The sequence below is a fragment of the Hymenobacter jeollabukensis genome (assembly GCF_005771675.1).
GTDB classification, from domain to species: Bacteria; Bacteroidota; Bacteroidia; order Cytophagales; family Hymenobacteraceae; genus Solirubrum; species Solirubrum jeollabukense.
This window is the reverse complement of the sequence record NZ_VAJM01000002.1, coordinates 458,770-689,455: the sequence shown is the minus strand read 5'-3', so window position 1 is coordinate 689,455 and position 230,686 is coordinate 458,770. Positions and strand designations below refer to the sequence as shown.

The 230,686-nt window shown below is 63.5% G+C and carries 191 protein-coding genes, 1 tRNA gene, 1 pseudogene and 1 riboswitch (1 of these 194 cut by a window edge); of the genes and pseudogenes, 82 read left to right on the top strand and 111 right to left on the bottom strand.

The window, feature by feature from the left end; translation table 11 throughout:
- Positions 1 to 349: 349 nt before the first annotated feature.
- Complete coding sequence (locus FDY95_RS06990) at positions 350 to 1,759, top strand: alpha/beta hydrolase family protein (RefSeq protein WP_138076038.1); 1,410 nt, start codon at positions 350 to 352, stop codon at positions 1,757 to 1,759.
- A 134-nt stretch (positions 1,760 to 1,893) separates the two neighbouring features.
- On the opposite strand, the gene FDY95_RS06985 is transcribed toward FDY95_RS06990, so the two are convergent.
- The 9 genes from FDY95_RS06985 to FDY95_RS06945 all read right to left on the bottom strand — a co-directional run bounded on the left by FDY95_RS06985 (position 1,894) and on the right by FDY95_RS06945 (position 12,551).
- Entirely contained in the window at positions 1,894 to 3,906 is a 2,013-nt protein-coding gene (locus tag FDY95_RS06985; protein ID WP_138076036.1) for a DUF4974 domain-containing protein, read from the bottom strand.
- Positions 3,907 to 3,938: 32 nt separating this feature from the next.
- Positions 3,939 to 5,018, bottom strand: a complete 1,080-nt coding sequence (locus tag FDY95_RS06980) for a FecR family protein (protein ID WP_138076034.1) — start codon at positions 5,016 to 5,018, stop codon at positions 3,939 to 3,941.
- A gap of 145 nt (positions 5,019 to 5,163) precedes the next feature.
- Complete coding sequence (locus tag FDY95_RS06975; RefSeq protein WP_138076032.1) at positions 5,164 to 5,991, bottom strand: DUF4249 domain-containing protein; 828 nt, start codon at positions 5,989 to 5,991, stop codon at positions 5,164 to 5,166.
- A complete protein-coding gene (locus FDY95_RS06970; RefSeq protein ID WP_138076030.1) occupies positions 5,988 to 6,254 on the bottom strand; it encodes a hypothetical protein in 267 nt (88 codons plus the stop codon). Before FDY95_RS06970 ends, FDY95_RS06975 begins: the two co-directional genes overlap by 4 nt.
- Positions 6,254 to 8,623, bottom strand: a complete 2,370-nt coding sequence (locus FDY95_RS06965; RefSeq protein WP_138076028.1) for a TonB-dependent receptor — start codon at positions 8,621 to 8,623, stop codon at positions 6,254 to 6,256. Before FDY95_RS06965 ends, FDY95_RS06970 begins: the two co-directional genes overlap by 1 nt.
- 248 nt (positions 8,624 to 8,871) lie before the next feature.
- On the bottom strand, positions 8,872 to 9,606 hold the full coding sequence (locus tag FDY95_RS06960; RefSeq protein WP_138076026.1) for a head GIN domain-containing protein: 735 nt from the start codon (positions 9,604 to 9,606) through the stop codon (positions 8,872 to 8,874).
- Between the two features lie 105 nt (positions 9,607 to 9,711).
- A complete protein-coding gene (locus FDY95_RS06955; protein ID WP_138076024.1) occupies positions 9,712 to 10,440 on the bottom strand; it encodes a head GIN domain-containing protein in 729 nt (242 codons plus the stop codon).
- A gap of 106 nt (positions 10,441 to 10,546) precedes the next feature.
- Complete coding sequence (locus tag FDY95_RS06950) at positions 10,547 to 11,134, bottom strand: RNA polymerase sigma-70 factor (RefSeq protein WP_138076022.1); 588 nt, start codon at positions 11,132 to 11,134, stop codon at positions 10,547 to 10,549.
- Between the two features lie 136 nt (positions 11,135 to 11,270).
- Positions 11,271 to 12,551: an MFS transporter gene (locus FDY95_RS06945; protein ID WP_138076020.1), complete on the bottom strand. Its 1,281-nt coding sequence runs from the start codon at positions 12,549 to 12,551 to the stop codon at positions 11,271 to 11,273.
- Between the two features lie 382 nt (positions 12,552 to 12,933).
- Here FDY95_RS06945 and FDY95_RS06940 point away from each other — a divergent pair, with 382 nt between their 5' ends.
- The 5 genes from FDY95_RS06940 to nth all read left to right on the top strand — a co-directional run bounded on the left by FDY95_RS06940 (position 12,934) and on the right by nth (position 15,775).
- On the top strand, positions 12,934 to 13,359 hold the full coding sequence (locus tag FDY95_RS06940) for a hypothetical protein (protein WP_138076018.1): 426 nt from the start codon (positions 12,934 to 12,936) through the stop codon (positions 13,357 to 13,359).
- A 74-nt stretch (positions 13,360 to 13,433) separates the two neighbouring features.
- Complete coding sequence (locus FDY95_RS06935; RefSeq protein WP_138076016.1) at positions 13,434 to 13,970, top strand: DUF6799 domain-containing protein; 537 nt, start codon at positions 13,434 to 13,436, stop codon at positions 13,968 to 13,970.
- 238 nt (positions 13,971 to 14,208) lie between these two features.
- Positions 14,209 to 14,844, top strand: a complete 636-nt coding sequence (locus tag FDY95_RS06930) for an RNA polymerase sigma factor (RefSeq protein WP_111479888.1) — start codon at positions 14,209 to 14,211, stop codon at positions 14,842 to 14,844.
- The gene (locus tag FDY95_RS06925) at positions 14,822 to 15,013 is read left to right on the top strand and encodes a hypothetical protein (protein ID WP_138076269.1); all 192 of its coding nucleotides are present in this window, start codon (positions 14,822 to 14,824) and stop codon (positions 15,011 to 15,013) included. Before FDY95_RS06930 ends, FDY95_RS06925 begins: the two co-directional genes overlap by 23 nt.
- A gap of 87 nt (positions 15,014 to 15,100) precedes the next feature.
- The gene (gene nth, locus FDY95_RS06920) at positions 15,101 to 15,775 is read left to right on the top strand and encodes an endonuclease III (protein ID WP_138076014.1); all 675 of its coding nucleotides are present in this window, start codon (positions 15,101 to 15,103) and stop codon (positions 15,773 to 15,775) included.
- On the opposite strand, the gene FDY95_RS06915 is transcribed toward nth, so the two are convergent.
- Positions 15,772 to 16,971, bottom strand: a complete 1,200-nt coding sequence (locus FDY95_RS06915) for a glycosyltransferase family 4 protein (RefSeq protein WP_138076012.1) — start codon at positions 16,969 to 16,971, stop codon at positions 15,772 to 15,774. The two genes, nth and FDY95_RS06915, sit on opposite strands and share 4 nt — an antisense overlap.
- A 118-nt stretch (positions 16,972 to 17,089) precedes the next feature.
- Complete coding sequence (gene gldB, locus FDY95_RS06910; protein WP_138076010.1) at positions 17,090 to 18,109, bottom strand: gliding motility lipoprotein GldB; 1,020 nt, start codon at positions 18,107 to 18,109, stop codon at positions 17,090 to 17,092.
- Between the two features lie 114 nt (positions 18,110 to 18,223).
- Here gldB and FDY95_RS06905 point away from each other — a divergent pair, with 114 nt between their 5' ends.
- Complete coding sequence (locus FDY95_RS06905; RefSeq protein WP_138076008.1) at positions 18,224 to 18,916, top strand: porin family protein; 693 nt, start codon at positions 18,224 to 18,226, stop codon at positions 18,914 to 18,916.
- 94 nt (positions 18,917 to 19,010) lie between these two features.
- On the opposite strand, the gene FDY95_RS06900 is transcribed toward FDY95_RS06905, so the two are convergent.
- From FDY95_RS06900 to FDY95_RS06890, 3 genes are all read right to left on the bottom strand, one after another.
- Positions 19,011 to 20,618, bottom strand: coding sequence for an Rne/Rng family ribonuclease (locus tag FDY95_RS06900; protein WP_138076006.1), 1,608 nt, complete (start codon positions 20,616 to 20,618; stop codon positions 19,011 to 19,013).
- Positions 20,619 to 21,100: 482 nt separating this feature from the next.
- Positions 21,101 to 22,012 (bottom strand): tetratricopeptide repeat protein, encoded by a 912-nt coding sequence (locus tag FDY95_RS06895; RefSeq protein ID WP_246073951.1) that lies wholly within the window; start codon positions 22,010 to 22,012, stop codon positions 21,101 to 21,103.
- A 107-nt stretch (positions 22,013 to 22,119) separates the two neighbouring features.
- Positions 22,120 to 22,566, bottom strand: a complete 447-nt coding sequence (locus FDY95_RS06890) for an HU family DNA-binding protein (RefSeq protein ID WP_262710171.1) — start codon at positions 22,564 to 22,566, stop codon at positions 22,120 to 22,122.
- 42 nt (positions 22,567 to 22,608) lie between these two features.
- On the opposite strand from FDY95_RS06890, the gene mutY reads away from it, so the two are divergent.
- The 4 genes from mutY (at position 22,609) to recG (ending at position 27,147) form a co-directional block, all read left to right on the top strand.
- Positions 22,609 to 23,703 carry an A/G-specific adenine glycosylase gene (gene mutY, locus FDY95_RS06885; RefSeq protein ID WP_246073950.1) on the top strand — a complete coding sequence of 365 codons (1,095 nt, stop codon included), beginning with the start codon at positions 22,609 to 22,611 and terminating at the stop codon, positions 23,701 to 23,703.
- Positions 23,704 to 23,799: 96 nt separating this feature from the next.
- Positions 23,800 to 24,237, top strand: a complete 438-nt coding sequence (locus FDY95_RS06880; protein WP_138076002.1) for a single-stranded DNA-binding protein — start codon at positions 23,800 to 23,802, stop codon at positions 24,235 to 24,237.
- A 126-nt stretch (positions 24,238 to 24,363) separates the two neighbouring features.
- Positions 24,364 to 24,951 (top strand): gliding motility lipoprotein GldD, encoded by a 588-nt coding sequence (gldD, locus tag FDY95_RS06875; RefSeq protein WP_456237380.1) that lies wholly within the window; start codon positions 24,364 to 24,366, stop codon positions 24,949 to 24,951.
- A 99-nt stretch (positions 24,952 to 25,050) separates the two neighbouring features.
- A complete protein-coding gene (recG, locus tag FDY95_RS06870) occupies positions 25,051 to 27,147 on the top strand; it encodes an ATP-dependent DNA helicase RecG (RefSeq protein WP_138076001.1) in 2,097 nt (698 codons plus the stop codon).
- Between the two features lie 58 nt (positions 27,148 to 27,205).
- Here recG and FDY95_RS06865 read toward each other — a convergent pair whose 3' ends face one another.
- A complete protein-coding gene (locus FDY95_RS06865; RefSeq protein ID WP_138076000.1) occupies positions 27,206 to 27,436 on the bottom strand; it encodes a hypothetical protein in 231 nt (76 codons plus the stop codon).
- Positions 27,437 to 27,869: 433 nt separating this feature from the next.
- On the opposite strand from FDY95_RS06865, the gene FDY95_RS06860 reads away from it, so the two are divergent.
- On the top strand, positions 27,870 to 29,282 hold the full coding sequence (locus tag FDY95_RS06860; protein ID WP_138075999.1) for a hypothetical protein: 1,413 nt from the start codon (positions 27,870 to 27,872) through the stop codon (positions 29,280 to 29,282).
- A gap of 3 nt (positions 29,283 to 29,285) precedes the next feature.
- Positions 29,286 to 29,600, top strand: coding sequence for a hypothetical protein (locus FDY95_RS06855; protein WP_138075998.1), 315 nt, complete (start codon positions 29,286 to 29,288; stop codon positions 29,598 to 29,600).
- 123 nt (positions 29,601 to 29,723) lie between these two features.
- Here FDY95_RS06855 and FDY95_RS06850 read toward each other — a convergent pair whose 3' ends face one another.
- From FDY95_RS06850 to FDY95_RS06830, 5 genes are all read right to left on the bottom strand, one after another.
- Positions 29,724 to 31,511: an acyl-CoA dehydrogenase family protein gene (locus tag FDY95_RS06850; RefSeq protein WP_138075997.1), complete on the bottom strand. Its 1,788-nt coding sequence runs from the start codon at positions 31,509 to 31,511 to the stop codon at positions 29,724 to 29,726.
- A 347-nt stretch (positions 31,512 to 31,858) separates the two neighbouring features.
- Positions 31,859 to 33,037, bottom strand: a complete 1,179-nt coding sequence (locus FDY95_RS06845; protein WP_138075996.1) for a thiolase family protein — start codon at positions 33,035 to 33,037, stop codon at positions 31,859 to 31,861.
- Between the two features lie 191 nt (positions 33,038 to 33,228).
- Positions 33,229 to 35,634: a 3-hydroxyacyl-CoA dehydrogenase/enoyl-CoA hydratase family protein gene (locus FDY95_RS06840; protein WP_138075995.1), complete on the bottom strand. Its 2,406-nt coding sequence runs from the start codon at positions 35,632 to 35,634 to the stop codon at positions 33,229 to 33,231.
- A gap of 111 nt (positions 35,635 to 35,745) precedes the next feature.
- Positions 35,746 to 36,222, bottom strand: coding sequence for a MarR family winged helix-turn-helix transcriptional regulator (locus tag FDY95_RS06835; protein WP_138075994.1), 477 nt, complete (start codon positions 36,220 to 36,222; stop codon positions 35,746 to 35,748).
- 276 nt (positions 36,223 to 36,498) lie between these two features.
- The gene (locus FDY95_RS06830) at positions 36,499 to 38,283 is read right to left on the bottom strand and encodes an AMP-dependent synthetase/ligase (protein ID WP_138075993.1); all 1,785 of its coding nucleotides are present in this window, start codon (positions 38,281 to 38,283) and stop codon (positions 36,499 to 36,501) included.
- A 156-nt stretch (positions 38,284 to 38,439) separates the two neighbouring features.
- Here FDY95_RS06830 and FDY95_RS06825 point away from each other — a divergent pair, with 156 nt between their 5' ends.
- The 4 genes from FDY95_RS06825 (at position 38,440) to FDY95_RS06810 (ending at position 41,548) form a co-directional block, all read left to right on the top strand.
- Positions 38,440 to 39,582, top strand: a complete 1,143-nt coding sequence (locus tag FDY95_RS06825) for a formimidoylglutamase (protein WP_111479914.1) — start codon at positions 38,440 to 38,442, stop codon at positions 39,580 to 39,582.
- A gap of 90 nt (positions 39,583 to 39,672) precedes the next feature.
- Positions 39,673 to 39,909 (top strand): cytochrome b5 domain-containing protein, encoded by a 237-nt coding sequence (locus FDY95_RS06820; RefSeq protein ID WP_138076263.1) that lies wholly within the window; start codon positions 39,673 to 39,675, stop codon positions 39,907 to 39,909.
- A gap of 60 nt (positions 39,910 to 39,969) precedes the next feature.
- Positions 39,970 to 40,827: an N-acetylmuramic acid 6-phosphate etherase gene (murQ, locus tag FDY95_RS06815; protein ID WP_262710168.1), complete on the top strand. Its 858-nt coding sequence runs from the start codon at positions 39,970 to 39,972 to the stop codon at positions 40,825 to 40,827.
- A gap of 151 nt (positions 40,828 to 40,978) precedes the next feature.
- Complete coding sequence (locus tag FDY95_RS06810; protein WP_138075991.1) at positions 40,979 to 41,548, top strand: hypothetical protein; 570 nt, start codon at positions 40,979 to 40,981, stop codon at positions 41,546 to 41,548.
- A 166-nt stretch (positions 41,549 to 41,714) separates the two neighbouring features.
- Here FDY95_RS06810 and FDY95_RS06805 read toward each other — a convergent pair whose 3' ends face one another.
- The 3 genes from FDY95_RS06805 to era form a co-directional block, all read right to left on the bottom strand.
- The gene (locus FDY95_RS06805; protein WP_138075990.1) at positions 41,715 to 41,969 is read right to left on the bottom strand and encodes a hypothetical protein; all 255 of its coding nucleotides are present in this window, start codon (positions 41,967 to 41,969) and stop codon (positions 41,715 to 41,717) included.
- A gap of 171 nt (positions 41,970 to 42,140) precedes the next feature.
- Positions 42,141 to 43,463, bottom strand: a complete 1,323-nt coding sequence (der, locus tag FDY95_RS06800; RefSeq protein ID WP_138075989.1) for a ribosome biogenesis GTPase Der — start codon at positions 43,461 to 43,463, stop codon at positions 42,141 to 42,143.
- Between the two features lie 248 nt (positions 43,464 to 43,711).
- Positions 43,712 to 44,611 carry a GTPase Era gene (era, locus tag FDY95_RS06795; protein ID WP_246073948.1) on the bottom strand — a complete coding sequence of 300 codons (900 nt, stop codon included), beginning with the start codon at positions 44,609 to 44,611 and terminating at the stop codon, positions 43,712 to 43,714.
- 438 nt (positions 44,612 to 45,049) lie between these two features.
- Here era and FDY95_RS06790 point away from each other — a divergent pair, with 438 nt between their 5' ends.
- The 9 genes from FDY95_RS06790 (at position 45,050) to FDY95_RS27060 (ending at position 57,026) form a co-directional block, all read left to right on the top strand.
- The gene (locus FDY95_RS06790; protein ID WP_138075987.1) at positions 45,050 to 45,763 is read left to right on the top strand and encodes an HAD family hydrolase; all 714 of its coding nucleotides are present in this window, start codon (positions 45,050 to 45,052) and stop codon (positions 45,761 to 45,763) included.
- Positions 45,764 to 45,906: 143 nt separating this feature from the next.
- Positions 45,907 to 46,953 carry a ferrochelatase gene (hemH, locus tag FDY95_RS06785; protein WP_138075986.1) on the top strand — a complete coding sequence of 349 codons (1,047 nt, stop codon included), beginning with the start codon at positions 45,907 to 45,909 and terminating at the stop codon, positions 46,951 to 46,953.
- A 213-nt stretch (positions 46,954 to 47,166) separates the two neighbouring features.
- A riboswitch (SAM riboswitch) is annotated at positions 47,167 to 47,258 on the top strand.
- Between the two features lie 325 nt (positions 47,259 to 47,583).
- The gene (locus FDY95_RS06780; protein WP_138075985.1) at positions 47,584 to 48,327 is read left to right on the top strand and encodes a phosphoadenylyl-sulfate reductase; all 744 of its coding nucleotides are present in this window, start codon (positions 47,584 to 47,586) and stop codon (positions 48,325 to 48,327) included.
- Between the two features lie 229 nt (positions 48,328 to 48,556).
- Entirely contained in the window at positions 48,557 to 49,471 is a 915-nt protein-coding gene (gene cysD / locus FDY95_RS06775; protein ID WP_138075984.1) for a sulfate adenylyltransferase subunit CysD, read from the top strand.
- Between the two features lie 129 nt (positions 49,472 to 49,600).
- Positions 49,601 to 50,872, top strand: a complete 1,272-nt coding sequence (locus tag FDY95_RS06770; RefSeq protein ID WP_138075983.1) for a sulfate adenylyltransferase subunit 1 — start codon at positions 49,601 to 49,603, stop codon at positions 50,870 to 50,872.
- Between the two features lie 305 nt (positions 50,873 to 51,177).
- Positions 51,178 to 51,396, top strand: a complete 219-nt coding sequence (locus tag FDY95_RS06765; protein ID WP_138075982.1) for a hypothetical protein — start codon at positions 51,178 to 51,180, stop codon at positions 51,394 to 51,396.
- 43 nt (positions 51,397 to 51,439) lie between these two features.
- Entirely contained in the window at positions 51,440 to 54,349 is a 2,910-nt protein-coding gene (locus tag FDY95_RS06760; protein WP_138075981.1) for a TonB-dependent receptor, read from the top strand.
- Between the two features lie 21 nt (positions 54,350 to 54,370).
- Complete coding sequence (locus tag FDY95_RS06755; protein WP_138075980.1) at positions 54,371 to 55,147, top strand: DUF2490 domain-containing protein; 777 nt, start codon at positions 54,371 to 54,373, stop codon at positions 55,145 to 55,147.
- Positions 55,148 to 55,514: 367 nt separating this feature from the next.
- Positions 55,515 to 57,026, top strand: coding sequence for a TSUP family transporter (locus FDY95_RS27060; RefSeq protein ID WP_138075979.1), 1,512 nt, complete (start codon positions 55,515 to 55,517; stop codon positions 57,024 to 57,026).
- A 208-nt stretch (positions 57,027 to 57,234) separates the two neighbouring features.
- Here the strand turns inward: FDY95_RS27060 and FDY95_RS06745 are convergent, their stop codons facing one another.
- Together FDY95_RS06745 and FDY95_RS06740 are read right to left on the bottom strand one after the other, a co-directional pair.
- Positions 57,235 to 57,780 carry a PRC-barrel domain-containing protein gene (locus FDY95_RS06745; RefSeq protein WP_138075978.1) on the bottom strand — a complete coding sequence of 182 codons (546 nt, stop codon included), beginning with the start codon at positions 57,778 to 57,780 and terminating at the stop codon, positions 57,235 to 57,237.
- Positions 57,781 to 57,812: 32 nt separating this feature from the next.
- Positions 57,813 to 58,484, bottom strand: coding sequence for a hypothetical protein (locus FDY95_RS06740; protein ID WP_138075977.1), 672 nt, complete (start codon positions 58,482 to 58,484; stop codon positions 57,813 to 57,815).
- A gap of 158 nt (positions 58,485 to 58,642) precedes the next feature.
- Here FDY95_RS06740 and FDY95_RS06735 point away from each other — a divergent pair, with 158 nt between their 5' ends.
- Positions 58,643 to 59,638: a DUF2157 domain-containing protein gene (locus tag FDY95_RS06735; protein ID WP_138075976.1), complete on the top strand. Its 996-nt coding sequence runs from the start codon at positions 58,643 to 58,645 to the stop codon at positions 59,636 to 59,638.
- Complete coding sequence (locus FDY95_RS06730; RefSeq protein ID WP_138075975.1) at positions 59,635 to 60,840, top strand: hypothetical protein; 1,206 nt, start codon at positions 59,635 to 59,637, stop codon at positions 60,838 to 60,840. The genes FDY95_RS06735 and FDY95_RS06730 overlap by 4 nt, the downstream gene beginning before the upstream one ends.
- Before the next feature lie 95 nt (positions 60,841 to 60,935).
- On the opposite strand, the gene FDY95_RS06725 is transcribed toward FDY95_RS06730, so the two are convergent.
- Both FDY95_RS06725 and glmM read right to left on the bottom strand, forming a co-directional pair.
- On the bottom strand, positions 60,936 to 62,099 hold the full coding sequence (locus FDY95_RS06725; protein WP_138075974.1) for a cysteine desulfurase family protein: 1,164 nt from the start codon (positions 62,097 to 62,099) through the stop codon (positions 60,936 to 60,938).
- A gap of 329 nt (positions 62,100 to 62,428) precedes the next feature.
- Positions 62,429 to 63,817: a phosphoglucosamine mutase gene (glmM, locus tag FDY95_RS06720; protein WP_138075973.1), complete on the bottom strand. Its 1,389-nt coding sequence runs from the start codon at positions 63,815 to 63,817 to the stop codon at positions 62,429 to 62,431.
- 108 nt (positions 63,818 to 63,925) lie between these two features.
- Between glmM and mazG the strand changes: the two genes are divergently transcribed.
- The 9 genes from mazG (at position 63,926) to FDY95_RS06675 (ending at position 72,097) form a co-directional block, all read left to right on the top strand.
- Positions 63,926 to 64,759 (top strand): nucleoside triphosphate pyrophosphohydrolase, encoded by an 834-nt coding sequence (gene mazG, locus FDY95_RS06715; protein WP_138075972.1) that lies wholly within the window; start codon positions 63,926 to 63,928, stop codon positions 64,757 to 64,759.
- A gap of 270 nt (positions 64,760 to 65,029) precedes the next feature.
- A complete protein-coding gene (locus FDY95_RS06710; RefSeq protein WP_138075971.1) occupies positions 65,030 to 65,923 on the top strand; it encodes a MotA/TolQ/ExbB proton channel family protein in 894 nt (297 codons plus the stop codon).
- A gap of 81 nt (positions 65,924 to 66,004) precedes the next feature.
- Positions 66,005 to 66,604 (top strand): ExbD/TolR family protein, encoded by a 600-nt coding sequence (locus FDY95_RS06705; RefSeq protein ID WP_246073947.1) that lies wholly within the window; start codon positions 66,005 to 66,007, stop codon positions 66,602 to 66,604.
- A gap of 6 nt (positions 66,605 to 66,610) precedes the next feature.
- Positions 66,611 to 67,129 carry an ExbD/TolR family protein gene (locus tag FDY95_RS06700; RefSeq protein ID WP_138075970.1) on the top strand — a complete coding sequence of 173 codons (519 nt, stop codon included), beginning with the start codon at positions 66,611 to 66,613 and terminating at the stop codon, positions 67,127 to 67,129.
- Positions 67,126 to 67,953, top strand: a complete 828-nt coding sequence (locus FDY95_RS26905) for an energy transducer TonB (protein ID WP_262710167.1) — start codon at positions 67,126 to 67,128, stop codon at positions 67,951 to 67,953. The genes FDY95_RS06700 and FDY95_RS26905 overlap by 4 nt, the downstream gene beginning before the upstream one ends.
- Positions 67,954 to 68,187: 234 nt before the next feature.
- Complete coding sequence (locus FDY95_RS06690) at positions 68,188 to 69,021, top strand: energy transducer TonB (protein WP_171025560.1); 834 nt, start codon at positions 68,188 to 68,190, stop codon at positions 69,019 to 69,021.
- Positions 69,022 to 69,201: 180 nt separating this feature from the next.
- On the top strand, positions 69,202 to 69,453 hold the full coding sequence (locus FDY95_RS06685; protein ID WP_138075968.1) for a DUF308 domain-containing protein: 252 nt from the start codon (positions 69,202 to 69,204) through the stop codon (positions 69,451 to 69,453).
- Positions 69,440 to 70,420, top strand: coding sequence for a PstS family phosphate ABC transporter substrate-binding protein (locus tag FDY95_RS06680; RefSeq protein WP_138075967.1), 981 nt, complete (start codon positions 69,440 to 69,442; stop codon positions 70,418 to 70,420). The genes FDY95_RS06685 and FDY95_RS06680 overlap by 14 nt, the downstream gene beginning before the upstream one ends.
- A 57-nt stretch (positions 70,421 to 70,477) precedes the next feature.
- The gene (locus FDY95_RS06675) at positions 70,478 to 72,097 is read left to right on the top strand and encodes a tetratricopeptide repeat protein (protein ID WP_138075966.1); all 1,620 of its coding nucleotides are present in this window, start codon (positions 70,478 to 70,480) and stop codon (positions 72,095 to 72,097) included.
- Between the two features lie 73 nt (positions 72,098 to 72,170).
- Here the strand turns inward: FDY95_RS06675 and FDY95_RS06670 are convergent, their stop codons facing one another.
- The 14 genes from FDY95_RS06670 to FDY95_RS06605 all read right to left on the bottom strand — a co-directional run bounded on the left by FDY95_RS06670 (position 72,171) and on the right by FDY95_RS06605 (position 85,957).
- Complete coding sequence (locus FDY95_RS06670) at positions 72,171 to 73,232, bottom strand: RluA family pseudouridine synthase (protein WP_138075965.1); 1,062 nt, start codon at positions 73,230 to 73,232, stop codon at positions 72,171 to 72,173.
- A gap of 80 nt (positions 73,233 to 73,312) precedes the next feature.
- Complete coding sequence (locus tag FDY95_RS06665; protein ID WP_138075964.1) at positions 73,313 to 73,987, bottom strand: OmpH family outer membrane protein; 675 nt, start codon at positions 73,985 to 73,987, stop codon at positions 73,313 to 73,315.
- 38 nt (positions 73,988 to 74,025) lie between these two features.
- Positions 74,026 to 74,703 (bottom strand): OmpH family outer membrane protein, encoded by a 678-nt coding sequence (locus tag FDY95_RS06660; protein ID WP_138075963.1) that lies wholly within the window; start codon positions 74,701 to 74,703, stop codon positions 74,026 to 74,028.
- 36 nt (positions 74,704 to 74,739) lie between these two features.
- Complete coding sequence (gene bamA, locus FDY95_RS06655; protein ID WP_171025559.1) at positions 74,740 to 77,346, bottom strand: outer membrane protein assembly factor BamA; 2,607 nt, start codon at positions 77,344 to 77,346, stop codon at positions 74,740 to 74,742.
- An 11-nt stretch (positions 77,347 to 77,357) separates the two neighbouring features.
- Positions 77,358 to 78,104 (bottom strand): isoprenyl transferase, encoded by a 747-nt coding sequence (locus FDY95_RS06650; protein WP_138075962.1) that lies wholly within the window; start codon positions 78,102 to 78,104, stop codon positions 77,358 to 77,360.
- A gap of 67 nt (positions 78,105 to 78,171) precedes the next feature.
- Positions 78,172 to 78,918 (bottom strand): type IX secretion system protein PorG, encoded by a 747-nt coding sequence (gene porG, locus FDY95_RS06645; protein ID WP_138075961.1) that lies wholly within the window; start codon positions 78,916 to 78,918, stop codon positions 78,172 to 78,174.
- Positions 78,919 to 78,954: 36 nt separating this feature from the next.
- Positions 78,955 to 79,875, bottom strand: a complete 921-nt coding sequence (locus FDY95_RS06640; RefSeq protein ID WP_246073946.1) for a DUF6089 family protein — start codon at positions 79,873 to 79,875, stop codon at positions 78,955 to 78,957.
- Between the two features lie 141 nt (positions 79,876 to 80,016).
- Positions 80,017 to 80,910, bottom strand: coding sequence for an NAD kinase (locus FDY95_RS06635; protein ID WP_138075959.1), 894 nt, complete (start codon positions 80,908 to 80,910; stop codon positions 80,017 to 80,019).
- A 30-nt stretch (positions 80,911 to 80,940) separates the two neighbouring features.
- Positions 80,941 to 82,332, bottom strand: a complete 1,392-nt coding sequence (locus tag FDY95_RS06630; protein ID WP_138075958.1) for a POTRA domain-containing protein — start codon at positions 82,330 to 82,332, stop codon at positions 80,941 to 80,943.
- Positions 82,333 to 82,423: 91 nt separating this feature from the next.
- A complete protein-coding gene (locus FDY95_RS06625; RefSeq protein WP_138075957.1) occupies positions 82,424 to 83,104 on the bottom strand; it encodes a CBS domain-containing protein in 681 nt (226 codons plus the stop codon).
- 150 nt (positions 83,105 to 83,254) lie between these two features.
- Positions 83,255 to 84,037 carry an alpha/beta fold hydrolase gene (locus FDY95_RS06620; protein ID WP_138075956.1) on the bottom strand — a complete coding sequence of 261 codons (783 nt, stop codon included), beginning with the start codon at positions 84,035 to 84,037 and terminating at the stop codon, positions 83,255 to 83,257.
- Positions 84,021 to 84,689: an anthranilate synthase component II gene (locus tag FDY95_RS06615; RefSeq protein WP_138075955.1), complete on the bottom strand. Its 669-nt coding sequence runs from the start codon at positions 84,687 to 84,689 to the stop codon at positions 84,021 to 84,023. The genes FDY95_RS06620 and FDY95_RS06615 overlap by 17 nt, the downstream gene beginning before the upstream one ends.
- A 99-nt stretch (positions 84,690 to 84,788) precedes the next feature.
- Positions 84,789 to 85,307 carry a CvpA family protein gene (locus FDY95_RS06610; protein ID WP_138075954.1) on the bottom strand — a complete coding sequence of 173 codons (519 nt, stop codon included), beginning with the start codon at positions 85,305 to 85,307 and terminating at the stop codon, positions 84,789 to 84,791.
- Positions 85,308 to 85,495: 188 nt separating this feature from the next.
- Positions 85,496 to 85,957 (bottom strand): GatB/YqeY domain-containing protein, encoded by a 462-nt coding sequence (locus FDY95_RS06605; protein ID WP_138075953.1) that lies wholly within the window; start codon positions 85,955 to 85,957, stop codon positions 85,496 to 85,498.
- Between the two features lie 198 nt (positions 85,958 to 86,155).
- Here FDY95_RS06605 and FDY95_RS06600 point away from each other — a divergent pair, with 198 nt between their 5' ends.
- The 9 genes from FDY95_RS06600 to FDY95_RS06560 all read left to right on the top strand — a co-directional run bounded on the left by FDY95_RS06600 (position 86,156) and on the right by FDY95_RS06560 (position 97,087).
- Entirely contained in the window at positions 86,156 to 86,869 is a 714-nt protein-coding gene (locus tag FDY95_RS06600; protein WP_138075952.1) for a pyridoxine 5'-phosphate synthase, read from the top strand.
- Between the two features lie 90 nt (positions 86,870 to 86,959).
- The gene (gene mnmH, locus FDY95_RS06595; RefSeq protein WP_138075951.1) at positions 86,960 to 87,997 is read left to right on the top strand and encodes a tRNA 2-selenouridine(34) synthase MnmH; all 1,038 of its coding nucleotides are present in this window, start codon (positions 86,960 to 86,962) and stop codon (positions 87,995 to 87,997) included.
- Between the two features lie 12 nt (positions 87,998 to 88,009).
- The gene (locus FDY95_RS06590) at positions 88,010 to 88,402 is read left to right on the top strand and encodes a VOC family protein (protein ID WP_138075950.1); all 393 of its coding nucleotides are present in this window, start codon (positions 88,010 to 88,012) and stop codon (positions 88,400 to 88,402) included.
- A 39-nt stretch (positions 88,403 to 88,441) separates the two neighbouring features.
- Positions 88,442 to 89,512: a selenide, water dikinase SelD gene (gene selD / locus FDY95_RS06585; protein WP_138075949.1), complete on the top strand. Its 1,071-nt coding sequence runs from the start codon at positions 88,442 to 88,444 to the stop codon at positions 89,510 to 89,512.
- Positions 89,513 to 90,097, top strand: coding sequence for a hypothetical protein (locus FDY95_RS26230; RefSeq protein WP_171025558.1), 585 nt, complete (start codon positions 89,513 to 89,515; stop codon positions 90,095 to 90,097).
- 105 nt (positions 90,098 to 90,202) lie between these two features.
- The gene (locus FDY95_RS06575; RefSeq protein ID WP_138075948.1) at positions 90,203 to 92,140 is read left to right on the top strand and encodes a sensor histidine kinase; all 1,938 of its coding nucleotides are present in this window, start codon (positions 90,203 to 90,205) and stop codon (positions 92,138 to 92,140) included.
- A gap of 102 nt (positions 92,141 to 92,242) precedes the next feature.
- On the top strand, positions 92,243 to 93,019 hold the full coding sequence (locus FDY95_RS06570) for an alpha/beta fold hydrolase (protein ID WP_138075947.1): 777 nt from the start codon (positions 92,243 to 92,245) through the stop codon (positions 93,017 to 93,019).
- A gap of 84 nt (positions 93,020 to 93,103) precedes the next feature.
- A complete protein-coding gene (locus FDY95_RS06565) occupies positions 93,104 to 93,811 on the top strand; it encodes an SAM-dependent methyltransferase (protein ID WP_138075946.1) in 708 nt (235 codons plus the stop codon).
- A 195-nt stretch (positions 93,812 to 94,006) separates the two neighbouring features.
- On the top strand, positions 94,007 to 97,087 hold the full coding sequence (locus tag FDY95_RS06560; RefSeq protein WP_138075945.1) for an SBBP repeat-containing protein: 3,081 nt from the start codon (positions 94,007 to 94,009) through the stop codon (positions 97,085 to 97,087).
- A gap of 83 nt (positions 97,088 to 97,170) precedes the next feature.
- Here FDY95_RS06560 and feoB read toward each other — a convergent pair whose 3' ends face one another.
- Together feoB and FDY95_RS06550 are read right to left on the bottom strand one after the other, a co-directional pair.
- A complete protein-coding gene (gene feoB, locus FDY95_RS06555) occupies positions 97,171 to 99,324 on the bottom strand; it encodes a ferrous iron transport protein B (RefSeq protein WP_394348389.1) in 2,154 nt (717 codons plus the stop codon).
- Between the two features lie 24 nt (positions 99,325 to 99,348).
- On the bottom strand, positions 99,349 to 99,603 hold the full coding sequence (locus FDY95_RS06550; protein ID WP_138075943.1) for a FeoA family protein: 255 nt from the start codon (positions 99,601 to 99,603) through the stop codon (positions 99,349 to 99,351).
- Between the two features lie 202 nt (positions 99,604 to 99,805).
- Here FDY95_RS06550 and FDY95_RS06545 point away from each other — a divergent pair, with 202 nt between their 5' ends.
- The gene (locus FDY95_RS06545) at positions 99,806 to 100,705 is read left to right on the top strand and encodes a carboxypeptidase-like regulatory domain-containing protein (RefSeq protein ID WP_138075942.1); all 900 of its coding nucleotides are present in this window, start codon (positions 99,806 to 99,808) and stop codon (positions 100,703 to 100,705) included.
- Positions 100,706 to 100,834: 129 nt separating this feature from the next.
- Here the strand turns inward: FDY95_RS06545 and FDY95_RS06540 are convergent, their stop codons facing one another.
- The 4 genes from FDY95_RS06540 to FDY95_RS06525 all read right to left on the bottom strand — a co-directional run bounded on the left by FDY95_RS06540 (position 100,835) and on the right by FDY95_RS06525 (position 110,945).
- Positions 100,835 to 102,223, bottom strand: coding sequence for an alpha/beta hydrolase family protein (locus FDY95_RS06540; protein WP_138075941.1), 1,389 nt, complete (start codon positions 102,221 to 102,223; stop codon positions 100,835 to 100,837).
- Between the two features lie 141 nt (positions 102,224 to 102,364).
- A complete protein-coding gene (locus FDY95_RS06535) occupies positions 102,365 to 105,127 on the bottom strand; it encodes a TonB-dependent receptor (protein WP_171025557.1) in 2,763 nt (920 codons plus the stop codon).
- Positions 105,128 to 105,467: 340 nt separating this feature from the next.
- Complete coding sequence (locus tag FDY95_RS06530) at positions 105,468 to 107,969, bottom strand: bifunctional UDP-N-acetylmuramoyl-tripeptide:D-alanyl-D-alanine ligase/alanine racemase (RefSeq protein WP_138075939.1); 2,502 nt, start codon at positions 107,967 to 107,969, stop codon at positions 105,468 to 105,470.
- 333 nt (positions 107,970 to 108,302) lie between these two features.
- Positions 108,303 to 110,945 carry a DUF5686 and carboxypeptidase regulatory-like domain-containing protein gene (locus tag FDY95_RS06525; RefSeq protein ID WP_138075938.1) on the bottom strand — a complete coding sequence of 881 codons (2,643 nt, stop codon included), beginning with the start codon at positions 110,943 to 110,945 and terminating at the stop codon, positions 108,303 to 108,305.
- A gap of 586 nt (positions 110,946 to 111,531) precedes the next feature.
- Here FDY95_RS06525 and FDY95_RS06520 point away from each other — a divergent pair.
- The gene (locus tag FDY95_RS06520; RefSeq protein ID WP_138075937.1) at positions 111,532 to 112,044 is read left to right on the top strand and encodes a regulatory protein RecX; all 513 of its coding nucleotides are present in this window, start codon (positions 111,532 to 111,534) and stop codon (positions 112,042 to 112,044) included.
- A gap of 4 nt (positions 112,045 to 112,048) precedes the next feature.
- Here the strand turns inward: FDY95_RS06520 and FDY95_RS06515 are convergent, their stop codons facing one another.
- On the bottom strand, positions 112,049 to 112,462 hold the full coding sequence (locus FDY95_RS06515; protein WP_138075936.1) for a hypothetical protein: 414 nt from the start codon (positions 112,460 to 112,462) through the stop codon (positions 112,049 to 112,051).
- Between the two features lie 79 nt (positions 112,463 to 112,541).
- Positions 112,542 to 113,048 (bottom strand): cupin domain-containing protein, encoded by a 507-nt coding sequence (locus FDY95_RS06510; RefSeq protein ID WP_171025556.1) that lies wholly within the window; start codon positions 113,046 to 113,048, stop codon positions 112,542 to 112,544.
- 406 nt (positions 113,049 to 113,454) lie between these two features.
- On the opposite strand from FDY95_RS06510, the gene FDY95_RS06505 reads away from it, so the two are divergent.
- On the top strand, positions 113,455 to 117,684 hold the full coding sequence (locus tag FDY95_RS06505) for an FG-GAP-like repeat-containing protein (RefSeq protein ID WP_138075934.1): 4,230 nt from the start codon (positions 113,455 to 113,457) through the stop codon (positions 117,682 to 117,684).
- A gap of 99 nt (positions 117,685 to 117,783) precedes the next feature.
- On the opposite strand, the gene FDY95_RS06500 is transcribed toward FDY95_RS06505, so the two are convergent.
- The 6 genes from FDY95_RS06500 to FDY95_RS06475 all read right to left on the bottom strand — a co-directional run bounded on the left by FDY95_RS06500 (position 117,784) and on the right by FDY95_RS06475 (position 124,178).
- The gene (locus tag FDY95_RS06500; protein ID WP_138075933.1) at positions 117,784 to 118,416 is read right to left on the bottom strand and encodes a DUF4230 domain-containing protein; all 633 of its coding nucleotides are present in this window, start codon (positions 118,414 to 118,416) and stop codon (positions 117,784 to 117,786) included.
- A gap of 31 nt (positions 118,417 to 118,447) precedes the next feature.
- Positions 118,448 to 119,374, bottom strand: coding sequence for a 1-aminocyclopropane-1-carboxylate deaminase/D-cysteine desulfhydrase (locus FDY95_RS06495; RefSeq protein ID WP_138075932.1), 927 nt, complete (start codon positions 119,372 to 119,374; stop codon positions 118,448 to 118,450).
- Positions 119,375 to 119,737: 363 nt separating this feature from the next.
- A complete protein-coding gene (locus FDY95_RS06490; RefSeq protein WP_138075931.1) occupies positions 119,738 to 122,365 on the bottom strand; it encodes a YfhO family protein in 2,628 nt (875 codons plus the stop codon).
- A gap of 185 nt (positions 122,366 to 122,550) precedes the next feature.
- Positions 122,551 to 122,859, bottom strand: coding sequence for a DUF4834 family protein (locus FDY95_RS06485; protein ID WP_138075930.1), 309 nt, complete (start codon positions 122,857 to 122,859; stop codon positions 122,551 to 122,553).
- Positions 122,859 to 123,629 (bottom strand): FkbM family methyltransferase, encoded by a 771-nt coding sequence (locus FDY95_RS06480; RefSeq protein ID WP_138075929.1) that lies wholly within the window; start codon positions 123,627 to 123,629, stop codon positions 122,859 to 122,861. Before FDY95_RS06480 ends, FDY95_RS06485 begins: the two co-directional genes overlap by 1 nt.
- 90 nt (positions 123,630 to 123,719) lie before the next feature.
- Complete coding sequence (locus FDY95_RS06475; protein ID WP_138075928.1) at positions 123,720 to 124,178, bottom strand: hypothetical protein; 459 nt, start codon at positions 124,176 to 124,178, stop codon at positions 123,720 to 123,722.
- Positions 124,179 to 124,352: 174 nt separating this feature from the next.
- On the opposite strand from FDY95_RS06475, the gene FDY95_RS06470 reads away from it, so the two are divergent.
- Positions 124,353 to 124,428 (top strand) — tRNA-Thr (locus FDY95_RS06470).
- An 85-nt stretch (positions 124,429 to 124,513) separates the two neighbouring features.
- Here FDY95_RS06470 and FDY95_RS06465 read toward each other — a convergent pair.
- Both FDY95_RS06465 and FDY95_RS06460 read right to left on the bottom strand, forming a co-directional pair.
- Complete coding sequence (locus tag FDY95_RS06465) at positions 124,514 to 124,771, bottom strand: hypothetical protein (RefSeq protein WP_138075927.1); 258 nt, start codon at positions 124,769 to 124,771, stop codon at positions 124,514 to 124,516.
- A gap of 116 nt (positions 124,772 to 124,887) precedes the next feature.
- Positions 124,888 to 125,286 carry a hypothetical protein gene (locus FDY95_RS06460; RefSeq protein ID WP_212744859.1) on the bottom strand — a complete coding sequence of 133 codons (399 nt, stop codon included), beginning with the start codon at positions 125,284 to 125,286 and terminating at the stop codon, positions 124,888 to 124,890.
- Positions 125,287 to 125,593: 307 nt separating this feature from the next.
- Here FDY95_RS06460 and FDY95_RS06455 point away from each other — a divergent pair, with 307 nt between their 5' ends.
- Positions 125,594 to 126,178, top strand: a complete 585-nt coding sequence (locus tag FDY95_RS06455) for a C40 family peptidase (protein WP_138075926.1) — start codon at positions 125,594 to 125,596, stop codon at positions 126,176 to 126,178.
- A gap of 422 nt (positions 126,179 to 126,600) precedes the next feature.
- A pseudogene (locus FDY95_RS27105) lies at positions 126,601 to 126,702 on the top strand (YkvA family protein); the annotation flags it as partial.
- 553 nt (positions 126,703 to 127,255) lie between these two features.
- On the opposite strand, the gene FDY95_RS06445 reads toward FDY95_RS27105, so the two are convergent.
- From FDY95_RS06445 to FDY95_RS06425, 5 genes are all read right to left on the bottom strand, one after another.
- Complete coding sequence (locus FDY95_RS06445; protein WP_138075924.1) at positions 127,256 to 127,531, bottom strand: acyl carrier protein; 276 nt, start codon at positions 127,529 to 127,531, stop codon at positions 127,256 to 127,258.
- Between the two features lie 210 nt (positions 127,532 to 127,741).
- On the bottom strand, positions 127,742 to 131,173 hold the full coding sequence (locus FDY95_RS06440) for an efflux RND transporter permease subunit (RefSeq protein ID WP_138075923.1): 3,432 nt from the start codon (positions 131,171 to 131,173) through the stop codon (positions 127,742 to 127,744).
- An 80-nt stretch (positions 131,174 to 131,253) separates the two neighbouring features.
- The gene (locus tag FDY95_RS06435; RefSeq protein WP_138075922.1) at positions 131,254 to 132,402 is read right to left on the bottom strand and encodes an efflux RND transporter periplasmic adaptor subunit; all 1,149 of its coding nucleotides are present in this window, start codon (positions 132,400 to 132,402) and stop codon (positions 131,254 to 131,256) included.
- Between the two features lie 109 nt (positions 132,403 to 132,511).
- Complete coding sequence (locus FDY95_RS06430; RefSeq protein ID WP_138075921.1) at positions 132,512 to 134,188, bottom strand: TolC family protein; 1,677 nt, start codon at positions 134,186 to 134,188, stop codon at positions 132,512 to 132,514.
- Positions 134,189 to 134,220: 32 nt separating this feature from the next.
- The gene (locus tag FDY95_RS06425; protein WP_138075920.1) at positions 134,221 to 134,835 is read right to left on the bottom strand and encodes a TetR/AcrR family transcriptional regulator; all 615 of its coding nucleotides are present in this window, start codon (positions 134,833 to 134,835) and stop codon (positions 134,221 to 134,223) included.
- Positions 134,836 to 135,130: 295 nt separating this feature from the next.
- Between FDY95_RS06425 and ispF the strand changes: the two genes are divergently transcribed.
- From ispF to FDY95_RS06405, 4 genes are all read left to right on the top strand, one after another.
- Complete coding sequence (ispF, locus tag FDY95_RS06420) at positions 135,131 to 135,610, top strand: 2-C-methyl-D-erythritol 2,4-cyclodiphosphate synthase (RefSeq protein ID WP_138075919.1); 480 nt, start codon at positions 135,131 to 135,133, stop codon at positions 135,608 to 135,610.
- A 179-nt stretch (positions 135,611 to 135,789) separates the two neighbouring features.
- Entirely contained in the window at positions 135,790 to 137,469 is a 1,680-nt protein-coding gene (locus FDY95_RS06415; RefSeq protein WP_246073945.1) for a M28 family peptidase, read from the top strand.
- A 124-nt stretch (positions 137,470 to 137,593) separates the two neighbouring features.
- Positions 137,594 to 139,237, top strand: coding sequence for a M28 family peptidase (locus tag FDY95_RS06410; protein WP_138075918.1), 1,644 nt, complete (start codon positions 137,594 to 137,596; stop codon positions 139,235 to 139,237).
- Positions 139,238 to 139,324: 87 nt separating this feature from the next.
- The gene (locus FDY95_RS06405) at positions 139,325 to 140,998 is read left to right on the top strand and encodes a M28 family peptidase (protein ID WP_138075917.1); all 1,674 of its coding nucleotides are present in this window, start codon (positions 139,325 to 139,327) and stop codon (positions 140,996 to 140,998) included.
- On the opposite strand, the gene FDY95_RS06400 is transcribed toward FDY95_RS06405, so the two are convergent.
- Complete coding sequence (locus tag FDY95_RS06400; protein ID WP_138075916.1) at positions 140,995 to 141,384, bottom strand: hypothetical protein; 390 nt, start codon at positions 141,382 to 141,384, stop codon at positions 140,995 to 140,997. The two genes, FDY95_RS06405 and FDY95_RS06400, sit on opposite strands and share 4 nt — an antisense overlap.
- A gap of 43 nt (positions 141,385 to 141,427) precedes the next feature.
- On the opposite strand from FDY95_RS06400, the gene FDY95_RS06395 reads away from it, so the two are divergent.
- The gene (locus tag FDY95_RS06395) at positions 141,428 to 142,816 is read left to right on the top strand and encodes a LutB/LldF family L-lactate oxidation iron-sulfur protein (RefSeq protein ID WP_138075915.1); all 1,389 of its coding nucleotides are present in this window, start codon (positions 141,428 to 141,430) and stop codon (positions 142,814 to 142,816) included.
- A gap of 55 nt (positions 142,817 to 142,871) precedes the next feature.
- On the opposite strand, the gene FDY95_RS06390 is transcribed toward FDY95_RS06395, so the two are convergent.
- Positions 142,872 to 143,663, bottom strand: a complete 792-nt coding sequence (locus tag FDY95_RS06390; protein WP_138075914.1) for a hypothetical protein — start codon at positions 143,661 to 143,663, stop codon at positions 142,872 to 142,874.
- 167 nt (positions 143,664 to 143,830) lie between these two features.
- On the opposite strand from FDY95_RS06390, the gene FDY95_RS06385 reads away from it, so the two are divergent.
- Together FDY95_RS06385 and FDY95_RS06380 are read left to right on the top strand one after the other, a co-directional pair.
- Entirely contained in the window at positions 143,831 to 144,901 is a 1,071-nt protein-coding gene (locus tag FDY95_RS06385) for a hypothetical protein (protein ID WP_138075913.1), read from the top strand.
- A gap of 710 nt (positions 144,902 to 145,611) precedes the next feature.
- Positions 145,612 to 152,208: an Ig-like domain-containing protein gene (locus tag FDY95_RS06380; RefSeq protein WP_138075912.1), complete on the top strand. Its 6,597-nt coding sequence runs from the start codon at positions 145,612 to 145,614 to the stop codon at positions 152,206 to 152,208.
- Positions 152,209 to 152,423: 215 nt separating this feature from the next.
- On the opposite strand, the gene sdaAA is transcribed toward FDY95_RS06380, so the two are convergent.
- Positions 152,424 to 153,329 carry an L-serine ammonia-lyase, iron-sulfur-dependent, subunit alpha gene (gene sdaAA, locus FDY95_RS06375; protein WP_138075911.1) on the bottom strand — a complete coding sequence of 302 codons (906 nt, stop codon included), beginning with the start codon at positions 153,327 to 153,329 and terminating at the stop codon, positions 152,424 to 152,426.
- A gap of 204 nt (positions 153,330 to 153,533) precedes the next feature.
- Positions 153,534 to 154,763: a T9SS type A sorting domain-containing protein gene (locus tag FDY95_RS06370; RefSeq protein ID WP_138075910.1), complete on the bottom strand. Its 1,230-nt coding sequence runs from the start codon at positions 154,761 to 154,763 to the stop codon at positions 153,534 to 153,536.
- A gap of 109 nt (positions 154,764 to 154,872) precedes the next feature.
- Between FDY95_RS06370 and FDY95_RS06365 the strand changes: the two genes are divergently transcribed.
- A complete protein-coding gene (locus tag FDY95_RS06365; protein ID WP_138075909.1) occupies positions 154,873 to 155,313 on the top strand; it encodes a GNAT family N-acetyltransferase in 441 nt (146 codons plus the stop codon).
- A 103-nt stretch (positions 155,314 to 155,416) separates the two neighbouring features.
- Here FDY95_RS06365 and msrB read toward each other — a convergent pair whose 3' ends face one another.
- Positions 155,417 to 155,881: a peptide-methionine (R)-S-oxide reductase MsrB gene (gene msrB, locus FDY95_RS06360; RefSeq protein WP_138075908.1), complete on the bottom strand. Its 465-nt coding sequence runs from the start codon at positions 155,879 to 155,881 to the stop codon at positions 155,417 to 155,419.
- A 79-nt stretch (positions 155,882 to 155,960) separates the two neighbouring features.
- Positions 155,961 to 156,782 carry a M949_RS01915 family surface polysaccharide biosynthesis protein gene (locus FDY95_RS06355; RefSeq protein ID WP_138075907.1) on the bottom strand — a complete coding sequence of 274 codons (822 nt, stop codon included), beginning with the start codon at positions 156,780 to 156,782 and terminating at the stop codon, positions 155,961 to 155,963.
- 168 nt (positions 156,783 to 156,950) lie between these two features.
- On the opposite strand from FDY95_RS06355, the gene FDY95_RS06350 reads away from it, so the two are divergent.
- Positions 156,951 to 158,468 (top strand): NAD(P)H-hydrate dehydratase, encoded by a 1,518-nt coding sequence (locus tag FDY95_RS06350; protein ID WP_138075906.1) that lies wholly within the window; start codon positions 156,951 to 156,953, stop codon positions 158,466 to 158,468.
- Between the two features lie 291 nt (positions 158,469 to 158,759).
- Here the strand turns inward: FDY95_RS06350 and FDY95_RS06345 are convergent, their stop codons facing one another.
- The 4 genes from FDY95_RS06345 to pafA form a co-directional block, all read right to left on the bottom strand.
- Positions 158,760 to 159,668, bottom strand: coding sequence for a UbiA prenyltransferase family protein (locus FDY95_RS06345; RefSeq protein WP_138075905.1), 909 nt, complete (start codon positions 159,666 to 159,668; stop codon positions 158,760 to 158,762).
- Between the two features lie 237 nt (positions 159,669 to 159,905).
- Positions 159,906 to 160,589 (bottom strand): DUF6766 family protein, encoded by a 684-nt coding sequence (locus FDY95_RS06340; protein ID WP_246073944.1) that lies wholly within the window; start codon positions 160,587 to 160,589, stop codon positions 159,906 to 159,908.
- Positions 160,590 to 160,735: 146 nt separating this feature from the next.
- The gene (locus FDY95_RS06335; RefSeq protein WP_111479776.1) at positions 160,736 to 161,308 is read right to left on the bottom strand and encodes an inorganic diphosphatase; all 573 of its coding nucleotides are present in this window, start codon (positions 161,306 to 161,308) and stop codon (positions 160,736 to 160,738) included.
- Between the two features lie 108 nt (positions 161,309 to 161,416).
- Positions 161,417 to 163,144 (bottom strand): alkaline phosphatase PafA, encoded by a 1,728-nt coding sequence (gene pafA / locus FDY95_RS06330; RefSeq protein ID WP_138075904.1) that lies wholly within the window; start codon positions 163,142 to 163,144, stop codon positions 161,417 to 161,419.
- A 210-nt stretch (positions 163,145 to 163,354) separates the two neighbouring features.
- On the opposite strand from pafA, the gene FDY95_RS06325 reads away from it, so the two are divergent.
- The 3 genes from FDY95_RS06325 to FDY95_RS06315 all read left to right on the top strand — a co-directional run bounded on the left by FDY95_RS06325 (position 163,355) and on the right by FDY95_RS06315 (position 165,322).
- Positions 163,355 to 163,915 carry a transposase gene (locus FDY95_RS06325; RefSeq protein WP_138075903.1) on the top strand — a complete coding sequence of 187 codons (561 nt, stop codon included), beginning with the start codon at positions 163,355 to 163,357 and terminating at the stop codon, positions 163,913 to 163,915.
- A 102-nt stretch (positions 163,916 to 164,017) separates the two neighbouring features.
- Complete coding sequence (locus tag FDY95_RS06320) at positions 164,018 to 164,746, top strand: HAD family hydrolase (protein WP_138075902.1); 729 nt, start codon at positions 164,018 to 164,020, stop codon at positions 164,744 to 164,746.
- A gap of 150 nt (positions 164,747 to 164,896) precedes the next feature.
- Entirely contained in the window at positions 164,897 to 165,322 is a 426-nt protein-coding gene (locus tag FDY95_RS06315) for an HU family DNA-binding protein (protein ID WP_138075901.1), read from the top strand.
- 151 nt (positions 165,323 to 165,473) lie between these two features.
- On the opposite strand, the gene FDY95_RS06310 is transcribed toward FDY95_RS06315, so the two are convergent.
- From FDY95_RS06310 to FDY95_RS06270, 9 genes are all read right to left on the bottom strand, one after another.
- Positions 165,474 to 168,068 (bottom strand): hypothetical protein, encoded by a 2,595-nt coding sequence (locus FDY95_RS06310; protein ID WP_138075900.1) that lies wholly within the window; start codon positions 168,066 to 168,068, stop codon positions 165,474 to 165,476.
- A 228-nt stretch (positions 168,069 to 168,296) separates the two neighbouring features.
- Positions 168,297 to 169,190: an ATP synthase F1 subunit gamma gene (gene atpG, locus FDY95_RS06305; RefSeq protein ID WP_138075899.1), complete on the bottom strand. Its 894-nt coding sequence runs from the start codon at positions 169,188 to 169,190 to the stop codon at positions 168,297 to 168,299.
- A 111-nt stretch (positions 169,191 to 169,301) separates the two neighbouring features.
- On the bottom strand, positions 169,302 to 170,885 hold the full coding sequence (atpA, locus tag FDY95_RS06300; RefSeq protein ID WP_138075898.1) for a F0F1 ATP synthase subunit alpha: 1,584 nt from the start codon (positions 170,883 to 170,885) through the stop codon (positions 169,302 to 169,304).
- 9 nt (positions 170,886 to 170,894) lie between these two features.
- Entirely contained in the window at positions 170,895 to 171,452 is a 558-nt protein-coding gene (atpH, locus tag FDY95_RS06295) for an ATP synthase F1 subunit delta (RefSeq protein ID WP_138075897.1), read from the bottom strand.
- A gap of 107 nt (positions 171,453 to 171,559) precedes the next feature.
- On the bottom strand, positions 171,560 to 172,051 hold the full coding sequence (locus tag FDY95_RS06290) for a F0F1 ATP synthase subunit B (protein WP_138075896.1): 492 nt from the start codon (positions 172,049 to 172,051) through the stop codon (positions 171,560 to 171,562).
- A gap of 140 nt (positions 172,052 to 172,191) precedes the next feature.
- Positions 172,192 to 172,452 (bottom strand): ATP synthase F0 subunit C, encoded by a 261-nt coding sequence (gene atpE, locus FDY95_RS06285; protein ID WP_111479763.1) that lies wholly within the window; start codon positions 172,450 to 172,452, stop codon positions 172,192 to 172,194.
- Positions 172,453 to 172,521: 69 nt separating this feature from the next.
- On the bottom strand, positions 172,522 to 173,610 hold the full coding sequence (gene atpB / locus FDY95_RS06280; protein ID WP_138075895.1) for a F0F1 ATP synthase subunit A: 1,089 nt from the start codon (positions 173,608 to 173,610) through the stop codon (positions 172,522 to 172,524).
- Positions 173,611 to 173,642: 32 nt separating this feature from the next.
- Complete coding sequence (locus FDY95_RS06275) at positions 173,643 to 174,050, bottom strand: hypothetical protein (protein ID WP_138075894.1); 408 nt, start codon at positions 174,048 to 174,050, stop codon at positions 173,643 to 173,645.
- A gap of 80 nt (positions 174,051 to 174,130) precedes the next feature.
- The gene (locus FDY95_RS06270) at positions 174,131 to 174,352 is read right to left on the bottom strand and encodes an AtpZ/AtpI family protein (protein ID WP_111479906.1); all 222 of its coding nucleotides are present in this window, start codon (positions 174,350 to 174,352) and stop codon (positions 174,131 to 174,133) included.
- Between the two features lie 247 nt (positions 174,353 to 174,599).
- Between FDY95_RS06270 and porW the strand changes: the two genes are divergently transcribed.
- From porW to uvrC, 3 genes are all read left to right on the top strand, one after another.
- Complete coding sequence (porW, locus tag FDY95_RS06265; protein WP_138075893.1) at positions 174,600 to 177,587, top strand: type IX secretion system periplasmic lipoprotein PorW/SprE; 2,988 nt, start codon at positions 174,600 to 174,602, stop codon at positions 177,585 to 177,587.
- Between the two features lie 104 nt (positions 177,588 to 177,691).
- Positions 177,692 to 180,046, top strand: a complete 2,355-nt coding sequence (locus FDY95_RS06260) for a penicillin-binding protein 1A (RefSeq protein ID WP_138075892.1) — start codon at positions 177,692 to 177,694, stop codon at positions 180,044 to 180,046.
- A gap of 161 nt (positions 180,047 to 180,207) precedes the next feature.
- Positions 180,208 to 182,028 (top strand): excinuclease ABC subunit UvrC, encoded by a 1,821-nt coding sequence (gene uvrC, locus FDY95_RS06255; protein WP_138075891.1) that lies wholly within the window; start codon positions 180,208 to 180,210, stop codon positions 182,026 to 182,028.
- 118 nt (positions 182,029 to 182,146) lie between these two features.
- Here the strand turns inward: uvrC and porN are convergent, their stop codons facing one another.
- The 10 genes from porN to lipB all read right to left on the bottom strand — a co-directional run bounded on the left by porN (position 182,147) and on the right by lipB (position 192,598).
- Complete coding sequence (porN, locus tag FDY95_RS06250) at positions 182,147 to 183,139, bottom strand: type IX secretion system ring subunit PorN/GldN (RefSeq protein ID WP_138075890.1); 993 nt, start codon at positions 183,137 to 183,139, stop codon at positions 182,147 to 182,149.
- Positions 183,140 to 183,188: 49 nt separating this feature from the next.
- The gene (gene porM, locus FDY95_RS06245; RefSeq protein WP_138075889.1) at positions 183,189 to 184,784 is read right to left on the bottom strand and encodes a type IX secretion system motor protein PorM/GldM; all 1,596 of its coding nucleotides are present in this window, start codon (positions 184,782 to 184,784) and stop codon (positions 183,189 to 183,191) included.
- A 66-nt stretch (positions 184,785 to 184,850) separates the two neighbouring features.
- Positions 184,851 to 185,654: a type IX secretion system motor protein PorL/GldL gene (gene porL, locus FDY95_RS06240; protein ID WP_138075888.1), complete on the bottom strand. Its 804-nt coding sequence runs from the start codon at positions 185,652 to 185,654 to the stop codon at positions 184,851 to 184,853.
- Between the two features lie 69 nt (positions 185,655 to 185,723).
- On the bottom strand, positions 185,724 to 186,740 hold the full coding sequence (gene porK / locus FDY95_RS06235) for a T9SS ring complex lipoprotein PorK/GldK (protein WP_138075887.1): 1,017 nt from the start codon (positions 186,738 to 186,740) through the stop codon (positions 185,724 to 185,726).
- A 233-nt stretch (positions 186,741 to 186,973) separates the two neighbouring features.
- On the bottom strand, positions 186,974 to 187,972 hold the full coding sequence (locus FDY95_RS06230) for a PorP/SprF family type IX secretion system membrane protein (RefSeq protein WP_138075886.1): 999 nt from the start codon (positions 187,970 to 187,972) through the stop codon (positions 186,974 to 186,976).
- Between the two features lie 159 nt (positions 187,973 to 188,131).
- Complete coding sequence (locus FDY95_RS06225) at positions 188,132 to 188,962, bottom strand: uroporphyrinogen-III synthase (RefSeq protein WP_138075885.1); 831 nt, start codon at positions 188,960 to 188,962, stop codon at positions 188,132 to 188,134.
- Positions 188,963 to 189,032: 70 nt separating this feature from the next.
- Complete coding sequence (locus FDY95_RS06220; protein WP_171025555.1) at positions 189,033 to 190,247, bottom strand: DUF4271 domain-containing protein; 1,215 nt, start codon at positions 190,245 to 190,247, stop codon at positions 189,033 to 189,035.
- Positions 190,192 to 191,265, bottom strand: a complete 1,074-nt coding sequence (locus FDY95_RS06215) for an MraY family glycosyltransferase (RefSeq protein WP_246073942.1) — start codon at positions 191,263 to 191,265, stop codon at positions 190,192 to 190,194. Before FDY95_RS06215 ends, FDY95_RS06220 begins: the two co-directional genes overlap by 56 nt.
- 55 nt (positions 191,266 to 191,320) lie before the next feature.
- The gene (locus FDY95_RS06210) at positions 191,321 to 191,737 is read right to left on the bottom strand and encodes a hypothetical protein (protein WP_138075883.1); all 417 of its coding nucleotides are present in this window, start codon (positions 191,735 to 191,737) and stop codon (positions 191,321 to 191,323) included.
- Positions 191,738 to 191,794: 57 nt separating this feature from the next.
- Positions 191,795 to 192,598: a lipoyl(octanoyl) transferase LipB gene (gene lipB, locus FDY95_RS06205; RefSeq protein ID WP_138075882.1), complete on the bottom strand. Its 804-nt coding sequence runs from the start codon at positions 192,596 to 192,598 to the stop codon at positions 191,795 to 191,797.
- Between the two features lie 135 nt (positions 192,599 to 192,733).
- Between lipB and FDY95_RS26225 the strand changes: the two genes are divergently transcribed.
- Positions 192,734 to 193,087 (top strand): YraN family protein, encoded by a 354-nt coding sequence (locus tag FDY95_RS26225; protein WP_171025554.1) that lies wholly within the window; start codon positions 192,734 to 192,736, stop codon positions 193,085 to 193,087.
- Between the two features lie 97 nt (positions 193,088 to 193,184).
- Here FDY95_RS26225 and FDY95_RS06195 read toward each other — a convergent pair whose 3' ends face one another.
- The 3 genes from FDY95_RS06195 to FDY95_RS06185 form a co-directional block, all read right to left on the bottom strand.
- Positions 193,185 to 194,156: a toxin-antitoxin system YwqK family antitoxin gene (locus tag FDY95_RS06195; RefSeq protein WP_138075880.1), complete on the bottom strand. Its 972-nt coding sequence runs from the start codon at positions 194,154 to 194,156 to the stop codon at positions 193,185 to 193,187.
- Between the two features lie 228 nt (positions 194,157 to 194,384).
- Entirely contained in the window at positions 194,385 to 196,217 is a 1,833-nt protein-coding gene (gene htpG / locus FDY95_RS06190; protein WP_138075879.1) for a molecular chaperone HtpG, read from the bottom strand.
- A 203-nt stretch (positions 196,218 to 196,420) separates the two neighbouring features.
- Positions 196,421 to 196,861, bottom strand: a complete 441-nt coding sequence (locus tag FDY95_RS06185) for a hypothetical protein (protein ID WP_138075878.1) — start codon at positions 196,859 to 196,861, stop codon at positions 196,421 to 196,423.
- Between the two features lie 412 nt (positions 196,862 to 197,273).
- Here FDY95_RS06185 and FDY95_RS06180 point away from each other — a divergent pair, with 412 nt between their 5' ends.
- The 10 genes from FDY95_RS06180 to FDY95_RS06135 all read left to right on the top strand — a co-directional run bounded on the left by FDY95_RS06180 (position 197,274) and on the right by FDY95_RS06135 (position 206,902).
- Positions 197,274 to 197,615: a hypothetical protein gene (locus FDY95_RS06180; protein WP_138075877.1), complete on the top strand. Its 342-nt coding sequence runs from the start codon at positions 197,274 to 197,276 to the stop codon at positions 197,613 to 197,615.
- 351 nt (positions 197,616 to 197,966) lie between these two features.
- Positions 197,967 to 200,438: a TonB-dependent receptor gene (locus tag FDY95_RS06175; protein ID WP_138075876.1), complete on the top strand. Its 2,472-nt coding sequence runs from the start codon at positions 197,967 to 197,969 to the stop codon at positions 200,436 to 200,438.
- 46 nt (positions 200,439 to 200,484) lie between these two features.
- Positions 200,485 to 201,306, top strand: a complete 822-nt coding sequence (locus FDY95_RS06170) for a GldM family protein (protein WP_171025553.1) — start codon at positions 200,485 to 200,487, stop codon at positions 201,304 to 201,306.
- Positions 201,307 to 201,396: 90 nt separating this feature from the next.
- Positions 201,397 to 202,341 (top strand): cation diffusion facilitator family transporter, encoded by a 945-nt coding sequence (locus FDY95_RS06165; RefSeq protein WP_138075874.1) that lies wholly within the window; start codon positions 201,397 to 201,399, stop codon positions 202,339 to 202,341.
- Between the two features lie 7 nt (positions 202,342 to 202,348).
- Positions 202,349 to 202,918, top strand: coding sequence for a hypothetical protein (locus FDY95_RS06160; RefSeq protein WP_138075873.1), 570 nt, complete (start codon positions 202,349 to 202,351; stop codon positions 202,916 to 202,918).
- Positions 202,919 to 202,995: 77 nt separating this feature from the next.
- Positions 202,996 to 204,276: an MFS transporter gene (locus FDY95_RS06155; protein ID WP_138075872.1), complete on the top strand. Its 1,281-nt coding sequence runs from the start codon at positions 202,996 to 202,998 to the stop codon at positions 204,274 to 204,276.
- A gap of 77 nt (positions 204,277 to 204,353) precedes the next feature.
- A complete protein-coding gene (locus FDY95_RS06150; protein WP_138075871.1) occupies positions 204,354 to 204,635 on the top strand; it encodes a hypothetical protein in 282 nt (93 codons plus the stop codon).
- A gap of 49 nt (positions 204,636 to 204,684) precedes the next feature.
- A complete protein-coding gene (locus FDY95_RS06145) occupies positions 204,685 to 205,128 on the top strand; it encodes a DUF6526 family protein (protein WP_138075870.1) in 444 nt (147 codons plus the stop codon).
- A gap of 112 nt (positions 205,129 to 205,240) precedes the next feature.
- Positions 205,241 to 205,543 carry a DUF4286 family protein gene (locus tag FDY95_RS06140; protein ID WP_138075869.1) on the top strand — a complete coding sequence of 101 codons (303 nt, stop codon included), beginning with the start codon at positions 205,241 to 205,243 and terminating at the stop codon, positions 205,541 to 205,543.
- A gap of 102 nt (positions 205,544 to 205,645) precedes the next feature.
- Positions 205,646 to 206,902 carry a sterol desaturase family protein gene (locus FDY95_RS06135; RefSeq protein ID WP_138075868.1) on the top strand — a complete coding sequence of 419 codons (1,257 nt, stop codon included), beginning with the start codon at positions 205,646 to 205,648 and terminating at the stop codon, positions 206,900 to 206,902.
- A 19-nt stretch (positions 206,903 to 206,921) separates the two neighbouring features.
- Here FDY95_RS06135 and FDY95_RS06130 read toward each other — a convergent pair whose 3' ends face one another.
- The 14 genes from FDY95_RS06130 to FDY95_RS06065 all read right to left on the bottom strand — a co-directional run bounded on the left by FDY95_RS06130 (position 206,922) and on the right by FDY95_RS06065 (position 223,379).
- Positions 206,922 to 207,440 (bottom strand): GNAT family N-acetyltransferase, encoded by a 519-nt coding sequence (locus FDY95_RS06130; protein WP_138075867.1) that lies wholly within the window; start codon positions 207,438 to 207,440, stop codon positions 206,922 to 206,924.
- 160 nt (positions 207,441 to 207,600) lie between these two features.
- Complete coding sequence (locus FDY95_RS06125; protein WP_138075866.1) at positions 207,601 to 207,831, bottom strand: hypothetical protein; 231 nt, start codon at positions 207,829 to 207,831, stop codon at positions 207,601 to 207,603.
- 160 nt (positions 207,832 to 207,991) lie between these two features.
- Positions 207,992 to 210,211 (bottom strand): prolyl oligopeptidase family serine peptidase, encoded by a 2,220-nt coding sequence (locus FDY95_RS06120; protein WP_138075865.1) that lies wholly within the window; start codon positions 210,209 to 210,211, stop codon positions 207,992 to 207,994.
- Between the two features lie 126 nt (positions 210,212 to 210,337).
- On the bottom strand, positions 210,338 to 211,024 hold the full coding sequence (locus FDY95_RS06115) for a hypothetical protein (protein WP_138075864.1): 687 nt from the start codon (positions 211,022 to 211,024) through the stop codon (positions 210,338 to 210,340).
- A gap of 124 nt (positions 211,025 to 211,148) precedes the next feature.
- On the bottom strand, positions 211,149 to 212,612 hold the full coding sequence (locus tag FDY95_RS06110) for a hypothetical protein (protein WP_138075863.1): 1,464 nt from the start codon (positions 212,610 to 212,612) through the stop codon (positions 211,149 to 211,151).
- Positions 212,613 to 212,801: 189 nt separating this feature from the next.
- Positions 212,802 to 214,328: a hypothetical protein gene (locus tag FDY95_RS06105; RefSeq protein ID WP_138075862.1), complete on the bottom strand. Its 1,527-nt coding sequence runs from the start codon at positions 214,326 to 214,328 to the stop codon at positions 212,802 to 212,804.
- 4 nt (positions 214,329 to 214,332) lie between these two features.
- A complete protein-coding gene (locus FDY95_RS06100) occupies positions 214,333 to 214,809 on the bottom strand; it encodes a hypothetical protein (RefSeq protein ID WP_138075861.1) in 477 nt (158 codons plus the stop codon).
- Between the two features lie 5 nt (positions 214,810 to 214,814).
- Entirely contained in the window at positions 214,815 to 215,201 is a 387-nt protein-coding gene (locus FDY95_RS06095) for a DUF6678 family protein (protein ID WP_138075860.1), read from the bottom strand.
- Between the two features lie 118 nt (positions 215,202 to 215,319).
- The gene (locus tag FDY95_RS06090) at positions 215,320 to 218,787 is read right to left on the bottom strand and encodes an acetate and sugar kinases/Hsc70/actin family protein (protein ID WP_138075859.1); all 3,468 of its coding nucleotides are present in this window, start codon (positions 218,785 to 218,787) and stop codon (positions 215,320 to 215,322) included.
- A gap of 136 nt (positions 218,788 to 218,923) precedes the next feature.
- A complete protein-coding gene (locus tag FDY95_RS06085; RefSeq protein WP_138075858.1) occupies positions 218,924 to 219,520 on the bottom strand; it encodes an SMI1/KNR4 family protein in 597 nt (198 codons plus the stop codon).
- A 92-nt stretch (positions 219,521 to 219,612) separates the two neighbouring features.
- Positions 219,613 to 221,055: an FtsZ/tubulin family protein gene (locus FDY95_RS06080; protein WP_138075857.1), complete on the bottom strand. Its 1,443-nt coding sequence runs from the start codon at positions 221,053 to 221,055 to the stop codon at positions 219,613 to 219,615.
- A complete protein-coding gene (locus FDY95_RS06075) occupies positions 221,048 to 221,518 on the bottom strand; it encodes a hypothetical protein (RefSeq protein ID WP_138075856.1) in 471 nt (156 codons plus the stop codon). Before FDY95_RS06075 ends, FDY95_RS06080 begins: the two co-directional genes overlap by 8 nt.
- 18 nt (positions 221,519 to 221,536) lie before the next feature.
- Entirely contained in the window at positions 221,537 to 221,929 is a 393-nt protein-coding gene (locus tag FDY95_RS06070; RefSeq protein ID WP_138075855.1) for a hypothetical protein, read from the bottom strand.
- A gap of 97 nt (positions 221,930 to 222,026) precedes the next feature.
- Complete coding sequence (locus FDY95_RS06065) at positions 222,027 to 223,379, bottom strand: hypothetical protein (protein ID WP_138075854.1); 1,353 nt, start codon at positions 223,377 to 223,379, stop codon at positions 222,027 to 222,029.
- A gap of 267 nt (positions 223,380 to 223,646) precedes the next feature.
- On the opposite strand from FDY95_RS06065, the gene FDY95_RS06060 reads away from it, so the two are divergent.
- Positions 223,647 to 224,108 (top strand): hypothetical protein, encoded by a 462-nt coding sequence (locus FDY95_RS06060; RefSeq protein WP_138075853.1) that lies wholly within the window; start codon positions 223,647 to 223,649, stop codon positions 224,106 to 224,108.
- Positions 224,109 to 224,329: 221 nt separating this feature from the next.
- Here the strand turns inward: FDY95_RS06060 and FDY95_RS06055 are convergent, their stop codons facing one another.
- Positions 224,330 to 225,343: a sugar phosphate nucleotidyltransferase gene (locus tag FDY95_RS06055; protein WP_138075852.1), complete on the bottom strand. Its 1,014-nt coding sequence runs from the start codon at positions 225,341 to 225,343 to the stop codon at positions 224,330 to 224,332.
- 310 nt (positions 225,344 to 225,653) lie between these two features.
- Between FDY95_RS06055 and FDY95_RS06050 the strand changes: the two genes are divergently transcribed.
- From FDY95_RS06050 to FDY95_RS06040, 3 genes are all read left to right on the top strand, one after another.
- Positions 225,654 to 226,235 carry a LemA family protein gene (locus FDY95_RS06050; protein ID WP_138075851.1) on the top strand — a complete coding sequence of 194 codons (582 nt, stop codon included), beginning with the start codon at positions 225,654 to 225,656 and terminating at the stop codon, positions 226,233 to 226,235.
- A gap of 92 nt (positions 226,236 to 226,327) precedes the next feature.
- Positions 226,328 to 226,783, top strand: coding sequence for a TPM domain-containing protein (locus FDY95_RS06045; RefSeq protein ID WP_171025552.1), 456 nt, complete (start codon positions 226,328 to 226,330; stop codon positions 226,781 to 226,783).
- Positions 226,780 to 227,613, top strand: coding sequence for a TPM domain-containing protein (locus FDY95_RS06040; protein WP_138075850.1), 834 nt, complete (start codon positions 226,780 to 226,782; stop codon positions 227,611 to 227,613). The genes FDY95_RS06045 and FDY95_RS06040 overlap by 4 nt, the downstream gene beginning before the upstream one ends.
- A gap of 275 nt (positions 227,614 to 227,888) precedes the next feature.
- Here FDY95_RS06040 and FDY95_RS06035 read toward each other — a convergent pair whose 3' ends face one another.
- Positions 227,889 to 228,500, bottom strand: coding sequence for a 3'-5' exonuclease family protein (locus FDY95_RS06035; protein WP_138075849.1), 612 nt, complete (start codon positions 228,498 to 228,500; stop codon positions 227,889 to 227,891).
- A gap of 242 nt (positions 228,501 to 228,742) precedes the next feature.
- Positions 228,743 to 230,686, bottom strand: partial view of a T9SS type A sorting domain-containing protein gene (locus tag FDY95_RS06030; protein WP_138075848.1) — the 3' portion only. 603 nt of this gene lie beyond the right edge of the window; 1,944 of the gene's 2,547 nt are visible here — the last part of the coding sequence; its start codon lies off the right edge, out of view; its stop codon occupies positions 228,743 to 228,745.

Sequence of the window (230,686 nt, the reverse complement as noted above, 5' to 3'; positions counted from 1 at the left end):
TTGTCCTGTGAGGGTGTGGAATTTCAGGTTTTGGTCATGCTGAGCGCAGTCGAAGCATCTCTACCGCTTCGTTGAATTGTATCAGACGGAGCGGTAGAGATGCTTCGACTGCGCTCAGCATGACGTTCTATAAGCGCTTTTGGCCAACTCCAAACAAATTCTTAAGGAGTAAGCCGACGGCGGAGCAAGTCTAAACGCGCCGCCTGCAACCGGCGGCGGCTGGTTTTTCTCCGTCTGATAGCTGCGTATCCCGGCGTCAGGCGCTGAAGCTGCCTGGAAAGACTAGGCGCTGCTTGTCCGCCATCCGGATAAACCGCTTCATTTGCCTGCTCACCTCATCAAACAGTCTATGCCCGCCTTTCGCCTGCTTGCCTGCCTGTGCCTGCTGATCCTGTGCGGCGGCTTTTCAGCCCTGACCACCGCGGCGGCCCCAGCCCCGCCGAACCTGGCCGGCGACTGGCAGGGCAGCCTCAGCGCCGGCGGCACCGAGGTGCCGCTGGTGTTTCACCTGCAGCAGAGCGCGGGCGGCTACACCGGCACCCTCGACAGCCCCAAGCAGCAGGCCTACGGGCTGCCCATTGCCAGCATCACGGTGCGCGCCGACAGCGTCATCATGCGCCTTACGGCCCCGGCCGTGCGGGTGACGGGCAAGGTTTCGGCCGACGGACAGCAGATCAGCGCCAGCTGGCAGCAGGGCGGGCGCACGGCCCCGCTCACGCTGCGGCGGCAGGCGGCGGGCACGGCCACAGCCGCGCCCCAGCGGCCCCAGGAACCCAAGGCCCCCCTGCCCTACCGGGCCGAGGACGTGACGTTTCGCAACGCCACGGCGGGCATTCGGCTGGCGGGCACCGTGACGGTGCCGCCGGGCCAGGGGCCGTTTCCGGCCGTGGTGCTCGTCAGCGGTTCGGGCCCGCAGGACCGCGACGAAACCGTGTTTGGCCACCACCCCTTCCGCGTGCTGGCCGACTACCTCACCCGCCGCGGCTTCGTGGTGCTGCGCTACGACGACCGGGGCGTGGGCCAGTCGGAAGGCAGCCAGGCCAGCTACACCACCGCCGACGGCGCCACCGATGCCCAGGCCGCCCTGGCCTACCTGCGCCAGCGCCCCGACGTGCAGGCCGCCAAAACGGGTCTCATCGGGCATAGCGAGGGCGCCATGATTGGGCTGCTGACGGCTACCCAGGCCCAGCCGCCGGCGTTTCTGGTGTCGCTGGCCGGGCCGGCGGTGCGCGGGGTGGAAATGATGGTGCGCCAGAACGAGGATCTGGGCCGGGCCAGCGGCATGGAAGCGGAGCAGCTCACCGCCGCCCGCAACCTGAATCAGCAGGTCTACCTGACCGTGCTGCAAACGCCCGACAACCAGCAGGCCCAGGCGCAGGTGGTGAAGCTGCTCACGCAGATCGGGATGAACGCGGCCCAGGCCCAGCAGCAGGCTGCCGCGCTGACCACCGCCTGGTACCGGCAGCTGCTGGCCTTCAACCCCGAGCCGCTGCTGCCCAAGGTGAAGTGCCCGGTGCTGGCCCTCGGCGGCAGCAAGGACCTGCAGGTGGCCGCCGGCCCGAACCTGGCGGCTTGGGAGAAAGGCGTGCGCGCCGGCGGCAATGCCGACGTCACCGCGCAGGAGCTGCCCGGCCTCAACCACCTCTTCCAGACGGCCACCACCGGCCTCACCGACGAGTACGGCCGCCTCACCGAAACCTTCTCCCCTACCGCCTTGGCCGTCATCGGCGACTGGCTGGCCCGACACATGAAGAAGTAAGTTTTTGGACGACGGTAAACGCAAACAGCGCGTCATGCTGAGCTTGTCGAAGCATCTCTACCGAACAACGAAGCGGTAGAGATGCTTCGACAAGCTCAGCATGACGTTCAATGTATTTTCTCGCTTAGTGCGCTTTAGAACCGCAGGCCCACGCTGTAGCCGTACCAGCCGAGCACGCGGGTGCGGGCGTTGCCGTCGTTCAGCCACAGCTTGCGGCCCTGGCTGATATTGGAATAGACCTGCCCTTCGGCGGTATCGTAGCGCTGCGTCACGAGTACGCTGACGGTGGGGCCGGCCACCAAGCGGAAGCGGCTGTCGGGCTTGAAGGGTGTGAGGCCGACGAGCAGGCGCAGCTGGTTGTGCAGGTTCAGGGCGCGGGTCAGGCCGCGCTGCTCCTCGTTGACGTGCATGGCCACGGCGTCGAGGCTGAGGCTGAGGCGGCGGCGGGCCCACATATCGGTACCGAAGCCGTAGCCGGCCGCCCAGCGGCGCGGGCCACTGCCGAAACCGTCGTAGGCGCCGGTGAAGAAGGTGTAGAACGCGGGTGAGCCGCCGAGCTTCAGCGTGGCCGTGACGGGCCAGGTTTCTGAGTTGGTGAGTTCGAGGCGGTGGTAGCCGTGCACCACGAAGTTGAAGGGCGCCAGGCTTACCCCCTGCACGGAATCGGCGAAGTTGACCAGTCCGGCCAGCTGCACGCCGCGCACGGTGCCGGCCACGTTGAACAGCCCGGCGGCCTGCAGCCCGTTGGCTTCCTTGGCCACGTTGAAGAGGCCCGCCGCCTGCCCGCCGTGGATTTCCGTCAGGGCCACGTTGAAGAGGCCCGCGGCCTGCACGGCCATTTCCTTGGGCGCCACCGATGCTTCGTCAAGGCCGCCGCTGGCGGTGGTGGCCAGGGCGGTGCTGGCGGTCAGCTCGGGCTCGGCGGGGCGCTTGCGCGGGCCGGCGTAGTTGAACAGGCCCGCCGTCTGGGCGCCGGCCACCGGACGGGTAGCCAGGTTCAGCAGACCAGCCGCCTGCCAGCCGCGGCCGGGGCCGCCGAGCACGTTGGCCAGCCCGGCGGCCTGAAAGCCGTCGAGGTGGCGGCCGACGACGTTAGCGAGCCCGGCCACCTGCACGCCCGCCACGGTGTCGCGGTCCACGTTGACGAGCCCGCCGGCCTCAAAACCCTCAACGCCCGCCGCGTAGCCGCCCAGCAGATTGATGGAAACGTGGTTGACCGTCTGCCCGCTGCGCAGGCCGTTGGAGCCCAGCGGCCCGAGCAGGGAAATCTGAGCGGGCTTGGTGAACGTGGGACGGGCGGGTTCTTCGAACGTCTCGGTGGCCGGAGCCGCCGCCGAATCGGTGGCCGCGCCGCCCGGGGCGGCTACGGCAGGCACGGCGGCCGTTGGCGCAGCCGCTGCATCGGTGGCGGGCGAACCGGCAGGATTGGCCGTGGCAGCAGGCTCAACGGCAGGCACGGTGGCGCCGGCGGTAGCTTCGGCAGGGCCGTTTTTGCCGGGTGCCGCCGCCTCCGGTTTGCCGACGCGCTTGCTTTCAGCCGACGCCGCGGTGGAAACGCGGCCGGAGGTGGTGCTGCCCTTGGCGGCGGTGCCGGAAGCGGGCTTTACCGGCCCTTTCTTCGCCGGGGCGGCGGGCTTTGGCTTGGCTGGTACGCCGCCGGCCGGGGCGGGCTTCGCCGACTCCGCCGGGGTGGCCGGGCGGGCTTCGGGCTCCTTGGCTGCGGTGGCGGCCGGTTTGTCGGGAGCTTTATCGGTGTCGGCGCGGCTGACGGTGGTAGTCGTAGTGACGGTAGTCGGAGCCGCTTTCGGTGCCGGGGCCTTGGGCGGGGCGGGGTGCAGCACCAACTGGTCGCCCACCAGCTCGTAGCCGATGTTCTTGCCTTCCAGCACCTCGCTCAGCACCGTGCGCAGGGGTTGGTTCTGGGCCGAGAGCGTAACGGGCTGGCGCAGGTTCAGGGCCGTGTTGCTGTAGGAGATGCGCACGCCGTACTGGCGCCGCAGCGTCCGCAGCACCGATTCCAGCGGCGCCTGGTTGAAGGTCACCGTCACCCGGCGGTCCAGCACCGAGCCGGTGCGCACCTGGGCGGCGGCGGGCGCACCGGCCAGTGCGCACAGCACGGCGGCGGCCAGGCATATGCGGTTGCGCATAGCAGGCAAGGGGAAAAATGAAAGAGTATGGGTTACAGGCTGGGGCAGCCCGGTCCGTCGAGGGTGTAGCCGTCGGCCGACTGAGTCACCGACAGGTTGGCCGAGAGGCTGAGCACGCGCAACACCTGCGGCAGCTCGGCCTGGTGGAAAGTGCCGGTGAAGCGGCAGTTGGCCAGCTCGGGGCGGCTCAAAGCCACGGACGTGCCGTAGTAGCGCGTGAGCGTGTTGGCCACTTGGCCCAGCGACTGGTTGTCGAACACCAGCTCGTCGTGCTGCCAGGCGCGGAAGTTCGGGTCGGTGATGCGGCGCTGCACGGCCACGGCGGGCGCGGCGCGGCGAATGACGCCCCGCAGGCCGGGCGTGAGCAGTACCGAATCCTGCACGGTGAGTTTCTGACGGTCGGGGGCGAAGGCCACGCGGCCCGTCACCACCGCCACCTCCACCGAATCTTCGGTGGCGTAGGCACGCACGTTGAACGAGGTGCCGAGCACCCGGGTGCGGGTGTCGCCGGCCAGCACCGTGAAGGGGCGGCCGTGGTCTTTCTGCACCTCAAAAAAGGCCTCGCCGCGCAGCTGTACCACCCGGCTGGTCTGGTTGAAGTCGGCCGCGTAGCTCAGGGTGGAGTTCTTGTTCACCCACACCCGGCTGCCGTCGGGCAGGGTGGCCAGCTGGCGCCGGGGGCCGGCGGCCACCGTCACGGCTTGGGCGGCATTCGATTTCCACAGGAAGGTGCGGGCCACGGCCCAGAAACCCACGAGCAACAGCACGGCCGCGGCCACGCGCATCCACGTCTGCGCCTGGTCCCACATCGGCACCACGCGGCCGGTTTCGGCCGGGGCGGGCGGCGCGGGGGCCGTGCCGCCGGTGGGTTGCAGGCCCGCGGCGGCGCTGAAGCGCTGCCAGGCCGGCTCCACGTCGGCTTCGGTGAAGGCCTCGGCCACGCTGCCGCCCCGCTCCCAGGCCCGCGTCGCGTCGGTGAGCAGGCGCAGGCGGCTGGGCGCGGCGGTCAGCCACTGGTGCAGCTCCGCCTGTTCCGCCGCCGATGCTTCGCCCGCGAGGTGCTTGGCGAGCAGCTCCCAGGGGGCATCGGTATCGGGGTAGAGGTGGAGCATGGCGGTGGTTGAGCGGTGAATTTGCGGAATTTCGGCGGATGTAGCGCAGTCGGAGCAGGCTGGTTCGCGCCGCGTGGCTGCCGCTGGGCCGGTGGTCGGCCGGTACCGACGCACGGGCCCGCGCAGCCAGCGCGGCGCGAAGGGCCTATTGTATCGTCAGGCGGGCCGAGCGCACGGCGGTGCCGGCGAAGTAGCCCACGGCCCGGGGGCCGTTGGGGTCGACGTTGACCACGTTGGAGCGCACGTTGGCCGGGGGCGAGGAAAACAGGCCCACGTTGTTGATCTGGGTGAACATCTCGTTGAGGAAGTAGTAGTAGTCCTGCGGCAGCGAGAGCAGCTGCACGCGCACACTGTCGCCGGGCTGCAGCGGGTCTTCGTTCAGCTCGATGCCGCCGATGTAGCGGCCGTCGACCAAGGCGTCGTCGCGCACTACCAGGTCGCCGGGGTCGTTTTGCAGCTCGCCGTTCAGCCAGATCTTGAAGCGGTAGTAGTCGCCCACGCCGGGCAGCTCGGGGCCGTTGTAGAAGGCGTAGATGCCGTCGTCCCAGCCAGGCTCGTTCTGCTTGAGCTGCTGCGTGAGGCCGTCGATAACGGGCACGCGCTTGATTTCGGTAGCGGCGCGGTACTGCTGGCCCTCGGCCCGTATGCTGAGCAGGTAGTGGTTGCCGATTTTGCCCTGCAGCTGGCGGGTCTGGTAGACGCCGGGGGCGGTTTCGCGCAGGGTTTCGGTCACGCCGTCGTTGTCGCTGAGCACCAGCTCGGCGCCGCGCACGGCGGGCGGCTCCTGGTCTTTGAAGTAGGGGCCGGTTTTGGTTAGGCGGATGGTGTAGGGGCCGGGCTGGTCGGTGATGTTGCCCTCGACGGCCAGCTGGGGCTCGGGCTCGGGCAGGTCCACGTCGACCACGTCGGTGCAGCTGCTGAGCAGGCCGAGGCCGGCCGCGAGCAAGGTCAGGAAAAAGGGGAAGCGTTTCATAGCTCAGAGGGGCAGCGCAGTTCTTGGGAATATTCTATTTCGATGGTCAGCACGCGCCGGCCGGAGGCAGCCGTTTCGATATAGGCACAGCGAAGGCACTCCGGACGCACCCCGAAACCAGCTTCGTAGAAAAGTGACAATCCGGCCGCCGTCGGCGCGACGTGCAGCCGCGTCTCAATGGTGGGGTAGTATGTTTCCACCGGCGGCGAAACGAGGCCGGGTTGCGGCACGGCCGCGGGGCGAAGGGCAGCGGGGCGGGCCATCAGAAGTTGAAGTTGTAGCTGACCGAGGGGATGACCGAGCCGAACACGGCCAGGCGCACGGCCTCGGTTTTGCGCGGGTTGTCCGCGTTCTGGCGGAAGTAGATGCCGTAGGGGTTGCGGCGCGAGTAGGCGTTGTACACCGAAAACACCCACTCGCTCTGCCAGCGCCGGTCGGGCTTCGGCCGGTTCTTCAGCGTGGCGCCGAGGTCGAGGCGGTGGTAGGCGGGCACGCGGTAGTTGTTGCGGGCGTCGCCGCTCACCACCGGCACCACCAGGCCCTCGTACACGAAGCGGCCGTTGGGGAAGGTGGTGGCCACCCCGGTGCCGTAGGCGAAGGAGGCCGAAGCCGTCAGCCGGGGGCCGAGCTGGTACATGCCCACCACGTTGAGGCTGTGCGTCTTGTCGTACTTATTGGGGTACCACTGGTCGCGGTTGATGCCGTCAATCTGCCGCTCCGAGCGGCTCAAGGTGTAGCTCACCCAGCCGGAGAGCTTGCCCTGGCTTTTCTTGACGAAGAACTCGGCGCCGTAGGCCCGGCCCTGGCCGTAGAGCAGCTCGCCCTCCAGGTCCTTGTTGAGCAGGGTATTGGCCCCGTTCACGTAGTCGACCTGGTTGTCCATGGTCTTGCCGAAGACTTCCACCGAGGCCTCGTAGGCGTTGTCGTGGAAGTTGCGGAAGTAGCCCAGCGCCACCTGGTTGCCGCGCTCGGGGCGGATGTTATTGGTACTCGGGCTCCACACGTCCAGCGGCGAGGCGGCGGTGGTGTTCGAAATCAGGTGCACGTACTGGGCCGTGCGGGTGTAGCTGGCTTTCACCGAGCTGTTCAGGTCCACGGTGTAGCGCAGCGAGGCCCGGGGCTCCAGGTTGGCGTAGCGCTTGATCAGCTCCCCGTCCTTGTAAGTGCGGGTGTTGACGGCCGTTTTGCGCTGGCCGGTTTCGCCCACGTAGTCGGAAATGGCGGTGCCCGAGCCCAGGAAGTCGAAAGCCGAGAGGCGCAGGCCGTACTGCAGTTGCAGGCGCGGGCCCAGGGTCTGCTCGTTGTCGAGGTAGGCAGCGTACTCGCCGGCCTGCTGGTCGTCCACTTTCAGCCCGCGGAAGATGGACTCCGAGCTCAGCGACTTCACCGTGGCCGGCTCGAACTGGTAGCGCGTGCCGCTCACGCCGGCGCTGACGGTGTTGTTATCGTTCAGCTGGTAGCTGAAGTCGGCCTTGCCGGTGTAGTTGCGGATTTTGGAGGTCCAGTCGAAGGCCTGGGTGCCATTGGGCACGCCGAGGCCGTAGTCGTACTGGGCCACCACGGCCGAAGCCGAGCCGAACAGCCGCGGGCTGAACTGGTGCGTCCAGCGGGCGGAGGCGCCCATGTTGCCCCAGTCGTTCTTGAACACGTCGGCGAAGTTGAACACGTCGCGGCCCCGGTAGCCGGTCAGGGTCAGCTGGTCCCTGGCGCTGAGGCGGTGGTTGACCTTCAGGTTCAGGTCGTAGAAGTAGGCCTGGTTTTTCCGCTGCTCGGGAATGAGCTTGAGGAACAGGTCGCCGTAGGAGCGGCGCCCGGCCAGCGAAATTGAGGTGCGGTCCTTGATGAGCGGAGCTTCGACGGCCAGACGCGAGGAAATCAGGCCCACGCCGCCGTTCACCGTTAGGCGCTCGGCCTGGCGGCCGTCGCGCATCTTCACGTCGAGCAGGGAGGAGAGGCGGCCACCGTAGCGGGCCGGAATGGCGCCCTTGTAGAGCGTCATGTCCTGCACCGCGTCGGGGTTGAAGGCCGAGAAGAAGCCGAACAGGTGCGACACGTTGTAGACTGGCATTTCGTCCATCAGGATCAGGTTCTGGTCGATGCCGCCGCCGCGCACGTTGAAGCCCGAGGCGCCCTCCCCCACCGTCGTCACGCCGGGCAGCAGCTGAATGCTACGCACCACATCGACTTCGCCGAGCAGCGCGGGCATGAGCTTCACCGTCTTCATATCGAGGCGGTTGACGCTCATTTCGGGCTTTTTCACGTTGTCCTCGGCCCGCAGGCCCGTCACCACCACTTCCTTGGTCTGCTGGCGCTGGGCGCCGAGCTTGACGGAGCGGGTCATATCCCCGTCGAGGGTGAGGGTCACCTGCTGGGGCTCAAAGCCCAGAATCTGGTAGGTGACGACGTGGGTGCCCTTGGGCAGCACGAGGCGGTAAAAGCCGTTTTCGTCGGTGCTGGTTCCCTGGCCGAGGGCCTTGACGAACACGCTGGCGCCCACGAGGGCTTCGCCGGTGGCCGCGTCGCGCAGGGTGCCGCTGAGGGCGGCCGACGCGGCGGGCACGGTTTGGCTCCAGGCGGGGCCGGCGGCCAGCAGCAAGCCGGCCGTCAGCGCCCAGGAGGTAGAGTTTTTCATGTTTGTTTTCAGAGCAGCCCGCAGGCAGCCGACGAGCAGAAACCGGCAGCCAGCGGATGGTGGTTGGAATAAGAGGGGCGGAATGCGGCAGGATGGTTGGTCGGGACGGGTTACGTTTTCGTTAGCCCGTCATGTCGAGCTTGTCGAGACATCTCGCTGGATAGTATTCTATTCGTTGAGGTTACTATCCAGCATCAGCACGCGAGATGTCTCGACAAGCTCGACATGACGTTCTGACGACGCAGACGCTAATTGCCCGTCAATACTTTACCCGAGCCGGAAATGCGGGTGGTGACGGTGGGCGTGCCGCGGTAGTACACCGAGCCCGAGCCGCTGATTTCGGCCGACAGGGTGCGGGAAGCGCGCACGTAGGCCTTGCCCGAGCCCGAAATGCTGGCGTAGGTATCCTGGGTGCTCAGGTCGTAGGCCGATACCTTGCCCGAGCCGGAGATGCTGATGTTGTTAGTGGCGGCCGTGCCGCGCAGCTTCACCTCGCCCGAGCCCGACACGGTGGCGCGCAGCCCGTCGACGCCGGCCAGCTCCATATCGGCGTCGCCCGAGCCCGACACGCCCACTTTAAACGAGTTGGCGGCCCAGGGCGTGGCCGTGCGCAGCTTGCCCGAGCCCGACACCTCGACCTCCGAGAGGGAAGGCGCGGTGATGTACACCTTGATCGGGTCGTGGCCCACCACGCGGGCGTGGCCGTACTCGATTTGCAGCTCGTCGCCGCTCAGCTCGGTTTCGAGCACGTCGAGGATGTTGCGCTGGGCTTCGATGTGTACCTCGCGCTGCGGCCCCTGGGTCAGGATGACTTCGGCGTCAATCTTCAGCTCCACGCGGCTGAAGCTGTTGACGGTGCGCTTCTCGGTTTCCGTCGGCCCGACGCCCCGCACGCGGGGCCCGAACGAGTCGCCCTCGTGCGAGCAGGCGGTGGTGAGCAGCAGGGCCGGGAAGAGCAGGGCGGAAAGCAGGTTGGTTTTCATAGCAGTTGTTTGGAGTTGGATCTGTTTTCGGGGTTCTGAGAGTAGGACTCGCAACCGGCGGCTTACCCCCACGCCGTTGGAAAATATTTTTTTCGGCCCGGGCTTTTAGTCTTCGGCGCCCACGTGGCCGTGGCCCGCGGTGCGCACCGAAACGGCCGGCCGCCCCCGGTAGGTAATGGCGCCGTGGTCCTTGGCGTAGGCGTCGAGCTGCCCCGTCACCCGCACTTTCGCCAGGCCGTGGTCGTCGGCCGTCACCTGGCCGTTCTGGGCCGTCAGCTCGAAGGCCTGCACCAGCCCGTGGCCGGTGGCATCGACCTGCAGGCGCTGCGCCGCCCCGGCCAGCGTGATGTTGCCGTGGTCCTTCACGTCGGCCTTCAGCTCGTCGGTCTGGCCCAGGGTCAGCTCGGCCACGCCGTGGTCTTTCACCCGCACCCGGAAGCTGCCGGCGCTCCAGGTGGCGGAGCTGCGCACGGCGGCGTGGTCGCCCACGGCCACTTCCGTCAGGCTGGGCACGGTCACGTAGGCCCGCACGCGCTTGGTGTCCTTGCCGATGGTGGGCTTGGTCAGGCGCAGCACCAGCTGGTTGCCGTAGAGGCGGGCCTCGGTGATGTCGAGGATGTTGCGCTGGGCTTCCAGGCGCACCGCGGGCTCGGCGCCCTGGCTGAGCACGACTTCGATGTGGTCTTTGGCTTCGAGCCGGCTGAAGGTGTTGACCGTGCGCGTTTCCGTCTCGACGGGGCCGGTGCCGCGCACCCAGGGGCCAAACTCGCCTTTGTCGCAGCCGGTGAGCAGGAGGGTGGCGGCCAGCAGGCCGGGGAGCAGGATGGTTTTCATAGCAGAGGTTGGTTAAGGAGCTTGTTTGGGTATAAGACCCGCTTCCCCGCCGCTACCCCCACGCGCCCCCCAAACTTTTTTTTCTGCCTCAGGCCAAAGCCCCGCGCTACAGCATCAGCAGCCAGGAGTGCAGCCCCGACAGAAAGCCGCTGAGCCGGTCGCGCAGGATGCGCAGGGCCTTGCCCATCTGGTTTTCCACGGTTTTGGGCGCTACGTCCAGGGCCTCGGCAATCTGCTGGTAGCTCAGACCCTCCTGGCGGCTCATCAAAAACACCGCCCGGCACTGCGGCGGCAGCGCTTCCAGGGCCACGGCCACCAGCTGCTCCGCGTCCTGGGCGTCGAGCTGCTCGGCGGTGGTGTCGCGGGCGGGCTCCACGAAGCTGGCCTCTTCCCAACCTACCTGCCGCTTGCTGCGCTCGGCGTGGCGCAGGGCCGCGTTCATGGCGGCGCGGTAGAGGTAGGCCTTGTAAGTGGTGCTGATGACGAGGGTTTCGCGGTTGTGCCAGATGCGCAGGAACACGTCCTGCAGCAGGTCCTCGGCCACGGCGCGGTCCTGCACCACCCGGTAAATCACGTTGCCCAGCGGCCGGTAGTAGCCCTTGAACAGGGCCTGCATAAACGCCTCCCCGTCGCCGGTACGCTGCAGCTCCGCGAGGCGGACTTCGAGAGCATCAAGCGTGTCGACTTCGGGCATAGCAACGGCGTAAGACTAGCGCGGGGCCCGGCAGCTCGGCTGCCGGGCCCCGCAAAGCTACGGAACATAGCGTTTCGGCTAGGCTTTATCGAAGGATGAATTGTATGTGATACGCCCGCCGGTTCTGCCTCTGCCCTTACGCCGCAGCTTCCTCCTTCACGTCGTGCAGGCGGCGCAGGCGCGGGGCCAGCGCCGCCGTGATGCCCACCACCAGAATGGTCATCGTGCCGCCGAATACCACCGAGCGCACCGTACCCAGCAGCCGGGCCATGGCCCCCGATTCGAAGGCACCCAGCTCGTTGGAGGAGCCGATAAAGATGTTGTTCACCGCCGACACCCGCCCCTTCATGTGCTCGGGCGTGAAGGTGTGGATGAGCGTGGAGCGCACGATGACCGACACCGAGTCGAACACCCCGGTCATGAACAGCAGAAACAGTGACAGCACGAAGTTGGTCGACACGGCAAACAGGATGGTCGCCAGCCCGAACCCGGCTACCGCCCACAGTAGCTTCTGCCCGGCTTTGTGGCGCAGCGGGAAGTACGTCAGCGCCACGGCCATCAGCACCGAGCCCACGGCCGGCGCGGCCTCCAGGTGGCCCAGCCCGTCGGCGCCCACTTTCAGGATATCCACCGCGTAAATCGGCAGCAGGGCCACCGCCCCGCCGAAGAGCACCGCAAACATATCCAGCGCCAGCGCCGACAGCACCAGCTGGTTGCTGAAGATAAACCGCAGCCCGCTCAGGATGCTGGCGCCCAGCTTCAGCTGCTCGCCCACGCGCTCGGGCAGCGGCCGCCCCTTGATGCTCACGAACTGCAGCAGAGCCAGCGTGAGCAGGCCCGTTGCCACCGCGTAGGAGTTGGTCACGCCGACAAACTTGATGAGGTAGCCCCCCAGGGCCGGCCCCACCACCGACGAAGCCTGCCAGGTGGTACTGTTCCAGGTAATGGCGTTGGGCAGCACGCTGCGGTCGGGCAGCAGCTGCGGCATAAAGGCGAACAGCGCCGGCCCCAGGAAGCCGCGGGCAATGCCGCTCAGGAAGATGACGCCGTACAGCGGCAGGGTGTAAAACACCTCCCGGGCCAGCAGCGGCCGCCCCATCGGCGAGGCCAGCGCCCAGAGCGCGGCCGCGCACAGCAGCAGCAGGGCCACCATAGCCACCACGATATTCTTGCGCCGCACCGTATCGGCCACGTGCCCGGCGTAGAGCGACACGCCGATGCTCGGCACGGCCTCGGCCAGCCCGATGAAGCCCAGCGCCAGCGGGTCGTTGGTCAGGTGCAGAATCTGCCAGCTCACCACCAGCCCCTGAATGCGCGTGGCCAGCACAAAGCACGCCCGGGCCGAAATCAGGCGGCGAAACTCGGGCAGCCGTAGGGCGGCGTAGGGGTCGTGGGGGCGCAAATCGGCAGTACTCATCGGGAGGCCTCTGGTCGGAATAGCAGCGGCAAAGGTAGTCCGCCCCGCGCCAGCACTATCGATTGTGCAAATCTGCGCGAAACTCGTCCGTTAGACTTGGAAAAGGTCAGCGGTTTTCGTACCATTGTTATACAACGCCCCGGCGCGGCATCCCATCTGATGCTTCCCTTGCGGCTCCACCGGCCCGGCTTTTCAGCGCTCCGTTTCTCACCTATTGCTGGTTGCCCGCTCCCGGCCGGCAGCCCCGCTTGCCCGGTGCCAAAGCGCCACCCTTTGGCTTGATTTTCCCGCTAGCAGCTCGCGCAGCCTGATCTGCGGGATGCTCCTTTGTTGCCTGGCTGCGCCCCCACCGGCGCGGTGCTACTCATTTCGTCGTACCCCTATGAGCACCGCCCCCACCGATTTCGTCGACCTCTCGTTCCGCACCGACCTAGGCCTGCTGTTCAGCCGCTGGCTGCGCAGCACCTCCGATGCCGAAGTACGCCTCGGCTACGAAGCCGCGCTGGCCGTAGCGGCCCCGCACGGCGCCCGCTACTGGCTGCTGGATATGCGCCGCCGCGGCCCGGCCAGCCTCGCGGCCACCCGTTGGGTTATAGACACCTTTCTGCCGCGCCTGGCCGAATACTTTGCCCAGCCCGTCTACCTGGCCTACCTGCTCTCCCCCTCGCACCTGACGGACTTCGCGCCCACGGCGCGGCCGGCCGCGCCCAAGGCCTACGAGGTAGCCCTGTTCTCCGACGAGGCGGCCGCCCTGCACTGGCTGGAGCATTGCCGCCACGCCGAAGCGGCCCCCACCCCGGTGCTCTGAGCAACGGCCGCTGCCCGCCCTGCGTACTGGCAAGCTGAGCGCGCGGCGCCCACACCCCGCCGCGCCCCGCCCCCATGCGCCGATTGCTGCTGACTGCCGTCCTGAGTTGCTTCACCCTGCTGGCGCTGGCTCAGCAACCCGTTTACAGCCTGAAAGACGGCGCCTTCCGCGAAAACGGCGTGGTGATGAAGCTGCAGGCCGGACAGGCCTTCCGCCTCGAAGGCCCACTGACGCTCAACGACGGCTCCGTTATCAACCCCTCGGGCATTCTGGTGAAGAAGGACGGCACCCGCCAGTTGCTGCCCAACGGCCAGGCCGTAAACATGCAGGGCGTGGTAGTGAATCTGCGCGATGATATGCAATCGGCCCAGAGCATCGAGCAGCGCAACCGCGCCGTGGCCGGTGGCCGCGGCGAAGCGCAGATTACCGGCCTGCCCGCCAACTCGGTTTCGCCCGCCACCGTGCAGCAGCTGCAGGCCTTGGAGCGCCGCGTGGCCCTGCTCCAGCAGCTCACCGACCGCCTCGCCGACCGCACCGCGCAGGCCGTGGGCGCTGCCCCCGGCGCGGCGGCCCTCGATGAGCAGTTGCGCGGCCTCGGCAGCCCGCGTTGAACCCCGCGGGGCTCGATTCTTGCTAGTGCCCAGCCCGCTGCCTCAGCGGGCTTTTTTTACGCCCGCCGGAAGCTCTGAAAAAATATTGTCGTGAACTGGGCAGTACCCGTTGCATCCGATGTAACAGAATTATACATTTGGTCACTGCGATAATTCATTCGCTCTTCACTTCCCTGTTTTTCACGGCAACCTGCACAATATGGCCTAAAGCTCTACGTTCCCCTAACCGTAGCCCTTTATGGAAACCATGCAGCCGAGCGACTCCGCGTTGATATCGCTCTACATTGCCGGCAAGGAAGAAGCCTTCGCCCTGTTGCTCGCCCGCCATAAGCGTCGGGTCTTCACCACGATCATGCTGATTGTGAAAGACCCCGTTGTGGCCGAAGACCTGCTGCAGGATGCGTTTATCAAGGCGGTTCACACGATGAAAAGTGGCCGGTACAATGAAGAGGGAAAGTTCTCGTCGTGGATTTGCCGCATTGCCCACAACTTAGCCATCGACTTTTTCCGGCGCCAGAAGCGCAACCCCCAGCTTAACCTCGACGCCACCGGCCACGCGTTCAACTCGTTGTCGTTGTCGGAAGAAAGCGTGGACCATACTCTCTCGCGGGAGGAAACCCACGCGCGCCTTCGGGAGTTAATCCAGGAGTTGCCGGCCGCGCAAAAGGAAGTGCTCATCATGCGTCACTACGGCGACATGAGCTTCCAGGAAATTGCCGACGCGACGGGGGTGAGCATCAATACGGCGCTGGGTCGTATGCGCTACGCGCTCATCAACCTGCGGAAGAAAATGGCCGCCCAACCAGTTTTCTATGATCAAAACCTTTACCCACGAGACCCTGCTCCGGTATGTGTACAACGAATTGCCGGCTAAGGAGAACCACGACGTAGAGCAAGCCCTGCTGCACGACGCCGCCCTGGCCGCCCGGTGCGCCGACCTGCTCGAAGCCCAGCGCTACCTCGACGCGCTGCAGCCCGGCCCTTCCGACCGCGCCGTGCAGAACATCCTGCAATACTCCCGCACCTTTCTGCGAGCGGAGTAACGATGAAATGGTGAGGTGGTGAAATAGGGAGTGTAGCTTTGTTGAAAGGCTGACTCGCCATTTCACCACCTCACCATTTCACCTTTTATGCGCCTGGCCGAACGGTTTCGCCGCTTTCTAGGGTACTTCACCGAAAACTTTCCCGCGCCCGAAACCGAGCTGCACTACGGCAGCCCCTACGAGCTGCTGGTGGCCGTGGTGCTCAGCGCCCAGTGCACCGACAAGCGGGTGAACCTGGTCACACCCAAGCTGTTCGAGCAGTTCCCGACGGCGGAGCGGCTGGCAGCGGCTTCGGCGGAAGACATCTTCCCATTTATCCGCAGCGTGTCGTACCCGAACAACAAGGCCAAGCACCTGGCTGGGCTGGGCCGCATGCTGGTAGAGAAGTTCGATGGCGAAGTGCCCGACCGACTCGAAGACCTGCAGCTGCTGCCCGGCGTGGGGCGCAAGACGGCCAACGTCATCGTGTCGGTTATCTACAATCAGCCCGCCATGGCCGTGGATACGCACGTGTTCCGGGTAGCGCACCGCCTGGGCTTGGTGCCGCGTTCGGCCACCACGCCGCTGGCGGTGGAGAAAGGACTGGTCAAGCACATTCCGGAGGAGCTGATTCCGAAGGCCCACCACTGGCTGATTCTGCACGGCCGCTACATCTGCGTGGCGCGCAGCCCCAAGTGCCTGCAGTGCCCGCTGACGGATATCTGCAAGTACTATAACAACTCGGTAAAGCCGACTTTGGAGCCCGCAGTTGCGCCGGTTTAGCCGGCCGCCTGCTCCAGAATCAACTGCATCCGGGCTGCCAGCTGCTGCCGGTCGAACAACTGCCGGGCTACGGCCTGCCCGCGCTGCCCGGCGGCCCGCGTTTCCGCCGGGGCCTCAAGGATGCGCCCCAACTGCGCGGCCAGTAGCTGCGGCTGCTCGGCGGGCACGTACCAGCCGCAGCGGTGCTCTTCGACAAACTGCCTGGTCCAGCCCGGGTTGGTGACGACAACGGGTGTGCCAACGGCGAGGCTGTCGTAGAACTTGGCCGGCGAGTTGGTGTCGAGCACGGGCTTGCTGATGAACGACACCACCGATACATCGGCCGCGGCCAGCCAGGTGAATACGGCGTGCCGCGGCTGCGGCGGCACCAGCCGGATAGCGGGGCAACGGCCCGCCGCCTCGCGCAGCATGGGCTCGTAGTAGCCGTGGCCCATAAACAGCCAGACTACTTCAGGGCGCTGATGATACAGGGTTTCAGCGGCCTGCACCAGCGTGGAAATGTCGTTGGCGCGGCCGAAGGTACCGGCATACAGCACCACCGGCCGGCCTTCCAGCCCCTGCTCGTGCCGCAGCGCCGCCACGGCTTCGGGCGTGGCGCGGGCCGCCTGATCGAGGTCCGTGCCGTTCAGGATGGTGCTGATTTTGGCGTCGTCAATGCCCAGCTGGCGCACGTAATCCGTCATGCCCGGCGAGAGGGTGACAATGTGCTGGGCCTGCTCGTAAAGGCGTCTCTCGGCCGCATACAGCTGCTGCCGGGCCAGCGGGTTGCGCACCGCTCCCATTTCAATGGGAAACGTCGGCCACAGATCCTGCACTTCGAACACCCAGGGCACCCGCCGCTGCCGCGCCACCTGCCCGGCCACCCAGGCCGCCGACAGGGGCGTGCTGATGCCCCAGATAACGTCGGGTTTCGGAATGCGCAGCCCCTGGCGCCAGGCATAGCCCATGTACTTCACGAAGGCCCAGCCCCGCGCCGCCACACCCATGCGGTTGTGGTAGGGAATATCGGCGGCCAGCAGCTGCACGCCTTCGGGCAGCCAGGGGTATTGCTGTGTCAGACGCTGCCGCTCCCAGGTGTTAGTCGTTATCAGCGTTACCTCGTGCCGGCGGGCAATGTGCTGCAGCAAGCTGTAATGCCTGCTGGTGGCCGGACAGTCGGGGTTGGTGTGGTACTGGCTGAAAACGGCAATGCGCACGGGAAGGTGAAATGGTGAGGTGGTGAACTGATGAGTTTGATGGTTGGGAAGCTACAGCACAGCCGCGCAGCCTGCGCAGCCAGAACGTCACTCACCAGTTCACCGCCTCACCATTTCACTACTTCCGGGGGCGGTAGTGCGAGTCGCTCAGGATGCGCTGGGCGTCCTTGGTGGCCATGAGCTGGGCCAGGGTCACCTTGGGGTTGTCGGCCATGTACTTGCGCACAATCTGCCAGCCCACCCACTGGCCCACCCGGCCGGGGCAGGTTTTGTCGATTTCGGGCACGTTGGGCCGCTCGCCCACATACTTCTGGATCAGGAAGGGGTTGGTATCGTACAGCAGGTTTTTCTGCAGGAAGTGGCCCCAGATTTTGGCCTCGTTGAAGTGCACGTTCTCCAGGTCCTTGGCCGAAAAGCCAATCAGCAGCGAGTCGTCGGCGCAGGGCAGCACCTTTTCGGCGAAGTACAGCGCTTTGCCGTTCTGAATCATCTCGGCCAGCGTGGTGGTGGCGGTCAGCGCCTTCTTGTTGTATTTGCTCGACACGGCCAGGGCCACCGTCGGCAGCACGTATTCGGGCCGGTAGCGGCGCTGGATGTAAGCCGGCACGTTGGGCAGGTACACCGCCTTCGGACCCACAAAGAAATCGGTGCTGATGACCAGCAGGCTGTCGTTGACGAAGATATCCTGGCTCAGGCCGCTGACGAAGGTTTTGGCCTGCGGCACCTTGAAATCGGGGAAATAGTAGCGCACGTACTGGAACATGCGCTGCAGATTGCCCTGCCACTGCTCGGCGTTCTGGAAGGTGCTGTCGGCCTGCTGGCCCAGCTTCTGCAGACCGGGATTGGTAGCCAGTTTCACCAGCGTCTGCTGCAGCACTTCGTCGGAAGGGTACTTCGGGCGCTGCAGGAAGTAGCGGGCAAACAGCGGCTCCCGATCCATAAACTGCTTGGCGTCGGCGGGCGTGCGGATCTGGAAGAAGGGCTTCTCCAGGCGCTGCAATTGCACGGGCGCCTGCACGGCGGCCACGTCGGCGGGCATTTCACAGGACTTCTCGTCGCGGCTGCAAGCGGTTTGCAGGAGCAGCAGGGTTGCCAGAGCCGGCAGGCTCAGCCAGGAGTGCAAACGCGGGAAACGCATGGTTGGTCGCAAGGGGCGTCTATATTTAGGGCGAAATTAGCCAAAACGCCGGCCCGCCCGTATCCGGCCTGGCATCAGCAACGCACGGCGCGGCTTAAGCGTGTCATCCTTCCTATGAAAAAAGCCCTACTCGCGCTGGCCCTGCTCACGGGCGGCGCCGTCACCACCGCCTCGGCCCAGGTCGAAATCGGTCTGAAAGTGTCGCCCAGCGTCAGCAGCCTGGCCGCTACCTCGCCCTCACAGTACAACTTCGAGAAGGACGGCAGCCTGGCCAGCATCGGCGGCGGCCTGGTGGTCGACTACTTCTTCGGCCAGAACTACGCCTTCAGCACCGGCCTGCAGCTGACCGGCAAGGGCGGCACCATCACCTACTACGACCCCTCGCTGACTGGCGTGGGCAACAACATCACGCAAAAGCAGAAAGTCCGGCTGCAGTACGTGGAAGTGCCCGTAACGGTGAAGCTGTTCACCAACGAGGTGGCTACCGACGTGAAGCTGTACTTCCAGGTTGGTGGCGTGGTCAGCGGCCTCACCGGCGGCCGCATCAACGACGAAAAGTACTTCACCGACCCGGCCAACAGCAACGAGCAGAAACGCTCCCGCAGCCACTTCCTGTTCGCCGATTTCGGCCTGCTGGGCGGCACCGGCGTCGAGTACCAGCTTGGCCAGAGCACCAAGGTGTTTGCCGGCGTGTCGTACCACCACGGCCTGTTCAACGTCGACCGGTTCTTCGACAACACGCGCAAGTATAAGGACGTGAGCATCAAGAACCGTGAAATTGCCCTCGACCTCGGCCTGAAGTTCTAAAGTCAGGCCCCGGAAACCGACGACGCCCCCACCGTTCCAGAAGCGTGAACGGTGGGGGCGTCGTGGTTTGTAATCAGCGCACGAAGCGGCCGGCTTAGTCGTCCGATTCGTCGTCGCGGTCCTGCAGGCTATTGATTTCGGCTGCCCGGCTGTGCAGCTCGATTTCTTCGCCCCGCTCGTCGTGGATGCGGTAGTCGGTGAGGCCCAGCGAGGTATCCTTCACCACTTTCACCCACTTGTAGTACTTCATGTACCACTTCATCTGCTTGCTTACCAGGCCTTTGGTATAGTAAGCGTGCAGGAAGGGGTGCACGTGCAGGGTCAGGCCCGCGTGGTTTTGGTTCACCAGCAGCTCATCGATGCTGAAGTCGATTTCGTCGGTGACCAGGATGGAGGCGGTAATCTTGCCGGTACCGCCGCAGGTGGGGCACACCTCGGTGGTAATGATGTTCTGCTCGGGCCGCACGCGCTGCCGCGTGATTTGCAGGAGCCCGAACTTGGTAATCGGCAGGATGGTGAACTTGGCCCGGTCGCGGGCCATGATCTGCTGCACCGTGTCTTCCACCTTCTTCCGACTGTCGCCAGAGCGCATGTCGATGAAGTCGACCACCACGATGCCGCCCATGTCGCGCAGCCGCAGCTGCCGGGCCACTTCCTTGGCCGCCGCCAGGTTGACCATCAGCGCGGTGGCTTCCTGGTCGCTCTGCTGGTTGCTCTTGTTGCCCGAGTTGACGTCGATGACGTGCAGCGCCTCGGTGTGCTCGACGACGAGGTAGCCGCCGCCGGGCACGGTCACGGTTTTGCCGAAGAGGGTTTTGAGCTGCTTTTCGATGTCGAACTGCTCAAAAATCTTCGTCTTGCCGGTGTACAGCTTCAGCAAATCCAGCCGGTCGGGCGCAATCTGCTGCAGGTAGCTGCGCAGCTCCTCGTACATGGGCTGCGAGTCGACGTGGATGGCGTCGAACGAGTCGCTGAGCATGTCGCGCAGCATGGAGGAGGTGCGGCCCAGCTCGCCCAGCACCTTGTCGTTCGGCTTGGCCGTGCGCAGGTTCTGGTAGAGCTGCTCCCACATGCTCACCATGTTGGTCATGTCGCGGTCCAGCTCGGCCACGTCGCGGCCCTCGGCCACGGTGCGGATAATCACGCCGAAGCCGTCAGGCTTAATCGACGCAATCAGGCGCTTGAGCCGTTCCCGCTCGTTGCGGCTCACGATTTTCTTCGACACCGAAATGGTATCGGAAAACGGAATGAGCACGAGGTAGCGGCCGGCCATCGACAGGTCCGAGGACAGGCGCGGGCCTTTGGTGGAAATCGGCTCCTTGACAATCTGAACCAGCAGCTGCTGGCCCTTCTTGACGATGTCGGCCATCTTGCCGACTTTCTCCAGGGCCGCGTCGCGCGGGAAGCCCTTCAGGTGCGCCACCGGCGCCTTGCCGCCGTGGACGAGGCGCGTCCACTTGGCCAGGGTCTGGAATTGCTCGCCCAGGTCGCCGTAATGCAGGAAGGCGTCCTTCTGATACCCGATATCAATAAACGCGGCGTTCAGGCCGGGCATAACTTTCTTGACGGTGCCAAGGAAGATGTCGCCTACCGCGTAGTTGGTGTCGTTGCGGTCGAAGTGATACTCGATCAGCCGCTTGTCCTGAAGCAGGGCAATCCGCTCGCCTTCCTGAGTCGAATTAATGATTAACTCGTTACTCAATGGAGTTCGGGGTTAGCCGGCTGTCCGGACGCAGATTCTTGTTAGTCAATACCTTCCGCCTCGCATAAGCCAAGAAGGGAAGCCAGCGCCGAGGCACCAGCTTCCCCCTTTTCTGTTCCACGGGGAGAACGTAACCACAAAGCCACGCCCGGGAGTCGGCGGGGTGAAACATAGGGCGCGCGGTGGCTCATAGCCAGCCGGTTAGCGCCCAGCAAACCCCCGCGGGCTTACTTCTTCTTGTGACGGTTTTTGCGCAGACGCTTCTTCCGCTTGTGGGTGGCAATCTTGTGGCGCTTTCTCTTTTTACCGCAGGGCATGAGTTAGAGTGGTTAAGGGTTGGGTTGATTGATTTTCTAGGTACCCAGCGCGTCATGCTGAGCTTGTCGAAGCATCTCTACCGCTTCGTCAGATAGCAATTACTATCCGACATCAGCACGCGAGATTCCTCGGCTACGCTCGGAATGACGTTCTGATGTTGTACCTCATTGAAGCTTTTTGAGTTCTTCGTTTACGGAGGTCAGCAAGCCAGGATCCGCGCTGAGACTTTTGGTCTTCAGGAAAGCCTGTTTTGCCTGCTCTTTCTTGCCGTCCTGCGCCAGGGCGACACCCAAGTAGAACTGACCGTTCACGTTCTTGGGGTTGACCTTCACCAACTCCTGAAAACGCTCCACTGCCTTGTCTGCCTGGTTGCTTTGCAGCGCCAGGATGCCCAGATTGTAGAGTGCCTTTTCGTTTTTGGGGTCGGCGGCCAGCACCTCGCGCAGCATCATGATGCCGGACACGGGGTTTTCGCTGGCCATCAGGGCCATACCCATGTTGGTTTTGGCGTCCAGGTTCTGTGGGTTCTGCTTGAGCACTTTCTCGTACAGCTCCCGCGTCTTGGCGCTCAGCATTTTGGCGCGCTCCTCAGTCGCCGCGAAGCTATAGGCCTCGAAGTACTGATCGGCGGCGCGCTTCCACGCCTGCTCCCCGGGCTTGGCCATAGCCACCTGCTCGTAGTAGTAGCCGGCGCTGTCGAAACGCTGCACCTTCTGGTACTGCGCCGCCAGGTCGTTGGCCACGCGCAGCTTGCTAGGGCCATCGGCCGTCCGGTAGCGGGCTACCAGCGTGCTGAGTTCCTTGCGCTGCTCGGCCGAGGCCATGGTGTGCGGCTGCTCCGGCGTAGTGCCGGCGCTGGCCGAAACCGGGCCCGAGGAAGCTTCGGCTTTGGAGCCGCTGGTAGTGGGTCCGCCCCCGTCGCGGTTGGCCGTTTTGGCGGCGTCGCGGGCAGCTTCGCCTTTGCCTTCCTTCGGCTTCATCACCCCTTTCGGCAGCAAAAACAGCCCGACCACCACGGCGGCGGCAAGGATGAGAATGAACAGTTGGGGGGAAGCGACGGAGCGGCTGGCAGCCATACGTGGAAGAAAAAGGCTGCCGCCGGGCTGCTGCTTTCGGGGCAGACCAGCACGGCGGCGGCCGGCAAGTTTACGAAGAACCGAGCGGTTTTGGGCCTAGCCGGAGCTTAGGCTTGTACCGGCTGCTCTTTTACCTTCTTGCTGTTTTTGATCTTGCTGATGAAGGTTTTCGAGGGTTTGAAGCTCGGGATGAAGTGCTCGTCGATGATAATCGACGTGTTTTTCGAGATGTTACGGGCTACTTTCCGGGCGCGTTTCTTGTTTACGAAGCTACCGAAGCCACGCACGTAGATGTTGCTGCCGTTGGCCATCGAATCCTTCACCACTTTGAAAAAAGCCTCAACGGTAGCGGACACGTCGGTCTTTTCAATGCCGGTCTTCTCGGCAATCTCGGCAATTACTTCTGCTTTGGTCACTGTATTAGGAACCTGAAAAGTGAAAAAAAGAATGGGCAAAAAGCTTTCAAATTCCCGTAAGCCCTTGCCCGGTAGGCATTTCGGGGCACAAAGGTAGCCCCGTTTTTTGGTTTTACAAATGTAATTGCCAAATACCATGACGGAAAGCAATTACAAAGCAATATATTCACAATCAACAAGTTGAGCAACTTTCGTACCCAACCGGCCCAGCCTTTCTTTGCCCAGGCCTTATTGGACTGGTACCCGCGCCACCGCCGCGACCTGCCCTGGCGCCACACTCAAAATCCGTACGCCATCTGGCTATCGGAAATCATTCTGCAGCAGACGCGCGTGCAGCAGGGTCTCCCCTATTACGAACGGTTCTTGGCCGCTTATCCCACCGTGCAGGACCTGGCCAACGCCCCCGAGCAAGAGGTTCTAAGGCTCTGGCAGGGCCTGGGTTACTACTCCCGCGCCCGCAACCTGCGGCTCACTGCCCAGCAGGTCGTGAACGAGTACGGCGGGCAGTTTCCCGGCACCTACGCCGAGCTGCTGAAGCTGCGCGGCGTGGGTCCGTACACGGCGGCGGCCATTGCCTCCTTCGCCTTCGGGGAGCGGGTGGCGGTGCTTGATGGCAACGTGTACCGGGTGCTGAGCCGGGTGTTCGGCATTACCACCGACATTGCCCTGCCGGCGGCGCGCAAGGAGTTTCAGCAGCTGGCGGACCAGCTGATTTCCTACGAAAATCCGGCCGACTACAACCAGGCCATCATGGAGTTTGGGGCCATTCAGTGCACGCCGGTGAACCCCGACTGCCTGTTTTGCCCGGTGCGGGAGCAGTGCTTCGCGTTTCAGCACGGCATGGTGCAGCAGTTGCCGGTGAAGTCGAAGGCCAAGGCGGCCCGCACGCGCTACTTCCACTACTTCGTGCTGCGGCACGGGGAGCAGGTATACCTGCGGCGGCGCGGCGGCAAGGACATCTGGCACGGCCTCTTCGACTTTCACCTGCTGGAAACGCCGGAGGCCGAACTGCCGGCCAAGGCTTTGCTGGCGGAACTGGAGCAGCTTGGGGCGCGGGTAGCGACGGATCGGGTAAGTGAGCCGGCAGCGCTGATGCGGCATACGCTGAGCCATCAGAAGGTAGAAGCCCGGTTTCACGAGCTGTGGCTGGATGCTCCGCTGCCGGCTCAGGCGCTACAATCATCTGGCTTAGAGGCTTATGCTGCGGCCCAGTTGGATGAGTTACCCAAGCCGGTTATCATCACCAACTACCTGGAACAGAAATCAATAATTTAATTACTAACATATTTGGAATTAAGCAAATTTATTTAGTTATTGTATAAGCAATTCAATGCTTTATACCTCATCTTCAACCACACACAAGAAGACACCATGTCGAGCGTAAACAAAGTAATCCTTATCGGCAATCTGGGCACTGACCCGGAAGTACGGCACCTGGAAAGCGGCGCGGCCGTGGCGCAATTCCGTTTGGCCACCAACGAGTTTTACAAGGACAAGCAGGGCAACCGCGTGGAGCGCACCGAATGGCACAACATCGTGGCCTGGCGCGGGCTGGCCGAAATGGTCGAGAAGTACGTGAAGAAGGGCCAGTCCATCTACGTGGAGGGCAAGATTCGCACGCGTCAGTACCAGGACAAGGACCAGCAGACCCGCTACGTAACCGAAATCGTAGCCGACGAAATCACCATGCTGGGTGGCGGCCGTGCTCATAACGAGCAAGCGGGCGGCCAGCAGGGCGGTGCACAGGCAGCGCCGGCCGAGCAGAAGACCTTCCGTCAGGAAGCTGAGCTGAACGAACTGCCGTTCTAATTCAGCTGTTAATCGGCAACTGCCGCCTCGGTCACGCGCTGGCCGGGGCGGTTTTGCTTTATCTGCCCGTCGCTGGCACCGTGGCGCGCCGATTTCCGGTTAATTTTGGATTATCATCCTCACGTTCTGCCTGTGCTTCGCTCCTGCTGCGCGTTGCTGGCTGCCGGGCTGCTGCTAACCAGCTGCAGTTCCGCGCCGGACTACACGCCCAAACCCAAAGGCTACAACCGCATCGACCTGCCGCCGCACGCCTACCAGCGGCTGGCGCCGGGGCACCCGTATCAGTTTGAGTACTCGAAGTCGGCGCGGATACTGCGGGACTCCTCGTACCTGGCGCAGCCGCACTGGATCAACGTAAATTACCCCAAGCTGCACGCCAACGTGCAGATTACCTACACCGACCTCAACGGCAACCCCAAGCTCTTCGCCAAGATGATGGAGGATGCCCGCAAGCTCACCGGCAAGCACCAGATCAAGGCTACGGCCATCGAGGAAAACACGCTGAAGACGCCCGACGGGAAGAAAGTGGCCGTATTTGAGCTGAGCGGCGACGTGCCGAGCCAGTTTCAGTTCTACACCACGGACTCCACCAAGCACTTCTTCCGCGGGGCGCTGTACTTCCGCACGGCGGTGGCCAACGATTCGCTGCAGCCGGTCATCGACTACGTGAAGGCGGACATCGTGCACCTCGTCAACACCCTGAAATATCAATAGGCCTTGATGGCTAAATGGTCAAATGTTAAATGGCTGGTCGTTCAGATTTATTCGGAACAATCAACAATTCAGCAATTTAACCATTTAACAATCTAACCCTTGAGTAGCTTTTTCACCACCAAGATTTCCCTGCTGCGCGGCATGGACACGCGGCGGGCCGACGTGCTGGCCAAGGAGCTGAACCTGTTCACCTACGGTGATTTGGTGCAGTTCTACCCGTTCCGCTACCTCGACCGCACGCAGTTTTACAACGTAGTCGATTTGCACGACGACCTGCCGATGGTGCAGGTGAAGGCCACTATCCGCAGCAAGGAAGTGCTGGGCGAAGGCCGTAAGCAGCGGCTGGTGGCCCATGCCCAGGACGAGAGCGGGCAGCTGGAGCTGGTGTGGTTTAAGGGCGTGAAGTGGTTCGAGAAATTCATCAAGAACCACCAGGAGTACATCATCTTCGGCAAGCCGGCCATGTTCAACGGCAAGCCGCAGATGGCGCACCCGGAGCTGGAGGAAGTGTCGGAGCAGAAGCCGGGCACCTCGTTTCTGCAGCCGGTGTACTCCAGCACCGACAAGCTGCGCAATTTCAACCTCGACAGCAAGGGTATTTCGCGGCTCACGGCGCAGGTGCTCAAGCTTTGCGCGCCGCACTTTCACGAAACCCTCTCGCCGGAGCTGATTCAGCGCTACGCGCTGATGCCCAAGGCGGAGGCCATGCAGCAGATTCACTTCCCGCAGAGCGCCGATTTGCTACAAGCGGCCCGTTTTCGGCTGAAGTTCGAGGAGCTGTTCTACGTGCAGCTCAAGCTGCTGCGGCAGCGCGAGGTGCGCAAGGTGGAGCTGGCCGGGCAGATTTTCGACAAGGTGCCCACACTCACGCACTTCTACAAGAACGTGCTGCCCTTCGACCTGACGATGGCGCAGAAGCGGGTCATTCACGACATCTACAAGGACTTCACGGCCGGCAAGCAGATGAACCGCCTGTTGCAAGGCGACGTGGGCTCTGGGAAGACGATAGTGGCCTTCATCAGCATGCTCATCGCGGCCGACAACGGGGCGCAGTCCTGCCTGATGGCGCCCACGGAAATCCTGGCCGACCAGCACTACGAGGGCCTGAAGAAGTTTGCCGATATGCTGGGCCTCAAAATCGGGCTGCTGACGGGCTCCACGCGCACGGCCGCGCGCCGGGTGCTGCACGAGCAGCTGCGCTCCGGCGAGATGCACATGCTGGTGGGCACCCACGCGCTGCTGGAGGACGTGGTGCAGTTCAAGAACCTGGGCCTGACCATCATGGACGAGCAGCACCGCTTCGGGGTGGCGCAGCGCTCCAAGCTCTGGCAGAAAAACCCGAACGTGATTCCGCACGTGCTGGTCATGACGGCTACGCCCATCCCGCGCACTTTGGCCATGACGCTTTACGGCGACCTGGACGTGTCGGTCATCGACGAGCTGCCGGCGGGCCGCAAGCCCATCGTGACGGTGCACCGCTTCGACGCCAACCGCCTGAAGGTGTTTGAGTTTATGCGCCAGGAAATCCGCAAGGGCCGGCAGTGCTACGTGGTGTACCCGCTCATCGAGGAAAGCGAAGCCATGGCCGACTACAAGGACCTGATGGACGGCTTCGAGAGCGTGACGCGGGCGTTTCCGGAGTACCAGGTCAGCATCGTGCACGGGCGCATGACGGCCGGCGAGAAGGACGCGGAAATGCAGCGCTTCGTGCAGCGCCAGACCCAGATCATGGTGGCTACCACCGTTATTGAGGTGGGCGTGAACGTGCCCAATGCCTCGGTGATGGTCATTGAGTCGTCGGAGCGGTTTGGCCTCTCGCAGCTGCACCAGCTGCGCGGGCGCGTGGGCCGCGGCGCCGACCAGAGCTACTGCGTGCTGATGTCGGGCTACAAGCTGAGCAAGGACACCCGCACGCGGCTGGAAACGATGGTCAGGACCAACAACGGCTTTGAAATTGCCGACATCGACCTGAAGCTGCGCGGCCCCGGCGACCTGATGGGCACCCAGCAGAGCGGCGTGCTGGATTTGCTGGTGGCCGACCTGGCCAAGGATGGGAAGATCCTGGCCGAGTCGCGGGCGGCGGCGCAGGAAATACTCAACGAGGACCCGACGCTGAGTAAGCCGGAGAACCAGAACATCCGGCGGCATATCGAGTCGTTGCCGGCTACGGCGGTAAACTGGAGCCGGATCAGCTAACCTTGCTGATTATTAACGATACAGGCATAAAAAAACGGCCTTGTAGCCGTTCTGTAATCTAGTTGAGAGTTACAGAGTTGTTCTTTCGCCCATACTCTACGCCAACCGCCTGCGCCGGTACATGCTGGTAGCTAACATGCTGCACGAAAAACGATTGGATGGATTCGGCATGCTGCTGAACGGTCGGCGGCGTGGTGGCTTGCGACGGGGCCGCCTGCGACTGTTGCTTTACCTGTTTACCGACGAGGACAAGGGCAATCAGTAAAAAAAACTGTAATAAAGACTTCATGTGAAGGAAACGTTCGGTGGAGGGAGCGGCCCGCCGTATACGACGGAAGCCTGGATTTCTGCCGAGCCCGGTTGGCGCGGTCAGTGAAGACCAGTGGCGTGGTCTTCAAGCACAGAAATCAGCGTGGCGCAGCTGAAAAGCCCAATCTGTGCACAAATTTATTAATTATATACAAATTAACAAGCTTTTTGCCCGTTGAATCTGTATTAGTCAGCTTTACAAAGGAAACGGCAACGGTTGCATTAGGTGACGCTCCGGAAGTTATGAAAGCATGAATATTTCATTTCAGGCGTCCCCCGGCGGGGCCTTTACGGGAATGGTCGACTGAATGATACCTTTGGGGAGTACATTTTTCTCCTTTGGACGACTCTCGCTCCGTTAACCACCTAACGACTTGCGCTTTACAATTTTAAAAATTTTGCCGGCCGGCCTATTGGCCGTAGCGCTGCTACAGGCGCCGCCGGCAAAGGCCCAGCGCGTACGCTCTACGCCCTTTGCCTACGTACCCGAGCACAGCGAAGACCCTTACAATCAGCGGGTTCATATAAAAACCCTGACACTACCCGGCAGCCAGGATTTCATCATCCTGAGTCACCGCTCGGCCAGCGAGTACGCCGTGGAGCGTTACGACGCTGATCTGAAAAAGCTCTGGACGGCAACGGTGCCAGTGGCGCCTGGAGAAAGTATGGAGGCTTTTGCCCGGAACGACCAGCAGGCGCTGGTGGTGCTGCACCACAGCGACGAAACCGGCCAGCACCTGCTCATTCAGCCCGTCGATCTGAAGACGGGCCAGAAGCTGAGTGCTAAGAAAGTGGCCGAAGGAGGCACCCAGGAGCGCCGCCCGGGCATTAGCATCTCGCCCGACGGGACGCAGCTGGTGGCGTGGCGCTACGTGACGCGCGACGCGCAGATCAAGTCGCTGACGGCGGCGCACTACGACCGGCAGCTGAGCAAGCTCAAAGACCGCACCTACGACTTCCGCGACCTGGGCTCGTTCTTCTCCCCCAGCGTGCACGTGGCCAACGACGGCACCCAGTACGTGGCCCTCATCGGCGACGACAACCAGAAGCTCACGGTGCGCCGCTACCGCGACCAGGAAGCCGACATCAAAGTCATGGCGGTGACGGTGGGCGGCGTCTTTGGCGGTAAGAAGGTGACCGTGCGCGACTCGCAGTGGCGCCTGCTCGACGGGCAGACGCTCTACGCGGCCACCATCTGCGCCGATTACGCCTCGGGCGAGTACCACAGCCTGAAGCTGGTGAAGTTCGACTTCGCCGCGGCCGACATGAAGTTCGCACCCGAGTTCAAGTTCACGCCTGAATACCTGGCCGAGACCAACAAGCTCACCGGCGCCAGCTACAAGCGCCTCGACGACATTTACCTGTCGGACGTGGTGCGCACGGAGGACCAGAACGTGGTGGTCATTGCCGAGCACAAGGCAGAGGAAGGCCCCGACGCCCCGGTGCGGGCCCGGGAGCTGCACGTGTTTGGCTACAACGAGTTCCAGTCGCCGACCTGGCACCAGATCATTGCCAAAAACCAGGCGGCGCCCATCACCGAAAGCTTCACCGGCATCGGCTACCGGGCCGCGCCCATCGGCAACGACGTGCAGGTGGTGACGCTGGAAAAGCTCAAGGAGAAAACCGACCTGTACCTGCGCAAAATCGGCGGGCTGGCGGGCACCGTGACCGAGCCCAAGGCCCTGGGCCTGAACGTGGCCAACGACCAGCAGGTGGCCTACGTGAAGGACTTCACCGCCTGGCTCGACGGCAAGACGATGATTGTGGTGACCCGGCCCAGCAAGAAGTCGGCCGCGCTGCAGCTCAACAAGCTGGTATTCAAATAAGCCGTGCTGACCTTCTACCTGTTGCCGGACGAAGCGCCCCGGCCCAGCCGGATGCGGCTCGACGAATTGCCTAAAGCCGGCGAGCTGTCGGCCGAGGACTTTGCGGAGCTGCAGGCGCAGCGCATCATCGAAGGCCGGCTGGACTACGACCAGGACTTCCGCTGGAGCAACGGTGTGGCGCAGATGAAGCTGCAACTGCTGCTGCACCGCCACCCCCAGCTGCGGCCCAACGACGTGAGCACGCCCGAGCAACGGCTGTTTGTGCTGCTGCTAAATGCCTCCGCTGCTGACCAGGGCTTGTTGGCCATTGCCGATTAGCACCTAGAACCAACGCACAAAAAGGGCCGCCCCGATACCGGAGCGGCCCTTTTAAGTTTTCCCCCATCGGGAAATACACAACCGGCCGTTTCCCCGCGGCCAGTTGTTCTGCTGCGTTCCGGGTTAGAACGCGTATTCGTTGGCCTGGATCAGCACGTCGGCGATGCGGCGACGGGCGTCCTTGGCGTTGTAGAGGTCGGCTTTGGTGAAGCGCTTCAGGCCCAGGGCCAGCAGGCGCTGCTCGTCGCCTTCGGTCATGGAAGCAATGGCCTCTTTGCCGAACTTGTTTACGTTGTCCACCGTGTCGGAGAGGTACACGCGGGCAATGTCGATTTGCTGGGCCACGGCTTCTTCGCCTTTCACGCCGGCTTCCTTCTGCACGCGCAGAATGGTGCTTTCGGCGGTGTAGACTTTGATGGCCATGTCGGCAATGTTCATCAGCACTTCCTGCTCCTTGGCCAGGGAGTTCATGTACTTCTGCACGGCCGTGCCAGCCACCATCAGGATGGCCTTTTTCAGCTTGGCAATAGTGCGCAGCTCGGCCGCGAACAGGCTGTTGTCCTCGTCGCCGCCGAAGTCCGGAATGGCCATCAGCTCCTGCTGCACGGCCTGGGCCGGGCCCATCAAATCCAGCTCGCCTTTCAGACCCTTTTTCAGGATCATGTCGACGGCCAGCATGCGGTTGATTTCGTTGGTACCCTCGAAGATGCGGTTGATGCGCGAGTCGCGGTAGGCGCGGTCCATCGGGTAGTCGGCCGAGAAGCCGTAGCCGCCGTAAATCTGCACGCCTTCGTCCACCACATAGTCGAGCACTTCGGAGCCTTCCACTTTCAGGATGGCGCACTCCACGGCAAACTCGCGGGCGGCGCCCAGCAAAGCCTCGTTGTGGCTCTGGCCCTTGCCGAGCAGCTCCTGCTCCATGCGGGCAATGTCCATACCCGCCCGGTAAATGGCCGATTCCACGGCGTAGATGCGGATAGCCTGCTCGGCCAGCTTGTACTTGATGGCGCCGAACTTGCTGATCGGCAGCTTGAACTGCACCCGCTCGTTAGCGTATTTCACGCTCAGCGTGGCGGCCATCTTGGAGGCGCCCAGGCAGGCCGCAGCCAGCTTGATGCGGCCGATGTTCAGGATGTTGAAGGCAATCAGGTGGCCCTTGCCGATTTCGCCCAGCACGGCCGATTTCGGCACTTTGCAGTCGGACAGGAATACCTGGCGCGTGGAGGAGCCCTTGATTCCCATCTTGTGCTCCTCGTTGCCGAGGCTCAGGCCGGGGTTGGTTTTCTCCACGATAAAGCCGGTGAACTGCTCCCCGTCAATCTTGGCGAAGACCACGAACACGTCGGCAAAACCGCCGTTGGTAATCCACATTTTCTGGCCGTTGAGCACGTAATGCTCCCCGTCCTCGGTCAGCACGGCCTTGGTCTTGGCGCCCAGCGCGTCGGAACCTGAGCCGGGCTCGGTGAGGCAGTAGGCGCCCATCAGCTCGCCGGAGGTCAGGCCGGGCAGGTATTTCTGCTTCTGCTCCTCGGTACCGAAGTACAGAATGGGCAGCATGGCAATGCCGGTGTGGGCCGCGAAGGCCACCGGGAACGAGTGGCCGCCGCCCACGCCCTCCGTCACGCGCAAGGACGTGGGGAAGTCCATGTTCAGCCCGCCAAACTCCTCGGGGATGCTCACGCCGAACAAACCCAGCTCCCCGGCCTTTTCCATCAGACCGCGCATCAGGCCTTCCTCGTGGTTGTCGAGGCGCTCCAGCAGGGGCTGTACTTCTTTCTCCACGAAGTCCAGGGCGGTCTGGTGCATCATGTTTTGCTCCTCCGAAAAGTCGGCGGGCGTGAATACGTCGTGGGCTTCGGTCGGCTTGATGATGAACTCGCCGCCTTTGACAAGTTTGTTGCTTACTTCCATGGCCGTGGTGGGAATGTTGATGTGGGAAACTGTTCGGCTTGCCGACTATCTGGGGCCGACAAGCGCCGGCTGGCAGTGGATACCGAAAGGTAAGAAAAAATGTTAGGCGTGCCGACTACTTTTTGAAAAAGAAACCCCGAAGAGACGGGGCTTCTGGTAGTTGGCAATATCAGAACACCGGTATATCGGCGGGGGTTCTGATGATGGGCGGGTTTCTACAAGAACGTCATGTCGAACGAAGTCGAGACATCTCGCGTGCTGACGCCAGATAGTAAATTCTGTTCAACGAGGATTTTACCATCCAGCGAGATGTCTCGACAAGCTCGACATGACGTTCTAGCGGGCCGTTACTTCAGCAGCTCGTAGATGCCGGCTACGCCCTGGCCGCCGCCCACGCAGGCCGTGACCATGCCGTACTTCTGACCGCGGGCGCGCAACTCGTGGAACAGCTGAATCGAGAGCTTGGCGCCGGAGCAGCCCAGCGGGTGGCCCAGGGCAATGGCGCCGCCGTTCACGTTCAGCTTCTCGGGGTCGATGCCCAGCTCTTTCACCACGGCAATTGACTGGGAGGCAAAGGCTTCGTTCAGCTCGAACAGGTCGATGTCCTCCAGCTTCATGCCGGCCTGCTTGAGCACTTTCGGCACGGCCTTGATCGGGCCCATACCCATGATGCGCGGGTCGACGCCCTCGGTGGCGTAGTTCACCATGCGGGCAATCGGCTCCAGGTTCAGCTCTTTTACCATCCGCTCCGACATAACGACCACGAAAGCCGCGCCGTCGGAGGTCTGGGAGGAGTTGCCGGCCGTAACCGAGCCGGTGGCGGAGAAGACCGGGCGCAACTTACCCAGAGCCTCCACCGAAGTATCGGCGCGGGGGCCTTCGTCGGTATCGACCACGTAGGAGCGGGTTTTCTTCTTGCCGGTGGCCTGGTCGAGGTAGGTTTCCTCGACGGTAATCGGCACAATCTGCTCCTTGAAGCGGCCCGCGGCAATGGCCTTGATGGCTTTCTGGTGCGACTGGTAGCTGAACTCGTCCTGGTCCTGCCGGCTGATTTTGTAGTCCTGAGCCACGGCTTCGGCGGTCAGGCCCATGCCGAGGTAGTAGTCGGGGTGCTGCTGGGCAAGCTTGTAGTTCGGTACGGTCTTCCAGCCGACGGTGGGCACCAGGCTCATGCTTTCGGTGCCGCCCGCGATGATGCAGTCGGCCATGCCGGCCTTGATTTTGCCCACGGCCATGGCAATGGTTTCCACGCCCGAGCCGCAGTAGCGGTTCACGATGAGGCCCGACACGTTGATGGGCAGGGCCAGCAACGAAATCAGCCGGCCCATCTGCAGGCCCTGCTCGGCTTCCGGCACGGCGTTACCGACGATGACGTCGTCGACGCGGGTCGGGTCGAGCTGCGGCACCTCTTTCAGCAGGTGCTTGATGACCTCGGCGGCCAGGTCGTCGGGGCGGGTGAAGCGGAAACCACCGCGGGGCGCTTTGCCCACGGCCGTGCGGTAACCAGCTACGATGTATGCTTCCATGTTCGGTTAGTCTTTAGAAACCTCACCCCCTAGCCCCCTCTCCTTAGGGAGAGGGGGAACTAGACTTTAGACTAGTTTTTAGCTGGTTCGGGCAAGGATGAGTTCTTTCGATGACTTCAGGCACCCAACTAGTTCTAAAGCTAGAAGCTAGTCCCCCCTCTCCCTAAGGAGAGGGGGCTAGGGGGTGAGGTTTAATTGCGCAGCGGCTTACCAGTCGTGAGGATGCTTTGGATACGCTCCAGGGTCTTCCGCTCACCGCAGAGCGAGAGGAAGGCTTCGCGCTCCAGATCCAGCAGGTACTGCTCCGATACTTCCGTGGGCGCCGACAGGTCGCCGCCGCACATGATGTAGGCCAGCTTGTTGGCAATTTTCAGGTCGTGGTCGGAGATGTAGTTTCCCACGCGCATGGCGTGCACGCCGGTCATGAACATGCCCAGGGCGCCGCGGCCGTGCACCTTGATGTTGGTGCGTTGCACCGGCATCGTGTAGCCATCCTCGGCCAGCTCGATGGCGGCGGCTTTGGCCTGGGCAATGACGCGGTTGCTGTTGACCACCACTTCGTCGCCGCGGCGCAGGAAGCCCAGGTCGAAGGCTTCGTGGGCGGAGGTCGACACCTTGGCGGTGGCAATGGTCATGAACGCGTTGCGCAGCAGGTTGTATTCCGGCTCCCCTTCCTCGTACTTGAGGGCGGTGCGCAACGTCATTTCCTTGGAGCCGCCGCCGCCCGGAATCAGGCCCACGCCGAACTCCACCAGGCCGATGTAGCTTTCGGCCGCCGCTACCACTTTGTCGCAGTGCAGGTTCAGCTCGCAGCCGCCGCCCAGGGTGAGGCCGTGCGGGGCGCCCACCACCGGGATGCTGCTGTAGCGCATCCGCATCATGGCCTGCTGGAACTGCGCAATCATCATGTTCAGCTCGTCGTAGTCCTGCTCCAGCGCGAACATGTACACGAGGCCCAGGTTGGCGCCGGCCGAGAAGTTCGGCGCGTCGTTACCCACCACGAGGCCGCGGAAGTCCTTTTCGGCCAGCTCCACGCCTTTCAGCAGACCCTGGATAACGTCGGAGCCCAGCGCGTTCATCTTCGAGTGGAACTCCACGTTCAGGATTCCGTCGCCGAGGTCGATAACGGACGCGCCCGAGTTTTTCCATACCACCTTGCCCGAAGCGCGCAGGTTGTCGAGAATAACGAAGTTCTCAACGCCCGGAATGGCTTTGTAGGCTTTGGTTTCGATGTCGTAGAACTTCTTCACGCCGCCTTCCACTTTGTAGAAGGAGGCGTTGCCGGCGGCCAGCATTTCCTGCACCCAGGGGGCCACGGTTTTGCCCTCAGCCTGAGCTAGCTCTAGTCCTTTCTGCACGCCCAGCGCGTCCCAGGTCTCAAACGGGCCCATGTCCCAGCCGAAGCCGGCGCGCAGCGCGTCGTCGATTTTGTAGAGCGCGTCGGTGATTTCCGGAATGCGGTTCGACACGTAGGCGAACAGCCCGGCGAAAGTCTTGCGGTAAAAGTCCCCGGCCTTGTCCTTGCCGGCCACCAGCACCTTGAAGCGGTCGGCCAGCTTCTCGATGGCCTTGGTAGTTTCCAGGGTGGCGAACTTCACCTTCTGGCTGGGCTTGTATTCCAGCGTGGTGAGGTCCAGCGCCTGGATTTCCGACTTGCCGCCCTCCCCTTTCACCTTCTTGTAGAAGCCCTGGCCGGTTTTGTCGCCCAGCCACTTGTTCTCACCCATTTTCTTGAGAAACTCGGGCAGCTGGAAGGCGTCCCGGGCTTCGTCGTGGGGCAGGTTCTGGGCCAGGCCGTTGGCCACGTTCATCAGTGTGTCGAGGCCCACCACGTCGGAGGTGCGGAAGGTGGCCGACTTGGCGTGGCCGATAACCGGGCCGGTCAGCTTGTCGACTTCCTCCACCGTCATGCCCAGCTGCTGCATCACCTGCAGCACGTCCATGATGGCGAAAACGCCCACCCGGTTGGCAATAAACGCTGGCGTGTCCTTGGCCAGCACGGTGGTCTTGCCCAGGTACAGGTCGCCGTAGTGCATCAGAAAACCCACCACTGCCGGGTCCGTATCCGGCGTCGGAATGATTTCCAGCAGCTTCAGGTAGCGCGGCGGGTTGAAGAAGTGCGTGCCGCAGAAGTGCTTCCTGAAGTCCTCCGAGCGGCCTTCCGTCATCAGGTGAATCGGTATTCCACTGGTGTTCGAGGTGATAAGCGTGCCGGGCTTGCGGTACTGCTCCACCCGCTCAAACAGGCTCTTCTTGATGTCGAGCCGCTCCACCACCACCTCAATCGTCCAGTCGCAGCCGGCAATGTCCTTGAGGTTGTCGTCGAAGTTGCCGGTTTTGATGCGGCTCACGTCGGCTTTGCGGTACAGCGGCGACGGGTTGGCCTTCACCGCCGCGTCGAGCGAGGCATTGACGATGCGGTTTTTCACCGCCGGCGAGTCCAGCTTCAGGCCCTTGGCTTCTTCCGCGGGCAGCAGCTCCTTCGGCGCGATGTCGAGCAGCAGCACCTGCACTCCGATGTTGGCAAAGTGCGCCGCGATGCGCGAGCCCATTACCCCGGAGCCGAGTACGGCTACTTTCTTGATGGTGCGATTCATTCTCTGGAAAAGTGAATGAGTGGGAAAGGTTGTTTTGTGATGAGTAAATGAGTGGATTAGCGGCTGAGTAGATGTGGGGTTATCCGCTCATCTACTCAGCCGCTAATCCACTCATCTTTTCTCTGCCGGCTTCAGCGGTTTCACCTTGAAGCCCTCGAAAATGCTCTTGCTGTCGATCAGCCCGTTGATCTGGCCGACGACCCGGAAAAACACCTCCAGCTGGTCGGCGGGTACTTTCTCCCGGATCTTCTGGTTGAACTGCCGCACCGTCTGCCGCGACACCTCCTTCTTCTTCAGCCCTTCTTCGGTCAGGAAGATGCGCACCGAGCGTTTGTCCTGCTGGTCGGCCTGCTTGTAGATCAGGCCCTTCTCCTCCATCGACCGCAGAATGCGCGTCAAAGAGCGGGTTTCCAGACCCAGCAGCGGCGCGATTTTGGTCGCGGGCGTGCCGTTTTCCTGGTCGATGTTCAGCAGCACGAAGCCGATGCTGGTGGTGATGTCGTGCTTGGCGGCCTGCACATTGTACATGCGCGAAATGGCGTGCCAGGCCACTTTGATGTTGTAGTCAACGGTTTCTTCGGGTCTCATCTCGGGGTCGATGTCCGGTAAACGTACGCAAATATGTTATGCTTGCATACTAGTTTACGAAAAAATTATCGGATGCGTTCCGCCGGCGAGTGATGGAGCACTCACCCCGATGTAACGGGAAACAAATAAGACCGTCATTCCGAGCGAAGTCGAGGAATCTCGCGTGCTGATGTCGAATAGCATTTTTCTCGTTCAACGAGGATTTTACTACCTGAAGTCAGCACGCGAGATTCCTCGACAAGCTCGGAATGACGTTCTGAAAACCTAACCGCCTGCCTACCGCTGCGAATCCGAGTTGTACAGGCTGTCGATAACGGCCTTGTTGTTCTCGCTGATGACTTTGCGCTTGACCTTCATGGTCGGCGTCATTTCGCCCGATTCCACGGTCCACTGCTTGGGCAGGATGGCTTCCTTCTTCACCTGCTCCCACTGCGCGAAGCTCTGGTTGTACTTGCCCACCAGCTCGTGGAACATCTTCTGTACCTGCTCGTTGCGCACTAGCTCCTCGTTGGAGCCGTTGACGGGCACGTTGTTGCGCTTGCACCACGATTTTAGCTCGTCAAAAGCAGGAACCAGCAGCACGGCGGGGAATTTCTGCCCGTCGCCGACCACCATGGCCTGCTCGATGAGCGGCGACTCCTTGAGCTTGCCTTCGATGACCTGCGGGGCCACGTACTTGCCGCCGGAGGTCTTGAACATCTCCTTTTTGCGGTCGGTAATTTTGAGGAAGCGGCCGTTCACGAACTCGCCAATGTCGCCGGTGTGGAACCAGCCGTCCTTGTCGATGGCCTCGGCCGTCAGTTCGGGCTTGTTGTAGTAGCCCTTCATCACCGAGGCCGACTTGGTCAGGATTTCGCCGTCGGCGGCAATCTTGACTTCCATGTTGTCGATGAGCGGGCCCACGGTGCCGATGAGGTTATTCTCCGGCTCGAAGCCGCCCACGGCAATAACCGGGGAGGTTTCGGTGAGGCCGTAGCCCTCCATCACGCGGATGCCGGCGGCCCAGAACACCCGGGCCAGGCGCGGCTGCAGGGCCCCGCCGCCCGAGACGATGACGCGGATGTTGCCGCCCAGGGCCTCCTGCCACTTCGAGAAGATGAGCTTGCGGGCCAGGTTAAGCTGGGTGTTGTAGAAGAAACCCTTGTCTTCCTGCGTGTCGTACTCCAGGCCCAGGTTCAGGGCCCAGAAAAACAGCTGCTTTTTCACGCCGGTCAGCTCGTGGCCCTTCGCCACAATCTTGTCGTACACCTTTTCGAGCAGGCGCGGGACGGTGGTGAAGATATTGGGGTGTACCTCGCGCAGGTTGTCGGCAATGGTTTCCATGCTCTCGGCGTAGTAAATGCTCACGCCGTTGATCATGTAGAGGTAAGTCACCATCCGCTCGAAGATGTGGCAGAGCGGCAGGAAGCTCAGGGCCGAGTCGTCCTTGGTGACGGGCACGAAGGACTGGGAGCTGCGGCAGTTGCTCAGGATGTTGTCGTGGCTGAGCATCACGCCCTTGGGCGAGCCGGTGGTGCCGGAGGTGTAAATCAGCGTGAGCAAGTCGTCGGGCTGCACGGCGGCGCGCAGGGGCTCCAGGTCGGCCACGTTGCCATTCTTGCCCAGGGCCAGCAGGTCGTCGAAATGCCGGCCGCCGTTGATTTTGTCGAAGGTGAAGATGTGGTCGTCGGGAAGGTTCAGGCTGGCCGTAGCCTCCTTCACCTTGTCGTACAGCTCCTGGTTGGCCACAAATACGGCTTTTACGCCCGCATCGGCGAAAATGTACTTGTAGTCTTCGGTGGTGATGGTGGGGTACATGGGCACCGTCACGGCGCCGAGCTGGGAGATGCCGAAGTCGGCGTACATCCACTCGGGGCGGTTCATCGAGATGATGGCCACCTTGTCGTCCTTGCCGATACCGACTTGGCGCAGGCCCAGGCTAACGAGGTTCACGGAGTCCAGCACCTGCTGGGTGCTCCATTTCTGCCACTCGCCGTTGCGCTTGGCGGCAAGGCAGTCGGCCTTCGGAGCGGTGGCCAACTGGTACGGCAGAATATCAAAAGCGCGGCGGGGAGCTTGCATGAGTGCGGAATTCGGGAGGGAAAAGCTGGTGAAATAAATGGATTTTTCGGCGCAAAGCCTATTAAGGCGCTTTAAGGCTCATACGTAGGGCGGGCTTTTTGAGTAGTTTTGACCTACGCCTCCGCGGGCACCTGCGCCGCGGCAGCTACCTCCGCTATGAATCTGGCCCTGTTCTTCGACCCGCTCACCGACGATGTGCCCGCCGGCTCCGGTACGACCTTGGGCGCCCACGTCGCGCGCTTCGTGGATACGTTTCCCGACTGGCGCGGGGCCGATCTGGCCATTATCGGCCTGAACGAGTGGCGGGGCAGCGCCGCCGGCACGCCCGCGGCCTCAGCCCCCGACGCCATCCGGCCGCGCTTCTACCAGCTGCAGCGCGGCACCGGCCCCTGCCGCTTGGTGGATCTGGGCAACCTGCGCAACGGCCTGACGCTGGAAGACACCTACCTGCGCCTGCGCGAAATCGTGGCGGCTTTGCTGGAAGAAAAAACGGTGCCCATCCTGCTCGGCGGCTCCCACGACCTCGACATCGGGCAGTTTCTGGCCTACGAAACTCTGGACCGGGCCGTGAGCCTGACCTGCATCGACGCGCGGGTGGACATGGTGGAGGAAGCCGGCGTGCCGGCCGAGGACAGCCACCTGCGCCGCATCCTGATGCACGAGCCGAACTTCCTGTTCAACTTCGGCCAGCTGGCGCACCAGCAGTACTTAGTGCCGACCAGCGTACTGGCCGCGCTGGAAAAGCTGCACTTCGAGACGTTGCGCCTGGGCCAGATCCGGGACGACGTGCGCCAGGCCGAGCCGCTGCTGCGCCAAGCCGACCTGATCAGCTTCGACTTGATGGCCCTGCGCTGGCCCGAGTTTCCGGGCTACCTGCCCGCCTCCCCTTTCGGCCTCACCGCCGAGGAAGCCTCCCAGCTGTGCTGGTACGCCGGCCACAACGACCAGCTCACCAGCATCGGCCTCTACGGCTACCGCCCCGACCACGACCTGCTGGGCCTGGCTGCCTCTACGGCCGCTACCATGCTCTGGTACTTCGTGGAGGGCTACTATCACCGCCGCTACGAAACCGATTTCCAGAGCCGCCGCTTTATCCGCTACGCCGTGGGCCTGCCCGGCAACCCGGCCAAGCTGGTGTTCTACAAGGCCAAGCGCACCGAGAAGTGGTGGATGGAAGTGGAAAGCATGGCCGACCACTCCGTGCGCCGCATCGTGCCCTGCAGCTACCAGGACTACCTGCGCGCCGCCCAGGGCGACCTGCCCAACCGCTGGATTCTGACGCAGGCGCTGCTGGGGTAATTAATAATTGAGAATTAGTAATTAATAATGGCCGAAGACTCCGGGATTCCGCACGAGCCGAGCACCGCCGACGGGCAGCCCGTCGAGGCCATGCCGGAGTATTCCAGGCACCAGCTGGCCCTGCGCAACGGGCAGGACCGCGACGAAATCTGGTTTGCCTACCGCGGGCTGATTTACGACGTGACCAAGTCCCGCCTCTGGCGCCGCGGCAACCACTACGAACACTGGGCCGGCCAGGACCTAACCGCCGAGCTGGAAAAAGACGCCCCCCACACCGTGAATGTCCTCGACAAGTTCTACGTCGTCGGGCGGCTGAAAATTGGGTGACACGTAACAGGTAACACGTGACAGGTCAGTCGCTCCGCGTGGACGTTCAAAACCTGTCACGTGTTACTTGTCACGTGTCACCCGTTACGTGTCACTTGTCACCTCAAAACCATGAGCACCACCGAAACTGCCTCGCTCTTCGACAACCTCGAAACCCTGCCCACCGCCGAGCTTCTGGCCGGCATGAATGAGCTCGATCAGACCGTGCCGCTGGCCGTGCAGAAAGCCCTGCCGCAGCTGGAGAAGCTGGTCGAAGCTACCGTGGCCCGTATGCGCGAGGGTGGCCGGCTGTTCTACATCGGCGCGGGCACCAGCGGACGGCTGGGTATTCTGGATGCCTCGGAGTGTCCGCCCACGTTCGGGGTGCCGCAGGGCTTGGTAGTGGGGCTCATTGCCGGCGGCGACTCGGCCATCCGCAAAGCCGTGGAAAATGCCGAGGACGACGCCGAGCAGGCCTGGCGCGACCTGTCGGCCTACGATATCAATGACAAAGACGTGGTAGTGGGCATTGCCGCCTCGGGCCGCACGCCCTACGTCATCGGCGGCTTGGAGCAGGCCCGGCAGCACGGCCTGACCACCGGCTGCATCGTGTGCAACGCGGGCTCGAAGGTGGCGGCGGCGGCCGAGTTTCCGGTGGAAGTGGTGACCGGGCCGGAGTTCGTGACCGGCAGCACCCGCATGAAGGCCGGCACCGCGCAGAAGCTGGCCCTGAACATGCTCAGCACCGCCACCATGATTCGACTGGGCCGGGTGAAGGGCAACAAGATGGTGGACATGCAGCTCACCAACGCCAAGCTGGTGGACCGCGGGGAGCGGATGCTCATGGACGAGCTGGGCATCGCCCAGGGCAAGGCGGCGGAGCTGCTGGCCAAGCACGGCTCGGTGCGGGCGGCGCTGGCGGCACACAACGGGCAGTAAATCAGCTTCGATACCGGCTTACATCAGAACGCGCCGCATTGGTGCGTTCTTTTTTTGCTCAATTTCCTGCTCACCACCGGAACGCTGCCCGAACCCGTGCGTTACTCAAGAGGCGTGGCTACCTTTCTATCCAGCCGCCAATGCCCGAGCTATGCACACCATCGAACCCCACTACGCCTGGCTGGAGCAGTACCAGGCTTCCGAGGACGAACGTTCCCCGCTCTACGGGGCCGAAAACAACCTCGACAGCTACGTCAATACCATCTACGGCTACTTCATTCACCCGCAGTGGGACGACATGGAGTCCGACACGCTGTTCCTGAAGATTCTCTTCGTGGATTACGATGAGCACGTGGCCGTCATCGAGTTTATCGGGGAGTGGAACGACGCCATCGAAAACGACATCATGCAGCTCAAGCGGCAGATCATCGACCCGATGGTGCACGAGGGCATCCGCAAGTTCATCCTCATCGGCGAAAACGTGTTCAACTTCCACGGTTCCGACGACTCCTACTACGAAGAGTGGTTTGAGGACGCGGAGGACGGCTGGATTGCGGCCGTCAACTTCCAGGAGCACGTAGCCCGCGAAATGCGCCAGTACAACATCGACTCGTACGTGAACTTCGGCGGGCAGCTGGACGAGTTGCCCTGGCGCACCTACCCGCCCAAGAAGCTCGTCCACGTCGTCGACGGGCTGCTGCAGCGGCGGCTGGGCGCCTGAGCTGGCGTTATTCGTTTTTGGTTGTTCGTTTTTCAGCTCGAAACCGTCGGCTGGTTTGATGCTGGCAGACGGCTCACTGCAGAAGTTTGACAAATAAAAAAGGGCGCCCCGCAGCTGCGGGGCGCCCTTTCTGGCTGCCAGGACCGAAGTCCGGAGCCGGCTATAATTACTGAGCCGGGGTCGTAGCGGGAGCCGGGGTAGCCTGGCTCGGGTTGGCATCAGCAGCATCTTCCATAGCGTCAGCTTTGGCATCGGCCGAGTCACGTACGGCATCAGCCTGCTCTTCCATAGCGTCAGCTTTCTGCTCGCCAGCGGCTTCTACGTTCTCAGCAGCTTGCTCTTGGTTGTTTTCTTTCTGGCTGTCGCACGAAGCGAAGGTGAACGAAGCAGCGGCCAGGGCGAGGAACAGAACCTTTTTCATGGTAATTGGGTGTGGAGAAAAAATGGAGTTGAGTTTTCTTTTTTCAGCTTCCCCCGCCTTGCGGCAGCGAAATCTGCTCCTTTATACCTGACGAGCAGCCAGGTAACCCGTACCCCCCAAAAAAAATCGGACGGACCCTGAAAAAGGCCCGCCCGACGCTGCCAGAGCAGATTATTTTTTGCGGTACACAATGCCGATGGGCACGCCGGTGAAGTCGAAATGCTCGCGCAAGCGGTTTTCGAGGTAGCGGGTGTACGACTCCTTCACGTACTGCGGCAGGTTGCAGAAGAAGGCGAAGACCGGGTTGTGCGTGGGCAGCTGCGTCACGTACTTGATGCGCACCATCTTGCCCTTGGTGGAGGGGGGCGGGTAAGCCTCGATTTCGCGCAGCATCACCTCGTTCAGCTCCGAGGTCGGCACTTTCTTGCGCTTGTTCTCATACACCTCCATCACCGTCTCGATGGCCTTGTGCACGCGCTGCTTGGTGAGGGCCGAGGTGAAGATGATGGGCGGGTACTTGATGGGCTTGATCATGTCGTAGATCTTGTCCTCGAACTCCTTGGCGGTGTTCGATTCCTTGTTCTCGATCAGGTCCCACTTGTTGACCAGGATGACGATGCCCTTGCGGTTGCGGTCGGCCAGGCCGATGATGTTCACGTCCTGCGACTCAATGCCGCGGGTGGCGTCGAGCATCACGATGACCACGTCGGACTCCTCCATGGCCCGCAGGGAGCGAAGGTTGGAGTAGAATTCGATGTCCTCGTCAACCTTGGCTTTGCGGCGCAGGCCGGCCGTGTCGATGAGGATGAACTCGTTGCCGAAGGCGTTGTAGCGGGTGTGAATGGCGTCGCGGGTGGTGCCGGCAATGTCCGTCACGATGCTGCGCTCCTCGCCCAGCAGCACGTTCACGAGGCTGGACTTGCCCACGTTCGGGCGGCCCATCACCGAGATGCGCGGAATGCCCGCGTCGGGGTCTTCCACGCCTTCTTCCTCGAAGTGGCTGATGACCGCGTCGAGCAGCTCGCCGGTGCCGGAGCCCGACTGGGAGCTGATGGGGAACAGGTCGCCGGTGCCGATGCCCAGGGCGTAGAACTCGCCGGCGGCCTGGAAGCGCTGCGTCGAGTCGACTTTATTGACCACTAGGTAGATGGGTTTCTTGTCCTGGTAGCGGCGCAGCACGTTGGCAAACTCCTCGTCCAAGGGGTGCAGGCCGGCGTCCACGTCGACCATGAACAGGACCACCTGGGCCTCGTCGATGGCCAGCTTCACCTGCTTGCGGATGCCTTCCTCGAACACGTCGTCGGAGCCGACCACGTAGCCGCCGGTGTCGATGACGGTGAAGTACTTGCCGGTCCAGTCGCCGTAGCCGTAGTGCCGGTCACGCGTGACGCCGGACTGGTTGTCCATGATGGCTTTCCGTTCGCCCACGAGGCGGTTGAACAGGGTGGACTTGCCCACGTTGGGGCGGCCCACAATTGCAATGGTATTCTGCATGGTGCTGACCCCAGCCGCCGCTCCGACCATGTGCGGCAGTGCCCGGGGTAGTTAAGTTGATGGTGGGTCGGCAAACCGTCATCCTGAGCGCAGCGAAGGACCCTCCTCAGCTTTGCACGACGGTTAAATCTTGGCTCTGACTTTCGTTCGAGGCAGAGCCTTGGTGGCTTTGATTATCGGTTGGTGCGGGGTTCGAGGAAGGTCCTTCGCTGCGCTCAGGATGACGTTCTTTTGCTCCCGCCAACGCGCTACTCCGGCCGGTAGCCGAAGCGGTTGAGCATTTTCGGGTCGGCGCGCCAGTTCTCGTTGACTTTGACGTGCAGCTCCAGGAACACCTTTTTCTGGAAAAACTTCTCCATTTCCTCCCGCGCCCAGGTGCCCACTTTCTTCAAAGCCGCGCCGCCCTGGCCGATGATGATGCCCTTCTGGGAGGCCCGCTCGGTGTAGATGATGCCGCGGATGCGGATGATGGTTTCGTCTTCCTTGAATTCCTCGATGACCACTTCGGTGCTGTAGGGCACCTCTTTCTTGTAGAGCTTGAAGATTTTCTCGCGGATCATCTCCGAGGCGAAGAATCGTTCGGGCTTGTCGGTCAGCTCGTCCTTGGGGTAGAACGGCTCGTGAATGGGCAGGCGGTCCATGATGGCCTGGAACACGCTTTCGGTGTTGAAGGCATTCAGGGCCGAAATCGGCATAATCGCGGCGGCGTTGGGCATCTGCTCGCGCCAGTAGGCCAGCTTGGCCTCCACTTCCTCCTGGGTAGCCTGGTCGATTTTGTTGACCAGCAGCAGGATGGGCACCTCGGAGCGGCGCAGGCGCTCTACCACGGGCTCCTCGTCGTGCTTCTCGTAGATGTCCGTCACGAACAGGATAACGTCGGCGTCCTCCAGCGAGGAGTACACGAACGACATCATGGCCGACTGCAGCTCGTACTTGGGCTGGATGATGCCGGGCGTATCGGAGTAGACGAGCTGAAAATCGGGGCCGTTCAGGATGCCCAGGATGCGGTGGCGCGTGGTCTGGGCCTTGCTGGTGATGATGCTGAGCCGTTCACCGACCAGCACGTTCATCAGCGTGGACTTGCCCACGTTGGGCTTGCCGATGATGCTCACGAAGCCGGCGCGGTGCGGTTTGGGGTCGGTAGTCACGGGAGGTAATGCGTTAAGGGGCACAAAGGTACGGCTTTCGGGCCGCATCGGCAGCATGAGCTGAATAATAGGGGCTTACGAAGCTGGCCGGGCCCGGGCTACGGATGGCCGCCGTAGCCCGGGCCGTAAGCCGGTTACCGGTTATGTGGGCGGGTACCCGAGTGGGGTCTGACCCCACTCGGGTACCCGGCGAAGGTACTCGGGCGGCCTCTCGGGTCACTCGGGTACCCGGCGAAGGTACTCGGGTGGCATTCGTGGCTACCCAGTTCGTTTTGATGGGCACTCCGGCTGCCAATGCAGCCACCCGAGTGGCTGCGCTGGCTTTCCTGGTAGCCGCAGCGGCTTCCCAGGTAGCCACCGCAGCCACTCCGGCTGCTACCGCCGCTCAGGAGCCTGCCGGGCTTCGGGCCAGGGCTGGCGGCTTACTTTTACGGCGCTATGCCCCTGACCACCGTCCTCTTCGACCTCGACGACACGCTGTTCGACCACGCCGGCACCGCCCGGGCGGCCCTTGAGGCCAGCACGGCGCCGTTTGCCTGGGCCGAAACGGTGGAATTGAACGAGCTGTACCAGCGCTACAGCGACATTCTGGAGGAAATGCACCCGCGGGTGCTGGCCGGCGAGTTCGGCTACGAGGAAGCGCGGCGCCTGCGTTTTCAGCGGCTGCTGGCCCCCTACCAGGCCTTTGCCGACGATGCCGAGGCTGACGCGTTTGCCGCCTTTCACTACGGGCACTACCGCCGCCTGCGCCGGCCAGTAGCCGGGGCCGCCCCCCTGCTGGAGGCCCTGAAACCCACCTACCGCATCGGCATCGTGACCAATAACCGCACCGAGGAGCAGGTGGACAAGCTGGCGTTTCTGGGCCTGACGCATCTGGTCGACGCGCTGATTACCTCCGAGGCCGTGGGCGTGACCAAACCCGACCCGCGCATCTTCCGAGTGGCGCTGGCGCAACTCGGGGCCCGGCCCGAAGAAACGGTGCTCGTCGGTGACAACTGGACGGCCGACGTGCTGGGCGCCCGGGCCGCGGGTATCCGGCCGGTGTGGCTGAACCGCTTCGGTGCCGAGTGCCCGGAGGCGGGTGTGACAACCATTACCGGCTTCGAGCCGCTGGCGCAGGTGCTGCCGCTGATTATCGGAGCCGGGGAGTAGGCGGCCGGGCTGAGCCTGACGAAAATCAGCTGGTGCGGCCAGCAAATGGGTGCTAAGCCCAAACATTAGCGGACCTACCTTTGTATCTGCAATCCAACGCGTCGGCCCGACTTCGTCCTATCCGGCGCGCTGCTTTCCCGCTTATGCCCGCTTCTCCCGCATCTACCAAAGGCCGCACCGGCGTGCTGCTCGTCAACCTCGGCACGCCCGACTCGCCGAGCACCTCCGACGTGCGCCGCTACCTCAACGAATTTCTGACCGACGCCCGCGTCATCGACATGCCCGCGGCCGTGCGCTACCCGCTGTTTCGGGGCATCGTAGTGCCGCTGCGCGCCCCCAAGTCGGCCAAGATCTACCAGCAGCTCTGGGATGAGCGCGGCTCCCCCCTGCTCTACCACGGCCTCGATCTACAGAAGCTGGTGCAGGAGAAGCTGGGTAAGGACTACCTCGTGGCCTTCGGGATGCGCTACCAGAACCCCAGCATCGAATCGGCCCTGCAGGAGCTGCGCGACGCGGCCGTGGACCGCATCATCGTGCTGCCCCTGTTTCCGCAGTACGCGGCGGCCAGCACCGGCTCGGTGCAGGAAAAGGTGATGGACATCGTGAAGGACTGGTGGGTGGTGCCCAGCATCAGCTTTATCAGCACCTTCGTCGAGGACCCCGGCTTTATCGGCACCTTCGCCACCCTGGGTAAGGCCGAAATGGCCAAGCATGACTACGACCACGTGGTGTTCAGCTACCACGGCATCCCGGAGCGGCACGTGCTGAAGGGCAGCCACAAGGGCTACTGCAAGCTGGGCAACTGCTGCAACAGCTACAACAAGAACAACCGCTACTGCTACCGGGCGCAGTGCTTCGAAACCTCCCGGCAGCTGGCCGCCGCCCTGGGCCTCGGCCCCGAGCAGTACACTACCACCTTCCAGAGCCGCCTGCAAAGCCGCCTGCGCGACCCGTGGCTGCAGCCCTACACCGACGAAGTGCTCAAGACGCTGCCGGGCAAGGGCATCAAGAACGTGCTGGCCTTCAGCCCCGCCTTCGTGGCCGACTGCCTGGAAACCACCATCGAAGTGGGCGAGGAATTCAAGGAAATGTTTGAGCAAGCCGGCGGCGGGCACTGGCAGCTGGTGCCCTCCCTGAACTCGCACCCGCAGTGGGTGCAGGCTGTAGCCGACATGATCCGGCGGAATTAATTTCCGGCGTCTGTTGCTTCCGCAGCCCCGTTCTCGCCCCGCTGGAATTCATTTTCCGGCGGGGCGAAAACATTTCGGGCGCGTTATTTGTAGAACCCGCATCGGCAACGGCCCGGCATAATTATTTGCGAGTTTTCAGCTCCCGCAAAAAGGAGTTTGCAATTCCGAAAATTGTGTCGCTACCTTTGCCGTAGCAATTCTGCTGAAGGATTGTTTTTATACAGAGGCGTGGAGAGACAGGCTCCGTGAAGCGCCGGCAACCAGCGGACAGTCCGAAACGGTGCCAAGTCCTGGTGATATAAAAACACCGACGTCGTGAACACCGACCTCAACTCTCGCGCTAATCTGGCTGGTGCCGCTGCCTCGCAGCTGCGCCCCTTCGGCTTCAACGGCTGCTGTTGCTGTTGCATGCCGATGCGCCGCGCGTGTTGTTGAGGCTCCCCACGACCTCCTTTCCCGTTTTTCTGGATCGACCGACAACTAAGCGCCTGGCCTCCGTGCGCCGCTTAGCCGTGTCCGGCGCGGCCGCCTGAGTCTGCCGCGCCGCCTAGCCTTCCAGCCCCCTCCCCTCTTCTTTTCCGACGCCAGCCGCCTTTTTGCAGGGCGCAGGGCGTCCCAGACATACTGCGCATGTCGACGCTTATCGATGCTCAGGTGGCGCAACTCCGGCAGCAGTTTGCCGGCGCCGACCCGCTGGATATTCTGCGCGCCGTAGCTGCCGAATTTGCTGGCAAGGCCGCTTTTTCCACCTCTTTTGGGCTCGAAGACCAGGTAATTACCCACCTGATTTTCGCCCATGATTTACCCATTGAAATATTCACGCTCGACACCGGGCGGAATTTCCAGGAAACGTATTCGACCTGGAGCAAAACCGTGCTGAAATACGGCAAAACCATCAAGGCGTATTACCCCAATCAGGAAGAAGCCGCGGCCCTGGTGGAGCGGCAGGGCCCGAACGGTTTTTACGAAAGCGTGGACGCCCGCAAGGCCTGCTGCCAGGTGCGCAAGGTGGAGCCCCTGAACCGCGCCCTGGCCGGTAAAGCTGCCTGGATAACGGGCATCCGCGCCGAGCAGTCGGCCAACCGCACCGGGATGCAGCTGGTGGACTGGGATGACGCTTACCAGCTGTTCAAGGTAAATCCGCTGCTGGACTGGACTTGGGAGCAAACCTGGGCCTTCGTCCGCGAATACGGCATTCCGCACAACCCGCTGCACCTGCAGGGCTTCGTGAGCATCGGCTGCGCGCCGTGTACCCGGGCCGTGAAGCCGGGCGAAGACTTCCGCGCCGGCCGCTGGTGGTGGGAAGACCAATCGGCCAAGGAGTGCGGCCTGCACGCCACGGCCGAATCTACCGCTGCTGCCGAAACTCACTAGAACGTCATGTCGAGCGAAGTCGAGACATCTCGCGTGCTGATGCCGGATAGCATTCTGTTCGTTCAACGAGAAGATTAGTATCCGAGCGAGATGTCTCGACTTCGCTCGACATGACGGCCTGATTCAGCCGTTCCAACGGCTCCTCCCGCTCCCGCGCCCTACTGCATTCCCGCATTTCCTGACTTCTCAAAATCGGCCTTTCCGGGTCGAACAGGCACCTTATTGCCGTATGCCGACGCTGCCCAGATTAGATTACCTCGACCGGCTCGAAGCCGAAGCCATCCACATCCTGCGCGAAGTGGCCGGGCAGTTTCAGCGCCCCGCCCTGCTGTTTTCGGGCGGCAAGGACTCCATTGCGCTGGTGCGCCTCGCCCAGAAAGCCTTCCGGCCCGGCCGGTTTCCCTTCCCGCTGGTCCACATCGATACCGGCCACAACTTCCCCGAGGTACTGCAGTTTCGCGACCAACTGGCGGCCGAATTGGGCGAGCAGCTGATTGTGCGGCGGGTGGAAGACACCATCCGGCAGCGCGGGCTACGGGAGCCGGGCGGCAAGTTTCCGAGCCGCAACGCCCTGCAGACCTACACCCTGCTCGACACCATCGAGGAGTTTGGCTTCGACGCCTGCATCGGCGGGGCGCGGCGCGACGAGGAAAAAGCCCGGGCCAAGGAGCGGATTTTCTCGGTGCGCGACGAGTTTGGGCAGTGGGACCCGCGCCGGCAGCGGCCCGAGCTGTGGAACATCTACAACGGGCAGATTCAGCCCGGCGAGAACGTGCGGGTGTTCCCGATATCGAACTGGACGGAGCTGGACGTGTGGAACTACATCCAGCGGGAGCAGATCGAGCTGCCCAGCATCTACTTCGCCCACGAGCGGCGCTGCGTGGTGCTGCCCTCGGGCCAGCTGCTGGCCCTGACCGAGCACCTCAGCCTTGACGCCACCGACGAGCTGACCACCCGGCAGGTGCGCTTCCGCACCGTGGGCGACTCCACCTGCACCGCCGCCGTGGAAAGTGACGCCGCCACGCTGGAGGCCATCATCGATGACATCCTGCAGGCCAAAGTCAGCGAGCGGGGCGCCACCCGCCTCGACGACCGGATTTCGGAAACCGGCATGGAAGACCGGAAGCGCAACGGCTACTTCTGATTTAATGTGCGAAGTGTGGTGAATGTGGAAATGTGCGGAATGATGGCTTCTTCGTCGCATAGCTCACCCCGCTTCACTCAACTCATTCTCCACATTTCTCACATTCTCCACATTAACCACATTCAACAAGTGGACCTTCTTCAATTTATCACCTGCGGCAGCGTCGACGACGGCAAGAGCACGCTGATTGGCCGATTACTGTACGATTCGGACGCCGTTTCGCTGGACGTGCTGGCGGCGCTGGAGGCGCAGAACCGCACCTCGGCGGCCGGCACCGTGGACCTGGCCTTGCTTACCGACGGGCTGCGGGCCGAGCGGGAACAGGGCATCACCATCGACGTGGCGCACAAGTACTTTACTACGCCGCGGCGCAAGTTTATCATCACCGATACGCCCGGCCACGTGCAGTACACCCGCAACATGGTGACGGGCGCCTCCAACGCCGACCTGGCCATCGTGCTGGTGGATGCGCGGCAGGGCGTGGTGGAGCAGACGCGGCGGCACAGCATCGTGGCGGCGCTGCTGGGCATCCGGCGCTTCGTGCTGGCCGTCAACAAGATTGACCTGGTGGACTACTCCGAGCAGACGTTCCGCGACATCGTGGCCGACTACGCCGCCGTGGCCGCGCAGTTGGGCATCCGGCAGGTGGTGAGCATCCCGCTCAGCGCCCTCAATGGCGACAACGTGGTGCGGGCCTCGGCCCACCTGCCCTGGTACCAGGGTCCGAACCTGCTGGAGCACTTGGAAACCGTGGACGTGAGCCGGGAAGCCACCACCGACGCGGCCCGCTTGCAGGTGCAGTACGTCATCCGCCCGCAGACCGCGGAGCTGCCTGACTACCGGGGCTACGCCGGCCGCATCCAGAGCGGGGTGTACCGCCCCGGCGACCGGGTGCTGGTGCTGCCCGCCGGCCTCGAAACCACGCTGGCGGCCATCGAAATCAACCAGCAGGCGGTGCCGGTGGCCGTGGCGCCGCAGGGCGTGGTACTCCGCCTCACCGACGACGTGGATGTGAGCCGGGGCGACACCATCGTGCCCTTGGCCCAGGCCCCGGAGCCCACGCGGGAGCTGGAAGCTACGCTGTGCTGGATGGTGGAGCAGCCCCTGCGCCCCGGCCGCAAGCTGCTGGTGCAGCACCACGCCGCCAAAACCCGGGCCGTGGTGCAGGCCATCGTGGCGAAGACCAATATTCAGACGCTGGAGCAGCAGCCGGCCGCCGAGGCCCAGCTCAACGACATCGTGCGGGTGCGGCTGAAGACGGCCCTGCCCCTGGTGGCCGACACCTACCTGCAGAACCGCACCACCGGCGCCTTTATCCTGCTCGACGAGCAAACCGGCGCCACCCTGGCTGCCGGCCTGATTGAGCAGACGACACTGCCCGCGCCGGAGTTGGTGCTGTAACGGCCCTTTATCCTGACGCCGCGAGGATTGTCTCGCGGCCAACAATCATCCACCTGCCGATGCGGGGTGCGCCTCGCCCCGGTCCGGTTGTCTCCAATTTCTAAACCATTCTTCCCCTTGGCTGACTGTAGAACCTCCTTCCCGCTTACCTGACAGCCCGCGCCGGCGGGCCTGGCCGGCTGATTTGGGCCGCCCGCATCTACCCCTGATTTCCTGTGCCAGACGGGAGTGGCAGCACTTCCGGCGCGGTACGCTGTCCACCCTTCCACGCCGCGCTTTGGCGCGGCTCAACGCAGAAAATCGATATGTACGACCAACTCCTGGAATACGTCCGCGACGTGTATGGCTGGCTTGAAAGCGGCGCCTACCGCTACGTCTGCGACGACAAGGCCCGCCTGAGCGCGGCCATTCATAAAGCCCTGGTGAGCGTGGTGCAGCAGCAAAGCGGCGCCTCCCTGGAAGAAGCCGAAGCCTACGTGCGCGGCCTGCATCAGCCGCAGCCCCAGCTCGAAGAGGCGTTCTGACGCGCCGGCCCCCACCCTATTCTCCTACTCCAAACTACTGACTATGAAGAAGCATTACGCTTCATCCTGGCTGGCCCTGGCCGCCGTGCTGACCGCTGCGCCCGCCGCCGTGGCGCAGCAGCAGCTTATTGCCATCAAAGGCACCGTGCGCGAGGCCGGCACGCAGCAGCCGCTGCCGGGCGTGAGCGTGAGCGTGAAGGGCGGCACCACGGGCACCGTCAGCGACGCCAGCGGGCAGTTTCAGCTGCGCGACCGGCTGCCGTTCCCCTTCGTGCTGGTGTTCAACATGATTGGCTACGAGCCCAAGGAAATCAGCATTCTGGACGCGAAGACGCCGATTTCGGTGGGGCTGGAGTCGAAGGCGGTGCTGACCAACGAGGTGGTGGTGTCGGCGTCGCGGGTGGAGGAAAGCCGGCTGAAGTCGCCGGTGGCCATTGAGAAGCTGGATATCCGCGCCATCAAGGAAACGGCGGCGCCGAGCTTCTACGACGCGCTGGAAAACGTGAAGGGCGTGCAGATGACCACGTCGAGCCTGACGTTCAAAGTGCCCAATACCCGCGGCTTCAACATCCCGAACAACTTCCGCTTCATGCAGCTGGTGGATGGCGTGGACATGCAGGCGGCCACGCTCGGGGTGCCTTTGGGCAACGCCATCGGCCCGACGGAGCTGGACGTGGCCTCGGTGGAAATTACGCCCGGCGCGGCCTCGGCGCTGTACGGCATGAATGCCATCAACGGCATGGCCAACCTGGCCACCCGGAGCCCCTTCACCTACCAGGGCCTGAGCGTGTACCAGAAAGTGGGCGTCAACCACGTCGACGGCCGGGACCGGGACCCGAGCGTGCTGACCGAAACGGCGGTGCGCTGGGCGCAGGCGGTGGGGCCGGCGCAGCGCTTCGCCTACAAGGTGAACCTGAGCTATTTGCGCGGCACCGACTGGCTGGCCAACACCCAGACCGACCAGAACCCGCAGCAGCTCAGCTCGGCCAACCCGCGCTTCCCCGAGCTGAGCGGCGCCGACAACCCCGCCGCCGACCTTTGGAACCGCTACGGCGACGACAACGCGGGCAACGTGAGCATCACCATTCCCTACCAGGGCCGCAACGAAACCTTCAACGTGCGCCGCACCGGCTACTACGAGCGGGACCTCACCAACCCCGTCGTGCGCAACATCAAGGCCGACGCCAGCCTGCACTACAAGCTGACGGATAAGCTGGAGCTGAGCTACGGCTACCGGTTCGGGCTGATGGACGGGGTGTTTCAGCGCGGCAACAAGATTCAGCTCGACGGGGTGACGGTGCAGAACCACAAAGTGGAGCTGCGCGGCCAGGACTTCACCCTGCGCGGCTACATGCTGGTCGAGAATACCGGCGACTCCTACAACCTGAACCCGCTGGCGCTGAACCTGGACTTGCAGAACGGCTCCAACGCGGTGTGGGGCGGCAGGTTCCGCACCGAGCTGCAAAGCCAGCTGGCCGGCGGCGTGGGCCTGGCCGAGGCCATGCGCGCCGCCCGCGTGGCGGCCGATGCCGGCCGCGCCCAGCCCGGCACGCCGGAATTCGACGCGCTGAAAAAGCAGATTACCGGCACCAACAACTGGGACAGTGGCGTGAACGTGCCCGGCGCCCCCATCCCCGGCGGCGCTGCCCTCACCCAGCGCAGCCACACCTACCACGCCGACGCGCTCTGGAACCTGGGCCCGCGCATCAGGTTCGTGGACGTGGTGCTCGGTGCCGACGCGCGGGTGTACGCCGTCATTCCCGATGGCAATAACTTCGTGGACTTCGGCCGCCCGCTGGCCGACCGCACCCAGCCCGGCGGCGCCAACCAGTACTACCGCAAAGTCGGGGGCTTCGCGCAGGTGACCAGGCTGCTCTTCCACGACCGGCTCAAGCTCACCGGCTCCCTCCGCCTCGATTACAACCCGGAATTCAACCCCAAGCTGAACCCTCGGGTGGCCGCCGTGTACTCAGCCGGCACGAACCAGAACCACAACTTCCGCGCCTCCTACCAGAACGGCTGGCGTTTCCCCTCGCTGTTTGAGGCCCTCTCGTTCGTGAACAACGGCAACGTGCGCCGGGTGGGCGGCCTGGCCCGGGTGAACGAGGGCCTGAACTACCTCGACAACTCCTACACGCTGGCCTCGATTACGCAGTTCAACGCCGCCGTTAACGCCTACGTGTCGGCCAACGCGGGCACTACCGCTAGCCAAGCCGCGTTGCGCCCCGAAATCCGCCAGCTGCTGCAAGTGGGGAACCTGCCCACCGAGCAGCCCGAGCAGATCAACGCCTACGAGGTGGGCTACCGCAGCGTGCTGCTCGATAACCGCCTGTCCGTTGACGTGGACGCGTACTACAACGTGTACTCCGGCTTCCTGGGCCAGGTGGAGGTGAGCGTGCCCAAAAACGCCAACGGCCAGCAGGTGCCGGTGGGCTCCGATGATGCCGTGCTGGCCGCGCTGAACGCCAACCGCGCCGCCCGGCAGGACCGCTACCGCGTGTACACCAACGCCCGCAACGACTACCACAGCTACGGCTCCACGCTGGGGCTGACTTACAACGTGGTGCAGAAGTATACCCTCGGCGGCAACGTGAGCTACAACGCGCTGTCGGACAACGAGCAGGCCGACATCTTCGTGACGGGCTTCAATACCCCGAAGTGGGTGACCAACCTGACTTTCGGCAACCGGGAGGTGGTGCACAATGTGGGCTTCAACGTGGTGTGGCGGCGGCAGAGCAGCTTCAACTGGGAAAGCCCGCTGGCCAACGGCCGGGTGCCCAGCTACCAGACCGTCGATGCGCAGGTGAGCGTGCGGATTCCGAACCTGAAGTCGACCATCAAGCTCGGCGGGGCGAACCTGCTCAACAACCGCTACATCCAGTACGCTGCCGGCCCGACCATCGGCGGGCTGTACTACCTGGCCGTCACCTTCGACGGGACGGTGCTGCGCTAACTTCCTGGCTCCTGGCTTGCTATGAAACGGACCTTGCTTTCCTTTGTCCTGCTGCTCGCGGCACTGGCCGTGCGGGCTCAGAAGCAGTACGTACGCGAGCAGCAAACCTGGCTGGGCGTATTCAACCAAACCCGCTTCTCCCAGCACTGGGGCACCTGGACCGACCTGCACCTGCGCCTGCACGACCACTTCGTCCAGGCGAAATTCCAGACGGTGACCCGCCTCGGGCTAACCTACTACCTCACCGACGACGTGCGCCTGACCGGCGGCTACGCCTACGTCCACCACTTCCCCGACGGTGCCCGCACCATCGGGCAGGCCGAGCACCGGCCCTGGCAGCAGGTGCAGTGGTTCAGCAGGTTCCCGCAGGCCCGGCTGATGCAGTGGGTGCGGCTGGAGGAGCGGTTTCGGCGCCACATCGTGGGCAATGAGCGGACGGCTGAGTTCGATTTTAACTGGCGCACCCGCTACAACCTGGCCCTGTTCCTGCCGCTGACCCGACGCCGGTTTGAGCCCGGCAGCTGGCAGGTTCTCCTAAACAACGAGCTGATGGTCAATTTCGGCAAGGAGGTGCGCTACAACTATTTCGACCAGAACCGCGCCTTTGCCGGGGTGGTGTTCCAAGTGAGTAGGCAGGCCCAGCTGCAAGCGGGCTACATGCACCTGTTTCAGCAGTTGCCCGCCGGCAGCACCTACCGAAATCAGCATACCATCCGCGTCTTCTACTTCCACAATCTGAATTTCCGTCCCACAGCGGCAACGCCGCCCGCTACGCCCCTCAACCCCAGCGGCACCTGACCCAACCCAGCGTTGCCGCGGTAAAGGAGGTGGAACACACCGCGCTCAGGCTGGTTTTTACGCAGCAGAACGCTATATTAACCAACCACTTGAACCCGACCATGCTACTGACGGGGTACTTACCCCGCCCAGCAAAAGCCGCCTGATTTGCCTCTTCACCGGCAAAATCAACCCGGAGGGCCCCTTTGCTGCCACGCTGCAGGGTCCGGCGGTGTAGCCCTCGGCCAGACACGCGGCCCCCGCTGAGGTTTGACAAGTCGGTTCCTGCTCCGCCGCCCCGCCACGTCAGCTCCACTGGCTGCGGCGGCCACTACCCAACCGCCGGCCCAGTGCCGGCAGCGCTTCACGGCCAAAACCTACGCCCCGCATGAATTCAACCGCCCTGCCGCTGCACCTGGCTACCGGTCCACCCGCTGAAAACCCCGCGCCCCGGGCCGGCAACACGCTGTTTCCGGTGTTTCTGAAGCTGGAGCACCTGCGGGTGCTGCTGGTGGGCGGCGGCGCCGTGGGCCTCGAACAAATCACGGCCCTGCTGCGCAACAGCCCCGCCGCCAGCATCACGGTGGTCAGCGACGTTATTTCCCCCGAAATCCGCACGCTGGCCGCACAGCACCCGGCGGTGCAGCTGCACGAGCGGCCCTACCAGCTCACCGACCTGCTGGGCCACGACCTGGTGCTCATTGCCACCAACGACCGGGCCCTGAACAGCCGCATCAAGCAGGAAGCCGCCGGCCACGGCCTGCTGGCCAACGTGGCCGACACGCCCGAGGAGTGCGACTTTTACCTCGGCGCCATCGTGCAGAAGGGCGACCTGAAAGTGGCCATCAGCACCAATGGCAAGTCGCCGACGGTGGCCCAGCGCCTGCGAGAGGTGCTCAGTGAAGCGCTGCCCGACGAGCTGAACGCGGTGCTGCAAAACCTGGGCGTCATCCGCCGCCGCCTGGCGGGCGACTTCACGCAGAAGGTAAAGTCGCTGAACGAGGTGACGGCGGAGCTGGCCGAGTCGCCGGAAACGACGATGTGGCGGCGCATTGCCACGTTTTCGCTTTTCGGCTTTGCACTGCTGCTGGGCCTCAACGTGCTGTCGATTTACTACACCTGGCCACAAGTCTGGGACACCATCACCACCGCCCGCACCTTCTACCTCTTCGTGGCCGTGGGCTTCGCCGCCCAGCTCGTCGACGGGCTGCTGGGCATGGGCTACGGGGTGGTCACGGCCATCAGCCTGATGTCGTTGGGGCTGAATCCGGCGGCGGTCAGCGCCAGCATCCACACGGCCGAAATGTTTGCCAGCGGCGCCTCGGGCTACAACCACTACCGCTTCGGCAACGTGAACCGGCGGCTGTTCAAGGCCCTGCTGATTCCGGGCATCCTGGGCTCGGTGAGCGGGGCGTTGCTGCTGTCGAAATTCGGCGAGCAGTACGGCAGCTACGTGAAGCCCGTGCTGGCCGCTTACCTGCTGCTGCTGGGCGTGCGCCTCATCAGCAAGGCCTTCACGAAGCCCGACCTGCGCAAGCGCAAAGTGAAGCATGTAGGCTGGCTGGCCGGCGCCGGCGGCTTCCTCGATTCGTTCGGCGGCGGCGGCTGGGGCCCTTTGGTCACCAGCACACTGATTTCGCAGGGCCGCACCCCGCAGTACGTCATCGGCTCGGTGAGTCTGACGGAGTTCTTCGTCACCTTCGCCAGCGCCCTTACGTTCTTCGCCACCATCGGCATTTCGCACTGGCAGGTGGTGCTGGGCCTGATTGTGGGTGGGGTGGCCGCCGCGCCCTTTGCCGCCCGGCTGGCCGGCCGCGTGTCCACCCGCTTTATGTTCGTGGGCGTGGGGCTGATGGTTATCGTCTGGAGCCTCTGGGCGCTGCGGAAGGTGTTTTTCTAGATTCTACCTACGAAAGCAGAACAACAGGAACCAGAACGACAGAAAACAAAAACGTCATTCCGAGCTTGTCGAGGAATCTCGCGTGCTGATGTGGGACAGTAAAATCCTCGTTGAACGAGAAGAATGCTATCTGGATTCAGCACGCGAGATTCCTCGACTTCGCTCAGAATGACGTTCTTTTTGCGTCGTTCTGCTCTCCGCTCCAGCCTTAATTCAGCTCCCCGCGCGGCGGCACGTTCACGTCGGGGCGGCGGCGGAAGCTGCTGGGCAGCTCGGCGGGGCGGCGGTTGTGGTAGAAGTGCTGCTCGTCGTAGCTGGGCTGCTCGTAGAAGGGCGAGTGACTGTCGCGGCTGGGCACGGGCAGGCTCAGGGCGCGCAGCATGGCTTCCTCGTAGTCGCGGCTGATGCTGATTTCCTGGTAGGGCGGGTAGTTCAGCACCGAATCGGCGGTGAGGGCGGGCACGAATACGTTGTCGCCGTCGTCGTCAAGCGCGGCGGCGCCGATGGGCACCAAAATGTGCCGCTCGTGTTGGTTGATGTTCAGCCCGGCGTCCAGCTCCACGTCGAGGTAGCGCACTTTCAGCGCGTCGCGCTCCACAATCAGCTCGTACACGTCGCCGAAACGCTTGCCATCGGCGCCGCGCACGGCCCAGCCGCGCACGTCGGGGCTGCCATCGGCTACTTCAAAATCGCGCAGGTCGCGCAGGCGCGTCAGGTGCATGCCCTCGGCGCTGGGGACGGGTGTGGTTTCCATGGGGGTTGCCAGGTCGGCGTTGCTAATCGGGGCTAGGCGGCGGGCTTTTCCAGCACGCGCAGCACGTTGGCGGCCTGCTGAAAAAACTCCTGGGTGGCCTGTTGTTCGGCGGCGGTGGCGGTGCGGCCGCTGAGCTGGCCGGCCTGCTCCACCAGCTTGCTCACGTCGCGCTCCAGGGTGGCGTAGCCGCGGCGCTGCATTTCCTGCATCAGCTCGGCCGCCGCCACCAGGCCCGGGCGCAGCGAGCCGCCGTCGGCCACGCGGCTGGTGGCGCTGGTCAGGTCGTTGCGCTTTTCTTCCACCGCCGGGTTGCGCAGGTCGTTGCGGTCGGCCAGGTTCACCAGCACGCTGCTGAGAAGGCTCAGGCCGCGGCGGGCGTAGGTGGTGCTGGTCGGGTCGTCGGCCACGAAGGCGTAGAAGTCGGCCGGCGCAGCGTTGTCCGCGTCCACTTCGCCGGCCATGGCCCCCACCGACGGGTCGCCGGTGGGCGCATCAGGGTCGGTGGCCGTGGCCGCGTCGCCGCTGGGCACGCTCACGGTATCGGCGGGCGTGGCGGCGGGTACGGCGGGCGTGGCCGCTGGGGCCTCATCCTTGTCGCGGCTCACGAGGTACCACACGCCCAGCGCCAGCACCACCAGCACGGCAATCAGCAGGGGCCACGGACTTACCCGTTTTTTCTTTCGTTGAATGTTGATTTCAGCCATAAAGCCAGGTTGCGGAAAGAGGAGGGCTACGGGCTTGCCATACGCAGCCGGGGCAAAATAGATAGCGTCGGCGACATAGCCGGCCAACCAGACGCCACCGGTAGCGCGGATTCTGCCGCCGAACGCCGTACTTACCGCTTCACCCCTACCCGCCGCCTATGTCCCCCGAATCCGTGCTGCGCGCACTGCTGGATCAGCAGCTGCTGCCGCCCGAGCAGGCTGCCCTGATCCGCACCGACGAGGCCCAGCGCCCCTTCTCCTTGCACCACGAGCTGCGCCTGCTGCTGTACGTGGGCATCGTGTTGCTCAGCGGCGGGCTGGGCGTGCTTATCTACCAGCACCTCGATGATATTGGCCACGGCGTGGTGGTGGCCGCCATTGCCCTGCTGATGCTCCTTAGCCTGGGCTACGCGGCGCGGCACCGGCAGCCCTTCAGCTGGGGCGAGGCCGCCAAAGCCGGCTTTCTGCCCGACTACGCCCTGCTGCTCGGCTGCCTGCTCTTCGTCACCCTCGAAACCTACCTGCAGGTGCAGTACGGCCTCTTCGGCACGCGCTACGGGCTGGCCACCTTGCTGCCAGCCTTGGTATTTCTGCCCCTGGCCTACCGCTTCGACCACCGCGGCGTGCTGGCCATGGGCATCACGGCGCTGGCGGCCTGGGTGGGTGTCACCATTCAGCCGCTGTCGGCCTTCACTACCAATGACTTCTGGCACTCCCGCCTGAGCACGGCCGCCATGCTGCTGGGCCTGGGGCTGATGCTGGCCGGGCTGCTCTCGGAGCGCTACGGCCGCAAGGCGCACTTCGCCTTCACCTACATTTCGCTGGGCAGCAACCTGCTGCTGATTGCGGCCACCGTCACGCTGCTGGATTTCACGCCCGGCTACGGCAGCTTTCCGCCCGTGCTGCTGGTGCCGCTGATTCTGCTGGTGTGCGCCGCGCTGGTGTGGTACGCCCGCCGCACGCATTCCTACCTGCTGCTGCTGATGGGCGTGGGCTACGCCTACATGGCCGTGACCTACACGCTGGTGCGCTTCATCGCGGCCACCGATTCCGGCGAAGCGGGCTTTACGCTCCTGCTGCTGTACGTGCCGCTGTCGGCTGCCGGCGTGGTCTGGTTGTTTCTGAACATCAAGAAAATCCTGCGTCTCCGATGAGCTTCTACGCCTACCACCCCGACTGGCCGCATCACGAAGCCATTCAGGAGCAAGCCACCCGCTGGCAGCGGCGCGGTTTGCTGACGGCCGGGCAGCTGGCCGCCGCGCAGGCCCGCTTTCCGCTCGACTTCTACCGGCCGCACCTGTTTCTGCGCATCGGCCTGTTTCTGTTTACCACGCTGGGGGCCCTGGCCGGCGCGGGTTTCGTGGGCATGATGTTCCAATTCAATTTTCTCGGCACGCTCATCGTCAGCCTGATTATCGGCGCGGTGGTGCTGGAAATGGCCATTCGCGGCAAACGGCTCTACCACTCCGGCGCCGACAACGCCCTGCTGTACCTGGAACTGCTGGGTCTGGTCGTGCTCATTTTCTATTTCACCTACGAAACGCTGAGCAGCTACCCTTCCCCCGACCCCACACCCGGCACCGCCCGCCTGACCGTCGCCCTGCTGCTCACCCAGGCGGTGCTGCTGCTGGCCACCCTGCGCTACGCCGACCGCCTCGTCGCCGTGGCCGCTTACCTGAATGGCCTGCTGCTGCTCGGCAACGTGCTACTGCTGCTGCCCCACGGCACGCTGCTGCTGCCCTTCGCACTGTGCGCTGCGTCGGCCGCAGCCTACCTATGGTTTACCCGACAGCTCCAACGGCCTGAGCGCCTGTACTACCACCGTTGCCTCGGGCTGCTGCGCGGCCTGGCGCTGGGAACCGCTTATCTGGCCGTCAACTACTGGGCCGTGCGCGAAGGAAATATGGCGCTGATGGCGCCTGAATACCATAGCTACGCGTTTGTGGCGCCCCAGATTCCGCTGGCGTGGCTGTTTTGCCTGCTCACGGCTACCATTCCGCTATTCTACCTCGTCCAGGGCCTGCGCCGCCCCGACCGCACCTGGCTGTGGCTGGGTTTGCTGACGGCCGCGTTTTCCGTTTTCACCCTGCGCTACTACCGCAGCCTGCTGCCCGCCGAAACCGCCGCCACCCTGGCCGGCGCCTTTTTCGTGGCCTTGGCCGTGTGGGCCACGCGCTACCTGCACTCGGCCCGCCACGGCCTCACCTCCGCCCCCGACGACGCCGAGGACCCGCAGCTCGACCTGGAATCCTTGGTAGTGGCCCAGACGGCCCACTCCGCCCCGGCCGCGGCCACGGCGGGCGTGCAGTTCGGCGGCGGCCACTCCGGCGGCGGCGGCGCCACCGGTGCCTATTGAATAATGGCGCGGCCCAGCTTTCGGCCCGCCTACCAAGCAAAAGCCCCGGTGTACGAGCTGCACACCGGGGCTTTTATAATTTTTACGCTTTCAGTCTACGCCGGCACCTTGCGGTACATCTTGGCCAGCTGCTCCACGGCGTAGTCCACCTCGTCGGCCGTGTTGTACTTGCTCATCGAAAAGCGCACCGCGCCGCGCTGCGGGTCGCAGCCCAGGGCCGTGAGCACGTGCGAGCCGATGTTGGAGCCGCTGGTGCAGGCCGAGCCGCCCGAGGCCGACACGTGGTTGATGTCGAGGTTGAACAGCAGCATCTCGTTCAGCTCCGAGGGCGGCAGGCTCACGTTGAGCACCGTGTACAGGCTCTGGTCGGCGTCGGCCGAAAGCCCGTTAAACTGCACGTCGTCGATTTCGGCCCGCAGCTTTTCGATGAACCGGTCTTTCAGCCCTTGAATGTGGCGGTGGTGCTGGTCCATGTCGCGGTAGGCAATTTCCAGGGCCTTGGCCAAGCCCACGATGCCGTACACGTTTTCGGTGCCGGCGCGCACGTTGCGCTCCTGCGCCCCGCCATGAATCAGCGGCTGCACCTGCAGGCCCGACTGCGTGTAGAGGAAGCCCGAGCCCTTCGGCCCGTGAAACTTGTGCGCCGAGCCCACCAGAAAGTGGTTCTGCAACTGCTGCACGTTGTGGCAGTAGTGGCCCATCGTCTGCACCGTGTCGGTGTGGAAGATGGCCCCGTGCGTCCGACAAAGCTGCCCGATGGCCTCGATGTCGTTCAGGTTGCCGATTTCGTTGTTGGCGTGCATCAGGCTCACGAAGGAGCGCGTGTGCGTGCCCAGCAGCTCGTCGAGGTGGGCCAGGTCCAGCTTGCCCTGCTCGTCGAAGCGCACGAAGCTCAGCTCAATCTCGCCCGCCTTCTGCAGCGCCTCCAGCGTGTGCAGCACCGCGTGGTGCTCCAGCCTGGAGGTAATGGCGTGCTTCAGCCCCAGCGTCCGGATCGAGCCAAACGCGGCGTAGTTGTCGGCTTCGGTACCGCCCGAGGTAAAGCTGATTTCGGCCGGCGCGGCCCCAATCAGGTGAGCAATGGTCTTGCGGGCGTTTTCGATGGCCGCGCGCACCTTGCGGCCGTGGCCGTGGATGCTGCTGGGGTTGCCGAAATGCTCCGTCAGAAAGGGCATCATGGCGTCCAGTACTTCCGGATCGAGCGGGGTGGTGGCGGCGTTATCGAAGTAAACCGAAGGCGTAGCGTGGTTGGGCGTCATGCACAGACACTTTCAGGGGTGGACTGCAAAAATAACGGATTCAATATTGCCGCGCATTTCTACCGCCCATCGGGCTGGTATTATCGGCCAACCACCCCACTTTACAGAAGAATAATATTGGCCAAAAGCAAGAAACCCGTGTGGTGCCAAGGCTCGAAGTCGTGGCACCACTACCTTGAAACCACGAGTAATTTTCACCGGCTGAACCCGGGTAAACGCAGTGGTGCCACGACTTTGGAGTCGTGGCACCACTGCGTTCAATCGTCCATCAAATCCGTGAAATCCGGACGAAACGAGGTTCAGCGGAGCTAATCCGCCGTAATCCGTGATTAGCGGCTGATGATTTCCTTGATGTCGCCGATGATTTTCTGCGCCAGATGGTCGGCCGTCGCGTTGGAGTCCGACTCGGCGTAGATGCGGATAATCGGCTCGGTGTTCGACTTGCGCAGGTGCACCCACTCCTTGTCGAATTCGATTTTCACCCCGTCGATGGTATTCACCGGCTGCTTGGCATAGCGCTTCTCCATCTGCACCAGTACTTTATCAGTATCGATATCCGGCGTCAGCTCGATCTTGTTTTTCGAGATGAAGTAGTTCGGGTACGACGCCCGCAACTGCGTCATCGTCTTGCCCGACTTGGCCAGGTGCGTCAGAAACAGCGCAATGCCCACCAGGGCGTCGCGACCGTAGTGCAGCTCGGGGTAGATGATACCACCGTTGCCCTCGCCGCCGATAACGGTGTTGGTTTCCTTCATCTTGGTCACCACGTTCACCTCGCCCACCGCGGCGGCGGCGTACGAGCCGCCGTGCTTCTCAGTCACGTCGCGCAGGGCGCGGGTGCTGCTCAGGTTGCTCACGGTGTTGCCGCCGCCCAACTGCCCCAGCACGTAATCGGCCACGGCCACCAGCGTGTACTCCTCGCCGAACATGGTGCCGTCCTCGTTGATGAGGGCCAGGCGGTCCACGTCCGGGTCCACCACGATACCGAGGTCAAACGAGCCTTTTTCCAGCACCTTGGCAATGTCGCGCAGGTTCTCGGGCAGCGGCTCGGGGTTGTGGGCAAAGTCGCCGGTCGGCTCGCAGTACAGCTTCTCGATGGTCGTCACGCCCAGGGCTTCCAGCAGCTGCGGCACGGCAAAACCGCCCGAGGAGTTAACGGCGTCAACCACCACCCGGAAGTTTTTGGCCTTGATGGCTTCCACGTCCACCAGCGGCAGCGCCAGAATGGCCTTTATGTGCTTTTTCAGCGCCGAGTTGTCGTTCGTTACCTGCCCCAGCTTGGTTACCTGCGCGAAATCGAAGGCTTCCTGCTCGGCCAGCTCCAGCACGTGCTTGCCGTCGGCGTCGGAGATGAATTCGCCCTTTTCGTTGAGCAGCTTCAGCGCGTTCCACTGCTTGGGGTTGTGCGAGGCCGTCAGGATGATACCGCCCGCCGCTTTGCGCGCCGGCACGGCCATTTCCACGGTCGGCGTGGTCGACAGGCCCAGGTCGATGACATCGATGCCCAGCCCCTGCAGCGTGCCGATAACCAGCTTGTTAACCATGTCGCCGGAGAGGCGCGCGTCGCGGCCGACCACGATGGTGCGGTGTTGGGAATGGGCCAGCGCCCAGGTGCCGAAGGCAGCCGTGAACTTGACCACGTCGATGGGGGTGAGAGCGTCGCCCGCCCGGCCGCCGATGGTGCCCCGGATGCCCGAGATGGATTTGATCAGTGCCACAAGAAATGTCGGTTTTTCAGGCGGCAAAAGTAACGAATCCGCCCCGCCCCGCCTACTACGTGACTACTCACTCGGTTCGTTTTTAGCTTGCGCCGTATATTTGAGACAATGGAGTACAACACCCCCAGTCGCCGCCCCGCCCAACTCGCGGCCTTCGGCCGTCTGCTCGACGTATTAGACCGCCTGCGGGCCGAGTGTCCCTGGGACCGGAAGCAGACCATGCAGACCCTGCGCCACCTCACCATCGAGGAAACCTACGAGCTGGCCGACGCCATCCTGCGCGAGGACCTGCCGGACGTGCAGAAGGAGCTGGGCGACGTGATGCTGCACCTCACCTTCTACGCCAAAATTGCCAGCGAGCAGGGCCGCTTCGACATTGCCGACGTGCTCAACGCGCAGTGCGACAAGCTTATTCACCGCCACCCCCACATCTACGGCGACGTGCAGGTAGCCGATGAAGAGGACGTCAAGCGCAACTGGGAGCAGCTGAAACTCAAGGAGAAGGGCAACGATTCCGTGCTGGGTGGCGTACCAGTTTCGCTGCCGGCTCTGGTGAAGGCCATGCGTATTCAGGAAAAAGCGCGCGGCGCCGGCTTCGATTGGGAGGAAAAGGCGCAGGTGTGGGCGAAAGTGCAGGAAGAGCTGGCCGAGTTCGGGGCCGAGTTCCGCGACGGCGACGTGGTGGACCCCGCCCGGGCCGCCGCCGAGTTCGGCGACCTGCTGTTTTCGCTCGTCAATTTTGCCCGCTTTGCCGGCATCAACCCCGAAGAAGCCCTGGAGCAAACCAACCGGAAGTTTATCCACCGCTTCCGGTATCTGGAAACCGAAGTAACCCGCTCCGGCCGGGCCCTCGCCGACCTCACGCTGGCCGAGATGGATCAATACTGGAACGCTGCCAAACACTTGCCCGTAACTGGCCCTGAATCAAACTCCACGAAATAGCCTTTTTTCGGGGCTAATGCCGTTTTAAACGCTTTAGGCCTCCTTTTAATTTGGCGGCGCCAAGCCTTTTGTTTAGGTTTGCCAAGGATAGACCTACTACGGACGAAGGCCCCGCACACGAGCAGACCCACAGATTTGGCTTCTTTTCCCTGGCCAATTTGTGAGGGTGAGCGGGGCTCCGCCGTCTTAGGCCTTTCGGTTTTTATAAACCACTTTCCAACCACAAGTCAACCTTTTTCACCAACCAACCCTTTCTTAATCTCCGGAACAATGGAACAAAAGAATGTCCCGAACAAGCCGGCTACGGCTCCCCGGCCTGCCGCTCCCGCAGCGCCGAAGACTGGCGAAGCCAAAGGCGGTTCGGCACTGGCCGCTATCGTGATTCCGCTGGCTCTCGTCGTTAGCTACGTGGTGTGGAAATTCGTCATGGGTGACGGTAGCCACTTCCAGGGCGGCAACAACCACAACAACCCCATGCCCGGTGATTACCTCGGCATCGTGTACAAGGGCGGTGTTATCGTGCCGATCCTGATGTCGATGTTCCTGATTGTGATTACGTTCTCGATTGAGCGTTACCTCACCATCGGCCGCGCCAAAGGTTCGAAGAGCATCGAGAGCTTCGTACGTACCGTGCGCCAGAAGCTGAACGTGAACGACATCACCGGCGCCATTGCCACCTGCGACCAGCAGAAGGGCTCGGTAGCCAACGTAGTGAAGTCGGGCCTGCTGAAGTACCAGGAAATGGCCCGCGAGCGGGGCATGGACAAAGACCAGAAGATCCTGGCTATCCAGAAGGAAATCGAGGAATCGACCGCCCTGGAGCTGCCGATGCTGGAGAAAAACCTGGTTATCATCTCGACCCTGGCGTCGGTTGCTACCCTGGTTGGTCTGCTCGGTACCGTATTCGGTATGATCAACGCCTTCGCCGCTCTGGCTAACGCCGGTGCTCCGGACGCCGTAGGTCTGGCCAACGGTATCTCGGAAGCTCTGATCAACACGGCTCTGGGTATCTTGACCTCGGCCATTGCCATCATCGCCTACAACTTCTTCACCAGCAAAATCGACGAGCTGACCTACAGCATCGACGAGGCCGGGTTCTCCATCATTCAGACCTTCGCTGCTCAGCACGGCGACAACGGCGTACAAAACGGTGCGGTAGCGTAAACTAAACGCTGCACCTCGTACGTTACTGAATCAAAGAACCTTCTGAACTAGCCAGAAATGCCGAAAGTAAAACCTCACCGAGTGTCACCATCGTTGGACATGACCCCGATGGTAGACTTGGCCTTCTTGCTGGTGACCTTCTTCATGCTCACCGCTACGCCCACGGAAGACACGGCCGTGGTGGTGGACACTCCGTCCTCGATTTCGGAAAAGTCGCTGCCCGACAAGGGCGTACTGACCATTACCATCGATAAGGACAAGCGCGTATTCTTCAGCTCGGACTCGCAGCCGGTAAAGCTGAAGGCGCTTGAAACCGTCGGGGCTAAATATGGCCAGAGCTTCTCCGACAAAGAGAAGAAGCAGTTTTCGCTGCTGCCCGATTTCGGTCTTGAAGCCCAGCAGATCAAGGGCTTCGTGAACCTGCCGGCCGAGCAGCGCAAAGCCTTCAAACAGCCGGGCATCCCGACCGATTCGCTGAACAATCAGCTGGCCGAGTGGGTAATGGCGGCGCGGAGCGCCAACATCAGCGTGCTGAACACCGCCCCCTACATTGCCATCAAAGGCGACGGGCTGGCCGATGTTCCGACGGTGAAGAAAGTCATCAAGATTCTGCAGGAGAAGAACCTCAACCGTTTCTATCTCGTCACCGATCTGGAAACCAAGCCGGTTGCCAGCAACTAAGTAGCCATGGCCGAAATACAACAGAAAGACTCCGGCGGAGGCAAAGGTGGTAAGAAGCGGGCCAAGAAAATGTCGACCAAAATCGACATGACCCCGATGGTGGACTTGGCCTTCCTCCTGCTCACCTTCTTCATGCTGACCACGACGTTTGCAAAGCCCAAGGTGATGCAGATTTCGATGCCGGTGAAGCCGAAGCCGGAAGACGAACAACAAGAACTGAAAGCCTCAGACGCTTTCACGGTGCTGCTGGGCGAAAACAACAAGCTCTACTACTACGAGGGCTTGGTGAGCGAAAAACCGCAGCTGCAGCTGAGCTCTTACTCAGCTGATGGTATCCGACAGGTTCTGGTGAACCGCCGCGCCCGGCGCCCCTCGACGGTGGTGCTGATCAAGGCCGCCGACAAAGCCAACTACAAGAACATGGTGGATATCCTGGACGAGATGACCATTACCGGGCAGCAGAAATATGCGCTGGTGGACATCACCAAGGACGATGAGAACCTTATAACCACCTCTGGCCTATGATGGACAATGCTCAATTGGCCCGGGCGTCCTTCAACGATATCATCTTTGAAGGCCGTAACAAAGCCTACGGTGCTTATGTACTGCGCAAGCTGTACGGCAAGCACGTCACGCGCGCTTTTCTGGTTGCCATCATCTTCTTCACGCTGCTGATCTTCGGGCCGGTTATCGCCAGCATGCTCACGCCGAAGAAGGACACGACCAAAGACAAAATCGAGGTCGACGTGACGCTGGAGGCGCCGCCCCTGGAAAACCAGCCCCCGCCCCCACCGCCGCCCCCCACGGCTCCCCCGCCCCCTCCTCCCAAGCTTTCGACGGTGCGCTTTACCCCGCCCGTGGTGAAAAAGGACGAAGAGGTTCGCAAAGTCGAAGAGATTCCCGATCAGAAGGAGCTCGAAGACAAGGTAGTAGCTACCAAAACGGTTGAAGGCAACACCAACAACTTGGCAGCAGTCGACCTGAGCGGCCTCGACGAAGGCAAAGGCGAAGCGGTAGCGGCCGTCGTAGAACAAAAGGTCTACACGTACGTGGAGCAGATGCCGACCCCTCCCGGTGGCATGGAAGGCCTGATGCAATACCTCGGTAAAAACATCAAGTATCCGGCCCTGGCCCTGCGCAACCAGGTGGAAGGCAAAGTATTCGTGAACTTCGTGGTGGGCCCGGATGGGCAAATCTCGAACGTAACGGTAACCAAAGGCATCGGTGCCGGCTGCGACGAAGAAGCAGTACGCGTTATCAGCAAGATGCCGGCCTGGGCGCCTGGTAAGCAGAACGGTCGCGCCGTGAGCGTGTCGTACACCGTCCCGGTGACGTTCACCATCAAGTAAGCGACTGGCCTGACGACCACGTCAGCCAACTTAAAAACCCCGAATCAGGCTCCGGCATGGTTCGGGGTTTTGCTTTTTCCGGCTATCTGGAATTTTTCTGGTTAGCCGATATACCAACCGCCTTATCTGCGCCGTTTTCTGGCTGAAGGTCAGGCCGGAGGAGTAATTAGAGCGGGGTTGAGGTCAGACTGGATGCGCAGCAGTTCTATCATTCACCTCACTTCATTCACCGCCATGACTCCCCTACAACTTCGGCCCAGCACGCTGGACGAAATCGTCTTCGAGGGCCGCAACAAGGCCTACGGTGCCTTTGACCTGCGCCAGACCTATCCCACGCACGTGCGCCGGGCCGTTGGGCTGGCGCTGCTGCTGTTTGTATTGCTGGCCGCTGCGCCTGGAATTGTACGCTTGCTCACTCCCAAAGCCACCTACAAGCCACCGGTAGTGAGTGAAGTAATATTGACCAATCCCACCACCGTATTCAAGCCTATCGACGAGCCGAAGCCCATCGAGCCACCAGTGCGTGCCGCTGGTGCTAAAGTGCCCACGGTGGCAACACCGACCCAGGTAGTACCAGACGACAAGGCTAAGCCCCGGGATGAATCCGTTACTCCGCCGGCTGATGCCCTGCCGGGCGCCGTTAATGCCGTTGGGCCCGCCGAAATACCCAAGGATGGCGCTATCGGCCTCGGAGAAGGTGACGGCAAAAAGCCGTTGGACCTGACTGCTCCAGCCGGTACGGGCACCACGGGCGTATTCCTGACGGCCGAGTTCATGCCCAAGTTCGCGGGTGGTGATGCGGCCATGCTGGACTTTCTGCGACGCAACATGCGCTACCCGGCTATGGCCCTGCGCGAACAGGTAGAAGGCAAAGTATTCGTGTCCTTCACCGTCAGCACGAGCGGTGAAATCGTGGATGTGCAGGTGCTCAAAGGGTTGGGCTACGGCACTGATGAAGAGGCGCTGCGGGTGGTGCGCAAGATGCCGGCCTGGGAGCCCGGCACCCAAAACGGGCACGCGGTAGCAGTGCGCTACACGCTGCCCATCACCTTCCGGATCGGCAATTAGGCGAATCGGCTTTAGTTGCACTCTACACACTAGAAAGCCCGTTTGAGCGTTGCGCTCAAACGGGCTTTTAGCTTTATTCCTTACCCGAAAACATTGCGGCACCGTAATACAGCGAACAAACCTTCTACTTTTACGCGTTAGGACGTAGCAGCCCGTGCGGCTGCCTCAACATTGACAGCCATGCTGAACACCAACGCTGACGAGCGTATCAACAGCCGCCGGGGCCAACATTCGACTTCGCGCTACTTCACCATGCTGATGGCCGTGGTGTACGTGGGGCTGGGCGCCTTTCTGATTGCCGCGCCGCCCGGCATATTTCACCTCACGCTGACCACCCGCCGCGTGGTGGGCGGCCTCTTCATCCTGTACGGATTAATTAGATTTGTCCGCGCGTTCCGCCAGCATTTCCGCAAACGACATGACGCTTTCTAAAGCCACTCCGCGTGCCCTGGGGGCCGCTCTGGCCCTGAGCATAGCCCTCTTGGCTGGCTGCAACGGCAACAACTCCACGACGCCCGACGCGGACAGTGATACGCCGACCAGCGGCACCATCAAGGTCAGCATCGACAACACGTTCGAGCCCATTCTGAAGTCGCATATCGACACGTTTCAGAAGCTCTACCAGTACGCGCACGTGCAGGCGGCATACAAGCCCGAGCGCGAAGCCATGCGCGACCTGCTCGACGACAAGGTACGCGCCGTTATCGTGGCCCGCGGGCTGAAGCCGGAGGAGCAAGCGGAATTTGACCGGCAAACCATCGTGCCCCACCTGACGCACGTAGCTACCGACGGCGTGGCCATCATCCTGCACCCCTCGAACCCCGACTCTCTGCTGACATTGGCGCAGCTGAAGGCCATTTTCACCGGGCAGGTGGCGCAGTGGAAGCAGGTCAGCGGCAAAGCCTCGTCGCTGGGCAAAATCAGCCCGGTATTTGACCAGAACAACTCCAGCACCACCCGCTACGTGCAGGACTCCGTTACGCGCGGGGCGGCCCTGGCCAAGGAGGTGTTTGCCAGCGAATCGAACCCAAAGCTGATTGATTACGTTGCAACGCATCCGAACGCAATCGGCGTAATCGGCGTTAATTGGATCAGCGACCAGGACGATGCCAAGGTGCAGAGCTTTCTGCGCAAGATTCAGGTAGCGGCCATTGGCAAGAGCAAAGTCGCGGCGCCTAGTAAGCCCGACGACTACGTGAAGCCCTACCAGGCGTATCTGGCGACGCAGGAGTACCCATTGCGCCGCAAGCTCTACGTCATCAGCCGCGAGGCGCGTACCGGACTTGGCACCGGGTTTGCATCCTTCGTAGCGGGCAATCAGGGTCAGCTGATTTTCCTGAAATCCGGACTGATGCCGGCCGTTGGGCAGGTTCGTCTGGTGCAGGCCAACAAGGAGTAAGTCTTTGCTCACCTGCCTCAACCAGTCTCTCACCATTTCCTCATTTACCCTTTTCTCATGACCAATAAGCCCTGGAAGCTCTCGCTCCTCGCTGCTTTTTCGCTCGCCGGCCCGGCCGTGTTTGCTCAGAACATGCCGGCCGCTCGTCAGTCCATCGAGCTGGAACGCTACAGCGAAGCCAAGCGTCAGCTGTTGCCCAACCAGTCGAACCCGGAAGCGGCGTACGAATTGGGTCGTTTGTACCTGAAGCAAGAAAAGGCTGACTCGGCCGCTTACTTCTTCAACATGGCTTCGCGTGATACCAAGTTCCCGCTCGCCATGGTTTCCTCGGGCCGTGCGCTGTTAGCGCAGGGTAAGAAGATGGAAGCTGACGCGCAGTTTGACGCGGCCATCAAAGCCACCAAGAGCAAGGATGCCAACATCTACGCGGCGGTAGGCCAAGCTTACGCCGAAACGGATGTAAAGGATAACCAGAAGGGCATCGACGCCATCAATCAGGCTATCAAGCTGAATAAGAAGGATGATGCAGCCTGGCTGGTGAACCTCGGCGACATCTACGCCAAGCGCGACAATGGCGGTGGTGACGCCATGAACGCCTACGACCGCGCCCTGCGCGCCGATGGCGGCTACGTGCGGGCCTACTACCGCAAGGGTGAGCTGAGCTTCCGTTCGCGCAACGGCGGCGAGGCACTGACTAACTTCAACAAAGTGACCAGCATCAACTCGAACTACGCCCCGGTGTACCGCGAGCTGGCCAACATGTATTACTACGCCGACAAGCCCGATCTGGCCGTAGAGAACATGAAGAAGTACACGGACATGGCGGAGAATACGACGGCCACGCAGGCCACGTACGCTGCCTTCCTGTACACGAGCAAGAAGTATCCGGAAGCCATTACCCAGATTCAGGAAGTGTTGGCCAAAGACCCCAACAACGTGACCATGAATCGTCTGCTGGCTTACTCGCTGTACGAGAGCAACCAGAACGACCAGGCCTTGGCTGCCGTGGAGAAATACAATACGCTGGTGCCCGCCGACAAGCGCATCACCGATGACTACGTATACCAGGGCAAGATTCTGGTGAAAGCGGGCCGTTCGGACGAGGGTATTGCCCTGATCGAAAAGGCCATTGCCGCCAACCCGGACAAGGCTGCTGACCTACAGAATGAACTGGTGCAGGCGTATATCCTGAAGAAGGATTACCCCAAAGCCGAACGCGTACTGCGTCAGAAGATGTCGAAAGGCACTCCGGCCCTGACCGACCAAGTGCGTCTGGCCAATGTGTACACCATCGATAAGAAGTACGCCCAGGCCGACAGCCTCCTGAACATTGTTATTACGGCTCGTCCGACTTACACCGCCGGCTACCTGATGCGCGCCCAGGCCAACTCCAACCTGGACCCGGAACTGAAACAGGCCTTGGCTAAGCCGCACTACGAGAAGTACATCGAAGTAGCCAAAGCTGATCCGGCCAAAAACCAAGCTGGCCTGGCCGAAGCCTACCGTTATCTGGGTGCTTACTACTACAACGCTGGCAACAAAGCTCAGGCATTGAGCAGCTACCAGCAGGCCGTAGCAGTGAAGCCCGACGACGCGCAGGCTGCCGATGCTATCAAGCAACTCAGCGCCCCCACCAAGGCCCCGGCTAAAGCGCCCGTTAAGAGCACGAAGAAGTAAGGGCCTTCCATGTTATAGAAAAGCCCGCTGCATTGCTGCAGCGGGCTTTTTTGTGCGTTTTAGCGAAGGGTTATTAGTCGGCCTGCGTGGCGTACCGCTCCCAGCGGGCCAAGCCAGCCCGAAAATCCTCGGGCAACTCCACTTCCAACTGCAGTTGCGCGCCCGTCGTCGGGTGCACGAAGCCCAGCGACTTGGCGTGCAGGGCTTGGCGGTTGAGCACTTCGAAGGTGTTTTCGACGAAGCTCTTGTAGGAGCCGGTGCGTTGGCCGTAGAGGACTTTATCGCCGCCGTAGGCCGCATCGGCGAAGAGCGGGTGGCCGATATGCTTCATGTGCGCCCGGATCTGGTGGGTACGGCCGGTTTCGAGGTTGCACTGCACCAGCGCCACCGGACCGAAGCTCTGCAGAACTTTGTAATGCGTGACGGCGTGCTTGCCCTCGGCGCTGCCTTCGGGAAATACGGTCATCAGCTTACGGTCCTTGGGGTGGCGCCCAATGTTGCCGCGAATGGTGCCGCTGGCCTCTTTGGGCGTGCCCCACACCAGCGCCAGGTACGTCCGCTCGATGGTGTGGTAGAAGAACTGGTTGGAGAGGTGCGTCATGGCCCACTCCGTCTTGCCCACCACCAGCAGTCCGGAAGTGTCCTTGTCGATGCGGTGTACCAGGCCGGGGCGAATGTCGCCGTTGCGGCCGGTAGGCAGGTTGTGCAGGTGCCAGGCCAGGCCGTTGACCAGGGTGCCCGTCCAGTTGCCGTAGGCGGGGTGCACCACCATGCCGGCGGGCTTGTTCACCACCAGCAACTGGTCGTCCTCGTAGCGGATGTCCAGGGCCATTTGCTCGGGTACCACCTTGTCCTCGCGCGGGGGCTCGGGCAGCACCACGGTCACCACGTCGCCGGCCTTCACTTTGTAGCTGGATTTGGCGGGCTTGCCGTTCACCTGCACCGCCTCGGCCTCGATGCCGGCCTGCACCTTGGTACGCGACACGTTGGGCAGGCGGTTGAGCAGGAATTTATCCAGCCGCATGGGCTCCTGCCGGGCGTCGGCCTGAATGCGGTGGTGCTCAAACAGCTCGTCTTCCTCGGCGAGGCCGGACGCGCCGTCGGGCAGCAAATCGGGGTCTAGGTCGTGTAGCATGGCTGGGGCACCGGGGCTCAAACATACGAAAGCCGGGACCTGCCAGCAGGCCCCGGCTTTCGGGTTATCGGCGCGAAGGACTACTTCTTCTTCACTTTGGTTTTGCTCGCACCGCCGGCCGGCGTGGTAGCCGGGGTCGTGGCGGGAGCGGCTTTCGGCGTAGCCGACGGGGCCGGGGCGGCGTTCTGGCCGGGCGTTACGCCCATTTCCTTTAGCACGATGTCGGAGATGTCACCGTCTTTCGGGCCGTGCAGCAGGATAGGCGTCGTGCCGAAGCCGGCGTCCGAGTTGAACACGTAGGTGTAGCCGTTCTTCTCCGACACCACGTCGATGGTCTTCTGCAGCTTGTCGTACACCGGCTTCAGCAGGGTCTGCTGGCGCTGCTGCACCGACTGCTCGGCGCTCTGCTGGAATTCCTGGATGGATTGCTGCATGGTTTGCAGTTCCTTCTCTTTGTCGGCGCGAATAGCGTCGGGGGTCGTCTGGGGCAAGGCCTGGTAAGCGTCCACCTTCTTGCGGTAGTCGGCTACTTTGGCGTCCAGCTGGTTTTTGAGCTGGGTGCTGTAGTCTTTCAGCTGCGACTCAATCTGTTTGCTCTCGGGCATCTGGCTAATCACGTAGTCCACGTTGGTGTAGCCGATTTTGAGCGGGCCAGCGTTGGTGGCCGGAGCAGTTTGGGCCAGGGCGGCGGGGGCGGCGGTCAGCGTCAGGGCCGCGGCGGCCAGCACGAGGCGAAACTTGCGGGTCAGGGTCATTGAGCGAGAGGGGTCAGGGGGTTGATGCACAAAGGTAGTTAGTTCCGCGTACCGGGCTTGGTCGTCACGCGGCCTTTGGTAGCCGGCGCGGCCTTGGTGGGGGCGGGCATGTCGTCGCCAAACTCCGAGTCAGCGGGCGTCTGGGGCGGGGCAACTGTCTTCACGGCGCCTTTCGGGCCGGGTTGGTTGCGGTCTTCGGAAGCTAAATCTAATTCTTCCAAGACAAATTCCGTGTAGTCATGCGCCGGGTTAGTATAGAGCATGGTCAGGTCGCCGGCTTTGTCGAATACGATGGCCAGTTGCTTCTTCTTAGCCACTTTCTCCACGGCTTCAAACACCTTGTCCTGAATGGGTTTGGTCAGCTCCTGGCGCTTCTTGAACAGCAGGCCTTCGTAGCCGAACACCTTGTTCTGGTAGGCCTTGGCGTCCTGCTCTTTTTTCAGAATCTCGTCCTGGCGCTTCTTCTTCATCGTTTCGGTCAGCAGCACTTCCTCCGCCTGATAGGTGCGGTGCAGCCGGTCGAGGTCCTTTTTCTGGGCCTCCACTTCCTTCTGCCAGTTCTGCGACGCAGTGTTCAACTCCTGTTGTGCCTGGGCGTAAGCCGGCATCTTGGTCATGATGAACTCCGTGTCGACGTAGCCGAACTTCTGGGCCCGGGCCAGGCCAGGCAGCAGCGCCAGCCACAGCAGGGGAAGCGCAAACAATAGTCGTTTCATATGCTACTGAACGCCGGCCACCGGCTGTTTGGTGCCTTAGCGGATCTGCTGACCGATGATGAAGTGAAACTTGCTGTGGTCCTGCCGCTGCGAGTTGCCCAGCGGTACGGGCACGTTGTCGAAGCCGTAGCCGTAGTCGAAGCCGAGCAGGCCGAACGCCGACATGAAGATACGCGCCCCGACGCCCGCCGAGCGGTAGACTTTGAAGGGGTTGTACTGGTTATAGGTGTCGAAGGCATTGCCGGCTTCAGCAAAGCTCAGCACGTACACCGTAGCCGCCGGGTTCAGCGACACCGGGTAGCGCAGCTCCATCACGTACTTGTTGTACACGATGCCGCCGCTTTCCTGCTGCCGGGCCGTCGGAATGGCAAACGCGTCCTGCGGGTCGTCGTAGCCGCGCAGACCGATGTATTCGGTGCCCACGATGAAGTTCGAGGCGCCACCGAAGCCCAGACCCGAACCGCCGAGCTTGAAGCGCTCAAATGGCCCGTACGCCCGGCTCTTGTTGTAGCGACCGATAAAGCCGAAGTGCGCCCGCGTGTTCAGCACCAGCTTGTTGCCCATCGGCGTGAACCACGAGGCGTCGAACATCCACTTGTGGAATTCAACCCACTCGTTCACGTTCGGGTGCGCCCCCTTAAACACTGAGTAAGGCGGCGTCAGGTTCAGCGACAAGGTCAGGGCCGAGCCGCGACGGGTAAACGTCGGGTTGTCGGTGCTGTTGCGCGCCAGCGTGGTGTTGAAGGTGATGTTGTTGGCCTGCCCCGTGTTGAAGCCCCCTATGTACGGGTAGTCCTTCAGGTCGTAGCGGCTCACCGAAAGGCTGTTGCTTAGGGTGAAGTAGTCATCGGGCCAGCGCAAACGACGGCCCAGGCCCACCGAGGCGCTGTTTACTTTGATGTAGCTACCCGAGCGCAACGACGCCGCATCCAGCGTGCCGCTCGACGAGTAGCGCTGAATGCTGCGGTTCAACGTCACCGTCAGCGAGTTGGGCTTGCGCCCGCCCAGCCAGGGCTCCGTAAACGACAGCGAGTACGACTGGTACTGCAGCCCGTTGGCCTGCACGTTCAGCGCCAGGCGCTGCCCGTCGCCGCCCGGCACTGGCTTCCAGTTCCGGAAGTCACCGGCTTTGCGCAGCGAGAAGTTGTTGAACACCAGGCCTACCGTGCCGATGAAGCCGGCGTAGCCGCCCCAGCCGCCCGACAGGGTAATCTGGTCCGAGGGCTTCTCCGACACCGTGTAGTTGATGTCCACCGTGCCATCGGCCGGGTTGGGCACCGGGTTCAGGCCCACTTTCTCCGGGTCGAAGTAGCCCAGCGAGGAAATTTCGCGCTGGGAGCGGATCAGCAGCTCGCGGTTGAACTTGTCGCCCGGCAGGGTGCGCAGCTCGCGCCGCACCACGTGGTCCGAGGTTTTGGTGTTCCCCGCGATGTTGACCTCCTTGATGCGCGCCTGCACCCCTTCGGTGATGCGCATCTCGATGTCGATGGAGTCGCCCTCCACGCGGGTTTCCACCGGCTCGATCTGAAAGAACAGGTAGCCGTCGTTCATGTAGAGCGACGTCACGTCCTGGCCCGTGGGGTTGTAGTTCAGGCGCTTATCCAGCGACTCTTTGCTGTACACGTCGCCCTTCTTGATGCCGAGCACCGAGGCCAGCGTCCGGTCGTCGTAGAGGTAGTTGCCGGCCCAGCGTACGTTGCGGAAGTAGTACTTCGGCCCTTCGTCCACGTAGATGCGCAGCGCCAGCTTGTCGGCTTCGCGCTCCGTGCGCTTATGGATGCCAAACTTACCGTTCTCCTTGCCGATCCAGCGGTAAGTATGCTCGCCTTGCACGGTAATCAGCGAGTCGCTGGTAATGATAGCGTCGCGGTACCCCTGGGCGTTGTAGTAGTCGATGACCTTCTGCTTGTCGGCCTCGAACTCGGCTTTGTTGTACTTGCCGGAGTTAAGAAACTTGTAGGACTTCTTCTCCTTGGTTTTCTTCATCTGCCCCTTCAGCTTGCCATCTTTAATGGCTTCGTTGCCGATGAAGTCGATGCTGGCGATGCGCACCTTTTCGCCCTTCTTCACGTCGATGACTAGTTCCACGCTGTTGGGCAGCGTGGAGTCAGGCTCCTGCGTGATGTTGATTTTGGCGTTCATGAACCCTTTATCGGTGTAGTACTTGCGTACTGCCTGCCGGGTGTTGTTCAGAAGCGCATCGGTCACCACCTTGCCGCGCACAATTTTGATCTTGTTGCGCAGCTCGTCCGCTTGGCTCTTGCCAATGCTGGTGAAGTAAATTTTGGAGAGGCGGGGCCGCTCCTTGAGCTGGAAATCCAGGAACACGCGGTTGCCCTCGATGCGGTCCACGACCACATTCACGTCGCCCAGAATGCCCTGGTCCCAGAGCCGGCGAATGGCGCGGCCAATTTCCTCCCCCGGCAACGACACCGGGTCGCCCACTTTCAGACCGGTCAGCCCGATCATGGTGTTGGGGTCGAGGTAACGAATGCCGCTAATGGTGATACCACCGATTTCGTAACGCGGCTCCTGGCCAGGGGCGGCAGCCGGCGTGGTTTGGGCGCGGAGCGAACCGGCCGTCAGCCCCAGCAGCAGCCCCGTCAGCATGGTGCCGCGGAGCCGTGGGAAGAAAGAACTCATCGAAAAAAAACTTACGAAACGGTCAGTTGCTCACTGGTTTTGCCGAAACGCCGTTCCCGGCGCTGGTAGGCCAGTACAGCTTCGTAGAAATGCTCCCGCCGGAAGTCCGGCCACAGCAACTCGGTGATATATAGTTCGGTGTAAGCCAGCTGCCACAGCAGAAAGTTGCTGATGCGCTGCTCGCCGCTGGTCCGGATCAGCAGTTCCGGATCGGGCATGCCCGCCGTTGCCAGATACCGCGCCAGCAGATCCTCCCCCACTTCCGCGGGTTGCACCTTGCCGGCCACCACATCCTCGGCCAGGCGGCGTGCCGCCTGGGCCAAATCCCACCGTCCGCTGTAGCTCAGCGCCAGCACCAGCGTGGTGCCGCTACCAGCGGCCGTCAGCTCCATGGCCTCCGCCAGCTCGCGCTGGCAGGCGTCCGGCAGCTGGCTGGTATCGCCGATGGCCTGCAGGCGGATGTTGTTCTTGAGCAGCGTCGGCGTTTCCTGCCGGATGGTGTGCACCAGCAGTTGCATCAGCGCCATCACCTCGTGCTTCGGCCGGCCCCAGTTTTCGGTGGAGAAGGCGTAGAGCGTGAGGTATTGCATCCCCAACTCAGCAGCGGCTTCCACCGTGTCCCGAACGGCCGTAATGGCGCTTTGATGCCCGAAGATGCGCAGTCCTCCCCGTTTCTTGGCCCAACGTCCGTTACCGTCCATGATGACGGCCACGTGGGCAGGAATGCGGGCAGAGTCAATGGCGGAGCGGGCAGACATGCGAACTATTTGCGTAAAAGAGGCCGCAAGTTACGCAAATGGTTGCACACGCCCGGGACTGAGTGCGTTAGCGCAGCAGTTTTGGGTCCGCTTTGTACGGGTCCGGACAGTTGATTTTGTAGAACGTATACGACACGCTAATCCCGGTGTAGTAGTACCAATCCTGGTCGTAGCGGTTGGCAAAAGCCGGGCTCTGCTCCTTCACGTGGTCTATCAGGTCGGTAATGGCCTTGCGGGCGCCGGTTTCTAGCCCGAGGTTCCAGTGCCGCGACAGGGCCAGCTTTGCCCCAATGCCGGCCGGTATGGCAATGCCCAGGGTATTTTCGGATTGCTCGAAGCCCGACTGCGCCCCGGTGGTGCGGGTAAAGGCCATAAAGCCCGCGGCCCCTACAAACACATAGGGTGTGAAATGCAGCTTGTCGCGCCGGTTGTGGTAATCGAAAAAGTTGTATTCGAGCGTTCCGGCCAGATCCAGCAGAGAGCCTTTCATACTGGCTTGTCTAAGGCCTGCTAGCGGCAGTTGGTTGCCGTTTTCCCCCTTCACGTCGCTGTCGTTGGCGCGCAATAGCCCATAAGTAACGGTGCCGCGCAGCGTGACCGGGGCCGAAATATCCTTGCGGTAAAAGGCCGATACCGCAGGCCGGTTATTCAGCAGGCGGTATTCGGGGGCCAGGTCGCCTTTAAAATTCAGCCCGCCGAGGCCAAGGCCTATTTCGCTGGTGTTTTGCGCGGCGGCAGTAGTGGGGGCAAAAAAAACGCTCCCAGCCGGCACGAGGCCAACTAGGAGCGTTTTGAAGAGAAGTTGCTTGGTCATCAGGTGAAGGCTGCGTTGGCAGCAGCCAACGTCTGATTAACGGAATTTGGGGCTCTTGATGCGCGGAGCGAGGATGTAGTTCAGCGTAAGACCCGTAACGATGTACCAGTCTTTTTCATTGCTCTTGCCGCGCATGCTGCCGGGAGCATTAAAGTTAGCAAACTCGCCGCGGTCAGCGGGGTTCTTCACGTTGCCACCACCAAAGTACTGCGCAGCACCGGACTCCAACGCTCTGTAGCCGTAGTAGTTGCCGCTTACATCATCCAGATAGTCGGTGAAGGTTTTGCGCCAGCCGATTTCCAGACCCAGGTCGAAGCTTTTGTTCAGCTTGTAACGCACACCGCCGCCAAAGGGAATCGAAAACTGCCACAGCGTGTAGGCGCCGTCGCCGTTAAGGCGCTGGCCTTCGGTACCGAGGGGCTGCAGTGCAACCCAATCCCCGTCGTTCAGGCCAAAGCCGGAACCGGTAACACCGTTAGCACCAACGAGGCCTTTCGGGTTATGGTGGTATACAGCTACACCAGCGAATACGTACGGAACGAAGTCAGGGCGCTTCAGATAGTTGTTACGGTTTTCGATCAGGTCGAAGATACCAACCGCCGAGAATTCCACGATGTCGTTGCGGAAGCTCATGTTGCGGTTGTAGCGGTACTTGGCGTCCGGATCGGTATCGTCAGCGGCTTTGAAGTCGTCGCCGGTGATGCGGCCATACGACAACGCAGCGCGGGCCGAAATCCGCGGGGCGAAGCGGCGGGTGAAGCTCAGGCCGATGTTCGGACGCGTAGCGGCGAAACGCAGGCTGGTGATGCTGGGCTTGGGCACAACGTCGCCAAAGTAGTTCATGGCGTTCAGGGACAGCCCGACGGAGTTGTACTGCTTCCGCTTGCTGAACTGCTGGGCACTCGCCTGGTTGGTAACTAGCACCAGCGCCAGCACCAGCGTCAGGGTGAGGGTCAAGAGTTTCTTCATACTGTGAGCGATGTTATGATATCAAAGTTCAGGAAAGCGGGGTTTGCGCCTGGACGCAAGTTGCAGTTACCAGCAAAAGTAGTAGGACCTCGGAATTATAAAAACAAATCATAGAAAAAATCCGATGATTTATACCGAAAATCCAGCGGGGTTGCGACGGTCCAAACCCCAGTTGAGTTTGCTGCGCAATGTGCTCAGAAAATTTACATGGTTCAACTTAATCAATTTGGCATCAAATGCCTCTCGCCGCACGGCAACTTGTATGCCCGCGTCGACCGTGACCGAGCGAGAATCGAGCGACAACAGGAAGTTGTTGCTGCGGCCCTCAATCTCGAAGGAGATGACGCTGCGGTCGGGCACGATAAGTGGCCGCACGTTGAGATTGTGGGGGCATACGGGCGCAATGATGAAATTGTTTGTCTGCGGTAGCATCACGGGGCCGCCACAGCTGAGCGAATAGCCGGTCGAACCCGTTGGGGTTGAGACGACTAGCCCATCGGCCCAGTAGGAGTTCAAATATTCGCCGTCGATGTAAGTGTGCACCACAATCATCGACGAGGAGTCGCGCTTCAGGATGGAAAACTCGTTGAGGCCGAAGTCGAGCCCTTCGAACACGTCGGGGTCGGTGTCGGCGTGGATCAGGCTGCGGCTCTCCAAGGTGAAATGCCCGCGGAAGAGGGCATCGAGGGCCGGGGTAATCTGATCGGGCGAGACGGTGGACAGAAAGCCGAGCCGGCCAGTGTTGATGCCAAGGATGGGAATCTGCAGGCGGCCGACGTAAGTGACGGTGTCGAGCAGGGTACCGTCGCCGCCGATGCTGAGCACGTAATCGGTGCCACGCAGGTCGTCGCCGCGGTCGAACAGGCGCAGGTTATCGGGCAGCGTCAGCTGCTGGCTCAGGGCCGCGTGAAACGACTTAACTACGGAAACTTGGACCTGCCGGGCCGCGAGGTCGTCGAACAGGCGCTGCAGGTGCGGCGCCATGTCCGCTTCGAAGGGTTTTCCCAGGATGGCAATGCGCATACGCCAAGGGTGGCCGCCGGGGCCGGAGGATTAGAAGGGAAACTCAGTGCGGGCAAATAAACCACCGAATCCGTGAATGGTGCGCGTGTACTCCAGGGTGAAGACCCGGTCGTAGTACGTAACTAGGTGCAGACCGATACCCGCGCTGACTAACAGTTCGTTGGGCAAACGGTTCGAAACCGGTACGCTGCGCTCGGCCACGAAGCCCGCATCGGTGAAGACGTTGGCGTAGAGCACCAGCGGAATCCGGTCGAGGCGCGGGTCGTTGAGCACCGGGATATTGAGCCGGCCGGCGTCGAACACGCGCAGGGAGAGGCCCTGCCGCAGCACGCCGTAGTGCCGCCCATCGACGACGTAGGCATCGTAGCCGCGCACCAGGGCCTGGCGGTAGCCCAGGGCCCGGCTGTCGGCGTAGGCGAGGCGGCGGCTGAGGCGCAGCCGGCCTTCGGCCCCGGCGCCGTAGTAGAACCCGTGGCCGAGGCTGAAGTAGCGGGCATAGGTGAGCAGCGCGGTGGTGATGGGCGGACTCGGCGAGGAAAGGAACACGCGCTGACTCAGGCTGGCCTGCAGAAACGAGCCGGTGAGCGGGTAAGCGAAGGTGTTGCGCTGGTTAAGGGTGCGGGTCAGCACCACGTCGACATAGGCGCGCCGGGTGGCACCGAGGAAATACTCCGGATTGGACAGGCGCACCGAATCGGTGATGCGCTCCTGGTAGTAGTAGGCCTCCAGGGTGGTGAGGCGCTGCACGGTGCGGCGCCAGCGCAGACCGCCAGTCAGGTACCAGCGCTGGATGGGGAAGTTGTTATCGGCCCGAAACGCCTGCAGCACGTCGCCGCGGGTGGTGTAGTCAACGGCGCGGGCCTGGTAGAGCGAGGCGCCGGCCGACAGGCCGAGGCGGTGGCGCCCGAGCATGGGCCGGATGTAGAACAGCTCGTACTTGCGGTTGAAGCCCAGCTGCAGGTTGCCGTAGAGCTGCTCGTTGCGGCCCCGGAAGTTGGCACGCGACACGTGCACGCCGTAGTCGATGCGGCGCCACCGGTCGGGGCGCGCCAGCCAGGAGCGGAAGTTGCGGTCAGCCAGGGAGAAGATGGGTACCGGGAAGGTGTACCACCGCTCCTGCACGCTGTAGAGCACAATTAGCTCCCCGTCGCGGCAGGTAAGCTGCAGGTTTACCTGGTTGAACAGCTGCAGGTTGAACAGCCGGCGGCGGTTGCGCTCCAGGCGCTTCACCACATCTGGGGTCAGCAATGTGTCGCCCTCGTGGATGTCCAGCTCAGCCCGCAGCACGCGCTCCTTGGTGACTTCGTTGCCGACGAAGAGAATCTGCTGGATGCGAACCTGGGCGTAGCCGCCGCACTGGCTTTGCAGCAGGCTGTCCAGATTGGCGCGCCGCAGCGTATCGGGCGGGGCGGCCAAGGCCATGTCATTTCGTACCCAGCCGCCGACCGGCCTCCCCCACCCTACCGAAACCGCCGCCAGCCACAGGCCGACGACGAGCAAGCTCAGGCGCACCTTAGAGGCTGAGGTAGCGCAGCAGCGCGTCGAGGCGGTCCTGGTCGGACTCGGAAATTTCGCCGGTGCCGCTGAACTGGGCCGTGATGACGTAGCCGAAGCGTTCCAGCGTGGCCACGATGCGGTTGAGGTTGCTGGTGTTGATTTTCAGCGTCAGGCGGATGCGGCGCGCGTCGTCGGGGTCTTCTGACACGTGGGCGCTGAGGATTTTGGCGTTGTTTTCCTCCACGTAGCGGCTGATCTGGCTCAGCGAATAGTCGCGCTCCTCCAGGGCCAGCACGATGATACCGTTTTCGCCGGTGCTGCCGGGCGTCTGGCCGAAGGCGGCCAGGGTGTCGCCCACCGTTACCACACCCAGGTACTCGCGCTGGTCGTCGAGGACGGGCACGAGCTGCACCTTGTTGCGGATGGCCAGCTCCATGACGGTGTAGAAGTGCTGGTCGCGCTGCACGTGCACGTCGGAGTAGCCGAAGGGCAGGGCCGAAAGCAGCTGCTCGGGGTCGGCGGCCACGTCGATGAGGTCGGCTTCGGTAATCATGCCGCGGTACTGCCGGTTTTGTACCACCGGCAGCTGATCCACGTGGAATTCTTCCAGCCAGCGCGCGGCTTTGCCGGCGGAGTCGGACACCTTCAGCGGCGGAATCATCTGGTTGAGCAGGTCTTCGGCGAGCATCGAATGCATGGCGGCTCGGGGTAAGCGGTGAGGGAACGGCCCGAGTCGGCTTCCCTATAGAAGCGCCAAGGGACGGGTTCGGTTGCATGCCGCGCCGGAGTAATTGGCGCCGCAACAACGCAATCGTCGGGGTAAACTACGGGGTGGCGGGCAGAAATGCTACGCCGGGGTGGCGGCCGGGCTGGCGGCGGGCGTCAGAAACTGCTGCAGCAGGCGGTTGAAGGCTTGCGGCCGCTCCATCATGGGCGCGTGGCCGCAGTGGTCGAGGAAGTGCAGCTCGGAGTGGGGCAGCAGGCGGTGAAACTCGTGGGCGACGACCGGCGGGGTGATGGTGTCGTTTAGGCCCCAGATCAGCAGCGTGGGCGCCTTGATCTTGCCGAGGTCCTTGGCCACGTTGTGCCGCTGAGCCGAGCGCGCAATGGCAATGATGCGCAGGCACTTAGCGTTGGAATTGGTAACGTCGAACACCTCATCGACCAAATCCTTGGTGGCCACCTTCGGGTCGTAAAAGGTGTAGGCCACGCGCTCCTGCACGTACTGGTAGTCGCCACGGCGCGGGAAGGAGCCGCCCATGCTGTCCTCGAACAGGCCACTGCTGCCGGTCAGCACCATCTGCCTGATGCGCTGCGGGTTGCGCAGGGCGTAGACCAGCGCCACGTGGCCGCCGAGGGAGTTGCCGAGCACCACGGCCGGCTGGGTCAGGCTCATGGCCTTGGTGAAGTCCTCCACGAAGTCGACCAAACCCGAAATGCCGGCCCGGGTGAGCGGCATGTCGTAGATCGGGAGCATGGGAATGACCACGCGGTGGGTGCGGGCAAACTCGTCGACCACGCCCTGCCAGTTGCTCAGCGCGCCGAACAGACCGTGCAACAGCAGCAGGACTTCGCCCTGGCCTTCGTCGACGTACTTGAATCCGTTGTGCTGCTTAATCTGCAATTCCATCGTGGTCTGTGTGCGCCGCGGGCGGAGCCGCCGGGGCGGCCGTATTCGTGCAATGATACGCAATCCGGACCCAATTGCGCAGCAGAGCCAGCCCGTGGGGAGTGAGCAGGGCTTCGGGGTGAAACTGCACGCCGTAGAGCGGAAGGGTACGGTGGCGCAGGGCCATTAGTTCGGCCGAAGGGTCGGCGGTGCGGGCCAGCGGCAGCAGCGCGGCGGGCAGCTGGCTGAGCACCAACGAATGATAGCGCGTAACGGGTATGCGCGCCGGCAGCCCTTCAAACAGCGCTTCGGCGCTTTGGTTCGACCCAATGTTCGACTCAATGTTCAGCTCGATTTCCGACACCTTGCCGTGCATGGGCCGGGCGCCGCGCCGCAGCTCGGCCCCAAAAAACTCGCCCAAAGCCTGGTGCCCGAGGCAGACACCGAGCACCGGCACCCGCTCGTAGACGGCAGCCAACAGCTCCATCATCACGCCCGCCTTGCGCGGCGTGCCCGGCCCCGGCGACAACACCACGGCGTCGAAATCGAGGGCCAGCAGCTCGGGCAGCGGGGTGTCGTTGCGCCGCACCACGACCTCCACCCCTAGCTGCCGCAGGTAATCCAGCAGGTTGTAGGTGAACGAGTCGAAGTTGTCGAGCAGCAGCAGGCGCATGGCGGTGAACTGGCGAGTTGGTGAACTGGTGAAACGGTGAGCTTGACGTCCGGGAGGCCAGAACAGCACTCACTATTTCACCAGTTCACCATTTCACCGCTAGAAAACGTTCCGCAGCGTGCTGAGCAATTCGGAGGCGAAGGGCATGACGAGGCCGACCACGTTGAGGGCCACGGGCGTGGCGTCCTGCACCAGCGGCAACACCATGGAGCCGTGAGTCAGGTCGCGGCCCAGGGGCAGGCCAGCCAGGCCGGTGGCGTAGAGCAGCAGGCTCAGGCCCAGCACCCACTTCAGTACCCCGGCAGCCCCGCCCAGCAGGTTGTCGAGCATGCCGAAGGGCGTGAGGTGAATCATGCTTTTGAGCAGGCCGCCGGCCATGTGCACGCCCCAGGCAATGAGGGCAAACACCAGCAGAAACGACACCAGCGGCAGCATGCCGAAGGCCTCGCCCACGTAGTGCCGCACCAGCGGAATGGCCTTACCCAGCAGCTTCAGCCCGCCGACGACGCCGAGCACGAAGGCCAGCAGCGACACGACTTCCAGCACGATGCCGCGCCGGAAACCTTTCACCGCCCCCACCGCGAGGGGCATCAGCAAGAGCAGGTCGAAGCCGGACATGAGGTTAATGTGCTGATGTGGAGGGATGTGCTGATGTGCTAATGTGCGGGAATGTGCGGATGTGCTATCGACCTGTTGATCATTAACACATCAGCACATTCCCGCACTAGCACATTAGTGAGGAAGTGTGCCGAAGTGCTATCAACCTGTTGATCATTAGCACGTCAGCACATTCCCGCATTAGCACATTAGAAATTGGTGTTGTTCAGCAGGTGGCTGACGGTCTGGGAAATGGCTTTGCCGTCGGCCTGGCCCGACAGCTCGCGGGCGGCCACGCCCATCACCTTGCCCAGGTCGGAGGGGCCGGTGGCGCCTACGCGGCGGATGATTTCGACGAGGCGCTCTACCAGGTCGGCTTCGGAGAGCTGGGCGGGCAGGTACTCCTCGATGATGGCCAGCTCGGCCAGCTCCACTTCTTCCAGGTCGGAGCGGAACTGCTGCTGGTAGGTTTCGGCGGCTTCGCGGCGCTGCTTGGCGGCTTTGTTGAGCAGCTTCAGCTCGGCATCGGCGGTGACGGCCCCGTGGGCGCCTTCGGCGGTTTCGGCCAGCATGATCTGCGACTTGATGCTGCGCAGGGTGGTCAGGCGCACTTTGTCTTTGGCCAGCATGGCCTGCTTGATATCGGCGTCGATGCGCTCTTTCAGGGTCATAGGTGGTGAAATGGTGAGATTGTGAAATGGTGAGTTGACGGCCACGCGGCGCAGGCAAGTGCCTTGGGCCATTGCCCTAGACCGATGAAAGAGGGCAGATGATACGCGGATACATGCCATCGGAACGACACTCACCACTTCACAATCTCACCATTTCACCACCTTTGGGGCGGCAAAAATCCGCTAATTCCGGGATTCATGACGAAGCTAAGCGTAAACATCAACAAAATTGCCACCCTGCGGAACGCCCGCGGCCACAACCGCCCCGACCTGCTGCTGGTCGCCCGCGACTGTGAGCGGTTCGGCGCCGAGGGCATCACGGTGCACCCGCGCCCCGACGAGCGGCACATCCGCTACCAGGACGTGCATGACCTGAAGCCGCTGGTCACCACCGAGTTCAACATCGAGGGCAACCCCACGCCGGACTTCATCGAGCTGGTGCGCGCGGTGCGCCCCGAGCAGGTGACGCTGGTTCCCGACGCGCCCGACGCCATTACCTCCAACGCCGGCTGGGACACCATCCGCCACCAGGATTATCTGCGCGGCATCGTGCAGGAGTTCAAGCAGATGGGCTGCCGGGTGAGCATTTTCCTCGACCCGGTGGAGGAGCTGGTACGCGCCGCCGCCCGCACCGGCACCGACCGCATCGAGCTGTACACCGAAGCCTACGCCTCGGGCTACCACCAGGGCCGCGAAGCCGCCGTGGCCCCCTACCGCGCCGCCGCCGCCCTGGCCCAGCAGCTCGGCATGGGCGTAAACGCCGGCCACGACCTCGACCTCGACAACCTCGCCTTCCTGCACCAGCAGCTGCCCGGCCTGGCCGAAGTCAGCATCGGCCACGCGCTCATCTGCGACGCGCTGTACCTGGGCCTGGAAAACACCATTCAGCAGTACTTGCGGCAGCTGCAGTGAGGTGGTAAGACGGTGAAATGGTGAGTTGCCCGGCAGCTTGCTTCACCAGAACATCAGCTCACCATTTCACCACCTCACTAGTTCACCGCCTTGCCCCGCCTTCCCCTCTCCGACTTCCTTTCCGGCCCGGCCGACGCGCCCATTTTCGACGCGCGGGCGCCGCTGGAGTACGCCCAGGGGCACATTCCCGGGGCCGTGAGCTTCCCCATCTTCTCCGACGACGAGCGGGCCCAGATCGGGACGACCTACAAGCGCGTGAGCCCGGACAAAGCCATTCTGCTGGGGCTGGACTTCTTCGGGCCGCGGATGAGCCAGGTGGTGAAGGCCGCGCAGAAGCTGGCGCCGCGCAAGGAAGTGCGCCTGCACTGCTGGCGCGGCGGCATGCGCTCCGGGGCCATGCAGTGGCTGCTGGAGCTGGCCGGCTTCCGGGTGCACCTGCTCGATAAGGGCTACAAGGATTTCCGTCGCTGGGCGCTGGCGTCGTTTGAGCAGCCGCAGCCTTTGGTGGTACTCGGCGGGCTCACCGGCTCGGGCAAGACCGACGTGCTGCACGCCCTGGCCCGGCGCGAGGAGGCCATCCTCGACCTCGAAGGTCTGGCCCACCACAAGGGCTCCTCGTTCGGGGCCATCGGGCAGGGGCCGCAGCCGACGACGGAGCAGTTTGAAAACGATCTGGCCTGGCAGCTGCACCTCACGCCGCCCGACGCCACGCGGCTGTGGGTGGAGGATGAAAGCCGCACCATCGGCTCGGTGGCCGTGCCCGGGCCGTTCTACGCCCAGCTGCGGGAGGCCCCGCTGGTGGTGCTGGAAGTGCCGCGCGCCGCCCGGGTGCAGAAGCTGGCCGAGGAGTACGGCCGCCACGACCCGGGCGCGCTGGCCGCCGCCATCCTGCGCCTGCGCAAGCGCCTCGGCGGCCTGGCCACCCGCGAAGCCCTGGCCGCCATCGGCGACGAGGATATGGAGAAGATGGTGTCCCTGGTGCTCGACTACTACGACCGGACCTACGCGCACGGCCTCGAAGGCCGCCCGAACGTGCTGCGCGTGCCCGCCGACGGCTGCGACGCCGAAGCCAACGCCGACCGGGTGCTGGCCGCCGTGCGGCAGTGGCCCGGGCGGCAGCCCGCCTAACCCGCCCCGCTTATGCCTTACCCCACGCTGCGCGTCGCCCGCCCCACCAACGACTTGGCCGCCCTGCTCCCCTTCTACCGCGACGGGCTGAGCTTTGAGGTCATCGGGCAGTTCACCGACCACGACGGCTTCGACGGGCTGATGCTGGGCCACGCGCAGGCGCCGTACCACCTGGAATTCACCCGGGAGCGGGGCCACGCGGCCGGCGGCGCCCCCTCCGCCGAGCACCTGCTGATCTTCTACTTGCCCGAGGCCGAGGCCTGGCGGGCGGCCGTGGACCGGATGCGCCGGGCGGGTTTCGCGCCCGTGCCCGCCCACAATCCGTACTGGGACCAGCAGGGCCTGACCTTCCAGGACCCCGACGGCTACCGCGTGGTGCTGCAGCAGGCGGCCTGGGCGCGGTAGGGAGTCTGGGCGCTTATACCCTTGTAACTTCGCCTTCCTATGAACGCTGATACCCCCGCTCCCACCGCCACCGAGGCCATTCGCCTGACCCAATACAGCCACGGCGCCGGCTGCGGCTGCAAAATCGCGCCCTCGGTGCTCGACCAGATTCTGCACACCACCGTGCCCCAGGCCCCCGACGCGCGCCTGCTCGTCGGCAACGCCTCGCGCGACGACGCGGCCGTGTACGACCTGGGCAGCGGGCAGGCGCTCATCAGCACCACCGACTTCTTCATGCCCATCGTCGACGACGCGTACGACTTCGGGCGCATCGCGGCGGCCAACTCCATTTCGGACGTGTACGCCATGGGCGGGCGGCCGGTGCTGGCCATTGCCATCCTGGGCTGGCCCGTCGATAAGCTGGCGCCCGAAGTGGCCCGGCGCGTTATCGAAGGCGGGCGCAGCATCTGCGCCGAGGCCGGCATTGCCCTGGCCGGCGGCCACAGCATCGACTCGCCCGAGCCCATCTTCGGCCTGGCGGTGAACGGCCTGGTCGACCTCCAGCACCTGAAGCGCAACGACACCGCCACCGAAGGCTGCCTGCTGTACCTGACCAAGCCCCTGGGCGTGGGCATGCTCACCACGGCCCAGAAGAAAGGCCTGCTGCGCGAGGAAGACGCCCAGCTGGCCCCGCGGCAGATGATGCAGCTCAACAAGCTCGGCGAGCCGCTGGGCCGCCTGGCCGAAGTGAAGGCCATGACCGACGTGACGGGCTTCGGCCTGCTGGGCCACCTGGCCGAAGTAGCCGAAGGCAGCGGCCTCACCGCCGAAATCGACTTTGCGCGGGTGCCCCGCATCGCAGCGGCCGAAAGCTACCGGCAGCAGGGCGCCGTACCGGGGGGCACCAACCGCAACTGGGCCTCCTACGGCCACAAAATCGGCGCCATCACGGAGGAACAGCGCCAGTGGCTCTGCGACCCGCAAACCTCCGGTGGCCTGCTGATCTGCGTGACGCCCGCCGGCCAGGCCGCGGTGGAAGCCCTGCTGCAAGCGGCCGGCGTGCCGGCCGAGCCGTTTGGCCAGTTGCGCGCCCGTAAGGCGGCCGACGAGCCGGCCATCATCGTCGGGTAGGTGCGGCGCCTGCTCTGGCCGGTGGTGCAGCTGGCCCTGGCGCTGGGGGTAGCCAGCCTGCTGCTGCAGTGGGCGCTGCGCCTGCTGGGGCGGCGGCGCACGGTGTTTCAGGTTACGTACTGGCGCGGGGTGCAGCTGCTGATCTGGCCGCTGGCCAGTTTGTGCGTGGCCCTGCCCCTGTTCCGGCCCCTGCTGGTAGGTCCGCGCAGCTGGTGGGAAATCGGCCTGCTGGGCCTGCTCGGCGCGGTGATACTGGGTTTTGCCGCTCCCAGCCTGCTGCTGCACGCGCAGTACTACCGCCGCAACCGCCGCACCACCCTGCTCTTCGACGCGCGCCAGAATACCCTGGAAGTGTACGAGGGGCCCGTGCCGGTGCCCTTCGCGCGCCACGACATCGAGCGGGTGGAGTACTGCCGCTGCCGGGCGCGGCGCGCGTTCTGGAGTAACTACGAGTACCTGCGCCTGCACCTGCGCGACGGCCGCACCCTGGAGCTGACCTCGCTGCTGACGGATCTGGGGCCGCTGGCCGAATTTTTGCGCAACACCCACCTGCAGCCGGTGCGCCGCTGGTTTTGCTGGCTGTAGCCCCACCTTATTGAAACCTAGCCCGAGCTATTATCTTCAGGGCGGCTACCGGCTTCGGACGGGGGCCGCCTTTGCTCCGCTTACCACACACACCTGTTGCCCTACATGCGGTGGATTCCGCTCTGGTTGCTCCTGCTTGGGAGCGTGCTGCCCGCGCGCGCCCAGGACACGCTAGCCCTTGCCCGGCTACGGCAGCGCCTGCGCGTCCTGCCCGCGGATACCAGCCGGGTGCGGGCCCTGAACCAGCTCTGCTACGGCCTGCACGACGTGGCCCCCACCCGCGCCCTGCCCTACGGCGAGCAGGCCGTGACCCTGGCCCGCCGCCTGCACGACCAGCCCGGGCTGCTCTACGCCCTGCTCTACCTGGGCAGCTGCTACGCCAACCTTTCCGACGGCCCGCACGCCCTGCAACTGCAGCAGCAGGCCCTGACGCTGGCCCAGAAGCTGCACAACGCCGACGGCATCGTGCGGGGCTACGCGGGCATGGGCGGCATTCACCACGAGCGGGGCGACACCACCAGTGCCCTGCGCAACTACCGCCTGGGCCTGGAGCACCTGCGCGAGCCGGGCGTGAGCGTGCGCACCCAGCTGATGCTGCTCGGCAACCTCGGCGGCCTCTCCTTCTACATGGGCCACACCGCCGACGGGCTGCTCTACACCCGCCGCGCCATGCAGCTGGCCCACCGCCACGGCGACCTGAGCGGCGAATCGGTGTACGTGGGGCACCTGGGCACCTACTACCTGCGCCAGGAGCGCCTCGACGTGGCCGAAGGACTGCTGCGCAAAGCCCTCACCCTGGCCGAGGCCGCCCACAACCAGCGCGTGGAAGCCAGCCAGCTGACCATGCTGGCCACCGTCCTGCTGCTGCGCAACGAGCCCGACGAGGCCGAGGAGCTGGCCCGCCGCGCCCTGGCCCTGGCCCGCCGCATCAGCTTTCCCGAGCGCGTGCTCGATGCCTACGACATCCTGGCCGGCATCAACGAGGTGCGCCAGGACTACGAGCAGGCCTACGGCTGGCGGCAGCTCTACGTGGCCCTGAACGACACGCTCAACAGCAAAGCCCGCCTGAGCACCCTCTCGGCCCTGCAGACGCGCTACGAAACCCGCGCCAAGGAACACCAGATCCGGCTGCTGACCCAGCGCGCCCAGCTGCAGCAGCTGCGCAACCGCGTGCTGTGGGCGGTGGTAGCCACCCTGCTGCTGGGCCTGGCCGGCGTGGGCACCCTCACCTGGAAGCTGCGCCGCAGCCGCCAGGCCCTGGCCCGCCACCACGCCGCCCTGGAGCAGGCCAACGCCGATACCCGCCGCCTGGCCGCCAGCAAGGACCGCCTCTACTCCATCGTGGCCCACGACCTGCGCGGCCCGGTCACCTCCTTCGTGGGCGTGACGGAGCTGATTGACTTCTACCTGCGCCGGGGCGACGAAGAGGGCCTGCGCCGCCTGCCCGCGCAGGTGCGGCAGTCGGCCCAGCACCTCAACGGCCTGCTCGACAACCTGCTGAACTGGGCCGTGACGGAAACCGGCGAATTGGCCTTTGAGCCGGCCGTGCTGATGCTAGACGAGCTGCTCCTGGAGGCGGTGGAGCTGCACCAGAGCGCCGCCGAAGCCCGCCAGATTACGATGACCTGCTCGGCGCCCGAGGGCCTGGCCGCCTGGGCCGACGCCCACATGACCCGCACCGTGCTCCGCAACCTGCTCGGCAACGCGCTGCGCTTCACGCCCCGCGGCGGCAGCATCCGCCTCAGCGCCGTGCGCGCCACCACCCCGGGCGAGGTGCTGGTGCAGGTGGCCGACACGGGCAGCGGCATGAGCCCCGAGCAGGTAGCCACGCTGCTGAACCCGGACCACGCGCCGGCCCGGCCCCAGCACGCCCGCTCGGGCACCGGGCTGGGCTGGCCGCTGTGCCAGGCCTTCGTGCAGCGGCAGGGCGGGCAGCTTCAGCTCCAGAGCAAGCCCGGCCTGGGCACCACCGTCACGTTTTCGCTGCCGCTGGCCCGGGAAACTGCCCCGGTTCCCATTCAACATATTGTAACCTCGGCGTAGCAAGCCCTGCAACGAGCCTAGCACTCTGCCACTGGCCCCGTCGCGGCCATTGCTGCGGCGGGGCCGGCTTGTTTAGCCAGGGTTTCCGACCTTTGCCGGCGTATGCTACAGCTGAATTTCCGCGAACAAGGCCAGGGCCGGCCGCTGGTTATCCTGCACGGCCTGTTCGGCACCCTCGACAACTGGCAGACGCTGGCCCGGCAGTGGGCCGCGCACTTCCGCGTCATCCTGGTGGATTTGCGCAACCACGGCCGCTCCCCGCACGCCGCCGAGCACACCTACGCCCTCATGGCCGAGGACGTGCTGGGCCTCTTCGACCAGCTCCAGCTCCCGGCCGACACTACCCTGATGGGCCACAGCATGGGCGGCAAAGTGGCCATGCGCTTCGCCCTCGACCACCCGGAGCGCGTCCGCCAGATTATCGTGGTCGACATTGCCCCGCGCTTCTCCGATATGGAGCACCAGGACGACGTCATCGAGGGCCTGAACGCGCTGGATTTTGCGGGTATCGAAAACCGCCAGCAGGCCGACGACGCCCTGGCCCGGCACATCCGGCAGCCCGACGTGCGGCAGTTTCTGCTCAAAAACCTCTACCGCCGCGAGGACAACGCCTTCGCCTGGCGCATCAACCTGCCGGTGCTGACCGCCGGCGTGGCCGCCCTGGGCGAGGAAATTACCGCCGCCCAGCCCTTCCTGAAGCCGGCCCTATTCATCCGCGGCGGCAAGTCCGACTACGTCAACGCCGACGACAAGCTGCACGGCATTCCGGCCCTGTTTCCGAACTCGCAGGTGGAAACCATCGTCGACGCCGGCCACTGGGTGCACGCCGAAAAGCCGCAGGAGGTGTTCGAGCTGGTGACGGCGTTTGTGAATCAATAGCCGATGAGTGGATGAGCAGATGACTGGGTGAAAAGTCCGCCCAGCTACTCATCTGCTCATCTACTTATCCACTCATCCACTCATATGCCCACGCTCTACCTCATTCCCACGGTGCTGGCCGACGATACGGCCGCGCAGGTGCTGCCCCCGCAGGTGCCGGCGCAGGTGGCCGCGCTGCGCTACTTCCTGGTCGAAAATGCCCGCACGGCCCGGCGTTTCATCAAGCAGGTGGCGCCGGCCCAGGTGATTGAGGAGCTGCGCCTCAGCATCATCGATAAGGACTCCACCGATGCCCAGGTGAAAGCCGCGCTGCAGGTGATGCTCAAGGACGGCCTCGACGCCGGCGTGCTGTCGGAAGCCGGCTGCCCGGGCATTGCCGACCCCGGCGCCCTGCTGGCCCGCGAGGCGCACCGCGTGGGTGTGCGGGTGGTGCCGCTGGTCGGGCCCTCGTCCCTGCTGCTGGCCTTGATGGGCTCGGGGATGAACGGGCAGAGTTTCGCCTTTCACGGCTACCTGCCCATCGAGCGGGGCAAGCGCACGGCGGCCGTAAAAAACCTGGAGCGCACGGCCCTCAGCCAGCACCAGACCCAGCTCTTCATCGAAACGCCCTACCGCAACGGACAGCTGCTGGAGGACCTGCTGGCCGCCCTGCAGCCCAACACCCGCCTCTGCATTGCCGCCAACCTGACGGCCCCAAACGAGTACCTGCGCACCGACACCGTGGCGGGCTGGAAAAAGGCTGGACTGCCGGATATCCACAAGCAGCCCGCGGTGTTTCTACTTGGGGTGTAGCCTCTCCGCAGCCAATACGGGCCGGTTTCACCACGGGCATTACCTAACGGCTCCGGTCCTCCACCCGGAGCCGAATTATTTATATGCTATTCTCTATCAAGTACGATCCAGCGTGCCCTATTTTTGTCTTTTCTACGCTCTTTCTGCTGGCTTATGCTCACGTATTTACCTCCTTTTTTCGCACCCCGAGCCCTTTTGCGACCTGCTTCGCGGGCCCTGCTGCTCGTGGCGTTCTATCTACTTGGTTTTGGTGCCCAAGCGCAAAGCTGGCAGTGGGCAAGTCAAGCCACCGCGCGCCCCAGCAGCAGCGGTTCGCTTGCTAACTGCACCGCCACCGATGCAGCCGGCAACGTGTACGTGGCGGGCTACTTCCAACAATCGATTTCCCTGGGCAGCATCACCCTCACCAGCTCGGACCAAGGCAATATGTTTGTGGCCAAGCTGAACCCCAGCGGGCAGTACCAGTGGGCCATTAAGGTAGCCGGTGCTTCACCGACGGGGCTGGCCCTGGATGCAGCGGGCAACGCGTACCTGACCGGCACCTTCGGCGGCGAGCGGCGCACCGCCAGCTTCGGCAGCACCACGCTCACCAACAACGACCCCAGCCAGTACCCCTCGCCCGACGTGTTCGTGGCCAAGCTCAACGGCACCGGCCAGTGGCAGTGGGCCGTGAAAGCCGGCGGCCCCGACGCCGACTTCGGCGTGGATCTGGCCCTCGACGCGGCCGGCGACGTGTACGTAACGGGGCACTTCGCCAGCGCCAGCGCCAGCTTCGGCAGCACCACGCTCACCAGCGGCGCGGCCCAGCCCGGTCCTTACAGCTACAACATCTTCGTGGCCAAGCTCAACGCGGCCGGCCAGTGGCTCTGGGCCAGCAAGGCCGGAGGCGCCAACACGGACCAAGCCAGCGGACTAGCCGTGGACGGCAACGGCGGGGTTTACATCACCGGTACCTACGCCAGCAACCCCGCCACTTTCGGGACTTATCCGCTGACGGGCAGCGGCTTCTCCAACCTGTTCGTGGCCAAGCTGACGGCGGCGGCAGGTACCTGGCAGTGGGCCAGCAAGGCGGGTGGGACGGGCTACGGCTACGGCGTGAGCCTGGCCACCGATGCCACCGGCAACGTGTACGCAGCCGGCAACTTCAGCGGCACGGTCACCTTCGGCACGGCGACGGTTACCACCGGCTCTTCAACGTCTTCTTTCTCCGAGGTCTACGTGGCCAAGCTTAATGCCAGCGGCCAATGGCAGTGGGCCAGCAAAGCCGGCGGCTCCAGCGACGACATGGTGCGGGGCATTGCCGTCGACGCGGCCGGCAACGCCTTTGTGGCCGGCTCCTTCCGCAGCCCCACCGCCGCGTTTGGCACCCTGACGCTCACCAACTCTACGCCCACGCCAACCGGCTTTACGTACACCGAATCGGACCTGTACGTGGCCAAGCTCAACGCCAGCGGGCAGTGGCAGTGGGCCAGCAAGGCCACCGGCACGCGCGGCGAAGATGCCAGCGACGTGGCCCTCGATGCCAGCGGCAACGTGCTTGTATCGGGCGAGTTTTATAGCGGCCGCCTGACCGCGGGCAACAGCGTACTGCCCAGCAACGGCAATGGCAGCAACGTCCTGGTGGCCAAGCTGAATGCGGCCGGCGCCTGGCAGTGGGCCGCCTCCAACGTCGGCAGCAGCGGCTACTACACCAACGGCGTGGCCCGCGACGCTAACGGCAGCCTCTACGTGGTCGGCAACTTCAACGGGACGGTGAGTTTCGGCACGACCACGCTGGTCAGCAACGGCGAGGCCGACCTGTTCGTGGGCAAGCTGGATGCCTCCGGGCAATGGCTCTGGGCGGTGCAGGGCGGTGGCGAGGGCTACGAATCGAGTTCGGCCGTGGCCCTCGACGCGGCGGGCAACGTGTACGTGAGCGGCAGCTTCGGCAGCCTCAGCGCAGACTTTGGCAGCTTCTCGCTCACCAACAACGATAACACTCGCGGCAACTACGCCACGGACGACGTATTCGTGGGCAAGCTCAACGCCAGCGGGCAGTGGCAGTGGGTCAGCAAAGGCGGCGGCCCCGACTCGGATTACAGCAACCACGTTGCGGTCGATGCCACGGGCCGGGTGTACGTCTGCGGGAGCGGCAACAGCAGCCCGCTTACGTTCGGCAGCACCACGCTCTCTAACAGCACCTCCTCCTACAACGCCTACGTAGCCCGCCTCGACGGCAGCACCGGGACCTGGCAGTGGGCCGACCAGGTAGATGGCGCGGGCCGCGACGAAGCTACCAGCATGGCCTTCGATGCAGCGGGCAACCTCTACCTCACCGGCAGCTTTAGCGGCGCCGGCGTGGCTTTCGGCAATACAACACTGACCAGCAGCGGGGAGGGCGACATCTTCCTGGGCCAGCTGAACCCGGCCGGCCAGTGGCAATGGGCCATGCGCGCCGGCGGCCGCCGCAACGACTTCGGCGGGCGCATGGCCTTCGATGCGGCCGGCAACCTCTACCTGACCGGCAGCTTCCACGGCCCCACGGCCACGTTTGGCACCATCTCCCTTACCTCCACCAGCACCGACAGCAGCGACGTGTTCGTGGCCCGGGTGCCGAGCGGCGTGGCCAGCTGGCAGTGGGCCGTCAAGGCCGGCGGCGCCGGCGACGACTACGGCTATGCCCTGGCCACCGATGGAGCCGGCGGCGTGTACGTGGCCGGCAGCTTTTTCGGGCCCACCGCCAGCTTCGGTAGCACCAACCTGGCCAACACGGTTGCTAATCCGCTGGACTACCCCACTCCCGACCTTTTCGTGGCCAAGCTTGCCGCGGCCAGCGGGCAGTGGCTGGGCGCGGTGAAAGCCGGCAGTACCGATTACGACGGCGCCTACGGCCTGGTAACGGACCCCGCCGGCAGCGTCTTTGTTGCCGGCTACGTGGGCGCGGGAGCCAGCTTCGGCAGCATTCCCGCAGCCAGCAGCCTGGACTATGGCAACGGGTTCGTAGCTAAGCTCAGCGGCTTCGTTACCGCCGCCAAGCCGCGCAGCTCGGCCGATGGACAGCTGGCGGCTTACCCCAACCCCTTCGCCGACCAACTTACCCTGCGCGTCGATGCGCCCGTGGCCACGGCTACGCTCACCCTGCGCGACGCCCTGGGCCGCACCGTCCGGCAGCAGCTCGTCAGCGTGCCGGCCACCCGCGAGGTATCGATTCCGGTGGCCGCGCTGCCTCCGGGTCTCTATTTTCTCAGCCTCGACGCAGCCGGCTACCACGGGGTGGTGCCCATTACACACCGCTAGGCTCTCTTTGGCCAACAACGCAAACAGCCCCGGCGCCCTTCACGGTGCCGGGGCTGTTTGTTTATAGCGTTGGCGGGTAGTGCCTACTTCAGCAGCTGGTAGGTTAGCAACGACAGCACGTAGGCCAGGCCGCTCATGTACACCAGCTGCAGCAGCGGCCATGTCCAGCCCTTGGTTTCGCGGTAGGTGGTGGCCAGGGTGCTCACGCACTGCATGGCGAAGACGTAGAACACCAGCAGCGAGGCGGCCCGGGCCGGCGTGAAGAAGGGCTGCCCGTTCTCGTCCTTTTCGGCCCGCAGCTTGTCCTGCACGGTGCTCATGTCCGCGTCCTGCCCCACGCTGTAGATGGTCGACATGGTGCCCACGAATACCTCCCGGGCGGCAAACGAGGTCAGCAGCGCAATGCTCACTTTCCAGTCGAAGCCCAGGGGCCGCACCACCGGCTCGATGCTGCGGCCGAACACGCCGGCGTAGGAGCTTTCGAGCTTGTAGGAAGCCACCAGGTTCTCGGTTTGCGCGGGCGTGAGCTGCTGCCGGGCGGCCTCGGTTTGGGCGTGCTGCGTGGCCTGGTCCAGCGCGCCCGAGGGGCCGTAGGAAGCCAGCACCCACAGCAGCACCGAAATGGCCACGATGACCTTGCCGGCCTGGAACACGAAGGCTTTCACCTTCTCCACGATGGTCAGCCCCACGTTTTTCCAGCGCGGCCAGCGGTACACCGGGAATTCCATGATGAAGAAGCTGCGCTCCTTGGCCTTCAGCAGCACTTTCAGCGCCCAGGCCGACAGTACCGCCGACACGAAGCCCAGCAGGTACAGGCCCATCAGCACCACGCCCTGCAGGTTGAAGATGCCCAGCACTTTCTGATCGGGCACCACCAGGGCCACCAGCACCGTGTACACCGGGATGCGCGCCGAGCACGACATCAGCGGCACCACGAAAATGGTGATGATGCGGTCCTTCCAGTTCTCGATGGTGCGCGTGCTCATGATGGCCGGCACGGCGCAGGCCATGCCCGAAATCAGCGGCACCACGCTCTTGCCGTTCAGCCCGAACTTGCGCATGATCTTGTCCATCATGAACGTCACGCGGGCCATGTAGCCCGATTCTTCGAGCACGGCAATGAAGGCGAAGAGCAGGGCAATCTGCGGAATGAACATCAGCACCCCGCCCAGGCCGGCAATGATGCCGTCGGAAAGCAGGTCGATGAGCGGCCCTTCGCCCAGCTGCTTCACCTGGCTGCCCAGCCAGGCCACGCCCTGGTCGATGAGGTCCATGGGGTAGGCGGCCCAGGAGAAAATGGCCTGGAAGAGCAGGAACAGAATGCCCAGGAAAATCAGGTAGCCCCAGACCTTGTGGGTGAGCACCCGGTCGATCCGGTTGCTGTACGACTCGTTCTTCTCGGCCCGCGTCACGCGCACCACGTCCAGCAGCAGCTCCGAAATGCGGGCGTACCGGGCAATGGTTTCCTGCGCCTGTAGAGCTATCGAGTCGAACTGGTACTTGTCGCGCAGCTCGGCCAGATAGGCCCGGTCGTCGGCCGACAGGAAGCGCAGCCGGTCGCCCTGGTGGGCGTAGTGCAGCGCGAGGTAGTCGTTGTGCAGGTTGAAGTAGTAGCGGATCTGCCGGATCATCGGCAACAGCTCTTCCGAGGGCTCGTAGAACGTCTCGGTGGGCGGCCCCAGCTCCTGCGCCATCACGATTTTGAGGGCCGTCACGCCCACGCCCTTGCGGGCATTCATCGGGATGATGGGCACGCCCAGCTGCCGCTGCAGCTCCTCCACGTCGATCTGGATGCCGTGCTGGGCCGCCGTATCCATCATATTGAGGGCCAACACCATGGGCAGCTGCAAGTCGGCCAGCTGGGTGAACAGCAGCAGGTTGCGCTTCAGGTTCGAAGCGTCGGCCGTAACGACCACGAAGTCGGGGTACTCGCTGGCGGCCTGGTCGTAGAGCAGGTCGGTGATGACCTTCTCGTCGAGGCTTTTAGGGTATAGCGAGTAGGTGCCGGGCAGGTCGATGATGTCGGCCCGGTGCTGGGCGGTGAGCTGGGCCGAGCCGGTTTTGCGGTCCACCGTCACGCCGGGGAAGTTGCCCACCTTCTGGTTGAGGCCCGTCAGCTGGTTGAACAGCGAAGACTTGCCCGAGTTGGGGTTGCCGATCAGCGCAATGCGCGTGTGGCGGCCGGCCGCACTTCCCGTCGTCACCTCCTGCCCCAGAGGCTGGGGTTTGTCAATCACTGCCGCCCGCGCCATCCGTTCCCGTTAATCTTTCAGCAGTATCGTGGCCGCCTCACTCACCCGCAGCGACAGGGTGTACTCCCCGTCGACGTGCAGCGTGATGGGACAGCCCAGCGGCGCGCGGCCGTTCAGCGTCACCTTGGTGCCCGGAATGCAGCCCATTTCCAGCAGCTTGAGCGCCATTTCGGGGTCGTTGAGGCAGCAGATGGTGCCGGTTTCGCCGAGGCGCAGATCCTTCACACTGCGGGGCGTGGTGGTGGGGGCAGCTGGAGCGGGCACGGGCGGGTGGGGATTATTTAGACAAGCTATAAACAAAGGTACTACCTGCAAAGGTTTCTGCCAAAAGCCGGGGATTTTGGCGGGCCATCCGAAACGGGCGTTAGCACTTAGGCTTTGCGGAATTGCATTCTTATAAATATTCTTAGCGGACTTGCAATCCAAGGCCCGGTGGCTTGTATTTTTGGGGTATAATCCAACGCTTATGCTCAGACGCTTACTTTTCTTCGTTGCGCTAGGTTGGTTGCTCCCGCAGTTGGCAAGTGCGCAGGATAACCGCATCACCGGCCGCGTGGTCGACTCCAAGACCAAAGAGCCTATCCCTTTCGCCTCCATTGGCCTCAAAGAGGAAGGAACCGGCGCGTTGACCAACGAGTACGGCTTCTTCCAGATGGCCAAGCCCGACAAAACCGAGCAGGACTCCCTGGTCGTGCAGGCGCTGGGTTACCTGCGCAAGGCCGTGGTGGTGCGCAAGGCCGACAAGCTCGAGGACATGATCATCGAGGTGGAGAAGCGCAACATCGTGCTGAAGAACGTGACGGTGGAAGCCGGCAAGGTGAAATCCAGCGACATGGGCGCCCGCAACAACAACCCCGGCGAGGGGATGATTCAGGGCATGCCGGGCAGCCAGTACGCCTTCTTCGTGAAAAACGAGAAGGGCAAGAAGCTGGGCATGATCCGCACCGTGTCGTTCTACATCGGGGAACACGGCTTCCCGAAGGAACCCTTCCGCGTGCGCATCTACAAGAACGACGGCGACTACAACGCCCCCAACACCGACCTGCTCACCGAAAACGTGGTGGTATCGGCCCCGGGCGGCGGCTCCTGGTTCACGGTGGACATGACGCCCTACAACATTCCGGCCCCCGACGAAGGATTCTTCGTGGCCATGGAATGGATTGTGTCGGGCGACAAGTTCTACACCACCAACTTCATGGACAACTACACGCCCTACGGCCAGATCATGCGCCCGACCTTCGAATTCAAGGAAAGCCGCACCTGGACCTACTCCATGGGCAAGGGCTGGAGCCTGATTACGATGTCGAACGGCTCGGGTCTGCGCTACAACGCTATGATTAAGGCCGAGGTTGACGTCTACAAGTAAGCGCCTCCATTCGCCACCTGAAACTAAAAGGCCGGCCCGCAATGTGCGGGCCGGCCTTTTAGTTTCAGGTGCGGTGGTTGTAGGAAAAAGGTCTGCTCCAAGAGGTGCCAGGCACCCTCAGGGCAGCGGCTACTGCTTTTTGGCCTGGCCAATGATCCACTCGCGGATCATTTCCTGGGCCTGGGGCGAAAACGTTTCGCGCTGCTGCCCGGCCACGATGGGCCATTCGGCCGGGTCGGACTGGAACAGGTGGTTGACGCCGTTGAGCTTCTTGCTGACCACGTTTTTATTGCCTTTCAGGCCCTTGGCCAGCAATGAGAGGTTGGGTTCGGCGGCGGCGTAGGTGTCGGCGGTGCCGTGCAGCAGCAGCACCGGGCAGTTCACACCAGTCAGTTTCTCAGCAGGATTGAAGCTCAGGAAGTGACGGTAACGGGGCGAGGTCAGCTCGGCGGCGCTGGCCTGGGCCGTGGCCTGGTCGATGGCCTCGTTGTTCTGACGCAGCATGTTGGCCACGATGGCCTGGGCCTGGCTGTTGTCCTGGGTCTGCTGAATGATGTCGAGCATGGCCTGCTGGCGCTTGGACGCCGCCTCGATCTGGGCCGGGTCGGTGCCCAGGGAACGGAGCGTGTTGGCCTGCTGCTGCACCACGATGTCGCGGCCGGGCAGGCCGTGGGCGGCCAGCGTCACCACAAACGCCGGGGGCAGGGGCTGCGCGGCGGCCAGCAAGGCCACGTTGCCGCCCTCGCCGTGCCCGATGACGCCCAGGTGCGACAGATCTACTTCGGGGCGGGCCCGCAGGAAGTTCAGGGCGGCCTGCACGTCGGCCACCAGCTCGGCCGTGGTGGCCGCGGCTGGCGTACCGCCCGACTGGCCCACGCCGCGGTCGTCCACGCGCAGCACGGCAATGCCGCGGCGGGTCAGAAAATCGGCCAGGCTACCCATGGGGCGGTACTCGCCCACGGTGGCGTCGCGGTCCTGGGCGCCGGCATCCGACACCAGCACCACGGCCGGGAACGGGCCTTTACCGGGGGGCACGGTGAGCATGCCGGCCATGCGCAGGTTCACCGGAATATTGGTGAAGGTGACTTCCTCTTCGCGGTAGGGCGGCGTCAGGCGCACCTTGGTGCTGGTGCTGGCGGGCGGCACGCTGTATTCCAGCGTCATGGGCGCTTTCAGGCCCGGCTGCTGCCAGGTGCCTTCCACGTGCTTGCCATCGGCGGCCAGGCGGCCCACAAACTGGCTGGCCGCTTCTTCCGCCACGAACATGACCGTGTCGCCGTGCAGCTGCACGTCAACGTTCATGCGGGTGACTTTCTGCATCGGCACGTCGAGGGTGGCGAAGTACTTGCCGCCGGTGAGCGTGACTACGCGGAAAATAACTTCCCATTGCCCGCCGGGTACTTTGAGCGGCCCCTTCCAGAAACCGTCGAGGGCAGGTCCGGCCTGCGCGCTGAATCCGGCGATGATCAGCAGCAGACAGCCAAAGGCTTTAAAGTAAAGATGTAGACGTTGCTTCATGGCTAGGTGGAGTAGGCAAGCAGAGCGGAAAGGTGCAGCCGAAACGGATAGGCGCGTTTCGACATACGAACATAATCAAATTTATTATCAGAATAACCCAGTAAACTCAAATGAATCTAGCGGGCATTTCCGGATAGGCGGCTACAGCCCAATGTTGTAGGCGGCTTTCAGGTAGAAAAAACGGCCGTTGAAGCTCATCTGCTGCGACTGGTAGGGCAGAATGTCGAAGTCGTAGGGCAGGTTGGAGGGGCGGCCGTACTTGTTTTCGAAGTAGGTATTGAACTGGTCAAACGACTTGAACCCGACCGGCGGACGGCCATTTTTGTAGGTGGCCGTGTACACGTCGTCGGGGTACACGTTCAGCAGGTTGTTGACGCCGGCCGTGAGCATGACGGCCTTGGTAGGCTTGAAGGTCAGCATCAGGTCGGTCGACGTTTTGGGACGGAACGACATGTACACGCTGCCTTCGTCGAGCGGGTCGAAGTTGAAGTCGTAGGTGTGCACGCTGCCGAAGTACAAGTTGCGCAGCAGCACGTTGAACTTGCCGATTTCGTAGCCGGTGTTCAGGATGATTTTGGTGTGCGGGTTGCCGGTTTCGATCAGCGAGAGTTGACGCTGGTCGATGTAGTCGTTGCCGGGGATGTTGTCGGTTTGCAGGGGCTGGAAGGCGGCCGGCACCTTCAGCGCCCGGATGCTGGTCTGGTTGAAGTTGGCGGCCAGGCTCACGTGGAGGGTGCCACGGCCGAGGCTATTGCGGTACGTAGCCACCAGGTCGAGGCCACGGGTGCGGGTATCCACGGCGTTGGTGAAGAACTGCGCGTTGTCGGCGTTGGCGCGCACCAGAGCTTCGTTGAAAGCCGCGCGGGTACCGGTGGTGTCGTTGCCGAAAATGCCCGAGAGGATGATGCGGTCATCGATGTCAATCTGGTAGGCATCGGCCGTGAAGGTGAACTTCGGCGAAGGCATCAGCACGAGGCCGGCGCTGACGTTGCGCGACTTTTCGGGGCGCAGGCGGCCGATGCCGGCGGCGCGGGCCACGTCGCTCTGGTTGTTGAAAATGCCCGAGTACACGTTGCCGTTGGAGGTGGGCAGCAGCGTGAGCTGGCGGTAGAGCACCTGCTGCAGGGCCGGGGCCCGGAAACCGGTGTTGTAGGCGGCGCGCAGGGCTATTTTCTTGGCCAGCTGCAGGCGCGTCGAGCCTTTGTAGATGAACGCCGAGCCGAAGTCGGAGTAATTTTCGTAGCGCAGCGCGGTGCCCACGGTCCAGCGCTTGGTCACGTCGGCTTCCACGTCGAGGAATGCGCCCACGTTGGTGCGGTTGCCGGTGACGGCGGAAGTGGGGTCGAAGCCGATAAAGCCCTGCGAACCGGCCGAAGCGCCCACTTTGCCGCGGCCGTAGTCTTTCCACGAAGCCTCTTCGCCGGCCACAATTTCGTAGTGGTCGGCGCGGAATTCCCCGCCAAAGGCGACGTTGGTACCGGCCAGCACTTTCGGGAACAGCCGGTTCATGGTCACGTTGCTCACGTTCTGCACGAACTGGAAGCCCCCAGCCTCGAAGCTGCGCGGCGACGCGGCCCCGAGCGAGCTGTTGAGCGAGTTGCTCAGGTCGTAGCGCATGCGGTTGGCGCCCAGCACGTGGCTTACGTCGAGGCTCCACTGGCCCAGCCCGAAGGTGAAGCCGGCCACGGCCGAGCCGTCCTGCACGTGGGTGTTGATGTGGGGCTGGTAGCCGTAGGGATAGATGCTTTCGACGATGTCGACGTCGGCGGAGGCGGGCAGCACCCAGGGGGCCACGGCCTGCCCGCGCCGCCAGTTGTAGCCGCCGAAGGAGTAGAAGCGGTTTTTGTCGGAAGTGGCCGACAGGGGCACGCTCAGGTTGTAGCTGCCGCGCAGGTTGTGAATCTTCGCGTCGCCGTTGACTTGGCGGAAGTCGTTGTATGACTTGCCGCTGGCGGCCAGCTGATCGGCTTCTTCCTGCGCGTCGTAGGAAAATACCGGCCAGGAGCGGATGTCGCGCTGGGCCGTGCCGCGGGTGGTAGCGCCGCGGTAGTCGGCCTCGGCCGTTACGTTCAGGAAGCCTTTCTTGCCCAGCTGCACGCCGCGGTTCAGGCTCAGCAGGCTGGTAAATCCGTCGCCCTGGCTGGTCACGCCGGTGCTCAGCAGGGCGTTGCCGCCGTGGTTGTCCGACTTCAGGTTCAGGTTGATAACGCCCGCAATGGCGTCGGAGCCGTACTGGGCGGCGGCCCCGTCGCGCAGGATTTCCACCCGGTCCAGGGCATTGGAGCCGAAGGCGTTCAGGTCGTAGTTGACCGAGCCCACGCCGCGGCTGCCGAGCAGGTTGATCAGGCCGGTGGTGTGGTAGCGCTTGCCGTTGATGAGCACCAGGGCCTGGTCGGGCGCGAGGCCGCGCAGGCTGATGGGGTCGATATGGTCGGCGCCGTCGGCCGAGGTCTGGCGCGTCGAGTTGAAGGAGGGCACCGCGTAATGCAGCGCCTGCGTCAGGTCGGTTTGCGGGGCCGTCAGGGCCAGCTCGCGCATGTCGATAACGTCGACGGGCACGGCCGATTCGAGCAAAGTACGGTCGCTGCGGCGGGTACCCACGGCTACCACCTCGGGCACGAGGGTAAACTCCAGCTGGGTGGGCTTTTCCGCGGTCAGGAAGACGTTGGTGAGCACCTGGGTGCGAAAACCGGACTGCAGAATCTGTAGAGTAAACGGACCGCCGGGCAGCATATCCGGAATCGAGAAGTTGCCGAACGCGTCGGTCGTGCTCGTGCGGCGGATGCCCGTGGGCATGTGAATGGCAACTACTGAAGCGCTAACAACTAATTCGTCCTTATCCGATTTAACCGTGCCGCTCAGGCTGGCGTTGCGGCTCTGAGCCAGGGTATTGAGCGGAGACACAACGGCATAAAGGCCCAGGCTGGCTAGGCCAAGATGAGTAAAGAGTTGTTTCATTAGCAACAGGTGTGGGGAGCGAAGTAGACGGTTGATTCCAAATTGAACATGAATCAACGAACCAAAACTATAACAAAAAACATAATAGTTAACTTTTCACAGAATAAATAGGCGGATTACCTTAACCAACTACATCTAATTCTCGCTGAATGCGCACCGACACTGGCCGAACGGTTTCCGTCCGCTTCTCCAATCGTCGTCTAGAAACGGGTAGGCGCCGAGCGGCCGGGGCGCCTTATTCCTGCCGGCTTGACGTCAAGCCGGTACCTGTCCTGCTAACCGCCGCTTATTCGGCCACGAACACGCGCTTGACCCGCTCGCTCACGTTGGTCAGCAGCTCGTAGGGAATGGTGCCGATGCGGCTGGCCAGCTCCGTCAGGGGCAGGCCGGCGCCGAAGAGCACGGCCGCGTCGCCCTCCTGCACGTCCGGAATGCCCGTCACGTCGACCATGCACATGTCCATGCACACGTTGCCGATGATAGGCGCGCGCTGGCCCCGGATGAGCACCTCGCCCCCACCCCGCGAAAAGCGCCGGTCGTAGCCGTCGGCGTAGCCGATGGCCAGGGTGGCAATGCGCCGGTCGTGGTCGGCCGCTTCGCCGCGGCGGCCGTAGCCCACGGTTTCGCCCGCCGGCAGCCGCTTCAGCTGCGACACCGTGGTGCGCAGGGTACTGACGGGCTGCAGGGCCTCGGGCGCCAGCCCGGCCGCCTCCACTCCGTAGAGCCCGATGCCCAGGCGCACCATGTCAAACTGCGCCTCCGGAAAGCGCATGATGCCCGGCGAGTTCAGCGCGTGCTTGATGACGGCGTGGCCCAACGCCGCTTCGAGCCGGGCCGTCATGCGCCGAAACGCCGCCAATTGCTGGTGGGAGAAGCTGTTGTGCTGCTCCTCGTCGGCGCCGGCCAAGTGGGTGAGGGCGCTGGCCACGCGCAGGGTGCCGGCGTGGCGCTGCAGCAGGAGCAGCAGTTCGGGCAGGTCGTCCTCGGCGAAGCCCAGGCGGCGCATACCGGTGTCGAGCTTGAGGTGAATAGCGGGCAAGGGCCCGTCCTCGGCCGCCTTGAGGTACTCGCGCAGCCGGGCGAAGGAGTAGATTTCGGGCTCCAAGTGGTACTGCCGCAGCAGGGCGAAGGAATCCGGCGAGGGGTTCATCACCATGATGGGCAGCGAAATGCCGTGCTCCCGCAGCTGCACGCCTTCGTCGGTGTAGGCTACGGCGAGGTAGTCGACGCGGTGAAACTCCAGCAGACTGGCTACTTCATAAGAGCCGCTGCCGTAGGCAAAGGCCTTGACCATCACCATCAGCCGGGTGCCGGGCTGCAGGCGGGCGCGGTAGTAGTTGAGGTTGTGCACCAGCGCGTCGAGGTTGACTTCGAGCACGGTGCCGTGAATCTGGCGCTGAAAGGCCGTCACCACCCGCTCGAACTCGAAGCGGCGGGCGCCTTTCACCAGAATGGTTTCGTTGCGGAAGTAGTCGGGCTGAAACCAGCGCAGCAGCGCGGCGGTATCGGCGAAGAACGCGCACTCGGGCACGGCCGCTTGCAAAGTCTCAGCGTGCCGGCCGATTTCGGGGCCCACGGCCAGCAGGCGCTGCACGCCGTGGCGCCGGGCCAGCTCGGCCACGCGCTGGTACAGCTCCTCGGCCGGCAAGCCCGATTCGAGCACGTCGGAGAGGATGAGGGTGTGGCGGCCACGCCGGGGCTGGCGGCGCAGCGCGTCCAGAGCTAGGTCGAGGCCGGTGAGGTCGTTGTTGTAAGTGTCGTCGAGCACGTAGCAGTCGTGGATGGCCTGCTTCATCTCCAGGCGCATGGCCACCGGCTGCAGGCGCAGCAGACGGCGCTGCACCTCGGCGGCGGGCAGCCCGCGCCAGAGCAGCACCGCGAGGCAGTGCAGGGCGTTTTCCACCGAGGGCTCGTCGGCGAAGGGCAGGGTGAACGGGTGCTCGGCCTGCTCATAGCGCACGTGGGCCAGGGTTTGGCCGGGGTCGGCGCCGGGCTCCACGCGCACCTGCACCTGCGCTTCGGGGGCGCCGTGGCGCGACCAGGTCAGGCGCTGCACCGTGGGCGGCAGCGCGGCGGCAGCTTCGTGCACCTCGGCGTGGTCGTGGCAGTAGAACAGCGTGTCGACGCCCTGGAACAGCCGCATCTTCTCGGCCGCTTTTTGCTGGCGCGAGGCAAAGCCTGCGTCGTGGGCCGGGCCGAGGTTGGTGAACAAACCCAGCGTGGGCTGAATCACGGCGGCCAGGCGCTGCATCTCGCCCGGCTCGGAAATGCCCGCTTCAAAGATGCCCAAGGTGTGCGCCGGGCGCAGCTCCCACACGCTCAGCGGCACGCCCACCTGCGAGTTGTAGGAGCGCGGCGAGCGGCAGATCAGCTCGTCGGGGCTCAGCAGCTGGGCCAGCCACTCCTTCACGATGGTTTTGCCGTTGGAGCCCGTTACGGCCAGTACCGGCAGCGCCGGAAAGGCGGCCCGGTGCGCGGCGGCAATAGCTTGCAGCGCCGCCAGGGCATCAGCCACCAGCACGAAGCCGGCTTCGGGGTACGCCGCCACGCCGCCCGGAATCAAGTCGGCTCGATCCACCAGAAACAGCCGCACGCCCTGCTGGTATAGCTCGGGCAGGTACTGGTGGCCGTCGTGGTGGGGGCCGCGCAGGGCCACGAACAGCGTGCCGGCGGCCTGCACCACGCGGCGGCTGTCGAGCAGCAAAGTCAGCACGGGCGCGGCAGCCTCGGCGGGAGCCTGGAGCAGCGCGCCGCCGGTGAGGGCGGGCAGGTCGGCGAAGGTGAGCATAGGCGGCGGAATTCTGCCGCAAAGGTAGATTGAACCGTCGGCAGCGCGGCGGATCAGCGCATAACGGCGGTAGTACCGGCCGTCATTGCGAGCAAAGCGCGGCACCCGCAGGAAGGCGTAGCCAATCCTTCCTCTCGCGGCACGACGGCGCAACTGGCAGAAACCGCAAACGGCACCACCCGAAACGGCAGACGCTAGTTTCGGGCGGTGCCGTTTGCGGTCAGAAAGTATTGGCTCGGTGGTGCTACTGGAGGAAAGATTGCTTCGCGTTGCTCGCAATGACGGCCAGTGCTACCGCTGCCCTGTGCCGCCGGCAGCTGGTCAATCAGCCCTTTAGAACCCAATGCCGACGCGGAAGCCGTGGGTCAGCTTCTGGCCCGACTGGAACGAGGCGTAGTAATCCAGGCGTGCCAGCTTGAAAATGTGCTCTATGCCGGCGCCCAGCTCCACGTACTGCCCGGCGGTGGGCGTGTAGAGGTAGTTCACCGAGCCCACTTCCTGCCACTTCAAGCGGCGCATCAGCGGGATTTTGTTCAGGAAGAAGCCGTTGAAATGGTGGTCGAAGTGGCCTTCCACGAACCGCTCCCGGGTGGCGTATTTGTAGTAATCGAGCAGCTGAAAGCGCGAGAAGTCGGCCGCCAGGAAAAAGCGGTTGCCCGAAAACTGCCGGTAATCCATGAAGGCCAGCTGCGGCTTGCCCAGGAAGCCGCCCGCGCTGAGGCGGTACGAGCTGGTGCCCAGCAGCCCGAACTGCACCGTCTGCCGGATGCCCGCTTCCAGGAAGGTGTACCGCACGTCGGAGCCGGGGGCGTGCCAGCCCTGCCGCCAGGTGAGGCGGAAGGTGGGGTAGCGCGAGCCAAGGTTGATTTTGCCGTCGGGGCGAGTGATGTAGCGCTGGCCCGGCCGCCAGCTCAGCCATAGCTCCGAGCTCAGCGCCCGGCTACGGCCGAAGCCGGTGCCGCCGGGCAGCTCCAGCGCCACCGGGTCGTTGGGCGTGAAGGCCCGGCCCGGAATGTCGCGAATCAGGTTGATGGTCGAGTTTTCCAGCTCGCGCCGGTCGAAGTAACTCACCGCCCCGCGCACCTGCAGGCCGTTGATGACCTCGGTCAGGTAGCCGATTTCGGCCCCGCGGCGCTGGTAGTACTTGGCGTAGTTGTGGTTGCGAAACAGCGTGGCCGAAGTGTTGATAATCGGCGTGAGCTGGGTGTTCGGGTCGAAGTTTTCGACGGTGCGGCCCACCTGCAGCTGCCAGCGCGCCAGCTTCTGCGCGTCGTGCTGCCAGTTCAGCTCCACCGAAGGGCTGAAGAGCTTGGCCGCCACGCCGTAGCGCAGGGAGGGCGTCAGCCAGAAGCGCCGCTCGTCGTCGGTGTAGCGCGAGTAGGTCAGCTCGGGGTTGACGATGGTGCCCTCCACGGTGCTGTACTGCAGCATGTACACCAGCGGCTTGACGGCGTAAGACTGCTTTGTGTGGGTGTTGTTGTAGTTGTAGCCCAGCGAGATGAACTGCTGCATGCTGAACTTGTTCCGGATGCGGTCCAGCGAATCCTGGTAGGGCTTGGAGTTGCGAATGGCCTCGGTGCTGTCCTTCAGGTGGTAGTCCTTCACTTCCTCGTCGGTGAGCGGCACCGGGCGCACCTGGCTCCAGTAGGCGCTGTCCCGCTCGTTGGCGCCCTTCTCCACGCGCATGACTTCGCCGGCGGCCAGTTTTTCCACTTCCAGCAGGTTGCCACGCCGCCCGGCCGAGTCGAGGGCGGCCTGCACGGTTTTGCGGCTCTGGCGCTTGGCCTGCCGGCTGGCCTGGCGGGCGGCGGGGCGCTGCTGCTTGGCCTCGGCCACGGTTTCGGCGTGCACGGGCTCGTTCGTGGGCGCTGCCGGGGCCGGGGCAGCCGGTTCGGGGCGGCCGGGGTAGGTCGGCGTCACGCGGTACTGCGAAAACACGGCCGTCAGGTAGGCGTTGCCCTTGAAGCCGAAGGCCGAAATATTGGCCGTCAGGGTCTGGCTTTGCATTACCCACACGTGCGGGGCCCCGGGCGCGGGCACAAACTGTTGGTCGATGCGCACGTGGTCGACGTAGTCGAGCTGGGCGTCCTCATTCAGCGTGAGCGACACCGAGTGCAGCCGCCAGGTGCCATCCGCCACGAAGATGTGCCCGCTGAACACCGGGTCGGTGCGGCGGCGCGGCACCACGCGGATTTTGTGAATCAGCTGCCCGTCCTGCATGGTGCTGCCTTCCAGCACAAACTGGTAGAACAGGAAGGCATTAGGCGCAATCGGCGAGACGAAGCCGCGCTCCGAAAACACCTTCAGCACCGGGTTATAGAAGCTCAGCCCCCGGCCCGCTCCGGCCCGGTTCAGGCTGAAAGCCTTGGCGTCGCCGCTCACCCGGGAGGATATCATGCGCTCCTTCACCACGTTGGGCTGCCGAAACGATACCTCCGACACCGATTCGGACAGGTAGATGATGCCGGGCTTCAGGTCGGGGCCGACTTTGAACATGCCCAGCACCTTGTTCGGCACGTCCTTGAGCCGGGCCAGGGCCTTGATGTAGCCCCGGGCCGTAAAGGCGGCCACCTCGCGCTTGTGGTAGCTGCGCCAGTCGATGGCGTGCTGCACGATGGCGAAGGCCGGGTCGCGGTCCTTGGCCCGCACCACCACTTCGCGCAGCTGGTACTGCTCGGGCGTCAACGTCATGTTCAGCACCGTGGCCGTGTCGCCGCCGAGCACGCGCACCGGCTGCAGCAGCGGCTTGTAGCCCACGAACTGAAACACCAGCTCGTAGCGGCCGGCCGGCAGCGGCAGCTGGTAGTTGCCCTGCTCGTTGGAGGCGGTGTTGGTGGGAGTTCCTTTCACGGCCACGTTGGCGAAGCCCAGCGGCTGGCCCTTGGGGTCGGTGATGCGGCCGCGCACGATGCCGGCCGAAGCCAGCAGCGGTAAGAGGCTCAGCAGAAGCAACAGGGAGAGTAAGCGACGAACCATAAAACCAACCGAAACGCAAGACAGCGAGGTAATTTAGGGAGTAGATAAGCGTAGTGCCCGCAGAGTTGCCCGCGTCGGCGCATTTTTCCGTTCGACCGTTACCGGTAGCTCCGCGTCGGCGCGCACACCGAACGTTCCCGGAGGCGGATGATTGTTCGCTCACGCCCCGCAGCCCCCAAGCCTTAACCCGGTATTATCGCATAATCACGCGGCTTACGCAACACTTGCTAGCTCGAATAATTTGCTGGCAGATTCTCAGCCCCGTAGGCGCAGGTGCTGCGAACCTTGCAGCAAATGGGGCAATTCGTTTCTAAATCCCACGCAACGGATATTAATTCCTTAATATTGTGTGAAATGTGAAGGCTGCGTATTACCTTGCCGCAGCTGAACCCAAAGAACCTCTGCTGGTTCGCTGGTTTTGTTTTTTGGATTCAACTTGTTTATGTGAGCGAACAGCCGCCGCCTTCTGGGCGGCGGCTGTTTTTTTGGCCTATTCCAATGTAGGCACCCGGCGCGCCGGCCGCTGCGTAAGCCCTTACTCCGACGAACCCGCAACCCGCCCAACGGCTCCGGCCGCTTTCCGCCCATGCCCCTCGACGACCAAGCCCCGCGCAAGCGCAAAACCTACACGCCCGGCGAAGCCCTCCAGAAAATTGCCGCCTACTGCGCCTACCAGGAGCGCAACTCCAAGGAGGTAGAAGACAAGCTGCGCAGCTATGGCCTTGACGAGGACGAGGCCGGCGAAATCCTCATCCGGCTGGTGCGCGAGAAGCTGCTCGACGACGAGCGGTATGCCCGCTCCTTCGCCCGCGGCAAGCACCGACTCAAGAAGTGGGGCCGCCGCCGCATCCGTATGGAGCTCAAGCAGCGCGGCCTCTCGGAGTTCTGCATCAAGGCCGGCCTGAGCGAAATCGACGGCGACGAGTACTACCAGAACCTGAAGGAGCTGCTGGAACGAAAAAACGCCCTGGAAAAAGAGCCCAATCCGCACAAGCGTCGGCAGAAGCTGATGGCCTACGCCACCCAGAAAGGCTACGAGGGCGAGTTTATCCAGGACGCGCTGCGCGAGGTGCTCAACGGCGAACCGGCCGACGAGTAAAGACTCAACCCACAATGCGGACCTGGTAGGGCGGCCGCTCGTCGGAAAAGGCGCAGGCGCCGTCCATCACCACCATGTTGGGGTTTTGCAGGTACTGCACCGGGTCCTTGATGAGGTCGATTTTCTGCTGGCAGTGCCCGCAGGTAGGCCCAACGCCGGGCGTGAAGCGGCCGCCGCAGGGGCAATAGGGCAGCGTGGCCGCAATCTGGGCCAGCACATCGGCATCGACCTTACCCGCCGCGTAGATGGGCGCCTTATCGGCTTCGCGGTGGATGACGTTGGAACAGCGGGAGCAGAAGAAGTGCGGAAAACAGTCGCTCATGCCGCTGCTGCGCCAGGCTTCGTTGAGGCCCTGGCAGTGGTTGCAGCGCAGGTGGCCCACCCATTGCAGGCTGCGCGGATACTCGACAATATTCATGAGGGCTAAGGCGTTGGCTGGCCCCACAAAGTAGCATTTGCTGCCGAGGCGGCGCGGCATCCGGTACCTCGCCACCGGCTCAGTCGAAGGTGACGCCGAAGCGGGCGGCCACGGCCAGCAGCTTGGTCACGTCGGGGTCGAGGGGGCGCGGGGGCACGATGAGGGCTGCGGCCGGCTCGGCCAGGGCCTGAAAGCAGTGCTCCAAGCCGGCCGGAGCCAGGTGCAGCAGCACGCGGGCGTACTCGGTTTCGAGCTGGTAGCAGTGGCGGCGGCCCCGGGGCAGGTGCACGGTGTCGCCGGGGCCGGCCACCAGCACCTGCTCATCCAAGCAGAAGCGCAGCTGGCCTTCGAGTACGAAGTAGGTTTCGTCCTCGCGCTGGTGGGTGTGGGCCGGCGGCTCGGTGCCGCGGCGCAAACTCATATCGAGCACGGCGAAGCGGCCGTGGGTATCGGCGCCGGTGATGAGCGGGGTGACCAGGGCACCCAGGCACCAGTGCGAGCCAGCCAGGGTGCGGCGGCCCAGCAGCGGCGGCACGGCGGGCAGCAGGGTGGTTTCGACGATGTCGGGGGCGGGCGAAGTTTGCATAGCGGGCCGGCGGAGGTGTGGAACGAGCCCAAAGCTAGCCGCCGCCCCGGTCGGCGGCCAAGGCCGTGGCATCACATGAAAAGGTGACCCGACAGCCCCGACTCCGCCAAGTACCCGCAACTCACATCATCGTGTTGGTCAGGCAGTAGGCTACCAATAGCACCGGGCGGCGGCCGGTAGTAGCCGGGCGCAGAATATTCGTCACCGATGATGCTTGACCCCGACATATAACTACATTTACCCGCTAATATCCAAGCTGCCCTGCATCATCTTATCCAAGCCGGCGGTCCTGGGTTGCTGCTGCGTGCCCGCCCGGGTTTCCCACGGCCGGCCGCCTATCAACTCTTCTACTCCTTGTGCCCGCCTGGTCAGGGCGGGCTGCTTACTGAACCAACACGTTTCCACCATGCCACAATCTTACTCTTACCGGCCGCCCCAGCGCGGCTGGGCACAGTTAGGCTTGCTCGGACTGCTGCTGACGGCAGCCCCGGCCCAGGCCCAGTTTGCCACCTTCGCCAGCTACTCCGCCCCCGGCGGGCCCAGCTACCCTTCCGTGGGCGACCTGAACGGCGACGGGCGGCCCGACATCATCACGGCCGGTATCAGCTCCGCCGCCGTCAGCGTGCTGCTGGGCCAGGCCGGCGGCACCTTCACTGCCGGCGGCAGCTTCGCGGCGACTAACGGCGGGCCGTTCGGCACGGCCCTGGGCGACCTGAACGCCGACGGCCGCCTCGACGCAGTGGTAGTCAACACCAACAATACCTTAGGTATTAGCGTGCTACTGGGCCAAGCCGGCGGCACGTTCGGGGCCGCTACCTCCTTCCCCACCAACGTCAACGCCTCCGCCTACAACGTAGCTCTGGGCGACCTGAACGCCGACGGCCGCCTCGACGCGGTCGTCACGGTCGGCAACGGCGCCCTGGGCGTATTTCTGGGCCAGGGCAACGGCGCTTTCGGTACCCCGACTTTCTTCAACACCGGGGCCGGCGGCGTCAGCGCCTATGGTGTGACCCTGGGCGACGTCAACGCCGACGGCCGCCTCGACGCGGTGACCAGCAACTTCGGCGGCGCCGACGGCACTACGGTATCGGTGCTGCTGGGCGCGGGCAACGGCACGCTCGGTACGGCCACGCAGTACCCCGTCGGCTCGGCGCCGGCCGGGCTGAAGCTGGGTGACCTGAACGGCGACAACCGCCCCGACCTGGTGGTGGCCAACTACAACAGCAATAATGTGGGCGTGCTGCTGAACCAGGGCGGCACGTTCGGCACGATGAGCACCTACACCACCGGGGCCACCAACCCGCGCGAAGTAGCCCTAGCCGACTTCAACGGCGACGGCCGCCTCGATGTGGTAGCCACCAACGTGGGGCCGCTGTCGGGCGGCGCCGGCACTACCGTGGGCGTATTGCTGGGCGCGGGCAACGGCACGCTGGGCACCGCGGCTACCTACTCCACGGGCTCGGGCAGCCGGCCCTGGGGTGTGGCCGCCGCCGATATGAACGGCGACGGGAAAGCCGACATCGTGACGGCCAACCGGGACAACAACACCATCAGCGTGCTGCTGAACACGGCCATCTTTGCGCCGACTACTACCGGCGCCAGCCGCTGCGGCTCGGGCTCCGTCACGCTCCAGGCCAGCGGGGCGCCCAGCGGCGGCTCGTACCGCTGGTACACCCAGGCATCCGGTGGCACAGCTATCAGCGGGGTTACCGGCAGCAGCTACGTTACGCCCACGCTCTACGGCACCACTACCTACTACGTCAGCGCGGTGGACGCCAGCAACGCGGAAAGCGGCACGCGCACGGCCGTAACGGCCACCATCAACTACGTGGCGCCGCCCTCCATCGTAGCCGGCGGCCCGACGACCATCAACCCCGGCGGCTCGGTGGCCCTGACGGCCCGGCCCAACCTGGCGTTGAGCTTTTCGGGCGTCAACGGTGCCAGCAGCCAGCGGGTGGCCACCAACCTCAACGCCGCCCCGGCGGCCCTGCCCAACAGCACCTGGGAAGCCTGGGTGTACCCCACGCGCACCAACCACGGCGTGCGGCAGACGGTCTTCTCAGTGGACGACGGCAACTTCGACCGTAGCCTGGTTATCGAAGCCAATACCGACAACTGGGGCGTGTTTACGGGCAGCAGCGTGTGGGCGCCGACCACCGTGGACCTGAACCAGTGGCAGCACGTGGCCGTGGTGTACAGCACGACGGGCATCAAGTTCTACAAGAACGGGGTGGAATACGTGTACGGCGGCGGGGCCAATACCGGCACCACCGTCAACCGCTTCATGTTCGGCAGCAACCCGGGGTTCGTGAACGAGTCCTGGCAGGGCCAGATCGACGAAGTGCGGGTGTGGAGCACGGTGCGCAGCCAAAGCGAAATTCAGAACACCATGAACGCCGCCCCGGCCGGCAGCACCACCGGGCTGGCGGGCTTCTGGCGCCTGAACGAGGGCAGCGGCAGCACCGCCACCGACGAAACCGGGGCCAACAACGGCGCCCTCACCAACGCGCCCAGCTACGTGACGCCCGGCCAGAGCAGCATCGTAGCCTCGACCTACGCCTGGAGCCCGGCCACCGGCCTGAGCGCCACCAACACGGCCACGGTAACGGCCTCGCCCGGCAGCACCCAGACCTACACCGTGGACGTGAGCAACGGTGGGACCTGCAGCAGCTCGGCCCAGCAGACGGTAACGGTCAATGCCCTGGCGGACCTGACCATCAGCACCACCCAGAACGTACCGGCGGGCAGCTACAACAACATCACCGTGACGGGCACCGGCGCCGCCACGCTGACCGGGACCGTGAACGTGGCCGGGGCCTTCGTGGTGCAGACGGGCGGCTCGCTGAACACCAACTGCCAGACCCTGACCGGCGCCGGTTCGTTTACGCTGCAGGACGGGGCCACGCTCAGCATCTGCGACGCGGCCGGCATCACCAGCAGCGGGGCCACCGGCGCCGTACAGCTGACGGGCACCCGCACGTTCAGCCCCAACGCCGATTACGTGTACAACGGCACGGGCGTGCAGGTGACCGGCACCGGCCTGCCCGCCCAGGTGCGCAACCTGACCTCGACCAACAGCAACACCCTCACCCTGTCGCAGGCCGTGGCCGTCCGGCAGGTGCTGACGCTGAACGCGGGCAGCCTGAACCTCAACAGCCGCTCCCTCACGCTGCTCTCCGACGCGACGGGCACGGCCCTGGTGGCCAACCTGGGCAACGGCAGCGTGTTGGGCACGACCGTGACGGTGCAGCGCTACATCGACCCGACGCTGAACCCCGGCCTGGGCTACCGCCACCTGGTGGCGCCGGTGGCAAATGCCACGGTGGCCAGCTTCGGCTCGGGCGGCACGGCGCTGGTCGTCAACGCGGCCTACAACAGCTCGACTACGCCCAACCTGACCATACCCTTCCCCACCATCTTCCGCTACGACCAGAGCCGCCTGGCTTCCTCGCCGGCCACCACGCTGTCGGCCTTCGATAAGGGTTGGGTGTCGCCCACGAGCCTGAGCGACGCGGCCCAGCTGGCGTTTACCGGCTTTACGGTGCAGCTGCCGGGCGCCAGCACGCTGAGCTTCACCGGGCAGGTGGGCAACAGCAACGGCAGCATCGCGCTGACCCGCAATAGTGGCGCCACGGCCGCCGACGCGGGCTGGAACCTCATCGGCAACCCCTACCCCTCGCCGCTGGACTTCAGCACCATTCCGACCGGGCAGCGCGTGAACATGGACGCGGCCTTCTATACCTACGAAAGCACCTCGCAGTACGCGGGCCAGTACCGCAGCTACGTCAACGGCGTGGGCAACTCACTCGTCGGCACGGCCCAGGCCTTCTTCGTGCGCGTGAGCAGCGGCCAGACCTCGGGCTCCCTCACCCTCAACAATGCCAACCGCGTCACCACCTACGACCAGCAGGCCCCCGTGCGCCGCGGCGCCGAGCTTCGCCCCCTGGTGCGCCTGACGGTGCAGGGCAACGGCAGCCTGACCGATGACGCCTACGTGTACTTCCAGGCCGGCGCCACGCCCGGCCTCGATACGGAATACGACGCGCTGAAGCTCAGCAACCCGCACGGGCTGAACCTGTCGGCCCTGGCGGCCGGCGCCGAGCTGGCCATCAACGGCCTGCCCGTGCTGACGGCCACCACGGTGGTGCCGCTACGCCTGCTGGTGCCGCAGTCCGGCAGCTACACCCTGCGCGCGGCCGAGCTGCTGAACCTGGCCGGTATGCAGGCCTTCCTCTACGACGCCCAGACCGGCCAGACCATCGACTTGCAGCAGCAGCCCAGCTACACGTTCAACCTCGGCACGAGCACCAGCATGCTCAGCCGCTTCCAGCTGCGCTTCTCGCCGGCCCGGCCCACGGCCACCCAGTCCGGCCTGACGGCTGCCAGCGTGGGCGTGTTCCCGAACCCGGCCGCCCAAGCCTTCACGGTGCAGGTGCCCGGCCTGAGTGGTGTGAACCGCGTGACGCTGGCCCTTTACAACAGCCTGGGGCAACGGGTGCAGCAGCTCGTTGAGCCTCTGGGCGCGGCCGGTCTGCAAGCCACCATGCCCGTGGCCGAATTGCCCGCCGGGGTCTATCTGCTGCGCATCGAAGCCGGCTCTGAGACGCTGACCAAGCGCGTGGTAGTGGCGCACTAAGCCCAACCTATTGAACGTCCGGTCGCGTGACCGGACCAAAAACCCGCCGCCGCGTCGTCCTGCTGAGGATGGCGCGGCGGCGGTGTTTTTGGGGCGGACTTAGCCTTTCGGGCCGCGCACCGGCGGGGCGGTTTGCGGCACCAGTATCACGCGGCGGCCGGTGAGGGTTTCGAGCATGGGCCGCAGAATCTGCTGGGCGTTGCGCTCCGTCTGGGCCAGGATGCCCGACTGCAGGGCGGCCCGCTTCACGTTGGCTTCGGCGTACTTATAGCCCTGGTCCACCAGCTCGGCATCCTGAAAAAAGCCGTTTTCGACCCCGTACACCCGGCTGCGGTTGTGGTCGACGCGCCAGGTGCACAGCTCGGCTTTGGGCAAAGCCACGCGCACCACCGAGTCGCCCTCGAAGACCACGTCCGTCGCCTTCACCTGGCGCAGGTCCAGGCAGCCCACGGCCTCGCCGGCCACGATGAGGGCCACTTTGGCGTCGGGCAGAAAGCGGTAGGTGCTCTTCTTGTACTCCACGATGTCCTTGAACTGGTAGCGCACCAGCTCCAGCCGGCCCAGTCCTTCGATTTTTTCCAGCACCGTGTTGTGGCTCACCGTCACGCGCGGCGTGGGGTTCAGCGGGTTGAGGTCGGTGAGGGTACCGGCCACTTTCTGCCACAGAAACCAGCCCAGGGCCAGCAAAAACACCAGCGGCAGCACGCGCCGCAGCAAACGAACAAGGGACATACCCGCAACTAAACGGTGAGCAACTCTGCTGCTATACGGCCGCGGGCGGATAGCTGCCGAAGCGCTGCTGAAAACCCGCCCAGCCCTGCAGCCCGCCGGTGTGCACCGCCACCACCGTGCTGCCCGGCGCGAAGTACCCGGCCTCAATCAGCTGCAGCGTACCGACCAGCAGCTTGCCCGTGTATACCGGGTCGAGCACGACGCGGTGGCGCAGGTAGAACTCCTCGATAAAGCCCAGCAGCTCCGTTGAGTAGCTGGCGTAACCGCCGAAGTGGGCCCCGTGGTGCAGGTGGTAATTCGTATAGCGCCGGCCCACGGCCTGCTCGGTCAGCGCGTCCACCTCGGCCGCCAGCCAGTCGGCACCCTTCAGGGCGGCTACGCCCACGGCCTGCCGGCGGCCGTCGAGGCCGGTGAGCAGGCCCGCCAGGGTGCCGCCGGTGCCGCAGGCCACAGCCAGGGCATCGTAGGCTTCGCCGGCCTCGTCCAGCTCCTGCACCAGCTCGGCCACGCCGCGCAGGGCCAGGGTATTGGTGCCGCCCTCGGGCAGCACGTAGGCCGGGCCCAGCGCGGTCAGCAGTTCCGCCACCCAGGCAGGGTCGTGGCGGCGGCGGTAGGCTTCGCGGCTCACGAAGTGCAGCTGCATGCCGTCGGCGCGGCACTGTTGCAGGGTGGGGCTGAGCGCCTCGGCCTCTTCGCCCCGCACCACGCCGATGGCGCGGAAGCCCTGCAGGCGCCCGGCGGCGGCCACGGCGGCCAGGTGGTTGGAGTAGGCCCCGCCGAAGGTCAGCAGCGTATTCTGGCCCTGTTCGCGGGCAGCCAGCAGGTTGTATTGGAGCTTGCGCCACTTGTTGCCGGGCAGCTCGGGGTGCTGCCAGTCGTCGCGCAGCAGGCGCAGGCGCACCCCGCGCCGCTCGGCGGCGGGCTCGGCCAGGTCTTGCAGAATGGGCGCGGTTGGCATGGGGTGGGCCGCCGCGGGCGGGGCGGCATCAGAAATCAGACGGCGCTACCCGGGTGGGTAAACGAGAAGCGCTGCCGGGTAATTCTTACGAAAGCTCGGGTAGTTTTTACCCGACTGCAGGTAAAGTTTATCCTGCGTCGGGTGATTTTCACGCACCGTCACGCAAAGTTTACCCGATCAGTCATGCCGCCAACGGCCCGCCGGGTAAATTTTACCCGAGGAGTCGTAAAAAAGACAGCTCTTCGGGTAAAAAACACGCGGGGAGTCGTGAAAAAGACGACCCGCCGGATAAAAAATACCCGGGGAGTCGTGGGCAAGACGACTCCCCGGGCAGGTACCACTCAGTAATTCATCAGCAGGTGCCTAAGCCGCCAGCAGGTCGTCGTTGTCGGCCGGGGCCGCGGCGGCGGGTGCCGCGTTGCGGCGCAGGGCGAAGACCACCCCGCCGATAATCACCAGGAACAGCAGCACCGACGACACCATCGAAATGATGTTGCCGAGGCGGTACTCCTTGGGCTCGAACTTAAACTCGATGGTGTGCTGACCGGCCCGCACGGGCAGAGCGCGCAGCACGTAGTCGGCGCGCAGGTGCGGCACCTGCTGGCCGTCGAGGTAGGCGTTCCAGCCGTCGGCGTAGTAGATTTCGCTGAACACGGCCAGCTCGTTCTGCGTAGCGTTGGCGGTGTACTTCAGCTCGTTGGGCGAGTAGCTGGTGAGCTGAATGGTGGAGCCGCCGGGCACGTAGCTGGTCGTCGCCTGCGGGAACTTGCTCACGTCGATTACGGCCGTGGTGGCCGGGTCGAAGGTGCTCAGCGCGGCCATTTCCTGGTCGGGGTTCTGTACCGGCTGCACCTTGCTCACAAACCAGGCATTGCCCAGGGCGCCGGGGTTGCGGATGGGCTGCACTTCCCCGTTCTGCTGGGGCGGGCTGATGAAGTAACGGGCGTTGAGCATGTTCAGCACCCGCGGATTGCCCACCTGACCGTTGGTCGAAAGGTCCTGGAACAACTGCTGCATCTCGGGGCTGATCTGCCGCTCAATCAATTCCTGGTAGCGACGCAGCTTGGCGCCGTGGTAGCCCCCAATGCTCTTGTGCAGGTAGGAGGTCTGGGCGTCGTTGAAGGGGTTGGCCAGATTCAGCACCCGGTAGTGCAGGGTCTTGTCGGCCAAGATGTACTCGTCGGCCTTGGTGGGCGCGAACTGCGCGGTAATGGTTTGGTTGGTGAAGTTGTTTTCGCCCAGGTAGCGCTTGTCGGCCGTCCAGAGGTCGGCCAGCACCAGCAGGCCCACCAGGGAGGCGGCCAGGGTCAGGCTGAGCTTGCGGCTGAGGTAGAACCAGAGCACCCCGGCCGTGGCCACGATGAAGAAGATGGAGCGGAACACGTCGTTGCGCAGAAGGGCGGCGCGGTCCTGGCGCAGCGCGTCCAGCGGGAAGCCCTGCGGCAGTTGGCTATCCACCGGGCCGGCAAAGTCGCTGCCGAGGCTGAACACCAGGGCCAGCAGGCACAGGCCGGCGGTGATGCCCACGGCCATCAGCAGGTGGCGACGCAGACCGGCCACTTCGGGCGTGTCTTTCTGGGCCACGGGCAGGCCAGCTACCAGCGGCGCGGCAGTAGCGGCCGGACGGGCGCGCAGCACGCGGGCCAGGGCCAGCACGGCCAGCAGCGGCATGGCCAGCTGGGCAATGGTCAGGGCCATCGACACCGCCCGGAACTTGTTGTAGCCCGGGAAGAAGTCGAACATCAGGTCGTTGAAGGAGGCGAAGTTCTTGCCCCAGGCCAGCACGATGGAGAAGAGCGTAGCCGCCAGCAGCCAGGTACGGGTGCGGCGGTCGGCCACGAACACGCCGAGCACGAACAGCAGCACCACCACCGCGCCCACGTACACCGGGCCGCTGGTAATGGGCTGGTCGCCCCAGTAGGTGGGCATACCGGCCAGGTACTGGTCCAGCTGCGCCGGATCGACCATGCCGCTCAGGGCCTTGCCCGTGTTCGAGTCGGCGGCCAGCTTGCTGGTGGAAGCCCCGCCGTAGTAGTTCGGAATGAGCAGGGTCAGCGTCTCGCCGATACCGTAGCTGTAGGAGAAGGCGTAGTCGTGGTCGAGGCCCGAGCCGCCTTCCTCGGCGGGCGCGGCGGCCGGCTGCCCGGGCTGGGCCGGGGCCGGCGTCTTCAGCTCCGACTTGCCGCGGATGCTGTACTTACCGTACTCGGCGGTGGTGTAGAGGCGGCCGAAGCTGACGCCCACGGCCAGTAGCGCGCCCACGGCCAGCACGGCGGTGTTGCGCAGAAACTCCGGCAGGCGCTTTTCGCGCAGGGCAAAAATCAGCTCCACCACGCCGAACACCAGCACCAGCAGCAGCAGGTAGTAAGTAATCTGCAAGTGGTTGGCCCGGATGTTCATGGTCAGCCCGAGGGCGAAGAGCACGCCGCCTACCAGCCAGTTGCGCCGGAACGTGACCAGCAAACCCGCCAGCACCAGCGGCGCGTAGGCCAGGGCGTAGGACTTGGAGTTGTGCCCGGCGGCGAGGATGATGAGGTTGTAGCTCGTAAAGCCGATGGCAATGGCGCCCACCAGCGCCACCAGCGGCCGCATGCCCAGGGCCGCGAACAGCAGGTAGCCGCAGAACAGGGCCGCAAACAGGTTGGCCACAATCGGCGGCAGGCCGAAGGTAAAGATGTTGGTCAGGTACACCGTCAGGTCGCCGGGGAAGCGGGTGCTGATGAGGTAGGTGGGCATGCCCGAGAACATGGAGTTGGTCCACAGGGCTTCCTGCCCGGTCGTCTCCCGGAACAGCAGCGCCTCACGGGCCCCGCCGTTGAACTGCACGATGTCGTGCTGACTGAGGGTTTTGCCCCCGAACACGATGGGCGAGAAGTACAGCACGGCCAGCACGAGCAGGAAGGCCACGGCCAGCAGATGAGGCAGCAGGCGCGACCAGAGCGGCTGCGGCGCCGCGGCAGCCGGAGTCGGCGAAACGACTGGGGAGGGCATGGAGAGGTAGTCGGTAGTTGGTACGCAGTATGGACTGAGCAGTAACCAGCAGCTTCGCCTAACGCCTCAATAGCCCAGGGCTTGAACCCTGAGCTATTGAGAAGCGGGCATTACCCGAATGGTTATCCGCAAAAAAAGCCCGGCCGGCAGGCGCCAGCCGGGCTTGAAGCCCGAAGGTAGGTCGATTATTTCACTTCCTCGAACTCGACGTAGTCGCCGCCGCGGAATTCCTTTTTGGGCTGGCGCGGCGCTTTGGGCGGCACATAATCCACCCGCACCTCGCCGGTAGGCTCCGTGGGGCGCGGGTTGGGCCGCTCGTAGCGGGGCGGCGCCTGCTGGCCAAACGCGCCGGCATCGGCCCCGAAAGGCATGCCGCCGGTGCGCATCTGCTTGCGCACAAAGGAAGAGAGTGCATAGCGCAGCACGTACGGCAGCACGAGGCGCAAGACCCAGAAAATCAGGAAGGAAACCAGCAGAAACGAAATAAAGCTCATCAGCTCGCGGGTTCAGCGTCGGGTTTGAAGTAAAAGTCGCGGTCGGCGGGGCCCTCGAGCACGGCCGGCGGACAGGGTACTAACCGCGCCGGGCCCGATTGGGTTTCAAGCACGTAGGGGCGGTAGCCCAGTTCCGCCAGCAGCCTGGCCACCCGGCGGCGGTTGTCGAGGCCGTTCAGCTCCGTCTGGATAACAGGACGGTGGCGGCGCAGCGTCTGTTGCATGTGCCGGAACACTTCGTACTCGAAGCCCTCCACGTCGCACTTCACAAAATCTAGGCGGGTGAAGTCGGCCAGCAGCTCGTCGGGCACGCGCATGGGCACCTCGTAGAACTGCGCGTACTGCTCGGTGGAGCTGCTGTCGGCCACCTTGGTCATGCCGTGGTGCAGCAGGCCGTTGCGGGCCGGCGTGCCCATGCGCACGGTGTCGTTCTGTCCGCCGAGGGCGTAGGGCAGCAGCAGCAGGTTGTCGTGCCCGCTGAGGCGCACGTTGTCTTCCCAGATGTGCTGAAACAGCGGCACCGGCTCCACCGCCAGCACCTTGCCCGCGGGCCCCACCAGCCGCGACAACGCCACGGAATAGTAGCCCAGGTTGGCGCCGATGTCGAGGCACACGTCGCCGGGCTTCACCAGTTTTTCCAGGAAAAACAGCTCGGGGTACTTCTTGCGGCCCCAGCCCACGGCCACCAGGCGCAGGTAGGCGTAGCTCGCCAGCCGGATGTACCGCTCGAAGCCCAGGGTGCTGACCAACAGTTTGCGTAATGCCTTCATGTGGGAGCAAAGGTAGAAAAGGTGAAATGGTGAGGTGGTGAGGTGGTGTGCAGCTTACCCGAACGTCAAACTCACCACCTCACCATTTCACTATTTCGCCGCTCGGTTCCACCAGCGCGACACGCCCGCCGCCACCAGCCCGCCTAGGGTGTACCAGGCCACGGTCATCAGCTTGGTTTGCGGGGTGCGGTTGCTGGGTCCGTCGCCCAAGCCGAGCGGACCGGGCAACACCACCCCGCCCACGCCGGCCGCCACGCCCAGGGCCGCGCCGCGCCACCACGCGTCGGGGCCCGAGCCCACTAGGCTGTAGTAGAGACCGTTAACCAGCAGGTCGCCGGCCATGGTCACGTTGTAGGCGGTTTCGGGGCCGGGCTGCGGAGCGTCGGCGGCAGCCAGCAGCTGGCGCAGGCCGCGCACGCCCAGCACGTCCATGCGCGGGGCGTCGGGGGTCAGCTCTTTGGCGGCCTGGTGTACCAGCGTCAGTACCACCGAGCCGCTCAGGCCGCTGACCAGGGACTGAATAAGGTCATCCGAATGCGAATCAGCCATAATTGCTCAATGTTGGCGGCTGCGGAGCCGCGTTGGGTATCAATCGAAAACGCGACCGGCACGCCGGGGTTAGGCCGGGCGCAGATTTTTTTCAGTCGCCGGGTTGCGTCGTTTGAAAACCGCTTTTTATATTTGCAGCCCCGAACGACGCATACGCGCCGGCCGGGACAAGAAGCCTGCTTAGCTCAGTTGGTAGAGCAGCTCATTCGTAATGAGCAGGTCGTTGGTTCGAGTCCAATAGCAGGCTCCACAAACAACAAGGCCCGTTTCCTCTCGGAGACGGGCCTTGTTGCGTTTTTCAGACCAGCATTTCGGGCCCGCTGGGGGGCCGTGACTTAGGCGCTGCGCTTGTTCATGGCCTTGCTCAGCCAGCTGATGCCGGCTGCCAGGGCCAGACCGCCCACTACTTTCTGGGTGGTGCTGAGCTTGCCGAGCTGGCCGGCGGCCGAGTCGCCGAAGGTTTTCAGCTGGCCGTTCAGGCCGCTGAGCAGGCCGCTGGCTTTGTCCTGGATGGAAGAAGGCTGCTGTTGCTGCTGACCTTGCACGTCGCTGTTGCTAGAGCCTTTGAAATCGGGGGTGTTTTGCGTAGCCATGGTATTCGGAGTTTTGGGGTTCAGAAGGTGGCCGGGGTAGCCCGGCCGTCGGCTAGCATATTCGTAAAACGCGCCCCGCAGGTTACAGCAAATCAATAGATCAGCCACCGGCAACCTTACACCACCACGTCGGGGCGGTTGTGGCCGGCCGAGGCCTGCTCCGACGCCCCGCGTCCCGGGCCGGCGGGCAGCGGCACCTGCAGCAGGGCCGCGTAAGTGGCCGCGTCGCGCTTGCCCGCCTCGCGGGCTTCCACCTCGAAACGGTTGGCGTAGTAGCCCACCCGCGCCGACTCTACCAGGTACTCCCACAGAAACCGCAGCACGCCGCGTTCCTGCACCTGCCGGATGTGGCACATCTCGTGCGCCACCCACGAGGGCTCCCGCAAAAACTGTTCGCGCGTGACGCCGCTCAGGTGAATGGTTTTGCCCAGCACCATGGCCACGTTGCCCTGCCCGAGTTTCAGGCGGGCCAGGCGCGCCAAAGGCGAGTTTTCGACAATGTGGGGAAGCTCCACCGTACGAGCTGATTGAAAAACAAGAGGATACGCAATGAGTAGCCGAAGGTTGGCAACCTCAGCAATACTATTCTACCACAAGATTGAATATAAGCAAGAATATTCGCCTTTTTTCAGCCGAAAGCTTGGACTGCAACGGGTCCGCGGCTAGCTTTACCCTATCGGCCCGGATAGAATCTTTCCGAATCGATTGAAAAAAACCTCTTTTTTCACTTTCTCCAACGGCATCTTCTAGAGAAGAAAAGTACGCCACCCGGTCCTCCCGGACCGCCGCTTGGGAGCGGATCCACTACCCACACGACGGACAATGAAGAATACCTTTTTGTGTTGCCTCGCCGCTGTTTCACTGGCCCTTTCTTTTTTCTTCGATTACGCTCCTAATACCCGCCCGGCCGGTTCGCCGGCCATGGCCGAAGCTTCGCTCTTCGCCCTGCCCGAAGGTGGCAGCGACGATTTCCGCGACTCGCTGAACGTCGGTTACTACTCGCAGGCCCTCGGCATCCGCGCCGACTACGAGGACAACGCCTCGCTGCTGCGCACCATCACCGAGTGGCTGGGCACCCCCTACCGCTTCGGCTCCAACAGCAAGAGCGGCACCGACTGCTCGGGCTTCGTGACCCGCGTCTTTAAAGAGGTGTACGGCATCAGCCTGGTGCACAGCTCCCGCTCCATGTTCAACAACGTGCAGCACGTGGCCAAAACCGAAATGAAGACCGGTGACCTGGTGTTCTTCCGCCGCGGCCCGGGCCAGCCCATCTACCACGTGGGCATCTACCTGAAAGACGGCAAGTTCGCCCACTCGGCCACCAACGGCGGCGTGATGGTCAGCTCGCTGGAGCAGCCCTACTACCACCGCAATTTCTACGCGGCTGGCCGCGTCAACGTCGAATAGCTCTCAACAGCCTGTTCTGCGAAGCCCCTGCTCCCTGAGCCGGGGCTTTTTGTTTGTAGTCCGGTGGAAATAGCGCCCGATAACTATTTTGGCGCGAAACAGTATAGCACGGCAGCCGCCGGCTGCTTCGGCGGCGGGCTTTTGTCTGTTCTCTCAACTCTTTCCATACCATGGCTACATCCACTCCCGACGGCGAACGAATTGCGTCGTCGCCGCTTTTTAAGGGCTTTCTGAGCAAGGCCGAAAGCTACCTCAAGCAGCCGCTGCGCATCAAGCAGCTGCTCAACGACGCCTACCAGAAAGCCAGCGCCAAGAAGGACGTCGGCCACATTGCCCACGAAGCCTGGGAAAGCCTGCAGACGCTGTTCCGCTTGGTGCGGTACGCCGCCTCGGGCGAGTACACCGGCGTGCCCACGCCTACGGTAATGGCCGCCGTGGCCGTGCTCATCTACTTCCTCTCCCCTATTGACCTAGTGCCCGACTTCATTCCGGTGGTCGGCTTGCTCGACGACGTGGCGCTGATGGCTTGGTTCACGAGCACCCTGAAGACCGAGATGGACAAGTTTGCGGAGTGGGAAAAGTCGCGCCCGCACCCCATTGCCGTGCCCAGCGAGCGGTTCGAGGCGGCGCCGGAGTCGGCCAAGAAAGGGCCGGTAACGCGCCGTCTGGGTGCCATTACCGAGTCGCCGGTGGAAAAGGCGGAGCACAGCGTGACCAGCGGCTCGTTTGTGGAGTCGGATGAATCGGCCAAGCGGGCCGGCGCGGCCGACCTGCCCGGCGGCTCCAGCCCCGACCCGGCCAATTCGGCGGCTTCCGATGAGGCCAGCCCGGCCGCTCACGCCAAGCACCACCCGGAAGTCGGCAACCAGCCCAACCCCAACGTGGCCGCCGCCAGCACCGCCGGCAGCCGCGACCCGAAAGACAGCGCCCTGCGCGGTGGCGACACCGGCGGCAACGTGCGCTAGCCCGTCTCCAGCTTATTCCAAACGCCAACGGCCCGCTTCCCTCCGTGGAGAGAAGCGGGCCGTTGATGTTTTTCAGAGCAGGTGGTGAGAGTGTTCTTGGCGTTGACGCTGCTTAGCGGGCTTTGGAGCCACCCAGGTGCGAAGCCACGTAGCGCACAAAGTCGCGCACGGTGTGCAGGGGCACCTCGTCGGGAATGGTGATTTTGAAGCGGCGCTCGAGCTCCAGAATGATGTCGACCACGTCGACGGTATCAAAGCCCAGCTCGCGGCTCAGGTTGCTGGAAACACGCAGGCGGGTGGGCTTAATAGCCTTGCGCTTGCTGATGATGCGGAGCACCTGCTGTTCGATGTTGGAGCTGCCGGGGATGGTAGTCGTTCGGGTTAACATGGCTGTTGAAACGACGGGTGAACGGAAAATGGGAGAAATAACGCCTGCAGGCTGTCAGCGCACGGCCGGCGGCCGTAGGTCTGAGTCGGCCCAGGCGCAAAAGGTTGCATCTGATTTTTGCGGGGTTCAGCGCAGGCCCCCGAATTGCCCGGCGGTGGGGCGAGTGGGCTTAGAACGCGCCACCACCGCCGGGCTTGTATGACGTCAGGCTTAGTATTCGGCGAATACCGGGGGAGTGGCGGCCGATACCTCTTCTTCATCGACGACCGGCTGCACGTTGGCGTCCGGGTCTTTGCCCGTCACCTTGCCTTTCAGCGTCTCGCTCAGCAGGTACATCACCGGCACTACCACCAGGGTAATCAGGGTGGCGAAGACCAGGCCGAAGATGATGGTCCAGGCCAGCGGACCCCAGAACACCACCGACTCACCGCCGATAAAGAAGTTGGGGTGGCCCGAGGCGAACAGCTCGTAGAAGTCCACGTTCAGGCCGATGGCCAGCGGGATGAGGCCCAGCGTAGCGGCCGTGGCCGTCAGGATTACCGGGTTCAGGCGGGTGCGACCAGCCAGTACGATGGCTTCCCGCAGCGACATGCCCTGGCTGCGCAGGATGTCGGTGAATTCGACCAGCAGAATCCCGTTTTTCACCACGATACCTGCTAGGGCGATGATGCCCACACCCGTCATCACGATGCTGATGTTCATGCCCGTAATGGCCAGGCCCCAGAACACGCCGGCAATGGAGAACAGCACTTCCGAAAGGATGATAACCGGCTTGCTGAACGAGTTGAACTGCACCACCAGGATCAGGAAAATCAGGGCCAGGGCGCCGAGGCCGGCCACCGGCAGGAAGTCGGAGGTTTCCTTCTGGTCTTCCTGGGCGCCACCCATCTTGATGACGTAGCCGGGGGGCGTCGGGTAGGCTTTCAGCGCCGTCTGGATGTTGCGCACCACGTCGGGGCCGGTGAAGCCCGACAGCACGTTCGAGGAGATGGTGATGACGCGCTTCACGTCCTTGCGCTTGATGCCGCCGTAGGTCGTGCTGTATTTCACATCGGCAACCGACGAAATCGGCACCTGGCGCATCTGGCCGGTGGCGTCGCGGAAGGTCAGCGGCGAGTTCAGGATGGCGTCCACGTCTTCGCGGTAGGGCTTGGCGTAGCGCACTTGAATCGGGTACTCGTCGTCGGCGGTCTTGAATTTGCTGGCCTCGTAGCCGTAGATGGCCGTGCGCACTTCCATGCCGATCTGGGCCGTGCTGATGCCCTCGCGGTTGGCGCGGGTGCGGTCGATGTTGACGGCAATTTCGGGGTTACGGTCTTCCAGGTTGGAGCGCAGCTGCTCGATGCCGCCGATGTTCTTCGAGTTGATGTAGCGAATCACGTCCTTCGAGAGGGCGGCCAGTTTCGGGTAGTCGTCGCCGGCTACTTCAATGGCAATTTCCTTACCCGTGGGCGGGCCGCTCGACTCCTGGTCCACCGAAATTTCGGTGCCGGGAATGCCTTTCACGGCCTCGCGGATTTTGTCCATGTAGGTGCGGGTGCTCGGGCCTTCCCGCTCGCTCAGCTCCTTGAACGCCACGGCCACCTTGGCCAGGTGCGACTGCGACACCCCCGAAGCCGTAGCCTCGCCCGGGTCGCCGGCACCGATGGCCACGTTGGTGATGACCGATTCCACGTCGGGGTTTTTGGTGCCGATGACGCCGTAGATGCGGCGCTCCAGCTCGTGAGCCACCGAGTCGGTAACCTCCACGCGGGTACCCACCGGCATCTTCAGGTAGGTGTACACGAATTTCGGGTCACCCTTGGGGAAGAAGTCCACCTTGGGGCCGCGCATGCCCACGGCCACGAACGAGCCGATGAACAGCACGAACACCCCAATCATGACCAGCGCCGGGTGGTTGATGGCCCAGCGTACCAGGCTGGCGTAGCCGTCCATGAAGCGCGGCAGGGCCTTGGTCTGGAACCAGGCAATCATGTGCACGAACACGAACTTGTCGAGCAGGGCGAAGACAATCAGGAAGACGAACAGGTTGCCGACGAAGAACGAACCGGCCAGGTAGCCAATCAGCGCAATCAGCAGCATCACGCCCGTCACGATGAGGAACATCTTGGTCAGCGCGGGCTTCTTGTCCTCGGCGTGGTGGTCTTCGCGCTCCATGAACGACACGGCAAACACCGGGTTCATGATGAAGGCCACGATGAGCGAGGACATCAAGGTCAGAATCAACGTCACTGGTAGGTAGAACATGAAACTACCCACGATGCCTGGCCAGAACATCAGCGGCACGAAGGGGGCCACGGTGGTCAGCGTACCGGCCAGTACCGGCACGAATACCTCGCCGGCGGCAAACTTGGCGGCCTGGGCGGTGGTCAGGTTCGGGTGCTCGTGCAGCAGGCGGTGGGTGTTTTCGATAACCACGATGGCGTCATCGACCACGATACCCAGGGCCAGCAGGAAGGCGAAGAGCACAATCATGTTCAGCGCGAAGCCGAACATGGGCAGCACCACGAAGGCCAGGAACATCGACAGCGGCACCGAGAGGCCCACGAACAGGGCGTTGGTGGTGCCCATGAAGAACATCAGAATCACCGTCACGAGGATAAAGCCGATGACGATGGTGTTGATGAGGTCGTGCAGCGTGACGCGGGTGTCGTTCGAGGTGTCGCCGGTGATGGTCACGCGCAGGTCGCTGGACAGGCTCTTCTTCGAGTCGTCGACAATTTGCTTGATCTTGTCCGACGCGTCGATGAGGTTTTCGCCCTGGCGCTTAATCACGTTCAGCGTAATCGAGGGCTTGCCGTCGAGGCGGGCGTACGATTCGCGGTCCTTGAAGGCGTCCTCCACGGTGGCAATGTCACCGAGGCGCACGGCCGAGCCGGAGAGGTTCTTCACCTGGATGTTGGCAATGTCGGCGGCGTTGACGTACTGACCGGCCACGCGCACCGCGCGCTTCTGGTCACCCACGTCCACCGAACCGCCCGAAATCGTGATGTTCTCGCGGGCAATGGCGCCTTCGATGTCGCCGAAGCCCAGGCGGGCGGCGCGGAGCTTGTAGAGGTCCACGTCCACGTTTACCTGCTGCTCCAGGGCGCCGATAATGTCGACGCGGGTAATTTCGGGCAGGGCCTCGATCTTATCCTGGAAGTCGTCGGCCAGCTTCTTCAGCTGCGAGGCGGGCAGGTTGCCGGCCAGGTTGATCTGCATGATAGGCAGCTCCGACAGGTTCACTTCCTGCACGGTGGGCGGCGTCGGCAAATCGTTCGGCAGCTCGTTGCCGGCCTTGTCGACGGCGTCCTTGATGAGCTGCTTGGCGTATTGCACGTCCACGCCGGAGTTGAACTCCACGTCCACGATGCAATAGTCCTGGTTGGAGGTGGAGCTGATTTTCTTCACCCCGTTCACCGACTTGATTTCCTTCTCAAGCTGGCGCGTCACCAGGTTTTCTATGTCCGTCGGCGAGGTGCCGGGGTACACCGTGGCCACGATGATGCGCGGAATGACGATGTCCGGGAATTTCTCCTTGCCCAGCTTGATGTAGGAGAAGATACCCGCCACGCACAACAGGAGCGTGATGATGTAAATGCTGGTCTTGTTATTAATGGACCAACTGGTGGGTCCAAACTCTTTTTCGATATCCTGCATGGGGAGTCGGAAGCTAGGATGGGTGACGTGTCAGGCCGCGCGGCGGGCCGGGTTAGGGGCCCGCCGCGCTGGTCCTTGCGCTAGGCGCCTGCTTGCCCGGCTGCGCCGGCGAGGGACACCGTCTGGCCCTCGTTGAGGTTCTGGTAGCCGGCCGAAATGACCTGGTCGTTGGCCTTCAGGCCGCCGGTAATTTCGGTGCGGCCGTTGTAGGTGGCGCCGGTCTGCACCACGCGCTTGGCGGCTACTTTCTTGCCGCCTTTGTCTTCCACCACAAACACGTAGCTGTTGGTTTCATCCTTCTGCACCAGGTCCACGGGCAGCACGGTGGTGCTGGCCTTGCTGTAGTTCTGGATGCGGACGGTGGCCACCATGTTGGGGCGCAGCTGGGCGGCGGCCGGGCCGGTCAGGCGCAGCTCCACCGGGAAGGTGCGGCTGGCCGGGTTGATGGTGCGGCTCACGGTGCGCACCGTCGAGGGCACATCGTTCACGCCCAGGTCGGGGATGCTCACCAGGGCCTTGTCACCGGCCTTGATGGTGCTGGCGTAGTTTTCCGATACATCGGCGACCAGCTTGCCGCCGCCGCCGCTGAGCAGGCGCACCACCGGAACGCCGGGGTTACCCATTTCACCCACCTTGGCCGGCACATCGTCCACGGTGCCGCCGAAGGGTGCTACCACGTTGTACATGGCGCGCTGCTGCTGCTGGGTGGCCAGGCTACGCTGCAGGGCCTCGTAGTTATTCTTGGCCTGCAGGTACTGGATTTCGGTGCCGATCTGCTGTTTCCAGAGGCGGTCCTGCTTTTCGTACACGGTCTTGGCCAGCTCCAGGCGGGTGCGCAGCTCGGCAATGCCCGATTCGAGCACGGCCGCGTCCTGGGTGGCAATTACCTGGCCCTTGCTCACCCGGTCGCCGCGCTGTACGCGGATGCTGGTAAGCACGCCCGGGACCCGGGGCGACACGTTGGCGTTTTCGTCGAAGTCGGCGCGGCCCTGCACTTCCAGGTAGCTGGTGAAGCTTTCGGGCTGCACGCTGATAACCGAAACGGGCGTGGCGGCCAGCTCGGTAGCCGCGGCCGGACCGGCTTTGGCTTCCAGCTCGGCAATTTTGGCGGCGTTGGTGGCCTGTTCCTTTTTGAGCTTTTCCAGCTCGGCTTTGGGGTCTTTATCACCGCCGCCGCAGGAAGCCAGGAAAGCCAGGAACAGCAGCGCCGAAGAAGAAACGTATTTCATTGGAGAAGGAGCTAGTAGCAAGAAGTTAGGAGCTAGAATCGGGGGTATTGGGCAATCAACTGTGGCTGGGTCAGGAGCTTCCAGCTCCTAGCTCCTGACTCCTAGCTCCTTACTTTTTCGTCTGATTGAACAGCTCGCCGGTGGCTTTGTCGCGGTCCACCTTGGCTACCAGCACGTCGTAGAGGGCGGCGTAGTAGTTGGTCTGGGCCGAGCGCAGGTCGGTTTCGGCGGTAATGACTTCCAGGTTCGAGCCCACGCCCTCCTGAAACTTGATGCGCGACACGCGGGCCACGTCGGTAGCCAGGTCCAGGTTGGCTTTCTGGTTGTCGAGCACGTCCAGGGCGTTGGTGAGAGTGGTGCGGCTCTGCGCGTCCTGCAGGTCAATGCTCTGGCGCAGCGTTTCGAAGCCGCGCTCAATGGTCTGCTGCTGAATGCGGGCCTGCTGCACCTGATAGCGGCGGCGGAAGCCGTCGAACACCGGAATCTGCAAACTCAGGCCCACGTTGCCGAAGCCAAACCAGTTCTGGTTGGGGAAGCCGTTGCCATCCACCGAGTTCGGACCGCGGAAGGCAAACAGGTTGCCGAGGCTGTTGGCCGAGCCGTTGAAGCCGTAAGCGGCCGTGGCCACCAGGCGCGGGTAGGCGCCGGCGCGGCGGTTGGCCAGGTCCAGGCCGGCCAGGGCCTGCTGAGTTTCCAGGGTAGTGTATTCGATGCGGTTGTTGTAGTTGAAGGCCGCGGCGGCTTGGGTAGGCCGGGCGCCGCTCAGCGCCGACTGCTGGTCCTGGCGGGCCTGGTCGGCGGCGTTGCCGCTGGTCGGGGCCGGGGCCGAGGGTACGCCACCAAGGCTACGGTCGCCGCTGCCGGTGTTGAAGTTGGCCACGCCCAGGCGCTGGCGCAGGGAGTTGGCATCCACCAGGGCGCCGTCGAGCTGGTCGGTCAGCACCACCGGCTGTTCCTGGGGCAGGCCCATCTGGAACTTCAGCAGGGCCACGCTCAGCTCGGTCAGGCGCTGGGCTTTCTGCTGCTCCACCACCAGGTTGTTGCGCTGCACGCGCAGGCGGTCCACGTCGAGCTTTTCCACGAAGCCCTCCTTATAAGTAGCGTTGGTCTGGTAGAGCAGCGTGTCGAGGCGCTGCACGTTGCGGGCCAGCAGCTCCAGGCGGGCGCGGGCCACCAGGGTGCTGTAGTAGGCCTTCTGCACCTGCTCCACCACGTCAATTTCGGCCTGCTGGGTTTGCTTCTTGGCCAGGTCTTCGTACACCTTGGCGGCCTTCAGGCCAATCAGGTACGAGCCATCGAAGAGCAGCTGCGAGACCGAGGCGCTGCTGTTGCCGGCGTACTGCAGGCCGAAGGCAATGGCCTGGGGCGGCACCGGTACGCGCTCCACCTGCACCTGCTTGAGGTTGACGCTCTGCCCACCCTGGGCAGCCGTCACGTCGGCGGAGGTGAGCTGGGTGGCGGTGGAGCCCCCGAAGGCGCCCACGTCGACCAGCGACTTCTGCAGCTTGAAGTTGTCGGCCAGGTTGGCGGCCACGTTCACCTGCGGCAGGCCCGCCGAGCGGATTTCGCCGACGCGGGCGTGGGCGGTCTGCTCGCCCAGGCGGGTGGCCATCAGCGAGGATTTGTTTTTGAGGGCGAAGTCAACGGCCTGCGAGAGGCTCAGCGACATGGGCACGCCGGAGGCCACGGGCGCCTGGCCCGGGGCGGGCGTCTGGGCCAGTAGCTCGTGCAGCCCCAGGAAGCCCAAGGCTGCCAGTAGCAGCAGTAGGCGAAACGCTTTGTTCATAGCGAAACGAATGGTGAGAGCGGGTTGGTGGTTTATTCAGCTTCCGTCAGCTGACGGTACTCGTTGATGAGGCGGTGCCCCTTCAGGGTGCAGATGCCGTAGAGAAAATGCTCGACGGTGACCGTGTGCAGGCGCTGCAGCTCGAATTGCCGGGTCGGGAATACGCGGGCGTCGAACATCAGCTCGATTTCGGCCAGCTTCAGCCGGGCCAGTACTTCCACGTCGAGGTCGGGGCGGAACAGGCCTTCTTCGATGCCCCGGCGCAGGTTTTCGATGATTTTGCGCAAGATGAAGGTGTTCTTGTGCTGCTCAAACAGCGCCCAGGCTTCGGGGTAGTACTTCTGCAGCTCGTGGAAGATGCTCGGGTTGATGCCCGAGAGCATGGTCTTGTGCCACTGCATCAGGTTGTAGCTCTCCTCCAGCGCGTTGGCGCCGGCGGCAAACACCATTTCGCAGTCCGATTCCTCTTTGCAGAGGTGCTGCTGCATGGTGGCTAGCACGATCTGGTCTTTGTTATCGAACCACTTGTAGAGGGTCTTTTTCGACATGCCGAGCTGGGCGGCAATGTCGTCCATCGAAACGCTGCGGATACCGTTGCGCATAAACAGCTCGACGGCGGTCAGCAGAATCCGGTCCTTGATTTCCATACTCACGCCACAAAGGTACAACGGAAACTTTCAGTGAATCCAAAGTTTCCATCAGTTTTTTTGCTGACATAATCATGTGAGGCTTGGTTCCCGAAACAGCTGTGCGCGGGCAGACGCGGCCGGCGCGGAAATACTTTATCGGAGAAGATGAATTTTTATCACCGGGGCCTGACAGCCTCGCTCAGCCCACAATCCTAGGCAGAGCCGAGGCCGAGGTTCTTTTCCCCCTCGTCGTACCTTGCGCCTCGGTGGCCCACTCACCATTTCACCACTTCACAACATCACCATTTTGCCCATGCGCATCCGTACCGGCTTCGGCTACGACGTTCACCAGCTCCAGGAAGGCCTGCCGTTCTGGCTCGGCGGCATTCAGGTGCCGCACACCCACGGCGCCCTCGGCCACTCCGATGCCGACGTGCTCATCCACGTCATCTGCGACGCCTTGCTGGGCGCGGCCAACCTGCGCGACATCGGCTTCCACTTCCCCGACACCGACCCGCAGTACAAGGGCATCGACAGCAAGCGGCTGCTGGCGGAGGTGACGCGCCTGCTGCGCGAGCGGGGCTACCAGATCGGCAACATCGACTCGACCATCTGCCTGGAGGCGCCCAAGGTGAACCCGCACATTCCCGAGATGCAGCGCGTACTGGCCGAGGTCATGGGCATCGATATCGACGACGTGAGCATCAAAGCCACGACCACCGAAAAGCTGGGCTTTGTGGGCCGGCGTGAGGGCGTGGCGGCTTACGCGGCGGTACTCATCACGCGGATGTAGCGCGAACTTTCAGTTCGCGTATTCCCGCGCGGTTACGTTCTGGGCAACGCGAACTAAAAGTTCGCGCTACATCGTCCGCAACCCTCGGCGGGCGCGGCCGTCTTTGCCGCTACCTCACTCCATTCCCCTCACCAAAACCCCGGCCGCCTGCTCGGGCGGCATCCTCACTCCCTCTCCCCATGTCGTATAAACTAATGCCGGTGCTGCTGGCCGCGGTGCTGCTGGCCAGCCCGGCCGTGGCCCAGGACGCCAAGCAGAAAGTAAAGGTCAAGCGCAAGGCCAAAATTGAGGCCGCGGCCATGCCCGAAACCGCCCCGGCTGCCCCGGCTCCCACCAAGCAGGCCCCGGTGCCCATCGATAATGCCCGCACCTACGCCGAGGGCATCACCCAGGCCGACCTGCGCAAGCACCTCACCGTGCTGGCTTCGGACGAATACGAGGGCCGCGAAACCGGCGAGAAGGGCCAGAAAATGGCCGCCGACTACATTGCCAACCGCTTCAAGGAGCTGGGCCTGGTGGGCCCGGTGCAAGGCTCCGATAACCCCTACCTGCAGCACTTCACTATGGAGCGCAGCACCTGGGCGGGCACCGGCACGCTGAAAGTGGGCGGGCAGAGCTTCCAGTGGATGAAGGACTTCTACGCCGCCGGCAACTCGCCCTTCGACCAGGCCACCACGCTGCAGCCGGTGTTCGTGGGCTACGGCATCGAACAGGAAGGCTACAACGACTACGCCGGCCTCGACGTGAAGGGCAAGGATGTGGTGGTGCTGCTGGGGGAGCCGATGAAGGACGGCAAGCCCACGCTCAGCAAAGACGAAAAGCCGACCAAATGGGGCAACGACTACCGCGCCAAATCGGCGCTGGCCACCCAGAAAGGGGCCCGCTCGGTGTTCTTCGTGGCGGCCAGCAAGGACGACTTCGACAAAGCCCTGTCGCGGCTGACGCCCTACCTGGGCCGGCCCAGCATCAGCTTTATGGACAAAAAGGAAAGCCGCGCGGCCACGCTCTTCGTGTCGCCGGCGGTGGGCCTGAAGCTGCTGGGCACCAATGAGGCGGCCCTGGGCAAGTACCGCACGGCCGCGGCGGCGGGCAAGCCGGCCAGCTCGTTTAAGCCGGCTTCCGTGGTCGTCACGGCGCCCAAGAAGCGCGAGCAGTTCACCACCGAAAACGTGCTGGGCTTCCTCGAAGGCACCGACAAGAAGGATGAAATCCTGGTGGTGTCGGCGCACTACGACCACATCGGCATCATCAGCGGGGAGGTGCACAACGGCGCCGACGACGACGGCTCGGGCACGGTGTCAGTGCTGGAAATGGCGGAAGCCTTTACCCAGGCCAAAGCCGCCGGGCACGGCCCGCGCCGCAGCATCCTGTTCCTGACGGTGACGGGCGAAGAGAAGGGCCTGCTGGGCTCGGAGTACTACACCGACCACCCCGTGTTTCCGCTGGAGCGCACCATTGCCGACCTGAACATCGACATGGTGGGCCGCACCGACAAGGAGCACGAGGGCAAGCCCGACTACGTGTACGTCATCGGCTCGGACAAGCTCTCCTCGGAGCTGTATAACATCGTGGAAAACGCCAACAAGCAGTACGGCCCCATCGACCTGGACTACCGCTTCAACGACCCGCAGGACCCGAACCGCTTCTACTACCGCTCGGACCACTACAACTTCGCCAAGCACAAAATCCCGGTGGCCTTCTTCTTCAACGGCGTGCACGCCGACTACCACGGCCCCAAGGACGAGGTGGACAAGATTGAGTTTCCGAAGATGGAGAAGCGCGCCCGCCTGGTGTACTACTCGGCCTGGGACCTGGCCAACCGCGAAAACCGCATCGTAGTCGACTCGAATAAGCCGTAACGGACGCGTAACTTACCGCTGGCTAAATGGCTGGTCGTTCTGGTTAGCAGAACCGCCGGCCATTTGTCCGTTTTGCCCTTTCTCTCTCCCACAACCAGCACCTCGCTTACCCCGCTTCGCATTCATGCCCAAACCGTTTCTCCCCCTGCTGCTGGCGGCCCTGGCCGTCGGCAGCGCGCCCGCCCTGGCCCAGAAAGCCAAGGTGAAAGTCAAGACCAAGACCGAGCAGGCCCCGGCCGCTGCGGCCGCGCCTACTGATTGGTCGGTGACCTACGCCAGCACCATCACGCCCGAAGACCTGCGCAAGCACCTCACGGTGCTGGCCTCCGACGAGTACGAGGGCCGCGAAACCGGCCAGAAAGGCCAGAAGATGGCCGCCGAGTACATTGCCCTGCAGTTCAAGGCGCTGGGGCTCGTCGGGCCGGTGCAGAACTCCGACAACCCCTACATCCAGCACTTTACGATGGAGCGCAGCACCTGGGCCTACGACCAGATGCTGCTGCAGGTGGGCAAGCGCAGCTTCAAGCCGCTGGAGGACTACTACGTGGGCGGCAGCGCCGCCTTCGCGCAGCCGACGGTGGTGGAGCCGGTGTTCGTGGGCTACGGCATCGAGCAGGAAGGCTACAACGACTACGCCGGCCTCGACGTGGCCGGCAAGGACCTCATCATCCTGGGCGGGGAGCCGCTGAAGGACGGCAAGCCCTTGCTGGGCAAAGACGGCAAGCCCAGCAAGTGGGGTGAAGGGCGCGCCAAGGAGTCGTTGGCCATGCGCAAAAACCCGCGCTCCATCATCGTCATCAGCCCCGACGCGGAGAAGTTCACGCAGCTGCTGACGCGCATCAAGCCCTTCCTGAACCAGCCGCGCCTGAATTTCCCGGGCAAGCAGGGCCCGGCCCGCGCCGCCTCGTTCACGGTGTCGCCGGCGGTGGGCTACGAGCTGCTGCGCACCTCGGCCGACGGGCTGGCCAAGTACCAGGCGGCGGTGGCCGCCGCCGGGCAGCCGGTGAAGTCGCCCTTCAAGCCCGCTACCTTGACCCTGCGCAACCCGCGCAAGACCGACACCTTCGCCACCGAAAACGTGATGGGCCTGCTCGAAGGCTCGGATAAGAAAGACGAGGTGCTGGTGCTGTCGGCGCACTACGACCACCTGGGCATCAAGGACGGCAAGGTGTACAACGGTGCCGACGACGACGGCTCGGGCACGGTGTCGGTGATTGAGCTGGCCGAGGCTTTCGTCAAGGCCAAGGCCGAGGGCCACGGCCCGCGCCGCAGCATGCTGTTTCTGACGGTGACCGGCGAGGAAGAAGGCCTGTTCGGCTCGGAGTACTACACCGATAACCCCGTCATTCCGCTCACCCAGACCATTGCCGACCTGAACATGGACATGGTGGGCCGCTACGACGACAAGCACAAGGCCGGCGACCAGTACGTGGAGCTGGTGGGCTCCGATAAGCTCAGCTCGGAGCTGCACGCCATCAACGAGGAAGCCAACCGGAAGTACACTCAGCTCGACCTGGGCTACCGCTACAACGACCCCAACGACCCGGAGCGCGTGTACTACCGCTCCGACCACTACAACTTCGCCAAGCACAAGGTACCGGTCATCTTCTACACCACCGGCGACCATGCCGACTACCACCAGCCCACCGACGACATCGACAAAATCGAGTTTCCGCTGATGGCCAAGCGTGACCAGCTGGTGTTTCACACCGCCTGGGAGCTGGTGAACCGCGACAACCGCATCGTGGTCGACTCCAACAAGCCGTAGGGGAATTGTTAAATTGCCAAATTGTTAAATGGCTGGCTGTTCTGCCGACTCAGAACAGCCAGCCATTTGAGCGTATAGTCCCTTCGTATGCGAATTTCCTTTCTGACGCTGCTGCTGGCCGGCAGCGTCGGGCTTAGCAGCTTCTCGGCCCAGGCCCAGGGCAAGGTTAAAGTCAAGACCAAAACCAGCGCCGCCGCCCCGGCAGCCGACGACGCGGCCGTCACCTACGCCGGCACCATCACCGCCGCCGACCTGCGCCAGCACCTCGGCATTTTGGCCTCGGATGCCTACGAAGGCCGCGCTACCGGGGAGAAGGGCCAGAAAATGGCCGCCGACTACCTCGCGGCCCGCTTCAGGGAGCTGGGGCTGACCGGGCCGGTGCCGGGTGGAGTGAGCCCCTACCTGCAGCCGTTCGGGCTGGTGCGCTACGCCCCGGATGGGCCCGGGCAGCTGCGCGTGGGCCCGCAGACCTTCCAGGCCGGCCGCGACTTCGTGGGCTTCGGCCCCTCCCCTTTCCGCACCGAAACCAAGGCCGAGCCGGTGTTCCTCGGCTTCGGCATCGAAACCGACAAGTACAGTGACTACGCCGGCCTGGACGTGAAGGGCAAGGACCTCATCGTGCTGCAGGGCGAGCCGACCGACGGGCGCGGGCACTACCTGCTCTCGGGCACCAAGCAGGAATCGGAGTGGAGCTCCACCTTCCGCAAAGCCGCCCTGGCCCGCGACAAAGGCGCCCGCAGCATCTTCATGATAACCTTCGCGCCCGGCGCGACTTTTGGCCCCATGGCCGAAAGCATGGGCGAGGCCCTGAGTGAGCCCGGCTACGAGCTGACGGCTCCGGTGCGCCAGCCGCTCACCGGCTTCATGCTCACCGAGGCCCCGCCCACCGGCATCGGCTCCTACCTCACCTCGCTGGACCTCGGCGCGGCCCTGCTCGGCATCGGTCCGCAGGAGCTGGGGCAGTACGTGGTGACGGCGTACCAGAATCAGCAGCCGCCGAAAGTCGTCTTCACGCCGCGCGCCTTCACGGCTACCCTGCCGCAGCTGCGTACCGAGCTGGCCTCCGAAAACGTGCTGGGTTTGCTGGAAGGCAGCGACAAAAAGGACGAAGTCGTGGTCATTTCGGCGCACTACGACCACGTAGGCATTCAGCACGACACCATCTACAACGGGGCCGACGACGACGGCTCGGGCACCTCGGCGGTGCTGGAGCTGGCCCAGGCTTTCGTCAAGGCCAAGGCTGAAGGGCACGGTCCGCGCCGCAGCATTCTGTTCCTGCTCAACGCCGGCGAGGAGCGCGGCCTGCTTGGCTCCGACTTCTACACCGGCCACCCGGTGGTGCCGCTGGCCCAGACGGTGACGGACCTGAACATCGACATGGTGGGCCGCACCGACAAACGTCATTCGGCCTCGGAGCGCTACCTCTACCTCATCGGCTCCGATAAGCTCAGCTCGGGCCTTCACGCGCTCAGCGAGGCGGCCAATACCAAGTACGCCAAGCTCAAGCTGGACTACTTCTACAACGACCCCAAGGACGAGGAGAAGCTGTACTACCGCTCCGACCACTACAACTTCGCCCGCCACGGCATCCCGGTCATTTTCTACACCAGCGGCCTGCACCAGGACTACCACAAGGCCACCGACGACGTGGACAAGATTGAGTTCGACAAGCTGGCCGACCGCGCCCGGCTGGTTTTCTTCACCGCCTGGGAGCTGGCCAACCAGGACCAGCGCCCGGTAGTCGACTCCAACAAGCCTTAGGTGGCCGGCGCCTCCAGGGTCCGCAGGGCCGCACCGGACAGGGGCGCTTCCAGGTCGTAGAAGAACTGCAGCAGTTGCCGCTCCACGCTCGGGTACGACACCGTCAGGTAGTACCGGGCGCCGTCGGTGAAGCGTAGCTCGACTTTGGCGCGGCTCAGAAACTGCTCGGGCCGGTACCCGACTTCCCGCAAGGCCTTATATTCGTACTGACTGGTGCCGATGACCTTGATGACGAGGTGCGTCGGGTAGAGCAACAGTTGCGGGCTCAGGCTGTTGTGGGAATGCACCGGAAAGAACCCCAGCAGCAGCGCCCGGTACTTAATTCCGTCAATCGGTACGGCGAAGCCCGCGGCGGGCAACGGCTGGGGAATGCGAGGTAGCGCCATAGATTCTGCCGCCGGGGCAGCTCATTTTCAGGTAATTGACTCTATGATTTCTTCGGGTAAAGCTGCGCAATTTCTGACTGACTCCGACTCGAAAGCCTTCGACCTGGAGCACCGGCGCAAGATTCGCTTCAACATCGGCAAGTACAACACGGCGGTGCAGACCGGCCTGGGCTGGTACCGCGACCATGAATTGGCCCGCTCCCGCGCCGCCTACCGCAAGTCACAGATTGTCAACAACCTTGACCAGTACCTGCTGCAGTGGGAGGAGAACTTCACCAAGCGCGGCGGCAAGGTCATCTGGGCGCAGGATGCTAAAGAGGCCCTGACGGAAATCGGCAAAATCGTGGCGCGCAAGCGGGCCCGCACCGTGGTGAAGGCCAAGAGCATGACCACCGAGGAAATTCACCTCAACCACTTCCTGGAGCAAAACGGGGTGGAATCAGTGGAGACGGACCTGGGCGAGTACATCGTGCAGCTCAACGGGGAGCGGCCCTACCACATCGTGACGCCGGCCATGCACCTGAGCAAAAAGGACATTGCCGACATCTTCGTCAAGCACCTGCACATTGAGCCGACCGACGACGCGCAGAAGCTGGTGGCCACGGCCCGCAAGCTGCTGCGCGGTAAGTACACCGCGGCCGAAGTGGGCGTGACGGGCGGCAACTTCCTGGTGGCCGACGTGGGCGGCGTGGCCGTAACCGAAAACGAGGGCAACGCCCGCCTTTCGGCCACCTTTCCGCGCACCCACATTGCCGTCGTCGGCATCGAAAAGCTGATTCCGACGCTGCAGGACCTGGACCTGTTCTGGCCCCTGCTGAGCACCAGCGGCACCGGCCAGCAGCTGACGGTGTACAACACGGTGTACCTGGGCCCGCGCCAGCCGCTGGAAAAAGACGGCCCCGACGAAATGTACGTGGTGCTGCTCGACAACGGCCGCACCAACCTGCTGGCCCAGCCCGACAAGCGCGAGGCCCTGCAGTGCATCCGCTGCGGCGCCTGCCTGAACGTGTGCCCGGTGTACAAGAACATCGGCGGCCACACTTACGAAACCACCTACTCCGGCCCCATCGGCTCCATCATCACCCCGCACCTGGCCGGCTTCGAGGAAAACAAGCACCTGAGCTACGCCTCCTCCCTGTGCGGGGCCTGCTCGTCGGTGTGCCCCGTCCGCATTCCGATTCACAACATCCTGCTGCTCAACCGGCAGCAGTCGGTGCGGGAACACCTGAACGACAAGGATGAGGAGCGCGGCATCAAGCTCTGGCTCTACGGCATGAAGCACCGCTGGACCTGGAGCCTGGCCCCGACCGCGGCCAAAAACTGGGTGCTGGAGCGCCTGTTGGGCCAAGTGGGCTGGAGCAAGCGCCGCGACGCCATCAAGCTGGCACCGAAGTCGTTCCGCCAGCAGTGGAAGGAGCGACCGAAGAAGTAGCCCCCGAAAAAAGGCCGGAAGCAGTTCCGGCCTTTTTCATGCCTTGGCGGCGCCGCTACATGCGCTGCTGGTGAATCAGCATGGCGGTGAGGGCGGCGGCCACGGGGCCTTTCACGGCGGGCGTGAGCGTGGGCGCCACCCACACCCGGCCGCGGCCCATCAGCTCCACGGCCGCCACCACCGAGCCGTCGGACCGGGCAAACTCGTAGCCGACGGGCACGCCGAAGGGCAGGGTCATGGGCCGGCCGTCGCGGCGCAGCAGCTGGGCAATGGGCCGCACCTGCAGCACCGAGTCGCCGTTGGAGAGCGTGCCGCGGGCGAATTGGGGCCGGTCGCCGAGCTGGTTTTTGCTTTCCAGAATCAGCTGCCAGGTGGGCTGGTTCGGCGCCTTGATAATGCTGCTGTAGAACTCCTCGCTGAACAGGGTCACGCCGATGTTGCTGTTGGGCGTGGGGCTGAGGCGCAAATCGTCGCTGTGGGCGAAGAAGGCGCACTGGGCTTCCCAGGCGGTGCCGGCCACCGGCTGCATGGTGAAGGAGCTTTTTTGCTTGGCGCGGGTCTGATCGAACCACACCGGCGCGGGCAGCCAGCCGCCGGCAGCATTGCCCCAGGACCACGAAGAGGTGCCAAACCAGCCCTGCTTGACCTGGGCGGTGGCAAACTCGCCGAACTGGTAGCTGTGCCGGAAGCCCTGCTTGCCCGTGACGGGCAGCGGCGCGGCGGCCGACAGCTGGGCCGGCACCTGCATGGAAATGCGGCTGGTGGTGGAGCAGCTGGCCAGGGCCAGCAAGGCGCCGCCCAGCAGCAGCGCAGGGCTTGGGAAGGCGAAGATCGGGAAGCGGTTCATGGGGGTAGTGGTTTGTTTTCGTTGGTAGGAGCGGTGGCAACAAGCACCAGGCCAAAGCCCCGTCCGGCGCCTCACATCTTCAGGGGATAAGTACCTGCTGCTCAACAGTGGGGCGCCCGGGCCGTACAACGTTGTATGCCGCACCGTCTTAGCCCGCTTTCCGCCTGATGTCCTGGGACTTATTGTTACGCGGAGCGGTGCTGCTGGCCGGGCTGCTGCTGGTCGTGCTGACCTTGTCGGCCGCCATTCGCTCGTTTGTGCTGCCGCGCAACCAGTCGGTGCTGCTCAACGGCTGGTTGTTTCAGGCGGTGCGCTGGGTGTTTTACGGCGTAGCGACCCGCACGCGCACCTACGGGGGCCGCGACCGGGTGCTGGCCATGTACGCCCCGGTGGCCCTGGTGGCCCTGCCCATTTTCTGGCTGACGCTGCTTTCAATAGCGTACACGGGCGTATTCTGGGCCCTGCACGAAGGCACCTGGGCCCGCTGCTACCGCATCAGCGCCAGCTCCCTGCTCACCATCGGGGCCGATGAGCCCAGTCGCGGCCTGGTAGCCTCGGCCCTCTCCTACTCCGAAGCGGCGCTGGGCCTGCTGCTGCTTACCCTGCTGATTTCCTACCTGCCCACCATCTACCAGTCGTTTTCGCGGCGGGAATTGGTGGTAGCCCGGCTGGAGCTGCGCGCCGGCACGCCGGGCTCGGTTACGGCCCTGCTCACCTGGCTGCAGCAGGCCGGCTGCCTCACCGACAACCCGGAGCTGTGGCAGCGCTGGGAAGAGTGGTTTGTGGAAATCGAGGAGTCGCACACCTCGCTGCCCATTCTCTCCTTTTTCCGCTCGCCGCAGCCCGGCCGCTCCTGGGTGACGGCCGCGGGCGTGATTCTCGACGCCAGCGCCCTGCTCACCAGCAGCGTGGACCTGCCCGGCAGCGCCCACCGCGACGCCTGCTTCAAGGCCGGCTGCATGGCGCTGGACCACGTGCACCGCTTTTTCACGGAGCACATGCATACCCGTCCCAATCCGCTCCTGCACAACGGCCACAGCCCCCTCACCGACGAGCCGCGCCGGGCCGACTTCGAGGAAGCCCGGCGGCAGCTGGCCGACTGCGGCCTGCCCCTGCGCCCCGACGCCGACGCGGCCTGGCAGCAGTTCATCGCCCTGCGCCAGCACTACCACGAGGCGCTGCTTTTCCTGGCCCAGCTGACGGTAGCTCCGCAGGCCAAGGCGCTAATCAATACTTGAGAATAGTATCCGCACACTGTTATCCGATATTCAGATAGCCACAGGACGCATTCCGCTAAATGTGCAAATAATCAGCGCGATAAGTCAGTATTTATTCAAGCCAATAAGTAGATTCGGGCACCGGTCCGTGGACGTTTGCCTACACCACCAACGGGGCTAACCCACAGACCGTCACCGGCACGAGCACCACCCCTTACACGTTCCCGACCGGTGCCCAGTGCCTGCAGGAGCAGTTGCCCATCGGTGCCTACCTGCTGCGCCTGACCTCGGCCGACCAGACCGGCACGGTGCGCCTGGTGAAGCAATAGGCACCCCGCATCTCCATAGAAAGCCCCGCCGGTTCTGCCGGCGGGGCTTTTTTGCGTTTCACCGCCCCGATACGACGGCCCGGTACCGCTAAAGCGGACCGCACAACCGGGGCAGCGACCATTCAGCCCCCCGGCCGTCATAAGTGTCCGGCCCATGCGGCGCACCACATTATTGTGTGAGGCGGAGGGCACATTCTCATGTGATAAGCCCCGCCCTTGGGCCCCTCTACTTTTGTTGCGGCCCGCTGGTACTGTATCCAGGTACTTGCCGGGCGCCGCCAGCGGCGCTGGCCTAGTCGGCTTGGCCGGCCTTGCTCACCCTTGCTTTTTCTCCGGCTGAACCGGGCCTGCGGGCCCGGGCGGCGCGGTGTTGCCCTTTCCGTTCCCTTTCCCTACCCTGCTATGAAACACGTATTCCCGCGTTCGGCGCGGCCACCCGGTGCCGGGCGCGCCGCCCTGTGGCGGCGCGGCGGCCTGCTCACCCTGCTGGCCGCCCTCTGGGCGCAGCTGGCCTCGGCCCAGACCACGCTCGTCACCGAGTCGTTTGAGGGCGGCTCATTTGGATCGTTCGTCGCCGTCAATGGCGGGCTGACCAACCGCTGGGTGGCCGGTGCCAACGCCGGCAACGGCCCGGCGGCCGGCGGCACGGGCGCCGCCTACATCAGCAACAACCCCGCGACCCTGCCCCACGCCTATTCCACGGGCTCGGCGGCCGTGGCGCACCTGTACCGCGACGTCGCCTTCCCGGCCGGCGAAACGGCCATCCGCTTCTCCTTTGACTGGCGCGGCCTGGGGGAGGGTATCTACGACCACCTGCGCGTGTACCTGGCACCGACCTCGTACGTGCCCGCGGCCGGCACCCTGCCCGCCGGCACTGGCGTGACGCTGCTGCTGACCAACCTGCACACCCAGAGCGCCTACACCACGGCCGACGTGAACCTGTCCGCCAGCCTGGCCGGCACCAGCCAGCGCCTGATCTTCACCTGGACCAACGACGGCAGCGGCGGCGCCCAGCCCCCGGCGGCCATCGACAACGTACTGCTGACCAGCCAGGTACCGACCGGGCTGAGCGGCACTTATACCATCCGGCCCGCCGAGGCGGCCAGCGCCAGCAACTTCCGCAGCCTGACGGCGGCCATCAATACCCTGAACGCCAACGGCGTGGCCGGGCCGGTGACCGTTGAGCTGGCCGCCGGGCTGACCTTGAGCGAAACCCTGCCGGCGCTGACGGCCTCCGGCACCAGCACCCGGCGCATCACCTTCATCCGCACCGGCGCGGGCGCCAACCCAGTGCTGCAAACGGCCGCTGGCACCGAGGCCGGTTTCGACTTGCTCGGCGCCGACTACGTGACCTTCGACGGCATCGACGTGACGGGCGGCGCCAGCTACGGCTACCGGGTGCGCAGCGCCTCGGGCACCAACGGGGCCGTCAGCAACATCATCCGCAACGCCAGCATCACGCTGAGCGGGGCCAGCACCACTATCGGCGTGGTGCAGGTGTCGAACGGGCAGCTGGGCAGCGCCTCGGCCAGCGCAGCCACCGGCCTGAACCAGGGCAACCGCTACCTGAACCTGACCATCACCCGCGCCCAGAGTGGCATCGTGGCCCTGAGCATGGGCGCCACCTGGCCGGAGTACGACCTGGAAATCGGCGGCTGCACCCTGGGCTCGGCCGACGCCAGCGGGCCCATCGGCAACAACGCCACGACGGCCTACGGCATCCGCGCCTTCATGGTGCGCCGCCTGAGCGTACACGACAACCGCGTGCAGAACGTCATCGGCGCCCCGGCCCAGGGCATCTACCTGGAGTACTGCTCGGGCAAGGGCACCAACCTGACCAGCACCACCGACGCCGGCACGGGCAACGACGCCTCCAACGTGTACGGCAACGTGGTGACGGGCATCCGGCAGTTCTACAACCACAGCACACCCTCCTTTGGCCTGTATGTGACTACATACGACAACAACGGGCAGATTCTCAACATCTACAACAACGCCGTGGCCGACGTGACGGCCGCGCCTTACCTCGGCCCGGTCACCATTTCGCGGCTGATTACGGGCTTCTTCCTGGGCACCAGCGGCGGCTACAACAACGAGGCCAACGTGTGGCACAACTCGGTGCGCATCGATGGCTCGGCTTCGCTGAATGCCTCGAATACCTGCTTCGAGCTGGCTAACAGCAGCGTGGCCAAGCTCAACTTCCGCAACAACGTGCTGGCCAACCACACCGGCGCCGGCCAGGGCAAGCACTACTGCTGGCTGACGCCCTACTCCTCGGTGACCACGCCCTTCGGCGGCGCGGGCTCGGTGTCGGATTACAACGACCTGTTCGTGGCCACCGCCGGCAACGGCTTCGTGGGCGCCGCGGGCAACCCGCAGCTCAACAGCGGCACCGTCGACAAGGCCCGCATCGAGGACTGGCGCCCGGCCGTCAACCAGGATCTGCACTCCCTGAGCGTGGATCCGCTGTTTGAATCGGCCACCGCGCTGCGGCCCAGCAACACCCTGCTGAACAACCAGGCCACGCCGCTGGCCGCCGTTACGACGGACCTGACCGGCGCCGTCCGTGGCAGCGCCCCCGACGCGGGCGCCTACGAGTTCAGCCCCGCCGCCCTCGACCTGGCCGTGGATGCCCTGCTCTACCCCACCGCCACCAGCTGCTACAGCCCCACCGACGAGCCCGTATCCGTGCGCCTGCGCAACAACGGCTCGGCGCCCATCACCTTCTCGGCCGCCCAGCCCGTCACCATCACCGTGCAGGTGAGCGGGCCGGTGACGCAGACACTGACCTACACCTTCACCTCGGGCACGCTGGCGGTGGGCAGCCCCTGGCAGGTGGGCCTGCCCGGTCCGCTGCCCATGGCCCAGCCCGGCGTCTACACCTTCAACGTGAGCATCAGCACGCCCGGCGACGCGGTGGCCGGCAACAACACCCTCACGCCCGCCCCCACCCGCACGGTGCTGCCCACGGCCGCCCTGCCCCAGGACGTGAGCTTCACGGGCTACACCGGCGGCAACCTGAGCGCGCCGTTTCCGAATTGGTACGAGGCCACCGGCGCCGCCCTGCCCACTCCGAACGACGGCAACTGGGGCCAGAGTACCACGGCCTTCCCCGGCAACACGGTGGCCCGCATCAACCTCTACACCGTCAACCGCCAGGACTGGCTGGTGGGCCCGAAGGTGGTGGCCACGGCCAGCACGGTGCTGCGCTTCAAGGCCGCCATTGCCGAGTACAACAGCCCCGCCACCACGCCCGACAACACCGGCGGCATGGCCAATGGCACCGACGACGCGCTGCAGGTGCTCGTGTCGACGGACTGCGGCAGCTCGTTCGTGCCGGTCTTCACCATCTCGGCGGCCAACAACAATGTGCCGACCAACGGCGGCGGCTTTGTCGACTTCGTCGTGCCGCTCGACGCCTACGCCGGCCAGCAGATCATCGTGGCCCTGAAAGCCACCGACGGCCCCATCGACAACACGCCCGACTACGACCTGCTGCTCGACGACCTGTTCATTGGCACGCTCACGGCCGACGTGGGCGTGGTGGCCCTGCTCAATCCGCTGACCACCGGCTGCTACTCGGCCGCCGAAAACGTGACGGTGCGGGTGCAGAACTACGGCGCCAGCCCGGTGAGCAACGTGCCGGTGCAGGTGACGGTGGGCGGTCCGGTAACAACCACGCTCACGGCCACCGTGCCCGGGCCCATCCCCGCCAACGGCACCGCCGACGTGGTGCTGGGCCAAGTGAGCCTGACCGCCGCCGGCCTCTACACCTTCGACGCCAGCACCCAGCTGACCGGCGACGTGACGACCGGCAACGACGCGCTGGCCCAGCAGACGCGCCGCCAGAACGGCGTGGCCGTCCTGCCCCAGCAGCTGCCCTTCACCGGCTTTGCCGACAACCTGCCCACGCTCTACCCGGGCTGGTTTGAATCGGTCGATGGGGTGACGCCCGCCAGCTCCGCCTGGACCAGCAACGCCCCGGCCCAGCGCGTGGCCTTCACCGAAACGGCCAAGGTCAACATCTTCAGCAGCGGCCGGTATGCCTTCCTGATCGGGCCGCGCCTGCTGGCCACGGCCACGACCCGGCTGTCGTTCCGCGCCGGCATCACCGATTACAACGTGCTGGCCGCCGACCCCACCGCCATGAGTGGCACCGACGACGTGGTGCGCGTGGGCGTGTCGACAAACTGCGGCGGGAGCTTTTCGCACGTGCTGACCTTCGACGCCAACAACCAGCCGCCTAACAACGGGACGCTCGGCCTTTACGACCTAGACCTTAGCGCCTACGCCGGCCAGGAAATCATCGTGGCGTTCTTCGCCTACTCGGGCGCCGTCAGCAATGCCTCCGACTACGACTTCCACCTCGACGACGTGTACCTGCGCAACGGCGCCAGCCTCGACGTGCGCCCGGTAGCCCTGGCCGCACCGACCGTCGGCGGCTGCTTTTCCGCGGCTGAGCCGGTGCTGCTGACGGTGAAAAACGACGGCGCCAGCCTCCTCGACCTGAGCCTGAACCCCATCACCGTAACGGCCGTGGTAACCGTGCCGGGCGGCAGCACCCGCACCCTCACCAGCACCCTGAACACCGGCACCCTGGCCGCCGGCGCCACCCTCGACGCGGCGGCCGGCACCCTCGACATGAGCGCCACGGGCACCTACTCCTTCGCCCTCACGGCCACTGCCAGCGGCGACGCCAACCCGGCCAACGACCCGCTCGGCACCGCCATTACCCGCACGGTGGCCGGGCCCACGGCCGGGGCCATTTCGCCTAGCAGCACCGGCGTTTGCGAAAACACCAGCGTGCAGCTCACCCTGGCCGGTTCCGCCAACGGGCAGGTGCAGTGGCAGCAGTCGACTGACAACGTGACCTTTACCGACATCAGCGGCGCCAACGGACTGACCTACACCTCGCCGGCCCTGACGGCCAACACCTGGTTCCGGGCCCAGACGCGCTGCCTGAGCCGCGTGGCTACCACCTCGGCCGTGGCCGTGACGGTGGGCACCCCGCGCGTCATCAGCGCCGCCTCGCCGGTGCGCCGCTGCGGTGCGGGCAACGTGGGCCTCTCGGCCAGCCTGAGCGGCGGGGCCGCCGCCCGCTGGTACGACGCGCCCACCGGCGGCACGGTGGTATCGAACAGCAGCTCGTTTATCCTGAGCGTGAGCAGCAGCCGCAGCTACTACGTGGCCGCCGTGGTGACCAACGGCAGCGGCGGGGAGTGCGAAAGCGCCCGCACCGCGGTGCAGGTGCTCATCGACCAGCCGGCTACCGCCGACGCCGGCCCGGCTACGGCCACGGTGTGCGGCGGCGGCAGCTACGCGCTGAGCGGCAGCATCGGCGGCGGGGCCTCCGGCGCCACCTGGACGGCCACCGGCTCGGGCACCTTCACGCCCAATGCCACGGCCCTGAACGCCACCTACCAGCCCTCGGCAGCCGACCGCACGGCCGGCACCGTGACCCTGAAGCTGACCACCGACGCGGCCGGTGCCTGCGGCCCGGCCCAGGACCAGCTGGTGCTGACCCTCGGCGGCACCCTGAGCACCTGGACGGGCGCGGTCAGCAACGACTGGTTTGACGCCGGCAACTGGACCGACTGCGTGCCCGACGCCAACACCGACGCCTACATTGCGGCCGTCGGCGGGCGGCCCAACCCGAGCATCGGCGGCGGCACGGCGGCCGTGCGCCACCTCACGGTAGATGGCACCGGCGGGCTGCTGATGAGCGGGGGCCTGCTGCGCGTGTGGGGCAGCTGGCAGCACTCGGCCGGCAATACCAGCGCGCTGAGTGGCGGCACCGTGCAATTCGACGGCGACGTGAACCAGCCGCTGACCGGCGAGGCGCACTTCACCAACCTGACCATCAACAAAACCAGCGGCGCGGCGCTGCTGCACACCGGCCACATCTTCGTGAGCGGCACGCTGCGCTTTGTGAGCGGCCGCATCTCGGCCGGCACCGACCCGGTGACGCTGGAGCCCGGCGCCCAGCTCGTGGGCGAATCGGAAACGGCGTACGTGGACGGGCGCATCCGTACCACGCTGAACCTGAGCGCCGCCGACGTGGCCAGCACCTGCGCCGGCCTGGGCCTGAAGCTCACGCCCCACGGCAGCACCCTGCCCGGCCTGACCACCGTGCTGCGCAGCACCGGCTTCTACTACAGTCGCTCGGAAGGTCCGATGCGCCTGAGCATCCGCCGCACCTTCGACATCCAGCCGGCCGTGGACCAGAGCCTGAACGTGGATATGGAGCTGCGCTACCTCGACGCGGAGCTGAACGGTCTGAACAAGAACAACCTGACGCTGTTCAGTTCCTCGAACAACGCCACGTCCTGGAACCAGGAGTACCATCAGAGCCACGACACCGGCACCAATACCCTGGTGCAGCGCGGCCTGAGCCACTTCTCCATCTGGACGCTGGCCGAGGGCGCCGGGCCGCTGCCCATCTCGCTGGTCTCGCTCACCGCCCAGGCCCAGGCGGCCGGCACGGTGCTGGTGCGCTGGGAAACGGCCCAGGAGCTCGACGTGCTGCGCTACGAAGTGCAGGTATCCACCGACGGGCGCACGTTCCGCACCATCGGCACGGTGCTGCCCGCCACGCCCACCTCGACCAGCCGCCGCCAGTACAGCTTCGTGGACCGCGACGCCCAGCAGCCCGGCCTGCGCTTCTACCGCCTGCGCCAGCTCGACCTCGACGGCACCGAAGCCCTGTTCGGCCCGCGCACGGTGCAGATTGGCCGGGTGCAAGCAGTACAGTTCAGCGCCCACCCGAACCCGTTCGGCGCGGAAGTGCGCCTGCGCCTGAGCAGCCCCGCGGCTCAGCCCGCCACCACCCTGCACCTGCTCGACGCCCGGGGCCGCGTGGTGCTCACCCGCACCATCGAGGTGCCGGCTGGTACTTCGGAGCTGACGCTAGGCGACTTGCAGCCGCTGCCCGCCGGGCTCTACACCCTACAGCTGACGCTCGACGGCCAGCCGCAGCGCCTGAAGCTGGTGAAGCAGTAGCCTCTTTTGAGCTGCGCATTAAAAAGCCCCGAATCAATTTGATTCGGGGCTTTTTTGCGTCGGTTGCGTTGGTAAAAGTCCGTCATGCTGAGCTTGTCGAAGCATCTCTACCGAACGACGCAACGAAGCAGCAGAGATGCTTCGACAAGCTCAGCATGACGTTCGGCAAGCCAAAATCAGGCTTCCAGACCCAGTCATCTGGTTATGCGACCATCTTACGCTTCCGGCTGGTCGGGCAGGATCTGGATGTCCTGCACCAGCACTTTTTGCTCGATTTGCCGGGCGCGGGGCGTGTTGGCCAGCCCGCCCAGGGCGGTTTCCTTGTAGCGCGTTTCCATACTCTCCCCCACTTCGCCCAGGGCCGCCACGCACTGGTCGACGGGGATGACCGGGTCGACGCCGGCAATGGCAATCTGGGCCGACGAGAAGGCAATGGCCGAGGCCGAGGCGTTGCGCACCACGCAGGGCACTTCCACCAGGCCGGCCACCGGGTCGCACACCAGCCCGAGCATGCACTGAATGGTAATGGCCACGCCGGCGAAGGTTTCTTCTACCGAGCCGCCGAGGCAGTACACAATGGCGGCGGCACCCATGGCGGCAGCCGAGCCGGTTTCGGCCTGGCAGCCGCCCACGGCGCCGGCCAGGGAAGCGTTCTGCTCGATGATCAGGGCCACCCCGGCCGCAATCAGCAGGCCTTCGAGGATGCGGCGGTCCTCAAGCTTGTGCAGCTCCTGCAGGGTGGTGAGGATGCCGGGCAGGATGCCCGAGGCGCCGGCCGTGGGCGCGGCCACAACCCGGCCCATGCAGGAGTTGACTTCCTTGGCCCCGAGGGCGCGGGTGATGAGCATCTTGAACTCGGGCGAGAGGACGGTGACGGGCGAGGCGGCCACTTTCTTGGCGCCGTTCCGGATCATGCCTGAGCGCGAGGTCATGTCTTCGCGCAGGCCGGTCTGCACGGCGTCGCGCATCACGTCGTAGGCGCGCTGCAGGCCGTCCCAGATGTCCTGTTCGGAGCGGCCTTTCTGCTCCATTTCGTAGGTCAGCACGGGCTGCCAGAGGGCCTCGCCGGTGCTGGCGCAGTGCTGCTGCCAGGAGGCAAAATCGGTGAATAACAAAGACATGGCGGGGGTGGAAAAACGGGGAAATGGAACGGAAAGCGCGGCGCTTCCCAGCAGCTTCAAACGTAGACTGGCCGGTGCGGGTGCCGTGCGGGGCCGCGAATTTCGCTAATTCCGCGCCGCCACCGCCGCCCGCCGGAGCTATAAGCACAACCGCCGGACCTGGCAAGCAGATCCGGCGGTCGGAAAACCTGGATGCGCCCGGGTTTAGCGCACCAGCAGCCGTTGCGTCTGGCTGCGGCCGGCGGCCGAGAGGCGCACGGTGTACACGCCCGCCGGCAGGGGCTGGCGCAGCGTGAGCCGCTGCGCGCCAATACCCTGCGGCTGGCCCGGCAGCGGCGTGGCCACCACCCGGCCCAGCACGTCGAGCACCTCCACCGAAGCCACGGCGGCCTGCGGCAGCTGGTAGCTTACCTGCGCGGAGCCGGTGCTGGGATTGGGGTACACGCTCAGGCCGGCGTCGAGACGCTGCGGGGCGGCCACGGCCAATACCCGTTGGTAAGTGTACAGATACCGCTCGTCGTTGACGTAGGCGCCGTTGCGGTACAGCAGGCTAAGCTCCTGGGTGAGGTTGTCATCGGCGTCGTAGGTGCTGATGCCCTGCATAAACGGCTGCCAGGTGGTGGCACTGGCCGCCTTCTCCAGCACGTAGCCGGTGGTCAGCCCGGTAGCGTTGTAGCTGCTGGTGGTGCGGTAGGTATTGACGAAGGCGCCGTTCACGTACTGCTGCTGCACGTCGGTGGTCCGTTGGCCCACCGCGTTGTAGGTGAAGACGTCGCGAATGAATGGGGTGAACGAGGTACCCGCGGCGTCGGCCAGCTCAAAATCGGCCATTGCCACCCGGCCCTGCGTGTCGTAGATGAACACTTCCTGGTCGTCGGCCAGCCACGCCGAGCCGAAGTAGGACTCGTCCAGAATGCGCGTGTTCTGGCCCTGGGTGTTGTAGAAGTAGGTGGTGCGCCCGTACGGCCGCCACGTACCGCTCACGCGCAGGGCCGTAATTTCCTGCTGCAAGCGTCCCTGCAAGTCGTAGGCGTAGTTGACGGTCAGCGTCGGGGTAGTGTTCAGCACCCCACTGGTGTACACGTAGGTCGTATCCGACAGCAGCTTGCTGGAGGCGTTGTAGCGGTAGTTTTGCTGCCGCAGCGGCCGCAGTGCCGCGCCGCGGGTGGGCGCGTTTTCGCGCAGCTGGCGCATGGGCAGGCCCGCCGCGTTGAAGCTGGAGTTGGTGAAGCGCAGCGTGTCCAGCCAGGCCCCGCCGCGGTACTGCTGCTTCAGAACGGTAGTGAGCCGGAAGTTGGGGTTGCTGGTAAGTCGCTGCGCGGCCGGAGCCGCGGCGGGCGGGCGCGCGATGTGCCGTTGAGCAGTTGGGGTTTGGGCCAGGGCCGAACCGGCCAGGGTACCAAGGAGCAGCGCCGGGAGTAGCAGTGCCTTCATGAAAGTGAGGTGGGAGAATGAAAAATGGGGTTTTCAAATATAACGCTTCCCAATCTGCCCGTTTGCCATCCGATTAATGACAGTACTTTGCCCGACCGTTTCGTCCATCATGTCTCCCGAGCAGTTCACCCTCAGCACCGACCCGGCCCGCCTCGACGTGGCCCTGATCCACGACTTCCTGAGCAACCACTCGTACTGGGCGCCCGGCATCGGCCGCGAGCTGGTGGAGCGCAGCATCCGGAACTCGCTGTGCTTCGGCCTCTACGCCCCCGATGGCCGGCAGGCCGGCTTCGCCCGCGTCATCTCCGACCGGGCCACCTTCGCCTACCTCTGCGACGTGTTCGTGCTGGAAGAATTCCGGGGCCAGGGCCTGGGCAAGCAGCTGATGCAGTTCATCAGCGACTACCCTGAGCTGCAGGGCCTGCGCCGTTGGATGCTCGCCACCCGCGACGCGCACTCGCTCTACGCGCAGTTCGGCTTCGCGCCACTGGCCAACCCGCCGCGCTTCATGGAAAACGCCAAGCTCGACCCGTACCGCCCGCCCCAGTAAAACCACTGATGGGGACGAAGTCTCGGCCAATAAACATAAAAAAGCCGCCGCGGGCCGTTCGGAAACGAGCCGCGGCGGCAGCATGCCAGCGTGCCTTGGATGCTTAGCGCTGCACTTTCGCGTCTTCGGCCACCAGCTTCAGCGAGGCCGAATTGATGCAGAAGCGCAGGCCGGAGGGGCGCGGGCCGTCGGGGAAGACGTGGCCCTGGTGGGCGTCGCATACGTTGCAAAGCACTTCCACGCGCACCATGCCGAAGCTGCTGTCCTTCTTGTACTTCACCACGTTGTCCTTCACCGGCTCGGTGAAGCTCGGCCAGCCCGTGCCCGATTCAAACTTGGTGCGCGAGTCGTAGGCGGGCGTGCCGCAGCACACGCAGGCGTAGAGGCCCGGGTCGTGGGCTTCGCAGTACTCGCCGGTGCCGGGGCGCTCGGTGCCGTGCTGGCGGGTCACGTAGTATTGCTCGTCGGTGAGCTGCTGGCGCCACTCAGCATCGGTTTTCTCGACGCGGTGGTCGGGGGCGGGGGTGCCGTTGTTGGCTTCGCGGATGACGTCGGCCCAGGTGAGCATATCGGAGTTGGTTTGGTTCAGAGTTGAAGACAGAATAGTTAGCAACGGTTTCGGGGGGCCGGCGGTTTAGGCAGCGGCCTTACTCGTCCCCGTCGTCGGTGCCAGGCTCCAGGTCGCGAGGTACCCAACGGCGCCATTGGCCCCGGGCAAAACCAAGAAATGCCCGGGGCGCCTTGCGAAAATCCTTTTCATTGTAGTAGCGGCCAGCCTGCAGCTGGTAGCCGTTGGGAGCATCGAACTGTGCCTGGCTGATCGTATCCATGCAACAGGCATTGGCTGGTACCAGCTGAGCTGCCGGCAGGGAATCGGGCACCACCATAAAGCCGCGCAGGGCGTATTTGGCCTTGCCCTCGTGCATGATGAGCTTCATCTGGGATGGGCTCACGTCGCTGCGGCAGGTAAGCTTGTAGACGAGCGTGGTTTCGGTGGTGCCGTCCCGGTCGAGGTCGGTGACGCGGGTGGAGCCGGGCAGCAGCCCCAGGCCCATGTCGAAGGGGCAGTTGCGCACCGCGTCCTGCAGCCGCCACAGCTCCCGGTATGGCCCCCCGGGCGCACGCACGTACTGGCGGACGAACAGCTCCACGTAGCTTTCCTCGTCGGTGTACTTAGTGGTGCGCTCGGCGGCCGGCGCGGTGCGGTATACCACCAGCAGGTTTTCGCCGGCCACATCGGTCCAGCGCCGGGCCTCCAGCAGCTTGCCGGGCAGCTTTTCCAGCGGCGGCAGCTGCCCGGCCGCCAGCGAGTCGACGGCGCCGGTCCAGGCTGCGGGCGCAGCCCGGTCGGTACCAGTGGCTGGAGCGGCCGGGCCCGTGGCGGCCGGGAGCCGGCTGGTTTTGGGGTCCGACTGGCAGGCGGCCAACACGCCCAGCAGCACTATCGAAACGCGGATTGTTCGTAGCATACGGGGCAAACGTACGCTTTGCGCTCCTTGCAGGATGCACCGATGCCAAGCCACGCCACCCCCGGTGGCAGCTGCCGCCGGACGTTGGCCGACTGCCTTCGGCTCCGCCGGACATCAATCGTCCCCAAAATCCGTGTAATTCGGAACACTCGTCTAAATCCGCGCTCCATGAAGCTCCTCACCGCCGCCCAGACCCGCCAGGCCGACGCCGCCACCCTCAAAGACGAAGGCATCCGTTCGGTGGCGCTGATGGAGCGCGCCGCCACTGCCTTCACCGACTGGCTCACGGCCCGCCTTGCTCCCGCCGATGCCGGGGAAATCCTGGTGCTCTGCGGCCCCGGCAACAACGGCGGCGACGGGCTGGTGGCCGCCCGCCTGCTGCACCAGCGCGGCTACCGCGTGCAAGTGGGCCTGCTGCCGGCCGACAAGCACTCCGCCGACTTTGAGCACAACCGCCAGCGCCTGCCCGCCGAGGTACCCGTGGCCGACTGGCAGCCGCAGAAGCTGCCGCCCATCGAGCCCGGCACGGTGATTATCGACGCGCTGTTCGGCACCGGGCTGAGCCGGCCGCTGGAGGGCGCCGCCGCGGCTTTGGTGCAGCACCTGAACGCCGCCCGGGCCCGCGTGGTGAGCATCGACCTGCCCTCCGGCCTCTTCGCCGACGCGCCCCAGCCCCCGGACAGCCCGGTGGTGGAGGCCCGGCACACCATCACGTTTGAGCTGCCCAAGCTGGCCTTGCTGCTGCCTCAGAACGCCCGCTACGTGGGCCGCTGGCAGGCGCTGCCCATAGGATTGAGCCCGCAGTTTCTGGCCGAAGTCGACGCCGACCTGCACCTGGTGGACGCCGCGCTGCTGGCGGGTCGGCTGCCGGCGCGGCCGACGTTTGCCCACAAGGGCACCTTCGGGCACGCGCTGCTGCTGGCCGGCAGCAAGGGCAAGCTGGGCGCGGCTGTGCTGGCCGCCCGCAGCTGCCTGCGCGGGGGCGTGGGTCTGCTCACGGTGCAGGTGCCCGCCGTGGGCTATGCGGTGCTGCAGACCGCCGTGCCCGAGGCCATGTGCCTGGTCGACCCCGAGAAAAACCACCTGAGCGAGCTGCCCGAGCTGGCGCCCTACAATGCCGTGGGTATGGGCCCCGGCATCGGGCAGGACGACGACACCCGCGCCGCGCTGGAAGACCTGCTCGGCACCGCCCGCGTGCCGCTGGTGCTCGATGCCGACGCGCTGAACCTGCTCGGCGCCAACCGCGCCCTGCTCGACCTGCTGCCGCCCGATACCCTGCTCACGCCCCACCCCAAGGAGTTTGAGCGCCTGACCGAGCCCGCCCGCGACGACTACCACCGCCTGCAGCTGCTGCGCGACTTCGCCCGCCAGTACCGCTGCTACGTGGTGCTGAAGGGCGCCTACTCCTGCCTAGCCGCCCCCGACGGGCAGCTCTACTTCAATACCACCGGCAACCCCGGCCTGGCCACCGGCGGCAGCGGCGACGTGCTCACCGGCCTCTGCCTGGCCCTGCGCGCCGACAAGCGCCTCGCCCCGCTCGATGCCGCCCTGCTGGCCGTCTACGCCCACGGCCGCGGCGCCGACCTGGCCGCCGCCCACACCGGCCAGGCCGGCCTCATTGCCGGCGACCTGCCCCGCTACATCGGCCAAGCTCTGCAGGAGCTGACAACGGAGGCGGACTTCTGATGTATGGAGAACCAGATGAAGAAGAGACGTCATCCTGAGGCGTAGCCGAAGGACTCTCCTCGTACCTTGTACCAACGGAAAAGCGCAGCCGCTAACGGCCTATCGTTCGGGCTACGGGGCCGCGCTTCGCCGTTACTTCGGTTATCAAAAAAAGCATCTGCACTTCGTAGGTAGCGGCGGTGCGGGGTTCGAGGAAGGTCCTTCGGCTACGCCCCAGGATGACGTGCTTTTCCACTCACTCACTCACTCACTCACTCACTCACTCACTCACTCACTCACTCACTCACTCACTCACACCATAACCGCCAGCATCAGCGCGGCGGCCTGCACCAGCAGCACGCCGTCGGCGAGCAGGGCGAAGTAATAATCGGAGCGCGTTTCGTTGGCGAACCAGACGACCAGGGCGGTGAGCAGAGCGGGCAGCAGGAGTACCAATTGGCCGGCCGGGCTGAGCGTGGGCAGGCCCAGTACCACCGAAGCCAGGGTGCAGGCCAGCGCCAGCCAGCGGCCGCCCTGGTAGCCCAGCAGCCCGGGCAGGGTGAGCGGGCCGTGGCGCCGGTCGCGCTGGTAGTCGCGCAGATCGAACACCAGCGCAATGGCCAGGATAAAGCAGAAGCGGCGGGCAAAGAGCAGCAGCACCGGCCCGGCGCTGAGCGGCAGGCCCAGGCAGAGCGCGGGCAGCCACACCGTCACGCTCGACCACACGTAGGCAATCAGAAACGTCTTCAGGCCGGGCCAGTCGCGCAGGCCGCGGCGGCGGCCGCCGGGCTCCTTGGGCGGCAGCACCGGCCACGAATACGCCAACGACAGCAGTGCCAGGTGAGCCAGAAAGCCCGTCAGCGGTAAGGTGAACGGGCTCAGCAGGTAGAGCCCCGCCAGCGCCAGCGCCGACAGCAGCACCAGCGTCAGCAGCAGCACGCGGTGCTGCACGATCCAGCGGCGGCGCGGCGGCACGTTGGGCGGCAGGCGCTGGTTGTGGCGGCGGGCGCCGTTGAGGTTGTACACGAACAGCGTGGCGGCCAGCACCAGCGCCGGCACCTCCCAAGGCAAGGGCCGCCGCCAGTAGTGCGCCGACGACACCGTCAGCAACGCCGCCGCCCCGGCCAGCAGCCCGTTGCTGTAGAGCACGGCATCGAGCAGCGCCTGCGCCCAGTGGGCCAGGCGCGAGGTAGCAGGATGGGAAACGGCGGGCTCGGCCATGCGCAACAACGTCGGGCCCAACGTCGGGCCCGGTTCAACGCCGCAAAATACGCCGCCTCGCTGTAGAGACGCGTCCCTTCGCGTCTCGTCGTTGAACGATTATGACCGAATAGCCAACGCCACTCTGACAGCCCACCATCAACACCCACGCGCGGAGTAGGCGCGCCGACGCTAGCAAAACAGCGTCAACAATCGAAGACCAGCGCAGCCAACGGGGCAACGCGTTGGGCCAGGTTGCTACTTGCCCGTCTCGCCATGTGGCGCATCCACCGGCTTCGACTCGGGGGAGCCGTGCTGCCGCAGCCAGATGCTGAGCACCACAATGCTCACGATGCTCAGAAACTCGCTCTGCCAGTTCTGCAGCGACTCGAACCAGAAGCGCGAGGTGGCCATGTAGCCCAGCAGGTCCACCGGAGGCTTGCCGTTGGCCTGCTGCTCAATATTATAGACCTCCGTGCCGCCGAGCCCGTGCAGGAAAAAGGCGCCTAGAAACAGCAGGAAGAAGGCAATGCTCAGGGAGTTTCGGTACAGCCAGAGCACCGCCCCACCCTGCCGCACCGGCCAGGGCGCGTCAGGCTTGCTGGCGTCGGGCTCCCGGTCTACGTCTTCGGCTTCGTCGAGCTTCTTGGATTCGGCGGAGCCTTTCTGGCGCAGGCTCACCGTCAGCACTACGTACAGGGCCATCTGCAGAAATTCGCTTTCCCAGTTCTCGAACGTGGCCTCCACCCAGTGTCCGGAGGTGACGTACTCGCCCAGGCTCAACTCCGGCAGGTGCAGGTCCTGTAGTTCAATGTTGTAGTCGTGCCAGCCGGTGAGCGTCTGTCCGCCCAGGGTCAGCAGCACCATCGCGGTGATGACCAGCGAGAGGCCGTTCTGGTAGAGGAAGCGCCGCAGCGGCGTCTTAGGCGTGTGTTGGGTCATGGGCGTGGGAAAATCCTGCGCCGTTCTACGCCCCGGCCCGCCGAAGGTGGGGCCGCCCGCCCACCAACCCAACAAAAAAGCCCCGACTGCGGGGCAGTCGGGGCTTTTTCAGTAGTAACCCGGAGCGGGTGCGTACTTACCCGGGCCTACAGCATGGAGAGCTGGGCCTGGTGGTTGTTGGGGTGGCGGAACGTCTCGTCGTAGAGGTCGATGCTGTTCTGCACGATTTTGTAGGCATCCTCGCGGCCCATAAACTTCTCTACCACCACCTGCTTGTTTTCCAGGGCTTTGTAGTCCTCGAAGAACTTGCGCATCTCGCGCAGGGTGTGCGGGGGCAGCTCCGAAATGTCGTTGTAGTGGTTCATCGACACGTCGTTGGCGGCCACGGCAATGATTTTGTCGTCCTCCTCGTTGTTGTCAATCATCTGCATCACGCCGATGACCTTGGCCTCGATCAGGCACATGGGCACCACGTCTACCGAGCAGAGCACCAGCACGTCCAGCGGGTCCTTGTCGTCGCAGTAGGTCTGCGGGATGAAGCCGTAGGCGGCGGGGTAGTGCACGGCCGAGAACAGCACGCGGTCCAGCTTGAGCAGGCCGCTGTCCTTGTCCAGCTCGTACTTGCCCTTCGAGCCTTTCGGAATTTCGATGATGGCATTGACAATGCCGGGAGCCTTGGAACCGTAGTTAACGTCGTGCCAGGGGTTGAAATGAGCCATTGTGGTAACTGCGGGCTGCCGGTTCGCACGCGAAGGCAGCGCGGGTAAAAGAAGATGAAGTGAAGTCAGTGGAGGCCCGGAAAAACCACCTGCGGAGCCAGAACGCCGCTATTTTTTCTTGGTCAGCACGTCCTGCAGGGGTTGCCCGGTGCAGCCGTCGGGCTCCTGAATATGAAGGAACCGGGCTACCGTCGGTGCAATATCGGTAATCCGCGCCGGAAATGCCGACTCGCCCTGCGGCACGCGCCAGCCCCAGAACAGCAGCGGTACGTGGGTATCATACGCACCCGACGAGCCGTGGGTGGTGCCCTTGTTCACCGGGTAGGCGTACGACTCCAGCCAGCCGGGCTCCATCACCACCATCACGTCGCCCGAGCGACTGGGCAGGTAGCCGTTTTCCAGGTACATCAGCAAGCCGCTCTCCCAGTGCGACTTCTGCAAATCGGTGGCGGCAATGGCCCGCGACACGCCGGTAAACTGCACTGCCAGCTCCACCACCGCCTGCTGCACCTGGTAGAGGTCGAGCTTCTTTTGGGCGATGAGCGGGCGGTTCAGGTACACCTGCTGGTTTTCGTAGCTGAGCACCCACTGGCCGGGGCCGAGGCGGCGCACCAGCCGGGCCTGCAGCGAGTCGCGCCAGAGCCGGGGGCCTACCGAGCCGGCCGGAATGCGCTGGCTCTTGAGAAACTCCGGCGAGTGGGCCGCGCCGTGGTCGGCCGAGAGGAACACCAGGCTCTGGCCCTTGCCCACGGTCTGGTCCAGCGCCTTGAGCAGGCGGGCAATGTCGCGGTCGAGGCGCAGGTAGGTGTCCTCGGTTTCGATGGCGTTCGGCCCGAACTGGTGCCCCACGTAGTCGGTGCTGCTGAAGCTCAGGGCCAGGAAGTCGGTTTGTCCGCGCTGGCCGAGCTGCTCGGCCCGGATAGCTTCGAGGGCGAAGTCCAGGGTGAGCGTGTTGCCGAAGGGCGTGGAGCGGATGACGTCGAGGTTGGCCGCGGCGGCCGTGGCCGGGGCTTCGCCGCCGGTGGGCGCGGGCGCGGGGGCCTGGGCCGGCGCCACGCCGCTGAGCACCGGCAGGTTGTGCGGAAACACCGGCTTCTGCTCGCCGCGGAAGGCCGCTTCCCAGGCCACGTCGTCGGCGGTGCTTTCGGTGTAGGCGGCCAGCGGCAGCAGCGGCTCCCAGGGCTTGCTCAGGTACTGCTGCGGCAGCTTGCGGGCGTTGAACTGCTGCACCCACTCGGGCAGCTGCGAAGTGTAGAAAGTGCTGGTGATGAAGGCGCCGTTGGCGTTGTCGAACCAGTAGGCGGCCGAGGCGGCGTGGCCCGCCGGCAGAATGGAGCCGCGGTCCTTGATGCACACGCCGATGGTCTTGGCCTGAAAATTCGTGGCCAGGCGCAGCTCGTCGGTGATGGTGGTCGTCAGCATGTGGCGCGGCGACATCTGCCCGGCCGCCGCCGTGCCGCCCACGGCCTGCACGGTGTTGTCCTCGGTCACGTAGGTGGCCTTGCCGGCCTCGCGCACCAGCCAGTTGTTGCCGATGATGCCGTGGGTGCTGGGCGTGGTGCCGGTGTAGATGCTGGCGTGGCCCGGCCCGGTGTAGGTGGGCACGTAGTTGTAGTGGCAGTTCTCGAAGCTGAACCCTTCGCCGAGCAGGCGGCGGAAGCCGTCCGCGCCGTACTTGTTCCAGTAGCGGTAGAGGTAGTCGTAGCGCATCTGGTCCACCACAATGCCCACCACCAGCTTGGGGCGGGGCAGGGGCTTGGTTTTCTGGGCCGAAGCCGCCGGGCCGCTCAGCAGGGCGGCGGCGGCCAGCAGGCCCGTCAGGAAGGTATTTCGCATAATCGGAACGGTGGTAAGCGGGCCTCGAGGAGCTGACAGTCAATCGGGGCCGCCAAAGTTACGGCCCAAACCCGCAACCGTGTAGAGACGCAACCCATCGCGTCTCAATCGTTGCTGAGGTTGTTATCGTTGATTAGCTTGAAGTCAGCTAACAACTTACCATCCTCCGACGCGGCGCTATGGCTTGCGGCGCTACATTATTTTTCTGCTATGCTTAGTGACGAGTTATTTCAGGGGCGCTACCGTGTCCCCTCTACCCGGCTGGCCGGTTATGATTACGGGCAGAGCGGGGCCTATTTCGTAACCATCTGTACGCAAGGCCGGCAGCCCCACTTCGGCACGGTAGAAGTGCCCGGCCACGACTGGGCAGCCGCTATTGTACGCCCCACTCCGCTGGGCAAGCGGGTCTTGACGGGCTGGGCCAGCATTCCGCAGTTCGCACCGTTTGCCACGCTGGATGCTTTCGTGCTGATGCCCGACCACCTACACGGCGTGTTGCTGTTTGACAAACCGACGCCCGACGACACGCCGTTGCCGTATGCCAACCGCTTCGGCCCACAGCGCGAGAACCTGGCCTCCGTGCTGCGCGGCTTTAAATCCGGCGTAACCACCTTTGCCCGTATGCACGGCCTGCCGTTTCAGTGGCAGGCCCGCTTCCACGACCGTATAATCCGCTCGGCCCACGAACTGACCCGTATCCGTCACTATATCGTCACCAACCCCAGCCGCTGGGAAAAGGAATGGGACAACGGCGAAGGCCTATACCGGTAGAGACGCGACCTATCGCGTCTCGTCGTTAAACGGTCATCGTTCCGTTGTCGCCGTTCAACGATTGAGACGCGATGGGTCGCGCCTCTACATAATCCGCCCGCCATGCCCCTCGCTGCTTCCGACCACGCCCTCATCTTCGACATGGACGGCGTGCTCATCGACAATACCCGCTACCAGGCCCGCGCCTTCCAGCTGCTGTTCCGCGAGCTGGGCCTGACCACCAAAGCCCTGCCCCTGCTGCGGCGGCTCAACGGGATGCCCGCCACCACCATCCTCAAAACTGTCTTCCGAAGCCCGGTGCCCGATAAGGAGCTGAAGCAGTACGCCGACCGCCGCGAATTCCTCTACCGGGTGCTCTACTGGGACAAGCGCCGGGAGCTGGCCGGTCTCACCCGGTTTCTCGAAGCGGCCCGCGCCGCCGGCTTCCGACTGGCCCTGGGCACCGGCTCGGGTGCCGAAACCATCGGCTACATCGTCGACCACCTCGACCTGCGCCGCCACTTCGACGTCATCGTCGGCAAGGACGACGTGGACCGGGGCAAGCCCCACGCCGACACCTTCGCCGTGGCGGCCCGCAAGCTGGGCATGCCGCCGGAGCGCTGCGTGGTCTTCGAAGACGCCCTGCTGGGCGAGCAGGCGGCCTACCGGGGCGGGATGCGCTGCGTAGCCGTCGGCACTACGCTGGCGGCCCGGCAGTTTCAGGCGCCGATGATGGTCATCAAGGACTTCACCCAGCTCACGCCCGCGCTGGTGCTGGCGCTGCTGGAGGCCCACCCGAAGGCGCCCCGGCCCAGCCAGGAGCTGGCCCGGCGCCAGTACATGCACCGGTAGCGGGGGCCGCCCGCGCCGGCCAGCGCGCATCGCATATGTCGTCGGGGCGCGGCGGCGGGCCGGGGTGGGTCTTACAAAAAAGATGAGCGGCTTCCCTCATCTGTTGCGAATCACCTTATATTACTAGCCTCATTTTACCATTCTTCTCGTATGCCTATCGAATACAGCCTGGTGCAGCGCGGCCTGCCCGGCACTACTACCGGCCCCAAAAAGTGGTACGCCAGCGTCCGCTCCCGCGGCGTCACGACCGAGCGCGGCATGGCCGACAAAATCAGCCGCAGCACCTCCCTCAGCTCTTCCGACGTGAAGGCGGCGCTGGAGTCGTTGCTGCAGGAAATTCCCCGCGAGCTGGCCGAGGGCCAAATCGTGCAGCTCGGCGACCTGGGCTCGTTCCGCGTCACGCTGCAAAGCGACGGCACCGATACGGAATCGGCCTTTACGGCCGCCCAGATTCGCAAGATCAAGGTCAACTTCGTGCCCAGCGCCCTGTTCGAACAGCTACTGGGGCAGGCCGTGCTGCGCCGCGTAGAAGCGGCCGTGCCGGCCGCCGAGCGCAAAGCCGCGAAGAAGGGCTGACGCTCGTGCGCATGAGCAAGCCCGCTCGTGCGCACTACCATGCTGCCTCATGCGCACGAGCCAGCTCGCTCGTGCGCACTACCAACGACGCCGGCCCGCTTCCTCCTGCGAGGAAGCGGGCCGGCTTGCGTTTGGCCGACGGTTCGCCGGGCTACTCCACCAGCAGCTTGCCCGCCGCGGCTCCGGCCCGCAGCCAGTAGGCGCCCGGCGCCAGGCCCCGCAACGACAGCCGCGCTTCGGCCTGCCCGGGGCGGAGCGGGATGGTGCGGAGCGTGCGGCCGGCCAGGTCCGTTACCACGACGGCGGTGGCGGCGGCCGGCACGCGCACCCGTACTTCGGCGCGGGCCGGGTTGGGGTAGATGGCCAGGTTGGGGGCCGAGGCGCGCGGGCGCGCGGCCGTGGGCAGGGCCGCCGGGTCGTACACCCCGAAATGGGCCGTCACCTTGCTGCCGTCGCCCACGGCGACAAACCCGCCGCCGGCATACACCTGTCCGCCCGTCCCCACGGCCACGGCCTCGACGGCCCCGTTGAGGCCGGTGCCCAGGCTAGTCCAGCTGCTGCCGTCCCACCGGGCAATGGTGCTGGTCGGGGTCGTGGGGCTCTGGGAGTCGGCGCCAACCACGTACAGGTTCGGGCCACTTACCGCCAGGCCCGTAACCGCCGCGCTGCCCGCTCCGCCCGTGGGCAGGCTGCTCCAGGCCGCGCCGTTCCACCGGGCCAGGTTCTGGGCGGGTACCCCGCCAGCGGCCACAAAGCGGCCGCCCACGTACAGGGTGCCGCCGCTCACGAGCAGCGCGCCCACGCCCCCGCCCGCGGTGCTGCCGGTGCTGATGCCGGTGCCCAGGCTGCTCCAGGCCGTGCCGTTCCACCGGGCCACGTTGTTGGCGGCTACCCCGCCCACGCGGTTGAAGTTGCCGCCCATGTACAGGTCCGAGCCGCTGGCGGCCAGGGCAAATACCCCGTTGCCGGGCACGATATTCGTGACGCCGGTGCCCAGGCTGCTCCAGCTGCTGCCGTTCCACCGGGCCACGTTGCTGGCGGGCACGCCGCCGGCTTCGGAGAAAAAGCCGCCGGCGTACAGGTCCGAGCCGCTCACGGCCAGCGCAAACACGACGCCATTGACGCCGGCCCCCGGGCTGCTCCAGCTGCTGCCATTCCACCGGGCCACGTAGTTAGCCGCGAGGCCCCCGGCCTGGGTGAAGTCACCGCCCACGTACAGGTCGGGGCCACTCACGGCCAGCGCATTCACGACGCCATTGACGCCGGCCCCGAGGCTGCTCCAGCTGCTGCCGTTCCACCGGGCTACGTGGGCGGCGGCCACGCTGCCGGCCTGGGTGAAGCTACCGGCCACGTACACGTCGTTGCCGCTCACGGCCACCGCCCGCACCGGGCCGTCGAGCCCGGTGCCCAGGCCGTTCCAACGGCTACCGTTCCACTTGCCCACGTTGAGGGCCGCCGTCGCCCCGCTCGGGGTCGGCTGCGCTTCTATGGCAAAGTCGCCGCCCGCATACACCTCGCCGCCGGTGCTGGTCAGCGCCCGTACGGTACGGGCGCTTTCAATGCTCAGGCCAGGGCCCAGGGTGCTCCAGTCCCCATCCCACTTGGCCACCCCCACGGCGGGCGTGCCGCCCGCCCCCAGAAACGAGCCCCCGACGTAGACGTCGTTGCCATTTACCGTCAGGGCAAAGACTTCATCACTCACGCCGTTGGTCCCCGAACTGCTGCCCATCATGAGCCAGTTGCCCCCGTTCCAGATGCCGACGTTATTGGCCAACACGTTGCCGGCCTGGGTGAAGCGTCCCCCCACGTACAGGTCGCTGCCACTCACGGCCAGGGCATTCACCCAGCCATTGACGCCGCCGCCGACCCCGCTCCAGCTGCTGCCGTTCCACCGGGCCAGCCCCCGCGCCGAAACGGCCCCGACCTGCGTGAAGCGGCCGCCCATGTAGAGGTCCGACCCGCTCACGGCCAGGGCATACACGACGCCATTGACGCCGGTGGCCAGGCTGCTCCAGGCCGAGCCGTTCCACCGGGCCACGTTGCTGGCCGGCGCCCCACCCGCCTGGGTAAAGCCGCCGCCCACGTACAGGTCCGAGCCGCTGGCAGCCAGCGCGTACACCACGCCCGTAATGCCGGTGCCCAGGCCGCTCCAGCTGCTGCCGTTCCACCGAGCTACGCCCGGCGCCGCGACGCCGTCGGCCTGGTTGAATTCGCCGCCCGCGTACAGGGTGCTGCCGCTTACGGCCAACGCATGCACCAACCCGTTCGGGCCAGTCGTACCCAGCCGGCTCCAGCTGCTGCCGTTCCACTTCGCCACGTAGCTGACCGCCTTGTCGCCGGCTGTCGTGAAAAAGCCGCCCACGTACACATCCGGGCCGCTGACCGCAAGGGCCCGCACTTGCGCATTCACGCCGGGCAGCGTGAACCCATTCAGCCATTTGTCGTCGCCCGGGCCGTGCGTGCTCCGTACCCCAGCCGGCCGGAAGACGGGCCGCCCATCCGGCGCCGTGGACAAGACAAACTGCCGGGCATCGAATGAGCCCGTGGTACCGGGCTTGAGCGTTCCATCAGGATTCAGTACCTGCGCCAGCGAGGGTGCTGCCGTGGCTACCGGCCCGGCCGATGGATTGGCGGCCCAGGAAGCGAAGTGCAGCAATAGCAACAGAGCCGCCAGTGCTGCCGGCCGCCAGCCGGGCAGCATCCGCGCATGAATCGTGCGGAGTGGGTTTCGTAGCAGTTTTTTCACAGAAAAGGGAGAGTATAACGCGTGTAAGCTATTGCCACTATCCGCCGCTTGCGCCAACGGCTTTGACGGGCCCCTCGGGGTACGGTAGCCAAAGATAAGTAGTCCGCGAAACTCCTCCCGGTGCGCGTAGGGCTTCTGCGGAGCGCGGCGCGGTGTTGGCTGCCCCCAACGCAAACCGGCCCGCCTCCCTTGCGGGAAGCGGGCCGGTTTAGCTTTTGCGAGTCAGTACTAGCGGCTGGCCGCCAGGGCTTCGGCCCCACCCACGATTTCGAGAATCTCGTTGGTAATGGCGGCCTGACGGCCGCGGTTGTAGGTCAGCTTGAGGGCCTTGAGCAGCTCACCGGCGTTTTCGGTGGCTTTGTCCATGGCCGTCATGCGGGCGCCGTGCTCCGAGGCGTTGCTTTCCAGCACCGCCTTGTAGAGCTGCACTTTCAGCGAAGTCGGAATCAGGGTCTGCACGATTTCCTCCTTGCTCGGCTCGAAGATGTAATCCACGTTCGAAGCCGTAGCGGTAGCGCCCACGGGCTCGGCGGGGGGCAGAATGGGCAGCAGCTGCTCCGTGCGGATGATCTGCGTAGCCACGTTCTTGAACTCGTTGTACACGATTACCACCTCGTCGAACTGCCCGTCGCGGAAGCCGGCCATGGCCTCCTCCGCGGCGGCGCGCACCGTATCAAACGACAGCTGCTGGAACACGTGGGTGTAGTTGCCCACCAGCTCCCCGCGGCGGCCGAAGTAGTCGTGCGCCTTCCGGCCGATGGCCATGATGCTCACGTTGTCGGCGGCCGCCTGGGCGGCGTAACGCTCCTGTACCACTTGGTTTACGCCCTTGAACACGTTGCTGTTGAAAGCACCGGCCAGGCCGCGGTCCGAGGTAATGGCAATGATGAGCACGCGGCGCACCTCGCGCACCACGCCGTACGCCCCGGTCACCTCAGCTCCACCGCCCTGCGAGAGGTTCGACAGGATGCCGTTGAGACGCTGGGCGTAGGGCCGCATGCGCATGATGTTGTCCTGCGCACGGCGCAGCTTGGCCGCCGCCACCATTTTCATGGCTTTGGTAATCTGCTGCGTCGAGCTGACCGACTGAATCCGGCCGCGGATTTCTTTAAGGTTAGCCATGCTTGCTAAAAAAAGTTGTCAGTTATCGGTTGTCAGTTGTTAGTCTGGACTTGCGAAGCCGGGCTTCGTCAGGTCCTAACAACCCACAACTGACAACTGACAACTACTGTATTATTTCGCAGCGTACGAGGCCGACAGGTCATTGATTACCTGGCGGATGGTGCCCGTGATGGTGTCGTCGAGCTTACCGGCTTTCAGGCCAGCCAGCACGTCGGCGTGACGGGTGTTCATCACCTGCGTGAATTCCTTCTCGAACTCGCGCACCCGGTTCACCGGGATACGGTCGAGCAGGCCGTTCGTGGCAGCGTAGATGATGGCCACTTGGTCTTCCACCTTCACCGGCGAGAACTGCGGCTGCTTCAGGATTTCCAGGTTGCGCCGGCCGCGCTCGATGGTGAGCTTGGTCGAGGCGTCCAGGTCGGAGCCGAACTTGGCAAATGCTTCCAGCTCGCGGAACTGAGCCTGGTCCAGCTTCAGCGTACCGGCCACCTTCTTCATCGACTTGATCTGGGCCGAACCACCCACGCGCGATACCGAGATACCCACGTTGATGGCGGGACGGATACCGGAGTTGAACAGGTTCGTTTCCAGGAAGATCTGCCCGTCGGTAATCGAAATTACGTTGGTCGGGATGTAAGCCGATACGTCACCAGCCTGCGTCTCGATGATGGGCAGAGCCGTCAGCGAACCACCGCCTTTCACGAGGCCTTTCAGGCTGTCGGGCAGGTCGTTCATGTTGCGGGCAATGGCGTCCGAGGCGTTAACCTTGGCGGCGCGCTCCAGCAGGCGGCTGTGCAGGTAGAATACGTCGCCGGGGTATGCTTCGCGGCCCGGAGGACGACGTAGCAGCAGCGACACTTCGCGGTAGGCTACGGCCTGCTTCGAGAGGTCATCGTACACGACGAGAGCCGGACGGCCCGTGTCGCGGAAGAACTCCCCGATGGCGGCACCGGTGAACGGGGCGAAGAACTGCATCGGCGCGGGGTCAGCGGCCGAAGCCGAAACCACCACCGTGTAGTCCATGGCACCGCCGCGCTGCAGCGAGTTTACGATCTGGGCTACCGTCGAGGCCTTCTGGCCGATGGCAACGTAGATGCAGAAAACCGGCTCCCCGCGCTCGAAGAACTCGCGCTGGTTCAGGATGGCGTCAAGAGCTACGGTCGATTTGCCGGTCTGACGGTCACCGATGATCAGCTCGCGCTGGCCCCGGCCAATCGGAATCATGGCGTCGATAGCCTTGATACCGGTTTGCAGGGGCTCGTTTACGGGCTGACGGAAGATTACGCCCGGAGCCTTACGCTCCAGCGGCATGTCGTACAGCTCGCCGGCGATGGGGCCGCGGCCGTCGATGGGCTGGCCCAGCGTGTTGACCACGCGGCCCACGATGCCCTCACCGACTTTGATCGAGGCGATTTTGTTGGTGCGGCGCACGGTGGCACCCTCGCGGATTTCCGAGTAGTCGCCGAGCATTACGGCACCTACGTTGTCTTCTTCGAGGTTCAGAACCAGGGCCTGCAGGCCATTCTCGAACTCAATCAGTTCACCCGACTGGGCTTTCGAGAGGCCATAGATGCGGGCTACCCCGTCGCCAACCTGCAGCACCGTACCGACTTCTTCGAGTTCGGCTTCGGTCTTGAAATTGGACAACTGCTCCCGCAGAATGGCGGATACTTCATCCGGACGTACTTCTGCCATGATGCTGACTTATAGGTTGGCTTGGTAGGGGTTCTCTTTGAAAGTGGAACGCAGGCGGTTGAGACGCGTACGTACCGAATCGTCGATCTGCCGGTCGCCGAGGCGCAGCACGAACCCGCCGATGAGCGAGGGGTCCACGTACTCCTTGAGCAGCACTTTGCCGCCGGTCTGATCTTGCACCAGACGCTCCACGTGGGCGCGGAGTTCCGGCGTGAGCGGGGTGGCCGTAGTCACGTCCGCCGATTGGATGCCGCGAATGGCGTTGAACTGGGCCAGGAATTCCGGGGCCACAAATTCCAGCGCGTTTTCGCGGTTCTTTTGGGTGATGATGGTGAAGAACCGCATGGTCATGTCCGTCACCTTGCCGTCAAACAGCCGCCGCAGGATGGCCAGCTTCTTGTCGTGCTTCACAATCGGATTGCGCAGCAGCAGCCGCAGGTCGCGGCTGCCTTCCAAGGTATTGCCGAACAGGTCCATGTCCTGTTTTACCGCATCCAGCGTACCCTGCTCATTCGCCAGATCCAGCAGGGACTTGGCGTAGCGGGCGGCGACTCGTAGTTCAGACATTGGGTTGGTCAGTTATCAGTTGTCAGTTGCTGGTTGTCAGTCTGGGCGTCCTGAGCGGGGAAATATGCTCCTGACAACTGACAACTGTTACCCGACAACTATCAACTCTAATTCAGTTTTACCTCTTGCAGGTAGTCGGTCACCAGCTGCTTTTGGGCAGTGGCGTCCGTGAGTTCGCGGCGCAGGATGCGCTCGGCAATGTCGATGGACAGTTGCGCGGCCGTGTTTTTCACTTCGGCCAGGGCAGCTTGTTTCTCGTTCTGGATGGCTTCGCGGGCCTGCATGATCAGGCGGGCGCCTTCGTCGGTGGCCTTCTGCTTGGCCGTCTCGATGAGCTGGTTGCTCATGGCGCCGGCTTCCTTCAGAATACGGTCACGCTCCATGCGGGCTTCGGCCAACAGCTTGTCGTTGTCGGCTTTCAGGGCCTGCATCTCCAGCTTGGCCTGGTCGGCCTGCCGCAGGGCGCCTTCAATGCTCTCCTCCCGCTCGCTCAGGGCGGCCAGGATGGGCTTCCACGCGAAAGCGCGCAGAATGAGCAGCAGAATCAGGAAAATGGCCAGCTGCCAGAACAGCAAGCCGAAACTAGGGTTGGTAAGCATGGTCGCTTAGCAGATTGCTAGGTGAGAAATGGGCCCCTTGCGGCGTCGCGGCGGAGCCGCCCGAAACAACCCAATAACAGCATCTAGCCCGGCCCACCTGTTCTCTTGACGAAAAGCAGGCGGCCGGGCCAGTTATGCTACTACTGCAGTTTCAGAGCAATCAGCAGGCAGACTACGACGGCGAACAGAGCTGCACCTTCAACGAGGGCCGCTACGATCAGCATAGCCGTCTGGATTTTGCCCGAAGCCTCGGGCTGGCGGCCGATAGCCTCCATGGCGCTGCCGCCAATGCGACCGATGCCGAGGCCGGCACCCAGGATAGCCAGGCCAGCACCGATACCAGCGCCCATTACGGCCAGACCAACAGCATTAACGACCTGCAGCAACAGAGTGAGAAGCATAAAACAGGGGTTTGGGGAGTGTGAAAAGGAAAAATTCGAAATGAAAAGAAAAAGCGAGGGAAGCCGGCCTTAGTGGTGGGCGGGCAGGTGCACGGGGGCGTCGGCGTCGTCGCCGCCAATGCCGTAGTCGTGGTCATCGTGCTCCTCCACGGCGCCGCCGATGTACATGGCGGTCAGCAGCGTGAAGATGTAGGCTTGCAGCAGGGCCACCAGCAGCTCCAGGCAGTTGATGAACAGACCGAAGGCCAGGGACAGCGGCGACACGGCCACCGTGTTGAAGATGAAGATCAGCGAGATGAAGCTCAGGATGATGATGTGACCGGCCGTGATGTTGGCGAACAGTCGAACCATCAGCGAGAAAGGCTTGGAAATCACGCCGATGAGCTCCACCGGAATCATGATCGGGCGCAGCCACAGCGGAACACCGGGCGTCCAGAAGATGTGCGACCAGTAGTACTTGTTGGAGCTGAACGTGGTGATGAGCAGCGTGATGAAGGCGAAGAGGAACGTGACGGCGAGGTTGCCGGTCAGGTTAGCGGCGCCCGGCAGCAGGCCCAGCAGGTTGTTGAACCAGATAAAGAAGAAGATGGTCAGCAGGTACGGCAGAAACTTCTTGTACTTGGGACCGATGGCCTTCTTGGCAATTTCGTCGCGGACGAAGAGGATGATGGGCTCGAAGAACGACTGCAGGCCCTTGGGGGCGCGGCCGTGGTTCTTCTTATAACCCGCAGCTACCGAAGTAAATACCAGAATGAGCAGCAGCACGCTGATGAGCATGGAGGCCACGTTCTTGGTGATGCTCAGGTCGTACACCGTGCTGCCGTCTTCGGCTACCAGGTGCTCGTGCTCCAGCTTCAGGCCGTCGTAGCTATCCTTGAACTCGTGGCCGAAGCGGCTCGACGAGAAGACCGACAGGCCTTTATTGGGACGGTAGGCAATGATGGGCAGCGGCAGCGTAACGTGGTTCTCGCCAATGGAGGTAAAGTGCCATTCGTGCGAATCGCCCACGTGGTGCAGAATCATCTCACCGGCGTTGAACTTGCCCTCTTCGGTGGCTTCAACCTGCGTATCGGCGGTAGTGGAAACCTCCGTGGGGTGTTCCTGCGCGAAAATCGGCAGGGTCAGAATCCAGAAGAGAAAGGGCAGAAACCGCTTCATTCAGAATGATTTAGGGTCAATCGAGTGCAAAACTACGCCTCGTCGGAGGGCTGTTTTGAAAACGGGCGCAAGTTAGTCACGACGTTCCAGACTTCAAACCCGGTATAGAGAAAATACAGGAGGAAGAACAGGCCCAAAAAAGTCCAAGTACTATTCCCCGCCTTGGCTCCGCCGCGCACTAAGTAGGTTACAACAACCACTAAAGCCAGTACCAAGCGCAGGGCGGTGGTGCTGAACCAGGCCGTCATCAAGGACTCCGGGTCGCGCTGGAAGGCGCGCCAGGTCAGCCAGAAGGTCAGCGCCGTAAGCACCACGAAGAAGAGCAGCAGCCAGTCCGCATGCGGATGCACCACCGCCGCGCCGTACTGCAGCCGCAGGGCATAAATGCCGGCGCCGAGCAGAATGGAGAAGATGAGCAGATTGCGGAGGAAGCGGTTCATGCGGGGCGCGGGTGGGCTACGGGCGCGGAGTCAAAGAGCGAAGCGTGGGGCAGCCGTAAGGAAATCGGCCACCGAAGAGTTCATTTGTCGTTGGAAACGCTGCGGATGATCTGGTACATGGCGGCGAAAACTCCTAGTAAGGACAGCACCACCGTGGCCCAGGGGCTCCAGCCGTATTTCTCGTCGAGCCAGACGCCGAGCCAGACGCTGAGGCCGATGGTGACCAGCATCTGCATGCCCACGCCGGAGTAGCGGGCCAGCTGGCTCGTACTTTTCTTAGGCGGAGGCGTGGATTCGGGCATGAATTTCAAATGAAGGCTGCAAAGGTACGCCATGATTGCCAAATCAGCAGCCAACCCGCACTAAATGAGGCCGAATCCGGCCGTGGCCGGACGGCAACGGGTAAATTCGCGTACTTTTAGCTGATTTGCGGCGTTGTACGTGGTCGGGACGCAGCCGAAGCACCAGCTGAATCGGCCGCTGAACAAAAGAGCTGCCCGGCAGCGTTTTCCCTGCAACTCATCCTCCATCCACCGCCTTCTGCTGCCCGTGCCGAATTCCGCGCGTTTTGCTTTATCCTCCGTTTGTGGCCTGTTCGTGGCCGGCACGGCCCTGCTGCTGAGCGGCTGCTCGGCCGAGCGGCACAACGTGGTGGCCCGTACTTACCAGAACATTACGGCCCGCGACAATGGTTACTTCCTGGCCCGCGAGAAAATGCGCGCCGAAGAAGCCAAGCTCTATAATGAGCGGCCCAACGACTACAACCGCGTGCTGCCGCTGTTTCCGGTCGTAGACTCGGTGAAGGCGGTGGGCCTGACGGCGGCCATGGACGAGGTGGTGAAGAAGGCCTCCATCCCGGTGGTGCGCCGCAGCAGCAGCGACTGGACCGACGACGCCTACATTCTGATCGGCAAGACTCGTTTTTATAAGCGCGAGTTCGAAGAGGCCATCAAGACCTTTAAGTACGTCAACACCACCAGCAACGACGCCAACGCCCGCCACGAGGCGCTGATCTGGCTGATGCGCACGTATATGGTGACCAAGCAGTGGGACAACGCCTCGTCGGTGTCGGACCTGCTGGACAAGGAGGAAGGCACCGAGGCCAACGCGAGGGAGCTGTTTCTGACCCGCGCCGAGTACTACCTGCACGAGGGCGAGGAGCAGCTGGCCATTGCCAACATCCAGAAAGCCATTCCCTACATTCCGAAGAAGGATGAGCGCAGCCGCACGCGCTACATCCTGGCCCAGCTCTACCAGAACAACGGGCAGGACAAGGAAGCTTACGCCGAGCTGAATCGGATCCTGAAGCGCAACCCGCCCTACGAGCTGGACTTCTTCTCAAAGCTCATGCTCGGGCAGGTATCGGACCTCAACCAGCAGGACCGGGCCCGGCTCGACAAGTACTTCAGCAAGCTGCTGAAGGACCCGAAGAACAAGGAGTACCGCGACAAGATCTACTACGAAATGGCGCGGCTGGATTACCGCCAGCAGCATTTCGACTCGGCGCTGAAGCTGGTGAACCAGTCGGTGCGGGCCAACACGACGAACAAGGCCCAGCGCGGCTACGCCTTCCTGCTGGCCGGGCGCATCTACTACGAGAACCTGCGCAAGTACCAGCTGGCCGCCGCTTACTACGACAGCACCACCCAGAGCCTGCCGCGCGAAACGCCGGGCTACGCCGCCATCAAGGAGCGCAGCGACATTCTGCGCGACTTCGCCAAGCAGATTACCGTCATCCAGACCCAGGACAGCCTGCTCACGCTGGTGCGCCTCGACACGGCCACCCTGCGCGGCCGCCTGACGGCCTACGCCGACGCGGAAATGCTGCGCCGCAAGCGCGAAGCCGAGCGGCAGGCTGCCCTGGCCGCCCGCGGCGCCAACCAGACCGGTACCGGGCAGGACCCGGCGCGCACCGGCAATTCGGATGCCGACCCGCTGGCCTTTGCCTCCAACAACACCGGCCGGGCTTGGTATTTCGACAACCCGCAGGCTCTGAGCACGGCTCGCGGCGACTTCGAGCGCCGCTGGGGCAACCGCCCGCTCACCGACAACTGGCGCCTGAGCAGCCTGGCCACCACCGGCGCTCCGACCCCGGGCGCGGGCGCCCCCGTCACGGTGGGCGGGGCTGACAATTCCGTTATCAATCCTTCGGGTGATGCTTCGGCTAAGCAGGCGACGCCGCAGGACGAGCGGGCAGCCCTGATAGCGGAGTACCGGCAGAGCCTGCCCTTCGCGGCCCCGCAGCAGCAGCAGTCCGAATCCCAGATCGAAGAGGCCCTGTTTGCCCTCGGCGCCATTTATAATCAGCAGCTCAAGGAGCCGGCCAACGCGGTGCAGACCTACGAGCAACTGCTGCAGCGCTTTCCGAAGGGGCCGCACACGGTGGAAACGTACTACACGCTCTACCTCATTCTCAAGGATCAAAACGACCCCAAGGCCGAGCAGTACGCCCAGCGGCTGCGCACGGAGTTTCCGAACTCTTCCTACGCCCGCCTAGTGGCCGACCCCGAGTACCTGCGCCGCGCTTCCCTGGCCAACGAGCAGATGACGGTGCGCCTCGACTCGGCTTTTGCCTTCTACAAGAAACAGGAGTTCCGCAAGGCCAACGCCACCCTGCAACGGGCCCGCAAGCAGAACCCGCAAACGGACCTGGATGACCGCGCCGACTACCTGGCCGCGCTGCTGGTCATCCGGACCCAGCCGCCGGCGGCCCACAAGGCGGCCCTGACGGCTTTCGTGCAGAAATACCCCGAAAGCCCCCTGACGCCGCGGGCGCAGGAAATGCTGCAGAGCTATACCAAGTACGAATCGGGCCAGCTGGCCGGGGCCTTGGCCTCGACGGAAAAGCCGGTAGTATCGTTCTTCCGCCCCGGCGAAGTCGACAACCGCATGCGCATCGATTACGACGAGCCGCTGCCCGCGCCGCGCCCGGCCGCGCCGGCCCCGGCGGTGACTCCGGCGAAGAAGGACGAGCCCCAGCCCAAGGATAAGACGAACGTACCGGCGACGGTTCCGGGCGTAAGCGCGGGCCCGCAGCCGGCCGCTAAGGCGCCGGATAAAGCGGCCGACAAAGCCCCTGCTCCTACCCCAACGCCTGCGCCGGGCACTTCGGTACCACCGACCTCGACGCCACCCGTTACCGCGCCGGCTCCCGAGCCCTCGCCCTACGCGTTCAACCTGGCCGCGCCGCACGCCGTAGCCATTGTCTTCCCGAAGGATGCCGCGGCGTTCAACGACCTGCAGACCCAATTGGCCGCTTACAACAACCGCTTCTTCAAGGCCAGCAACCTGCAGATTCAGGTGCAGCCGCTGGGCGCCACGCAGCAGCTGGTGGTGGTACAGCCCTTTGCCAACAACAAAGTGGCCCAGAATTACGCCCTGAAGCTGCGCGGCCCGCAGGGCCCGCTGCTGAAACTGCGCAACGCGGGTTACCAATCCTTCCAGATCGGTATTGATAATCTGCCCGTGCTGCTGACGCGCGGCAACCTGGAGGAGTATCAACGCTTCGCCCAGCCCGTTTACTCAATTAAGAATTAGCAATTAGTAATTAATAATTGCTTCTGGCCCGACGCCTCGGTTTTCCCCGTTTCGTTCTGACCATCAATTATTAATTGTTAATTCTTAATTATTAATTCCTCCCAATGCCTACCGTTTCGCGGTCCAAACCTGCTTTCCGGGCCAAGCCCAACCGTCCCGAGCGTTTCGGCGCGCTGACGCGCACCCTGTGGGTGCTGTTCAGCGCCGGCGTGCTGGGCGTTATTCTGTACGTGCTGGCCGTCAGCGTCAACTTCCTGAACCTGTTCGGGAGCATGCCCAACCTGAAGTCGCTGGAAAACCCCAAGAGCGAAGTGGCTTCGGAAGTGTACTCGGCCGATGGGGTGCTGATGGGCAAGTACTTCCGGGAAAACCGCACGCCGGTTTCCTACGACGAGCTGCCGCAGAACCTCGTCGATGCGCTGGTGGCCACTGAGGACTCGCGCTTCGAGCAACACTCCGGCATCGACGCCAAGGCTATGACCCGGGTGGCCGGCGGCATTCTGACGGCCGGGGCTCTGGGCAAGAGCGGCGGCGGCTCGACGTTGACGCAACAGCTGGCCAAGATGCTGTTCCGCACCCGCGAGGACCTCAACGACGGCCTGCTCAACGACGTGCCGGGCCTGCGTATGCTCATCACCAAGACCAAGGAGTGGATTTTGGCGGTGCGGCTGGAGCGCAACTACACCAAGCGCGAAATCCTGCGCATGTACCTGAACCAGGCGGAGTATGGGTCCAACGCCTACGGCGTCTACACCGCCGCCAAGACCTTCTTCAACAAGAAGCCCAAGAACCTGACGCTGGAAGAATCGGCGCTGCTGGTGGGCCTGGTAAACGGCCCGACGTGGTTTAGCCCGGTGCGCAACCCCGAGCGCAGCCGCAAGCGCCGCGACTGGGTGCTGGGCCAGATGCGCAAGTACCAGTACCTCGACGACGCGGCGTACACGGCCGCCATTGCCAAGCCCATCAAGCTCGATTACAAGGTCGAAAACCAGAACGAGGGCATTGCGCCCTATTTCCGGGTGGAGGTCAGCAAGATGCTGCGCCAATGGGCCAAGGAAACCGACCACGACCTGTACTCCGACGGCCTGAAGATTTACACCACCATCGACTCGCGCCTGCAGAAGTACGCCGAAACGGCCGTGGCCGACCACATGAGCCTGCAGCAAAAGTGGTTCGACGCGCACTGGAAAGGCCAGCAGCCCTGGCGCGACGAAAACGGCCGGCTCATCCCGAACTTTCTGAGCACCTCCATCAAGCGCACCGAACGGTACCGCGCCCTGCAGGCCCGCTTCCCGGATAACTCCGATTCCGTCAAGTACTATCTGAACAAGAAGTACCGCATGAAGGTGTTTACCTGGAAGGGCGGGGAGAAGGAAGTACTGATGTCGCCGATGGACTCCCTGGCCTACTACAAGCGCCTGCTGCACGCCGGCTTCATGGCCATGAACCCGCTCAACGGGCAGGTGAAGGCCTGGGTGGGCGGCATCAACTTCAAGTACATCAAGTACGACCACGTCAAGCAGGGCAAGCGGCAGCCGGGCTCCACGTTCAAGCCCTTCGTGTACGTGGCCGCCATCGACCGCGGGTACTCGCCCTGCTACCAGCGCCCCGACATTGCCACCACCTTCCCGGCCGTGGCCGGCCGGCCGGCCTACACACCCAAGAACTTCGAAGGCAGCTATTCGGGCCGCACCTTTACGCTACGCCAGGCCCTGGCCCGCTCCCTGAACTCCATCACCGCCTGGCTGGTGAAGGAAATCGGGCCCGAGGACGTGGTGAAGTACGCCCAGCGCCTGGGCATCACCTCCCCCATCGAGGCCGTGCCCGCCGTGGGCTTCGGCTCCTCCGACGTGAGCATCTATGAGCTGTCGGGCGCCTACAGCACCTTCGTGAACAAGGGCGTGTGGACGGCCCCGATGATGGTGACGCGCATCGAGGACAAGAACGGCAACGTGCTGCGCGAATTCGTGCCGCAGACCAAGGAGGCGCTCAGCGAGGAAACGGCCTACCTGATGACCTACATGATGCGCGGCGCGGTGGAGGAAAAGGGCGGTACGTCCATCATTCTGCGCGGGGGCTTCAAGTTCCCGAACCAGATTGCGGCCAAAACCGGTACCACCTCCAACTACTCCGACGCCTGGTTTATGGGCATGACGCCGAACCTGGTCTGCGGCATGTGGGTGGGCGGCGAAGACCGCAGCATTCACTTCCGCACCGGTGCTTACGGCCAAGGCTCCCGCCTCGCGCTGCCCATCTACGGCATCTTCATGCAGCAGGTGTACAAGAACAACAAGGCCAAGGACCTCGACATCGACACCAAGGACTTCCCGGTGCCCAGCAAGCCGCTCAGCATCGAAATCGACTGCTCGAAGTACTACGGCGGCCAGCGCGACACGATTCCCTACGAGCAAAAGCAGAACCCGACCGATCTGCAGGACATCGACCGAGACAACATCTAGCCCAGTCGCGTGCATTAGCACAAATAGCCGACGTGGCCGGGATTTCCCGGCCACGTTTTTTGTTTAACTCGTACCAGCTTTTACGCCCGGCAGTCCGCTTACCCGCCGACTGGCAGCGCGCATCTAGCCATCCTTCGCCGTTTCCGCCTAACTCTCCCTACATGGCTGCCCAAGCTCACCTGCAAGAGCAAATTCGTCAGTTGCCGCACCGCCCGGGCATCTACAAGTATTTCGACGCCGAGGATACCATCATCTACGTCGGCAAGGCCGTGGACATCCGCAAGCGCGTCAGCAGCTACTTCACCAAGCAGGACCACAACAAGAAGACCCAGCAGCTGGTCAAGAACATTCATCGCATCGAATTCACCATCGTGGATTCGGAGTCGGATGCCTTCTTGCTCGAAAATAACCTGATCAAGCAGCACCAGCCCAAGTACAACATCCTGCTCAAGGACGGCAAGACCTACCCGTTCATCTGCATCACCAACGAGCGGTTTCCGCGGGTGCTGCCCACGCGCAACAAAATCAACGACGGCTCGCGCTACTACGGCCCCTACGCCACAGGCACGGGCCTAAACGTCATTTTGGAGCTAATCCGGGCCTTGTACCCGCTACGCACCTGTACGTACAACCTGAGCCCGGAAAACGTGGCTGCCGGCAAGTACAAGGTGTGCCTGGAATACCACATCGGCAACTGCAAGGGCCCCTGCCAGGACTTGATTGACGAGGACAGCTACAACCAGCACATTCAGCAGATCCGCAACATCCTCTCCGGCAACCTGACGGTGGCCAAGAACTACTTCAAGGACCGCATGATGCAGGCGGCCACCGAGCAGCAGTACGAGCTGGCCCACCAGTTCAAAACCAAGCTCGACAAGCTCGACGACTTCCAGGCCAAGAGCACCATCGTCAACCCGTCGTTGTCGGACATCGACGTGTTCAGCATTGCCTCCAACGAAAAATCGGCCTTCATCAACTACCTCAAGGTGATGAACGGCTCCATCATCCAGACGCAGTCCTTGGAGGTGCAGAAGAAGCTCGACGAAACCGACGCCGAAATCCTGGCGCCCATGGTCATGCAGCTGCGGCAGGAGTTTGAGAGTGAGTCCCGCGACATATTGGTCAACGTGGAGCTGCCCGACCTGCCCCTGCCCGGCGTGAAGGTGGCCGTACCCGAAATCGGCGACAAGCGCAAGCTGCTCAACCTCTCCATCAAGAATGTGCTGTACCTGCGCAAGGAGAAGGAGTCGATGAACGAGAAGTCCAAGGACGTCAACGAGGTGCGCATCCTCGAAACGGCCAAAAAGGACCTGCACCTGAAGGAGCTGCCGCGCCATATCGAGTGCTTCGACAACTCCAACTTCCAGGGCGACAACCCCGTGGCGGCCATGGTGTGCTTCCGCAACGCCAAGCCCAGCAAGAAGGACTACCGTCATTTCCACATCAAGACCGTCGTTGGTCCCAACGACTTCGACTCGATGTACGAAATCGTCACCCGCCGCTACCGCCGCCTGCTCGACGAAGGCGCCAGCCTGCCCCAGCTCATCATCGTCGACGGCGGCAAGGGCCAGCTCGGCATGGGCGTCAAGGCGCTGAAGGACCTCGGCATCTGGGGCCAGATACCCATCATCGGCATTGCCAAGCGCCTGGAGGAAATCTACGTGCCCAACGACCCGCTGCCCCTCTACATCGACAAGAAGAGCGAGACGCTGCGCCTCATCCAGCGCATGCGCGACGAAGCTCACCGCTTCGGTATCACCTTCCACCGCTCCCGCCGCGACGCCGCTACGCTCAAAACTGAGCTTACCGACGTGAAAGGCCTCGGCCCCGTCACCGCCGACAAGCTCCTGAACAAGTTCAAATCGGTCAAGAAGATCAAAGAGCTGAGCGAATCGGAGCTAATAACCGAAATCGGCAAAGCCAAAACCAAAGTCCTGCTCGACTACTTCGCCAGCCAAGATTCCGCTGCTGAAACCACCTGATATTACCAGAAATAGCAGAAAGCAAAAGCCCCCGCCAGTTGTGGCAGGGGCTTTTGCTTTCTGGGCTAATCGTCCACGAAATCCGTGGAATCCGAAAAATCCGTCTAAATCCGTGGTCCTAGAAGCTCCACAGGCTGTACTCGTAGTCGATCAGGTCTGAAGCAGCCTGCGAGGCCGCCAGGATGCCCTGACGCTGGTCACCGTAGATTTCGTCGAGACGCTGGTCACCCGGGTTCGACACCTTCACGATGTACGAGTTGAACAGCCACAGCTCGAAGGCGTCAGCCAGATTCTTGTGCTGGGCATCGTTCTGCGGGTTGAACCAGATAGCCTTATCCGGGTTGGCGCGGAACACCTTCACCAAGTCGCTGTACTTGAACGTGCCGATGGGCTTGTCGATACCAGCCGTGTTACCGGGAGCCGTTGCGGGCACCACCAGCGTGATGGTCTTGATGTCGTGATACATTCTCGACCGTTTCTTGTCGAAAATCATATCCTCTTTCAGTTCCAGCTGGTACAGGTCTTTCGGACGATACTCGTAGCTCGGCGGGGCAGCCGGCTTCGGGGGCTCAACGGCTACGGTTTCGTAGATAATCTTGCCTTTCTTGTCCTTCAGCGGCTTGCCGTTGGCTCCCAGCTTAGGCTGGCGCTTGGTAGTAGCACCACCTTTGGCGCCCGACTTAGCCGGAGCACCCCAGGCGTCACCGCCACCTCCGCCGCCACCGCCCCAGCTGTCGTCTTCTTTCAGACCAGCAGCTTTCTCTTCATCCGACAGGCCTTGGCTCTGCTCGGCGTACGAGGAGTTGTTCTTTACCTCGTCCGAGGTAAAGGAGGAGGTGAGGGAGTCGTTACGGTAAGCCTGCAGCTCACCACGCTTCACGGCATCCAGAATCACGCGGGTGATTTCCTTGCCTTCCGAGAACATCGGCTTGTTCTGCTTCTCGCGCAGGTCAACCTGGCGCCAGATGGTTTTGCGGAACATGATATCCGAGCTCGGAATCGGCCGGTAGGAGCCATTGCTGCTCGCCGTGGTGGCCTGTTCCTGAGCCGACGCCGATACCGACAACGTCAGACCAACCGCCAGCGCGGCAAAGGAAGTGTACTTGTTCATGTGAGGAGAAAGATAAAAGGCAGCTAGTAGGTTCAACCGACTGAGCGGATTACAGCAGCGGCACGTTGAATTGCTTCGTCATGCGCACTTCCTCCTGCTCGCCGCGGAAGTTCATGCGACGCACTTCCTTCACTTCGATGTACAGACGGTCACCTTCACGGGCCGAGTTTACAACGTTGGTCAGGTTAGCATCCGGGCCTTCGAAGGTCATTGTCGGGATGGCCGGACGACGGCCACGCACCAGCGTTACTTCGTAGCGGGTTACACGGAAACGGGCGTCTTCCGGCAGGAAGTTGGCGAAACCCTGGTCCGGCACAGCGCGCAGGCTCAGGTTACGCACGGCCGTAATCGGGGTGCCCTGCTTCTCGTTAGCCTCGCGGCCACCGACGATGCATTTGATTTCCGGCTTGGGAATCGGACGAACCTTGAAGGTCTGCGAGCCGATGGCGTTGCCGCCGCTGCTCACGTTCAGGGTCACCTCACCCGAGTTCGGCACCAGCGTTACTTCGCCCAGCTTGCCGCCTTGGATAACCGAAGCACCCGAGGCCGAGAAGCCCGGCTTGTAGTTGGCACCCAGCGCCGGTACCGATACCGTCAGCTTGTTGCCGCACTTGAAGTACAGCGCCTGTACCGAAGCCGATTGAATCTGCATGACGGGTTTGCTTACGATGTAGGGCACCGTAACCTTAAACGTCGTATCGCGGCCGCTATTGCCTTTGATGCGAACCGTACCCGTCCAGCTTTTCTTGGCGTTGCCCGAAGCATCGAATGCGCCGGGGGTAGCCGTGAACTCAATCTTGCCTTTGCCATCCGGACCAACCTGCAGCGGCGAACCGTTCAGGGTCATCGACGGACGCATGCCCGTGGCCGAAGCCGTCAGGAACAGTTCAGCCTTGTACTTGGTACCAGCAGCTACCGTGTTCGACTCAGCGCTGGCGAAAGCACCAATCTTGTCGAATACGATGATGGTGCCACCTACCTGCTTCGAGAGTTCAGCCAGAGCGTCCGATTCGTATTTCAGAACCTCAGCCTCTTTCTGCGACAGTACTGCCAGAGCAGCTACCAGCGGCGTGTTTTCGAAGTTCAGCTCCGCGAAGTTTTTGCTCTTCTGCGATTGTTCCGTCACGCCCGGATCTTCCTTGGCATCGAGCGCCAGAGGACCTGCGGTCGGTACGATGCCCTTGATGTAGGACGAATAGCCATTCAGCTCGTCTTTCATCTTGTAGCCGAGGCCGTTCTTGCTGGGGCCGAGCATGGTAATGGCGACTTTGTCCTCCATGCTCATGTTCTTGTAGGCATTGTTGCCTTTGCCAGCCTTACCGTTTTCGGTAGCTACGAGCAGCTTGTCACGCACATCTTGCAGATATGCAATGGTCTGCTTCGTCTTTTCACGCACTTCCTCGCCCTTCTTCAACACTGCCACGTCTTTGGGCAGGTTATGGTTCTTCTCGACTTGTGCTTTGATGCCTTTTACCGCACCATCGTTAGCCGTCGACACCTTTTGGTTGATGTTCGACAGGCTGTCGTCGAGGAACTTGAATTTGAGCAGAATTGCGGAGTTTACTTGCAGCGCGAGAAGGGCAGTCAGTACCAAGTACATCATGCCGATCATCTTTTGCCGCGGTGTTTCTTTACCTCCCGCCATTGTATTGGATTCCTATAAAAGAGACCTGGGTGGATGTTGAGAACCAATTCTTAACGTGGCCAGCAATTAGCTGGTAGCACGCATGGCGTTCAGCATGTTGCCGTACACGCGGTTGAGCGAGTTTAGGTTGACGGTCAGCTTAGCGACTTCGTCTTTGAATTGCTCGGTGTCTTTGCCAGCGCTTACCAGGTTTTCCATTGCCTGGCTCAGCGTGCCGTAGAACTTGTTCATGGACTTCAGGTGCGTGTTAGCATCCTGCAGCTCCATTTCGTACACTGCGTTCAGTGCGCCCAGGTTCTTGGTCACGTTCTGCACCTGCAGGTGGTATTCTTTAGCATCAGCCGTAGCGCTCGACATAGCCGACATGGCTTCAGCGGTCTGCTTGTAAGCCACGTTGATGTTGTCCAACGACTGGGCTGCATTACGCACTTTCGCCGTGTATTCGTCGGTGGCGTTGGTAGCATCGCCGAGCGTGCCCAGTTGAGCCGTCGTGGTGCTCAGGCGGTTCAGGCCTTCACCCAGCGACTTGATGGCGTCGGGAGTTACGTTGGCATCCTTCAGCATGTCGTCGAGCTTGCGGGTCAGGCCCTTGCCCGAGTTATCGGCTGCGAACGAGTTGCTGTCGGTCGAAGGGTCGTAGCCTTCCGACAGTTGCGGGTAAACCAGCGCCCAATCCGGCTCCTTGTGCTGCGGCTGGAAGGCACTCAGGAAGAAGATAAGTGCTTCCGTGCCCAGACCGGCGATAATTGCCACGTCAGCACCAGGCCAGTGTTCGATTTTGAAGAGTGCGCCGATGATTACAACGGCAGCACCGATGCCGTAAATTTTCGGCATCACCACGTCGAACAGGAAGTTCTCTTTTTGTGCCATTAGTTAAAAGTTGGAAAGAAAGTGGGTGTTGGAGGTTGACTTAAAAAAGAGGGACAATCCCTTGGGTGGTTACAAACGGTTGTTGGTACCCATACCGATCTGAATCAGCGCGCAGCGGAAACCGATGTAGGAACGGGCCGAATCTTGGTATTCGAAGTTGCGGGTACCCGTTTCGAGGTAGTAGGCAATGTCTTTCCACGAACCGCCGCGCACTACTTTGCGGGGCTCGTTGTCATCCGGGTTGGTCGGGTTCATGTCCCACACCACCGGCATCGAAGCCTCCAGGAAGGCATCGTCGCACCACTCGGATACGTTGCCCGACATATCGTACAGGCCAAAGTCATTCGGGAAATAGGAACCTACCGGCGAAGTGTAAGCGTAGCCGTCGGAAGCGTAGTCACCGCGGCCGGGCTTGAAGTTAGCCAGCATGCAGCCTTTGGTGTTGCGCAGGTACGGGCCGCCCCAGGGGAACGTCGCCAGTTCGCGGCCACCGCGGGCAGCGTATTCCCACTCCGCTTCGGAGGGCAGACGGAAACCGGGAACACCGGCTACGCCTTCCTCGGCGGCAGCGGCGTTCTTGTTCTTCGTGCGCCAGTTGCAGAAATACTTGGCGGCAAACCAGTCAACACCCACGACGGGGTAGTCGTCGAAGGCCGGGTGGCTGTAGTAATATTCCATCAGCGGGTCACCCATGTGATAGGTGAAGTCGCGTACCCACACCGTGGTGTCGGGGTACAGTTCCGTCATGATGTACTCCTGCCCCAGCACGTCCACCGAGTCCTGCATCACGGCGTTCATGAACTGCCGGTACTCGTTGTTGGTGATTTCCGTCTCGTCCATGTAGAAGCCGGCGATGGTCACCTGCTTGTTCATGTTAACCATCGAAGCGGCAATGTCTTCGTCGGTCTGGCCCATGTGGAAGGTACCACCGGGGCAAGGAACCATCCCGAAGGGAACTTCCTGCGGGTTAAATTCCGGTCGGTCCTGAGCTCCTACCAGGTCACCCTGGGGGCCTTTGCCGAAGCTGCAAGCCCCCAACATCAAGGCCACGGAGGCGATGAGGGGCAAACCAAGAAACTTGTTCATGTGAGGGTGAAAGTGACTGTTCAGGCGGCGATACCCAAAGATTACAATTTAGCGCTTGGCAAATTTAGCGACAATGCTTTTCGCAAACAAGCGTTTAGCCAAACCTCATTCGTTTGTCTACGAATTGGTTAGCCAACCCGTCAAACGGAAAGTGGTGCTGAGTTATTACACCAGCACCAAATTCCGGTTCGAAAAGCGTGGTAGCCTTGCCGATTATCGCCGTTTCCCGCGGCTTAGAAGCTGTAGCGGGGGGTACGAATAGCGGGGCGCGTGGCCAACCCGGGTTTGGGCAGGCGGTAGGAGAGCATAATCTCGTGCGAGCTGAAGGCGCGAGCGTCCTGATTAAATGCAATCCAGTCGAAAGCGTAGCCAATCCGCAGCACATTGTCCTTCAGCACGGCTACTCCGAGCATACCCGTCAGTGATTCGTCGTAGCGGTAGCCTACGCCGCCCCAGAATTTGTCGTTGATAGTGGCGCGGGCACCTAATTCAAACGAGTTGTTGTCAAACGAGAACTTCTTGCCGTCGCCAAACTTGCCGGGCAATACCAGCTTGCCGACGGCCGTGGGCGTCAGCACAATGTTATCGGTCAGGTCGAAATTATAGCCAACAGAGAGGTAGCCGTGGTTTTCGGCCGTAGCCGTGGCTTTTTTAGTAGCATCGTTGGCGCTCTGGAAGCTGTATTGCGAGCGGAGCAGATTGTTTACGCTCAGACCAGCATACCAGCGCGGCGATTCATACCACACCCCTACGCCAGCGTCGAACTTATTGTCAGAACTGTTGGCGGGAATGTTCGGGTCGTTAGGGTCAACGAAGCGGTAGTCGCCGTCGCGGTGCCAGTTGTTATAGCTGCCTTGAAGACCTACCCCGAAACGACCTTCCTCACCAACTTTAAAATGCTTGGAGTAAGAAAGCGAAGCAGAGGTAATTTCCGACTTGGCAATTTCATCGCGGTAGATGCTTATGCCCAGACCGCCCCCGATAGCGCGTACAGGCAGATTGGCCGTCAGCGCGTAGGTTTTAGGCTCACCGCCGCGGTCCAGCGTGGCCTTGTAATTAAAGTACTGGTAGCGCCCGATAGCCGTAATCTCCCCCTGACCTTTAATGCCGGCGTAGGCGGGATTCAAGTACATGCCGTTGAAGGCATAGTGGCTGAACTGCGGTTGCTGTTGGGCAACAGCCGAGCCTGCCACTGCTGAAAGCAGGAGGGTGGCAAGTAAATTTCCCTTCATAGGAAGCGACTGAGAGGTGGGTGGTTACGGTTGATGGGTGGGTCAGCGTAAGTTTTTCAAATGTATAGAAAAATCACCCCCCAACAAATCCCCCTAAAAAAACAAGCGGTAAGCATAATTATATGCTTACCGCTTGTTTTAAGGGTGTATCGCGCTGCTTTACGCTTTTTGCTTGTTGTTGCGGGCCTGCTCCTTGGCTATTTCCGCACCGTGATGCAAGCGGATATACGCCTCGATAGCTCCGGTCATGGAAGGAGCGTTAGGCTGCGGTGCCTCGATATCGAGTTCTAGGCCGGCATCACGCACGGCTTTGGCCGTAGTGGGGCCAAACGCCGCAATGCGGGTGCCCTCCTGCACAAAATTGGGGAAGTTGATAAACAGCGAGCTGATGCCGGAGGGGCTGAAAAAGGCCAGGCAATCGTACTTCACGTCCGACAGATCGGACAGGTCGCTGGCAACGGTGCGGTAGATGACGGCTTCGGTGAACTTAAAGCCGTTGGCCCGCATGAACTCCGGAATGTCGTCCTTCCGGATATCAGAGCAGGGGTAGAGGAACTTCTCCCCCTTGTGCTTCTTGATGACATCGAAGAGGTCGGCGGCCGTGCGCTGGCCGATGAACAGCTTGCGCTTACGCAGCACGATGTACTTCTGCAGGTAGTTAGCCGTTTGCTCGGAAATGCAGAAATACTTCATTTCAGCGGGCATTTCCAGCTTGGCTTCCTGGCAAATGCGGAAGAAGTGGTCGACGGCGTTGCGGCTGGTGAAGATGATAGCCGTATGCTCCAGGATGTTAACCTTATCCTTGCGGAAGTCCTTGTAGGAAACGGGGTCAACCTGGATGAATTCGCGAAAATCCACTTTGATGCCGTATTTCTCGGCAATGGCAAAATACGGCGACACGTCGTTGGCCGGCTTAGGCTGGGTCACCAAGATGCTGCGAATACGCTTGGCGTGCCGACCAGTGCCCGGCTTGTCTGTGCTCTCGGCCATAAAGAGAAGAAAGTAAAACTAAGCGATACGAAGGGGCAGGGTGTGGACGAAGCCCCTGAGCGCGGTATTGTCAAGAGGTGATTACCAACAACTTGAGTAACACCGTCAAGGGAATGATTTCGGTGGTGCAAAGGTACGAAAACAAATGCAGATTCAGCAGGGAGGTGCGGCGGTGCAGAGTACGGGCGACGCGGAACACGGTGGCCAATAACATCAACGAAACCACTCCATTGGAGACCAGGAGCACGCCTTCAGGCCAGGTTTGATTGAGTACCAGATACAGTAGCATGACGATGGGCAGGAACAAACCCATGAATAGCAGGCTGCGCACAAACTCGCGGTACTGAACCAAGACCAGGGAGGACACATTAAATATATAGCCCATCAGAGATAGGTATACTACCTTGGCCAGGACGAAGCCGGCTACCAAAACGGCATATGTGAGTACGCGCAGCACCAAGCCCGACTCGGATATAGCAAAGAGTCGGCGCAGTATCACGAGGCTCTGCACATTGGTGTGAATAGCCACGATGAGCAGCCCTAGTGACAGGGAGAAGATCAGGACCAGCAGCAGATTGAGCCAGGTGATGGTAGGGCGCGAGAGGAAATTCTGTTCGCTGGCCGCATTGCTCCATAGCTCATAGATACGCGCGAAGCCCGGACGATAGATGGTGCGAATGGCCCCGTAAAGCAGGCCAATCAACAGCAGAAAGCAGAGAAATATATTCTCGCCCTCGTGCCCGGCCAGGCGGGGCTGGGGCCGCCAGCGCCCTGCGCCCTGCGTGCGGCCGACTTTAGACTCTGGGGCAGCGGCGTTGGCAAAGGAAGCGTAGTTGGGGGACTGCTCGGGGTGCCACACGCAGAGCAGGTGGGTGGTATTTTTGCTGCCGGGCGGCAGCAGCGTAGCTAGGTCGAGGGTATAATTGGCGGTGTTGGGGGCCCGAAAAACCAACTGGTTGTCGAGGAACAGCGTGAGCTGCTGCCGGGCCGTGAAGGTGATGCGAAACGGCTGGCCCGGGCGGATATTGACCCACTGGTAGTAGGCCCGGGCGGGCGCGTGGTAGCCCGGCAGGTAGAGCACCAGCTTGTTGCTGGCGGGAGTGTATATCAGCCAGTCGCTGCCAAGGCCGGTGGGGGCAGCCGGTGGCAGCGGGCGGTATTCGGCGGCGGCTACGGCATGGCCAAGGGCCAGCAGCAGGCCGACGAAGCCAACCAGCCGGCGGCAGGCCTTACGAAGCCACCCGCTGCTGGGCGCTACGGCTACGATAGGTACCGAGGAATACACTGAGCAGCAACGAGAAGGCCAGCAAGGCAGCAATCAGAATGGTATTGCCCTGCTCGGCGAAGTTGATGACAAACAGAATGACCACCACATTCAGCAGCGCCAGCAGCAGCACGGTGCTGATCTGCTGGAAACCCATGGCGAGGATGCGGTGGTGAATGTGGTTTTTATCGGGCGTGAAGGGCGAAGTGCCGTTCAGCACGCGCACCGTGAAGACGCGGATGGTATCGAACAAAGGCACGAACAGCACGCCGATAGCCACGGAAGGATTGGCCGACAGGAAGGGGTGCGGAGCCTGCGGATCGGCGCCCATCTCGATGAACTTGATGGTCAGAATCGACACAATGAAGCCGCACAGCAACGAGCCGGTGTCGCCCATGAAGATGGTGGCCTTGTGGAAGTTGTAGCGCAGAAAGCCCAACATGCCACCGATGACGCACACCGACACGAACACGTAGTTGCCGTAGTCGGCGCCGCCGTAGCGGAAGAAGTAGTAGCCGAAGGTGCTGACGATGATGATGACGATGGAACCGGCTAGGCCATCGAGCCCGTCAATGAGGTTGATAGCGTTGGTGATGCCGGCAATGGCCAGGAAGGTAAAGGCGTAGCTGATGCCGTCGGGCAGCTCGTGAATGCCCAGGATGCCCTGGAAGCTGGTGATGCGGATATCGGCCATGAACATGACGATGCCCGTAGCCAGCAGCTGGCCGACCAACTTCTTGGCCGGTGAAATCGTCACCAGGTCATCTTTCAGGCCGACGAAGAACAGCACGATGCAGCCGGCCAGCAGCTGCTGAATGCCGTTGCGCAAATCGGCGAAGATGGTGAGGGCCGACATGAAGCCGGCGAAAATGGCCACCCCGCCGAGGCGCGGCGTGAGCACGGCGTGCACGGTCCGCTTGTTGGGCAGATCGAGCATGTTCTTGAGGTGGGCAATGTAGATGACGGAAGGCACCGCGAACAGGGCCACCAAAAACGCCCATAAGAAGGCCAACCCCAGTGTCACGCCGTTAGGTGTCATAGATCGGTAGTGAGAGGGGTAAAGGTACGGAACTGCAAACGAAGCCGGACGCCCGTTAGCTGTGCAGCACGCCTTCGCGCCCGAGCAGCCCGATGGAAATCAGGTTGTCGGCCACGATGGAATCGGGCACGAAGATGAATTTCTTGTCGAAAATCTGCCCGTCGCGGTAGTAGCTGATCCAGTACTGGTTGTTGAGGTGAAACAGCGCCGGGTCGATGGGCTCGACGGGCACGGCCGACTGGGCGGCCACTTCGGGGAAGTGGTGACGCAGGGTGGAAGTGCGCACGGTGTGGCCCTCGGCGTCGAGGCCGTAGCCGTTGGAGCTGACGATGACGTTGTCCAACGCAAACCGGTTGTGGTTGAGCAGGTATACCAGCCAGCCGGCTTTGCCGGCTTCCACGGCGGCGGCCTCATCGGGGACGATGGCCACGGCCACGCCTTCTACGGGGTCAAAATTGATGTCTGCTTTCATGCGGGGCTGCTCTGAATGGTTCTGCTGAGCAGGCTCTAAATGGGCCGAAGCCCGGAATTATTCAACGATTTCAGCTTGGAGGAGTTCGGCCAGGTGCCCGAGCAGCCGGTCTTCTACTTCGCGCAACGGCACTTCGCGGCCCAACTCCCGCGCCAGCGAGGTGACATCCTTGTCGGTGATGCCGCAGGGCACGATGTGGCCGAAGTAGCTGAGGTTGGTGTTGACGTTCAGGGCAAAGCCGTGCATGGTCACCCAGCGGCTGCACTTCACACCCATGGCGCAGATTTTCCGCGGGTTGGGGGCGCCTTCCTCAAAATCGAGCCAGACACCGGTGAGGCCGGCAATGCGGCCCGCCAAGAGGCCGTAGTCGGCCAGCAGACGGATGACGGCTTCTTCGAGCGTGCGCAGGTAGAAGTGAATGTCGGGCCGGAAGTTATCGAGGTCGAGGATGGGGTAGCCGACGAGCTGGCCGGGGCCGTGGTAGGTGATGTCGCCGCCGCGGTTGATGCGGTGAAACGTGGCACCGTGGGCTTCCAGGGCCGCTTCGTCGAGCAGCAAGTGTTCGGGCTTGCCGCTTTTGCCGAGGGTGTACACGTGCGGATGCTCGCAGAGCAGCAGGTGGTTGGGCGTGGCTTCGGGAGCCGCGCCGCTGGCTTCGCCCTGGCGGTTGCGCGTTTTGATGGCTACGGTGGCGGCCAGCAACTCCTCCTGCTGGTCCCAGGTGGGCACGTAGGCCACATGGCCCAGGCGCTGCACCAGCACGCGGCGGTTGGCACCGGCAATCGGGGCAAATTCGGGGGTAGCCTCAGCGGCGGCGGGCACCACGGGCTGCACGCAGGCAGAGAGGAAGTCGGTTTCCATGAAAAGCAAAATTACGAAACCCAAACCATCGGCGTCGGCAGCTGGTTCGCAGAGGCCGTTGGCCGGTGCTGCAGCACGTCGGCGCCGGCTCGGGCAAAAACGCTAGTTTCCGGCCGGATCTACCCGCCTGATGCTATGCCCTCCCCTACCCTCGGTGCTGCCGGCGAACAGGCCGCGGCCGATTATTACGCGGCCCGCGGCTACACCGTGGCCGCGCGCAACTACCGCGCCGGCCGAGCCGAAATCGACCTGATTGTGCAGCAACCGCAGCCGCCGCGCCTGGTATTCGTGGAAGTGAAGGTGCGCACGGACCTGCGCTATGGCTACCCCGAAGAGTTTGTAACGCCGGCCCAGCAGAAGCGCATCCGCCGGGCCGCCGAGCAGTTCATTCTCCGCCACGACTGGCAGCACGACATCCGTTTCGACATCCTGAGCCTCACGCCCAACTCCCAGGGCTTCCGCATCGACGCGTTCGAGGACGCGTTTTAAATGAATGTGCTGATGTAGGAATGTGCTGATGTGCTAATGGTCGTTCATCGGGTCCATTAGCACATCAGCACATTCAACCACATCAGCACATTAAAATTCAGTTCCGGCGGGGCTGACTGGGGTTCTTGGCGTCGGCTTCGCGCTTGTCGAGCTTGTCCTTCTCGTAGATGAGTACGCCGTTGCGGTTGTACTCCTTCAGCAGCACCGGCTCGGTTTCGGGCTCGTAGCCCGATTCGCCGTACTCGTACTCGTAGTGGCGGCGGCTGCGGAAGCCCCAGTATTTGGTCCACAGGCCCACTTTTTTGCCGTTTTCGAACTGCCCGTGCCAGTCGGGCTGGCCGTCGTTCTTGAAGCTCATGTACTCGCCTTCCAGCTTGCCGTCGATGTAGGGCACCACCTCTTTGACCATGGTGTTGCCGCCGTCGTAGTAGCTGATGTTGGCGTCGCGCGGGAAGCCCTGCTCGTAGTGGATCTTGCTGATGAGGATGTTATCCTTGTTGAACCGCTCCCAGCGCAGGTGGCGCGTGCCGATGTAGTAGAAACCCGTTTCGATGACCTTGCCGCCCTGCATCTTCTTGTAGGGCCCATGCAGGATTTTGTACTTCGACAGGTCGATTTCGGCCAGGGTCGCGGTTTTCTCCAGGCGCTTCTTGACGGGGTTGAACAGCCACTTGGTCGGCGCGTACTGGTTGGGCTGCTTGGGCGTCTTCAGGTAATAGAAGATTTCAATGACCTGGTTGCGCCCCTTTGGCCCCGATTTGGTGTAACCCTTCTTGATCCGCTCCCCCATGAAGATTTTCTTTTTCTTCTTGGTCAGCGACTTGCGCTGCTCGGCCTTTTCCTTTTCCAGGGCCTTGCGCTGCTCTTCCTTGCTGAGCTTTTTGGCAGTGCTCAGCGAGGGCGCATTGGTGGTGTCGCGGGCGGTAGCGAGGGTATCACGGCCAGCGGCGAGGCTGGCCGTGGCCGGAGCTTCGGGCTTGCTGTTGAAGGAAACCGTTTTTTTGGCGCAGGCGCTGAGCAGCAGGAAGGGCAGCAGCAACAGCGTGGGCGACAGACGGAACAAACGCATCGGCAAGGGCAGGCAGGGGTTCTGGAGAGCGAAACGTAAATATAGGACCGGATAGTGCCCTGCGGTGAGGTGGTGAAATAGTGAACTGGTGAGTTTGATGTGCTAACGGCCCCCAAATGCGCAAACGGCCCTGACAACCGAAGCTGCCAGGGCCGCCTGACCTGATGGTGCCGAAAGGTGCCGCCGGAACGACAAACTCACCAGTTCACCACCTCACTATTTCACCGTCTATTCGGCCGCCAGCAGTTCGGCGCTGCGCTTCACGAACTGGGTCAGGGCCTCACCTTTCAGCATGCCTTGCGCCAGCAGGGCCAGGTCGAAAGCCTGCTTGGCCAGCTTGGTGGCGGCTTCGCCTTCGAGCTTGAGCACGCGCTGGGCCACGGCGCTGTTGGCGTTGATGCTCACGGTGTAGCTGTCGGGGAAGGAGCCGAACATGGCCATGCCACCGCCGCCACCCACGCGCTGCATGTCCTTCATGCGGCGCATGAACTCGGGAAGGGTGATGATAACCGGCGCATCCTGCGGCGACAGGGCTTCCACCTGCACCTGCATGGCGGGGTTGCTGATGGCCTGCGCAAATAGCTCCTGCAGCTTGGTTTTCTCCTCGTCCGACAGCACGCTCTCGGTCGTCTCGTCCTTCTCAATGAGCTTGCCCACCGTCTCCGCGTCGACGCGCTTGAAGGTGGTTTTCTCCAGCTTCTGCTCCAGCTGCCCGATAAAGTGCGAATCGAGCGGGCCGTCGAGCTTGAGCACGTCGTAGCCGCGCTCCTGGGCCGCTACCACGTAGGCGTGCTGGGCTTCGGGGTCGGTGGTGTAGAGCAGCACGGTCTGGCCATTCTTGTCCTGCTGGTTGGCCTGCACCTGCTCCCGGTACTCATTGATGGTGGCAAACTTGCCGTCGACGCTCTGCAGCAGGGCGAAGTCCTTGGCGCGGTCGTAGAACTTCTCGTCCGACAGCATACCATACTTGATGAACAGGCCGATGTCCGACCATTTTTCCTCGAAGCCCGCGCGGTCCTTGCGGAAGATTTCGGCCAGCTTGTCGGCCACCTTCTTGGTGACGTACTGATTGATTTTCCGCACGTTACCGTCGGCCTGCAGGAAGCTACGCGATACGTTCAGCGGAATATCGGGCGAGTCGAGCACGCCGTGGAGCAGCATCAGGAACTCGGGCACCACGTCCTTCACCTCGTCGGTGATGAACACCTGGCGGGAGTAGAGTTGAATCTTGTTGCGCTGCAGCTGCAGCTCGTCCTTCACCTTCGGGAAGTACAGGATGCCCGTCAGGTTGAAGGGGTAATCCACATTGAGGTGAATCCAGAACAGCGGCGGCTCGGAGAAGGGGTACAGCGTCTGGTAGAACTGCACGTAATCCTCGTCGGTGAGGTCGGCGGGCTGCTTGGTCCACAAGGGCTGGGTCTGGTTGATAACCTCGCCTTCGAACTCGGTGGGAATCGGCAGGAACTTGCAGTACTTGTCCAGAATGCCGCGCAGCCGGGCCGTTTCCAGGAACTCGTCCGAATCCTCGGCAACGTGCAGCACCACGTCGGTGCCGCGCTCCTGCTTGTCGGTGGTTTCGATGGTGTAGGCGGTGCTGCCGTCGCAGGTCCAATGGGCGCCCTCGGTGCCTTCCTTGTAGCTTTTGGAGAAAATTTCAACCTCCTTGGCCACCATGAAGGCCGAGTAGAAGCCCAGGCCGAACTGCCCGATAATCTGGTCTTTAGCGTTGGCGTCCTTGTCCTTGTATTTCTCTACGAACTCGGTGGCGCCGGAAAAGGCAATCTGGTTGATGTATTTCTTGATTTCCTCGGCCGTCATGCCGATGCCGCGGTCCGAGATGGTGATGGTGCGGGCTTCCTTGTCCACGCTCACCGTCACTTTTAGCTCCCCGGCTTCGCCCTGGTACTCGCCCAGCTGCGCCAGGCTCTTGAGCTTCTGCGTGGCGTCGACGGCGTTGCTGACCAGCTCCCGGAGGAAGATTTCGTGGTCGGAGTACAGGAATTTCTTGATGATGGGGAAGATATTCTCGGTGTGAATCGAGATGCTGCCGGTTTCCTGCATGGCGGGTAGAAATTGAGTTAGGGAGAAAGGTCAGGGAAAACGAAACGGCCCGGCCGCCCGCGGGGAGCAGCCGGGCCGTCGGGCCGGTGTCAAATCGTATTCCACTCAACCTGCACCGCCCCCGGAACTGCCACGCTGGCAGACTTCCGGTCGTAACGGGACGCCTGCGGCCGCCAAAACTGCCGCCCGCGCCGCTATAACCTTCAAGCGACCATGCGCGAGGTGACGGGCATGGCCGGTAAGCCGGTGGGGTTGATGAGCCAGTCCAGGGCCGCCACGGAATCGGAGAAGAACTGGATGTCGAAGCGCAGATGGTGCTGGCCCTGGTGCAGTAGCGTTTCGGCCGCCAGCTGGTTGTACACGTTGGGGCTGAGCACCAGCGCCAGCTGCCGCAGGTGGGTGAGCGGCGCCAGCGTGGGCAGCACTTCGTCGCTAAGCCAGATCTGGTCTTCGAGGCCGAGATTGGGCAGGCCGTTCAGGTCAATCACCCACGACTCGATGGCGTGCTGGTGCAGCAGGTGCTGCACGAACTCCACGGCGGGCCGAAAGCGGTGCATGTTGTGCTGACCGCGCCAGCGGTGGTAGAGCAGGCGCAGCGCGGGGTCGTGAAACAGGACGAGCGAATCGAAGTGGAGCGAGGTCATCAGCACGAAGTCAGTCGGTTAGATGACCCGAAGTAAGATTCGTGCCAAATCCCGATCTGGGAGACTCGGTTGACGGACTGGTTTCCTCGCTGAACGTAGCGCCAAGCTATGCGAACGGACGCGCGGGCTGTTTCAGACGAACAGGGCTTCGGCCGGCTTGTCGGTGCTGGCCGGGGCGGTCTTCTTGGGCCGGATCTGCTGGGCGAGCTGCTGCAGGGTGCGGAGTAGGATTCGTTTCATGGGTGGGATGGGGTGAAAAGGTGGTACGATGCGTTGAATAAGTTACGTAAAAACCAGGGCATTTCGTTGTCGCTGCCGCAGGTGCAACGTTGCGGGCCGTCCGGTGTTTTTGCCCTCCGGTTTGGCCGCTTGGCGCCCGCGTCCGTACTTAGCCCCGACTTCAGCCCTGCTCATGCGCGACTTTCGCACCCAACTAGCCACTTTGCTGCTGCTCTGCTTCGTGCGGGTGCTGCTGCCGGAGTCGGCTATTCTGGCGCTGCACCGCCACGCGCACACCGAGAAGGAGGAAGCCCGGCTGCCCGCCCACCACGGCGACAAGGCCGTGCTCAGCACCAAGCACCAGCACTGCCCCGTCGACCATCTGTACGACGTGCCGTTTCAGCCTGCGGCGGAGCTGGTGGGGCCCACCGCGTTTTACACCTACGCCCGGCCCGAAGGCGAGGCCCGGCAATCGGTGTGGGCGGCTACGGCGCCCGCCCCGGCCTGGCTGCGCGGCCCGCCGGCCCGGGCCTGATTGTGTTGCTATTCTCCGTGATTAGCGCCGGCTGAGGCCCGTTAGCGGGTCTTCGGCCGTGGCCGCGTGGTCGGCCGTTTGGGGCCTTGCGGCCCCGTTGTGTCGGTTTTCAGCCAATTGAACGGCTGCCGACCGCGCCATTTCCACCTGCGTTTGCCTGGCCTGAACGGCCACAGCGCGCCCCCGTTTTTTTTCTGGTTGCACCCCGCTGCCGACCAGCGCCCGTCCTGCTCCATGTGGTTTGGTTATGGAGTTGCCGCGGAAGGCGCTGGGCGCTGTCTGGCGCTTTCCTTCCCGCGGCTTCGCCGGCCGGGTGTGCCCTCTCCCCTTCTTTTCGAATTTCCGACTGATATGTCCCGTTTGCTGCTGCTTTCGGCCTGCCTGCTAGTGCCTTCTCTCACCTGGGCCCAATCGGCCCCGGCTACCACGCCGCGCGCCGCCGCGGCCGTCACCCTCACCGGCCGCGTCGTCGACCAGACGACCCAGCAGCCGGTGCCCGGCGTGACGCTGCTCTTCCCCGACCTCAAACAGGGCACCGCCACCGACGCCGACGGCCGCTTCAGCTTCCAGAATCTGCCGCGCGGCCGCTTTCTGGTGCAGATCCGCAGCCTGGGCTACGGCACGCTGGTGCGCACCGTGGACACCGGCAGCGGGCAGCCGCTGGATGTTGCCCTCGCACCGGCCGTAACCGAGCTGGGCCAGGTGGTCGTCACGGGCGTGTCGGCTTCCACCGAGCTGCGCCGCTCCCCGGTGCCCACCACCGTCATCGATAAGGACGAGCTGAACCAGCACGCCAGCTCCAACGTCATCGATGCCATTGCCCACACGCCGGGGGTCAACCAGATTACCACCGGCGCGGCCATCAGCAAGCCGGTCATCCGGGGGCTGAGTTCCAACCGCGTCATCACCCTGAACAACGGCGCCAAGCAGGAAGGCCAGCAGTGGGGCGACGAGCACGGCATCGAAATCGACGAGTACAGCATCGACCGGGCCGAAATCATCAAGGGCCCCGGCTCTTTGTTGTATGGCTCCGATGGTATGGCCGGCGTCGTCAACTTCGTGGCGCCCGACCCGGTGGACAACGGCCGCGTGGTGGGCTCCGTCACGGCCAACTACCAGACCAACAACCGACTGCAGGGCTATTCGCTGATGAACGCCGGCAACCGCAATGGCTTCAACTGGCTGGTGCGCGGCTCGGGCAAGGTGGCCGGCGACTACCGCAACCGCTACGACGGGCGGGTGTACAACTCCGGCTTTCGGGAGCTGAACGGCAGCGGCTACGTGGGCCTCAACAAAAGCTGGGGCTACTCGCACCTGACGGTCAGCACCTTCAACCAGCAGCTGGGCCTGATCGAAGGCGCCCGCGACTCGGCCACGGGCCGCTTCGTGCAGGAATACGCCGTGGGCAACGACGCGGTGAGTAGCCGCTTGGTTGACCGCAACGCGTTCCGCGGCTACGGCCTCGACGTGCCCCGGCAGCAGATCAACCACCTGCGCATCGGCACCGACAACAACTTCATCCTCGGCCAGTCGCGCCTGACCCTGAACGTGGGCTGGCAGCAGAACCTGCGCCGCGAATTTGGCGACGTGCTGGCCGCTGACGAGCCCAGCCTGTACTTCCAGCTACGCACCCTGGACTACGCCGCGCGCTACTTTCTGCCTGAGCTGAGCGGCTGGAACACTACCGTGGGGGTGAGCGGCATGCGCCAGGAAAACCAGAACCTGGGCGCGGAATTCCTGATTCCGGCCTACCAGCTGTTCGACGGCGGCGTGTTCGGCGTGACCAAGCGCACCTTCGGCCGCCTCGACGTGAGCGGGGGCCTGCGCCTCGACCAGCGCCGCATCACGGCCGACGCGCTGTGGCTGAGCGAGCAGGAAGAGCCGGTGCCGGGCGGCACGCCCAATGCCGAGCAGAAGTTCGCCGCCTTCCAGAACACTTACCGCAACTGGTCCGGCAGCCTGGGCGGGGCCTTCAGCCTGACCGATGACCTGGTGCTCAAGGCCAACGTGTCGCGGGGCTTCCGGGCCCCGAACATTGCCGAGCTGGGCTCAAACGGCGTGCACGAGGGCACCACGCGCTACGAAATCGGCAACCCGGGCCTCAAGGCGGAAACCAGCCTGCAGTCGGACCTGGGGCTGAGCTTGAACACCGAGCACGTCACCTTCAGCGTCGACGGCTTCGACAACCGCATCCAGAACTTCATCTTCCCGCGCCGCATCGCGGGCGCGGCCGGCGGCGACTCCACCCGCGTCAACCCCGAGGATGGCGAGGAGTACCGCGTGTTCGTGTACGGGCAGAGCCCGGCCAACCTCTACGGCGGCGAAGTGACGGTGGACCTGCACCCGCACCCGCTGGACTGGCTGCACTTCGAAAACTCGTTTTCCATGGTCCGCTCGCGCCGCCTGGGCCAGAGCGAGGGCGAAAAGTGGCTGCCCTTCACCCCCGCCGACCGGCTGCAGTCGGAGCTGCGGGTGAACTTCCGCAAGGTGGCCGGCCTCTCCTCGCTGGCCAACGTGTACGCCCGCGCCGGGCTGGAGCACAACTTCGCCCAGCGCCGCGTCTTCGGCGCCTTCGACACCGAAACGCCCACCGACGCCTACACGCTCGTCAATCTGGGCGCCGGCACCGACTTCGTCACCAGCAAGGGCCGCACGGTGGCCTCGGTGCTGGTGTCGGTCAATAACGTATTCGACGTGGCCTACCAGAACCACCTGAGCCGCCTGAAGTACACCGACGTGAACAACGTGACCGGCCGCACGGGCGTGTTCAACCAGGGCCGCAACGTGAGCTTGAAGCTGCTGGTGCCGCTGTCGTTCAACTAAGCGCGGCACGACTACCGGCGGCGCTTACCTTTAGGCTATGCCAGAAATGCACCCTGTACGAAGAGCCGTCTGCGGGCTGCTGCTCAGCCTGGGCACCAGCGGGCTGCTGGCCCCGACCGTGCTGGCGCAAACCAAGGTGCAGGTGGCTCCTAATCCGCAGGAAAGGCCTCCCCAACAGGTCTGGGACTACGCGAAACCAAGGCGGTATTCGTCATCACCGCAGGTATTAAACGGGCTCTGGGTGCCGGAGTGGGCGCTGCAACCCGATTCCTGTGAACTGCTGCTGAATTGTCTGCACTCGTTTACCGCGCCGCAATTACTGCCCGGCAATCGGCCCCGGTTGCGGTTCGTGGCGTCGGGAGCTACCGTCACGTTCACCACCGGCGACAAGTCCATGCTCATCGTGCCCTTCGCCGACCCCGTTATCCTCCGGGCTTACCAGGGGCAGAAGCTGGTTTTCACGCACCGGTTTCGGGTCTTTTTGCTGCCTCCACCAACTGTAGTGTGTACGCTTAGCAACGCGGATCAACAGCTGGAGCAGTTCCGGCTGACCGAACGAACTGTCTCACTCAGAGCCCGGCCCAACGAGATGTTAGCCGTGTTTCTGCCCGGAGATGCCCGGTACCGGGTTTCGCAGGCCGAAATCAGCCTGCGCCGGGCCAACGAGCCGGTGGGCCAATCGATAATGGTGGTCGTGCCGTCTGCCCAGGCCACCACCAGCCCCGCCATCAGCCTTGCGCCACTCGGGGCTGAGGCCCGGCCCGGTGATGAGCTGCTGATTCGGGTGCAGCAGCTGCAGCGCAAGAACTTCAATGACCAGGTAGAAGAGGTCAGCTTCAACCAGCAGTACACGATTCCGCTACGGTAGCGCCTGAGCTTTAGGGGTGCGGCCCCAACTGGTGCTGCACCCCTAAGCCCTGGCTCTACGTTGTAGAATTGTTTCAACGCCTCCGCCCTCATGCCGCACGACCATAGCCACTCCCACGCCGGCCACGACCACGGCGCCGGCGGCCACCACCACGGCCCGGCCGACCTGGAAAACGTGGGCCGCTCCTTCGGCTGGGGCATTGCTCTGAACCTGGCCTTCGTGGCCGCCGAAGCTACCGGCGGCTGGTGGGCCAACTCCTCGGCCCTGCTCTCCGACGCCGGCCACAACCTTTCCGACGTGCTCAGCCTGGCCCTGGCCTGGGGCGCCATGCTCATCGGCAAGCGGCCCAGCTCGGCGCGCTACACCTACGGCTTCAAGGGCCTCAGCATTCAGGCCGCGCTGCTGAACGCGGCCCTGCTCTACCTCGCGCTGGGCGTGATTCTGTGGGAAACCATCGACCACCTCCGCCATCCCGCGCCGGTCAATGGCCAGCTGGTGATGCTGCTGGCCGGAGCAGGTATCGTGGTTAATGGCTTCACGGCCTGGCTGTTCAGCCGCGGGCAGCAGGGCGACGTGAACGTGCGCGGGGCCTACCTGCACATGCTCACCGACGCGCTGGTGTCGGTGGGCGTGGTGGTGGGCGGGGCGCTGGTGTACTTCACCGGCTGGCTCTGGCTCGACCCGGCCATCAGCTTTGTCATCCTGGCCATTGTGGGCGTCAGCTCCTGGGGCCTGCTGCGCGAAACGGTGCAGCTCAGCCTGCAGGCCGTGCCCACCGGCATCGACCCGGCGGCCGTGCGCCAGTTTCTGCTCACCCAGCCCGGCGTGACGGGTGTGCACGACCTGCACATCTGGCCCCTGAGCACCCGCGACACGGCCCTCACCGCCCACCTCGTGCGCCCCAGCGGCACCGACAGCCATTTCCTGCACGATTTGCAGCACCGCATCCAGGACGAGTTCAACATCGGCCACATCACCGTGCAGATCGAGCCCGGCGCCTGCACCCACGAGAGCTGCGACGCGGCGCATCCGTAGCAATTTCATGAAGCGCTATTCCCTTAGCAGCTTGCTCCTCTACTTATTCCTTGGGCTAAGCGGCTGTTCCACCCCAAATACTGAAAGTCAGGCTTCGCGTTTTAAAATCTTCGAACTAGGCAAAGCCACTCTACAACTGTCATCAGACTGGCGGCTTTTAGATACAACAACAGCTCATGTGTCGCCACATGAGGGCCGTGTTTATATCCTGCAAAATACCCATTCACCCCATTATGACTACCGCGAAATGTTTACTGTCGATTTCATCAGCGCACGAGGAGCGTACTCTTTAACTAAAATGGGGGGTGCTTACGCGGATTTTCTGCGTGAGACAGTTGATGACGTTCAAATAAACAGCATCAGAGACACCATTATCAATGGCAGGCCTTTCCAAGTAATGCCGTGTTCCTTCACGCTGAAATACTCTAAAATACAGCTAATTAGCACTATTGCCTTCACTGGAAGCCGCACGCAAATTGTGACGATGGCTGGCACTGCCGTCAAAGGCTCGGAAGCGGAAAACCGTAAGAACCGTTCTGTATTTAGGCAAGCCATCTGCTCCTTTACCTGGAAGTAACTCACGGGCTGGAATAGTTGAGAACTAGGCTCCGGTGCGTAAATCTTCGTAACCTGCGCCCCTGATTCCGCTTCTGCATGGCCCTGACCTCTACCCCACCCAATTCTACCCCGCCCAAAACCACCGGCCTGCTCAGCGCCGCCGTGGTGGTAGCCGCCCTCGGCTACTTCGTCGACATCTACGACCTGATTCTGTTCAGCATCGTGCGGGTGGCCAGCCTCAAAGACCTCGGCGTCACGGCGCAGGCCGACATTACCAATGAAGGCACCCACCTGATTTCCATGCAGATGGGTGGCATGCTGCTCGGCGGCATCCTCTGGGGCATCCTGGGCGACAAAAAAGGGCGGCTGTCGGTGCTCTTCGGCTCGATTCTGCTGTACTCGCTGGCCAACATTGCCAACGGCTTCGTGCAGAACATCGAGCAATACGCCTGGCTGCGGCTGATTGCGGGCATCGGGCTGGCCGGGGAGCTGGGCGCGGGCATCACGCTGGTGGCCGAGACGCTGCCCAAAGAAAAGCGCGGCTACGGCACCATGATTGTGGCCACGGTGGGCGTGTCGGGCGCCATGCTGGCCTACTGGGTCGGCGAGGCGCTGGGCTGGCGCAATGCCTACTTCGTGGGCGGCGGGCTGGGTTTGGCCTTGCTGCTGCTCCGCGTGGGCGTGTTCGAGTCGGGCATGTTTGAGCAGGCCAAGCAACAGCAGGGCGTGGACCGCGGCAACTTCCTGGCCCTGTTCACCAACGGTCCGCGGCTGCTCAAGTACCTCAAGTGCCTGCTCATCGGCGTGCCGCTGTGGTTTGTAGTGGGCATCCTGATTACGCTGGCGCCGGAGTTTGGCCGCGCCCTCGGCGTGCAGGGCGAGGTATCGGCCGGCTTGGCGGTGTTCTGGTGCTACTTCGGCCTGGTGTTCGGCGACTTTGCCAGCGGGGCCCTAAGCCAATTGCTGCATAGCCGCAAGCGTGCCCTGCAGCTGTTTCTGCTGATCTGCGGCACGGTGGTAGCGGCCTATTTGTTTATGCTGCGCGGCGCTTCGCCCGAGGCCTTCTACCGCCTGTGCTTCGTAATGGGCATTTCGGTGGGCTTCTGGGCCCTGTTCGTGACGGTGGCGGCCGAGCAGTTCGGCACCAACCTGCGAGCCACTGTGGCTACCACCGCGCCCAACTTCGCCCGCGGCTCGGTGGTGGCGCTGGTGCCCATCTTCAACGGGCTGGCGGCCACGCTCGGCTCGCCCACAGCGCCCAACCTCGTCGGCAGTGGCGCGGTGGTGGGCGCCGTGTCCCTGCTGCTGGCGTTCTGGGCCGTGAGCACCCTGCCCGAAACCTACGGCAAAGACCTCGACTACGTAGAGGTATCATAACGGTATTCCCAAGGCTGGCGGGAACTGCCAGCCGGCCCACCGCGTATTTTAGCTGAACCCTATATTCCACCGTCCCCATGAACAAGCTGTTTCGTCCGCTGATGCTGTTCGGCGGCTTTTGCCTGCTTTCGGCAGCGGCCGTGGCCCAGGTGCCGCCGCCCCCGCCGTCCTCGTCTTCGCCCTCCACCCCGCAGACGCCGCCGCCCAACCAGCCGGCTTCGATGCCGCAGGTGAGCGGGCCGGTGCAAAACGCCTCCCAGGCCAGCAAGGAGCGCGACAAGGCCCAGGAAAACCTGGCCAAAGAGCGGGAACGGGCCGCCCGCGACGAAGAACGGAACCGCAAGCGTGGTCAGAACTAAACCCGGCCTGCCCCTGCTCCACCTCTACTTTTCCTGACCTGCTCTTTGCATGGCCGAAGCCCGCTTCACCCGCCGCTATTACTGGCCGCACCATTTCGTGGCCCTGCCGGCCGCGTTCATCATGCTGCTCTACACCGGCCGCCGCTACTGGGACGTGGCCGGCAACGACTCCGAGGACTCCAGGCAATGGTTCTGTCTGCTGGCCCTGGCGGCGCTGGTGCTCCTCGGCTTGGTACTCTTGCGCCAGCACTACGCCCTCACCCTGCAGGACCGCCTGGCCCGGCTGGAAGTGCGGCAGCGCTACTTCGAGTTGACCGGCCAACGCTTTCAGCCGCTGGAGCAGCAGCTGAGCCTGAGCCAGATTCTGTCCCTGCGCTTCGCCAGCGACGCGGAGCTGCCGACGCTGGCCGCCTCCGTCGTGGCGGAAAAGCTGGCCCCGGCCGATATTCGCGCCCGAATTCAGAATTTCCAACCCGACCCGATGAGGGTCTGATGTTGAAATGGTGAGATGGTGAACTGGTGAATGTTATTCCGCTTGTGCAAGCGGCGCGATTCGCACCATTAGAACATCCAACTCACCACCTCACCATCTCACCATTTCACCAATGATTCTCTACAACGTAACCAGCAGCGTCGACCCGGAAGTGGCCGAGGAATGGGTGGCTTTCATGCGCGACAAGCACATTCCGGACATTATGGCTTCGGGCTTTTTCGTCAAAAGCCAGCTGCTGCGCCTGCTCAACGAGGAAGAAGACGGCTGCACCTACGCGGCGCAGTTCTACTGCCTCAGCACCGAGCAGCTCGACGACTACCAGCAGGTCGTGGCCCCCGGTCTGCGCGCCGACCTGGAAACCCGCTTTCCGGGCCAGTACGTGTCGTTCCGCACCGTGCTGGAGGTGATTGACTGAGGAGGAATTGCTAAATTGTCAAATGGCTAAATGGCTGGTCGTTCTGCGAAACGTTGGAACGGCCGGCCATTTAGTCATTTGATCATTCAGCAATTCAGCTTCATGAACCTGAACCCCATCGTCCTCTCCATCCCGCTGTACTTCGCGCTGATTGGAGCGGAGCTGCTCGTCGAGCGGCTGCAGCACCGGGAGAAATACCGCTTCCACGACGCCGTCACCAACATCAGCTGCGGCGTGACCTCGCAGATTGCGGGCGTGTTCTTGAAAGTGGCGGTGATTGGGGTATACGAGCTGCTATACCAGCACGCCCGGCTGTGGCAGGTGACGCGCACCTGGGCCACCAGCCTGCTGCTCTTCGTGCTGGCCGACCTGTGCTACTACTTCGCCCACCGCTACTCCCACGAAATCAACGTGCTGTGGGGCGGCCACGTGGTGCACCACCAGAGCGAGGACTACAACCTCTCGGTGGCGCTGCGGCAAAGCTCGTTTCAGGGCATGTTCACCTTTGCCTTCTACCTGCCGCTGGCCGTGCTCGGCTTCGAAACGACGTGGTTCGTGTACGTATCGGCCTTGGTGACGCTTTACCAGTTCTGGATTCATACCGAGCTGATTGGCCGGCTCGGGCCGTTGGAATGGGTGCTGAACACGCCCTCGCACCACCGCGTGCACCACGGCCGCAACCCCAAGTACATCGACAGGAACTACGCGGGCACCTTCATCGTGTGGGACCGGCTGTTCGGCACGTTTCAGGCGGAAGAGGAGCGGCCCGTGTACGGCATCACCACGCCGCTGAATTCCTGGAACCCGGTGTGGGCCAACTTCGGTCACTACGCCCAGATGCGGGCGCAGCTGCGCCAGACACCCGGCCTGGGCAACAAGCTGCGGGTGCTATTCGGGCGGCCCGGCTGGCGCCCCGCTGCGCAGGGCGGCCCCTATCCGATTCCCGACGTCGACCCGGCCAACTACCAGAAATACAGCACCACCGCCCCACGTACCGTCAATTGGTACGTCTTCGCGCAGTACGTGGTGCTCATCGGGGTGGCAGCCGTGTTTCTCTTCACCCAGAAAGACATGACTACGCCGCTACGCTGGGCCGTGGCCGGGTGGTGCGTGTGGGCGGCCCTGGCCTGCGGTGCCCTGTTTGAGGCCAAGCCCTGGGGCTACCGACTGGAACCGCTGCGGCTGGCTGCCTCGCTGGCCCTGTTGCTGCTAGCGGCGCGGGGGCAGGGTTGGTTTGGCTGGGCAGCGGCCGGCGGCGCGGCGTACCTGGCCGGCTCGGCGCTGTGGCTGTACTCGTTCCGGCGCGCCTACCAGCTGGCGCAAAGCCGGCAGCCGGCAGCGCAGCTGGAAGTGGCGTAAACGGCGCAACCCGAGCTGATTACAGCTCCACCGCAGCCACTACCGTCGGGTCGCAGGCGTAGGCCTGCAGGTCGGCGGCGGTGAGGTTGCCGTTGTGCCACTCGGGGTCGAGGTTGGCGCCGATGCGCTTGTAGAAGCCAATGGCCGGCTCGTTCCACGCCAGCACCTGCCACTTCAGGCGGTGGGCACCGGTGCGCCGGGCCTCGGCCACCACCGCGTCGAACAGCTTGCGGCCGATGCCGGTGCCGCGGGCGGCTTCGGTCACCACCAGGTCTTCGAGGTAGAGCATGCGGCCCTTCCAAGTGGAATAGGCGGTGTAGAACAGGGCAATGCCCAGGATACCCTGCTCCGCGGTTTCGGCCACGAAAAAGCCGAAAATGGGCTGCGGGCCGAACCCGTCGCGGCGCATATCGGCCAGGGTGTTGGTGACTTCCTCGGGGGCGCGCTCGTACACGGCTAGCTCCACAATCAGCTCGTGGACGCGGGGCAGATCGGCTTCGGTGCCGCGGCGGATGCGCAGGGTGGCGGGAGCAAGCATAGGATAAGGGGGAAATGGTAGTCGCAAAGCTACACGCTGGGCGCCGCTCGGTTTTCACCTGGCTCAGCAGCTTACCCAATGCTGCGCACCGGTAAAAACGCAACGCCCGGCTTTCCGCAGAAAACCGGGCGTTGCGGGCTCGTACAAGCCAAGCCGCAGCCTACATCACCGGCTGCATCTTCTTGATGGTGGTGGTAGCGTTGACGGCGCTGATTTCCTGGGCAGCCTGCTCGGCTGCTACGGCCGCAGAGTCTTTGCCAACGGCAACGGCGGGCAGCTCGGGCAGCTCGGCGGCGGCCATCTGGTCTTTCTTCTCGAAGTCGGGGTTGCTGCAGGCCGATACCGACAGCAGGGCGCCGGCCACAAAGCCGAGCAGGAGCAGGTTTTTCATATCAGAAATGGAAAAGGTCGAGTCAGGGCGCCGGAACGCGGCTGCGAAGATACAACCGCAACGTGAACTGACTTCGCTTACGCTGACTTTCAGTGAACTGATGCGGCCGCGGCCGGCGGCGGCGCGGTTTCGGTGCCCCGCAGCCGGCTGGCCACTGGTGTTATTTCAGGTTGCCGTACGGGTTCACGCCCATGTTGTAGTAGGCGAATGACCACACGTCGGCCCACTCGTCGATGAGCAGCTTGGTGCTCTTGCCCGCCCCGTGCCCGGCATTCACGTCGATGCGGATCAGCTGGGGATTGGGGCCGGCGTTGGCTTCCTGCAGGGCGGCGGCGAACTTAAACGAGTGCGCGGGCACCACCCGGTCGTCGTGGTCGGCGGTGGTAATCAGGGTGGCGGGGTAGCTGGTGCCGGCTTTCAGGTTGTGCAGCGGCGAGAACTTCACCAGGTTCTGAAACTGCTGGTAGTTGTCGGAGGTGCCGTACTCCGGGGCCCAGTTCCAGCCGATGGTAAACTTCTGGTAGCGCAGCATGTCCATCACGCCCACGGCCGGGAAGGCCACTTTGCAGATGTCGGGGCGCTGCGTCATGGTAGCGCCGACTAGCAGGCCGCCGTTGGAGCCGCCGGCCACGGCCAGCTTGTCGGTGGTGGTGTAGCCCTGCACTTTCAGGTAGTCGGCGGCGGCGTAGAAGTCGTCGAACACGTTCTGTTTGTTGGGCGTCATGCCGGCTTTGTGCCAGGCTTCGCCGTACTCACCACCGCCGCGCAGGTTCGGAATGGCCAGTACGCCGCCGTTTTCCAGCCAGAGCATGCGCGCTACCGAGAATCCGGGCGTGAGGCTCACGTTGAAGCCACCGTAGGCGTACAGATACGTCGGGTTCTGCCCGTTGAGCTTCACTCCTTTCTTGTGGGTGATGAACATCGGAATCTTGGTCCCGTCCTTGGAGGCGTAGAATACCTGCGTGGTCACGTAGTCGTCGGGCTTCACGTCGACCTTGGGCGCGCGCCACACCGTGCTCTGCCCGCTGGCCAGGTCGTAGCGGTAGATGGTCGTGGGGTACGTGAATGAGGTGAAGGCGTAGTACACGGCCTTGGAATCCTTGCGCCCACCAAAGCCCGAGGCCGTGCCGATGGCCGGCAGCTCCACGTCGCGCAGGGGCTTGCCGGCTTCATCGTAGACTTTGATCAGCGAGCTAGCATCCTTCAGGTAGGTCGCCACCAGCTTGCCGCCCACTTGGTCGATGCCTTCGAGCTTGTTCTCGGTTTCGGGCAGCAGGTCTTTCCAGGCGGCCGGCTCGGGGTGCTTCGGGTCGATGGCGAGGATGCGGTAGCGCGGGGCCTTGTAGTTGGTGTACACCAGCAGCCGGCCGCCGAGGTTGCCCACCACGTTCATGTCCGATTCGTAGTCCTGGCCCAGCGTCACCCACTTGCCGGCCTGCTTGGCGTCGCTCAGGTCGCGCACGGCCAGCTTGTTGCCGTCCGATTTGCCATCGGTGAGGTAGATGGTCAGAAACCGCTCGTCCTCGGTGACGGACGCAATGCGGAAGCCCAGGGCCATCTGCTTGTCCTCGTACACCAGCTTATCGGCCGACTGCGGCGTGCCGATTTTGTGGTAGTACACCTTGTGGTACTCGTTTTTGCCGGCCAGCTTGTTTTCCCCGGCCTTGGGCGCGTCGTAGCCGCTGTAGTAGAAGCCGTCCTTGGTCCAGGCCACGCCCGAAACTTTCACCCAGTTCAGCTCGTCCTTCATCGGCTGGCGCGTCTTTAGGTCGAGCAGCTTGACGGTCTGCCAGTCAGAGCCGCCGCCGGAGGTGGTGTAGGCCAGGTAGCGGTGGTCGTTGGAGAAGTAGGTGCCGCTCAGGGCGGTGGTGCCGTCGGCCGAAAACTTGTTCGGGTCAAGCAGCACTTCCCCGTCGCCCTCGGCGTCGGCGCGCTTCACGTAGAGCACGGCCTGGTTTTGCAGGCCGTCGTTTTTCTGGTAGTAGAGGTAGTCGCCCTCCTGCTGGGGCACGCCGTACCGCTCGTAGTTCCAGATCTGGGTGAGCCGCTCCCGGATTCGGTCCCGGTACGGAATCTGGCCCAGGTAGCCGAACGTGACTTTGTTTTCGGCCGTCACCCAGGCCTTGGTTTCGGGCGCGTCGGGGTTTTCCAGCCAGCGGTAGGGGTCGGCAATGGTGGTGCCGTGGTAGTCGTCGGTTTGTGGGCCTTTGGCGGCTTTGGGGTAATCCAGCGCGGCGGCTTTCGGCGCCGACTTGGGCGTTGCGTTTTCGGTCACGGGTTTCTCGGTTATCAGCTGCTGCGAGGGGTTCAGCTGCTTGCTCGGGCCGCAGGCGGCCAGCAGGGCCAGCGTGGCGCCCAGCAGGGGTCGGGTGTTGGTCATGATGAGGTAGGGGAATACGGACGAGGGCAAAATACGGCGGATCAAGTCGATGTAGCGCGAACTTTCAGTTCGCGTTGCCCGGAACGAAAATGGGCGGGCCTAGGCGAGCTGAAAGCTCACCCTACCTCACCGCACCGTTTCGGTGGCCACCTTCCCGATTTTGGGGATAATCTGAATCAGGAAGCGTTTGTTGCGTTCCTCCTGCCCGCGCTGCATGGGGTAGCGGCCGGAGCCGTAGAAGCCGCTGCCGCCGATGATCAGCTCGATGTTGCGGTTCTGGTTGAAGTTGAGCCCGTTCTGCACCCAGAGGTTCGACAGGTTCAGGGCGCGGCGGTAGCTGAGCTGGTACGAGAACTGCTCTTCCTGCCGGTTCAGGGCGTCGTTGTAGAGGTGGCGGGCGGCCATGCCTTCCACGATGACCAGGTAGCGCACCGGCAGCGTCGTCTGGATGGCGCGCAGGCGCTCCTGCAGCAGCCGGCCGGCGCGCAGCAGCGTGGGCTTGTACTGGTCCTGGATTTCGTCGCGGCCCGACTTAAACTGCACGTCCACGCGCAGCTCGTAGCGCTCATTCTGCGGGTCGTAGCGGAAATAGTCGCCCTCCAGCCGCCGCAAAGACTCGCGGATGCGCTGAATCTGCTCCAGCTCCTGGGCCTTCACTTTCAGCTCGCCCAGCAGCCGCTTCTGGCTTTCCTCCCGGTCCCGAAACAGCTTGAAGCTGTACACGAACAAGACCAGCATCACGATGAAGAGGCTGGTCATCAGGTCCACGTAGCTGGGCCAGAAGAAGTCGGAGCGTTGCTGGTCGTCGGCCATTAATCAGTTGTCAGTTGCGGGTTGTCGGTTGTCAGGCATTAACATTCTGTTTGTCGGTAACGAGTAGCCAGCATTCTGCCTATCGACAGAACATACTGACAACCCGCAACTGACAACTAACAACTCATTCCTCTTTCACCCCGCCGAACAGCTTATCCATGCCGCGCTGCCAGCGGTTTTTGGCCGTGGCTACGCGCAGAATCTTGTTCATCATCGTCAGCTGCTCCAGCAGCTTGGCGTCCACCTGCCCGTCCAGCTCGATCTTGCGCAGCAGCTCCCGCTGGGTGGCCGATACGTCACGCGCCAGGGCTTCCTGGTTGGTTTTCACGTCCTTGAGCGGGTCGAGCTGGCGCATGATGCGCTCAAAGGCGTTGTCCTGGTTGAGGCGGCGGAAATACTCGCCCCACTTGTCGTAGGCCTGCTGGGCGTCGCGCTCGTGGTGCTCCAGGCGGCGGCGCATCAGGTCGGTCAGGTGCAGCGAGGCCTCGTCGAAGTACTGCTCCGAGCGGGCCGCGATGTTGCTCATCTCCGTCTGGTGGCGCTGGAAGAAGTCGAGCTGACGCTGAATCACGTTGTCGTGCTGGCCGATGTACTGGCCCAGGTTGTTGATGCCGCGCTCGAAGCCCGTCAGCCGGTCCAGGATGCCGCCCACCACGCGGCCCGACTCGGCGCCCTTGTCGAGCATCTGGTTGAGCTGCTGCTGGTAGGCCGTGAACTGCCCGAACAGCTCCGCCGACTCGCGCACCTTGTCGAATACGGCCAGGTTGGCCTGGGCCATCTTGTCGAAGCCCACTTCCTCCAGCTTCACCAGGAAGTCGCGCTGCACCCGGATGTTCTCGGTGATGGTGTTCAGGATGGGCTCGAACAAGGTGACCTTACCCACGAAATCCTGGCTGAAGGCGTCGAGCACGCCCTTCAGGGTGCTCAGGCTGGCCGACATGTCGTTGTGCAGAATGGGCAGCAGCCGGGCCTGCAGGAAGGTGAAGTACTGGTTCTGGCGGTAGTCGCGCTGCTGGCGGGCGTTGCGCAGCAGGTTGTTGCCGATGAGCGTGAGCAGCAGGCCCATAAACGAGCCCGTCATGGCAATGAGCACGCCAGTGAGGAAGGGCGTGAGCGAGGTATCGTCGGTTACGCCGTGGCGGGCAATGCTCACCAGCCCCAGAATCACGCCCAGGAAGGTGCCGAGCAAGCCCAGGTACAGGGGCGTGGCCACGTTGGCCTGCACCGCCGACTCGGGGCCCTGCGCCTGCCGGGCGGCAATGTCCTTGAGAATGTTGAAATCGGCCGCCGCGCCCTTGTTGTGGCGCAGGTAGGCGTTGGTATCCACCACGATTTCGCGGAAGTCGGCCGACACTTCATCGGTGCGGATGATGTCCACGGCGTAGGCGTCGGCCGGGGCGTCGGCGGCGTAGTCGGGCAGGTCCACCGTGCCGTCGGGCGTGACGAGGCGACGCTCCACCCGCAGCGTGTCCTTGGGCGGATACAGGGCCGCCAGCCGGGCCACCTGGGTGCGCGTCCGCAGAAACGTGCGGATCTGCAGGCCCACGATGATGGCCACCACGGCGACTTCGAGAATTATTTCGAGCATAAAAGCGAGTCAGTGAAAGAGGCCGCTCATCCTAACCGGAAGCCGGCCACATAAGAACGTCATGCTGAGCCTGAGCGAAGCATCTCTACCGAACGGTTTCGTCCGAACGAAGCGGTAGAGATGCTTCGACAAGCTCAGCATGACGACCCAGCGGGGCAAGTCCGCGCTCAGGATGCCAGACAAATTACGCTACTCAAACCGAATAGCGGCTTTCTGCTCGATCTGCCAGGCCGGGCCCACCTTGCGCAGCTGCCCTGGCTCTTCGGTGATGATGCGGATGGCCGGCCCCGTCGGCGGCTGGTAGCGGCAGGCTTCACGCAGGGAGTACTGGGCGCTTTGGATGGCGTAGGGGTGCACCTGCGGGTCGGGGTTGATGCGGAACGAGGCCACGTCGGGCCGCTGCGGATCGGGTGTGATTTCGTAGATGCTGTCGTGCTGGGCCACCGTGTGCAGGTCGTAGTCGGAGAAGCCCCCGTTGACGGGCACCTTCACGTAGAACTTGCCCAGCGGCATCGGCTCGGGCTGGTGCGGCGTAACGGGCGCGGGCGCCACTGGCACGGGCGCCGGGGGCGCCGGCTGCGGCAGCTGCACCGGCGGTACCAGCGAATCAAATTCCTCCACCGCCGCGGCTGAGGGCGGCCCGGCCGGAATGGCGGCGGGCGGCGCGGGCACCTCCATCACGGGCTGCACCGGAGCCTGCGCCACGGGCGGCGCTACCGGCGCCTGAGCCGGGCGCGGAGCCGGGGCTGACGGGGGCGCGGGCGCCGCCTTGCGCACATCAATGGAAGGCGCGGCGGGTTTGGCGGGTATAGCCGAATTGGCTTCGGCCGCGGCGCGGCCGTGGGGCTGCTGCTCGGCCAGGCGCTGCTGCACCAGCCGCTCTACCAGCTCCTCAATCTGCCGACGCTGGCTGAAGGTCAGCTCGGCCGCCACGGTTTCCGGGCCCTGGCCCCGACTGCCGTTGTGCTTCATGGAGTCCAGCTCGTTGCGGTGGCGCGAGGCCCGGTTCTTCAGCTCGTCGATGTGGTTGCGCAGCACCCGCCGCTCCAGGAACCAGAGCACCAGGCTCAGCAAAGACAGAATCAGCGCGATGGGGCCAAACAGCCTGGTCATCGGGCTGTCGGCGGAGGCCGTTTGCGCGGGCACGGCCGTGGTGGTTTCGGCTTCGCCGGCATCGGCGGGTGCCAGGCTTTCCGGGGCTTCGGTGGCGGTGCTGTCGTAGGTAGCCTCGGCCGCATCGGCATTCACCTGCCCGATGTCGCCGGGAATGGGCGTGCCCTGCTCCACGTAGCCCGTCAGGGCCGCCTGCAGCCGGTTGAGCTGAGCCATGCGGGCGGGGTCCTTGCGCCGCTGGGGCGAGCCGCCGAGCTTGTTGATGATTTCCTTGGCCAGCCGCTGCAGCCGCGACTGATCCGAGCCCAGGCCCTTGTACATCACGCCCTTGCCTTCCAGCGGCTGGTACACCAGCGAGTACACCCGCTGGCTGTCGGCCCGGATGCTGCCTTCGAAGGCTTTGAGTGTGCCGTCGCAGCGCAGGGTATTGTTCAGGTTGGAGCGGCCGTTGTCGTTGTACACGTAACGGACGGTGGCGCACCAGATCTGCACCTTTTTCTCTTCCAGCGTGGCCTGGCCGGGCGTGGTCTGGGCCTGGGAGGCGGCGGAAGCGGAAAGCAGCAGGCCCGTCAGCAGGGCGGTGAGGCGGGGGGAAATCCTCATGGAATCAGAGTTTGGAGAAGTCACTGGCTTCGGGGGTGAAAAACCGGCGGGTTTCCGGCAACAGGGTGTCGCCGTGGCGCCGGGCCAGCTCCCGGTAGCAGGTTGGTCGGTCGAAAGGGCCTTCTACCAGTTTCACGGCCTGAAAATGGCTCTGGCCCTGCCAGATGGGGACAAGATAATACTGCCGGTCAATGCGCGCCTGTTGGCGCGTGGCTACCAGCTTAGCGGTTTCGACAACGATAAAATCCTCGTTGAAGCGTACGGCGGCAATATTGGGCCGGATGAGTGGCTCGACGTACCCAAACTGTTCATCTTCAAAATATAGCTGAGCATTATGCCAGTCGGTTTTACCCCAGTTGGGCCCGTCGCCAAGCACGTAGTAACGGCCGGTCAGGTGCTCGGTGTCCCAGTCGTCGCCCCAGAAGCAGGCCGTAAGCCCGAGTAGCGGCAGCAGTAGGAGCAGGAGCAGCTTGGTTTTCATACGGGCTAGCCGGCAGCATTAGGTCGTAGATAGCCGTAAATCCGAAAGAGCCCGTCCTGCTCCGTGAATGGTATCGAATGCCGTTCCAGAGCCGATTTCACCCAGGGCGTGAAGTCCGTCCGGGTGTCGTCGACCAGCCGGCCGACCCGCTGGCGCCGGACGGGGTCAATGTCCATCCACTCGATAAACCGACTGTCGCGGTGCCGCACGCTGTCCCATTCGAGGAGCCCAAAGCCGTCCGGGCGGTCATCCAGCAGGTACTGCACGCGCACTTCGGGCTCAAACGCGGGGTTCGAGGTCAGCGCATCCGCCAGCTCCCGCCACTTGGTCTGGTTCATCACGGAGGCCAGTTGGTTGGCGTAGATGAAGGCGGTCAGAGGGTCTTCTTTCATGCGGCACAACTTGATTCTCCGGCATCCCAACGGCACGGACGCCCGTCAACCACCCCGGCTTTGGCCTGCGGCCAAAGCGTCCCCTCCTCGTCTGAGGAGGGGAGCTTGACGTTCTGGCTTAGCCTTGCAGCAAGTCCCGGCCGAGGTTGAACAAGGACTGCTTCAGCGGCAGGAAGAACAGCGTCTCGGGCAGGGTTTCCTCCGAGCCCAGGGTGCGCTCCAGCTGGTGCAGCCCCAGGTTCAGGCTGTCCTCCACCTCGCGGGTCATGAAGTCGAGCACGCGGGCCCGGTCGATGTCCACCCCGACTTCGCGCATGAGCGGGGCTACGTCTTCGTTGACGAGCACCAGCTCCAGGAACTTGCGCATGTTGTCGAGCACGGCCGCGCGCATGTCGGCGTCCACGCCGCGGGCTTTCAGGCGCAGGCCACCGATTTCGGGGCCGGCTTCCGAGCCGAGTAGGCGGATGTTCTTGATGCTGTCCACGTCGGGTACCGACTGGCTTTCCTCGAACAGCACGCCGCCGTTGGTGGTGGCTTCCTTGGGGTTGTCGGCCAGGATGACGCGGAAATTCTGCGGGGGCTCCACGCCGGTTACGGCTTTGAGCACGGCCTTGGAAATCCGCTCGATGGCGCCCATGCTGCTGCCGCCGGCCAGCAGGCGCAGGTACAGGCTGCCCTTGCCCGAGAAGCACAGGTAGCGCGGCAGCTTCAGGCCCAGGTGCTGGGTGAGCTGGCCCACGTGGTAGATGATGCTGGTGTAGTGCAGGTAGAAGAGCACCCGCAGCTGCCGGCCCTTGCCCAAGGCCAGGCTCTGCGAGAAGCGCAGGGCCTCGTCGTAGAGGAAGAGCAGCGAGGTCACGTCGGCCGAGCCGAAGTCGTTGTTGCTCAGCGCGGCGCGCAGGTAGCCCTTGAACTCCTGGTTCTGCTCCGAGTCGGGCAGGCTCTCCACGTGACCTACGCCGAGGCGTAGCAGGCCGTTCTGCTTGGGCGCGCCCTGCACGCGGGCGTAGCCGTCGCCCCACAGGTCGTTGCCGGCGAAGCGGAAGGAGGTGCTGTAGGCTGGGCGCGAGTCGGCAAACACCAGCAGGTCGGTGGTGCCGCCCCCGATGTCGATGTTGACCACGTTCTCATCCCGGCTGGGCACCACTTGGTTGGTGGCCGTGAGGTAGTAGTACGGCGCCACCGATTCGGTCAGCGTCAGCGTCTCGCGGCGGGTGCGGAACACCTGCTGGAAGGCCTGGTCCCATTTGTCCTTGAACTGGTTGCGCAAAAAGGCGTCGAAGCTCAGCGGAGCAAACCACACCACGCGGGTGTCTTCCATAATGCCGCCGTTCAGGGCCGTCTTGTGCTTGAGCAGCAGCATCACCTCGCGGAAGAAGGCTTCGATGCGCGTCACCCCGCTCGGGTCCAGCTCGGCCGACCACTTCAGGTTGGTCACGAAGCGGTTCTGGGGCAGCTCGGCGGTGTTTTCGGTGTTGATGCTGAAGCCGATGTTGATGTTGCCCAGCACCCGCGCCGGCTCGTTGGGGAAGGTGCTCGTCTCGCACACCGCGGTGCGCACCGGGAAGGCGTAGGCCGCGCCGCCCTCGCCCACGAAGGAGGGCACGAACTCGCGGTTCTGCAGCTCGGCAATCTGCGCCCACAGCTGCTGCGCGCCCTGGCGGTAGCGCTGGTAGGGCGAAAGGCCCAGGTCGGGCAGCGGGGCGTGCAGCCAGATGACCTGCTGGTCCAGCTCGCCGATGCTGAGCGGGCGCGGGTGGCTGCTGGGGCCGTCGGAGTAGGCAATGTGGGTGTTGGTGGTACCGAAGTCGACGGCGAAGGTGAAGCGGCGGGTGCCGCGGTCCAGCTCCTTCCAGCGCGGCACCATCAGCCCGCGGGCCGGCGGCAGACCGGGCCCGGCCGGGCACACCAGCTCGGCCACGTCGAAATGCGTGCCGGTGACTTCGTAGTAGGTGCTGCCAGCGGTGCTGATGCTCTTGCGCGTCCGCTCGTAGCGGGTGGCGCGGCGAGCGGCGCCCTGGTCGGTAATCCGCTCCCCGCCCACGAAAAACTCCACCGCGTACTGCTTCTGCAGCTGGGCCGGGCCGTTGTCGGCGTCGACCAGCATCACCTTGTACAGGTCGTTGTACTCGGGCTGCTGGCGGAACTTGTAGAACGGGAACACGCCCAGCCCCACGTTGGCCCGCACGATGCGGCCCTTCTCGGGAATCTCGCGGCCCAGCTCGTCCTTGGGGTTCTGCGGGTTGGTATAGTAGCTGCGCTCCAGGGTGATGAAGCGCCCCTGCTGCACCGGCACCCGCAAACTCACGCGCACGTGGTTCAGGTCGATGGTGAAATGCAGCAGCTCGGCCAGGTCGTGCTCGGTGAAGTACTCGAAGAAGGCCGGCTGCAGGGGCAGCAGGTACGGAAACCGCGCCCGGCCCTGCGAATCAGCCCCGTACTGGAACGTCACGCGGCCGGTGTGGTACCGCTCCCCGTTCAGCTCGTAGGGCAGCTCCACCAGCGAATCAGCCAGCAGGTCGCCCACGGTCAGGTACGGGTACTTGAAGCCCTTGCCGGGCAGCACGCGGCTGCTCATGGGCTGCTCGTCCACGTAGGGCACCACGGTGCGGTCGTCCCAGGGCTGGCCGTTCAGGTAGTTCACGCCGCCCATGGCCAGGTTGGGGCGCAGCACCAGCGGCTTCACCTGACCGGGCGCCAGGTCGCGGGTGGGCTGGATGAACAGGTCCGACGACACGACGGCCGTCTGGTCGGCGCGGCCGGGCAGCGGGATGTTGCGCACGTAGGCCGGGTTGCCCTGCGCGTCGGTCAGGCCGGGGTAGCGGGTGCTGAACTGCTGGGCGTTCCGGTCGCCGGTCAGCTGCATCTGGCTGATGCGGTTGCGGTCGAGCACGGCAAAGACGCGGTGGGCGAAGTTGCGGTCCTGCAGGCGCGGGAAGGTCAGAAACAGCTCGTAGACGAAGTCCTGGAACTGCGGGTCGCGCTGCTCCAGGGCCACGTACTGCTGGTCGAAGTAGCGGCCGCCAGCGCGGGGGCGCTCCACGTCGAGCACCGGCACGGCGGGCGCGGTGAAGAGCAGGGTCAGCGGCGAGGTGCCGCCCAGCAGGCGCGGCCCGCCCGCCAAGCCTGGCGACTCGTAGAAAATCAGGTACAGGTCGGGCGTCTCGCGGAACCGCTCGTCCTGCCAGAACAGGCGCAAGGTTTCGCCCAGCAGGCGGGTGTTCGGGTCCTGCTGCATGCGGCCCAGCTCGGCCTCGGCGTTCCAGCGGCGCAGCGTGATGCGGCGGCCGGCCTGGGAGTAGAGGTGGTGGTTGTAGAGCAACTCCAGCAGGTCCCAGTAGTGCGACACCAGCTCGTGGTACACCGAATTGGGGTTGCGCGAGCCTTCCCGGGCCACGAAGTCAAACGCGGTTTCGAAGAGGTGCATCCGCGCGAAGGGCGTCGGGATGGACACCGCCAGGTTGCGCGTGCGGCCGCCCGTGGGGTCGGTGATGGTGTTGATTTCGGTGCTCGTGAGCGGACCGGTCTGTTGCCAGCCCTGGATTTGCTGCGAGCCGCTGTTGTGCAGGCGAAGGACTTTGGGCATGCGAAGGAGGAAGTCGGTTTAGAAGAACGAACTCCCCTCCTCAGACGAGGAGGGGTGCCCGAAGGGCGGGGTGGTTGACAATCGTTGAACGATTATCGGCGGGCGTTATGCTGAGCTTGTCGAAGCATCTCTACCGCTAGTCTTCGTACTGGGTAGGGTTTATTTGCTCTTCTCGTAAGCTCCGCATCATATCTGCGAAAGAGGGATACAGAGTTTCCATTGGAAGTGGCTCGTCATACAATAAGTCATGGTCAATCATGATGATTGGACAATCACCATCCTCTTGATTCTGGTTATTGGTATCAAAGCACACCATTCCCCAATCTGAATAGTCGGCGAAATAGATATAGCCTTGACCTATCAGCTTAGCAGGGTCCCAAGAATTGAAATAGCGGTCAAACAACTCTTCCTTCCAATCATAGATGCCGTGGCTGAAGAAGTTTATTTCCTTTTGCGACCATAGGTCGTAGAAGTGTTTGTACTGTAGGAACTCCTTGTATAAGTCGGGATACCGCAGGTTTATTCTGTCTTCTAGCTCCTTAATATCCGAGTCAGCTGCAGTGCTAGGTATTGGCTTCCAAGAAACAGCGTCACTATCATGTACAACCCCTGCTTCATCCCGCATTTCTGTAGGCATGTCAGGATATGGTACGTTCATAACACCAGCTCCGTGCCAGGAGTCCAACGCATCGTCTACAAACTGATGAACTATGCTGATGTCGTCAGGAGTCATTTTGACCTACGTTTTTGTGGGCTTGTTGAAGCAAATCGATGAAGCGGTAGAGATGCTTCGACAAGCTCAGCATGACGTGCTGGGCTGCGGGCTTACACCACCTTCACCTTATCCTTGAACGCCTCATCCGTCACGTCGTACATCAGGGTGATGAGCTTGCGGAAGTTGTCGGCGTCCTGCACCTTCTTTTCGCGGGTGTTCAGCGCGTCAAGCAGGTAGTTGCGGCTGATGCCTTTGCTGAAAAAGCCCGTTTCAATCGGCTTGCCCTGAATCATCAGGTTGAAGTCGTCGGTGTTCAGGTCGAAGGGGCGGAAGGAGCGGCGGTTCTGGCTCAGCTCGGTCAGCCAGGCGTCCACGCCAAAGTCGGGGCTGTGCAGGAACTGGTCGAGCTGGCGGAAAATGGGCTCGTTTTTCTGCGCGTACTGCAGGTTCAGGTTCTTGGCGTAGGGCGCCTCGTCGGTGCCCATGTGCTGCTTGTGGTAGCGCGAGAAGTACAGCAGCTGCGTCAGGTGCTGCGCCACCTGCTCCTTGGTTTCGGTGGGCAGGTGCTGAAACTGCACGTCCGGCGTGTCGGCGTCGAGGCCGTACTCGTGAAACAGCGGGCCGTTGTTCGAGCGGATGTCGGCGGCCGAGTAGCTCATGAAATCCACGATGCTCAGGGCGGCCAGCAGCTCGATGATGTGGGCCTTGTTGCGCTGCCCGGTGCCGCCCGGCTGGTTGTCGTAGGGCGTGTCGGGCGTGTCGGCTAGGTAGTAGAGCGCGTCGAGGCCCTGCAGGTGGTTTTCGTAGTAGCCGAGGGCCGCCTTGGTCTTGGTCAGGAAGTTGTTGGAGTCGATGACCTGGTTGTCCTCGCTCTGCAGGGCGAAGTAGGGCATCACCGTCACGGCCCCGGTCAGCGCGTCGCGCAGGTAGCGGGCGTTCGAGAGGCGGGTATTGGGGTCCTTCAGGTTCTTGAGCAGCAGCGGGAAGCCCGAGGCGCCAGTGCCGCCGAAGATGCTGCTGATGAAGAACACCCGGTCGTCCTGCTGGAAGTTGTCGGCGAAAAACCGCATTTCCGGCGACTCCACGATGCGGTTCAGCACCACCGAGCCCACGTTGGGCGAGCCGCGGAACCCGATGGTCAGCGGGCTTTCCAGGTTGTCCTGGGTAAACAGCGCCTCCACCAGCGCCTTCGACTCCACCGGCAGGTTGTTGTAGCCCAGGTAGTCGCGGAAGGAGCGGTTGATGCCGCCGAAGTCGAACACGAAGGTGTCCTTCACCGAGCCGTTCACGTCCTGACTGATCGAGGAGAGCGTGCTGATGTCGGTTTTGAAGAAACCCTCCTCGCGCGGCCCCATGCGCTTGTGAATCTGCTGGTAGGTTTGCAGCAGCTGCACGGTGCGGTTCATGTCCGCGTTCTGCGCGTCCGGGTCGATGATGATGGGCACCACCTGCTGGCAGTTGGGCAAATCCACGCCCGCGGCCAGCAGCATCGTCAGGGAGCGGACCACCCGGGAGCCGGTGCCGCCGATGCCGAAAAGAAAGAGTTTAGCCATTCGTCTGGTCTGAAGAGGAAGCCACCTCGTCCGAGGTCAGGGCTTCATCGTTGTTCGCGCTGGCCCAGAGGATAGCGCGGATGTTTTCAAAGCTTATTGCGGAATCAACCCGCTGGATTAGTTCGTCAGCGTCGACGAACTGAGTTAAAACGTCGTCATCGTCGTTAATACAGTCGCGCACGGCCTGTTTCAGCTCCGCAAGCGAATACGCCGCCTGACGCACCCACTCCGAGGCTACTTGCATCTTCGAGTTGAGCAGCTTTGCTAGCCAGTTCGGCTGCTTGACACCTAGCAGCTGCCGCGACCAAAGTATGCCTTCCGAATCGTAGAAGATTTCCTTTTCCCAACGGCGGCCCGCTACGTATCCAGCGTTTGCGCTGCCCAATTCATCCTCGCTTTCCACGATGCACAGCCAGTTTATAGGCTGGCTGCCAACCATTATCAATGGAAATCGAGGTTTCATAGGCAGACTACGAAAAATTTAAAACGGCGTCGTGCTGGCATTGACGGACAGCTTGCGGAAAATCAGGGAGAAGAGGAAGAAGAACAGCGCCGCGTACAGAGCATTCAGCAACGCCAGCCAGTACACGTAGGAGTGCGACACCACGTTCTGCCCGTTCACTTGGGCCAGCACGATGACGAAGGCAATGATGACGTTCAGCAGCAGCATGATGGCCCAGTGGCTGGGCCGGCTGAAGGTGGCCACGCGCATCCAGCGGTTGATGACCAGGTAAAACAGCACCAGCAGCGCCAGCGTGATGCCCAGGTTCAGCAGGCCGATGTTGGGGAAGATGACCTCGCGGTACACGGGCACTTCGGAGGAGGGCTGCGGCGAGCCGATGACTTCGTACAAAGCGCGAAAGAAGCCTTTCATTCGGAGGAGGGCTTAGGAGTGGGGCGTAAGGCTGGGTAGCCGAGAGAAGACAGGTGAAGGGGAGTGCGCGAAACGGCTTAACCGAGTTGTAGTACGCTTAATCCGGCTGGATGGTCAGCGGCACGCGCAGCACATCGGCAGCATTCGTGCCAGCCTGTCGGCCGGCCAGCAGCTTCTGCAGGCCGTCGAGCTGGCGGCTGAGGGCAAAGGTCTGAGGGCCAGGACGCGAGTCATCGGTGGTGGTCCATTTTTCCACCCAGGTGGGCCGGGCGGCGGGCAGGGCCAGCGTCAGTTGCTGCTCGCTGCGGGGTTTGCCGGTCACGCGCACCGTCACGAAGTGCGTGTAGGCCGCTTCGGGGCCACCGCTTCGCTTGGTGGCTTCGGTGGCGGCTTCCACTTTCAGCACTTTGGCCTCGGTGGTGTTGCCGCGCAGGGTGAGGTTCTTCTGTAGGTAGGCCGGCGTCTGGAACAGCTCCGGCAGCTGGTTCAGATCCAGCCCGACCACAAACTCGGCCGGCTCCTGCACGGAAGCTTCTTCAACGGCGACGGTGTGGCCGGAGGCGCCGGCCTGCTTGCCCGCGTCGGCTACAAACCAGCTGCCCTTGCGCCCGTAGCGGCTGAGCACCGAGTTGGGCACGGTCAGCGCCGGCAGGCCGAAGTGCGCCTGCTCGCCCGGCAGGCCTTTCATTAGGGAAGCGTCGAACTGCCCGACCAGCTCGGCTGGGCCCAGCACCCACATATAATACGGTACGGGCTCGGGGCAGCAGTTGGGCACTTTGCCCACGCGGCCCTTCATGGCCGGGTAGTAGGTCCCGTGGAAGTCGGAAGTCAGGCCGTAGACCGACACGGCCAGGTCCTTGCGGCTGCGGGCCAGCGCGTCGGCAATGTCGGTGTTGATGTAGGGTACGTCGCCCGGGCGCTCGGGCGAGTAGATGAAGTCAGAAATGATGACGCTGACGGCTCCGTCATTGAGGTAGCGGTTGGCTACCGTGTCGAGGATGGCCGGAATGCTGGTGCTCTTGGCCGGCTGGCTGATGCCGCGGCGCACGGTTTCGCTCAGGGCGCGGTAGGAGTCGGTCAGGGGCCGGTCGGCAATGCGGAAATAGCGGCGCTGCTGTACGCGCTGGTCGCGCTCCAGCCCCGACAGCCACTCCGATACCTGCTGCTGAAACTGGGTGGTGCGGGCGTCGGCGCCGGTGGCGGGCATGAAGCCCTGCATGGAGCCCGATACTTCCAGAAAGACGTTGACCCGCGGAAAGCCCACGGTAGCTGCGGCCGGCGCTTTGGGGGCGGGTTTGCTGGTTTCGGCCGCTTGGGCCGGCGCGGGTTTTTCGGTTTGGGTCGGGGTTTCAGCTTGTTGTTCCTGCTGGATATCGGAGCGGGAATAGCAGCCGGCCAGCAGCAGGGCCGCGGCCGGCAGGGCGTGGCGGACGAAGAAGGGAATGCGCATCGGTCCGAACATACGCACCGCCACGCGGCGGCGCAAAGCAGCGTACTGCTGAGGCGGGAAAGAGGTTGTGCTTTGGAACGCTTGAATCACGAGAAAATTTTATTTCCCCAAACACCTTCCCATAATGAAACAACGATTAGACTCAGCCAGCGCACATTCCCTTTGTTATTTACCTCGCAAAATGATAAAACACCCTTTTATTTACCAATCCAACGGCCGAGCCATTGCGTACAATTTGATTCACGCTAGAAGCTGTACTCCACCGATATGATTTACACCGTCAGTGATTTTGTGTGCGTGCAGCACGACTGGGACCGGGGCCTGCTGCGGCACCGCTGGAATGGCGTCGAACGGTTTGCCGGGCTGAGCCTTTTCCAGAGCGTGCACGAGTCGTTGCTGGAGCTGGCTCAGCAGTACCACGCCACCTGCTGGCTGGTGGAGCTGAGCGCCGCCCCGCTGGCGGTAGAGGATCAGCTCTGGCTGGAAGAAACTTGGATTCCGGCCCTGGCCGATACCGACGTGCGCCGCATTGCCGTCGTGGCCGACGACCCCTACAACCTGATGGTGCTCGAAGGCCTGCTGCCGGTGGGTCACTCGCTGCAGCGCATGCTGCAGTTCTTCGCCGACCCTACCACCGCCCTCGAATGGCTCACCGGCTCCGACGCCGTGGCCGAGCAGCTGCAGCAGGAGTGGGAAGCCAGCGTGGAGCCCGGCATGTTGTCGCCGTGAAGCAACGGCTCACCCCGCCGTCATTGCGAGCGAAGCGAAGCAATCTTTCCTCTCGCGGCACGACGGCCCAACTGGCAGAAGCCGAAAACAGCACCGCCCGCAACCATAGTTACTTGGTTTCGGGCGGAACTGTTTTCGGTTTGTAGGTATTGCTTCGAAGGTGCTACTGGAGGAAGGATTGCTTCGCTTCGCTCGCAATGACTGCCGGTGCGGCCGCCTGCTCAGCTACTCGTTACCGTGTAGTCGATTTCGGTGTTGTCGCCGATGTTCAGGCTGTGGTTGAGGCCGCGGAAGGAGGCGTCGGAGCCCACGATGCAGTCGTGCATGACGGCGGAGCGCAGCTCGGAGTAGGCCCCGATGATACTGTTGCTCAGGATGGTATTCTGAATAATGGTCCGCTCGCCGATGGCCACGTTCGGGCCGATAATGCTGTTGCTGATGGCGCAGTCGCGGGCGATGCTGACGGGCGGAATGATGACCGTATTCGGGAAGGAGTACTCCTCGGCGGGCTGCAGGTGCTCGGGGCGGTTGAGCAGGCGGGCGTTGGCTTCGAGCAGGGTGTCCTTACGGCCGCAGTCAAACCAGCTGTCGACCACCCAGGTGGTCATTTCGGCGCCCTGCTCAATCATGAGCATCAGCGCGTCGGTGAGGTAGAACTCGTGGTGGGTACGGCGGTCTTCCTCGATGATGCGCTCCAAGGCCGAGGCCAGCCAGGCGGGGTTGTCGATGCGGTAGAGGCCGACGAGGGCATAGTTGGACTTCGGGATGCGCGGCTTTTCCACAGCCTTGGTCACGCGGCCGCCGGGGCCGGTTTCCACCACCCCGAAGGCTGAGGGCGTCTTCACTTCCTTCACGGCCAGCACGGTGCCCTGGCGGTTGATGATTTCGCGCAAATCCACGTCGACGATGGTGTCGCCGAGCTGTATGAGGATGGGCTCCTGCTCGTGCTGAAACTTCTCACGGGCCAGCCACAGCGCGTGGCCGATGCCCTCGCGCGGCTCCTGCACCACGAAATCGACGCGCAGCTGGGGGTAGCAGCGGCGCACGTAGCGCTCCACTTTCTCGCCGAGGTAACCGACGATGAACACGAAATCCTGAATGCCCGCGGCCACCAGCCGGTCAATGATGTGGCCCAGAATGGGCGTGCCCGCCACCGGCACCAGCGACTTGGGCTGGGTGTGGGTGTGCGGCCGCAAACGCGACCCGATGCCCGCAACGGGGATAATGGCTTTCATGCAGTCAATGAGTGGATGAGCAACTGAGTGAATGAGTGAATGAAGCCGAGCAAGTTTCTGCATGAATCACCAGCCGGTAGCTGCTGATTCAGAGCAAGCACTCATTCGCTTATTCACCAACTCACTCATTGGCAAGACGCGCCTGCAAAATAAGGATTCGTGGCCGGAGCGCGTGGTATATAACCGCCGTGCTATGAATCCGTACTTTGCAGCGCAGCCGCGGCCGTAATAACCGCTTCGGCGGCATTTGTTCCAGCCAGGCACCCCATTCTTCCCCCTCATTCCAACCTCCTTCCAACCGCAAATCCCCATGAAACGCTTCCTCCTCTACTTTGCCGGCCTGTTTGTGCTGCTCTCGCAGTCGTCGTGCGGCTACAACACCATGGTCGAGCTGGACCAGAAAGTGAAAGGCCAGTGGGCCAACGTGCAGAACAGCTACCAGCGCCGCTCCGACCTGATTCCGAACCTGGTGAATACGGTGAAGGGCGCCGCCAACTTCGAGCGGTCGACGCTGACGCAGGTGGTGGAAGCCCGCGCCAAGGCTACCAGCGTGCAGCTCTCGGCCGACCAGCTCACGCCCGAAAACCTCAAGAAATTCCAGGAAGCCCAGAGCCAGGTGTCGGCCGGACTGGGCCGCCTGCTGGCCGTGTCGGAAAACTACCCCGACCTGAAGGCCAACGCCAACTTCCAGGAGCTGCAGGCCCAGATCGAGGGCACCGAAAACCGCATCAACGTGGAGCGCCAGAAGTTCAACGACGCCACCAACGAGTATAACACCTACGTGCGCTCCTTCCCCAACAACCTGTTTGCGGGCATGTTCGGCTTCGCCCAAAAGCCCTACTTCGAAGCCGATGCCTCGGCCCAGAAAGCCCCGACGGTCAACTTTGAGTAATCTGGTTGTCGGTTGTCAGTTGTCGGTTGGCCGCATCCTTGCTGTTCAGCGCTGACAACTGGCAACTCCCACCTGACAACTGACCACAGCTTATGATTTCCCCCCTGACGCCCCAGCAGGAAGCCGACCTCGTGGCTGCCATCCGGCAGGCCGAGCTGGCTACTTCGGGCGAAATCCGCGTTCATCTGGAAGAAGACTGCCCCACGCCCGAGCCCATGGACCGGGCCGCGCAGGTGTTCAGCCAGCTGGGCATGCACAAAACCGCCCAGCGCAACGGCGTGCTCTTCTACGTGGCGTGGCACACGCGGCAGTTTGCCGTCATCGGCGACGCGGCCATCAACGCGGCCGTGCCCGACGACTTCTGGGAGCGGACCAAGGAGCTGGTGCTCGACGCGTTTCGCCGCCAGCAGTACGTGACGGGTCTGCAGCAGGGCATTCAGCTGGCCGGCGAGCAGCTGCGCCGCTACTTCCCCTACAACGCCGACACCGACCAGAACGAACTGGACGACTCCATTTCCTACGGCGCCCCCAAGCCGCCGCGGCCATGACCCGACTCCACCCCTCCTATTCCCTTCGGCCCCCGGCGTTGCTGACGTGGCTGCTGGCCTGCTGCCTGCTGCTGTCGGCCCTGCTGGCTTCGGCGCAGCAGGTCCCGCCGCGCCCCTCGCCCCCGCGCCTCGTCAACGACCTGGCTAACCTGCTCACGCCCGAGCAGGAGCAGGCGCTGGAGCAGAAGCTGCTGGCCTACAACGACAGCACCTCCTCGCAGTTTGCGGTGGTGACGGTGCCCAACCTCGGCGGCGACGAAATTGCTAACTACGCCCAGCGCCTCTTCGAAAGCTGGGGCATCGGGCAGAAAGACAAGAACAACGGCCTGCTCATCCTGGTGGCCCGCGACGAGCGGAAGGTCAACATCCACACCGGCTACGGCCTCGAAGGCTCCATCCCCGACGCGCTGGCCAAACGCATTATCAGCAACGTGATGGTGCCCGCCTTTAAAGCCGAGCATTACTACGATGGCATCGACGGGGCCGTGGACCGGCTCTTCGCCCTGGCCGCCGGTGAGTACAAGGCCGAGCCCCGCGCTACTTCCGACGACTACGGCGACGAAGGCGGCGGCCACAGCTGGACGTTCTGGGTGGTCATCGGGCTGCTGGTGCTTTTCCTGATCCTGCGTAGCCGTGGCGGCGGAGGCGGGGGCGGCGGACGCCGCAACCGCGGCTTCGGCGGCGGTTTCTTCCCGCCCATCATTCTCGGCGGGGGCGGCTTTGGCGGCGGTGGATTCGGCGGAGGCGGCTTCGGCGGCGGTGGCGGCGGAGGGTTTGGCGGCTTCGGCGGCGGCTCATCCGGCGGCGGCGGTGCCTCGGGCTCCTGGTAAGCGGTGAAATGGTGAGATGGTGAAGTGGTGAGTGCCGTTCTGACTGCGCGTGCTGCCCCAACTGACTCCACAAATCAAGGAAACAAACGGCCCCGGCAACACTAGTTGTCGGGGCCGTTTGCGCATTTAGATGCTATCTGAACGTCAACTCACTATTTCACCAGCTCACCACTCACCTAATGGTCGCTCTGCACACCGGCTTTCACGGCAACGCTCAGCGTCCAGACGGCCCCCACGGCCGGGAGTAGGGCTTTCATCATCCGTCAAAGGTAGGGCTACTCTCCTCGCGGCGGCACCTGCTGATACACCGGCAGGGCGTAGAAGGGCCGCAGCAGCCGAATCACGTCCAGGGCATCGGCTACGGCCTCGTGGGCCACGGTCTGGTCCTCGAACCGGGCGCGGGCCTTGCAGATGCTCATGGTGGGCAGGCGCGAGTCCTTGCGCCAGTTCAGGTAGAACGCGGCCGGGTCGAGCAGGGCGGGTTCGGCACGCACCAGCGTGCCCCAACCGGGCAGCTGGCGCAAAAACAGCAGGTCGAACGAGCCGATGTTCTTGCCGGCCAGCGTCACCGCCACCCGGTCTTTCTTATCCGGCTTGAATCCCTGCGTCAGCAGCCAGGCGCGCAGCTGGGGCAGCAGCTCGGCGGCGGAGCAGATGTCGGGCTGGTCGGCGGGTGCGTCAGCCAGCTCCTGTAGCAGGCGCGCGTTCAGCGCCAGCGCCCCGGCCGTGCCGATGTACTCGGCGTGGCGCACCGCCCGCCGAAACGTGGGCAGCTCGTCCAGGGGCCGGAGCCGTTTGGTATCCTCCACCACGGCGGCCAGCTCGATAACTTGGTGCCGCTCGGGTTGGTTGCCCGTCATTTCAAGATCCAGGGAAACGTAGCGCATAGGCTATAGCCTACGGCCCGGTCGGCCTTACCGTTAGTGTAAGGTTTACCTACTACCCAACAAACCAGCTAGTAAACTGTCTTATCATCTCAATAACTTCGATAACAAGTAAACGAAATTACTACCCACTTAGGCGGTTTATTCGCAAACATAAACCTAAGCCGCAGCCATCTTGCCATCGGGCGCAAAAAAAGGCCCCGGCCAGCGCCGGCGCCTTTTTCATTCGGGCCGATCAACTCCGCTTATTCCAGCACTACCCGGCGCGTTACGGAGCCATCGGCGTAGTCGACGCGCAGCAGGTATACGCCGGCGGGCAGTTGGCGCACGTCGAGGGTGGTTTCAGTAGCCGATGCCGGCAGTTGACGGATTACCCGGCCAGTCATATCCACCAGTTGGATGGTATGTGCCTTATCAGCTACGATGTGCAATCGACCCTGAGTTGGGTTTGGCCAGAATGTAAACGCACCGCCCGGTGACTGGCCCACTCGAACCGGCAGCACGTTGCTGGCTGTTAAGCGAGCCAAAAGCAGTCTGGAAGAACCAGCAACTGTTACGAAGGGCCCGCTTAACAGCAGTTTACCATCATTCTGGATTAAAATATCAGCAATAGCGCCCAGAGTTGGTGTGAGGGCAAAGCTGTTATCCACCTGTCCATCACGCTGCACCCGCTGGATAGCCGCCCGCCCATACGGCCGGTAATAGGTAGTGCCCAGCAGAATGAAGTCGTTGGACTGCACCGTCATACCTGAAATACCGTCCCCAGCCGCCGTTACGACCGGATACACGAAGCTCGGGTCGGCTTGTCCATTCGCCAGAAGTCGAATAACCGGACTCCGGTTTGACCCAACCGAACCAGATGCCGCCAGAATCTTCCCATCGGATTGCAAGGCCAGACTGGTTGGCCTGAAACTAGTACTCCACGGGAGCGGCGTAAAAGAGGCGTCATCTTGCCCGTTGGGCAGCAGCCGGATCAACCCTAACGAGGGAAAACCGGACCCGTCAAGCTGCAGGTCGCCCGCCACCAGAATCTTCCCATCAGGCTGCAACTTGATAGCGTATATCCAGAGATTCTGTCCGTAAGACGTAAAGCTGTTATCAGCCGAGCCATTGGCTAGCAACCGATGTACGCTTCCAAATCCGTCACTTACGACCAGACGACCATCTGGCTGCACCACTACTTGAGAAAATTGGTTGGTAGAGCCGGGCAAGCTAGCCTGAAACGCAGGGTCCGGTGCCCCGCTACTGCTAAAGCGCAGCAAACCGCTGGCCGGAGCGTTGGCCGCCGTCGATGCAAAAGCTGTGGCCGCCAGCACTTGTCCGCTGCTGGTCAGGGCTACTTTGCTGACCGGATACCGCACGAGGCTTTGGCTGCTGAAGCCGGCATCGACGGTACCGTCGGCGTTCAGCCGGGCCAGATTCCGTACGCGGGTACCGTTAATCTCATCAAATTCGCCCCCGATGAGAATCCGACCATCGGGCTGCAGTACGGTGCTATAAATGGCTCCCGTAGTCAGCAAGGTGGGCTGAAAGCTGGTGTCGTAGGTTCCGTTCAAATTGACCAGCGCTACGTATGAGCGTTGCCCGCTGAACAGCGGGTTGGACGAGGCTAGTAGCAGCTTCCCGTCGCTCTGGCGAAATATGGTATTAATCGTAACGCCTGCTTCGCCCGGCTGGAAGATACTGGTAAGCGTGGTGCTCAGGGCGCCGGTTGACTCCAGGCACAGCAGGCCCCACAACGTTTGGGTACCATTGATACCGATGGACCCATAACCACTTATGACAATCCGGCCATCCGGCAACACGACAATCTGCCCCCCTCCGTAGTTGTTGTAGGGCCCCAGCCCATACGTAGTATTGGGCAGGACCTGGAAGCTATTATCAATAGCCCCCGAGGGTAACAGCCGGAATATCCGGCCGATAAGCCCGCCGCTTGCCCCCATCGGCGTGCCGGCGATGATAATTTTCCCATCGGGCTGCAAGCCAATTAGTTCAACGCCTCGGCTTGCAGTTAAGGGCGAGGTAACCGGCGAGCTGAAGGTATTGTCGACGGAGCCATCGGGCAGCAGCCGAACAACGCGACGCGGGGTAGAGAAAGCGCCGCCCACCAGAATTTTCCCGTCCGGCTGCAGGACAATGCTCCGGACGGCCGCATTGAGCGGGGCTTGAAGGACAAAGCCAGGGTCCAT

Excerpts from the sequence above, each read along its gene's own strand:
- FDY95_RS06990 (WP_138076038.1), top strand. The coding sequence starts at position 350 with ATGCCCGCCTTTCGCCTGCTTGCCTGCCTGTGCCTGCTGATCCTGTGC.
- FDY95_RS06985 (WP_138076036.1), bottom strand. The coding sequence starts at position 3,906 with ATGCGCAACCGCATATGCCTGGCCGCCGCCGTGCTGTGCGCACTGGCC.
- FDY95_RS06980 (WP_138076034.1), bottom strand. The coding sequence starts at position 5,018 with ATGCTCCACCTCTACCCCGATACCGATGCCCCCTGGGAGCTGCTCGCC.
- FDY95_RS06975 (WP_138076032.1), bottom strand. The coding sequence starts at position 5,991 with ATGAAACGCTTCCCCTTTTTCCTGACCTTGCTCGCGGCCGGCCTCGGC.
- FDY95_RS06970 (WP_138076030.1), bottom strand. The coding sequence starts at position 6,254 with ATGGCCCGCCCCGCTGCCCTTCGCCCCGCGGCCGTGCCGCAACCCGGC.
- FDY95_RS06965 (WP_138076028.1), bottom strand. The coding sequence starts at position 8,623 with ATGAAAAACTCTACCTCCTGGGCGCTGACGGCCGGCTTGCTGCTGGCC.
- FDY95_RS06960 (WP_138076026.1), bottom strand. The coding sequence starts at position 9,606 with ATGAAAACCAACCTGCTTTCCGCCCTGCTCTTCCCGGCCCTGCTGCTC.
- FDY95_RS06955 (WP_138076024.1), bottom strand. The coding sequence starts at position 10,440 with ATGAAAACCATCCTGCTCCCCGGCCTGCTGGCCGCCACCCTCCTGCTC.
- FDY95_RS06950 (WP_138076022.1), bottom strand. The coding sequence starts at position 11,134 with ATGCCCGAAGTCGACACGCTTGATGCTCTCGAAGTCCGCCTCGCGGAG.
- FDY95_RS06945 (WP_138076020.1), bottom strand. The coding sequence starts at position 12,551 with ATGAGTACTGCCGATTTGCGCCCCCACGACCCCTACGCCGCCCTACGG.
- FDY95_RS06940 (WP_138076018.1), top strand. The coding sequence starts at position 12,934 with ATGAGCACCGCCCCCACCGATTTCGTCGACCTCTCGTTCCGCACCGAC.
- FDY95_RS06935 (WP_138076016.1), top strand. The coding sequence starts at position 13,434 with ATGCGCCGATTGCTGCTGACTGCCGTCCTGAGTTGCTTCACCCTGCTG.
- FDY95_RS06930 (WP_111479888.1), top strand. The coding sequence starts at position 14,209 with ATGGAAACCATGCAGCCGAGCGACTCCGCGTTGATATCGCTCTACATT.
- nth (WP_138076014.1), top strand. The coding sequence starts at position 15,101 with ATGCGCCTGGCCGAACGGTTTCGCCGCTTTCTAGGGTACTTCACCGAA.
- gldB (WP_138076010.1), bottom strand. The coding sequence starts at position 18,109 with ATGCGTTTCCCGCGTTTGCACTCCTGGCTGAGCCTGCCGGCTCTGGCA.
- FDY95_RS06905 (WP_138076008.1), top strand. The coding sequence starts at position 18,224 with ATGAAAAAAGCCCTACTCGCGCTGGCCCTGCTCACGGGCGGCGCCGTC.
- FDY95_RS06895 (WP_246073951.1), bottom strand. The coding sequence starts at position 22,012 with ATGGCTGCCAGCCGCTCCGTCGCTTCCCCCCAACTGTTCATTCTCATC.
- FDY95_RS06890 (WP_262710171.1), bottom strand. The coding sequence starts at position 22,566 with ATGGTATTTGGCAATTACATTTGTAAAACCAAAAAACGGGGCTACCTT.
- FDY95_RS06880 (WP_138076002.1), top strand. The coding sequence starts at position 23,800 with ATGTCGAGCGTAAACAAAGTAATCCTTATCGGCAATCTGGGCACTGAC.
- FDY95_RS06865 (WP_138076000.1), bottom strand. The coding sequence starts at position 27,436 with ATGAAGTCTTTATTACAGTTTTTTTTACTGATTGCCCTTGTCCTCGTC.
- FDY95_RS06850 (WP_138075997.1), bottom strand. The coding sequence starts at position 31,511 with ATGGAAGTAAGCAACAAACTTGTCAAAGGCGGCGAGTTCATCATCAAG.
- FDY95_RS06845 (WP_138075996.1), bottom strand. The coding sequence starts at position 33,037 with ATGGAAGCATACATCGTAGCTGGTTACCGCACGGCCGTGGGCAAAGCG.
- FDY95_RS06840 (WP_138075995.1), bottom strand. The coding sequence starts at position 35,634 with ATGAATCGCACCATCAAGAAAGTAGCCGTACTCGGCTCCGGGGTAATG.
- FDY95_RS06835 (WP_138075994.1), bottom strand. The coding sequence starts at position 36,222 with ATGAGACCCGAAGAAACCGTTGACTACAACATCAAAGTGGCCTGGCAC.
- FDY95_RS06830 (WP_138075993.1), bottom strand. The coding sequence starts at position 38,283 with ATGCAAGCTCCCCGCCGCGCTTTTGATATTCTGCCGTACCAGTTGGCC.
- FDY95_RS06825 (WP_111479914.1), top strand. The coding sequence starts at position 38,440 with ATGAATCTGGCCCTGTTCTTCGACCCGCTCACCGACGATGTGCCCGCC.
- FDY95_RS06820 (WP_138076263.1), top strand. The coding sequence starts at position 39,673 with ATGCCGGAGTATTCCAGGCACCAGCTGGCCCTGCGCAACGGGCAGGAC.
- FDY95_RS06810 (WP_138075991.1), top strand. The coding sequence starts at position 40,979 with ATGCACACCATCGAACCCCACTACGCCTGGCTGGAGCAGTACCAGGCT.
- FDY95_RS06805 (WP_138075990.1), bottom strand. The coding sequence starts at position 41,969 with ATGAAAAAGGTTCTGTTCCTCGCCCTGGCCGCTGCTTCGTTCACCTTC.
- der (WP_138075989.1), bottom strand. The coding sequence starts at position 43,463 with ATGCAGAATACCATTGCAATTGTGGGCCGCCCCAACGTGGGCAAGTCC.
- FDY95_RS06790 (WP_138075987.1), top strand. The coding sequence starts at position 45,050 with ATGCCCCTGACCACCGTCCTCTTCGACCTCGACGACACGCTGTTCGAC.
- hemH (WP_138075986.1), top strand. The coding sequence starts at position 45,907 with ATGCCCGCTTCTCCCGCATCTACCAAAGGCCGCACCGGCGTGCTGCTC.
- FDY95_RS06780 (WP_138075985.1), top strand. The coding sequence starts at position 47,584 with ATGTCGACGCTTATCGATGCTCAGGTGGCGCAACTCCGGCAGCAGTTT.
- cysD (WP_138075984.1), top strand. The coding sequence starts at position 48,557 with ATGCCGACGCTGCCCAGATTAGATTACCTCGACCGGCTCGAAGCCGAA.
- FDY95_RS06765 (WP_138075982.1), top strand. The coding sequence starts at position 51,178 with ATGTACGACCAACTCCTGGAATACGTCCGCGACGTGTATGGCTGGCTT.
- FDY95_RS06760 (WP_138075981.1), top strand. The coding sequence starts at position 51,440 with ATGAAGAAGCATTACGCTTCATCCTGGCTGGCCCTGGCCGCCGTGCTG.
- FDY95_RS06755 (WP_138075980.1), top strand. The coding sequence starts at position 54,371 with ATGAAACGGACCTTGCTTTCCTTTGTCCTGCTGCTCGCGGCACTGGCC.
- FDY95_RS27060 (WP_138075979.1), top strand. The coding sequence starts at position 55,515 with ATGAATTCAACCGCCCTGCCGCTGCACCTGGCTACCGGTCCACCCGCT.
- FDY95_RS06745 (WP_138075978.1), bottom strand. The coding sequence starts at position 57,780 with ATGGAAACCACACCCGTCCCCAGCGCCGAGGGCATGCACCTGACGCGC.
- FDY95_RS06740 (WP_138075977.1), bottom strand. The coding sequence starts at position 58,484 with ATGGCTGAAATCAACATTCAACGAAAGAAAAAACGGGTAAGTCCGTGG.
- FDY95_RS06735 (WP_138075976.1), top strand. The coding sequence starts at position 58,643 with ATGTCCCCCGAATCCGTGCTGCGCGCACTGCTGGATCAGCAGCTGCTG.
- FDY95_RS06730 (WP_138075975.1), top strand. The coding sequence starts at position 59,635 with ATGAGCTTCTACGCCTACCACCCCGACTGGCCGCATCACGAAGCCATT.
- FDY95_RS06725 (WP_138075974.1), bottom strand. The coding sequence starts at position 62,099 with ATGACGCCCAACCACGCTACGCCTTCGGTTTACTTCGATAACGCCGCC.
- mazG (WP_138075972.1), top strand. The coding sequence starts at position 63,926 with ATGGAGTACAACACCCCCAGTCGCCGCCCCGCCCAACTCGCGGCCTTC.
- FDY95_RS06710 (WP_138075971.1), top strand. The coding sequence starts at position 65,030 with ATGGAACAAAAGAATGTCCCGAACAAGCCGGCTACGGCTCCCCGGCCT.
- FDY95_RS06700 (WP_138075970.1), top strand. The coding sequence starts at position 66,611 with ATGGCCGAAATACAACAGAAAGACTCCGGCGGAGGCAAAGGTGGTAAG.
- FDY95_RS26905 (WP_262710167.1), top strand. The coding sequence starts at position 67,126 with ATGATGGACAATGCTCAATTGGCCCGGGCGTCCTTCAACGATATCATC.
- FDY95_RS06690 (WP_171025560.1), top strand. The coding sequence starts at position 68,188 with ATGACTCCCCTACAACTTCGGCCCAGCACGCTGGACGAAATCGTCTTC.
- FDY95_RS06685 (WP_138075968.1), top strand. The coding sequence starts at position 69,202 with ATGCTGAACACCAACGCTGACGAGCGTATCAACAGCCGCCGGGGCCAA.
- FDY95_RS06680 (WP_138075967.1), top strand. The coding sequence starts at position 69,440 with ATGACGCTTTCTAAAGCCACTCCGCGTGCCCTGGGGGCCGCTCTGGCC.
- FDY95_RS06675 (WP_138075966.1), top strand. The coding sequence starts at position 70,478 with ATGACCAATAAGCCCTGGAAGCTCTCGCTCCTCGCTGCTTTTTCGCTC.
- FDY95_RS06670 (WP_138075965.1), bottom strand. The coding sequence starts at position 73,232 with ATGCTACACGACCTAGACCCCGATTTGCTGCCCGACGGCGCGTCCGGC.
- FDY95_RS06665 (WP_138075964.1), bottom strand. The coding sequence starts at position 73,987 with ATGACCCTGACCCGCAAGTTTCGCCTCGTGCTGGCCGCCGCGGCCCTG.
- FDY95_RS06660 (WP_138075963.1), bottom strand. The coding sequence starts at position 74,703 with ATGAAACGACTATTGTTTGCGCTTCCCCTGCTGTGGCTGGCGCTGCTG.
- bamA (WP_171025559.1), bottom strand. The coding sequence starts at position 77,346 with ATGAGTTCTTTCTTCCCACGGCTCCGCGGCACCATGCTGACGGGGCTG.
- FDY95_RS06650 (WP_138075962.1), bottom strand. The coding sequence starts at position 78,104 with ATGTCTGCCCGCTCCGCCATTGACTCTGCCCGCATTCCTGCCCACGTG.
- porG (WP_138075961.1), bottom strand. The coding sequence starts at position 78,918 with ATGACCAAGCAACTTCTCTTCAAAACGCTCCTAGTTGGCCTCGTGCCG.
- FDY95_RS06635 (WP_138075959.1), bottom strand. The coding sequence starts at position 80,910 with ATGCGCATTGCCATCCTGGGAAAACCCTTCGAAGCGGACATGGCGCCG.
- FDY95_RS06630 (WP_138075958.1), bottom strand. The coding sequence starts at position 82,332 with ATGGCCTTGGCCGCCCCGCCCGATACGCTGCGGCGCGCCAATCTGGAC.
- FDY95_RS06625 (WP_138075957.1), bottom strand. The coding sequence starts at position 83,104 with ATGCATTCGATGCTCGCCGAAGACCTGCTCAACCAGATGATTCCGCCG.
- FDY95_RS06620 (WP_138075956.1), bottom strand. The coding sequence starts at position 84,037 with ATGGAATTGCAGATTAAGCAGCACAACGGATTCAAGTACGTCGACGAA.
- FDY95_RS06615 (WP_138075955.1), bottom strand. The coding sequence starts at position 84,689 with ATGCGCCTGCTGCTGCTCGACAACTTCGACTCGTTCACCTACAACCTG.
- FDY95_RS06610 (WP_138075954.1), bottom strand. The coding sequence starts at position 85,307 with ATGTCCGGCTTCGACCTGCTCTTGCTGATGCCCCTCGCGGTGGGGGCG.
- FDY95_RS06605 (WP_138075953.1), bottom strand. The coding sequence starts at position 85,957 with ATGACCCTGAAAGAGCGCATCGACGCCGATATCAAGCAGGCCATGCTG.
- FDY95_RS06600 (WP_138075952.1), top strand. The coding sequence starts at position 86,156 with ATGACGAAGCTAAGCGTAAACATCAACAAAATTGCCACCCTGCGGAAC.
- FDY95_RS06590 (WP_138075950.1), top strand. The coding sequence starts at position 88,010 with ATGCCTTACCCCACGCTGCGCGTCGCCCGCCCCACCAACGACTTGGCC.
- selD (WP_138075949.1), top strand. The coding sequence starts at position 88,442 with ATGAACGCTGATACCCCCGCTCCCACCGCCACCGAGGCCATTCGCCTG.
- FDY95_RS06575 (WP_138075948.1), top strand. The coding sequence starts at position 90,203 with ATGCGGTGGATTCCGCTCTGGTTGCTCCTGCTTGGGAGCGTGCTGCCC.
- FDY95_RS06570 (WP_138075947.1), top strand. The coding sequence starts at position 92,243 with ATGCTACAGCTGAATTTCCGCGAACAAGGCCAGGGCCGGCCGCTGGTT.
- FDY95_RS06565 (WP_138075946.1), top strand. The coding sequence starts at position 93,104 with ATGCCCACGCTCTACCTCATTCCCACGGTGCTGGCCGACGATACGGCC.
- FDY95_RS06545 (WP_138075942.1), top strand. The coding sequence starts at position 99,806 with ATGCTCAGACGCTTACTTTTCTTCGTTGCGCTAGGTTGGTTGCTCCCG.
- FDY95_RS06540 (WP_138075941.1), bottom strand. The coding sequence starts at position 102,223 with ATGAAGCAACGTCTACATCTTTACTTTAAAGCCTTTGGCTGTCTGCTG.
- FDY95_RS06530 (WP_138075939.1), bottom strand. The coding sequence starts at position 107,969 with ATGCTCACCTTCGCCGACCTGCCCGCCCTCACCGGCGGCGCGCTGCTC.
- FDY95_RS06525 (WP_138075938.1), bottom strand. The coding sequence starts at position 110,945 with ATGGTTCGTCGCTTACTCTCCCTGTTGCTTCTGCTGAGCCTCTTACCG.
- FDY95_RS06520 (WP_138075937.1), top strand. The coding sequence starts at position 111,532 with ATGCCCCTCGACGACCAAGCCCCGCGCAAGCGCAAAACCTACACGCCC.
- FDY95_RS06515 (WP_138075936.1), bottom strand. The coding sequence starts at position 112,462 with ATGAATATTGTCGAGTATCCGCGCAGCCTGCAATGGGTGGGCCACCTG.
- FDY95_RS06510 (WP_171025556.1), bottom strand. The coding sequence starts at position 113,048 with ATGCAAACTTCGCCCGCCCCCGACATCGTCGAAACCACCCTGCTGCCC.
- FDY95_RS06505 (WP_138075934.1), top strand. The coding sequence starts at position 113,455 with ATGCCACAATCTTACTCTTACCGGCCGCCCCAGCGCGGCTGGGCACAG.
- FDY95_RS06500 (WP_138075933.1), bottom strand. The coding sequence starts at position 118,416 with ATGTCCCTTGTTCGTTTGCTGCGGCGCGTGCTGCCGCTGGTGTTTTTG.
- FDY95_RS06495 (WP_138075932.1), bottom strand. The coding sequence starts at position 119,374 with ATGCCAACCGCGCCCATTCTGCAAGACCTGGCCGAGCCCGCCGCCGAG.
- FDY95_RS06490 (WP_138075931.1), bottom strand. The coding sequence starts at position 122,365 with ATGCCCTCCCCAGTCGTTTCGCCGACTCCGGCTGCCGCGGCGCCGCAG.
- FDY95_RS06485 (WP_138075930.1), bottom strand. The coding sequence starts at position 122,859 with ATGAGCTTTATTTCGTTTCTGCTGGTTTCCTTCCTGATTTTCTGGGTC.
- FDY95_RS06480 (WP_138075929.1), bottom strand. The coding sequence starts at position 123,629 with ATGAAGGCATTACGCAAACTGTTGGTCAGCACCCTGGGCTTCGAGCGG.
- FDY95_RS06475 (WP_138075928.1), bottom strand. The coding sequence starts at position 124,178 with ATGGCTGATTCGCATTCGGATGACCTTATTCAGTCCCTGGTCAGCGGC.
- FDY95_RS06465 (WP_138075927.1), bottom strand. The coding sequence starts at position 124,771 with ATGGCTACGCAAAACACCCCCGATTTCAAAGGCTCTAGCAACAGCGAC.
- FDY95_RS06455 (WP_138075926.1), top strand. The coding sequence starts at position 125,594 with ATGAAGAATACCTTTTTGTGTTGCCTCGCCGCTGTTTCACTGGCCCTT.
- FDY95_RS06445 (WP_138075924.1), bottom strand. The coding sequence starts at position 127,531 with ATGTTAACCCGAACGACTACCATCCCCGGCAGCTCCAACATCGAACAG.
- FDY95_RS06440 (WP_138075923.1), bottom strand. The coding sequence starts at position 131,173 with ATGCAGGATATCGAAAAAGAGTTTGGACCCACCAGTTGGTCCATTAAT.
- FDY95_RS06435 (WP_138075922.1), bottom strand. The coding sequence starts at position 132,402 with ATGAAATACGTTTCTTCTTCGGCGCTGCTGTTCCTGGCTTTCCTGGCT.
- FDY95_RS06430 (WP_138075921.1), bottom strand. The coding sequence starts at position 134,188 with ATGAACAAAGCGTTTCGCCTACTGCTGCTACTGGCAGCCTTGGGCTTC.
- FDY95_RS06425 (WP_138075920.1), bottom strand. The coding sequence starts at position 134,835 with ATGGAAATCAAGGACCGGATTCTGCTGACCGCCGTCGAGCTGTTTATG.
- ispF (WP_138075919.1), top strand. The coding sequence starts at position 135,131 with ATGCGCATCCGTACCGGCTTCGGCTACGACGTTCACCAGCTCCAGGAA.
- FDY95_RS06415 (WP_246073945.1), top strand. The coding sequence starts at position 135,790 with ATGTCGTATAAACTAATGCCGGTGCTGCTGGCCGCGGTGCTGCTGGCC.
- FDY95_RS06410 (WP_138075918.1), top strand. The coding sequence starts at position 137,594 with ATGCCCAAACCGTTTCTCCCCCTGCTGCTGGCGGCCCTGGCCGTCGGC.
- FDY95_RS06405 (WP_138075917.1), top strand. The coding sequence starts at position 139,325 with ATGCGAATTTCCTTTCTGACGCTGCTGCTGGCCGGCAGCGTCGGGCTT.
- FDY95_RS06400 (WP_138075916.1), bottom strand. The coding sequence starts at position 141,384 with ATGGCGCTACCTCGCATTCCCCAGCCGTTGCCCGCCGCGGGCTTCGCC.
- FDY95_RS06395 (WP_138075915.1), top strand. The coding sequence starts at position 141,428 with ATGATTTCTTCGGGTAAAGCTGCGCAATTTCTGACTGACTCCGACTCG.
- FDY95_RS06390 (WP_138075914.1), bottom strand. The coding sequence starts at position 143,663 with ATGAACCGCTTCCCGATCTTCGCCTTCCCAAGCCCTGCGCTGCTGCTG.
- FDY95_RS06385 (WP_138075913.1), top strand. The coding sequence starts at position 143,831 with ATGTCCTGGGACTTATTGTTACGCGGAGCGGTGCTGCTGGCCGGGCTG.
- FDY95_RS06380 (WP_138075912.1), top strand. The coding sequence starts at position 145,612 with ATGAAACACGTATTCCCGCGTTCGGCGCGGCCACCCGGTGCCGGGCGC.
- sdaAA (WP_138075911.1), bottom strand. The coding sequence starts at position 153,329 with ATGTCTTTGTTATTCACCGATTTTGCCTCCTGGCAGCAGCACTGCGCC.
- FDY95_RS06370 (WP_138075910.1), bottom strand. The coding sequence starts at position 154,763 with ATGAAGGCACTGCTACTCCCGGCGCTGCTCCTTGGTACCCTGGCCGGT.
- FDY95_RS06365 (WP_138075909.1), top strand. The coding sequence starts at position 154,873 with ATGTCTCCCGAGCAGTTCACCCTCAGCACCGACCCGGCCCGCCTCGAC.
- msrB (WP_138075908.1), bottom strand. The coding sequence starts at position 155,881 with ATGCTCACCTGGGCCGACGTCATCCGCGAAGCCAACAACGGCACCCCC.
- FDY95_RS06355 (WP_138075907.1), bottom strand. The coding sequence starts at position 156,782 with ATGCTACGAACAATCCGCGTTTCGATAGTGCTGCTGGGCGTGTTGGCC.
- FDY95_RS06350 (WP_138075906.1), top strand. The coding sequence starts at position 156,951 with ATGAAGCTCCTCACCGCCGCCCAGACCCGCCAGGCCGACGCCGCCACC.
- FDY95_RS06345 (WP_138075905.1), bottom strand. The coding sequence starts at position 159,668 with ATGGCCGAGCCCGCCGTTTCCCATCCTGCTACCTCGCGCCTGGCCCAC.
- FDY95_RS06340 (WP_246073944.1), bottom strand. The coding sequence starts at position 160,589 with ATGACCCAACACACGCCTAAGACGCCGCTGCGGCGCTTCCTCTACCAG.
- FDY95_RS06335 (WP_111479776.1), bottom strand. The coding sequence starts at position 161,308 with ATGGCTCATTTCAACCCCTGGCACGACGTTAACTACGGTTCCAAGGCT.
- pafA (WP_138075904.1), bottom strand. The coding sequence starts at position 163,144 with ATGCGAAATACCTTCCTGACGGGCCTGCTGGCCGCCGCCGCCCTGCTG.
- FDY95_RS06325 (WP_138075903.1), top strand. The coding sequence starts at position 163,355 with ATGCTTAGTGACGAGTTATTTCAGGGGCGCTACCGTGTCCCCTCTACC.
- FDY95_RS06320 (WP_138075902.1), top strand. The coding sequence starts at position 164,018 with ATGCCCCTCGCTGCTTCCGACCACGCCCTCATCTTCGACATGGACGGC.
- FDY95_RS06315 (WP_138075901.1), top strand. The coding sequence starts at position 164,897 with ATGCCTATCGAATACAGCCTGGTGCAGCGCGGCCTGCCCGGCACTACT.
- atpG (WP_138075899.1), bottom strand. The coding sequence starts at position 169,190 with ATGGCTAACCTTAAAGAAATCCGCGGCCGGATTCAGTCGGTCAGCTCG.
- atpA (WP_138075898.1), bottom strand. The coding sequence starts at position 170,885 with ATGGCAGAAGTACGTCCGGATGAAGTATCCGCCATTCTGCGGGAGCAG.
- atpH (WP_138075897.1), bottom strand. The coding sequence starts at position 171,452 with ATGTCTGAACTACGAGTCGCCGCCCGCTACGCCAAGTCCCTGCTGGAT.
- FDY95_RS06290 (WP_138075896.1), bottom strand. The coding sequence starts at position 172,051 with ATGCTTACCAACCCTAGTTTCGGCTTGCTGTTCTGGCAGCTGGCCATT.
- atpE (WP_111479763.1), bottom strand. The coding sequence starts at position 172,452 with ATGCTTCTCACTCTGTTGCTGCAGGTCGTTAATGCTGTTGGTCTGGCC.
- atpB (WP_138075895.1), bottom strand. The coding sequence starts at position 173,610 with ATGAAGCGGTTTCTGCCCTTTCTCTTCTGGATTCTGACCCTGCCGATT.
- FDY95_RS06275 (WP_138075894.1), bottom strand. The coding sequence starts at position 174,050 with ATGAACCGCTTCCTCCGCAATCTGCTCATCTTCTCCATTCTGCTCGGC.
- FDY95_RS06270 (WP_111479906.1), bottom strand. The coding sequence starts at position 174,352 with ATGCCCGAATCCACGCCTCCGCCTAAGAAAAGTACGAGCCAGCTGGCC.
- FDY95_RS06260 (WP_138075892.1), top strand. The coding sequence starts at position 177,692 with ATGCCTACCGTTTCGCGGTCCAAACCTGCTTTCCGGGCCAAGCCCAAC.
- uvrC (WP_138075891.1), top strand. The coding sequence starts at position 180,208 with ATGGCTGCCCAAGCTCACCTGCAAGAGCAAATTCGTCAGTTGCCGCAC.
- porN (WP_138075890.1), bottom strand. The coding sequence starts at position 183,139 with ATGAACAAGTACACTTCCTTTGCCGCGCTGGCGGTTGGTCTGACGTTG.
- porM (WP_138075889.1), bottom strand. The coding sequence starts at position 184,784 with ATGGCGGGAGGTAAAGAAACACCGCGGCAAAAGATGATCGGCATGATG.
- porL (WP_138075888.1), bottom strand. The coding sequence starts at position 185,654 with ATGGCACAAAAAGAGAACTTCCTGTTCGACGTGGTGATGCCGAAAATT.
- porK (WP_138075887.1), bottom strand. The coding sequence starts at position 186,740 with ATGAACAAGTTTCTTGGTTTGCCCCTCATCGCCTCCGTGGCCTTGATG.
- FDY95_RS06230 (WP_138075886.1), bottom strand. The coding sequence starts at position 187,972 with ATGAAGGGAAATTTACTTGCCACCCTCCTGCTTTCAGCAGTGGCAGGC.
- FDY95_RS06225 (WP_138075885.1), bottom strand. The coding sequence starts at position 188,962 with ATGGCCGAGAGCACAGACAAGCCGGGCACTGGTCGGCACGCCAAGCGT.
- FDY95_RS06215 (WP_246073942.1), bottom strand. The coding sequence starts at position 191,265 with ATGACACCTAACGGCGTGACACTGGGGTTGGCCTTCTTATGGGCGTTT.
- FDY95_RS06210 (WP_138075883.1), bottom strand. The coding sequence starts at position 191,737 with ATGAAAGCAGACATCAATTTTGACCCCGTAGAAGGCGTGGCCGTGGCC.
- lipB (WP_138075882.1), bottom strand. The coding sequence starts at position 192,598 with ATGGAAACCGACTTCCTCTCTGCCTGCGTGCAGCCCGTGGTGCCCGCC.
- FDY95_RS26225 (WP_171025554.1), top strand. The coding sequence starts at position 192,734 with ATGCCCTCCCCTACCCTCGGTGCTGCCGGCGAACAGGCCGCGGCCGAT.
- FDY95_RS06195 (WP_138075880.1), bottom strand. The coding sequence starts at position 194,156 with ATGCGTTTGTTCCGTCTGTCGCCCACGCTGTTGCTGCTGCCCTTCCTG.
- htpG (WP_138075879.1), bottom strand. The coding sequence starts at position 196,217 with ATGCAGGAAACCGGCAGCATCTCGATTCACACCGAGAATATCTTCCCC.
- FDY95_RS06185 (WP_138075878.1), bottom strand. The coding sequence starts at position 196,861 with ATGACCTCGCTCCACTTCGATTCGCTCGTCCTGTTTCACGACCCCGCG.
- FDY95_RS06180 (WP_138075877.1), top strand. The coding sequence starts at position 197,274 with ATGCGCGACTTTCGCACCCAACTAGCCACTTTGCTGCTGCTCTGCTTC.
- FDY95_RS06175 (WP_138075876.1), top strand. The coding sequence starts at position 197,967 with ATGTCCCGTTTGCTGCTGCTTTCGGCCTGCCTGCTAGTGCCTTCTCTC.
- FDY95_RS06170 (WP_171025553.1), top strand. The coding sequence starts at position 200,485 with ATGCACCCTGTACGAAGAGCCGTCTGCGGGCTGCTGCTCAGCCTGGGC.
- FDY95_RS06165 (WP_138075874.1), top strand. The coding sequence starts at position 201,397 with ATGCCGCACGACCATAGCCACTCCCACGCCGGCCACGACCACGGCGCC.
- FDY95_RS06160 (WP_138075873.1), top strand. The coding sequence starts at position 202,349 with ATGAAGCGCTATTCCCTTAGCAGCTTGCTCCTCTACTTATTCCTTGGG.
- FDY95_RS06155 (WP_138075872.1), top strand. The coding sequence starts at position 202,996 with ATGGCCCTGACCTCTACCCCACCCAATTCTACCCCGCCCAAAACCACC.
- FDY95_RS06150 (WP_138075871.1), top strand. The coding sequence starts at position 204,354 with ATGAACAAGCTGTTTCGTCCGCTGATGCTGTTCGGCGGCTTTTGCCTG.
- FDY95_RS06145 (WP_138075870.1), top strand. The coding sequence starts at position 204,685 with ATGGCCGAAGCCCGCTTCACCCGCCGCTATTACTGGCCGCACCATTTC.
- FDY95_RS06140 (WP_138075869.1), top strand. The coding sequence starts at position 205,241 with ATGATTCTCTACAACGTAACCAGCAGCGTCGACCCGGAAGTGGCCGAG.
- FDY95_RS06135 (WP_138075868.1), top strand. The coding sequence starts at position 205,646 with ATGAACCTGAACCCCATCGTCCTCTCCATCCCGCTGTACTTCGCGCTG.
- FDY95_RS06130 (WP_138075867.1), bottom strand. The coding sequence starts at position 207,440 with ATGCTTGCTCCCGCCACCCTGCGCATCCGCCGCGGCACCGAAGCCGAT.
- FDY95_RS06125 (WP_138075866.1), bottom strand. The coding sequence starts at position 207,831 with ATGAAAAACCTGCTCCTGCTCGGCTTTGTGGCCGGCGCCCTGCTGTCG.
- FDY95_RS06120 (WP_138075865.1), bottom strand. The coding sequence starts at position 210,211 with ATGACCAACACCCGACCCCTGCTGGGCGCCACGCTGGCCCTGCTGGCC.
- FDY95_RS06115 (WP_138075864.1), bottom strand. The coding sequence starts at position 211,024 with ATGGCCGACGACCAGCAACGCTCCGACTTCTTCTGGCCCAGCTACGTG.
- FDY95_RS06110 (WP_138075863.1), bottom strand. The coding sequence starts at position 212,612 with ATGCTCGAAATAATTCTCGAAGTCGCCGTGGTGGCCATCATCGTGGGC.
- FDY95_RS06105 (WP_138075862.1), bottom strand. The coding sequence starts at position 214,328 with ATGAGGATTTCCCCCCGCCTCACCGCCCTGCTGACGGGCCTGCTGCTT.
- FDY95_RS06100 (WP_138075861.1), bottom strand. The coding sequence starts at position 214,809 with ATGAAAACCAAGCTGCTCCTGCTCCTACTGCTGCCGCTACTCGGGCTT.
- FDY95_RS06095 (WP_138075860.1), bottom strand. The coding sequence starts at position 215,201 with ATGAAAGAAGACCCTCTGACCGCCTTCATCTACGCCAACCAACTGGCC.
- FDY95_RS06090 (WP_138075859.1), bottom strand. The coding sequence starts at position 218,787 with ATGCCCAAAGTCCTTCGCCTGCACAACAGCGGCTCGCAGCAAATCCAG.
- FDY95_RS06085 (WP_138075858.1), bottom strand. The coding sequence starts at position 219,520 with ATGACTCCTGACGACATCAGCATAGTTCATCAGTTTGTAGACGATGCG.
- FDY95_RS06080 (WP_138075857.1), bottom strand. The coding sequence starts at position 221,055 with ATGGCTAAACTCTTTCTTTTCGGCATCGGCGGCACCGGCTCCCGGGTG.
- FDY95_RS06075 (WP_138075856.1), bottom strand. The coding sequence starts at position 221,518 with ATGAAACCTCGATTTCCATTGATAATGGTTGGCAGCCAGCCTATAAAC.
- FDY95_RS06070 (WP_138075855.1), bottom strand. The coding sequence starts at position 221,929 with ATGAAAGGCTTCTTTCGCGCTTTGTACGAAGTCATCGGCTCGCCGCAG.
- FDY95_RS06065 (WP_138075854.1), bottom strand. The coding sequence starts at position 223,379 with ATGCGCATTCCCTTCTTCGTCCGCCACGCCCTGCCGGCCGCGGCCCTG.
- FDY95_RS06060 (WP_138075853.1), top strand. The coding sequence starts at position 223,647 with ATGATTTACACCGTCAGTGATTTTGTGTGCGTGCAGCACGACTGGGAC.
- FDY95_RS06055 (WP_138075852.1), bottom strand. The coding sequence starts at position 225,343 with ATGAAAGCCATTATCCCCGTTGCGGGCATCGGGTCGCGTTTGCGGCCG.
- FDY95_RS06050 (WP_138075851.1), top strand. The coding sequence starts at position 225,654 with ATGAAACGCTTCCTCCTCTACTTTGCCGGCCTGTTTGTGCTGCTCTCG.
- FDY95_RS06045 (WP_171025552.1), top strand. The coding sequence starts at position 226,328 with ATGATTTCCCCCCTGACGCCCCAGCAGGAAGCCGACCTCGTGGCTGCC.
- FDY95_RS06040 (WP_138075850.1), top strand. The coding sequence starts at position 226,780 with ATGACCCGACTCCACCCCTCCTATTCCCTTCGGCCCCCGGCGTTGCTG.
- FDY95_RS06035 (WP_138075849.1), bottom strand. The coding sequence starts at position 228,500 with ATGCGCTACGTTTCCCTGGATCTTGAAATGACGGGCAACCAACCCGAG.